Source organism: Kribbella sp. NPDC000426, assembly GCF_040300265.1.
Classification (GTDB): domain Bacteria; phylum Actinomycetota; class Actinomycetes; order Propionibacteriales; family Kribbellaceae; genus Kribbella.
This window is the reverse complement of sequence record NZ_JBEPDK010000001.1, coordinates 1,240,496-1,466,104: the sequence shown is the minus strand read 5'-3', so window position 1 is coordinate 1,466,104 and position 225,609 is coordinate 1,240,496. Positions and strand designations below refer to the sequence as shown.

Genomic DNA, 225,609 nt, shown 5'->3' with positions numbered 1-225,609 from the left:
GGTTGAGGCATCCGATCGCGTCGCGCGGCGGGATGCCCTGCGGGTCGTCGCCGAAGTTGAGCTCGATCAGCACGATCCCGGTCTTCGGCACGGACCCGAGGGAGATCATCGCGCTGCTCGTGTTGATTCCCGGCCGCCGTGTCGCGCTCAGCTCGTGCCACTGTCCGTCAGCCAGCCGCGCCCGTCCGCCGACCCGCGGCATGAACAGGTACGCCGACGTACCGGGCGTGCAGGCCGCGACCAGCTTCACGTCACCGGTCTCGAACCGCGTCCCCTTGTACTTCGGGACCTCGTACACCGTGCTCCCGAGCAGCCGCTCCTGGATCTCGTAGGCGTTAGGGGCATTCGTGTCGACGAGAGTCGTCGCGCCGAGCCGCCGCCGTACCGTCACCAGTGGCGGCGCGTCGGACCGGGTGATGTCCGGCTTGCCGTCGGCGACGAGCCGCATCCGGGCACCGACCGAGAAGATCGCGTCGGTGACCGGGTTGTCGAGAGTGAGCGACGCGCGCCCGTACCCCGACCAGCCGAACCCGAGACTCGTCAGCAGCTCATTGGTCGAGTGCGGCAACAGACTGCTGTACAGGCCGGCGCCTTGCCCGCCCAGCAACATCGGGTCGTTCGGCGTGATCGACGTACCCGGCTCGGTCCGGTACGCAGGCCAACGCCCGGCCGCCCGGAGCGCGTCGTACCGTGCCGTCTGCTTGTCGTCCCAGGCCGCGGCCGAAGCGCCGAGGATCTTGCCGCGGTACTGGTCGGTGATGACCGCGGTCCAGGTCGTCTCCACCGCCACAACCGCCAGCAGTACGGCGAATGCCGCCGCCACCGGCCACTTGACCCGCCGGGTCCCATCGAACCTGCGCAGCGTCCAGATGATGCCGAACGCAACCAAAGTCACGGCTCCGGACGCGATCAGAACGCTGATCGAATGGTCGCTGAGCAACCGGCTCCCGTTGGACAGCACGGCGATCAGGGCCAGCAACGCAGCGCCGCCGAGCAAGGCGATCGGGCCCGGCAGCTTGTGCGAGACCGAGACCCAGGCGAGCACCACGATCACGCCGCAGAGCACGAACGCCTCGCGGTACTGGCTGCCGTTCGGGGTGTCGAACGCGTGCCAGAACTCCTGTGTCGGCGGCCACCTGAACGACAACGTGATCAGGACGGTCGTGATCACCCAGACGAGCTTGGTCAGCCACGGCACGAACTTGTTGAACGGCATCGTCAGTGCGAGCAGCAGCGCGACGGTTCCGACGTACAGGCTCGCGGTCCGGCCGACGCCCTCGGTCAGCGGCAGCAGGCGGGACAGGAACACGTCCAGCGCGGACGGGTGGAAGATCCCGGACGGCGACGGCGTTGCGTCGCGGTTCGTCAGGATGATCGGTAGCAGGATGGGCGCGACCAAGGCCATGCCGAGCACGAACGAGATGCCGTGCCGCACGATCGCCCGCAGCCGCAGCGACCACTTGAGGTCGCTGGTGAGCACCCGGGCGAGCAGGTAGATCCCACCCGCGATCGTTGCCATGTAGGCGGTGTAGAAGTTGGACAGCCAGAACAGGCCGACCACGAGCACACTGAGCAGCCGGTTGGTCCGGCGCAGTGACCACTCCGCCACCATGAAAAACATCGGCAGGGCGATCAGGCCGTCCAGCCACATCGGCACGTACGATCCGTCGTCGAGCGCCCAGCCGCACACGCCGTACGAGACGCCCAGCATCGCGGCAACCCAACGGGGGCCGGGACGCATCTTCATCAGTAAGGCTGCCATCGCGGCCGCTGCCAGGCTCAGCTTCAGGGTGGTGATGACGTAGACGGCCAGGTCGATCTGGTGGCGCGGGAACAACCCCACGAGCAGGGACAATGGGCTGCCGAGATCGACCCCGAAGTCGGCCAGGAAACCGACTCCGAACGCGCTCTGCCAGTTGAACAGCATGTCGCCCTGGGCCCGCCCGTGCAGGACGTCCCACAGGTGGGCGAAGAAGGGGACGTACTGCGTGCCAAGATCGTTGGTACTGCGCGACAGCGAACCGAAGGGATAGGTACCGCGGATGATGCCGGAGGCGGCGAACACCGCCGCCACGACGACGAAGGCGACAACGGCCGGCGGCAGCGCCGACCGTCGCCGAACTGCCCCTGGTGATTCGCCGTCCGCTGAGGCCACCGACCGTCCCCTTGCTCTTCCTGGAAGTTGCGCATGAGCCCGACAACGCGCCTGAGCCTAGTGGTGCCGTGTTACAACGAGGTCGAGGTGGTCAACCGGTTCCACGAGGCGCTCAGCCGTGAGCTGTCTGCCTCCGGCCGGCCGTACGAGATCGTGTACGTCGACGACGGCAGCAGTGATGGGACGCTCGAGGCCCTTGTCGGGTTGGCAGCCACCGACGACTCCGTCCGTTATCTGTCCTTCAGCCGCAACTTCGGCAAGGAGGCCGCGATGCTGGCCGGCCTGCGGTACGCCACCGGCGACGCGGTCGTGATCATGGACGCCGACCTCCAGCACCCGCCGGAGTTGATCGGCCGGATGCTCGAGGAGCACGAGCGCGGGTTCGACCAGGTCATCGCCCGGCGGAACCGGACCGGCGACCCGGCCACCCGGACGCTGTTCGCCCGGGCGTACTACTGGCTGATCAACAAATGGGCCGATGTCGAGCTGACCGACGGGGTCGGCGACTTCCGGCTGCTGTCGCGGCGCGCGGTCGACGGTCTGCTCGAGCTGAACGAGTACAACCGCTTCTCGAAAGGGCTGTTCGCCTGGATCGGGTTCGAGTCGATCCTGTTCGAGTACGACAACGTGAAGGCGGCACCGGACCGCAAGAGCCGATGGACGTTCCGCCGACTGCTGGAGTACGGGCTCGACGGGCTGCTGTCGTTCAACAACAAGCCGTTGCGGATGGCCATCTACGTCGGTCTGCTGCTGACCGCAGTCGCCGCCGGGTACGCGATCTGGGTGCTGGTCGCGGCGCTCCTGCACGGCGTCGACATGCCCGGGTACGTCACGCTGATCGCGGCGATCACCGGGCTCGGCGGGCTCCAGATGGTGATGCTCGGCGTGATCGGCGAGTACATCGGCCGGATCTACTACGAGACCAAGAAGCGCCCGCACTACCTGCTCAAGCAGACCAACATGAACCCGGTGGACCGCCTGCAAACGCCACCGGCCCCCGGTGGACGAACCACCAGGGGCCGGTAGAAACAGCTACCTGAGGAGATCAGGCGGTCAGCCGCTCCTCGGTGGAGGTGGAGAAGAGGTGCAGCTTCTCCGGCACCGCCGCCAGGCGGACCGTCGAGCCCTTCTCGACCTGCATGCGGGCGTCGATGCGAGCAACGATCTGCTGGTGCTCGCCCGAGTGCTCCGCGGTGCCGTACAGGTACGCGTCGGCGCCGAGCTCCTCGACCACGGCGACCTTCACCGGCAGGCCCTCGTCGGCGACCTTGAAGGCCTCCGGGCGAACGCCGACGGTCAGGGTCTTGTCGCTACCGGCCTTGGACAGCACCGAGCGGTCGATCGGGATCGTGTAGTCGCCGAGCTTCGCGCCGCCGTCGGTGATGTCGGCGGTCAGCAGGTTCATCGCCGGCGAGCCGATGAAGCCCGCGACGAACTTGTTCTTCGGGTTGTCGTAAAGGTTCAGCGGGGTGTCGACCTGCTGGAGCAGACCGTCCTTGAGGACGGCCACCCGGTCGCCCATCGTCATGGCCTCGACCTGGTCGTGCGTGACGTACACGGTCGTGACACCGAGACGCTGCTGCAGCTCGGCGATCTGCGTACGGGTCTGCACCCGCAGCTTGGCGTCGAGGTTCGACAGCGGCTCGTCCATCAGGAAGACCTGCGGGTTACGCACGATCGCGCGACCCATGGCGACACGCTGACGCTGACCACCGGACAGTGCCTTCGGCTTGCGCTCCAGGTACTCCTCCAGGCCGAGCAGCTTGGCGGCCTCCATCACGCGCTTGGCGCGGTCCTCCTTGGACACGCCCTGCATCTTCAGCGCGAAGCCCATGTTGTCGGCGACCGACATGTGCGGGTACAGCGCGTAGTTCTGGAACACCATCGCGATGTCCCGCTCCTTCGGCGGACGGTGCGTGACGTCGCGGTCGCCGATGTAGATCGAACCCTCGTTGACCTCTTCGAGGCCGGCGAGCATCCGGAGCGAGGTGGACTTACCACAACCCGACGGGCCGACGAGCACCATGAACTCGCCGTCCTCGATCTCGAGGTTGAGCTTGTCGACGGCGGGCGTGTCAGAACCGGGGTAGATCCGGGTCGCCGCCTTGAACGAAACAGTAGCCATGACGATTTCTTCCCTTCACCGGCAGGAACGTGCCGGACGATCCGAGTAAAGGCACCCCCAAGGCGGGGGAGTCCGCCTATCCTCGCCCGGCCCGCTCGTCCTGACAAGGTATACGGCGTGTGACGTGTCCGTTCTGTTCACGTTGTGGACATCCCCACGCAGTCTGCAAGTTCTTGCAGGATCTTGCTGAAATGTCAGGCGTGGGCTGGGTACAGTGCCGGGCGTGAGCAGCAGAGCGCGGCTGGCGGACATCGCGGCCAAGGCGGGGGTCAGTGAGGCGACGGTCTCGCGGGTACTGAACGGCAAGCCGGGGGTGGCGGACGAGACCAAACAGTCCGTCCTGACCGCGCTCGACGTTCTCGGGTTCGAACGGCCGACCCGGTTGCGGCGGCGGTCGGCGGGGCTGATCGGGCTGGTGATGCCGGAGCTGATCAATCCGATCTTCCCGGCGTTCGCCCAGGTGATCGAGTCCGCGCTGTCGCAACGCGGCTTCACCCCGGTGCTCTGCACCCAGTCACCCTCCGGAGCGACCGAGGAGGAGTACGTCGAGATGCTGCTCGAGCGCGGCGTCTCCGGCATCATCTTCGTCTCCGGGCTGCACGCCGACACCGGCGCGGACCACGCCCGGTACCAGGCACTGGTGGAGCGGCGGCTGCCGGTGGTGTTCGTGAACGGGTGGCTGCCGTCGGTCGAGGCGCCGTTCGTGTCCTCGGACGAGTACGCCGCGATGGAGCTGGCGGTCGCGCATCTCGTCGCCCTCGGCCACCGCCGGATCGGGTTCGCGTCCGGACCGGAGCGGTTCATCGTCGTCCAGCGGAAGCTGGCCGGGTACCGGACCTCGATGAAGGCGCAGCTGGGGGTGTCGAACGAGGATCTCGACCCGATGGTCGCGCTGAGCATGTTCGGCGTCGAGGGCGGCGAGGCGGCGGGCCGGCAGTTGCTCGACGCCCACGTCACGGCGGTCGTCTGCGGCTCCGACATGATGGCTCTCGGCGTGATCCGGGCGGCCCGCCAGCGCGGCCTCGCCGTACCGGGTGACGTCTCGGTGGTCGGGTACGACGACGCGCCGATGATGGAGTTCACCGACCCGCCGATGACCACGATCCGCCAACCGGTACAGGCGATGGGCCTCGCCGCGGTGCAGTCCTTGCTGGAAGAGGTCCGCGGCCACACCACGCCGCACACCGAGTTCCTGTTCCGCCCCGAACTGGTCGTCCGGGGCTCGACAGGTCCGGTCAGAAGGGATACCTGAGCCGCAGCCCGGGCGGGGTGGTGGAGTTGCTGGCGTAGATCGACGTGATCTCGGCCGGCGTCAGCGCCCGGTTGTAGAGCCGGAAGTCGTCGAGAGCGCCGCGGAGATGCTGTTTGGCGTCCAGCCGTTGGCCGAGGTGGATCTGGAACGGTCGCTTGGGACTGACCGAGCCGATGGCGCCGGTGACGGTCGCGGCCGATGCGCCGTCGACGTACAAGGTGAAGGTGTTGCCCTGGCGGGACAGCGCGAAGTGGTGCCAGGCCTGGTCGTTGTAGGACTTGGTGGTGGCGAGCGTGACAGCGGTTCCGCCGCTCTCTGCCAGCGCGCGGAGGCGGTTGCTGGCCGGCTCGGCCCGGAGCCAGAGTTGGGAGAACCCGTCGCCCTGGTTGTAGGCCCAGAGCAGCGGCTGGTCGGCGGTGCTGGCGCCGTACTTGAACCAGCCGGTCCAGGTGAAGTCGCCGCTGCTGACCGCGAGCTTCTCCGCGAACGGGAGCTGCACGTAGTCGTCGGTGCCGTCGAGCGAGATCGCCGTACCGAACTTCCCGGCGACCGAGACCGGGCCGCGGAGGTAGCCGGAGAGATTGTTGCCGGAGGCATCAGGTGTGGTGGGTACGCCGGAGGTGTTGCCGTCGGGCAGCCCGAGATCGGTCTCGGTGAACGTGGTGAACCAGATGTAGCCGGTCGACCAGTTCACGGCTCGTTCGTAGACGAGCGCCACGGTGTTGGCGTTGAGCTGCGTCATGTCGGTGTAGGCGCACATGCCGCCGTAGATGACCGTGCCGCCGCCGGGATCGACCCACTCGGTGCCGCCCTTGAACGTCGAGCGGATCGTCAGGTTCTCCCGGGTGTCGCCCTGCCGGGTCGGTGACGCGAGCAGGACGCGGTTGTAGCGATCGCCGCGGTCGGTCGCCCGCAGCTCCAGCGTCGACGCCTGCACCGTCGGTACGGCGAGACTCTGCTCGGCCGCGTCGGCGTGGAACCCGGTGGAGAACGTCTCGCCGGCGTCACTCGAGATCGCCGAGGCGACGGTCGACGGGTTCGTACCGCCCTCGTCGCGGGCAAAGGCGAAGATCGAGCCGTCAGGCCGCTCGAAGGTGGACAACTCTTGGACGCGGAGCGCCGGATCGGCGGAGTCGTCGTGGGCGCCGAGGTGCCAGGTCACGCCGCTGTCGTCGCTGTACAGGAGCGCGCCGCCGTGGCGGTCGCCGTCGGTCGTCGCGTAGTGCGCGCCGACGACGAGCCGATCCGGATGCGGCCCGCGCCGCAACTGGATGCCGTGCGACGGTCCGGTGGCGTAGCTGCCCCACTCCGGCAGCTTCACGCTGGTGGTGATCTCCACGGGCGGTGACCACGTCGCCCAGTTGTCGTCGCTGTACTGCGCCCAGACCGTGTTGTAGTCCCGCGTCGTCAGCAACGCGATCCTGCCGGTCTTGGTGTCGACGACCGGTGTCGGATTGTGTGCCGTCGAGGTCTTCCCCTCGTGGACCGGAACCGGAGCGCTCCAGCTCGCACCGCCGTCGGTAGACCTCACCATCACCACGTCGTGCGTGCCGACATCTCCGCACGTCGGCTTCCGCCCTTCGGCGAACAGCACCAAGGTTCCGTCGTTGCCCCGAACCAGCGCGGGGATCCGATAACAGGTGTATCCGTAGGTGTTCGGCGACAGGATCGTCCTGCCTTCGAGCCCCACGCCGTACGCCGGACCTGTCAGACAGGCCGTCACCAGCACAAGTAGCGCAAGTACCACCCTCGCGGCTCTCATGCCCATCAGTCTTCGGGAGAACCTGCAGGTCAGGCGGGTCCTGGCGGCGTGTCGTAGTACGTCCTATGTCCTCCGCTGTCCTCCGCGAAAAGCTCCGGCCCGGAAACCGTCCCCTGCCGGGCGGCTCCGGGCCGGAGGTTGTGGGTTACTTGGAGGTATGGAAGGCGGCGTTGCCGGCAGCAGCGGCGAAGCCGTTGGCCCACAGGGCGTTGACCTTGGAGCGCTCGGTGGAGTCCGGGTACGGGTTGGTGCAGGACGGGCCGGGGCCGCCGCCGGACATCAACTCGGAGCACGGGCCGGAGTAGTGGTCCGGCAGGCCGAGGACGTGGCCGGTCTCGTGCGCGACGATCCGGGTCTGGTCGTACTGCTGGGCCTGGGCGTAGTCGATGAAGATGTAGCCGCTGCCGTGGCCGTCGGTGGATGCGTACGAACCGCGCGGGTCGTTGCCCTCGGTGTAGTAGAAGTCGTAGTTGCTGCCCTCGACGAGCTTCACGTTGCTGACGCTCGAGTTCCAGATCGACGTACTGGACGCGATCCGGGACGCGAAGCTCGGCGCGTCGACGGCGTATGTCACCGTGACCGCGGTGACCTTCCGGCCCGACTTGGCCTGGCTGGCCAGCTTGGCGCGGGCGGACTTCATCACGGCGTCGTAGAACGCCTTGGTGGCGGCTTCGTCCTGCGGCGAGCCGACGTACGCCGCGCGGGTGGCGGTGGTCGAGACGTGTGAATCTGGGGCCGGCGCGGCAGTCGAGGGGGACGCTGCCAACGCGGGCACGGCCAGCGCGGCGGCGGCAAGCCCCGCGAGACTGGTCAGGATACGGCGATGCGACATGGAGGGCCTCACTCCGAATCGGTGGCGGATAGCGACGGGCGGATTACCGATCGCCACCATCGGATGCTCCCAAGCTCCCAGGATTTCCGCACCCCATCGGGAAGAACCGAGGGGATAACCCGCGAATAACCGGCGCCGTTCTATGCCACACATAACCCTGGGGCTATGCGTGCCGGAGCCGGCATCGGCAGGGCGGTCAGCTGTTCCTCGGTGATCCGGCGCGGTTGAGGCTGACGCAGCGTGTAGTTCTTCATGCCGGCCTCGATCATGTCCGCGACCGGTACGCGTTCCACCGGCTTGCCGAGAGGTATGCCGTCGTACACGTTGACGGCGTCGAGGGTGGTGACCGTCGCGATCCGATCCGGACGTCGTACGGCGAGGTTCATCGCGGTCCAGCCGCCGATGGACAAGCCGAGGAGGTTGAATCGCTGCTCCGGAAGGGCTGCGAGCGTCTGGTCCAACCAGGCCGCCTTGTCCTCGTCGGAGCTGATCGGCTCGGTCTGGACGCTCATCCCCGGCTCGCCGAGCAGGTCGATCGCGTAGACATCGGTGATGGTCGGCAGGTGCTTGAGGAGATCGGCCCACACCGGGGTCCGGACGACGTACCGGGCAACAGGACGAGTGGAGCGAGTCCCTCGGCACCGCCGAACCGGTACACGCGGACCTCGCCGTACTCCGTGCTCACGTCACGAACCACCGGAATCTCACCTTCACCGAGGAGGCGCGACGGGCGCAGCTGATCGACGTCACCACCGAGCTGGTCGCCGATCTCGGGTACGCCGCGACGTCGCTCGGGCGGATCGCGGACCGCGCCGGGATCACCAAGGCAGGTGTGCTCTATCACTTCCCGTCAAAGCAGGCCCTGGTCGAGGCGGCCCATGCGCGGGTGCTGTCGGAGCTGGTGGAGGCCGTTGCTTCGGCCGTGGACGCGGCGGGACCGGCCGCGGCGCCGGCCGACTCGAAGGCGCGCTGGTCATCGGTCGCGGACCTGCTGTCCGCGGCCCGTGCGGCGCGCGGAATCACCGGAGAGACCGATCTCCGGTCCGCGGCGCTGGTGATCGGCGGCGGTATCGACGCGATCGTGTCCGAGTCGCTGAGCGATCCGGAGTACGACGCGAGCGCCGCCGCCGAGGTGCTTGTCGGGGTCGTCGAGGGTGGGTTGTTATGACTCGCCGGGGATGCCGACGTTGAGGAGGCGGGCGCCGGGGCCTCGGGTGGCCAGGCGGTCCTCCTTGTTGTAGAGGTTGCAGCGCTGCAGGCTGAGGCAACCGCAGCCGATGCAGGTGTCGAGGTCGTCGCGGAGGCGCTCGAGCTCGGCGATGCGCTCGTCGAGGCGGCTTCGCCACGTCTTCGACAGCTTGCTCCAGTCGGCGCGCGTCGGCGTCCGGTCCTCGGGCAGCGAATCCAGCGCGTTCTTGATCTCCGCGAGCGCGAGACCGACCCGCTGGGCCGCCTGGACGAAAGCGATCCGCCGCAGCGTGCTCCGCTGGTACTGACGCTGGTTGCCGGCCGTCCGCCGGGACGCGATCAGGCCCTGGTCCTCGTAGAACCGCAACGCCGACGCCGCCACCCCGGACCGATGTGCGATCTCCCCGATCGAGAGCCAGTGCTCCTTGCTCGGGCCGCTCTCCCCTTTTGCAACTGCCTCCTCCGCCATACCGCCACCCTAGAACGGCGTTCCAAGAACTCAAGCTCGCTTGAACTGTTCCGGGTGGGTGCCGGGAGCACCAGTCGGGTCGGTGGTCTGGTCGCCGGCGACGTGGTCAGGGTGGCGGTCACGATCGGTTATACTTTTATGGTGTCGGTGCGCGCGTCGCGTCACCAGAGATGTTCCCAGGCGCTCCGACCCGTCGGTTTCGGCATCCGCCGAGGACCCGGCGACATGGGTGCAACGCGATAGCACCCGCAGGTCGATGCCCGTCTCCTGCTGAGCACGTTGTCCGGTCATGATTCGTGACCGGAGCTTCGCTGCGGCTGCGATCCGGCGCCATTCGTCCGTGAATCCGAGAGAGAGTTTGCGTGACCCAGCACCACCAGCACGATTCCGAGTCCGCCGACGGGCGGGCCAAGAAGCCCCGGCACAAGAAGTACCAGAACCAGTCGTACGGCGAACGCCTCGCCGCGAACGCCTCCTACGAGGCACCGCGCGAGGACCGCGCGCCGGTCAAGGGCTACCGCTCCGAGCAGCCCCGCCCGGACCGCGGCCAGCGCAGCTACGACCGCGCCGACGACCGCAACCGCGACGAGCGTCCGCGCTACGAGAACCGCAACCGCGACGACCGTCCGCAGTACAACCGGGACGACCGTCCGGCGCCGCGTCGTGACGACCGCTCGCAGTACAACCGGGATGAGCGGCCGCGCTACAACCGTGACGACCGCCCGCAGTACAACCGTGACAGCCGCGACAGCCGGGACAGCCGTGGCGACAAGCCGCAGTACAGCCGTCCGGAGCGCACCGAGCGCCGCGACGACCGTGGTGACCGGCCGCAGTTCCGGCGCGACGACAAGCCGCGGTTCGACCGCGACGAGCGTCCCCGGTTCGAGCGCAGCGAGCGTCCGTCGTACCAGCGCGACGACCGTTCGTCGTACCGCCGCGACGACAAGCCGTTCGCCCGGCGTGCTTCGCAGGAGGCACGGCGGGGCGAGTTCGAGCCGCAGCCGGAAGACCTCGGCACTGTTGCCGATGACAACCAGTTTGCCGCGCTCGGGATCGCGCCGCGGCTGGTGCAGCGGCTGGCCCGCGACGGCATCACCGCGCCGTTCCCGATCCAGGCCGCGACCATCCCGGACGCGCTGGCCGGCAAGGACGTACTTGGCCGCGGTCAGACCGGTTCCGGCAAGACCCTCGGCTTCGGGCTCCCGACGCTGATGCGCCTGGCCGGCGGCCACACCGAGTCGCGCCGCCCGCGCGGGATGATCCTGGTCCCGACCCGTGAGCTCGCGATGCAGGTGCACGACGCCCTCGAGCCGCTCGCGCACGTGATGAACGTGTCGCTCAAGCTGATCGCCGGCGGTCTTCCGTACCCGAAGCAGATCGAGGCGCTCCGTCGTGGCGTCGACCTGCTGATCGCCACCCCGGGCCGCCTGATCGACCTGTGCGAGCAGGGTGCGGCCGACCTCGGCGCCGTGGAGATCGCGGTGCTCGACGAGGCCGACCACATGTGCGACATGGGCTTCATGCCGGCTGTCACCACGCTGCTGGACATGACGCCGCCGGAAGGGCAGCGGCTGCTGTTCTCGGCGACGCTGGACAACGACGTCGACACGATCGTGCGGACGTACCTGAAGGACCCGGTCACGCACTCGACCGAGTCCGGCCAGGCCACCGTCACCACGATGGAGCACCACCTGCTGGTGATCGAGCCGGCGCACAAGCAGTCGCTGACGGCCGAGCTGGCCAGCCGCGACGGCCGGACGATCGTGTTCGTCCGCACCAAGCTGGGCGCCGACCGCGTCGCCACCCAGCTGCGCGACCGCGGCGTGATGGCCGCGGCCCTGCACGGCGGCCTGACCCAGGGCGCCCGCAACCGGACGCTCGAGCAGTTCAAGGACGGCTCGGTTCCGGTGCTGGTGGCAACGGATGTCGCGGCTCGCGGTATCCACGTCGACAACGTCGGTCTGGTCGTCCAGGCCGACCCGGCGGCCGACCACAAGGACTACCTGCACCGTGCCGGCCGTACGGCGCGGGCCGGCGGCGAGGGCGCGGTCGTGACCCTCGTGCTGCCGCACCAGCGGCGTGGGATGGTCCGGCTGGCCGAGTCGGCCGGTGTCGACGTCGAGCCGGTCCGGGTCCGCCCGGGCGACGAGGTGATGACCGGGCTGACCGGCGGCAACAAGCCGTCCGGGTACCCGGTGAAGCTCCCGGCGCCGAAGCCGCGCAACAAGGGCGGCCGCGGTCGCTTCGGCGGCGGCAGCACCCGCCCGGGTCGCGGTCACGGTGGTGGCAGCGGCGGTCCGCGCCGAAGCAGCGGTCCGCGCAAGTCGTACCAGCACTGACGCTGACACAGCAAACGGTGGGTGGGGATAGGCAATAGCCTCTTCCCACCCACCGTTTCGTGTGTAATGCCCTCAGGTGAGGACGGCCCAGAGGCGGGCCAGGATGGTGTCGATCTCGTCGGCATCCAGTGGGACGAGCTCGAGCATCAGTTCGCCCTCGTCCGTCCGATCCGTCATCACGTAGATGGACGGCGTACCGGCCTCCAGCTCGGTCGCGACGCGCTTCGCGTCGGCGACCTTGAGCAGGACCCGCGAGACCTGCAGCCCGGTCGGGTCCTTGACGGCCTCAGCGGCGACGTCGGGGATCCGCGAGGCCGCGGTGACGAACGCGTCGACCTTCGCGAGCTCGTCGGCCTCCCACTTCACCCGGTCGAACGCCTGCCACTCCTCGAGGGCCGCGAGTACGCCGACGATCGCCTCCTTCGTCGGCTTCATCACCCGCCCGATGCCCTTCTCCTGGGCCCGCAGCGCCTGCACCAGCGGCCAGCTCCCGGCAACCAGCCCCGCGGTCGGCGAGCCGAGGTACTTCTGCCCGCTCACCAGCACCAGATCCGCGCCGGTCGCCAGCAGGTCGGCGATCCGCGGGAACTGCGCAGCCGCGTCGACGATCGCCGGTACGCCGCGACGGTGCGCGGCGCGGACCGCGGCGACGAGGTCGATCGGCTCGCCGCGGGTCAACCGCGATGCCACCAGCATCAAGCACGCCACGTCCGGCCCGTCGAGCTCTTCTTCCAGCTCGGCGATCGTGCAACCGTCCTCGTCGCCGGCCAGGTCGACCTGCGCGCCGGCGAGCCGGATCCCCTGCAGGTTGGTGTGTCCGTAGTCGATCACCTGACAAGCCGGCAGCACGACGCGGTTGTGCATATCCGTTGCATCCGGCAAAGCCGCAGTACGCCGGGGGTCGCCACCGGTCATGGTCGCCGCGACCGCGAGGGTGACACCGGCCGCGGTGCAGTGCACGACGGCGCCCGCCTGGGCGCCGGTCACCTGTGCGATGGCCTCGCTGGCGCGGTCGCCGAGCTCGTCCATCACGAAGAATTCGGGCAATGCCTGTGCGACCGCCTCCGCCACCCCGTCAGAACTGCGGGACACCCCGAGCGGGGTGAACGTCCCCTTGGCGTTGATCACCACACTCAAGCGATAACGCTCATGAATTGTCATGGTCTAGCTGACAGTAGTGGTCACGCACAGCAATTGGCGAGAGTCTGGACGTGAGTTATTGACCCCGATGCTACTGGTGAGTCATTCTCACTTTTACTCGACCTGAGGAGGGAACCGTGCCCCGCCCCGCACTCCGAACCCGCCTTCGCCTCATGACCGCCGTCGCTGCCGTCACCGCCGTGCTCGCCGCTCTTCCGGCGCCGACCCAGGCAAGCCCGCAAGCAGTTGCCGCGACCCCCACGGATTATTGCCTCGAGCAATGTCGCGACATCCTGCCGCCGGGTCAGAACGGCAACGCGACCTTCACGGATCTCCTTGCTTTCAAGGCTTTGGGCGTCCGGCCGGCGCACTTCAGCGACACGGTCAAGCCCTACCAGGACCTGGTCTGGAACTCGCAAGGCATCACCGACGACGGCCTCGCGCCGTACTACGACGACTCGTCGTTCGGCGTGAAACCGGACGACGTCGCGAGCACGATCCACCCGCGCAGCGACGTCACGATCGTGCGGGACAAGTCGCGCGGCATCCCGCACATCACCGGCACCACCCGGCTCGGCACGATGTTCGGCGCCGGGTACGCCGGTGCGCAGGACCGCCTGTTCGTGATGGACGTGTTCCGTCACCTCGGTCGCGGCCAGCTGACCCCGTTCGCGGGCGGCGCGGCGGCGAACCGCGAGTTCGAGCAGGAGTTCTGGCGGACCGCGCCGTACACCGAGGCTGATCTGCAGCGGCAGTTCGACGACGCCGACGACCTGTACGGCGCCGACGGCGTGAAGATGCAGCAGGACATCCAGGCCTGGGTCGACGGCGTCAACCACTACATCGACACGGTCGGCATCGCGTACCCGGGCGAGTACGTCGCCCTCGGCCTGCAGTGGCCGACGCCGCACTGGAAGGTGACCGACGTGGTCGCCACCGCGGCCGTTGTCGCGGGCATCTTCGGCACCGGCGGCGGCTCCGAGGTCACGTCGGCGCTCGCATTGCTCGAAGCGCAGGCGAAGTACGGCGTTGCCGAGGGCACCAAAGTCTGGGAGTCCTTCCGGTCGCAGAACGATCCCGAGGCCAGTACGACGGTGCACAACGGCACCTCGTTCCCGTACGGGACGACCGGTCCGAACCCGGCCGGCCGCGCGATGCCGGACCGCGGCTCGGTCACGGCCGAGCCCGAGGTGATCGATCAGACCGCGAACAAGACAGCCGCCGCCAAGCCCGCGCCCGCAGGATCCGCCGCCTTGAAGGGGATCTTCGACAAGGGCCTGTTCCCCGACGGCTTCGGCAAGAAGGGAATGTCGAACGCGCTGGTCGTCTCCGGCGCCCACACCCAGAGCGGCAACCCGATCGCGGTCTACGGCCCGCAGACCGGGTATTTCGCGCCGCAGCTGCTGATGCGCCAGGAGCTGCAAGGCCCTGGTGTCAGCTCACGCGGCATCGCGTTCGCCGGCCTGAACTTCTACACGCTGATCGGCCGCGGCCCCGACTACTCGTGGAGCGCGACCTCCGCGGGTCAGGACATCACCGACACGTTCGCCGTACCGCTGTGTGAGCCCAACGGCGGGACACCGACGAAGAACTCGCAGTACTACGAGTTCCGCGGGCAGTGTGTCCCGATCGAGCGGCTCGAGCGGCACAACGCGTGGTACGCCAGCCTCGGCTCGTCCGAGCCCGCCGGGTCGTACACGTTGGTTGCCCTGCGCACCAAGTACGGCATCGTCACCCATCGCGGGACGGTCGGCGGGAAGCCGGTGCTGTTCACGAAGAACAGGTCGACCTACGGCAACGAGGCCGGCTCGGCACTCGGCTTCATGCAGTTCAACGACCCGGACAAGATCCACTCGGCCGCGGACTTCCAGAAGGCCGCCGCGAACATCGGGTACACGTTCAACTGGTTCTACACCGACAAGGATTCGATCGCGTACTTCAACTCCGGCGACAACCCGGTCCGCGCGGCCGGCGCCGATCCGAACCTGCCGACCTGGAGCTCGTACGAGTGGCAGGGCTGGAACCCGGACACGAACCGCGCGACGTACACGCCGCCGGCGCAGCATCCGCAGGTCGTGAACCAGGACTACCTGACCAGCTGGAACAACAAGCAGGCGCCCGGGTACTCCGCTTCGGACGGGCAATGGGGCTACAACGCGGTGTACCGCAGCCAGCCGCTCGACGACCGGATCAAGGCGGTCATCAACAGCGGGCAGAAGTTCACCCGTGGCAAGCTGGTCGAAGCGATGGAGGACGCGGCCACGGTCGACCTGCGCGGCGACCAGGTCCTGCCTTACCTGCTCAGAGTCCTGAAGTCCGCGCCGATCACCGATCTGGCCGTCGCCGACGCGGTCGCCAAGCTGACCGCCTGGCAGCAGGCCGGCGCCCACCGCAAGACCCCGAACGCGTCGTCCAAGACCTACGACAACGCCGACGCGATCCGCATCCTCGACGCGTGGTGGCCGCTGCTGGTCCCGGCCGAGTTCAAGGACCTCGGACCTGACCTCTACAACGCGATGGTCGCCAATCTGAAGATCGACGAGCGCCCGAGCGCGCAGGGTTCGTCGTTCCAGAGCGGCTGGTGGGGCTTCGTCCAGCGGGACCTGCGCAAGGTCCTCGGTGATCCGGTGAAGGCAGCTCAGCCGGTGACGTACTGCGGTAGCGGGTCGCTGGCCGCGTGTCGTGCGACGCTCACGGAAACGTTGCTCTCAGCAACGAAGGTGCCGGCCGCCCGGACCTATCCGGCGACGGCGGACTGTGCCGCGGGCGACCAGTTCTGCGCGGACCAGATCGCACATCAGCCGATGGGCGGCATCACGCAGGACCGGATCGCGTGGGTCAACCGGCCGACGTACCAGCAGGTGGTCGAGTTCCCGGCGCGGCGTGGTGACGACGTGGCGAACCTGGCGGCGGGGAAGACCGCGACCGCGAGCAGCTACGAGAAGGGGTTGTTCAACTCGCCGCCGGCGCAGGCCGTCGACGGGAACCCGAGCACCCGGTGGGCGAGCGACTGGTCGGATCCGCAGTGGCTGAAGGTTGACCTCGGCAACGAGCAGACCGTACGCCGGGTGGTGCTCGACTGGGAGACGGCGTACGGGAAGGCGTACAAGGTCGAGGTCTCGCGGGATGGGGCGGCGTGGCAACAGGTGTACGCGACGACGACCGGGGACGGCGGCGAGGACGTGGTGCGGTTCGCGCCGGCCCAGGCGAGGTATGTCCGGGTCACCGGGACGCAGCGCGCGACCTCCTACGGGTATTCGCTGTACGAGTTCCAAGTGTTCAGATGGTGATGCCAGGATGAGGGCATGAACCAGAACTTTCCTCCGAACCAGCCGTTCCCGCCGCAGCAGGGCTTCCAGCAGGGCCCGCCGCCGGGGTACCAGGGGCCGCCTCCGGGCTACCAGCAGGGGCCGCCGCCGCAGGGGTACGGGCAGCAGCCCGGGTACGGCCAGGCGCCGGGCAACTACCAGCCCGCGCAGAACCCTGCGCCGCATGTCGCGCCGCAGGGTTCGCCGTACCCGGTGCTGGTCTCGACGATGAACGACCTGCCCGGGTACACCGCGGACAAGGTGTTCGGCGAGGTGTTCGGGCTGACCGTGCGGAGCCGCGACTTCGGGTCGAACTTCACCGCGAGCTTCCGGTCGCTGGGCGGCGGCGAGGTGCCGGAGTACACCCAGATGCTGGCCGAGTCGCGGCACGTCGCGGTGATGCGGATGTGCCAGATGGCGCAGCAGATGGGCGCGAACGCCATCCTCGCGATGCGGTTCGACTGCAACGAGATCGCCCAGACGATGAGCGAGGTCGCGGCGTACGGCACGGCGGTGATCGTGCACAAGGTCGAGCCGCCGCGGCCGCAGGACACCACCCCTGATGAGGATGATGCGAATGACGGCTGACCTGTTGTTTCCGCCCGGATTCCGGTGGGGGGTCTCGACATCGGCGTACCAGATCGAAGGTGCCGTGGCCGAGGGCGGCCGCGGCATCTCCACCTGGGACACGTTCTGCGCCGAGCCCGGCAAGATCCTGAACGGCGACACCGGCGCGGTCGCGTGCGACCACTACCACCGGTACGCCGAGGATGTCGCGCTGATGCGGGAGCTCGGGGTGGACACCTACCGGTTCTCGTTCTCCTGGCCGCGCATCCAGCCGTCGGGAACCGGACCTGCTGTCGCCGCCGGAATGGACTTCTACGACCGGCTGATCGACACCCTGCTCGGCGCCGGGATCCAGCCGGCGCCGACGCTGTACCACTGGGACACCCCGCAGCCGCTCGAGGACGCCGGCGGGTGGCTGTCCCGCGACATCACCGACCGCTTCGCGGAGTACGCCGCTCTGCTCGGCGCCCGGTTCGCGGACCGCGTGCCGATGTGGATCACCGTCAACGAGCCGATGGTGCTGACGCTGATGGGGTACTCGCTCGGCGCACACGCTCCCGGCAAGGAGTTGTTGTTCGACGCGCTGCCTGTCGCGCATCACCAGCTGCTCGCGCACGGCCGCGCGGTGCAGGCGCTCCGAGCCGCCGGCGCCACCCAGATCGGCATCGCCAGCAACCACGCTCCGACCTGGCCTGCGAGTGACAGCGCCGAGGACAAGGAAGCGGCCGCGCTGTACGACAACCTGATCAACTGGCTGTTCGCCGACCCGATCCTGCTCGGCGAGTACCCGAACGGCATGGGTGACGCGATGCCCGGCCCGGTCGCCGACGATCTGGCGATCATCTCGACGCCGCTCGACTTCTTCGGCATCAACCACTACGCGCCGGTCTCCGTCGGTGTCGCCACCGGCCAGGCCGACACCGCGGCGACGGACGGGGTGCTGTTGCCGCCGGGCCTTCCGTTCGAGCCGCGGACACTGACCGGTTACCCGACCACGGACTTCGGCTGGCCGGTGGTGCCGGACGCGTTCGGCGAGATCCTGCGGATCTTCCAGGAGCGGTACGGCGACCGCCTGCCGCCGATCTACATCACCGAGAACGGCTGCGCGATCAACGACGGGCCCGTCGACGGCGTCGTCGACGACCAGCGGCGGATCTCGTACCTGGACGGCTATCTGCGGTCGCTCCGCGCCGCGATGGACGACGGCGTCGACGTCCGCGGGTACTTCCAGTGGTCGCTGATGGACAACTTCGAGTGGGCCGCCGGGTACTCGCAGCGGTTCGGCCTGGTGCACGTCGACTTCGAGACGCAGGAGCGTACGCCGAAAGCGTCGTACCACTGGCTGCGTGAACTGATCGCTCAGAGCCGGCGATGATTCCCGAGCCGGGGGTGGTGCCGTCCGCGCTGGCGGAGCCGACCGTCCGGGTGCGGCCGGGGTGGACGGCGGCCGTCGTACTCGCGAACGTCGGGGTGTTCGCCGCCTGGCTGGGGCCGATCCAGGTGCTGCTCGCGAAGCAGTCGGAGGCGGTTGCTCCGGGCAACAAGGAGTTCGTGTTCGGGCTGGTGACCGGGGTCGGTGCGGCGGTCTCGGTGTTCGCGAACCCGGCGTTCGGCGCGATCTCCGACCGGACCACGTCGCGCTTCGGCCGGCGGGTGCCGTGGGTGGTGGCCGGGGCCGTCGGCGGCGCGGTCGGGTTGGGGATTCTGGCCGGCGCGCACCTGATCGTGTTGATGCTCGTCGGTTGGTGCCTGATGCAGCTGTTCGGCAACGCTCTCCTCGCCGCCGCGACGGCCGTCGTACCGGATCGCGTCCCGGTCGCCCAACGCGGCGGGGTCGGCGGCTGGGTGGCGATCTCGCAGGTCCTGGGGGCCTTGGTCGGTACTGCGCTTGCCGCCGCCTTCGACAGCTATGCCCTCGGGTACGCCGCCTGTGCCGCGTTCTTGGTGTTGTCGGTGGTGCCGTACGTGGTGCGCAGTCATGACGTGCAACTGGTGGAGCGGCCAACGTTCGTACTGCGCGACTTCCTTCGTGGGTTCTGGATCAGCCCGCGACGGTATCCGGACTTCGGCTGGGCATGGCTGACGCGGTTCCTCTTCAACGTGGGCAATGCGCTCGGCACGCTGTACCTCTTCTACTACCTGCAGGACAAGGTCGGCGTCGACGATCCGGACACCGCCGTACTCATCCTGACCGCGATCTACAGCGTGTGCGTGCTGACGACTGCGATCACTTCCGGCCGCTGGTCGGACCGGTCGGAGCGCCGCAAGGTCTTCGTCACCGCGTCCGGCTGGGTGATGGCTGTCGCCGGCGTCGTACTGGCGGTGTGGCCGACCTGGCCGGGGGCGATCCTCGGCGCGATCATCCTCGGCGCAGGGTTCGGCGTGTACCTCTCGGTCGACTTCGCGCTGCTCACCCAGGTCCTGCCGAGCGCCCGCGACCGGGCGAAGGACCTCGGCGTCATCAACATCGCGAACTCGCTGCCACAGGTCCTCGCGCCCGCGATCGCCGCCCCGATCGTGAAGCACCTCGGCGGCTACCCGGTCCTTTATCTGCTGGCGTCCGCGGTCACCGTGCTCGCCGGCGTACTGGTCCGCCAGATCCGCTCAGTCAGTTGACCGCGGCAACAACGTGCTGACCAGCGCGATGGCTACCCCGAGCCCGGCGGCCACCAGGAACACCGAGTCGAAGCTGCCGATGGTCGTCAGCACCGCCAGGCCGATGGATCCGCCGACCTGGCTGGCGGTGTTGGCCAGTCCACCGACCACGCCCGCATCACCCTCGGGTACGTCGGCCGTCACTGCGGCCATCAGCGTCGGGAACGTCAGCCCGATGCCGACCGCGATGAGCAGCGTCGGGCCGAGCACGCTCGCGAAGTACCCGCTGCCGGCTTGAGCGAGCCAGCCGAACCCGATCAGGAAACAGCTGCTTCCGGCCAGGATCAGCCTTCGTACGCCGGTCCGCGGCAGCAACGCGGCAGCCAGGCGCGCGACGATCACGAAGGTCACCGCAGCGGGAGTCTGCCCGAGCCCGGACCGAAGGGCGCTGTAGCCGAGGACGTCCTGCAGGTACAGCGAGGTGAAGTACCACATTGCGATCGCGATCGCTCCGAACAAGAGCAGCATGCCGTTGCCGACGGCCACTTTCCGGATGGCGAACAGCCGCAAAGGCATCATCGGCCGGGCGACCCGTGCCTCGACCACGACGAAGATCGTGAGCAGGAGAAGGCCTGCGACGCCCGGTACGACGACGTACGCAGACGTCCAGCCGTGATCGGCGCACTGCATGACGCCGTAGATCAGAGCCGCCAGCCCCGCGGTCCCGGTGACCGCGCCGACGAGGTCGAGCCGCTCGCGTCGGCTCGCCCGCGCGCCGGCCAGCGACAGCACGGCTGCACCGATCAGCGCCGCGCCGATCGGCACGTTGATGAGGAACACCCACCGCCAGGACAGCCCGGTCGTGATGGCCCCGCCCGCGACCGCGCCGGCCATCCCGCCGATCCCGCCCGCGGCGGACCAGGCTCCGAACGCCCGGGCACGTTCACCTTCGGCCGTGAAGTTGGTGTTGAGCACGGCCAGCGTCGCCGGGGCCAGCATGGCGGCGCCCACACCCTGTACGACGCGGGCCGCGACCAGAACACCCGGCGCCGACGCGAGGCCGGCGAGCAGGCTGGACGCCGAGAACAGGAACAGGCCGGCGACCAACATCCGGCGTTGGCCGAACAGATCAGCGGCGCGACCACCGAGCAACATGAATCCGGCGAACGTCAGCAGGTAGCCGTTCACCACCCACGCGAGGCTGGTGGCGGTGAAGCCCAGATCCCGTTGGACAGAAGGCAAAGCGACGTTCACGATCGACGCGTCGAGGATCACCATGAACTGGCTCACGCAGGCCAGTGCGAGCACTGCCCAGCTGGATCGCTTGAGTGATGACGACGAGGTTGCGGGCATGTCGAAGTACCTTCCTCAGTGGTCGGCGAGTGTCGGGTAGTCGGTATAGCCGCGGTGATCGCCGCCGTAGAACGTGGCCTGGTCGGGCCGGTTGTACGGGCCTTCCGCGGCGAGGCGGGTGGGCAGGTCGGGGTTGGCGAGGAACAGCGCGCCGAAGGCGATCAGGTCCGCCGTACCGTCACTGATCAGTCCCAGCGCGTCCGGGCCGGTGCGTTCCGCGGGAGTGTGGGGATTGAGGATGAAGGTGGACGGCCACTGTTTGCGCAGGCGGATGGTCAGGTCGCGGTCCGGGCCTTCCATCAGGTGCAGGTAGCTCAGGCCCAGCGGGGCGAGCCGTTCGACGAGGGCGCCGTACGTCGCCTCCGCGTCGTCTTCGGTGATGTCGTTGTTCGGGACGCCGGGCGAGATGCGGAAGCCGAGGTTCTCGGCGCCGATCGCGTCGGCTACCGCGGTCGCCAGCTCGACGGCGAAGCTGACGCGTCGCTGGGCCGAACCGCCCCAGCTGTCGGTGCGGCGGTTGGTGTTCGGCGCGAGGAACTGGTGGATGAGGTATCCGTTGCCGCCGTGCAGTTCGACGCCGTCGAATCCGGCGGCCATCGCGTTGCGTGCGGCGGCCACGTAGTCGTCGATCGTGCGGCCGATCTCCGGACCGGTCAGTTGCTTCGGCGTGACGAAGTCCTGGGGTCCGTCATGGGTGAATACCTGTCCGCGGGCGGCAACTGCCGAGGGAGCGACGGGATGCAGGCCGGCCGGGAGCAGGCTCGGGTGCCCGATTCTGCCCGTATGCAGGAGTTGTGCGTAGATCACGCCGTCGGCCTGGTGTACGGCGTCGGTCACCGTTCGCCAGGCTGCGATCTGTCCGGCGGTGTGCAGACCTGGGGTGTCGGGGTAGCCCTGGCCGACCGGCGACGGCTGGGTGCCCTCGGTGACGATCAGGCCGGCGCCGGCGCGCTGTGCGTAGTACTCCGCGGTCAGCGGCGTCGGGCTGGCGCCGGGGCCGTACGCACGGCTGCGGGTCATCGGGGCCATCGCGATGCGGTTGGCCAGGCGCTTGCCGCCCAGCTGGTGGGAGTCGAATGCAGTAGGCATACCTGTTTGAACAGGTAATTGACTGAGGTGATTCCAATGCTCGCTGTGATCCAGCTCACACATGGTTCTTCTACCTGCGGAAAGTCCTTCGGAGTGGGGTGGCGCCGCTAATGGCTGCCTGAACAGCTATGCTCGGTGAGGTGGATACTCACCCCGCGTCGATGCCGGCGGAACCGTTGACCAATGCCATCGTCCGAGTGGCCCGTCTGCATCGGATGATCGCCGCTCAACTCCTGCGTCGCGTCGGACTGCGGCTGGGGCAGGAGCTGGTGATGATGCAGTTGTGGGAGCGCGGTCCGCAGAGTCAGACCGAGCTCGTCCGGACGCTCGGCTCGGACTCGGCCACGATGACGCGGACTGTCCGGCGGCTGGAGCAGGCCGGGTTCGTGCGGGTCAAGCCGAGTACTACTGACAAGCGGGCGACTGTCGTTGAGGCCACCCCGGCCAGTCAGTCGGTGCGGCACGAGGTCGAGCGCATCTGGGCCCGGCTGGAAGAGAGTGCTGTCGGCGATCTGACGCCTGCTGAGCAGGCCGAGGCGCTGGTCGTGCTGCAGCGCATCGAGGACAGCCTCGCTCGCGCCGCAACACCGCCGGTCTAGTCGCTCAGTCTGCTTGGTCGGCGGCTGCTCGGGCGACGGCGCGGCCGAGGGGGCTGGTCGCGGTGACCTGGATGTTCTCGAGGCCTAACCAGGACGCCATCAGGCGGAGTTCGGTCACGAGCGGGCCGGCGGGGTCTTCGGTGTCGGGCTCGGGGGTGAGGGTCGGCACGACGAGCGTTGACGTCTTGCGGTCGGACTTCAGGTCGACTCGGGCGACGAGGCGATCGCCCAGCAGGAACGGGAGTACGTAGTACCCGTGGATGCGTTGTGGGGCCGGGGTGTAGATGCTGATCCGGTAGAAGAAGTCGAACAGGTGGTGGGTGCGGTCGCGGTTCCAGATCAGCGGGTCGAACGGGGAGAGGAGCGCTTGGGTGTTGATGGGGCCGTCCTCGGCCTCGTGCCACCGGTAGCTCTGCGGCTTGACCCCTTCGACGCGGACCGGGATCAGTTCGCCTGATTCGACCAACTCGCCGATCACGGCGCGACCTGTTGCTGCAGGCAACGGGAAGTGCGCCTGACCGCTGCCTCCGCAGAGTTCCTTGAGAGTCCCGACGCCCAGGCCGCGCGCCGCGATCCGGATCAGTTCGCGCCGCGCCTCGTCCGCGGTCGGCTCGGGGGCGTTCAGTATGTCGGCGGGCAGGACGCGCTCGGTCAGGTCGTAGATCCGCTCGAAGTGCCGGCGGCCCGCGATCGTCACCTTGCCCGCGCAGAACAGGTACTCGATCGCGATCTTCGCGTCCTGCCAGTTCCACATCCGCCCGGTGCCCGGGTCGGGATCCGGGTCGGTGCGCTTGCGCCGTACGCCGTCCGGGCTCGCCTCGCCCGCGGTCAACGGGCCGTTCTCGGTGATCATGCGGAGGACCTGGTCGACGTACCCGGGTCGCTCCGCCGTCAGCCGCCGCATCCCCTGGACGACCGACCAGGGCGCGGTCAGGTCCGGGCTGAGCTCCTCATCCCACACCTGCCGCTCCGCCGCCCGCATCCGCCACCGCATCAACGGGTACGCCGTCAGCGGGATGAGCGCGGCCTTGTGCCCCCAGAAGTACTCGAACAGCTCCCGCTGCGCACCCCACGCCAGCTCGTCCAACGTCGCCCGCGGATACTTCCCCGCCCGCGCAAACACCGGCAGATAATGCGATCGAGTAAGCACATTCACCGAATCCAGCTGCAGTACTCCGGCCGCCCCAATGGCCTTCCGCACCGCCCGCACATCCCCCCGCTTGGGCCGCCCACCCCCAAACCCCTGCGCCCTCAGAGCAACCCGCCGAGCAACCCCCACCGAAACCTCATCACCCACGGCCGCCATAAAACCGAACCTAGCGCTTCAGTGCGGCCATCCTGCGGTGGCGGTGGTTGCGGTACCAGAGGGACCAGGTGATGAGGAGGGCCAGGGCGGCGACGTGCATGGCGGGGGAGAGGTTGGCCATGGTGTTGACGGGGAGGGTGTAGACGAGGATCAGGCGGATGATCGCGTCTGCGAGGAGTACGCCGCCGAAGACTGTGGTCAGCGTGGTGAAGTGTTGGCGGAACGTCGGTTGGGTGTGCCAGCGGTCGTCCCACTCGGCGAGGAGTTGCGGCTTGGCGGCGTTGGCTTTTCGGGCGATGGTGTAGACGAGCGGCCGGCCCAACAGACAGGAACCCAGCAGCAACAGCCCGGCCGCGCCGGACAGCACCGACTCCTTCGCGAGCAGGATCCGCGGATCCCCGGTGAGCAGCGAGACGACGAGCAGCAGGGCGAACGTCCCGCCGACGAACGCGGCGAGCCCGTTCAAACGACGCCGTACGACGGCAATGCAGGCGACCCGCACCAGCGCGGCGCCAGCGGCGGCCGCGAGGGCCGGGAGTACGTCGTACCCGAGGATGCGGCCGGCGTAGTAGACGACGAGCGGCAGACCGATGTCCCAGAGCAGACCGGCGAGGACCTTACGCATGATGTGAACCCTTCTCTTAAGATACTGCTAGTAGCTTAAGAGCGCCTCATTCAGCGAAGTTAGGCCGAATGTCATGAGATACCCTGAGTGTCGTGACGACGAGGCGACGGGGTGCTGCGCTGGAGGAGGCGATCCTGCAGGCGGCGGTCGAGGAGCTGACCGAGGTCGGGTACCGCGAGCTGACGATGGACGGTGTCGCGGCCCGTGCCGGCACCGCGAAGAACGTGATCTACCGGCGCTGGGCGAGTCGCGCGGCGCTGTGCATCGCGGCGTACCGTCACATGCTCCCGAGTGGGGCCGACTCGACTCCCGACACCGGCTCGCTCCGCGGTGATGCCCTCGCGCTGCTCACCCGTGCCAACGACCGCCTGTCGGCCCCGGTCGGTCGCATCCTGCGCCAGCTCCTCGCCGACATCCAGTCCGACCCCGAGCGAATGCGCGAACTCCGCGACCAGGTCGCCCGCGCCGGCGTCTCGCACTGGCTGACTGTCCTGGCCCGCGCCGCGAGCCGCGGCGAGGTCGGCCAGCAGGCGCTGACTCCGCGCGTGGCCACCGTCGCTGTCGACCTGCTCCGCAACGAGTACGCCCTCAACGGCGCGACCGCGGTCTCCACGGAAGTCCTGACCGAGATCGTCGATCAGGTCTTCATCCCGCTGACTACGCAGGCACCAGCTCAGCCTCGTAGCTGAGGTTCAACCGCCGGTACGCCGCGCTCAGGAACGCCAGCAGTACGACGATCAGCATCAGCAGACTCGCGGCCACGAAGGCGAGCGCGATCCCACGCGCCTGTCCGTCCCCGAGCAACCACCCGAACGTCGTACGGCCGGATGCCGAGTCCATGTACGGGATCAGCAGGAACTGCGCCGCCGGACCGACCGCGAACGCGGCGACGGGCGTGGAGGCGGTTTCGATGCTCTGCGCGAACCCGAAGATCCGCCCCTGCTGCTCGAACGGGACCAGCCGCTGCAGGATCGTCTGCTCGGCCGCCTCCCCGATCGGGACCAGCAGCATGAACCCGAACATCCCGATGACCAGCAGCGACTGCCACTCGCGGACCGCCGTGCCCATGCCGACGATCGCGATCGCGACATTCGCGACCAGCAGGACCCGCAGCGGCGACCGCCCGAGCCCGAACCGCGCGACCAGCGCACCGCCGGCGATGAAGCCGATGCTGGTGACGCCGAGCACCAGACCCCACGACTGCACCGAGAACAGGTTCAGGCCGTACGGGTCCATCAGCGCCATGAAGACGCCCATGATCAGGTTGTTGAAGGTGCTGAACAGAACCAGCGGAAGAAGCCCGGGTACGCCGCGCATCGTCCGCCACGCGCCCCGGATATCGATGCGGGCGTGCCGGTGGTGCGCCGGCCGCGGCTCGTCGATGTGGATCGCGAGCAACAGATGGATGAGTACGACGGCGGTGAAGACGACCGCGATCGCGACCGTTCCGCCCATGCCGACGAAGCCGACCGACAGCCCGCTGAGGACGCTGGTGACCAGGTGGGCCACGCCATTCACGGTCCCGACGAGCCCGTTGGCCTTGTCGCGGCGGTCAGCCGGCACGAGCAGCGTCACCGCGGTCGACAGCGCGATGCTCCGCAGCTGACCGGCGGTGCTCCCGACCAGGACCAGCAGGGTGAACGCCCAGAACCACGGCCCGTGCCAGTCGCTCAGCCGCTGGCCGGCGACGACGTACAGGCCACCGGCGAGTGTGAACGCGACGCCGGTGATCGAGCTCGACATCGCCATCGCCGTCTTCTTGCGGTGCGAGTCGACCACCGCACCGAAGATCGTGCCGCTGGCCGCGCCGATCAGCATCGAGACGCCGGAGACGACCGACGCCGCGAGCACCGAGTGCGTCACCAGGTACACCCAGAACGCGAACCCGAAGCTCAGGAACGTGGTCGTCACGTTCGCCACCAACGTGTTGATCAGCAGTTGCCGGAAGGTCGTGTTCATACACCTACGTCGAACGCGAGCTCACGAAATTGACATGGCCGACCGCAGTGCCTCGAAATCCTCCGGCTCGAGCGGGACCAGGCCCCGCCTGAGCTGGTAGCCCCAGTTCGGCTGCCGGGTCAGCTCCAGCTCGACAGATCTGAGATCCGCTCGGCGTACGGGCAGGAACTCGATCCGCCGGCGCCAGGGCTGCACGATGCCGTGGGAGCCCATGTTCATCGCTTCCGCCTGGTACGGCGCGGCGTCGGCGACCACGCCCAGTGCAGTGAACGCGCGGAGCGGCTGCTTCTCGCCGTACCGCTCGGTCGGTGAGTAGATCACGAACCCGTCGCCAGCGCGCAGCCGCGCGACGCCGTACCGCTTGCCGTGGTTGAGCTGGATGAAACCGCCCTCGACCGCTCGCTGGGTGTGGTCCGCGGAGACCACACCCAGCCAGGCGCGCTGCACAACAACAACTGTCATGCCCCTACTGTCCGCCGGAATATACGACATCTTTCGTCATGATTTTCCGGCGGAGTTTGACGATCAGCGGCCAGGCGATCATCAGCAGGATCGCCGCGTAGATGACGTACGCGACCGGTCCGCCGACCAGCCCGGACACATCGCCGTTCGACAACTGCAGGGCCATCCGCGCCTGCCGTTCGGCGATCGGACCGAGGATCACGCCGATGATCAGCGGCAGCACCGGCAGACCGAACCGGCGCATCCCGAAACCGAGCAGCCCGAGCAGCAGAAGCAGCAGCAGGTCCAGCGGCTGCGCGTTCACGGCGTACGCACCCATCGAGGCGAAGAAGATGATCCCGGCGTACAAGTATGGCCGCGGGATCTGCAGCAGCTTCGCCCAGGCCGGCGCCAGCGGCAGGTTGAGAAGCAGCAGCATCAGGTTGCCGATGAACAGGCTGGCGATCAGCGCCCAGACCAGCCGCGGTTCGCGCTGGAACAGCAGCGGCCCGGGCTGGATGCCGTACGACGTGAACGCGGCCAGCATCACCGCCGCGGTCGCATTCGTCGGCAGGCCGAGCGCGAGCATCGGTACGAGCGTCCCGGCGGCCGACGCGTTGTTCGCGGCTTCCGGCCCGGCGACGCCCTCGATCGCGCCGTGCCCGAACTCCTCCGGATGCTTGGACAGCTTCTTCTCGGTCGCGTACGACAGGAACGTCGGGATCTCCGCACCGCCGGCCGGCAACGCACCGATCGGGAACCCGTACGCCGTACCGCGCAGCCACGGCTTCCACGAACGACGCCAGTCCGACTTGCCCATCCACGGCCGGCCGACCGGAATCACCGTGCCCGGGTTCCGCCGCAGATGGGCCGCGACCCACAACGCCTCGCCGACCGCGAAGATGCCAACGGCAACCACCACGACATCGATGCCGTCGGCAAGCTGCGGTACGCCGAACGTCAGCCGCTGCTGGCCGGTGACCTTGTCGATCCCGACCAGCCCGATCACCAGCCCGAGCAGCAGCGCCGCGAACCCGCGGATCCGCGACGATCCGAGCACCGAGGTCGCACCGGCGAACGCGAGCAACATGATCGCCAGGTAGTCCGGCGCACCCAGACTGATCGCGAACTTCACCACCTGCGGCGCGACCAGCACGAGCAGCAGCGTCCCGATCGTGCCGGCCACGAACGACCCGATCGCAGCGGTCGCCAACGCCTGCGCGGCCCGGCCGGCGCGGGCCATCTTGTTGCCCTCGATCGCCGTCACCACCGATGACGACTCGCCCGGCGTGTTCAACAGGATCGACGTGGTCGAGCCGCCGTACATGCCGCCGTAGAAGATGCCGGCGAACATGATGAACGCCTGCACCGGCTCGAGACCGTAGGTGATCGGCAGCAGCAGCGCGACCGTCATCGCCGGCCCGATGCCGGGCAGCACGCCGACCGCCGTACCGACGGTGACGCCGAGCAGCGCGAGCAGCAGATTGATCGGTGTCAGGACATCTGCGAATCCCTGCAGGAGGTCCATCACAAGATCCCTTGCAGTACGCCGGCCGGCAGGTTGACGCCCAGCCCGATCGCGAACGCGTAGAACGTGATCAGCGCCAGCGCGACGGCGATGAACAGGTTGCGGATGTGATGCCGGCTGCCGAGCGCGAACGCGGATCCCCAGAACAGCAGGGTCCCGCTGATCACCCAGCCCAGCGGCTCGATCAGCGCCAGGTTGACCACGAACGCGGCGATCAGCGTGAGCACGGTGCGCCAGTCGACGGCGGACGTCACGTCGACGTCCTCGCCCTCCTCGGCCTCACCGGTCCCGCCGCGAGCCACGTCCACGGCGTACAGGGCGGCGACGACGAGCAGCAGCACGCCGAGCACGATCGGCACCGGCTTCGGGCCGATCGGATCGTTGCTATTGGCAATGTGCCGGAGCCGGGCAGCGTCGACGATCACCAGGACGCCGACCACCGCCAGGAATCCGCACACTCCGTACTGCGCACGATCCGGCCGCCTGGTCGCGGCCTCCGTCATGCTGCCAGTCCCAGCTTCGTGAGGATGTCGGCGACCGCCTTGTCCTGGTCGGTGAGGAACTTGCCGAACTCGTCGCCGGTCACGAACGCGTCGGTCCAGCCGTGCTTCTCGAGCTCGGACTTCCACTCCGCGGAGTCGTGCATCTTGGTCAGCGCGTCGATCCAGACCTTCTTGTCCGCGTCGCTGATCCCCGGCGGCGCGACGATGCCGCGCCAGTTCGTGAACACCAGATCGATACCGGACCCCTTCAGCGTCGGCACGTCCTTCAGCGCCTCGATCGGCTGCTCACTCGTCACCGCGAGTACCCGCACCTGACCGCTCTGGACCTGGTCGAGGAACTCGCCGAATCCGCTGGCCCCGAAGGCGATCTTGCTCCCGAGCAGCGCGGGCAGCAGTTCGCCGCCGCCGTCGTAGGAGACGAAGTTGACGTCCTTCGGCTCGATACCGACCGCTTGCGCGAGCTGCATCGGCAACAGGTGGTCCGGTCCGCCCGGCGACGAGCCGCCGCCGACCGCCATCCCCTTCGGGTTCGCCTTCCAGGCCGTGACCAGGTCGCCGATCGTCTTGTACGGCGAGTTCTTCGGTACGACGATCGCGCCGGCCTCCTCGATCATCTTCGCGATCGGGGTGGTCTGGGTGAGCGTCGCCTTCGACTTCGAGGTGTACGTCGCGCCGACCACGCCGAGCCCCATCTGCATGGCGAGCTTGCCGTTGCCCTTCTCGTTCACGACCCGCTGCAGGCCGACCGTGCCGCCGGCGCCGGGCAGGTTGAACACCTGGACACCGGTCGCGATCTTGGCGTCCTCCATCACCTTCGCGGCGACCCGGGCGGTGGTGTCGTACCCGCCGCCGGCCGCGTTCGGCACCATCAGCCGCAGCCCGGTGGCGGGCTTGCCGCTGTCGGCGTTCGAGTCGGATTTGTCGGCGGTCGCGCCGCAGGCGGTCGCGCCGACCAGCGCGAGCACTGCTGTCGTGACCCAGAGCATCGGCCTCATGGCGGTGTCCTTTTCGATGGGGATCAGGTGGCGACGATCGTGGACCTCCGGCGGGTACGGCGTCTGCGTTGTGGCCGCATCGGTGGTTGAGTTCATTGTGGTCACAGGCGGAATCTGGGTGAAGTGTGGAACTGCGGCACCGCAACGGCGATCATGCGGCAGGACCTACAGGAGGTGACGATGGCCGTCAGGCTCGGAAGACGACCGACTTTGGCCGGGCAGCTGCTGGTGCTGCAGCTGGCCATCGTCGTGGTCGTGCTCGTTGCCGTTGCCGCGGTCTCGCTGGCCCAGTCCGCCGCCACGTTCAACCGGGTCGAAGGGCGCCGGGTGACAGCGCTGGCCGAGCAGCTGTCCGGGAGCCAGACGCTGCGGTTCGGCATCCGCCATCCCGCGCCGGCGGAGGTCCTCGCACCGTTGCTCCAGACAACGTGGACGCAGTCCGGCATCACCTCGATCACGGTCGCCGACGCGCAGGGCCGCATCATCGCGGCCACCAACCCGACCACGATCGGCAGCTCGTTGCCCCTCGGCGACGAGTGGGTGGCACAAGGCCGTGGGTGGTCCGGCGAGCTGCGGCTCGGAGACGGGAAAGAGCTGGTCTCACAGGTCCCCGTGCTCAGTCAGGGCACGGATTCGAACGGGCGTCCGGACGGGACGCTCGGCGATCAGATCGGCACCGTGATGGTCGGCGAGCGCGCGCCGTCGATCTGGCAACGCCTGCGCGGCGCATCGTCGTACCTGGCGATCTATCTCGGGATCGCCTGCGTGCTCGGGCTGCTCGGGTCGTGGTTGCTGGCCCGCCGGATCAAGCGGCAGACGCTCGGGCTCGAACCGCGCGAGATCGCCGGTCTTGCCGAGCACCGGGAGGCGATGCTGTACGGGCTGGCAGAGGGAGTCGTTGCCTTGGACCCCCATCTGCGAGTCACGCTGGTGAACGACGTCGGCCGCCGGCTGCTCGACCTCCCCGCGAACGCGGTCGGTCGCAGTCTGGACGATCTCGGCGTCGAGGGCCGGTTGCGCGAAGTACTCGCCGGTGACGACGAGGCGCGCGACGCGGTCGTCGTACGGCGTGGGCGGGTGCTGGTGATGAACCGGATGGAGGTGACCAAGGACGGGCGGTCGCTCGGGTCGGTGACGACGCTGCGCGACCGGACCGAGCTGGCGCAGCTGGAGCGCGAGCTGGGGTCTTTCCGCTCGTCCGCCGAGCTGCTGCGGGCGCAGACGCACGAGTTCGCGAACCAGCTGCACACGATCTCGGGCCTGATCCAGATCGGGGAGTACGACGAGGTTGTCACGTACGTCGGTGCGCTCAACCGCTATCGTGAATCGCTCGACCTGACCGTGACCCGGCGGGTCCACGACACCGCGGTCGCCGCCCTGCTGATGGCGAAGTCCTCGCTCGCGGCCGAACGCCGCGTCGAGCTCCGCGTGTCCGAACGGACCACGCTGCTCCGGCTCGACCCCGCGCTGTCGGCCGACGTCGCGACCGTGGTCGGCAACCTCGTCGACAACGCGATCGACGCCGCGGCCCAGTCCGGTACGCCGCTGTCGCCCGCGTGGGTCGAGGTCGAACTGCGACAGGACGCGACCAGTGTGGAGATCGTGGTCCGCGACTCCGGTCCGGGCGTGGCGCCCGAGCTGGCGCAGGAGGTGTTCGCGCACGGCTTCACCACCAAGGCCGCGGCCGAGGGCGAACGCGGGATCGGTCTCGCGATGACCCGGCTGATCTGCCGCCGTCGCGGCGGCGAGGTCGCGGTCACCAACAACGCCGACGGCGGCGCCGCGTTCGTCGCCCGGATGTCCGCCCAGCGCACGCCCGAGGGAGCCCGATGATCACGGTCCTCGTCGTCGACGACGACTTCATGGTCGCCCGCATCCACCGCGGATTCGTGGACCGCGTGGACGGCTTCGAAGTCGTCGGTACGGCGAACTCCGGCGACCAGGCGGTCGCGGCGCTGTCGTCGCTTCGTCCTGATCTGGTGCTGCTCGATCTCTATCTGCCCGACGTGTTCGGCATCGAGCTGATCGCGCGCCTGCGCGCCGTACGGCCTGATGTGGACATCCTCGTCATCACCGCGGCCCGCGAGGCCGACGCGGTGCGGGGCGCAGTACGGCAGGGGGTCGTCAACTACCTGCTGAAACCCTTCGGTTTCGAGGATCTGCGGGCGCGCCTGCAGGAGTACGCGCGCCGCCGGGCCAGCGTCCCCGACCAGGTCACGTCCCAGGCCGACGTGGACCGGGTTCTTGCGCCGGCCCGCCCAACCGTCAACCGCCTGCCGAAGGGCCTCAGCCAGGAGACGACCGACCTGGTCACCGCCGCCCTCCGCACCACCCCCGAAAACCTCTCCGCCGCCGAATGCGCCGAAAAAGTAGGCATCTCCCGCGTCAGCGCCCGCCGCTACCTCGAATTCCTCTGCACCCAAGGCCAAGCCCAAGTAACCCTCCGCTACGGCACCACCGGCCGCCCCGAACGCCGCTACCACTGGAGATCCTGAAGTACTGCGTCTGCAGGAAATAGGAAGGGGTACTGCGTCTGCCCCCGCGTGCTACGCGGGAGCTTCCTTCGTCGCTACGCTCCTCAGCGCCCCCGCTACGCCCGACTACCCACCCACCCCCCGGCTCATCGCCGGTGCATCCCTTCCGGCTGCCGCCGGAACCTTCCGGGCTATCGCCGGGAGTGGCGGGCTGCCGCCCGCGGGTTGCTCGCTGCGCTCGCAGCGAAAGCCCGCGCGACCGTCACCATGACACAGCCCCCGGTCGAAAGCACTGGCCACGAGCCGCCGCGCCCTGCCGGCCACCCCGCCCCGACAACGTCCCACCCCACTAGCCCCCCGAACGGTCATCAGGCCAACGGGAAACGCCATCAATGGTCACGCAGCACAACGCACCCAGCGTCCACGCCGACCTCAACGCCGAACTCCTCGACACCAGGCCATCCCACCGCCTTCCAGAGATCGATGCTGTCCTCGGTCACGTCCCAGGACGACGGTCACGAACTTGTTGGTGGCGCAGGGTGTGACGCTGCGGGCAGCGCGGCCTGGCCGAGGCTGAGTTGTGCGTGCTCAGGATCTTTATGAATCTGGATGGACGCTGGCACAGGTTGGCCGCGAACTGGGACAGCTACCTGAGACCGTCCGCAATGCACTGCTGCGAGTCGGCGTGCAGATGCGAAGGCCGCACAAGTTGGCGACTGAGGAGATCGCGGAGTGCGCACGCCTATACGGGCAGGGGCAGTTGACGGTGCAGTTGGGTCAACGGTTTGGAGTCGATGATCGCACGGTGGCACAGGCACTACGAGAGGCTGGGATCAAGTTTCGCTCGGCTGGTCTAGCGGGACGCCAGCGGATCTAGGGAACCAAACTTAAGACTCTATTGTCTAAGCAACTCCGAAGCCCCAGGAGACAGAGATTCAAGTGACCGTTCTACTCGCGATCATCTTCGTGACCGCCGCCGCAGCCGAGGTCGCCGGACTCGGCCTCATCGTCCTAGATGTTCGCGAGAGCAGGCGCCGCTGGGACTCGTTCGAGGAGAGCACCAACCAAGAGGCTGAACTCATGGAACAGAACCTCGTATACCGGCTCGACAACCTGTATACGCGGTACGGCTTCACCGGCAACCAGGTGCTGAGAAGCATGTGGGTCACCGAGTCGCTTGTAACTATCAACCGTCGTCGCCAGAACCTTGCGATCGCTTTGCTAGGCGTCGGTATCGGCCTCGGACTTCTTGGCAACCTCCTGGGCCTGGGCTGATAGTTCACCGCCATCCAGGCGAGAGCAAGATTCTATGTGCTAGCCACAAGCTTTGAAGTCATCCGGGTCTGCCTTACTCAACGGAGGCGGAAGTCCTGGCCCAGCTTCCGACAAGCTCGAAATGTAGTACTGCTCAGCTTCACCACCGACAATCTTATAGTCTCCCGTGTCAGGATGCACGAGTGTTGTATGGCTCGCGCCGTTCACCAAATACGTAATAGCGATGTCAAACTCGAAATACTGATCACAAGCAGATACGTCAATCGTGACCTCGGCCGGATCTTCCTGAGAGACTGTGAACGTCTTCCCAAGTGGATTGTTCTTCACTTCGGGTGCAGGCTTGCCTTCGCTGTCATTCAGGACGCCGAGATCCTTTAGGTCACGCGGGCCAGGCTTTACAGATTTATCAAGATTCAACTCAAACATGCGGATCGGGATGTCGCCGCAACCACCAGAGGCGTCCGTCAGTGCCCAGCTTGGTCTCTGCGGTTTCGCAAGATGCACATTCGCATTGATGTCCGTCACCGCGACTATGTCTTTAGTGCGACTCGAAAGCACCAACTCGATGCTGCCTTCTCGATACGGATAGCCAACTCCAGTGTCTAGGATTGAGGAGGTGTCCGGGCTGCCGTATGAGAAGGTGCTTGGCGGCGCAGCCTTCCCGGCCGGTGCCATAGGTACCGGAGAGCAGTCGTTATATGGCCACTGCCTCGCAACAACCAGAACGTCGCCTCCCAATTTCTCGTCGATCTTGTCGAGCAGAGCAGGGAGGTATCGATCACGAACTGGGTCCACAATCGCACCAGCTATAAAGCTGATCACCGTCGTGATTGCGAGAAAAACCGAGCCGAATCGTTTGCGCTTTTCGGGCTCCTCAACGGATGACTTCACTTTCTTTTGCTTCTTACTCACATGCCCCCCATTCAACGGCTCCCAGTGGGCGGGCCGCCGAGCCGCAACTACCCCGACAGTCCGCCCCGAGCAGACCAACCCCCATGGGATCGCTACGCCAAATTCCGCGGCGTGGCGCTAAGACGGCTTCCAGATTTCTAAGCCGGACGCCTCGACGTCAGCGAGGACGAACGCCACGCTGTGCCGAGCACGAGTGACGGCAACGTACAGACCGCACGCCGTTCCATCGGCCAAGCTTGTTCCCTGAGCAATGAACTTGGCGACGGTGCTCGGAGGAAAGATCATGACGTGGTCGGTCGTCAGGCCCTTCACCTTCCCGAAGTTCATGAAGGGCAGATCAACGTCCGCTGCCGTCTTGACCGTGTCACGAATGCACATCGGGTCGAATGCCGCGACGTAGGCGCCGACGTCCTCGAACCGGACGGCGAACACTCCAGTGTGGTCAGCTTCAGACTCGTGCATCGATACCGTCGGCTCGAAGCCATACTTGGCGATGATGGTGTCCGAGAACGTGGCGATGATCTGGTTTGACCGCCACGTCGTACTCAGATGATCGATATGGAGTCGGCCCGCATCCCGCTGCTGCTCAAACCAGTCCACCATCTTCAAGCCTCGGAACTGCCTGAGGTTCTGGTCCCTCGCATTCGTGTCATACACCGACTGGCGGATGTCCCCAACCATGTAGACATCAATATCCGATTCGAGCAGTGCTTGGACGATGTGCAGATCACATCCGGTGAGATCTTGGACCTCGTCGATGTAGATCTCGTCGTACAGCCGGGACAGTCGGTCGATGACGGCACCGCCGCTGATCTTCGAGACCTCGTGCGCGAGCTTCGAGAGGTACAACTTGTATGCGTTGTCGTCGCTGTCGAGATACCGCGGTGCGCCTGTTGCGAACCTGCCTCTGGCTGGCTCCCCCTCGAAGTTGAGCCCTCGAAGTTTGTGGCCAGGGAACAGCAACGGCAGATACGGCCGGATCCAGTGCCGCATCAGGAACGCGTACCACCCAAGCACCTCAGGGGCTTGTCCGGCTGTGCAGGCGCGCTGAAGTCGACCTTCAAGCTCGGCTTGACCAGTCAAGGTGTAGGTCAGAGTCAGGATTCGCCGCCCCGCGGGAGCGCCGGCGCAAGCGTCAACTATCGACTGAGTCTTGCGAGCGCCCGCAACAGCCAGCGTCACTCTATTCATGAGTGAAGTTGACTGCATCGATGAAGTACTCCGGGAAGGTTAGCTCCGACTCCGTCTCAGCAAGGCGCAGAGCACCTTCCGTCTTGTGCGAGCTCATCCATTCCTCGGTGGTGAGGGCGCCGTCGTAGCCGAGCATCGCGCGAATCTCGGGCTCGCCGTTGACCTCGATCATCTGTGGTTCCAGCGTCTTTCCGTGTGCCGGGTCGCCGATGAACAACTGTCGTACGCCGTCCTCAAGAAACTCCGCGTACATGTCATTCCAGTGATCTGCCGGCTTGCCATCGTTGTCTCTCAGCACCGCTACCTTACGCTTCAGGGCTGCGCACAATTGAAGGCTACGCTTCAGCGCGACCCCTCGCATGGAGATCACGTCCACGCCCATCTCCATGGGTGCCGCGCCATGCCGGTCGGAGAACGCGCGCTCGAAGAGCATCTCGTCGGACGGCCCCTCAACGAGAACGACGTTGTCGGCGAGCACCAGGCGCAAGGTGTCATATCCGGATAGACGTTGGAAGTAGCGCACCGTGTCGGCCGGCAATTCGGAGAACTCGGCACACTTGCCGCGATAGAGCAGTACAAGCTTGTCCAGGCCGAGGCGGTTCAGCACGAAGGAGCTGTGCGTCGTCAGGAAGACCTGCCGATCGCCAGCGAGATTTTCTATGCGGCTGATCAGTCGGGTCAAGCTCGTATGAGACAGATGATTCTCAGGTTCCTCAATGAGGACGAAGGTCGTCTTGTCGGCCGTGCGGTTCATGGCTAGCGCGACCTTCACGGCGGCCTGCTGACCTTGGCCCGCCATCGCGAAGGGAATCTCCTCAACTTGCGGCACGATGCCGGCTTCCCATGACGCGTTCGATGACTGGTCTACCTGGAGCCCAAGGTGCCGGTCATGAAATAGCGCCGAGTCTGCGGCGATCCGCTTGTTGGCCTCGCCAAGCGCTTCCTCGGTGATCGTGTGGCGAGCGTTTCGGTGTGCTACCGCGATCGCCGCCGCCTCCTTTGGCTCGACATAACCGACCAGCATCTCGCGGGTGTGGTAGTCAACACCCGAAGTCGACCGGATCGTGTGGCTATCGATGACAGACACCCCCAGGCCAGGATGACGACGCTTCATCGGACCATCGGCGAAGTCACGCCAGATCACGTCGTAGTACTCCACGGGTAAGATATCGGGGCGCTCGTCGTTATCTATGTACTCTTGAAACTCGACGTCGAATGTCGCGCTCGGCTTGATGTGGATCTGCACTCCAGGACAGTCCTCAAGCAGCGAGTTGTGAACGCCACGGAGCGCCTGCACGTCGGCGGCTTTCTTCTCGAAGTACAGCTCGATGAGAATCTCCGGCGGCGCGCCTGGCGTGTCGGTCTTGAGCGAGTCGAAGTACTCGTGAACAACTGTCCGATTGAACCAGAACGGGTTTAGTTCCTCCCCGATACGCCGACCGTTGACGCGACCCGTCAGCGCCATGCCGACTGCCTCCATCAGCGTGGATTTTCCAGCCTCGTTGTCACCAACAAGAATATTCATCCCCGCCTTTGGGCGGAAATCTAGCTCCTCAAAGAGCCGATAACCCTTGATCACAATACGCTCGATCATGCAACGCCCCCATTTATCGCATAAATTCTTACAGGGACGTGAGTAATCACCGAGCCGTTGGCGCCACCTTGAATCGCAATCGATCCCAAGGCGGCTTCCCCCCAGCAGCGCGGCCGCGCCCTAGCGGAACACTATGCAGGCGGTCACCCTGCGTGCAAGGCCTTCGTCGCAGATTGTGAGCATCGTGTGCTTGTCGTGACCGTCTACCTGTCAGTCAGCCTCAGGACCAGCCGATCGAAGATCGGCGAATCGGGGAAGGGCTGCTTCTCACCGAGTTGCACCCAACCCCATGAGCGGTACGCCGTTTGTGCAGGCACGTTGTCCTTACGCACCAGCAGCTCGGCGACAGCCTCGGATCGCCCTTCTAGCAGCATGTCGTGCACTCGACGGCCGACGCCCTTCCGCTGATGCTCCGGGTGCGTCGCGAATTCGCGGAACATGTACATCGGGACCGACTCAGTTGGAAGATCCCACTCCGGGTAGGTCGAGTGAACGTCGTCCCAGATCGGCCCGTGCTGGTCTCGCGGACTCCCGAAGGCGTAGCTGACGACGGTGCCGGCGATCCGCGCGGCGACCAGCTCGAAATCGCGGCCGGGTAGGTACAGCTCAACCAGGCGTTCCCAGAACTGGTCTGGGTGGAACCACGGATCGTGCATCTGATCATCGTGCGATGCGGCGTACACCGGCAAGATGTCATCCCGCAGTTTCACTGTGGAGTTTGCGTCGTATCGCTCGATGGCTAGCTGGTCGAGGCCGCTCATACCGCACTGACAACCCTTCTCGAAGTCGAATCAACCTGCGCTGAGTTCAAGACACTCACGGAACTCGACCACGGCCGGTTTCGAGGCTTGGAGCGTTGGTACAGCACCGAGCACTTCCTTGGCCAGGGCAACGATCGGCCGGATCTGATCCCTGCTGGGAAGGCTTTGAAGTGCGGCCGATGCGTGCTCCACTCCTGCGGCAACGTCGCCGGTGTTGACCATCCAGAGCGCACGCTGCAGTTCAATCTGCGCTGGGCCGCGTCGGTAGGTCGTGGGATAGGCCTTGATCGCCCGGTCCTGGGCCGCGGTCGCTTCGCGAGCATCTCCGAGGTAGGTGAAAACGTAGCTCTCGGTGAAGCGAAGCCGATCCTCCGGCCACCCGTAGATCGAGTCCCGGTTGTCGATTGTCTCGGGCGGCAGACTGTCATAGATGGATCGCACTTCATGTAGCGCCGCTTCGGCTTCTGCGCGACGGCCAGCCAACGCGAACGTCTGGGCTTTGCCGGACATCAGTTCGGCACGATCGGTGGGGGTGGAACCGTTCGCGAACGACTCCGCCTGCTCGATCATCTGCAGGATGGCCGCAGCCGGCCGAGCCTCATACAGGCCGCGGACAACCTCACGACCGCGAATCCACATGATCGTGCTGGGATCGCCAGACTCTTCGGCGAGATTGCGAGCAGTGCGCCACCAGCGGCGCGCCTGGCGGACGTCGCCCACGTTGGCGATGGTCATGGCCATCAAGGAGGCGAGCGTCGCGCCGTACTGGCGAAGCTCGTTCATCGGCGTCGACCGACTACCGCGCTCGATCGCAACTTGTAGGCCGAGCATGTCGACCATCAGGGACTGCAAGAGTTCCTGTGGGGGCAGACTGATATAGCTGTAGCCGTACTCCCACACGATCTCGCGCCACTCATCCGCAGCGGTATCAGCCCTCTCCTCGGCGAGACTGAGTGCCAAGCCATGGCGAGTCGCTTCAAGCGCAAGACCTGGTGCAATCGCACTAAGTGAGGTGGCACTTCCTAGGCCCAGGAATTGGCGGCGATCCAGCATGTCAGCGTCTCCTTCGGCTGCCAGCAGTTGTACCGCCAGAGCGGTGTAACTGCGCGCATCCAATAAGGGCGGCTCGTTGCTCGGAGGCGCTAGCAACTCCGACAGCGCACGAAGCTCACCTTCGGCCTCTAACACCCTATCCAGATGATCTGCCATATCTGGGCGAGGGGCGCGTACGCCGCGTTCGAGGTCGGAGATCTGCGACTTGCTGTAGTGAGCGAGATTCGCCAACCCACGCAGAGATAACTCACGCTTGGTACGCCAGAACCGCAACCCGGCGCCGAACGTTTCCCCGCGCATTGGCCGATTCCTCTCTGGGCGTCCATGTGTCCATGGACACTCCCCGGACACTCTGCATCTTCCACGACACGAATCGTGACGGCAAGGTGAGACATAGTTTCACTGTCCGTGATCGGCGACCCGCAGGGGGATCAGACCGAATGAACGTCTACAGCTGGATCTTGATCATCGGTACCGCCATCGTCGCGGCCCTGATGGTCCGCGACATCGCGCGGGACGTGCGAGGCGAATGATGACTGCCACTCCGCTTCCGCGCCCCACTGATCGGCGCGTTCGTGTCTGGTTCGGCGAGCACGTGATCGCGGAGTACACCGCCGAGCCTGCGAAGGCGATTCGCTATCAGGCGGCCATGACACGCCGCTTCTACAGCTTGCGAGTGACGATCGAGCCGGCCATTCCAGCGGTGAATCAAGATGCTGCCGACTCGTGAACGGCCAGCACCGCCGCGGATGGTGGTCCCGAGCGTGGGATCGGCTAGTCGCAGCCTTCCGCCGCTGGATGGAAGAAGAGCGATGACCGACTACACGAGGCCGCTTCTCGCTGGCTACGCCAGGCGGGATCTCTATCTGACCGACGCACAGGTCGACCAGCTCAAACAGGAACTCACCGAATTCGCCGAGGTCGAGGGCTTTGCGATGGGTTCGGTGTATGTCGAAGGTCGTGACACGGCGCCCGCCGCTTTCGACGCCTTGATGACTTCCGTGAACCGCTACGAACCCACTGCCGTCGTCATACCCGATTGGCGACACCTCGCGCTGGTTGGCCACCCGCAGCGTGTGAAACAAGAGTTCGAGCGCGGCACGGGAGCACGTTTCATGGTGCGGGGTCCATCTCATGATCCGGCAGGTCCAGCGGGGAGTCGTCGTCCTCAGCCTCTCGCGTGCAGTGGATCGCTGCGCACCCGTTGGTCCTGCCTTGACTGGTCCCCGGTCGAGTCTTCCTCTCCCCTGTGGAGGGCTCGACCGGGCGCCCACAAGCCGGCTGGCGCGGAGCGTGAGGCGAGTCCGTCCTGCGCCAGCCGTTCCAGACCTCCGAGGCGCATGACGTGCCTTGGGGATGTCCCGCCGCTCGTCGCCTTGCCCACACCGGCGAGGAGCGGCGTGTGGGCCAATGCACCATCACGCTCCGCATCAGCGTGGATGCGCAGCGATACTGAGAACAGCCCGATTGAGGAGTGATGTTGATGAGCGAAAGCGCAGTCAGGCCGTGGGGCCTCAGCCGAGCCAGCGAGTTCGCGGACACGGCGCCGCTGGGTTACACCACGGTTGAGGTCGACCCGGCAACGCAGCTGGGCCGGTTCACGGATTTGGATGGCGGGGTGGTCGACCCGATGATGGCCTCGCCCAAGCACGGATCGGGAACCACCACCAACCCGCGCACCGCCACCGGCCAAGACGGCGGCGGCGGTCCGGCTCCCGACAGCGACAACGGGTACGACGGCGATCGCGACTAATGTCTCCTACCCCCACGCGTCAGCCGGTCGTCCTTGTCGTCACTGGGACCGACGACGTCACGGCAGATGCCGTCATCGCTGAATTGAATCGGCGTGGACGCTGCGAGGTCGCCCGGGTCAACCCGGGCGACTTCCCGCGCGACGTCAACATGTCTGCCTCACTCGACCCAGAATCGGGGCGATGGGTCGGGCCGCTCATCACCCCGAGCCGGCAATTCGACCTCACGGATGTGACCTCGGTGTACTGGCGCCGTCCGACGCCGAGCACCTTCCCAGGACTGGACGAGGAAGCAGCCGAGTTCGCCAAGGTTCAAGCACGCGAAGGGTTTGGCGGCGTGCTGTCTGCCCTGCCGAACGCTCGCTACTTCAACCACCCGCACCGCAATTGGGCCGCCGAGTACAAGCCGAGTCAGCTCAGCGTGGCCGCCGAACTCGGCTTCACGGTGCCGCCGACGCTCATCACAGCGAACCTGGCCGCGGCACGGGCCTTCGCCGACAAACATGCCCCGATCATCTACAAACCGCTTCGAGTCACGGCGATCACGCGCGACGGGCGACCGCAGGCCATCTGGACGCAACGCGTCGAGCCCGATGAACTCGACGACTCGATCGCCGGCACGGCTCACCTCTTCCAAGCCGAGGTAGTCGGCAAGGTCGCCGACCTGCGAGTCACCGTCGTTGGTGACGAGGTGTTCTGCGTCCGCATCGAGTCCTCGGTTGAACGGCTGGACTGGCGATCGGACTACGACACACTCTCCTATGAAGCCGTCGATCCCTCAGCCCAGTTGGTCGAGCAGATGCAGCACTATCTGAAGCGATTTGGCCTCAAGTTTGGTTGCTTCGACTTCACTGTCGACTCCCACGACGTGCCGTACTTTCTGGAGTGCAACCCAAACGGGCAATGGGCCTGGATGGAACCGTCAACTGGGCTCCCGATGACAGCCGCCTTCGCGAACGTGCTGGAAGGAAACTTGTGACCCCCGACCACCCCACCTGGCACGCGGCGGAGCTGCGCAAACAACTCGCCGAGGACCTGGCCAGGGCCGGCCATGTGCGCTCGGCAGAGTGGCGAGCGGCTGTCGAGAGCGTGCCGCGGCAAGAGTTCATCCCGGAGTTCTTCGCCAAGATCGATCGGATCGACGGGCCAACGCTGTGGGACCCGATCTCAGCTGAGCGATCTGGAGATGATCGCTGGCTGGAAGTGGTCTACGAGGACATCTCGCACGTCACCCAGCTAGACGGCAAGACAACGGCGGCCGACGTAGTCGAGGCGGTGGACGGCAATCCCACGTCATCGTCGACCATGCCGAGTCTGGTGGTCCAGATGTGGGAAGACCTCGAGGTCGTCGACGGCAACCGTGTACTGGAGATCGGCACGGGCACGGGGTACTCGACCGCACTTGGGTGTCACCGGCTCGGAGAAGACAACATCACGTCAGTCGAGGTCGATCCTCAAGTGGCAGCGCGAGCTGGGCGAGCTCTCGGCCGCGCCGGCTACCGTCCGCACCTGGTCGTCGGCGACGGCGAGGCGGGATCACCAGACCGAGCGCCATACGACCGGATCATCGCGACGTGCTCCTTCCGATATGTGCCGAGCGCGTGGCTTGAGCAGTCCAAGCCGGGCACGATCATCCTCGTCACGCTGTCGGGATGGATTGGCGGCACGGGGCTCGTCAAGCTGACCGTGACCGGCGACCGGACAGCCGAAGGGCAGTTCCTGCCGGGGTACGTCAGTTTTATGTCCGCCCGAGCGCACAACCCGGAGCCTGCCATCATTCCCAACCTCTCCGAAGGTTCGGGCTCGCGCGAGACCGAACTCGGGCCAGAGGTTTTAACAGCTTACGGACCCGCCCAGCTCGTCGCCCAGCTCGCTGTACCAGAAGCACAGCACATCAACTTTGGCCCTGGCGGCGATCTGCCGGAACACCTGCTGGTGCAACCGGACGAATCGTATGCAGCACTTTCAGGCACCGCGGCAAACTGGACCGTCGAGCAAGGCGGGCCGCATCGGCTCTGGGATCAAGTAGAGACTGCTCTCGCGGGCTGGCGCCAGGCCGGCGAACCAGACATCGAGACCTTCCACGTCACCGTCAAACCGGGTGAGCAACAGGTGCAGATCCCGGGTGGGCCAAGCTGGCGACTGCCGTCCGGCGGCGAGACCGGTAGCCAATCAGGACTCGGCCGGCTACAAGTCACGCCCCACACAGACCGCTGCCCTGGGACGGATGGCTAGCGCTGCACAGGTACGGATTACTAGCTGCGACCTCTGGAATGCTGACGTCCTCGATGATCCCGGCTCGAACCACGCGGTAGACGTGGATGCTGCCGATTGGCTCTGTCGTGTGCGCTGCCGCGTACTCAACGGTCACCAGCTTTCCAGAGTTGTTGTACGACCGCCTCACTTGCAAGGTTCGCGGCTTGGTGCGGTATTCGCATCTGAGGGAGAGGTACGGACATCATGACCGACACCCGACGACCGGTCCTGTATGCCCTGGTGACGGGATCGCCCGCGGCTCGTGACATCGGCAAGCTCGTTGAGCTGGCTCAGGCTGATGGATGGGAAGTGTGCGTGATCGCCTCGCCTGAGGGCCGGCGATTCATCGACGCCGACGCGCTCTCCGCACAGACCGGCCATGTCGTGCGCACCTCGTACAAGGACCCCGAGGCACCCGACGTCTTGCCTCCGGCCGACGCCATGATCGTTGCCCCCATTACCTGCAACAGCCTCGCCAAGTGGGCTGCAGGGATCTCTGACACGCTGCCGCTGGGGCTTCTGGTTGAGGCGGTAGGGAAGAAGCAGCCTGTCGTGGCCATGCCATTCTCGAACTACGCGCAGACCAGGTTCCCGGCGATTCAGCAGGCGATTGAGAGGCTGTCGAGTTGGGGAGTGACGGTGCTTGTGGGGGATGACGTCTACAAACAGCACGAGCCTGGCACCGGCGACAGGTACATCCACCTCTTTCCTTGGCAGCTCGCCTGGCAATCCCTGCTCGACCACCCGTGGCGTGCCTCGGCGCGGTGAGGCTGTGCATGAACTGCAGCCGGTAAAGGCCTCGGTCGGGGCCAGGGTGAAGACGGAGACCGGGAGACGAGAAGAACATGGCGACATTTGGCGGTCCCCTCGACCACAGTGGTCTTGTGGGTGACGCGGCCTGGCTTTCGCCGCGAGCGCCAGCGAGCAATCCGCGGGCGGCAGCCCGCAACTCCCGGCGGTAGCCGCAACTCCCGGCGGTAGCCGGAAGGGATGCACCGGCGATGAGCCGGGGGTGGGTGGGTAGTCGGGCGTAGCAGGTGCGCTGAGGAGCGGAGCGACGAAGGAAGCGCCTGCGTAGCACGCGGGGCAGACGCAGTACGTCAGTTCTCGGCGGCGCGGGCGGCTGCTTCTATTTGGGAGCGGTGGGCCTCCCAGTCGACTTCGGGGGCGCCGGTGGGGGCGCCTAGTTGTTCGCGGAGGATGTCGGCGTGGCCGGTGTGGCGGTTGGTTTCGGCTACTACGTGGACGAGGATGTTGAGGAGTTTGACGTTCGGCCGGGGCCACCAGGAGACGAAGCCGGGGGCGTCGATCGGGAGGGTGTCGATGGTGGTGTCGGCGTACTCGCAGGCGCGTTGGTACGCCGCGACGACGTCGGCGCGGGACTCGTGTTCGCGGACCCACATGTGGTCGTGGTTCGCGTAACCGGGGTCGTCGAAGGTCGGGATCGGCTCGGGGTACGGGCGGCCGAAGATCTCACCGAAGTACCGGGCCTCGGTCAGCGCGAGGTGTTTGACCAGGCCGAGCAGGTTGGTCCCGGTCCGGGTGAGTGGACGGCGTACGTCGTACTCCGAGAGCCCGTCCAGCGTGGACAGCAGCGAGTTCCGGACCCAGCGGAGCTCGTCGTGCAGATAGGCCTTGGCGAATTCGTCGATCATTCGACCTCCTCGACAGTCGCGGCGTGGCGTTCGGCGAGGGCGTGGTAGACGGCGGCGTTGTGGTCGACGAAGAGCTTCGCGGTGCCGTCGAGCGGGACGATCTTCTTGGCCGGGCTGCCCATCGCGACCGACTCCGGCGGGATGACGGCGCCCGGTGTGACGGTCGAGCCGGCGGCGACCAAGGAGCGCTTGCCGACGACCGCGCCGTCGAGCACGATCGCACCGTTGCCGACCAGCGCCTGCTCGCCGATCGTGCAGTCGTGGACCAGGCACTGGTGCCCGACCGTCGCGTTCGGCCCGATCTCGCAGCCGTTGTGGCCGACGTGGATGACCGTGTTGTCCTGGATGTTCGCCCCGGCGCGGATCGTGATCGTCCCCAGGTCGGCGCGGATCACCGCGCCGTACCAGATCGAGACCCCGGCCTCCACGACCACATCCCCGACCAGCGTCGCGGTAGGCGCGATCCACGCGTCCGGATGCACGGTCGGACGCTTACCTTCGAACGAATACAACGGCATGCGCCACACCTTAATCAGCTGACGGTGAACCCCGAGATCGGCGTACCGGGCGGCAGGTCGCGGGTCTGGGTGTGGATCTGACCGAGGATGTGCAGCGACACCACGAAGTCCAGGACCTCGACGTTGCCGACCCCGAGCTCGCCGCCGAGCTGCGGCGGATGCGCGAACGAGTACACCTGGTCGGGACCCGGTACGACGCCACGACTCTCCGCGCCGAAAGCCAACCCGGCCAGCAGGTACTGGTCCTGCCCGTCCTCGGTGTTCAGCTCGGCGCGCAAGTCGTCCGCGGTCGCCCATGGCCGCGTCAACGTCCCCTCGAGCGTGTCCAGCCACCAGAACCCGTCCGCTGCCTGGAAGAACACGTCACCGAACGGCGAGGTGAACACCGGCGTCTTCCCGCCCAGGTCGAGAAAGCCCCAGGATTCGAGGGCACGCGTGTACTGCTCCGTCGTGAAGGTCCGGGTCAGCTCCATGCGCCCGAGGCTAACGTGCACAGGGGTGAAAGGGATTTGAAAGGACCTGGTGCGAGGTTACGGTGACTAGGACCAGCGAGGAGGGTGGAATGACGGAGATCGCGAAATCGGGGGCCGCGGTGATCAACCGGGCCGACGGGCGGGACGACGGGGAGGAGTGGACCGAGAACTACACCCAGTTGCCGGGTGGGGCTGGGGTCTCGTTGATTCTCGAGTCGACCACGAAGGAAGGCGCCGGGCCGCGGCTGCACAAGCATCCGTACGCCGAGACCTTCATCATCCGCCGCGGTACGGCGACGTTCACCGTCGGCACCGAGGAGATCGTCGGCCGGGCCGGACAGATCCTGGTCGTGCCGGCCGACACGCCGCACAAGTTCCGCACCGGCCCGGGCGGCTACGAGGCCGTCCACATCCACGCCAACCCGACCTTCGAAACCATCTGGCTGGAGTAGTCAGACCGGAGCGAACGCGCCCAGCAAGGTCGCGGTGATGTACGGCGCGGCCTCGTCGGTGGTGATGCGGCCGGCCTGGAGTTCGCCCGCGGCGCCGTGCATGACGTTGTGCATGACACTGACCAGCCACGAGGTCGGCAGGTCGGTGCGGAAGACGCCGTCGGCGCGGCCGCGTTCCAGCAACCGCTCCACGCGGGCCATCGGATCGGCGTGCAGCTCTTGCACCCGTCCCGGCGGCAGCGCGTCCTGAGCCGCGAGCAGCAGCGCGCGGTACTGGTCGACCAGCTGCCAGCTCGACTCGATCAACCGGCCCAGCGCCTCGCGCGGATCGCCGGTCAGATCGACCTGCCCGAGTGTCTCCTCGCCGTCCGCGATCGCCTGTACGAAGACCGCGTCGACCAGCTCGGCCCGCGACGGGAAATGGCCGTACAAGGTCACCCGCCCGACCCCGGCCGCCTTCGCGATCTCCGACGTACTCGCGGCCGGATCGCGGGCCAGGCACTCCGCCGCCGCGGTCAGGATCGCCGCGATGTTGCGCTGCGCGTCCGCCCGCCGGGTCGTCACCGCCATCGACCGCCTCCTCATCTCGAACACCGCTGTACGAATTCCTCTTGTCGAACACCAGTGTACGAGTTACGGTAGCGCTCTAACCCGTACACGCCTGTTCGACTTAAGGATGATGACCGATGAACCAACCCGATCCCCGGCGGTGGCGGCTGCTGGGGCTGCTCGCCGTCGCGCAGTTCATGCTGATCCTCGACGTGACCGTGGTCGCGATCGCGCTGCCGAACATCCAGACCGATCTCGGGCTCAGTCGCGAGACCCTCACCTGGGTGGTGAGCGCGTACACGCTGATGTTCGGCGGCCTGATGCTGCTGGGCGGTCGCGCCGCCGATCTGTTCGGCTCGCGCCGCGTCGTACTGACCGGCCTGATCGTGTTCACGCTGGCCTCGCTCGTCACCGGCCTGGCCGGAAGCCCCGAGCTGCTCCTCGGTGGCCGCGTCGCCCAGGGCATCGGCGCCGCGATGCTCTCGCCGGCCGCGTTGTCCGTCGTCACCAAGACGTTCGACGGCGACGAGCGCAACAAGGCACTCGGCATCTGGTCCGCGATGGGCGGTGGCGGCTCCGCGATCGGCGTACTGCTCGGTGGTCTGCTCACCGCCGGCCCCGGCTGGCAATGGGTCTTCTACATCAACCTGCCGATCGGCCTGATCGTGTTCGTCCTTCTGCTGCGAACGCTCCCCAAAGACCGGAGAAGCGACCAGCAGGGCCGCCTCGACGTACCCGGCGCTCTTCTGGTCACAGCAGGCACAGGTGCGGCGATCTACGCGCTCATCAACGCCGGCGACCGCGGCTGGCTCTCGGCCGCAACCCTCGGCACGCTCGCCGGCGCTCTGGTCCTGTACGGCGTCTTCGCCTGGGTCCAGCGCTCCGTCCGGTCACCGCTGATGGACCTCCGGATCCTGACCCGCCGACCCGTTGCCGCCGGCACCTTCATGTTGCTGATCGCAACCGCTCTGATGATCTCGATGTTCTTCCTCGGATCCTTCTACCTGCAACACTTCAAGCAGTACGGCGCACTCCGCACCGGCCTGCTGTTCTTGCCGGTGGCAATCGCCGCGATCGTCGGCGCGCACCTGGCCGGCCAACTCGTCGGACGGGCCGGCGCCCGCCCGGTCGCGGTCGCCGGATTCGTCATCACCGTGATCGGTGTCGCTCTCCCAGCGATCTGGGCGGGTGCTGCCGTGATCGTGACCGGGATGACCGTCGGGACGGTGGGACTCGGCGCCGCGTTCGTCGCGTCGTCGACCACGACGTTCGCGCAGATCGACCATCGGGAGGCGGGCCTCGCGTCCGGCATCCTGAGCACGTTCCACGAGTTCGGCGCCTCGCTGGGCGTGGCGGTCGTGTCGAGTGTGGCCGCGGCCAGTCTTGCCGGCACCGTGTCGAGCGGATTCGCGCGCGGGTTCACGTTCGCCGCGATCACCGCAGCGGTGGCGGCGGTCCTTGCGTTGATCGTCGTACCGGCGTTCAAGCCTTCAACCGGAGGGGTTCATGTCCATTGAGATTCGCCGCGCGGTGGTCGCGGATGCAGAGCTCGTGCTGACCATGCTGGGGGAGCTGGCGGCGTACCAGGATCAGCAGCAGTACGTGACGGCAAGCGTCGCGGACTGGCAAGGGTTCCTCGGGCGCGAGGAGGTGATCGTGCTGCTGGCTGAGGTGGACGGGGTTGCGGCGGGCTACGTGTCCGCCCTGCGCCGGCCGTACCTGTGGGTCGGTGGCGATCAGCTCGCGCTCGACGACCTGTACGTCCGCGAGCAGTTCCGCGACGCCGGCGTGGGTCGCAAGCTGATGCTCGGCCTCGCCCGGCACGCGTTGCCGGATCGGCTCCCGATCGGCTGGGGCCTCCGCCTGGAGAACACGGCCGGCTACCGCTTCTACGAACGACTCGGCGCCAAGCTGGTCACGAAGACCGCAGCCAGCTGGTCCGCGGAGGCGTACGAAAGTCAGCTCAGCGAATAGGTGGCCGCGACCGGGAGATGGTCGGAGGCCAGGCTCGCCGGGACGGTCACCGCGGTCGTCGCCAGCTGCGCACTGTGCAGCTGGTAGTCGATCCGCTTGGTCGGCAGCGGTACCGCGCTGGTGAACCCGAGCCCGAAACCCTTCTCCGGCCAGGTGTCGGTCCAATGGGTGGTCAGGGTCTTCACCTCGGCCGACGACGGTACGGCGTTGAAGTCGCCGACCAGGATCGTTGCCTCGGGCGCATCCTTGAGCAAGGCAACGATCGCGTTGACCTGCTCGATCCGCTCGCCGTCGTTGATCGTGGTCAGGTGCGTGTCGGCGAAGCGCAGCGGCGTACCGCCGACGTCGATCAGCGTCTCCAGCAGCCCGCGCTGCTCGCTGCCCGGGTGCAGCGGCAGCAGACTGTTGCGCGAGTCAACGATCGGGTACTTCGACAACACCAGCGTGCCGTACTGCCGACGGGGTTTGCCCGGCTCGAGCGGGTCCCAGTCGAGGTTGGCCGCGAACACGTAGTTCATCTTCAGCCGCGCCGCCAGCCAGGCCGGCTGGTCCACCCAGTTGCTGCGTGCGTCGAAGTACTTGTCGACCTCCTGCAGGCCGACGACCGACGCGCCCGAGGCCTCGATTGTCTTCGCGACCCGCTCGAGGTCGAGCTTCCCGTCGACGACGCCCTGCCCGTGATGGATGTTGAACGTCAGAGTCTTCACCGTGGTGGCCTCCGCCTTCGCCTGAGCCGTCAATGGTGACATGACGAGCAGCAACGACCCGGCCAGGGCAGCGAACATCATCGATCGACGCATTGCCGCAGTATCACATCGGAAAGGATCAGCGCCCGGAGCTTGCCGAAACGCCATGGCCCGACGGCGAGTTGCTTCCTACCGTGAAGTGATGCGACGGACGGTCCCGCCACAGGCCTACTTCATCGTCAGCGCGGTCTTCCATTACCTGGGGCCTGCGTTCGCGGTGCTGTTGTTCGCGCGGATCGATCCACTCGGCGTGGCCTGGCTGCGGATCGCCGCGGCCGGGTTGATCTTCTCGATCTGGCGGCGGCCGTGGCGCGCATGGCAGCCTCTCTCCTGGAGCACACGCCGGCTGGTGATCGCGTGGGGCGCCGTCCTCGCGGTGATGAACTGCTGCTTCTACCTGGCGATCGATCGCATCCCGCTCGGCACCGTCGCCGCGGCCGAGTTCGCGCCGGTGATCCTGCTCGCGGCGATCGCCGTGCGTTCACTGCGCAACCTGCTGGCGCTGGTATTCGCAGTCGCCGGCGTCTACGTGCTGACTGACATCCGCCTGTCCCACGACTGGATCGGACTGGTCTTCACCGCACTCAACGCGGTCCTGTTCGCGGCGTACGTCGTCCTCGGCCATCGCATGTCTCGCGTCGAAGGCCTGCGCCGGATCGACGGTCTCGCGCTCGCGATGGGAGTGGCGACCGTGCTCGCGCTCCCCGTCGGCGTCCACGCGGCCGTTCCCGCGTTCACCGATCCCGGGTTGCTCGCGGCGGCGGTCGGAGTCGGCGTGTGCTCGTCGGTAATTCCGTACGTCGCGGATCAGCTCGCGATGGCGCGGTTGAAGCGGTCCACGTTCGCGTTGATGCTGGCGTTGCTGCCCGCCACGGCGACGGTGATCGGTGCCGTCGTACTGCGGCAGTTCCCGCGGCCGGCCGAACTGGCCGCGGTCACGATCATCGTCGTCGCGGTCGGACTGCATCGTGACGCTAGATCGCCCTGAGCGACAGCTCCTGCCAGTCCGCCCAGGTCTTCAGCCGGTCCTCGTACGCCTGCTTCACCAGCTCGTAGCCCTGGCCGAAGAACACGTGCAGCGGCGGGTTGGGGGAGTCGGCGAGCTCGAGGATCGCCGGTCCGGCCGCGGCCGGGTCGTCGAAGTCGACCGACGCAACGTAATCCATGAGCGCCTGACGCTGGCCGTCGTACAGCGGGTTCGGTGTCGCGGCGACACCGCCGGTCAGGCCCTCGGTCGCGTAGCCGCCCGGCTCGACCACGGTCACCTTGATCCCAAAGCCTGCGACCTCCTGGGCAAGCGCCTCGCTCAGTCCTTCGAGCGCCCACTTCGATGCGCAGTACCCGCTGCCGAGCAGGAACCCGGTCAGCCCGGCGACGGACGAGATCTGGATGATGTGGCCGCTGCCCTGCTCACGCAGGTACGGCAACGCTGCCTGGGTGACCCAGACCGGACCGAAGAAGTTGGTCTCCATCTGGTCCCGCAGTTGCTGCTCGGTGAACTCCTCGACCGCCCCAGACAGGCCGTAGCCGGCGTTGTTCACGATCACGTCGAGGCGGCCGAAGTGCTCCTTCGCCTGCTCGACGGCCCCGAAGACGGCGGCCTTGTCCGTGACGTCGAGCTCGAGCGGGAGTACTGCGTCGCCGTACGTGTCGACCAACTCGGTGAGGCTCTTGCGGGCCGTCGCGGCCACCCGGTCCCCGCGGGACAGGGCAGCTTCGACGAAGTGGCGACCGAGGCCGCGGGACGAGCCGGTGACGAACCAGACCTTGCCGCTCGTCGGGCTCATGCCGGCCTCACGTTGTGGTTGCCGCTGAACAGGTTGGCCGGGTCGTACTCACGCTTGACCGTCGCGAGCCGCTCGTACGTCGCGGCCGGGTAGACCGCGGCCACATCGGCATCATCGGCCTCGGACAAGAAGTTCGCGTACGCGCCGGTGACGTGCGGCGCGAGCTTGTCCCAGAGCGCCTGCCGGGCCGGGGCGGTCGGCGCGATGACCGGAGGCGGGCCGATCGTGGTCGTGGCGAACATCAGCTCCGCCTCGCGGTGCGCGTACGCCGTGGCGTCGGCCGCGACCTGCGACACGGCCCCGCCGACGGTGCGGACGGCCATGATCGGCGAGCCCTGGGACGCGCCGGTCTCGGCGAGGATCCGCAGTACCTCGGGGACGGAATCCTTGTCGACAAAGGCACTCCGGGTCGTCAGCTGGATACCGGGCGGCGGGACCACGCCGTCGACCAGGACCTCGGCGTACGGCCGGAGCGCGACCTCGTCGGCGAGCACCGTCCCGAGCTTGCGGATCGGGTCGATCGCCTGGGCGGCCAGGTCCGCGTCGTCACCGTCGTACGCGAGCTCGATCTCCAGCGGCGCGTCGGGGCCGCCGAGGAACGGGTTCGCGAACGCCGCGATCGACGTGAGCTCGGCCGGTGCGGTGCGCTGGTAGGCGGCCCAGCCCTGGAGCACGTCGGCGATCTCGTTCGCCGGGAAGGCGATCTTGCCGAAGTAGATGTCGGTCGTCGGGTGGGCCGCGAACTCGAACGCGGTCACGATCCCGAAGTTGCCGCCGCCACCACGGACCGCCCAGAACAGCTCGGCGTTGTCGTCTGCCGACGCCCGTACGACGTCACCGGCCGCGGTCACGAGCTCGACAGCGACCAGACTGTCCAGCGCCAGACCGTACTTGCGGACCTTCCACCCGATCCCGCCGGACAGCGTCAGCCCGCCGACGCCCACACTCTTCGTGTCACCCGAGGAGATCGCGAGCCCGTGCGGCGCCAGCGCGGCCGCGACCTGTCCCCAGGTGGCACCGCCGCCGATCCGTACGACGTGCCGCTCCTTGTCGACCAGCTCGATCCCGGCCAGCTTGCCGAGCTCGATCACCACACCGCCGTCGTTCGTCCCGAACCCGGCGAACGCGTGCCCGCCGCCACGGACCGCCAGCGGCAGCCCGCTCTCCGCAACATAAGCGACCGCCTTGCGGACATCCTCGACACTCGCCGGCCTGAGGACGTACGCCGGGCTGCCCCCGACCAACGCGGTCCGGCTCGCGACGTCGTACCCCGCGTCGTCCGGTCCGACGATCTCTCCACCGAATCCTTCGATCACTGCGCTCATGACGTTCCTTTGCGTTTGTCCTCATCGAACAAACACCTGACGCCGGGCAGGCAACCGATGTGACGTGAACAAACGCACATCACACTTCGCGGGGCTATTTCGTCTGTGGTGTCGAGTCCGGGCGTGGTCGCTCGACGCAGGGGGTGACGACATCCTCTGTGAAAGGACATTCGAGATGACTGCTCACGATGTGACCGTTTCGGCCCGCGGTGTTTCCACCAGTGCGCTGCTCACCGGCGGTGCCGTCGCCGGTCCGCTGTACGTCGTGGTCTGGCTGACCCAGGCGTTCACCCGGGAAGGCTTCGACATCACCCGCCACCCCGCCAGCCTCCTCGCCAACGGCGGACCGGGCTGGATCCAGACAGCCAACTTTGTCGTGAGCGGCCTGCTGTCCATCGCCGGCGCCATCGGCCTCCGCCGCGCCATCGGCCTCCACCGCACGATCGGGCACCGGTCGCGTCCGCTTCGCGCTGCCGGCGGAAGCTCGCCTGCCCCCCGTGGTCGGGTGTGGGGCCCCTGGCTCGTGGCCGTGTACGGACTCGGCCTGCTGCTCGCGGCCGCGTTTCCGGCCGATCCGGCAGCCGGCTTCCCGGCCGGGACGCCGGCCGACTACGCCGAGATCAGCGCCCGCGGGATGGGCCACTTCGTTGCCGGCACCATCGGCTTCTCCGGTCTGATCGCCGGGTGCCTGGTGATCGCCGCGCACTACCGGTCGATCGGTCGTCGCGGGTTCGCCCGTTTCTCCGCCGTCACCGGCATCCTGTTCTTCGGTGCCTTCGCCGGGCTCAGTGCGGGTGCGGGCAGCCGGCCCACGATCATCGCGTTCGACGTGGCCGTCGTACTCGGCTGGACCTGGCTCACCGCGGTCTGCCTCGACAGGCGCGCATAAGAACGGCCCTGGGAGCCTCCTGAGCTCCCAGGGCCGTCGGCTCAGTGCAGGCGGATCGTGACCAGCGTCGTCTCGATGCCGCTGCCGACCAGGTTGCCTTCGGCATCGAACGCCGCCGGCCCATCGGTCATCCCGAAGTCGTTGTCGTTGATGACGACCAGGGTGTCGCGGACGAGCGCGACGCCCTCGATCTTCTTCGGTGCGCCGTTGACCGTGTTCAGGTCGAGGAACAGCTGCTTCTTCAGGACCGGTACGCCGGTCGCGTCGGCTTCGTACGACGGGGTGGTTGCCGCGTCGTCCCACTTCGAGCCGAGGGTGTTCGCGGACGGCCGCAGTACGACGCGTTGCAGGCGGGCGGCGTTGTCGGTCCGCTCCTCGACCAGCAGGGTTTCGGGGCCTGCGGCAACGACCGACGAGATCTTGAGTTCGCTGGTGTCGTCCTCACCCGGGTCGACGACGCCGACCGGATCGAACTGGTACGCGTACTCGGCCGTCAGCTTTCCGCGGTGCGGCGAGAACCGCAGCAGGCGAGTGTTGAGCGACGCCTCGCCGACCTTCTTGCTCGGGTTCGAGAGCGGGCTCTGCAGGGCGATGACCAGGTCGCCGCCGGGTAGTTGCGCGAGCCCCTCGAAGCCGCGGTTGATCTTGCGGGTCAGGAAGATCGCCGGCAGCGACTCGATCACCGGGTAGTCGGCGCCTTGGAGGTTCAGGCCCTTCGGGACGTACCGCGCGAGCACCTGGCCGCGGCTCGACACGTGCACCAGCGACGGGCTGTACTCGTCGACCAGCCAGAACGTGCCGTCGTTCGCGCGCACGATGCCTTCGGTGTCGAGCCCGTTCGGGTTGATGCCGAGGCGCGTGGACGCGTCGAAGGTGTAGGGGAGCTCGTCGTGGCTCTCCTGGTTGGACAGCCCGGTGACAGGCTTGCCGTGCCGGGTCGTGATCGGGATCGCGTCGATCACCTTCAGCTTCTTGCCGTCGACCTTCACCTTCACGATCGCCGGATCGAAGCCCGGCACCGGGAACGTCCGCCGGTTCACGCCGTCGACCTTGATCTGCCCGTTCGGCCCGCGATCCGTCACGGTCCAGAACTCGCCACGCTTACCGGCCGGGTAGATGTCACTGCCGATCCCACCGAGATCGACCTTCCGGTCGTTGTCCACCGACCCACGAATCAACCCGTTGGAGAACTTGGCCAAGGAGATGTCAGGCAAGGTCGCCGTCCCCACCACCTTCGGCTCCCGCTCACCCGCCACCGCACTAGGCGCCGTACCCGCCACCAACGCAGCCACCCCCACCACAGAAGCCGCCACCACCCACTTACCACGAACCATCCCAAGCTCCCCTCACAGCAGTCCCCGCGACCCTCCCCACCCCACATGAACCCCAAATGAACACCACCCAATCCCCACCCAAAGCCTGAGCGCGGGACGATCCACGCTGATCTGTGGGTACAACTGCTTGTTCGTCAGCACCTCTGACGGGATGGCGGTTGTGGACACCGGTCTGGGGGCTAGCTTCTTCGGGTACGGCGAGTGCATCGAACCGCTCGTCGGCCAGCTCGAGGTGGGCATGACCGGCGCCGGCTTCTCCCGCTCGAACCTGGCGGCCGTCGTCTTCACGTGTACCGAGCTGTTGCCGGGTGTCCACGCCGTTCTCTCGCGAGGTCATACGCCGGGGCACTCCGCGGTCCTCCTGCAGTCGCGGGGAGAGCGTCTGCTGTGTGTCGGCGACACGTTCTACGACCCGCTTCAACTGACGCACCCGGATTGGGCCACGCCGTGGGATCTGGATCAGGAGGTGTCGATCGCGAGCCGCCGGGCAATTCTCGCCCGGGCGGCGGACGAACACCTCCTGATCCACGCGTACCACTTACCCTTCCCCGGCCTGGGCCACGTCGAGCGAACGGCTGCTGCCTTCAGCTGGCATCCCGTCCACTAGACGCGGGAGCGCATTTCGGTGGCGAAGGATTCTTGGAGGCGGGCCATGGCGGCGGCTTCCTGTGGGTCGGCGAAGAGAGCGGGGAGGTCGGCGGGGTTTACGTCGTAGAGGTGGGTCTGGATCCACCAGATGTTGCCGGCCGGGTCCTTGATGCGGGCGCCGCGGTCGCCGACGATCTTGGAGGTGGTCAGCTCGGTGACGATGGTGGCGCCGGCGGCGACGGCGCGGGCGACGGTTGCGTCGGCGTCGTCGACGAACACGCTGAGGAAGCTCGGGGTGTCCGGCCAGTCGGGCTGGGAGTCGAAGGCCATCACGACCGAGTCGCCGATGGTGATCTCGGCATGCCCGATCGTGCCGTCCTGGTTGGCAACGGCGAAGGCCGGCGCGGTGCCGAACGCCTCCTGCACGAACTCGAGCCAGGCCGCGGCCCCACGAACAGCCACGTACGGAGTAACAGTCGACTTACCACCGGGATATTTGCTCATGGCTACAGCCTCCTCTCAGTAGTGGTCAGCTTCTGTCCTCTACTCAACGCTGGCCGGGGATGAGCATTAGTTGGCTCCCTAGCGGTAGCAAGCCACGCCGAGCTCCGGTGAGATAGGCCCATGACGACGTTCGTGCTGGTTCCCGGTGGTTGGAAGGGGTCGTGGGCTTATGAGGCGGTGGTCCCGTTCCTGGAGGGGCATGAGGTCCACGCGCTGACGCTGACCGGCTTGGCGCCGGATGACGACGAGACGGCGGTCGCAACCGCCAACCTCGACACGCACGCCGACGACGTACTGCGGTTGCTCGAGCGCGCCGACCTCACCGACGTCACGCTGGTCGGCCACAGCTATGCCGGCATGGTGATCACCGCCGCCGCGGATCGTGCCGCCGGCCGCATCTCGCGAATGGTGCACCTCGACGCGTTCGTACCGCGCGACAGCGAGTCCTGGTGGTCCCTGGTCAACGACTACTTCCGGAATCTCACCATCGAGGGCAGCACGACCAGCGGGTACGCCGTTCGTCCGCCGGGCAACGGCGATCCCCGCCGTCGTCCGCATCCGCTCGCCTCGTTCATGCAGGAGATCCGGCTCACCGGCAAGGTCGACGAGATCCGTCGCCGGGACTTCGTGTACTGCGAGGGATGGGCGGACCAGACGCCGTTCGCCGGCCTCCACACCCGGCTCCGGGCCGATCCGGCCTGGCAGGTCCACGAGGTCCCGACCGGCCACAACGTGATGAACGAGGCCCCGCAGTTCGTCGCCGACCTCCTGCTCAGCTGAGACAGCTGCGAACGGCGTCGACCAGGCGAGTCGATCGGGCGTCGCCATGCCCGATCATCCTGTTGGCGGTGTACGCGAACGCGATCCCGTGCTCGTCGTCGCCGAAGGAGAACTGGCCACCCGCGCCGTCGTTCGCGAGGCTGCGAGGACCAAGCGTCGGACGGAACGGGGAGTCGAGAAGGAACCCGGATCCCCACCGCGCACCCGCGTCGAAGCCCAGGTAACTAGTGCCGGACGACACCTCTCGAGCCGCGTCGGAAACGGTGTCACGCGACAACAGCGGCTCGGCGCCGTCGAGCCCGGTGATCGCCGCGGCGTACACCCCGGCGAGCCCCGTTGCTGAGGCCACGGCACCGGCGCCGGGCAGCTCCATCGCAAGCAGGGCAGGATCGTTCCAGCCGTGCGGCTCGTCGATGCCGGGGAACACCAACGCGCCGTTCATCGTCACGATGCGCATCAACAGGTGCTCGGGATCCAACGCCGGCGGACGCCCTTCGGACTCCTCGAGCCGAGCCAGGTCAGACAATTCCGAAGCCGGCAACCCGATCCAGGCCCGCAACCCGAGCGGCTCACCGATGACGGTGCGGAAATATGCCCCCGGCAACTGTCCGGTCAGCCGCCGCACCACCTCGCCGAGTACGAACCCGAACACATGCCCGTGATACTCGTACGTCGTCCCCGGCTCCCACAGCGGCTTCTGCTCCTCGATCGCGGTGATCACCGGCGTCCACGCGGCAATCTCCTCGAACGACGGCGTCGCGTCCAGCACCGGGATACCGGCCCGGTGCCCGAGCACCATCCGGCAGGTGATCTCGTCCTTGCCGTTAGCAACAAACGACGGCCAGTACGTCCCGATCGGCTCGTCCAGCGACAACTGCCCCGACTGAGCAAGCAGATGGACGACGACGCTCACCAGCCCCTTGGCACACGAGAACACCGGTACGACGGTCTCCTCCGACCACAGCCGTCCCGGCGCGGCGTCCCCGTCCCAGAGCTCGACCACCTTGCGCCCTCCGGCGTACACCGTGACGGCCGCGCCCAGCTCCGGGAACAGCGAGAAGTTCTCCGCGAAGGTGTCCGCGACCGCGCCGTACCCCTCGTCCACCCAACCCTTGCTCATACCGCAGACGATAGGTGCGACGCGGTCGTCACAACGACTGAATTACGGCAGCACCCACCTCTGGTTCGTCGCGCCCGTGCAGGTCGCGAGGATCAGTTTGGTGCCGTTGGCGCTCAAACCGCCAGCGGCATTGAGGCACAGGCCGGATGCTGCATTGACCAGCGTGCCATTGGTCTGCGGCGTCCACCGTTGGCCGGGTGAACCGTCGCAACTCCACAACACCGCCGGGGTGTTGAGCGTGGTGGTGCGAGCCGACAGACACTTGCCCATCGTGCGCACGGTCGCATCCTCGAGTGACGGCACCCACAGTTGGTTCGCCGACGATTTGCAGGTGTACAGAGTCGTCGGCGTACCGTCCGCGGTCGCAGCCTGGTAGACGTCGATGCATTTGCCGCCGATCCCGGTCACGAGCCCCGTGTCCTGGAAGACGCCGAACTCCCACAGCGAGTAGTAGCTGCCGGCAACGGCCCGCTTCGTCGCGTTGATCCGCACGTACCGCGCGTAGTTCGGTGAGAACACCAGGCTGTCGGTGCCGCCGTCACCGCTGACCGTCGACGCGACGGTCTTCCACGTCCGCCCGCTCCCGGAGACCTGGATCTGGTACGACTTCGCGTACGCCGTCGACAACCAGTTGAGCAGCACCCGGTTGACGACCTGCACCGATCCCAGATCGATCCGCAGCCACTGCGGATCGGTGCGCGCACTCGACCAGGCGGTCGTCATCGACCCGTCAACGGCCTTGGACGCCTCGCGCCCGGCGAGATAGGTGCTCGAGGCAAGCGCCGGTCGACCCCGGGCGATGTTCCGCTTCACGCCGTACGACGCCGTGTACGTCGTGGCCGCGGCCGGCGCGAAGAGGTTGTGGTCGCGCGCACCGCCGTCCGACCACGACGCGAACCGGTACAGCTGGTTTGCCGAGGCCTGGGTCGGGTCCGCGGACACCGAGACGCTCGACCCGACGATCACCGTGGAGGTGAACGGGGTCTTCGCCGTCGTGTTCAGCGAGGTCACCGGCAACCCGGCCGGCGAGGTGGCGAGCCGCAGCCCGACCGTCTTCGGATCGAGCCGCACGCTCTTCGTGTCGGTCAGCCCCTGCGCATCCGTCGCCGTCAGCTTCAGCTCGAGGTACGACGGATACTCGTGATCCGGCGCCGTGAAGCTACCGCTCGCCCCGGTCATCGACGTGATCGTGTGCGTGTGGCAGTCGCTCGGACAGTGATGCATGATCAGCGACCAGGTCAGCGCCGACCCCGGCAACGTCCCTTGTTCCGGATCGGTCGCCGAGCCAGAGAAGCTGATCGTGTCCCCGACCTTCCACGTCGTCGCCGGACCGGGCGACGTGATCAGCGCTGTCGGAGCCGTGTTCGCCACGTTGATCTGCATGGACGTCGCACCGGTCGTATGACCGTCCGACACCTTCAACCGCGCGACGACTTCTCCTGCCGTCGTATAGGTGTGCTGGACGGTCGCGGCCGTCGAGTCGTCGTACACACCGTCGCCGTCCAGGTCCCACGCGTACGTCAACGCGTCGCCATCGGCGTCGTTGGAGGCGGTCCCGTCGAACGTCACCGTCAACGGCGTCGGCCCGCTCGACGGGTCCGCGTGGATCACGGCGCTCGGGGGATTGTTGGTCGCGTCGTACACGTACCGCAGGATCCGGCCGTTGTCGTAGTCGACCGCGAACATGTCCCCGCCCGGACCGGTCTGCAGCTTCGTCGCGCCGTACCCCGAGGCGAACACCTGGATCTTCGCGGGATCCGGCAGGCCGTTCGAGCCGGGCATCATCGCCCAGACGCAGCGGCGGCTGTAGTCGGAGAAGAACAGCGCGCCGTCGTACTCCGCCGGGTAGTTCCCGCTGCCGTAGAACTGCATGCCGGAGATCGACGAGCTGCCGACGGTGCAGGTTTCGCCGGTCACGATGTGGTCGCTGTGCTTGTACGCGTAGTACGGCGCCGCGACCGCGGACGGGCCGGCGGCGTACAGGTTCTCGCAGAGGTTGACATTGATCGCGTCGTACCCGGGCTGCCGGCCGGCGCCTTCGTAGCAGGGCCAGCCGAAGTTCGTCACACGAGCGGTCGGGTCGACGATCCGGTCGATCTCCTCCCAGGTCGAGTAGCCGACGTCGCCGATCCACATCTCCTTGGTTCCCGGGCGGAACGTGAACCGCATCGGGTTGCGCAGCCCGTTCGCGACGATGCGGCGCGTGTTCAGGTCGGCGCTGCTCGACGCCGGGTTGCCCGGCGCGGCCTGGCCGGTGTCGGGGTCGATGCGGATGATCGAACCGTCGAGGCCGGTCGGATCGCCGGTCGTCCGTACGTCCTGTGCCCGGAGCGCTCCACCTTCGGCGGTCGGCGGCGTCAGCGTCGCTCCGACCGGAGCGGGACCGTCGCCACACGGGTTGTCAGGTGTGAGGTCGGATGCGGGAAAGCTGTCCTGGCCGTAGTCGACGTAGTTGAAGCTCCCGCCGTCACCGCCGCCGGCGTACAGCATGCCGTCCGGGCCGAACTCGATCGAGCCGATCGAGTGGCTCGGGAACACCTGGCACCAGTCCTCGACCAGCACTTGCTCGGCGCCGTTCTCGTTGAGGACCGAGAGCCGCGCACTGGCCTGGCAGCCGTCGGCGGTCGGGCCTGGTGGCGACGGACAAGGGTCGTCGTTGGTGTCCGGCGTACCCCACTTGGGCGTCGGGCCGCCGATCAGGCCGTCGTGCGTGTAGAGAACGTAGATCCTTGGATCCGTTGGGAAGTTGGGGTTCAGGGCCATCCCCAGCAGGCCGCGGTCCCAGTAGTTGTAGACCTCGGTGCGCAGGTCGGCGTACACGCTCGGCGTCGGATCGTCGAGCGAGTCGAAGACCTTGATCAGGCCGCTCTTCTCGGCGACGAACACGCGGCCGTCCGGCGAGAACGCGACGTTGGTCGGATTCGTCAGGCCGGTGAACACCACCTGCTCACTGAATCCGGTCGGCGCGACCGCGGCCTGTGCCGGCGCGATCACGGCAAGCGGCAGCAACAACAGGACACTCAACGCAGGCAGCGCATGACGCAGCCATGTGGCGGATAACCTCACGAAGCCCCCCAGCCTCCCAAGTCCGGTGCTTGCCCTCACAGCCCCCTGCGAGCACTCGGATCGCTCGTCAGGATGACTTGCGGGTCGCGGCCGCGCAACCCCCGAAATGCATTCGTTTCAAACACTCAACCGACCATCACTCGTCCGATCCGATCGGGCACACTGGGCTGATGATCCGTAGCGTCCGGGAGTTGCCGACAGTGCCGGGCGTGTACCGTTTCCGCGACGATGCCGGGAAGGTGCTGTATATCGGTCGTGCCCGCAACCTGCGGCGGCGCGTGCAGTCGTACTGGGTCAATCTCGGCGACCGTCCGCACCTGGCCCGGATGGTACGGCGGATCGCCCGGGTAGAAGGCGTTTCGTGCGATTCCGAACACGAGGCGGCGTGGCTGGAGCGCAATCTGCTCGAACATTCGAAGCCGCGCTGGAACCGCGTCGAGGGCGGCGCGGAGGTTGTCGGCTACATCCGGCTCGCGACCGGATCCAAGCCAGGGCTGAGTTTCTCGCACACAGTCAGCGGTTCGTTACCGCACTTCGGTCCGTACCTCGGTGGCCTGCGGATCCGGCAGGCGATCTCGGGGCTGCATCGCGTGTTGCCGTTGCAATACACGGTCTCCGGAGACGGGTCCGCCGAGGAGTTCGGGCGGCTGTTCGGGATCGGGCCGGGGGATCGCGAGGCGCTGGCGCGTACGGCGATCGCCGTACTGGAACGGGATCCGGCTGCGGTGGCGACGTTGCGGGCAGAGCTGGTGCGGCGGCGGGATCGCGCTTCGGCCGGGCTGCGGTACGAGTTCGCGGCCAAGGTGCAGGGGGAGATCGAGGCGCTCGACTGGATCGTCGCCGAGCAGAAGGTCGCTTGGCTCGAGCCGCGGGATGCGGAGGTGTACGGGTGGGCGGACGGGGTGCTCGTGCGGTTCGAGCTGCGGGCCGGCCGGATGTGCACGTGGACGCAGCGGGCGGCGGGTGAGGCGACGGCTCGAGAGCGGGTCGCGGCGACGCCGGAGCTGTGGCGGACGTTCGCCCAGCGGAACGCCGAGCTGGCGGCTCGTCTGCTCAAGGTGACTTCTTGACTACGTAGCATGCTGTCCCATGACGCAGCCGCCGGTCCCTCCGAACCAGCCGCCGTACGAACCACCGGGCCAGCCGCCGTTGCCGCCGCTCTTCCCTTCCCAGCCGTCGCCGAAGCGGTCCCGAGGGCTCGTCCTGCTGGTCAGCGGTCTTGTGCTGCTCCTCGGCATCATCATCGCGGCCGCCGTCATCGTGATCGTCAACCGGGGCGACGACGGGAAGAAGCCGGCGGCCGAGCCCTCGGCCCGCACCAAGCCGTCCGACCCGACCGCGGTCGAGTTCCGCCGCGTCCTCACGGTCAAGGCCGGCACCTGCCCGACCCCGTCGCCTGCCGGTACGGCGTGCGACGCGAAGGGGATGCGGTACACGCTCGGCAAGGTCGAGCTCGACGGCAGCAACGTGACCGACGTCAAGGCGGCGATCCAGGAGAACGGGGCCGGCGGCTGGTACGTCGGTCTCACCCTCGACTCGAAGGGCGCCACCCTGTTCGAGCAGCTGACTGCCGGGCTCGCCAAGCAGACCCCGCCCGCGAACCAGCTGGCGATCGTCGTCCGCGGCGAGGTCGTCACCGCCCCGAGCGTCCAGTCGGCGATCGCGGGCGGCAAGACCGAGATCTCCGGCGGCTACGACCGGGACTCGGCGTCACAGCTCGTCGAGAAGATCACCGGCTAGCCGCGACGTACTCCGCTTTGCCTGCGTACTTGAACCGGACGATCGCGTGCGGAAGCGGCCCGGGCCAGCGCGAGTGCTCCACGCGGCGGTAGACGAAGTACCCGTCCTTGACCTTCGCGACGCCGACGTACCCGTCCGCCGTCTCGACGGTCACCCGCGGGGGAGTCCCGCGCGGCACCGTGCCGAACACGGTGGTCACGCTCGAGCCGGGCTTTGCACCCCGACCTTCCGCGGCGCTCTTGCGCAGGACGATCCCGTTCTTCGCGCCGCCGGGTACGACCGAGTGGCTAGCCCCGTTGCCCCACTCGGTCGTGCAGAACGCGATGGCACCGCCGGCCTTGGGCGACCGGACCATCGACATCCCGAACGTGTCCTGGACGTAGAGAACGACCTTCGGCCACAACCAGCCGTCGGACGCCGAACCGTCCCCCTTGGTGCAGAGCCCGGTACTGCCGCCGGGCGGCGCGGACAGCTCTGAAGTGTCCGGCGTCCGGCTCGGCGACGTGATCGGGGCGACCGGCTCCTCGCTGGAGCGGTCGATCGTTCCGACTGCGACCGTCGTCGCACCCGCGATGACGGCGACCGTGGCTGCCGTTGCGATCGCGGTGACGACGCGGCGTCGGCGTACCTGCCTGCGGCCCGTCCGGACCAGCGTGTCGACGTCGGGGACGTACGGCGCCTGCGCGTCGACGGCCTCGGTCATCAGGTCCTTGAGGTGGTTGGTCATGTCAGCCTCCCAGTTCGGCGAGGTCGAAGTCGGCGAGGGCCGGGTGCAGGCGGAGTTTGTCGAGCGCGCGCATCGTCTGGCTCTTGACCGTGCCCGGCCGGCAGCCCAGTACGTCGGCGGTCTCGTCGACGGACAGGTCGTCGAAGTACCGCAGTACGACGCAGGCCCGTTGCCGCTCGGGGAGCTCGGCGAGAGCCTGCGTGATCACGAGCCGACGCTCGGCACGGCCGACGTGGTCGGTCGGATCGGCCTCGCCGGTGAAGTAGGTGTCGCCGCCGACGACCTCTGTGCTCGACCGTCGTCTCAGCCCGTCGAGTGTCGCGGAGACGACGACCTTTCGCGCGTACGCGACGATGCCGCCCTTGCGGTACAGCCTCGGCCAGCGCCGGTACAGCCGCAGCAGCGCCTCCTGGGTCGCGTCCTCCGCCCGTCGACGGTCCCCGCAGAGCAGGTACGCCGTACGCCACATCGCGTTGGCGTGATGGGTGACGAACGCGGTGTACTCGCCCTCCGCCTCGCTGTCCAACCTGGCCTCCTCAACTCGCGCTGCGCAATAAACGCGTCGTCGTGAGATTCGGTTGCATCAGCGGTTGGCGGTCAGCGGTTGGTGACCTCGAAGGCGACGATCGCGGCGGCGACGGCGACGTTCAGGGACTCGACGCCGGCATGCAGCGGGATCTGCAGGTCGGAGTCGGTGGACACGGTGATGCCGTTGGTCTCGCCGCCGAGGACGTACACGGCGCGCGGGGCGAGCTCGGCCTTGAACAGCGAGTCCTGCGAGCGGGCCGAGAGCCCGTAGACGTGGTACCCGGCGTTCCGGAGCAGGTCGACCGCGGCCTTCGCGGTGGAGGTGTTGACGATCGGCGCCTGGAACGCGATACCGGCCGAGGCTTTGATCACGAGCGGCCCGACGTGCGGCGTACCGGCCCTGGGCAGGATCACCCCGTCGAAGCCGGCGCCGGTCGCGGTCCGCAGGATCATGCCGACGTTGCCCGGGTTCGTGACGCCGTCGAGCAGGAACACGTTCGTCGGCCGCTTCCCGCGGTCCCGGACGAACTCCTCCAGCGGGGTCATCCGCGGCGCGTCGACGTCCGCGACGACACCCTGGTCGTGCTTGCCGTTCCCGGCCAGCCACTTCACGCGGCTGGCCGTCGCCCGCTCGACCGGCGTCCCGTACTTCTCCGCGGCCCGGAGGATCTCCTGCATGGAGCCCCCGGTCGCGTTGTCCGCGAGCACCACCTTCGCCACCGAGAGCTTCGGATCGTGCAACGCCTCCAGCACAGGCTTCCGCCCGTAGACGGTGATCCATTTGTCCCGCGGCGACTTCTTCGATTCCACCCGCCTACCGTAGCGCCGGGTTGGTCGCCTTCCCGTCCAGCCAGAGCATGTTGCTCGGGTCGGAGTGCGTGCCCGTGGTGCCGACATGCTTGTCGCTGATCTGCGGCCCGTTCTTGATCACGTGCACGAGCGCCATCGCGTGCCCCCGCCCGAGCTCGTAATCCGCCTTGAGCCAGTCGCAGATCACCCCGGCCTTGACGTCGCCGTACCCCTTGGCCTTGGCCTCGTCGACCAGCTCGCGCGGGGTCCGCCCGGTCTTCTCTTCGATCTTGTCCAAGTACGCCTGGAACGACATGTCCGTCTCCTCCTGTGATCGTTCGTACGCCTGGGCGTCGAACGGCCGGTCAGGAAATCGACAACTGCTCGAACACTTTCAGTACGGCGGCTGCCGAGCGGTCGATATCGTCCGGACCGGTGGTCCAGTTCGAGACCGAGATGCGCATCGCGGCCTTGCCCTGCCAGGTGGTGCCGGACATCCAGCACGTGCCTTCGTTCTGTACCTCGGTGACCACGCGACGGGTGGTGGCATCGTCGCCGAACCTCACCAGGACCTGGTTGAGCACGACGTCGTTGAGGACTTCTGCTCTGCCGGCTCTGAGGTTTTGTGCAAATCGATTTGCCATCGCGTGACAGCGGTCGACGATCTCGGCGATGCCATCCCGCCCGAGCGCGCGGATGGCGGCGTACACGGGGATGCCGCGGGCTCTGCGCGAGAACTCCGGGTTGTAGTCGAGCGAGTCACGCTCGCCGTTCTCGTCCTGGATCAGGTACGCGGCCCGGATCGACATCGCGGCCCGGTGCGGCTCGGGATGCGCGCAGAGCACGATGCCCGAGTCGTACGGCACATTCAGCCACTTGTGCGCATCCGTCGCCCAGGAGTCGGCTCTGTCGATCCCATCAACTAGTTGCCGAAGGCCCGGACTGACTGCTGCCCACAATCCGAATGCACCGTCCACGTGGACCCACGCCTGCTGTGCGTGTGCGATCTCGCAGATCTCCGCGATCGGATCGAACGCACCGGTGTTGACGTTGCCGGCCTGTGCGCAGACGATCGTCGGTCGGTTGATCGCGCTACCACGGCCGCCGGCGGCCCGGCCGGGATCCGCATCGAGCGCCTCGGCCAGCGCGTCAGGGCGCATCCTCCCTTGCTCGTCCACCGCGATCGGCACGATGCTGTTCGTTCCCAGGCCGAGGAACCGCAGCGCCCGATCGATCGTGTCGTGGCGCTCCGCTCCGGCGAGCACCCGGATCGGCGGTGCGCCGATCAGCCCGTCCCGCTCGACGTCCCACCCGGCCCGGCGCAGTACCTCATGCCGTGCCGCCGCCAGCGCCGTGAAGTTGGCCATCTGCGCACCGGTGACGAACCCGACCGAGGTGCCCGTCGGCAGCCCGAACAGCTCGACCAGCCACCGCGCGGTGACGTCTTCGACCACGGCGGCAGCGGGCGAAGCGGCGTACAGACCCGCGTTCTGATCCCACACCGTCGTCAGCCAGTCCGCAGCCAGCGACGCCGGCGTCGCGCCGCCGAACACGAACCCGAAGAACCGCCCACTCCCACTCGGCAACAGCCCGTCATCGACCCCCTTCGCAAGGTGTTCAACCACCTCACGCGGATCCGTCGGCCCGGTCGGCAACGGCCCACCAAGCGCCTCGTGCAACTCTTTCGCCGTCGCCCGCGGCCCCACCCGGCGCTCCGGCAGCCCCTCCAGGTAGATCATCGCCCGCTCGTACGCCTCGGACAGCGGCCCCTCCCAATCAACCATTCCTCCTTTGTACGCCAGTCCCGGCGCTACAGTTCGCAGATGCGGATGCGGAGTCAGTGGCCGGCGATCGTCGGCTACTCCTTGGTCGGCGCGGCCACCCAACTCGTCTGGCTCAACTTCGCCGGCGTCACGACGGTCGCCGCCGACCGCTACGGCGTCTCCGAAAGCGCCATCGGCTGGCTCGCCCAGGTCTTCCCCCTCCTGTACGTCGTACTCGCCATCCCCTGCGGCCTGTTGCTGGACCGCTGGTTCCGCCCGGCGCTCCTCGCCGGGGCCGTCCTGACCGCCCTCGGCGCCTTGGTGCGCCTGATCGGCGACGACTTCGGCTGGCTCCTGGCCGGCCAGATCCTCGCCTCGATAGCCCAACCGCTGGTGTTGAACGCCGTCACCGGCATCACCGGCCGCTACCTCGCCGAAAAGGACCGTCCCACCGGCATCGCGGTCGGCACGGCCAGCATCTTCGCCGGCATGGTGATCGCCTTCCTGTTGTCGGCCATCTTCACTACGGCGTCGTCCCTGCCGACCACGCTGTGGATCACCGCAATCTTCTGCGTGGCAGCAACCGTCATCCTCGCCATCGTCGTACGCCGCCGCGGCCCCTTCGACCCCACCCATGAACCCACAACTGTCGCCTACTTCGCCTACGAACCGCTGACCCCGCAGGAAGAGCCCAGTGATGCGTCGGCGGTGCACGCAGGCACCACCTCGCCCGCCCGGACTGACCGTGGGGCACTCGCGGCCGCTTGGGGTGATCCGCTGATCCGCCGCCTGTGCGTGCTCGCGCTCTTCCCGTTCGGCGTATTCGTTGCCATGAGCACCTTCGCCCAGGCCCTCCTCGAACCGGCCGGCGTCAGCGGCGGCACCGCCAGCACCATCCTGCTGGTGAACGTGATCGCCGGCGTACTGGGCAGCGCGCTCATCCCGATCCTCGTCGTACGCCGCCATGCCGAATCGTGGTTGCTCGTCGTCAGCCTCACCGCAACCGCCGCGGCCTGCGTTCTACTCGCGGTCGCCCCCGGCGTACTGACCGGATTCGTCGCGATTACCCTCATCGGCCTGCTCTTGCTCCCGGCTCTTCCGATCGTGCTCGAGCTGGTGGAACGCCGTACTGGAGAAGCCGAGGGCACCGCCGCCGGCCTCATCTGGATGTCCGGCAACCTAGGCGGCCTGATCGTCGCCGTAGTGGTCGGCCTGCTGGTCGATCACCCGGCCGCTGCGTTCCTCGTGATGGCGGCGATCGCCCTCATCGCCGTACCGGGAGCTCGTGCTCTCCGCGGCCCGATCGCCGAACTCCGATCGCAGTCCCAACCGTAGCCAGCAACCCACCAGCCCCGGCGGTGACGAACGTCGTACGAGCGTCTGTGTGCTGCAAGAGCAGTCCGCCGAGCACGTACGAGAGCCCCGCGGCCAGCCCGATCGCGCCGTACAAGTTCCCGAACACCCGACTCCTGAGATGCGCCGGCACGATGCGCTGCAGGTGCGTGTTGATCCCGACATCGACGCCTGCGATCCCGAGCCCGCGGATCACCTGCAACGCCAGCGCCGCCCAGATCGCCCACGCGAGTCCGGTCACCAGATTCCCCAAGCTGCTCACCGCGAACCCGAGGAGCATCAACGTCGGCATCTTCATGCCCTTCGCGTACCTCGCCAGCAGCAGGAACCCGACGATCAGCCCGATCCCCACCCCGGCGTACAACGTCGCTGACGCCGAGTCGCTCCCATGCAACTCGTCCTTCGCCAGGAACACCATCGCGACGTCGTCCACCCCGTTGAACGCGACCGTCGCGAAGAACCCGATGCCGATCACCCGGACCGCCTTGGCCCGCCAGATGTACCCCAGCCCGTCCCGCGCGTCCTTCAGGAAGCTGTGCCCCGACGGCTCAGCCCGCGGCACCCGAGGCAACCGACTCAACATCCCCGCCGACACGAAGAACGTCACCGCGTCGATCAACAGAATCCCGCGTACGTCGGTCACCAGGAACAGCCCCGCCGCGATAAGCGGCCCGACCGCCTCCAACCCGTACGTCCCCGCCCCCAACGCCGAGTTGGCCGCCTCCAACTCCTCGTCCTTCACCAGCCCCGGCATCGCACTGCGCGAACTGGCCTGAAACACCGTCGCCGTCACACCCCGGACCGCAACCATCACCAGCAACACCGGCAACGGCGGCAGAAGAACCCCCATCGCGACCGTCAGCACCCCCTGCACCAGGTCGCAGACCACCATCACCCGCTTGAGATCGAACCGATCCCCGATCGCCCCCGCCAGCGCCCCGAACAACCCCGGCACAAAGTCCCCCGCCAACAACACCAACGCCACCGCCAGCGCCGCCCCCGTCGCCCCCTGCACCCACAGCAACAACGCCACCAGCCCCAGCGAGTCCCCCAACACCGAGACCGCCCGAGCCCCCCAAAGCCACCGAAACCCCACCGACCCCCGCAAGACACCCCACACAATCCTCTACTATGGACCAGCACACCGGCCGGTGTGGCGCAATTGGCAGCGCACCGCTCTTGTAAAGCGGGGGTTAGGGGTTCAAGTCCCCTCACCGGCTCCACAGAAGTACAGCTGGGGAGTAAGCCGGCCCCACGCGCACTACGCAGACGCTCCGCTCCTCCCACACCTGCTACGCGCGCTCCCGCCCTCCCCCCGGGCTCATCGCCCGGAACAGTCCGCCTGGCGTCCGGGCAGTAGCCTTGGCTGGTGTTCTCGCCTCAAGGCCCGTCTCTGCGTGAACTGGCGGTCCAGGCGCTGTCTTCGGTCGAGCGCGGCTACGATCTGCTCGCTCCGAAGTTCGACCACACGCCGTTTCGCACCCCCGAGAGCATTCTTGACGCGGCCACCGACGCGCTGCGTCCGCTCGGGCCGTTCGCCCGAGGACTGGACGTGTGCTGCGGCACCGGTGCGGGCATGCGAGTCCTGCAACGCCTGTGCCGAGAACGGATGACCGGCGTCGACTTCAGCGCTGGCATGCTCGCGCAGGCGCGCGATGCGCACCCGGACGCCGAGTGGGTACGAGCCGACGTCCGGGCGCTGCCCTTCGCCGACGTCTTCGACCTGGCGGTCAGCTTCGGAGCGCTAGGGCACCTCCTGCCCGCCGAACGGCCCGCACTGTTCGCCGGGGTGTACCGCGCGCTACGGCCTGGCGGGCTCTTCGCCTTCCCGATCGGCGCGCCGCCACCCATCACCTCAATCTGGTACTGGGCGCTGCTCGGGTTCGATCTGGCGATGCGGGTCCGGAACGCCGTTTGGCGTCCCCGGTTCGTCATGTACTACCGCACGTGCCCGCTGAACGCGGTCCGCAACGACCTGGCAGCAGCCGGATTCATTGTGACGACGGTCCCCTTGGCGGCTCTGGGCCGGCGCGAGGACGGCAGCCCGCGGTGCTGGCTTGTCCTCGCGCGCAGAGCCAGCACGCCCTGACTGATCGGCGCGTCTCGCACTGTGCGCGGGCCTTCGGCGTCTCGCTCGGTTCGTATGCCGTGGCTGGAACCTTTTCGGGTTCTTGGACACAAGCCGGGTGCAAGGAGCCGAGTTTGGGACGAGATGGGAGTGCGTATGCGTGTGGATATGACCGGGGCCGGCCGGTGTTAGCCCTGCAGGAGGGGCACGATGGGGTGGCGATGGCGAAGAGTAGTGACCGGAAGCTGTGGGAGCGGGCCGCCGAGGGGGATTCGGGGGCCTTCGCGGAGCTTTACGATCGGCATTCGCGGGCTATCTACAACTTTCTCTACCGGCGGACCGCCTCCTGGAGCGACGCCGAAGACTTGACCTCGGCGGTGTTCCTGCACGCTTGGCGGCGACGTACCGAGGTTGTTCTCGACCGCGAGTCCGCCTTGCCCTGGCTGTACCGGGTCGCGGAGTACACGGCGCGGAACGAGTGGCGGTCGAAGGCCCGGTACCGGCGGGCGATCGCGGCCGCCAACCTGCTGACCGAACACGTCCGCGATCATGCCGACGAGGTGGCCGGACGGCTCGACGACGACCACCAGGTCAGCGCCGCCCGCGAGGCACTGAAGCGACTGTCCAAACCTGAGCGCGAGATCGTCGAGCTGTGCTTCTGGGCGGGCCTCGACCAGCAGGCGGCTGCGGTCGCGCTGGACGTCCCGATCGGCACGGTCAAGTCCCGCTTGTCCCGAGCCCGCAAGCACCTGCGAGAGCTCAACCTCGTTCCTTTCCTGGAGGCATAGTCATGAACACCCAGCTCACACCCCCACCGGACCACGACCTCCGTCCGGCCACCCGCAGCCGGCAGCGCGACGAGTTGATCGCCATCATCGATCACGAGTCTGCTCAGGGCGCTCCTCGTCGTCGGCTGGTCCCGCTCGCCGCGGCCGCAGCTGTCGTCGCAGTTACCGCCGGTCTCGCGATCGGCGTACCAGCACTGCGCGGCGACAAAGCTCAGCCGCCGGCCTCCGGGGCGGGCGTCGGTGCGGCGACACCACCTCTCGAGCCGCTGTCCACGGCCGAGCAGAACAGGTATGCCAAGGCATGCAACGGCAATGCCGCGGCAATTCCCGATCCGGCCGCGCGGGGCTACACCGTCTTGGACGGGTTCAAATGGGTGAATCCTCCCGCCGGCACCACTGCGCTCGCCTGGATTGTCATCAAGAAGCACTCCAAGGACATGGCCGCCGCCTGCGGGTTCGATGCCAAGGGCAAGCAGACGGCGTTCGCCTGGGGAATCAACGGCGAGACCAAGATGGACGTGGTCGACGGGGGCAGTACCGGCGGTGGGACGTACACGAAGTCCGTCGCCCGCGTCACCATCGCCTTCGGCACCGGACCGGCCACCGAGGCCGTCCTCCGGAAGGGTTTCTTCTTCGCCCCGATGAAGTACGTGGACACCCTGACCCGCCCCGCTCCCACCGACCCGCTGACCTACACGGTTCGTGGGTACGACGCCGCTGGGAAGCTCATCTATGCGAGCCCGAAGACCTACCGGGAACTGAACGCCAAACTTGACGGCTGCTTCACCAACCCCGAGGGCACGAAGGTCGTCTACGTCGGCGGCGGACGGAAGGGTACGCCGCCGGTCAGCCAGTGCCGACGCGGTGTCGCCTGGAACTGGTGAGCTCAGTGCATGTAGAGACCTCCGTCTACGTTGAGGGTGTGGCCGGTGATGTAGGCGGAGGTCTCGGACATCAGGAAGGCGATGGCGGAGGCTACATCCTGGGGTTGGCCCAGGTGGTTGATCAGGAGGGTGTCGACCAAGGCCTCGCGGCGTTCGGGGGTTAGGGGGCCGCCCATGATGTCGGTGTCGATGGGGCCGGGGGCGATCGCGTTGACGGTGATGCCGTGGGGGCCCAGTTCTCGGGCCAACGCTCTGGTCAGGCCGAGGACGCCGGCCTTGGCTACGGAGTACGGCGTTTTGCTGTAGGTGCCGCCGCCTAGCTGGGCTGAGGTGGAGGAGACGCTGACGATGCGGCCGTAGCTGTGGCGGACCATGGATTGGGCTACTCGGTGGGTTACGTAGTGGACGCCGTTGAGGTTGATGTTGATTACTCGGTGCCACTCGTCCGACGTGAGCTCGAGGTAGGGGATGGGGGAGGAGACGCCGGCCAGGTTGGCCAAGGCGGCGATCGGTGGGAGGGCGGCTTCTAGTTCGTCGATCGCCGCCACGACCTGGGATTCGTTGGAGACGTCGGCGGTTGCGGCGTGGGCCTTGACGTTGTAGGTGCTGGTGATTTCTGAGGTCAGGGAGTCGGCGGGGGCGATGTCGAGGACGCCGATGTTCCAGCCTTGGGAGGCCAGGAGCAGAGCGGTGGCACGGCCGATGCCGCGGGGGGAAGAGGCGCCGGTGACTATGGCGGTGCGGTTCACTTGGCGGCTCCGTAGTCCTGACCGGGTTTCCAGTCGGAGAAGGCGTAGTCGGATTCGGAGACCTTGGCGCCGGCGGCCTTGGCCTTGGTCAGGGCCTGGGCGCGGTCGGCGGAGGTGGCGTCGCTGAGTTTCTTCAGTTCGGCCTTGAGGTCCTTGATGGAGCCGGCCAGGTAGCCCTGGACGATGTTGCCGACGTGCGGGGTGACGGGTTTGCGGAGGGCGTCCACGCGGGCCTGGGCGGGGTTGCGGACGATTGCCTGGGGCATCAGGAAGACGTTCGACTTACAGAAGTCGATGCCCTTCTTGTACGCGTCGACAGCGTTCGAGGACGCGACGAGGTCGAGATTCAGCGGTGGCTGGTCCATCGCCTCGATCATGCCCTTCTGGTACTCCTCGGTCATGAAGGACGCGATCAGCTGACCGGCGGCGTCAGGGTTCTTGCTGTCCGCGGAAACGAAGTACCCCGCACTCGGCCGGCCGCGGTAGCACCAAGGGTTCGTACCGGCAGTCGGCACGAGGATCTGGCCGGACGCGAGCTTGTCGACGATCGGCGGTGCGAGCGCCTTCGAGCCGCCGGCGCACCAGACGCCGTCGATGAACGTGCCGACCGCGCCGGAGGCGTACCGCGTCCGGGCGTCGACGACACCGAAGTTGTTCGAGCCGGGCATGATCAGCTTGTCGTCGTTGAGCGACTTCAGGAACTCGATCACGGTCACATAGGCGTCGTGGTGGTACGCGTACTCGCCGGTGGTGAACTGCAGACCCTGGTACCCCGGGAATCCGGCCGCCTGCGCCATGTCGTCGACCTGGTCGCGAATGCGGCCGCCGTCCGCCCCGATCGCCAGCGTGAGCGGCTGGATCCCGGCCGACTTGAGCTTCCCGAGCGCGTCCTTGAAGGCCCCGTAGTCCTTGGGAATGTCGTTCGGATCGAGCCCGGCCTTCGACCAGTGGTCCTTGTTCGCCCAGACCAGCGTCGAGCTCTGCCGAAGACTGAACATCGGGAATCCGTAGAGCTTGCCGTCCAACTGGGTGATGCCCTCGTTGAACGCATCCTTGGGCAGTTTGGCCTTGATATCGGCCGGAATCGTGACCTCGTGGACCCATTTGCCGCTCACCAGCGCCGGCAACGGCAGCCCGACCACGTTGGAGTAGACGTCCGGCATCTTGTTGGCCTGATGCGCCAACTGCAACGCCTGCGTCGCTTTGGAGGCGTCGTAATACGTGTGGGTCACGTTCGTCTTCAGCGGCCCGGACTGCTTCCGGGCCCAGTCGTCGTTCAGATGCTTGAACGAGCTGAAGTGGTCCCACCAGTCCAGCGTCCCAGTGGCGCCGCCGCTACTGGTGCTGCTCGAGGGGCTGGAACTCGAGCACCCGGTCGCGGCCCCGACAGCGGCCAGCACCGATGCGCCGAGCAAACTGCGACGTGTCATTCCAGGCATGTTTCGACTCCTTGGCTCAGGACTTCACTGCTCCGGAGATTCCCTCGACGAAGTAGCGCTGCATGAAGATGAACAGGACGACCACGGGGACGATCGAGATCACGCCGGCCGCGGCCATTCCGGACCAGTCGGTGGCGGTCTCTCCGACGAACGCCTGCATGCCGACGCTCACGGTCCGCAGGTCGGGCCGGCTGAAGGTGAACACCAACGGCAGGAAGAACGCGTTCCACGTGGTGATGAAGGTCAGTACTGCGACGGTCGCGGTGACCGGCATTGCCAACGGCAGCATGACCGAGAAGAACGTCCGGACGAAGCCGGCGCCGTCGACGAGCGCAGCCTCCTCCAGCTCCCGCGGGATCTGCCGGAAGTAGCCGAAGTAGATCAGGATCGCCGACACGTACGCCCCGCCGCTGAGGGCCAGGATCATCCCGGTGAGCGAGTCGATCAGGTGCAACTGCATCGAGATCTTGACCACCGGGATGATCGTGTAGCCGGTGGGGACGAACAGCGTCGCGACCAGTACGCCGAGGAACAGCTTCGACCCGCGGAACTTGTAGCGGGCAAGGACATACCCGGCCGTCGCACACCGGATGGTGACGATCACGACGGTGATCGCCGTGACGACGACGGTGTTGATCAGGTACCGGCCGAAGTGCGCGTCGTTCCAGGCCCGCGCGTAGTTGTCCCAGACGAACTTCGACGGCCACAGTTTGAGCCCGCCGCTGAACATCTCCATGTTGTCCTTGAGCGACGCCGACAGCATCCACAGGAACGGGAAGATCCACAGCACCGCGATACCCACCAGGAAGATCGCGGCCAGCCACCACGGCAGCCGGTGCAGCACCCGCCGGTGCCGGTCCGTGCGTTCGACAACAGCGGTCATCGCTGCTCTCCTCTCAGCCGGCGCCCGGCGTACACGCCCCACAGCTGGACGGCGCCGACGATTGCGACCAGCAGCCCGAAGATCACCGCGGCCGCGGACGCGTGCCCGAGCTGCGGGATCGGGGCGGCGAACGCCCACCGGTAGATGTAGATCTCGACGATCTCGGTGTGGAAGTACGGCCCGCCCCCGGTCAGCGTGTACATCAGATCGAAGTTGTGGAACGTCTCCTCGACCGTCAGCACGGTGATGATGATCAGGAACGGTTTGAGCATCGGCAGCGTGATGTACCGGAACAGCTGCCACGTGCCGGCGCCGTCGATGCGGGCCGCCTCGTACAACTCGTACGGGATCGTCTGCAGCGCTGCGAGCCAGTAGATCATCGTGACGCCGAAGAACTTCCAGATGTACAGCACGGCCGCGGTCGGCAGCGCCAGGTGCTGTCCGCCCAGGAAGTCCACGCCGCTGAAGCCGAGCTTCATCAGCACGGAGTTGATCGGCCCGGTGCTCGGATCCAGGACGAACCGCATCACCACGCCGATGATCGCCGTCGTGGTCACCACCGGGATGAAGAACGCCGACCGCAGTACGCCGATCAACGGCAACTTCGGCGAGTTCAGGACGATGGCCAGCAGCAACGTGAGCAGCACCCGCGCCGGTACGACGAGCAGCATGAACAGCAACGTGACCTTGAACGAGTTCCAGAACAGCGGGTCCGCGAAGACTTCCTTGTAGTTGCTCAAGCCAACGAACTTCTGGCCGGAGTCGAAGCCGTTCCACTCGACCAGCGAGTACCAGTAGCTCGCGATGATCGGATAGATCGTGTAGACGCCGTACAGCACCACGGTCGGCAGCAGGAAGACCCAGATCCAGGTCGTCTTCTTCCAACCGTGCCGCGGTCGCTGCTCGACAGCTCGTACGTCGGTCCGCCGCCGGGCGAGTTGCATCGATCTGCTCGTCATGACCGGGCTACCTGATCTGGCTGATCGCGAACGTACGCGGGTCGTTGCCGAGCCGGTCGCCGTTCTCGAGCGAGTCGACCGCCGCGAGCTCGTCCTCGGTCAGCGTGAAACCGTCGAGGTCGAAGTTGGCCCGGATCCGCGCCGGCGTGACCGACTTGGGGATGACGATGTGCCCTCGTTGGAGGTGCCAACGCAGTACGACGTGGGCCGGCGTCACCTGGTGATCGATGGCCAGCGACGCCAGCATCGGATGGTCGAGATCGCCGCCCTGGCCGAGCGGCGAGTACGCCTCGACCGCGATGGACCGCTCGCGGCACAGGTCGGTCAGCTCACGCTGCTGGTACGTGGGGTGCAGCTCGAGCTGATTGACCGCCGGCACGAGCTCACTCTCCTTGGCCAACCGCTCCAGGTGCTCCGCCAGGAAGTTGGACACACCAACGGCCCGGACGCGTTCATCGGTGTAGATGCGCTCCAAAGCACGCCAGCTGTCGACATACAGATCCGCCGCGGGGTTGGGCCAGTGCACGAGATAGAGGTCGACGTACTCCAGCCCGAGCCGCTTCAACGTCTCGTCGTACGCCGTCAACGTCGACTCATACCCGTGCTCGCCGTTGCGCAGCTTGGTCGTGACGAAGAGCTCCTCGCGCGGCAGCCCGCACGCCCGTACGGCGGCGCCCACGCCGGCCTCGTTGTTGTACGCCGCAGCGGTGTCGATATGCCGGTAGCCGATCTCGACCGCCTGCTCGACCGCACGCTGGGTGTCCTCCGGTGGGATCTGGAAGACGCCGAACCCTTGCTGCGGGATCTGTACTCCGTTGTTGAGAGCAACCATGGTCAGCTGCCCGGCTCGAGGATCAGCAACGATGCTGAGGGCAACGGCAGTGAGACCTCAACGGACACGTCGCCGTCAACCGTCAACTGACGTTCGGTCTCGAACTCCTCGAGACCCTGCCGGCTGGTGATCTTTGCCAGTTCTTCAGCGGTCGGATCCTGCGGCGAGCCGAGCGACTGCCATACGGTGAAGGAGTTGCTGTGATCGGCGTCGATGCGCAGATGCCGCAACCGGTACGATCCGGCCGGCAGGTTGCGCAGGTTGACCGTCACCGGGGCCAGGTTGTCGCTGGTCTGGTATTGGTCGTCGATGTGCCGCCAGATCAGTACGGCGACGCTCCCGTCCTCCGAGCGCGACGCGAGGGCGTCGACCTCCTCGGGCATGCTGCTGCCGTCGGTCTCCTCGAGCTCGCCGACGTGCCAGGCCGCGTCCGAGGTCGTGCGAAGTCGATCCGGTCCGAGCAGTGACAGCATCCGATACGCGTTGAGGAACGGTTTCTCGACGCCACCCGCGGTGAGGAAGGACCGGGTGCCTTCGAAGTAGCGCTCGGCTTCGAAGTAGAAGCTCCAGGAGGTGGCGTAGGCGACCTTGGCCGGCTCGGTGTCGTTCAGATCCAGGATCTTCTTCATCAGCTTCGCCTGGAACACGGGGTAGTACTCCGTGTTCTGGAAGCTGTAGTTGCGGTTGTCGTACCGTCCGAAGTGCGCAGGCACGGCCGCGTCGCACTCGTCCACGATCACCGGCAGGTCGGCGTACGCCTCGTAGGAACCGATCAGACGGTTGAACTCGCGGACGTCGTACAGCATCTTCGTCGACGATGGACTGAGGTGCTCCGCAGCCGGCTCGGCGAAGGGTTTGTAGTCGCGGGTCGGGAAGTGGCAGCCCTTGGTGTGGTAGGAGATGAAGTCCAGCGGCTCGTTGCGGCTCGACGTGTAGTCCAGGAAGCCGCGGAGGAAGTTCAGGCCGCCACTGGTGACCGCAGGCCCGCCGACCTTTGCCTCGGGCAACACGTCGCGGATCGCTTGGACCGTTGCGGTGTAGAGCTCGTTGTACTGGTCGAGGGTGCCACGCCAGTAGAAGATGTCCGGCTCGTTCCACAGCTCCCAGAGCCAGGTCTTCACCTCCTCTTCGCCGTAGCGCTCGAGGCAATGCTGAACCGTCGCGCCGATCAGCCCGCCCCACTTGGCGTAGTCGCTGGGCGGATAGCCCCACGCTCCCGCCTCGTAGCTCGTGTACGCCGTCGGGCTGGAGACCACGGTCAGCTCGGCGGCCTCGGGCGGCAGCAGATCCCGCGGGGTGAAGCCGAGCTCGACCAAGAGGTGATGGCCGGCGCCGACGATCGCGTCGTACGCCTGGTCGAGCAGCGTGAAGTCGTAGTACGGGTTGCCGTCGGCGTCCTCGTGGTACACGTTGCCGGAGCTCCAGTGTGGAATGCCGAAGCCGCTGCCGGAGCAGTACATGTAGTGCGGCCGGACGAAGTACCCGGCGCCGGAGAAGTCGGCGAACGTCTGCAGTAGGCGCTTGCCGGTGGGCATGTAGGTCCAGTTGAACTCGTCGTACCCGAAGCTCTCCCAGATCCGCGCGAGCGGACCCTGGACCTGTCCGGCGTCGACGTCGATCGCGGCCGCGGTGACGTGCGGCGCATCGGGATTCCGGGGAGCGGCCGGCGGGAACGGACCGAGGGCCGTGCGTCCGGTGTGAACCGCTGTGTCGGTGGTCATCGTCGTGACCTCTCTCTGCCCGGGTGACCGGGCTGCCTCACGGGGTCGGCCGACTTCGGCGTCGGCGCTGCGCCGCTCTGCCTGAGTGGAGGCTCCGAGTCTGCTCTTGTTATCGATTTACTGTCAATGACTTACTGTTTACAATCTACAGAGAGACCCGACGACGGTTATGGTCGCCGAGCTCGGATACTGGCGGTAGCTGCACTGAGGAGGTGGTCGGGCATGATCCCCGACGATGTCGTGTCCCCGCTGCCGTCGCAGCGCGGGCTTGGTGACCTGGTGACCGACGTACTGCGGGAGATGATCACCGGCGGCAAGTTCCAGCCCGGCCAGCATCTGAAGGAGACCGAGCTCGCCGACGCGCTGAAGGTCAGTCGCGGGCCGATCCGGCAGGCGCTGACCCGGCTCGAGGAAGAGGGCCACGTCGAGATCCGCCGGCACCGCGGCGCGTTCATCAGCACGTTGACGAAGACCGACGTCGAAGAGGTGCACACGCTGCGCGGCGCGATCGAGAAGCTGGCCGCCAGCCGCGCGTGCACGCGGATGCAGGGCGCGGGCTTCGCCGAGATGGACGCGGTCCTCGAACAGATGAAGAGCGTCGACACCAAGATCGACCCGGAGGACGCCGTCCGGCTCGACCTCCAGTTCCACGACATCATCTACGCGTACTGCGACCACGCCCGCGTGCTCCGGGTCTGGGAATCGATCCGCGGTCAGGTGACCGTCTTCCTCAGAGCCCGCAACGCGAGCTTCCCGGACTTCCTCGACGTCGGCTACAGCGAACACAAGGAGCTCAGAGACGCCTTGGCCCTGGGCGATCCACAGGCCGCCCAGGACGGCATCGACAAACACATCCTGGGCGCCTACGAACGCCTGAAACGCCTCAACCTCCCGGACCGTTGAGGCCGGACCGGCGCGCTGACCGTGCCCGTCGCGGACTCGCCGGGCTCATCGCGCCGGCCCGAACCAGCTGGTGAGGGCGGTGTGCAGGAGCGCAACATCCGGGGCGTCCTCGGGCCCGCGCGCCCAGGCGATGACGCCGTCGGGGCGGATGAGGAGCGCGGTCAGCTGGTCGTGGTTGATGCGCTCGACCTCGTGGACATCGACCCGGTCGTGCCAGGCGGTTGTCGCCGCGATCGCGGGGTCGCCTGCGGGCGCGATCAGGAGTGGCCGACCTGCAGTGGTGAGTTGGCTGAGCGACGAGTCGCCGAAGGTCAGCTCCGGGCAGTAGCAACCGATCAGAGGGTGGTCGTCGGGCTTCAGGTAGGAGAACCCGTAGCGGGTGGAGAGCCCGCCGAGCAGGCGGCCGAAGTACTGATTCACTTCCTTGATGTCCATCAGCTCGGACACGATGTCGCGGAGCGCGTCGGTGTGCGGGCCGGGGCGCATCAGTGCCGACTGGGCGCGGGTGTTGTCGAGGACGGCGCTGCCGGCCGGGTGGCGCTCTTCGGTGTAGCTGTCGAGCAGCCCGTCGGGAGCCGTGCCGTTGACCGTCGCCGCGAGCTTCCAGCCGAGGTTGACCGCATCCGGAATGCCGAGATTGAGCCCCTGCCCGCCGTTGGGCGAGTGCACGTGAGCCGCGTCGCCGGCGAGCAGGACGCGCCCCAGCCGGTACGTCGTTGCCTGGCGGGCGTTGTCGGTGAACCGGAGCGCGTCGCTGACCTCGGTAATCGTGACGTCCACGTCGGCGACCCGCCGCACGCTGGCCTCCAGCTCCTCGGCGGTGATCTCGCCCCGCGGTACGTCGGGGCCCTCGAGGAAGTCGAACGTCCCCAGCACACCCGGGCCGTGGATCAGCATGCCGCCGGCGAGCCGGCCTGACGGCGGGAGTCTGTCCGGGTCGGCGAGCTGAACCTGCGCCTGCCGGGCAGTCATCAGCGGCGCCGTCCCCGGGAAGTCGAAGCCGGCCATCCGGCGGATGGTGCTGCGTCCGCCGTCGCAACCCACCAGGTACTCCGCTGTCAGCACTTGCTCGCCGTCCGGTGTGTCGACGGTGACCGAGACGCCGTCCGCGTCCTGTGTCAGTGCGGTCACGGCGTGCTCACGGCGTACGGCGATGCCGAGCTTGGCGACGTGGTCGGCGAGGATCCGCTCCAGATCCGGCTGCCAGATGAGCCGGCCGGTGCGGGCGGGCTCTTCTTGCAGGTCCGGATCGATCTTGTGGATCCAGGCGAAATGGTTCTTGGCGCTGCCATGGTCGCGTTTCTTCTCCTCCTTCCGCTCCGGCTGGCAGGCTTCGAGCGCCGGCCCGAGACCACGACGCTCGAGTGCCTCGAACGCGAGCGGTCCGACCCCGCGGGACTTCCGCTGCGGGGCAGGCTCGGCAAGCCGCTCCAGGACGACCGGGGTGATGCCGGCGAGGTGCAGCTCGATCGCCAGAGCCAGCCCGACGGGCCCGGCGCCGACCACGATCACTTGGTTGGTCATGAGAATCTCCTTGTTTTGTTGGTCGGAAATGCCAACGCCGGGAGCACCGGCAGAACTGAGAGGGCAAGCGCCCACGCGAAGGTGGCGCCGTACGCCGCGGCCGGATGGCCGGTGTGCCGGCCCAGTTGGGCCTGCAGGATCAGCGCGAGCACCGCGGTGCCGATCGAACCGCCGACGCGATTCATCACGTTCAGCGCGCTTGCCGCCCGTGGGGCCTCGTGGCGCTCGACACTGCCGTACACCGTGGCCATGCCCGGGGCCATCGTCGCGCCGATGCCGGCGCCGCGGACTGCGAGTGCGGCGAGCATCGCCCAACCAGGCAGGCCGGCGCCGAGGAAGACCAACGGAACGGTGCCGATGAGGCTCAGGGCAATGCCGACCAGGATCACTCCGCGCGGACCGATCCGATCGGTCAGGCGGCCGGCGAAGTACGAGATCAGGGCGGCGCCGAGGGCTTGTGGAGCGAGGGAGAGGCCCGCCTGGATCGCGCCCTGGTGCTGGACCTGCTGGAAGTAGAGCGGGAGGACGAGCATCGAGCCGTACAACGTGGCGCCGAGGAGGAACGAGTTTGTCGTGGCGGCGGCGAAGCCCCGGCGGGCGAAGAGTCGCAGGTCGATCAGCGGGGTCCGGCTTGTCGTCAGGGCATGGACGCCGTACCCGAGGAGGAGCAACGCGCTCGCAATTAGCGGCAGCAGGGCGCGCGGTGAGCCCGCGCCGTGGTCACTGGCCGAAGAGAGCCCGAAGATCAGCCCGGCCAGGCCGGGCGACAGCAGACCGAGCCCCAGCCAGTCGAGTCGCTCGCGACCGGTGTGGTGCGGGCTGTCCTTCGGGACGACTCGCAGCGCGACGAGCAGGGTGACCAGACCGACCGGGACGTTGACGAAGAACATCCAGCGCCAGTCGAGGTCCTGCACGATCGCTCCGCCGATGACCGGACCGGCGACCGGCGCGAACAGGACCGGAGCGACCAGCACGCCGACGATCCGGCCGAGCTGATCCGGCCCGGCTGCCTGAGCCAGGATGCCTTGCCCGATCGGCTGCATCATGCCGCCGCCGATGCCCTGGAGGATCCGGAAGCCGATCAGCGCGGGCACCGACCAGGCGAAGCCGCACAGCACCGATCCGGCCACGAACAACGCGACCGACGTGAGCCACATCGTCCGGCCGCCGAACCGGTCCGACGCCCAGCCCGATAGCGGCATGACGATCGAGATCGCCAGCAGGTAGCCGGTCGACACCCATTGCAGCGTGGACAAGGGACCGCCGAGGTCTCGCCCGACGGCGTCGATACCGACGCTCACGATCGTCGCGTCGAGGCCGGCCAGCACTGCGGCGAGGCTGAGCACTCCGCCCAGGCGGAGGAGCCTCGGGTCGAGCGGGGTCAGGCCGGTCGGTGCCTGTGCCTGTGCCGGTGCCCGTGTCGGTGCCTGTGTCGCCATCTGCGCCTCCTTCGGGTTCGAATGAAGCTTAGGTCAGACCTAAGATTATGACAAACCCAAAAATGTCATGGACCTAGAATCCGGTACTATGGGCGGCATGAACGCGGAGGGTCCGGGGCTCAGGGAGCGGAAGAAGCAGGCCGTCCGGCAGCAGATCTCCGATGTGGCGACGCGGCTCTTCCTGGAGCGCGGCTTCGAGAACGTCACGATCGCCGAGATCGCGGACGCGGCCGGCGTCGCCAAGATGACGGTGACCAACTACTTCCCGCGCAAGGAGGACCTTGTCTTCGACCGGCACGCCGAGCTGGTGTCGCATGCCGCGCAACTGGTCGCCGAGCGCGCGGCCGGGGAATCGGCGCTGGCCGCACTCAAGCGCGGCTATTTCGACGCGCTCTACCGGGAGGACGCGTCGACGGGGATCGCCGGCGTGCGCTTCGTCGAGCTGATCACCGGCAGTTCGGCGCTGCAGGCCAGGTTGCGGGAGATCGACGAGCAGCGCGAGACGGCACTGGCCGCCGAGCTCGCCGCCGAGACCGAGACGCCGCCCGACGACATAACGGTGATGGTCGCGGCCGCCGAGTTGGCCGCGGTCCACCGCATCCTGTTCCGGCAGGCCCTGCAACTCACCCTGGCCGGCGAGCCGCGCGAGACGATCGTCAGCCGCCTCACCACGATGGCCGAAGAGGCCTTCACCAGGCTCGCCCCGTCACTCGGCGACTACGCGGTCCGGTAGGTCGCCCACTCGCGCGACCGGAGTGTCGTCCGGGGATTCCGAATTGAGGACGGGAGCGACACAATGTGTGATGGGTGAAGGGGGTAAGGGTGACTGCTGGGGTGGAGTCGGCTCGGGCTGTTCTGGATGTGGCTCGGGTGGTCGAGGAGTCGTTGGCGGGGGATGAAGGGCCGGACGAGTACGCCGTGGAGGCGCTGGTTCGGGTTGCCGGGGACGAGCTCGAGGCCAGTGGGCGGCAAGGATTCGAAGCCGTCGAGGCCGCGGACACGGATGTCGCCGCGGTGCTGATCGCGGCGGTGGTGCAGGTATCGGCCGGCAACACGTTGATCGCCGCGGGGCAAGCCGTCGGAGAGACCGACGCGGCCGCAGGCTCGGTCGGGGAGTACGGCGTTGCGGTGGCGCGGCTCGCGGATGTGGTCGACACGCTGGACGGGCTCGAGTCCGGTGCGGGCCGCAGGCAAGGGTTCGACGCGACGGCGGCTTCGGAATCGGTCGAGGCCGCGGTGAAACGGGTTCGCGATGCCGCTGAGCGTGTTGCGGACGGGATCGCCGCGACTGCCGCCGGCACGGTGACCGAGGCGTTCAAGCAGACGACGAAGTTGGTGCCGGAGAAGATCCGCGACGTCGCCGACAAGATCGGGGAAAAGATCGATCTCGGCCAGTACGCGGGTCGCCTGGTGAAGCTCGGCGTCCGGGCGGTGCAACGGGCACTCGATCTGTTCATGCGGATGTTCCCCGGCGGAGCGCTCGCCCGCATGCGTGCGGATGTGAAGGTCCTCTACGCGCGGCTGACCGGCGCGGAGCCGATTCCGGCCACGGTCGGGTTCGTCATCGGGGTCGACGACGTCAAGGCGTACCTGAAGCTTTACGGCGGCGACCGGATCGAGCAGCTCGACAAGGCCGCGGCCGACGTGGAACAGCTCGGCACGAAGTACGCGGGTCTCGGCAAGCTGGCGACCAACCTGATCGAGGGGATCGCCGTGGCGGGCACGGTGATCGGCCTGCTGCAACTCGCCGTACCGCATCTCGGGCTGATCGTCGCCGGTGCGCTCGCCGCGGTCGTCGCCGGAGTACTGCTGCTGGCCATGGACTACGTCGGCGACCGGCCTGTGCTGCACACGATCCGGGGCGTCAAACTCGTCCTTGCCGACGCAATCGGGTGATGGGGATGGCGCGACCCGCTCTGGCAGATCGGGTGGCCGCTGTCTGCGAACAACTGGAGCTGGCCGAACGGCAGCTGGACCTGCCGTTCATCCGCAACCTGCTCGAACCGGAGGTGGCGAACACGCTCAGCGGGCAGCTCGGCGACTGCCGCAAGCGTGTCGAGCGAGCCTTGCGTACGGCGACCGAGGACTCCGGCTGGGACCTGTTCGCCACCGAGGAGAAGGCCGCGCGACAACTGATGGCCGAGTTGTTCGCGCTCGTCCAAGGCGGCCTGTTCAGCTCGGCGGGGCTGGACAACGGCATCGCCGCGGCAGCACGCCGACTGCTGCAGGAGGTGCAGGAGTTCAGCCGCGTGTACCGCGGTGTGCTCATAACGTTCAGTCCGGACACCGAGAGCGTCGACCACACGATCGGCCTGGTCCGGCTGCGGTTTCCGGGCACCACGGTGTGGGATCTGCCGTTTGCGGTCCATGAGTTCGGCCACCACGCCGTCCACGAACTCGCACACATCGACGCCGCTCACCGTGACGAGCGCCCGCTGCGTGCACTCGTCACCGGCCCGTTCGGCACCAAGGCCGGCATCGACGAATCCCACGTCCACGAACTCATCGCCGACGTCTTCGCAACCGTGGCCCTCGGTGCGACGTACCCGATCGCCTGCATCCAGCGCCGGATCAACGCGAAACAACGCGCCGCCGACGGTACGACGCACCCGTCCTGGGAACGCCGGGTCACCACGATGATTGCCGCGCTCAACCACATGACCAAGCTCACCGACGACAAGCGGTACGCCGCCACCGCCGCCCAACTCGTCCTACCGGCCTGGCAAGCGCTGACGGACCAGGCCACGCCGCCCGACGCCCCGGAGCCGAAAGCCCTTGCAATCAAGGCCGTCGAGGTACTCGCACGGCATGCCCCGAAACTCACCTACAACGACAAGGAAAGCGCCGTGCTGGTGAAGGCCGAGCTGACGAGTGCCGCCGAACCCGGGCCGCCGCGGCCACCCGAAGTGCCGCCCAACGCCGGCCCTGCCGCGATCGTCGACGCGGCCTGGCGGTGGCGGCGGCAGCACCCGGACGCGACGCCGCTGCAGCGATCGCGGGTCGACAAACATGCCATCGCGCTCTGCGCCGCCGTACCGACCGATCGGGGGAATCGATGACCCAACAGCCGTTGCTGCGGATCCGGCTCGAAGTGCTCGTCAACGACATCAACAAGGTCGAGCGCGCGATCGACCGGGCCAAACAACGCGGCTGCGAGCTGGACGCGGTCATCAGTTCGATTACCGACGGACACCGGTCGGTGGTCAAGCTGATCCAGCAGCTGGCCAGACTGAACGACCAGACCGCGGGCGCGTTCCGCCGCAACGACGAGCTCGCCGAACTGCTCGACGATGACGAAGGGTCGTCCGACCTCCGCGACCAGATCGAGGCGGCCGAGACCGACTTCAAGGAGCTGGACCGCCAGGTCAACGCGATCCGCCGGGAGCTGCGGCGGATCCGCAAGACGACCAAGGAGGTGAACGCCCGCTTCACCAGCGAGAACAGCACGCTGCAGAAGGAGTGCAGCGAGTTGCGCGGAGACGTCGAGAGCCTGCTCGAGCGGGTCCGGGCCGCGGGCGACGACAAGCCGCGGCAGCGCGGTTTCTGGACCGACTACGAGAAGCTGCTCGACGAACGGGCCCGGCCGTTGTTCGGCGAGTACGTCGACTTCCTGGGTGGGCTCACGATGCGCGACACCGGTCTCGACGACCGGGTCTGCGAGATGACCGACGTATTGCTCGGGCGGTTCAACGCGATCATCGGGGACTTCGTGCCGATCCCGTCGCGGACGGCCGCGCTCAGCAGCGCGCTGGACAGTGTGATCAAACTCGGCTTCCCCGAGTGGTCCATCTGGGGTGTGCCGCTGGTTGCGCACGAGGTCGGCCTGGCCTTGAAGGACTCGCACGAGGTGAAGCGGCTCCAGGAGCAGTTCGCCGACAAAGCGACCGAGGAGCAGCTGGCCGAGCTGTACGCGGACGTCTTCGGTGCCTACACGCTCGGCCCGGCGTACGGCTATGCGGCGCTGCTGCTGCGGCTGCACCCGCACCACGACGAGCCGATCCGTGACACCGAGGCGAAGGACGTCGATCGGGCCCGGCTCATCCTGCTCGCGCTGGAGAGCGCGGGCGATCCGGGCACCGGTTACCAGACCGAGGTCGAGCGGCTCAAGGACACCTGGGCCGAGGCCGTGGTGACGAAGGCCGCTCCCGGGCACGAAGCCCAGGCCGAGGCCGATGCTCGCGGGCCGGCGGCCGAGGTCGACTGGATCGACAACTTCGTCGCGACCGCTCGCGGATTCCTCAAGGAGAGAAGGTCGTTGCGGCCGTTCGACGAGCAACGCTGGACCGAGGCGAAGGCGGTCTGGCGGGAACTCCAGGACGGCCGGGCGATGTTCGACGACGACGTCGACCTGCTCGCCGTGCTGAACCACGCATGGGCCGCCAGGCTGCAGGATGCCTCCGCGGTCGGCGAGCTCACCCAACAGGTCGAGGCCATGTGGAACGGGCCGAAGCAGCGGAGGCGGTCACAGTGACACCGGAGGTACCACCGCGCAAACCTCGGCTGCCGCGCACCGAGGTGACGGAGTCGGTGACGACGATCGTCTCGGACCGTTCCCGGTCCGGGACCATGCAGGAGCGCTACATCCGGATCTGGGCCAAGGTCGAGCAGGCCAGGGCCGACTTCCGCGCCGGCCGGTTGCCCGACCCGGTCAGCACAGCACGGCGGTTGCTCGAGGAGGTCGAGGCGGCCTGGCCGACCCGGCAGGCAGCGGACCAGAACCAACAGGCGATGCTCGGTACGGCGGCCTTCCTGCTGGCTGCCGCTCTGCGCGACCAAGGAGACGAGGCTCAAGCGCGCCGGTACTTCGAGCAGGCGGTCACCGCGTTCGAGCGAGCTCCGGAATCGACGGACATCCGGGGCGACCTGGCTGCGGACCAGGGATCGGCCTTGCTCGCGCTGGGGCGCGCCGAGGAGGCCGTCCAGGTTCTCCGCCGAGCGTTGGACGATCTCGGCGAGTCCCTGCCGGTGGTTCGGCGCAACCTGGCGGCGGCGCTGGCAGCCTCCGGCCGCGAGGAGGAGGCGATCGACCTGCTGGCGGCCGGCGTCGTACGGGGGACCTTCGATCCGGCGACCCACCACCTGTTGGCGACCCTGCTCGACCAGGCTGGTCGACCGGCCGCGGTCCGGGAGAAGGCCTGGACCGATGCGGCGGAGGCCCTGCTCGCGGCGGAGGAGATCGATCAGGCGATCGACGCGGGCCGGCGGGCTGTCGAGGCCAATCCCAGTGGTCCTTCATTGGCAGCGCTGGGCCGCAGCTATGCCGCCGCGGGGTGGTACGACGAAGCGGCTGCCGCGCTTCGCGAGTCCGACGGCTTCAACGCGTCGGCGTGGACCCGGCTGAACCTCGCCGATGTTCTGGCCGCGCTCGGGGATCTGGACGGTACGGCGGACGCCGCGCTAGCCGCTGTCGCGTTGTCGACCGATGGCTCCGTGCTGACCAAGGCCGCTGCACACCTCTTCGACGCGGGCCGGTTCGACGAGCTCGACGGAGTACTCGAGACGCTGGCGCCGACGGATCCGGGCCTGGCGGTGAACCTCCGTGGTCTGGCTGCGCTTCGTCGCGGGCAGCGGGACGAGGCGCTCGCGTTGCTGCGTGCCGGCGTCAGCCAGCTACCGGACGACACGTCGATGCTGTGGGACGTGGCGGTTGCGCTCTACGACCTCGGAGAGTTCGAGCTCGCGATCGACGTACTGCGTCGAGTACAGGAGTTGGACGCGACCGATGTGCTCGCGCTGGCGCAGATCGGTGTGCTCGAAGGCGAGCTGGAGCGGTACGACGAGGCCGAACGGGATCTCCGTGCGGCGCTCGACGAGATCGACGATCCCAGCACGCACGCATACCTGGGGCGGCTGTTGAGCCTGACCGACCGGCCGGCAGAGGCCCTCGAGCATCTGCAGATCGCGGTCGACCAGGGATACAGCGGGCCGTGGACGTTGACCGACTACGGACTCGCGCTGAAGGACGCCGGACAGAACAAGGAAGCCGAGAAGTTCCTCCGGCAGTCACTCGAGCTCGAACCCGAGCAGCCGAACGCGCTGCTGACCCTTTCCGCGATCCTGCTGGACAGGGGTGATGCCGCCGCGAACACCGAGGGCGGTGAACTGGCCCAACGCTTGCTGGCGTTCGACCCGGCGTCCGCATCCGGCTTGGGCATCCTCGGCGAGGTGCGGCGGCGCGAGGGGCGTTACGACGAAGCTGTGGAGCACTTCGAGCGGGCGGTCGAGATGTCGCCGGAATGGGCCTGGGCGCTGGGCAGCTACGGGCAGGCTCTCCGCGAGCGGTACGACCAGCGCGGAGCTCCGGACGACGCCGCGCTGACGCGCGCGGCCGATCTGCTGCAGCGTGCGCTGGAGATCGAGGCCGACGAGACCTTCCTGCGCGCCGAGCTCGCCCTCGTTCGGACTCGGCAGGACAAGTACGACGAGGCGGTCGAGCTCCTCGATCGTGCCCGGGAGCTGGATCCGCAACCCGCTCTGACCATTCCGCTGGCGACCGCCCTGCGTGGCCGGTTTCTCAATTCCGTTGCCCCAGGCAATCAGGACGACCTGGTCCGGGCCGAGCGCATCCTGATCGGGGAACTGGCCGCGGCGACGGCGGCCGAGGTGCAGGACGACGCGTTCGTCGCCGGTCTCAACGGCGAACTGGCTGAGGTGCTCGCGCTGCTCGGCCGGCCGGACCACGCCCATCAGAAGTTCAAGCTGGCCTCGAAGTTCGACCCCGAGGTCGCCTACTACCGGGTCCGGCGTGGCCAGCTGTACGCCGACGCGGGCGATCTGAAACGGGCGCTGCGGTGCTACGAGCAGGCGATGGAGCTCGAGCCCGACTACCCGGATCTCCGGGTCCTGCAGGCGGACGCGCTGGTGAAGCTGCACGACTCGCCTGCCGCGCGGGCCGTCCTCGACGAGGCGCTGGCCGTGAAGCCCGACGACGAGTCCGCACGCTTCAAGCGCTACCAGGTGCTGTGGGAGGCGGAGCGGATCGCCGAGTCGGTCCGCGACCTCGAACTGCTCGCGGAATCACCTGACGTGCTCGCCGCGCGCGGCGAGGCCTTACGGCTGCAAGGCCGGTACGACGAAGCCCTCGCACTACTGAACCGTGTCCTGTCCGATGAGCCCGGACACCAGAGCGCGCTGGCGACGACGGGCACCGTTCGGCTCGCTCAGGGCGACCTCGACGGAGCCCGCTCGGCGTTGGAGCAGGCAGTCGCCGCGAACCCGGCCGAGCCGTACGCACAGGGCCGGCTGGCTGACCTGGACTTCACCTACGGCGACGCCGAACGGGCACTGTCACGGCTCAAGGTGCAGCTGGAGGATCAGCCGGACCCTGGGCTGCGGGGTGTCTACGTGGACGTGCTGACCAAGTTGGAGCGCTGGGAGGAGGCCGAGTCCTGTATCGAGAGCGCCCTGTGGGACGACGCCGACAACCCACTGTTCGTGGCCAGGCTCGGCTGGGTGCTCCTCGAAACCGATCGGACCGAGGAGGGCATGCGCAACCTGCAACGGGCAGTTGACCTGCAAGGCGATCTGCTCACGCCGCTGGTGGACCTGGCGTATGGCGAACTGCGTGCGGGCCGTCCCGAGGAGGCCGATGCGGCCGCGGTTCGGGCCACCGAGGCCGCCGCTGACGAACCTGGCGGCTGGCTGGCTCGGGCGCGGATCGCAATGACCGTCGGGGATTTTCGCACCGCGGTCGAGACGGGCCGACGCGCGGCCAGCTGTTGGTACCAGGTCTCCAGCGTGTACGACCAGCTCGGCTGGGCGTTGCGGTACTGGCCCGAGAATGCCGCCGGGGACAGGGTTGCGACGTACGACGCGGGACTCCGTCTGGACGCGCTCGACCCGTGGATGATGGCGGGCCGGGCGGATGCCTTGCGGCGGATGGGCGACTCGGACGGCTCAGGCGAGACCTACGAGCGAACCTTGTCGCTGCTCCGCCTGCGGACCGGGGCGGACGCCAACGTCTTCGGGCTGCAGGGTTGGTGCCTGTTCCAGCTCGGCCGGTACGACGAGGCCACCAACGCCTATCTACGCCGCCTCTCCTGGCCGGCCCGGACGGCGTCGCCCCTGTTCGAGCTGGCGCTGATGGCGGCCGTGAGCGATCGCCGGTCCGAGGCGGAGTCGTTCCTGGAGCGGGCCGTCCAGGAGACGGCCCGCGAGCACCCGGCGGTCAGGAACGGAATCGTCGCAGTCGCCGCGAACGAGGCGGAGCACGAACGCGCGCGGTTGAGCGACGACGTCTGGCAGAGTCTGCAGCACGCCTTCGCACGCGCGTCCGAGTCCGCGAGGCGACCGGCCGGAGCGTAGTCGAGGTCAGGCTGGTTGGCCGAGCCAGGTTTGGAGGGCTGCGGCCAGGCCGTCGTGGGTGTTGTCGTTGGTGGACCAGGCGATGTGGCCGTCGGGGCGGAGGAGGAGGGCCGTGGGGGTGTCGGGAGTTGCCGGCTTGGTGTCGACGAGGTGGAGGCGGTCGGACCACGGCGCGGCCAGGTCGCGGAGTTGTGGGGAGTCGGTCAGGTTGAAGAGGACCGCCTTGCCGTCCTTGAGGTGGTCGGCGAGGCGGGTGCCGTCGGCGAACTCGAGGTCGGGGGCCGACGTTCCGACGAGGACGTTGTCGCTGCCGAAGTCGTAGCGCTGCCAGGCGCCGGAGAGCTTCTTGGCCAGGTAGGTCGCGCCGTCGGGCGTGTTCAGGAGGTCCGCGACGACCGGGCGAAGAGCTCGGGCGTGGCTGTCGGTGCGCATGATCGTGATCTGGGCACGGGTCCAGTCGAGGACCCATTCGCCGATCGGGTGGCGTTCGGTGGTGTAGGTGTCGAGCAGGCCGTCCGGCGCCCAGCCCTGGATAGTGGCGGCCAGTTTCCAGCCGAGGTTCACGGCGTCGCCGATGCCGAGGTTGAGGCCCTGACCGCCGAACGGCGAGTGCACGTGCGCGGCGTCGCCGGCCAGCAGCACGCGACCGAGCCGGTACGTCGTTGCCTGGCGCGCGTTGTCCGTGAACCGGGTCGCGGTAATGACCTTGGTGATCGTGACATCGGCGCCGGTCACGTTGCGGAGGCTGGCTTCCAGCTCAGCCGCGGTAATGGGGGCGTCGCGGTCGATCGGCGGGCCGTCGAACTCGACGGTCAGGATGCGGCCGGGGATCGGGCCGTACGCGTAGATGCCGGTCGGGGTGCTGTTCCAGCCGAGGGTCAGGTTCTCGGCGCCTTCCAGCTCGACCATCGCCTGGTGGCCGGTGATCTCGGGATCGGTGCCGACGAAGTCGAAGCCGGCGAGCTTGCGGACGATGCTCCGCCCGCCGTCGCAGCCGACGAGCCAGCCGGCCGACACTTCCTCGTCGCCCAGCACGACGCGTACGCCGCTGTCGTCGGCCGTGTAGGTGGTCAGCTCGACCCCACGGCGTACGTCGGCGCCCAGTTCGACTGCTCGTTCGCCGAGGACCTGCTCGATGGTCTGCTGCATGACCAGGAAGATGCTGGCCGCGGGGCCGGCGTCGCGGAACTCGGGGTCGGTGAAGTCGACGTGCTCGGCGCCGACCAGGATGCCGCCGAAGTGGCCGGCGATCGGCGGGCGCTTCATCGGTGGCGGCGCCGAGGCGCCGGCCGGGCGGGCGAACTGCTGCATCATCCGCTGCTGGTGTTCCTGCAGCGTGGGCAGCAGACCCCTGCGGTACAAGGCTTCTGCGGTCGGCAGGTTGATCGAACCCGCCTTGATCGTCAGGTCCGGCTCGGTCAGGCGCTCGACCACCAGGACACTCACCCCGGCCAGTCGAAGCTCGCAGGCCAGCATCAGTCCTACCGGCCCGGCGCCGGCCACCACTACGTCGTAATCCATCTCAGCTCCCAGATTGGCGTCACCAAATAATGTACCCGGTCTAAATTTAGATCAAGTATGCTATCCGTCATGGATGAGCGGCTCGGTCTGCGCGAGCGGAAGAAGCGGGAGAGCCGGCGGCGGATCGCGGATATCGCGTCGGGGTTGTTCATCGAGCGCGGGTTCGACAACGTCACGATCAACGAGGTCGCCGAGGCGGCCAACGTCGCGCGGATGACGGTCTTCAACTACTTCCCGCGCAAGGAGGACCTGTTCCTCGACCGCCAAGCGGACCTGGTCGACGATCTGAGCCGGACCATCCGCGAGCGCGAGACCGGTCTATCCGTCGTCGCCGCGGTACGGCGCTATCTGCATGAGCTGCTCGCTGCCGGCCACCCGCTCTCCGGCGCGCGGGAAGGTGCCGAGAGCTTCTACCGGATCGTCGACGCGAGCCCCGCGCTGGTACGCCGTACCCACGAGCACACTCGCGAACTGGCCGACGCGCTCACCAACCTCCTCGAGACCGAGGTCGAGCCGGGCCTGCAGGCCGCGGTCGTCGCCAACCTGATCGCGACCGCGGTCACGATCGTCCCGCGCGTCGCCGTCGACAAGCTGCTCGCCGGACAGCCGGGCGAGCAGGTGCGCCGCGAGCAGGTCGCCGTCATCGACCAGACCTTCGACCTGCTCGAAAGCGGGATCGGCACCTACGGCAGCTGAGTTGCGGAACCAGTTCCGGAACCGGCAGGGGGTGTTGGCGGGCGCGCCCGCGACCTAGAGTCGGCCTGCTTGTAAGGGCTTTCCACCTGAGCTTGGAGGGTTTGTGAGGCGGACTCTTGGGTTGGCGGTTGTGGTCGGGGTGGTGGCCAGCGGGTTGGCCACGGGTGGGTCACCGGCGGTGGCCCAGCGCGGGGCGGTGGTGAGCGGGACGTACTCGAGCGGTTCGGCGCAGACCTGGCAGCCGCTGCCGTCGACGTACGTCGGCGCGGATGACAACGGCCCGGTCGACGCGACGGTGGTCGTGGATCCGAGCACGCTCCGGCAGAAGTACTCCGGTGTCGGGTTCTCGCTCGACGAGACCAGTGTGTCCAATCTCTGGAAGCTGACGCCGGCCGAGCGCGAGCGGGCCGTCAAGCTGCTGGTGGACCCGAAGACGGGTGCCGGGTTCGACCGGTTCCGGCTGACGATCGGGAGCCCGGATCTGATCGAGCACCTGCCGTTCTGGTCGTACGACGAGTTGCCGGCCGGCGTGACCGAGGACCGCACGCTGAAGTACTTCTCGATCAAGCGCGACGTCGATCTGCACATCGTCGACACGGTGAAGCTGATCCAGAAGTACAACCCGCGGGCGACGTTCTTCGCCTCGGCGTGGAGTGCGCCGGCCTGGATGAAGACCAACAACCGGTTCACCGGCGAGGTCGCGCTGAACCCCGGGAGCACGACGTCGTACCACCAGGTGGGCAAGCTCCGCGACGACTGCATCGACGTGTTCGCGAAGTACTACGTGAAGTACCTGCAGGCCTACGCGAAGCACGGGATCACAGTCGACGCGCTGACGTTGCTGAACGAGCCGGGGATCGATGTGGTGTATCCGGCGATGGACATCAGCGTCGAGCAGCAGCAGAAGTTGTCGGTGGCAATCAAGCGTGAGGTGCGCAAGGCGGGACTCCGCACCGAGCTGTACGTGCACGACTTCAACTTCTGGGACTGGCGGGATCCCAACAGCACCGAGACCAAGAACTACTACCGGATCTTCAACGATCCGCAGACGCGTAAGGCCGCGGATGCGATCGCGTTCCACCCCTACTGGGGCGACCCGACGGTGATGCGGGATGCGTTCGAGGAGTTCGGGAAGCCCGTGCACATGACCGAGACCAGTGACTTGTCGCCGGCAACGATCCTGAACTACTTCCGGCTCGACGCGTCGTCGTACATCCTCTGGGCGCAGACGACCGACCAGGACGGCGGCACGCTGCACTGGACGCCGGCGCGGGACAACAACGTCGACTGGGAAGAGGTCGGCCGGACGACGAAGTGGCCGAACCGGCTGGTCACCGTCGACACGAACACCAGGACGTTCACGGTCCGGGACGAGCTCTACGCGATGGGGCAGTTCGCGAAGTACCTCGGTCCCGAGCACACCCGGGTCGAGTCGAGCGCGCCGGCCGGCGGCATCAGCAACGTCGTCTACAAGGATGCCCACGACAACTTTGTCGCGATCGTGGGTAACTCCAACGCAGCACCCAGCAAGGTCCGCGTCACCCTCGCGGGGAAGTCGTTCACGGCGACAGTGCCGGCGAACGCGTACGCGACGTACCGCTGGCACGGCGACGTCCCACACCGCGATCACGCGCCGGTGTTCGCGCAGATCCCTGATGTCGTTGCGGATCAGTACGCCACGACAGCGGTGCAGCTCCAGGCAACCGATCGCGACCGCGACAAGCTCGCGTACTACGCGACTGATCTCCCCGCCGGGGTCAGCCTCGAGGGCAACACCCTGACGCTACATCCGACGGTCGCCGGCTCCATGGACCTCAAGGTGCGGGTCACCGATGGTGCATCGCACGACGAGGCCACGGTGCACGTGACGGTCAGGCCGCACGGTGCGCCGGTCGGCGAGAAGGTGGAGGCGGAGTCGTACGTCGCCCAGCACGGTTGGACCGAGGGCGGCGCCAACTTCATCGAGAGCAACGCGGCCGCCAGTGGCGGGAAGAACGTCGGCTGGACCGCGCCCGGCAACTGGTTGCAGTACCGCGTCGACGTAGCCCAGGCAGGCACCTACAACCTCGAACTGCGAGTCGCCAACGGCACCGGCACTGCGGCGACGGACGCCGTCTCGATCCGCGGTGCCGCGGGCGCGACGCTGGCCAAAGCAACGGTCCCGGACACGGGTGGTTGGGCCAACTACCAGTCGATCACCGCGCAGGTGACGCTGCCGCAAGGCGATCAGGTGATCACGGTGTACTGCGAGACCGGCGGCTTCAACCTCGACTACCTTCGGCTCACCGGCTGAAGGTGGTCAGGAATCAAGAAGCGGCGGAGGGTCGGCCGAATCTAGCTTGAAGGCATGACAAATCTTCGTGGTGTGGTTCTGGAAGTGGCCGACGTTGCAGGGACCGAGCTGTTCCTGAAGGAGGCCTTCGGGCTGGACGACCGGGTGCGGGTGCGTGAGTCGGCCGCGGAGACGAGCGGTTTCCGCGGCTTCACGCTCTCGCTGACGGTTGCGCAGCCGAGCACGGTGACCAGCCTGTTCGAGAGCGCGATCGCCGCCGGCGCGACCGTGGTGAAGCCGGTGACCAAGTCCCTGTGGGGGTACGGCGGAACGCTGCAAGCCCCCGACGGCACGATCTGGAAGGTGGCCACGTCGGCCAAGAAGGACACCGGCCCCGCGACCCGCGAGATCGACTCCGTCGTCCTGCTGCTGGGTTGCGAGGATGTGGCCGAGAGCAAGAAGTTCTACGTGGACAACGGCCTGACCGTGGCGCGGAGCTTCGGGCGCAAGTACGTCGAGTTCGAGGCCGCGGGTCCCGTGAAGCTCGGCCTCTACAGCCGGAAGGCGCTGGCCAAGGACGCCGGCGTACCGGCCGAGGGCGCTGGGGCGCACCGGATCGCGCTCACCATGGACGCGGGCACTCACGTCGACCCCGACGGTTTCGCCTGGGAGCCCGCGGCCTGATGTGTCAGCGCCAGTCGCTGCGGTCGGCCGTGCTGCCGGGGACCGGGTCGAAGGAGACCTCGGCCGCCGGCACCCGCCTCCCCGACTCGGTCGTGAACGAGACGTCGACGGGTTCGCCGGACTTGGCGTGCCGCACGACGGTGGGGCCCTGGTCGCGGGGGACGTGGACATCGCCCCACTGCTGGAGGGCGGCGAGGACGATCTTGAGGTCCTCGCCGGCCGGCGTCAGGTGGTAGTCGCAACGGGTGCGCTCCCGCTCCGCCCGGTACTCACGCCGCTCCAGCAGACCCGCGTCGACCATGGCCGTCAGGCGGTTGGTGAGGATGTTGGGCGCGATGCCGAGCACGTCACGGAAGTCCGCGAAGCGGGTCGTGCCCAGGTGCGCCTCGCGGAGGATCAGGAACGTCCACCGGTCGCGCAGCAGGTCGAGGGCGCGGGCGATCGAGCAGTTCGGTCGGCCCGCGGTGCGGGTGCTCATGACACCTCCTTGCGGGTGGTGTGGAGGATGGCCGCCGCCAGGATCAGGATGGCCAGCGTACCGATCACTGTGACGCCGAGGAGCAGCGCCGTACTCAGGCCAGACGCCGTGGCGACCAGGCCGAGGGTGAGGGCGATCGCGCCCTGCAGGATGTAGGCGACCAGGTAGACGGCCGCGACGGTGGCGCCCCGATGGTGCGCCGGTGCGTGGGCCGCGATCAGGCCGAGGCCGCCGGAGAACAGCAGTCCGTACGCCGTGCCGCCGACGATCGTCGTCGCGATGAAGAGCGGGACCGAATGCGCTGTCGCTGCGAGCTCGAGCAGGCCGAGGTCCACGAGGGTGAGTACTGCGCCGAGCGGGACCAGCCGCTGCGCGGGGAACCGGCGGCCGATGATCGCCGTCGTCCCGGTGGCGACCGAGAAGATCGCGAGCAGCAGGCCGATCACGAAGACGTTCCCGGTGCCGACCAGGTCACGCACGATCTCGGCGCCGAGGGCCAGGAAGACCGAGCCGAACGCGTACGCGCCGGTGACCGCGAGAGCCGCCGCGAGGTACAGCAGACGGGTGCCCTTGGCAACGGTGATGGGACGCGGCCGCCAACGGCCCTGCGCCTCGTCCCGCGTGTGCCGTGGCATCCGCCAGATGGCCGCGAGGACGCCGACGATAACCGCGACCAGGACCCAGTAGTCCAGGTGCAACGGAGCTGGGGCGTACTCGATCAGCCCGCCGCCGACGATCGTCGCCAGGGCCAGCCCCGCCGCGGTCGCGACCGTCGTGATCGACGCCGCTCGGTGCTCCTTGCCCCGGGCGCTGAACTCGACCGCGGCCGCGGTCGCGGGGGTCAACGCCAGGCCGACGCCCGCGCCCATCAGCGCTCGCCCGGCGTACACCCAGCCCACCGACGGGGCGACAGCGAAGAGAAAGACGCCGGCGAGCATCGCGCCGACGCCGTACAGCATCGTGGTCCGGCGGCCGATGTAGTCGGACACCTGGCCGAAGATCAGCAGGAACGCGACCAGGACCACCGGGTAGACGGCGAAGATCGCCGTGGTCGCCGTCGGGGTGAGGTGCCAGGTCGAGGCATAGAGCGGGTACGTCGTGGTCGGGGCCGCGCTGGTCCACAGGCTGATGCCCGCGACGGCGGCCGCCGTCCAGAAGCTACCGCGCCGGCTGAGGCTGCGGCGTGATCGCGGGGCAGCCGAGACCGGGAGGTCGAGAGTGCTCACAGAGGGGTCCTTTCAGGGACGGCTGAGTTGCTCGATGAAAGTCAGAACACCTGAGTTGCTCTGAGCAATCCAGAACTGAGTGTGATCCCCGTCACTTGACGTCCCGAGGTGTCTGCAGCATGGTTTACAGCGCTGCAATACAGCGCTGTAAATGGTGAATGGAAGGTTGTAGATGCGTCCCGACATCGTCATCGTGATGACCGATCAGCAGCGGGTGGGGCTGACTCGGCGGAGTGGGTATCCGGTCGACACCATGCCGTTCGTCGACGGCCTGGCGGCCGGCGGCACCGACTTCCGGCAGGCCTACACCGCGGCGCCGGCGTGTGTGCCGGCGCGGACGAGTCTGCTCACCGGGCGGTTCCCGAGCGCGCACCAGGTCCGGCAGAACAGCAACGCGCAGTACGCCGGCTTCTCCCAGGACCTCCTCGACGTACTGCGGGCCGCGGACTACCAACTGCACTTCGCCGGGAAGCCGCACATGCACCGCGGCGCGAAGGACTTCGACACGTTCGCCGGCCCGTACTTCCACACCCAGGGACCCGAGCGGGACGCGGACGAGAAGGCGTTCGACGACTGGCTCGAGCACCTCGACCACGGTGTCTCCGACGAGCCCACGCCGTACGACGTGCGCTGCCAGCTGCCGCACCGGATCACCACCGACGCACTCGAGGCCGCGCGAACCGCGGACCCCGACAAGCCCGCCCTGTTCTGGGTCTCCTACCCCGAGCCCCACAACCCGTACCAAGTCCCTCAGCCGTACTTCGACCTGGTCGCCCCCGAGGACATCCCGGACCGCATCAGCGGGCCCGAGGCAGCGGAGATCAAGGGCGGCACCTACGCCTGGCTGCGCGAACTCCAGGAGGACAAGCGCCCCGGGTACGACGAAAACTGGCGCCGGTACGCCGCGAACTACCTCGGCATGCTGCGGCTCCTGGACGACCAGATCCGCCGCCTGCACGAGGGCCTGAGGCAACGACCGCGGCTGACCGTCGTGCTCGCCGACCACGGCGACTACGTCGGCGAGTACGGCCTGCAACGCAAGGGCGCCGGTCTCAACGACTTCCTGATGCGGATCCCGCTGATCATGACCGGCGACGGCATCGCGATCCAGCAACGCGACGAGCCGGTCTCGATCGTCGACGTACTCCCGACCATCTGCGAGGCCGTCGGCCGGCCGATCCCCGACGGCGTCCAGGGCCGTAGTCTCCTCCCGCTCGCGCAGGGGGAAGCAGCACCCGAGGCCGAGTTCGGCAGCATCATCGCCGAGCAGGGCTTCGGCGGACGCGCGTACGACGTGACCGCGCGGCCGCCGCTGCACTTCGCGTACGACGGCCCGACCTTCGACGAGCTCAACACCGTCACCCAGTCCGGCGCCGCCCGGATGCTCCGCAGCGGCAACTGGAAGCTGATCGTCCACGCCGACCTGGCCGGTGAGCTGTACGACCTCGCACACGACCCGGCCGAGCTCGACAACCTCTTCGACGACGAACGCCACCTGGCCGTCAGGGCCCGACTGCTGCACCAGCTCGCCCGCTGGCAAGCACGGCTGACCGACGACCTCCCCAACGGCAACTACGTCCCGCTGCGCCTGCCCCACAACTGGCGCTGGGCCCAACGCAGGGAGAACCAATCATGACCAAACTGACCCGCCGGACCCTGCTCGGTCTCGGCGCCGCCACCGCCGCCGCGACCGTCCTGCCCGGTTGCTCGGGAGGCAACAAACCGCTGCGCGTCTCCTGGTACGGGCCCGACCCGGTCACCAAGGCGCTCAACACCGCGCTGGCCGCGTGGAAGTCGAGCGGCGGCGTCGAGTACTCCGCGGAGAGCGCGCCGTTCGACGACTACTGGGACAAGCTGGCGACGCAGACCTCCGGCAACAACGCTCCCGACGTACTGCGGATGTCGATGAGCTACTTCAGCGACTACGCCGGCCGGAGTGCGCTCAAAGACCTCGGCTCGTCGGGGATCGACACCTCGGGCCTAGACAAGGACGTCGCCGACAGCGGTGTTGCCAACGGCAAGAACTACGGGATCGGGCAGAGCTCGATCAGCTACGCGATGTACGTCGACGAGGCCGCGGTCAAGCGCGCCGGCGGCACCGTCCCGGCACAGGGCTGGACATGGGACAAGTTCGCCGAGTTCGCCCGCGACTACAGCGGATCGATCCAGGGCTCGTACGGATCGACCGACCAGGCCGGCAACTTCCAGCTGTTCGAGGTGTACGCGCGCCAGCACGGCACCGAGCTGTTCTCCGACGACGGCGGGAAGCTTGCCACGAGCAAAGACACGGTCCAGGAGTGGTTCGAGTACTGGGCCGGGTTGCGCAACGCCAAGGCCGCCCCGCCGCAGAACATCAGCGCCGAGACGACCGCGATCGAGAAGTCGCTGGTTGCCAAGGGCAAAGCACCGCTGCAGTTCGGCTGGGTCCAGCAGGTCACGTTCTACCAGCCGCTGGTGAAGAGCCCGCTGTCGGTGCTGCCGGTTCCGCAGGACACGGCCGGTGATCTCAAGGGCCAGTTCATCAAGGGGCTCGACCTGTGGTGTATCTCGGCCGCGAGCAAGCATCCCGAGGACGCGGCCAAGCTGATCGGGTACCTGCTGAACGACGAGAAGGCGATCAAGACGATCGGCATCCTGCTCGGCGTACCGCCGTCGAAGAAGGCGCGTGACCTGGTCTCGGCGGATGCCGGCTCGGCCGGTGCCCGGGCGATCAAGTACGTCGAGGACATTGCCGGCAAGGTCGGTCCGTCGCCGAAGCCGTGGCCGAAGGGGTACGGCGAACTGCTGACCGGGTTCGGCCGGATCGCGGAGAACATCGGCTTCGGCAAGACCAAGCCGGACGCGGGCGCGCAGGAGTTCGTCGACCTGGCCGGAAAGACCCTCGGCCAGTGATCGGAAGGATCCGTCAGAGTCTCCCGGCGTACCTGTTCCTGCTGCCGTGGCTGATCGGCGTCCTCGGGCTGACCATCGGCCCGATGCTCTTGTCGCTGTACTACTCGTTCACCGACTATGCGCTGCTCAACACCCCGGAGTGGACCGGGCTGCACAACTACACGGCGCTCTTCCAGGACCCGCGCTACCTGCATTCGTTGCGCGTCACGTTCATCTACGTCGGCGTCTCGGTGCCGCTCGAGATGGCGTTCGCGCTCGCGGTCGCCGTACTGCTCAACCGTGGGCTCAAAGGTCTCGCCGTCTACCGGGCGCTGTACTACGTGCCGAGCCTGCTCGGTGGCAGTGTCGCGATCGCGTTGCTCTGGCAGCAGATCTTCGGCAGCGACGGTCTGCTCAACGACGTACTCGGCATCTTCGGGATCCATGGCCGTGGCTGGATCTCCGAGCCCGGTACGGCGTTGTGGACGCTGATCGTGCTGCGGGTCTGGCAGTTCGGCGCGCCGATGGTGATCTTCCTGGCCGGGCTGCGGCAGATCCCGGACGACGTACTCGAGGCTGCCGAGGTCGACGGTGCGGGCCGATGGCAACGGTTCTGGCGGGTCACGCTACCGCTGCTGTCGCCGGTGGTGTTCTTCAACCTGGTGCTGCAGATCATCGGCGCGTTCCAGGCGTTCACGCCGGCGTTCGTGATCAGCGGTGGCAAGGGCGGCCCGTCGGACTCGACGCTGTTCTACACGCTGTACCTGTACCAGCAGGCGTTCGGCAACTTCCGGATGGGGTACGCCGCCGCGATGGCCTGGGTGCTGCTGCTGATCATCGCGGTCTTCACCGGACTGAACTTCGTCCTCGGCCGCACCTGGGTGTTCTACGGAGACGAAGGGGTACGCCGATGAAACGCGTGCTGGCCCATGCCGGACTGTCCGCCGGGGCACTGATCATGCTCTACCCGCTGCTCTGGATGGTCAGCGCCTCGTTGCGGAAGAACACCGACATCTTCTCCCACCCGGGCCTGATCCCGGAGCATCCGACGCTCGGCAACTACGCGCTCGGGTGGTCCTCGACCGGAACGAGCTTCGGCGTCTACATCATGAACTCGCTGATCATCTGCGCCGCGGTCGTGATCGGCAACCTGATCACCTGCTCGCTGACGGCGTACGCGTTCGCCCGGATGACGTTCGTCGGCCGCAAGACGTTGTTCGGGGTGATGCTCGCGACGATCATGCTGCCCGGGCACGTGACGCTGATCGCGCAGTACTCGATCTTCCGGAACCTGAACTGGATCGACACGTTCTGGCCGATGATCGTGCCGAGTTTCCTGGCCACCGACGCGTTCTTCGTGTTCTTGATGGTGCAGTTCATCCGGTCGATCCCGGTCGAGCTGGACGACGCGGCCCGGATCGACGGCTGCGGCTACTGGGGGATCTACCGGCGGATCATCCTGCCGCTGCTGTCGCCGGCGCTGGTGACGACGGCGATCTTCTCGTTCATCTGGACCTGGAACAACTTCTTCAGCCAGCTGATCTACCTGTCGACCAGGACCAAGCTCACCGTGCCGGTCGCGCTGCGCGGGTTCCTCGACGCCACCGGCAGTTCGGAGTGGGGCGGCCTGTTCGCGATGAGCGTCGTCACGCTGGTCCCGGTGGTCGTCGTTTTCGTGGTCTTCCAGCGCCGGATCCTGGCCGGGATGGCCCATACCGGTCTCAAATGACAGCATTGCTCCCATGAGACCCCGTTTGACCGATGTCGCCGAGGCGGCCGGGGTGTCGATGAAGACGGTGTCGAACGTCGTCAACGGGGCCGAGCATGTCCGCGAGGAGACCCGGCAGCGGGTGCTCGCCGCGATCGACAAGCTCGGGTACCGGCCGAACATCGCCGCCCGCAACCTCGCCCAGGGCCGCAGCGGGGTGATCGCGCTCGCCGTACCGCAGCTCGACCGTCCGTACTTCGCGTCGCTCGCGGCGCGGATGCTCGACGAGGCCGAGGCGTTCGGGTGGATCGTGCAGTTCCACCAGACCGGCGGGCGGCGGGAGGCCGAGCTCGCACTGCTCAACGAGCGGCATCCGGCCAGGCTCGACGGGATCGTGATGAGCCCGCTCGGCCTGACGCCCGAGGATGTGGAGGGCCGTGATCCGACGCTGCCGCTGGTACTGCTCGGCGAGAAGGCCGGCGCGGAGCACCACGCCGACCATGTCGGGATAGACAACCGGGACGCCGGGCGCGTGGCCACCGAGCATCTGTTGTCGCTCGGGCGGCGACAGGTGATGGCTCTGGCGCCGGGGCCGGGCATGGAGGACGAGCGGATCAACGGGTACCGCGACGCGCTCGCCGCGGCCGGGCTGCCCGTCGACGAGGACATCGTGCTGCCGACCGGCGGCCTGCGCGGTCAGGACGCCGAGCGGACGCTCGGCGAATGGCTGGATTCGGGCCACCCCGCGCCGGACGCGATCTTCGCAGCCACCGACTGGCTGGCGATGGGTGCGATCCGAGCGCTCGTACTTCGTGGTCTCAAGGTCCCGCAGGATGTCGCGGTGGTCGGGTTCGACGACATCCCTTATGACCTCGCCACCCTGCCCACCCTCACCACGGTCGCACCCGACCGCGTAGCCATCGCCCAGCTCGCATTGCAGGCCCTTCGCGACCAGAGGCCTGGAGGCGAACCAGTCCGCCTCCAGGCCCCGTTCAGTCTCGTGGTGCGCGAGAGCACCACCGGTATCGGTTAGCTCAGCCGGCCAGGGCGAGGGAGATCGTGGCGTAGTTGAGGACTGCGCCGAGCACCTTGCTGTCGGCGGTCGAGCCGGCCGTCGAGATCTCCACATCGGCGTTCTTGCTGCCGTCCAGGCCGACGTACCGGGTCGCGACCCAACGGGTGGTGTTGCCGCTCTTGTAGGTGTAGACGACCGTGCTCACGGTCAGCCGGCCCTGGTGGTTGGTCGAGTTCATCCCGACCGTCGAGGTGCCGACGATGTGCAGACCGCGGGTGCCCTTGAGGGCGGCGATCTTGCGGTTGAGCGCGGTCACGGTGGTGATGTTGTAGTTGTAGTTGGCGTCGAACCGGATCATCCGGTTGTTCGCGCTGTCGTCGAAGCGCGCCTGCCAGTTCCCGAGCTCGACGTCGCGCCAGGTGGTCGGCAGCACCGCCATCGCGTGGTGGCCCTCGCTGTAGCCCAGGAAGAACCGGGTCTTGTACCGCACCGGCGTCGACGCCGTGCTGTTGCTTGCGGCAACCGTCTTGATCTGCTCGGTGGCGGCGTTGCTGGGCAACGCCCCACCGAGCACGAGCGCCCCCGCACCCGCCAGCGCCATGACTCCGGAGACAGCCCCCGCAACGATCCCGAACCGCTTCATCTTTCTTTACCCCCAGCTCATTTCGCCGCCTCCTTGGCTGCGCAGCGGATGAGACTCCGGCTCGTCGAGAAAAGTTGCCGCCGAAGTCTCGACGTTTTGCGGGCGGTCCGATGAGACTGGCGGCATGGGTGGGGGAATGGTGTCGATGCTGTTCACCGACATCGAGGGATCGACGGTGCTGCTGCGGCGGCTGGGGGATCGCTACCTCGATGCGCTGGAGGGACATCGCCGGATCCTGCGGGCGGTCTGGTCGACGTACGGCGGGACGGAGATCGGGACCGAGGGCGACAGCTTCTTCGTCGTGTTCGAGACGGCCGGCGATGCGGTGCGGGCGGCGGTCGACGGACAGCGCGGACTGGCGGAGCACCGATGGCCGGGCGGCGAACGGCTGCGCGTGCGGATGGGCATCCACACCGGTACGCCGGGTGTGTACGACGGTGACTACTGGGGGATGGACGTCCATCTCGCAGCGCGTATCGGCGCGGCGGCGCACGGTGGCCAGATCGTGGTCTCGGCGGTCACCGGTCAGCTCACCCAACTGCCCGACGGCGTGACGCTGCGCGACCTCGGAACGCATCATTTGAAGGACATTCCGGAGCCCGAGCACCTGTTCCAGGTCATGATCGAAGGCCTGCAGACCGACTTCCCGCCGCCACGCACCATCGGTACCTCGACCAGCCTCCCGGCTCCGGCGACCGCGCTGCTCGGTCGTGAGCAGGACGTCGACCGCATCGTGGACCTGCTCGACCAGCCCGACGTACGGCTGGTCACGCTGACCGGTCCCGGTGGCTCGGGCAAGAGCCGCCTCGCGATCGGTGCGGCGTCGAAGGTCCCCGGCGGCGTGTACTTCGTCCCGCTGGCGGCGGCCACGTCCGAAGCCGTGATGTGGACGACGATCGCCGAGGTACTCGACGTACCGCCGCGGGAACGCAACCGGATCGTCGCGTACCTGGCGCAGCGCACGCTCCTGCTCGTCCTGGACAACCTCGAGCAGCTCCCGGACGCCGGCAAGATCGTTGCCGAGATCATCGAAGGTGCCGCCCACGTGAAGATCGTCGCGACCTCGCGCCGGGCGCTGGGCCTGGTCGGCGAGCACCTGCATCCCGTGACGCCGCTGCCGGTCACCGACGAGGACTCGGCCGCCGTACAACTCTTCCTGGAGCGCGCCCGCGCCGTACAGCCGTCGTTCAGGTACTCCGAGGAGGTGCTGGAGATCTGCCGGCGGCTCGACGGACTCCCGCTCGCGATCGAGCTCTGCGCGCCGCGGGTCCGCCTGCTCAGCGTCAAGGAGCTGCTGGCCCGGGTCGACCAGTCGCTCGACATCGCGTCGACGAGCAGCGTGACCCCGGAACGTCAGCGCACGTTGCGGGAGACGATCGCCTGGTCGTACGAGCTGCTGAGCCCCGACCACCGTCGTACGTTCCGTCGCCTGGCAGCCTTCTCCGGTGGCTCCGACCTGACCGCGATCCAGGAAGTTGCTACTGGCATTGATCCGCTGGAAACCCTGGCAGAGTTGAACGACGCCAACCTGATCACGCTCGCCGAAGGACCGGAAGGTACACGGGTCCAACTCCTCGAGACGATCCATCAGTTCGCCGCCGACGAACTGCGGACGACCGAGGAGTCGGCAGCGATCCACGGCCGGCATGCGACGTACTACGCCGACCTGGCCGAGCGCCTCGAGATCATGAAGCGGACCATGGCCGAGCCGCCGATGGACCGCTCGAAGGCCGACCTCGACAACTACCGCGCCGCGCTCGCCTGGGCGACGGACCACGACGTCCGCACGGCGCTGCGTCTGTGCTCGGCCGTCGGCTGGGTCTGGCAACTCGGCGCCTACCGCGACGAGAGCCGCCGCTGGCACGAACAAGTCGTCGCAGCCGCCGGTACGACGTCCTCGCCCGAGCTGGCCGCCTGCCTGCGCGGATTGAGCAATCTCCTGCTCCAGCAGGGCGAAACCGACCGCGGGTACGAGATTGCCGCGCGAAGCCTGGCCATGTCGCGCGAGCTCGACGACGCAGCCGGCATCGCGTTCGGGATGACCGTGCTCGGTACGGCGCAACGTCAGCGGGGCGAGCTGGACGCGGCCAGGCAGACCCTGACCGAAGCCGTCGAGCGACTCCGCGCCCTCGACGACAGTTGGCGACTGGCCCGGGTCCTGGGACACCTCGGTGGCATCGAGGAGGCGCTCGGGCACTTCGACCGGGCGGAAGAGTTGCTCCGCGAAGCCCTGAGTATCAGCGAGTCTCTCGGGGACGCGTTCGAGATCACCATCCACGGGCAGAACCTGGCTTATCTACTGGCGCTCGCAGATCGGGTCGACGAGGCGGCCGCACTGGCCCGGCGCCTGACGCCGACCGTGGTGGCGCTCGGCAGCCCGACTCTGACTATGGCGTTCTCGAACACCGCGATGAACATCCTGCTGCGCCGCGGCGATCCGGCCGGCGCGGCCGCACTGTTCGGCGCCGAGGAGGCGATGGGTGAGCGGCTGGAGATCGTCAACCCGTACGCGGACGAGGAACTCGCGGAGGCACTTGAATTGGTCGGCGATGCACTTTCCCGCGCGGACTGGGAGCGCCACCGGCTGGCGGGTCGCACCGAACGCGTCGAAGATCTGCTCTCGAGGCTGGATTTCTGAGCGGCGCGGTTGTACAAGGCAACGGCGAGTGGTTGACCCCCGTGAAGGAACCCCACCATACTGCTTGCACCGCCATCAGGGCGGTCTGTGGGGGCAGTTGTTACTGGGGATTCGAAAATGGGGATGGGGGGCTATTGCTTATGCATGCCTGGAAGTTGTTTCGTGCTGCGCTGGTGACGGCAGTCGCCGGCGCGACACTGGTGGCGGTCCCGGTGGCCGCGCAGGCGGCACCGCCGACGAGCGCCATCGAGGTCAGCACGACGTCGGTCGCTCGTGGGCAGACCTTTACGATCAAGCAGACGGTGTACAACTCGGACTCCGGCACGGTGCTGGGCGGAAAGGCGACGCTGTACGCCAAGGACGCGACGCTGCCGGACATGGTCGACCTGGTGTCGTGCCCGGAGGCCACGGCGTGTGACACGCTCGGGACCAGCGTCCGGGCCGGGACCGGCGACGTAGCGCCGGGTGCGTCCAAGACCATCACCTTCACCTTCCGGGTGAAGGACGACGCACCGCTCGGGACGATCCAGCTGCAGCACCAGTTCGTCGGCGAGAACTTCTCGTTCGAGATCATCGACGGGCCGGAGCTGACGATCAAGGAGGCGCCCGCCGACATCGCCGTGTCGATGAGTGGCAAGGCGTCGGGATCGCGGATCACCTACACGATCGGCGTGACGAACAACGGCCCGAGCGACGCGACCGGCGTCCGCGTGGTCGGTGCCTTCCCGGCCAACCTGGCCTACGTCAGCTCGACCTGCACGCGAGTCGGGTCGACGCGGTCGGTGAACTGCGACGTCGCATCCCTCGCCAGCGGCGAGACTGCGACCCGCACGCTCACCGTGTCGGCGGGGTTGCTGACGATCGGAACGCTGACCTCGACGGCGACCCGGACGGCCAGCTCACCGGTCGACCCGCTGGCCACGAACGACAAGGCCACCAAGGTCTGCCGGGCGCTCACCTGGTTGATCGTCACGTGCTAGCAGCACACTGAACACGCACTGAAACAGCAGGACGGCCGGCGGCCGCGGGTTCTCGAGCCCGCGGTCGCCGGCTTCATTTTTGTCTCATGCCTTGCATCCGGGGGCGGCAGAGGTTTACGGTCCGGGTTAACGTTTAAGTGAGTGTTAGTGAGCACTTCTTCGAAACTTGGAGCAACTATGATCAGTCGGCGACGGTTTCTGCAGGTAACCGGAGCGGCGATTGCCACCTCGACGACGCTGGCGGCCTGCGGTGACGGCGGCGCGTCGAGCGGTGGCGCGAAGGCGTCCGGTGAGCTGAAGCTCCCGACGTACAAGCCGTTCGAGGGGCTGCACCCGGACTTCCCCGGGGCCGAGTCCGGCCTGGAACCCGGGTTCCTGAAGTTCCCGGCGGACGCGATCTCGAGCGTGAAGGCGCCGCCGCTGAAGAGCTCGGTGACCGCGCTGACCGAGACGTTCGCGACGCCTCCGCCGCCGATGGGCAGCAACCCGATGTGGCAGGCGCTGAACTCCGCCCTCGGCGGCGAGCTCAAGCTGACCATCGGCACCGACCCCGGCTACCCGGAGAAGTTCGCCACGCTGCTCGCCAGCGACTCGCTGCCGGACCTGATGTGGCTGCCGCCGAACCAGGGCATCCCGAACATCGGCCCGATGCTCGAGGCCAAGTTCCAGGACCTGACCAAGTACCTGTCCGGTGACGCGGTGCTGGAGTACCCGAACCTGGCCGCGCTGAAGCCGGCGTCCTGGCGGACCGCGGTGGTGAACGGGAAGATCTGGGGCGCGCCGATCCCGTCGACGCCGTTCGGCCAGGTGATGATGGGCAACCCGAAGACCTGGGCGAAGGTCGGCGGCCTGCAGTGCTCGACCGCTGACGAGTTCTTTGCCAAGTGCAAGGAGTTGAGCAACGGCACGAACTACGCGCTCGAGCCGGCGATCATCAACATGCTGCACATGTTCGGCGAGTGGTTCGGCGCCCCGAACGGCTGGCGGGTGAACCAGGACCGTTCGCTCACCTACCTCTACGAGACCGACAACTACAGGGCCGCGGTCGAGTACGCCGCCAAGCTCTGGGCCGCGAAGGTCTTCTACCCGGACCTCAACCTCGCCGACGCCACGCCGAAGACCGTGAACGGCCAGATCGCCGCGCAGGTCACGGTCGGTCCGCGGGCGACCGCCGACTTCCGCAACCTGGACCCGACGCTGTTCGTCGACACGATGATCCCGTTCGGCCACGACGGCAAGGCCAAGCCGACGTACGACATGGGCTACGGCACGGTCGGGTTCACGCCGTTCAAGAAGACCGACGAGGGCCGGATCCGCGAGCTGCTGGCGCTGATGGACTACCTGTCCGCGCCGTTCGGCACGAAGGAATACCTGATCAAGAACTTCGGTGTCGAGGGTCAGCAGTACCAGCTCGACGCGCAGCAGAACCCGGTGCTCACCAAGGCCGGCAACCAGCAGGCGCCCGGTCTGGTCAGTGCGCTGCAGATCATGAACTCGCCGGAGAGCGTGATCTTCAACCCGGCGTACCCCGACGACACCAAGAAGATCTACGCGACCGAGCAGCAGCTGCTGAAGTTCGCGATGCGGAATCCGACCGCGGGGACGTACTCCGACACGTCGAGCAAGCTCGGCCCGAAGCTGACCGCGGCGTTCCGGGACACGATCGTCGACATCGTCACCGGCCGGCAGAAGATGGACGCGTACGACGCGGCGCTGAAGCGCTGGAAGTCCGGCGGCGGTGACAAGATGCGCGACGAGTTCGCGGCCGTGCTCCCGTCGAGCGTGCCGGTCACCGGCTCGTGATGCTGAAATCGAGTCCGCCGAAGCGGCAGGCGAAGGTCGGCCTGCCGCTGGCGGCGAAGTGGCGCCGGGACTGGCAGATGGTGCTGCTGATGATCCCCGGCGTCGTCTTCCTGCTGGTGTTCTTCTACCTGCCGGTGCTGGGCAACGTGGTCGCGTTCCAGGACTTCCAGCCGTACCTCGGCATCATGCACAGCGAGTGGAACGGCCTGCAGAACTTCGTCAACCTCTACGACAACCCGGACTTCTGGGACGCGTTGCGGAACACGCTGCTGCTGGCCGCCGTCCAACTGCTGCTGTTCTTCCCGGTGCCGATCGGGCTGGCGCTGATCGTCGATTCGCTGGTCAGTAACCGGCTCCGGCGATGGTTCCAGACGATCGCGTACCTGCCGCACTTCCTGTCCTGGGTGCTGGTCGTGACGTTGTTCCAGCAGTCGCTCGGCGGCGCGGGGTTCGTCAACAACCTGCTCCGGCACGCGGGGCTGGACCCGATCCCGTTCATGACCAACCCGGACACGTTCCCGCTGCTCGTGGTCGCCCAGCTGGTCTGGAAGGACGCGGGCTGGGCGATGATCATCTTCCTCGCGGCGCTGACCACTGTGGATGTGTCCTTGTACGAAGCCGCGGCGGCGGACGGTGCCGGGCGGTGGCGGCGGATGTGGCACATCACGCTGCCGTCGCTGCGGACGGTCATCGTGCTGCTGCTGATCCTGCGGATCGGCGACATCCTCAGTGTCGGATTCGAGCAGTTCATCCTGCAACGCGATTCGGTCGGCCCGGGCGCGGCCGAAGTACTGGACACGTTCACGTACTACGCGGGCGTGGTCGGCGGCGACTGGAGCAGCGGCGCGGCGGCCGGCCTGGCCAAGGGCGTGGTCGGCGCGTTGCTGTTGTGGGGCGCGAACTCACTGGCCCACCGGCTCGGCGAGCCGGGCATCTTCCAAAGGCGCGGCGCATGAGACCCATCTGGAAAGAGCGGCCATCTCCTGGGTACCAGGCGATCAAGGCCTTGATACTGGGCGGTTTCGCGCTCGCGATCGTGATCCCGATCCTGGTCGTCATCTCGACGTCCCTGGCCAGCGATCGCGACATCATCGACGCCGGCGGGTACGTGCTGTGGCCGTCGCATCCGACGTTGAAGGCGTACCAGACGCTGTTCGGCGGCGGGTTGATGGGCCGGGCGATCCTGGTCAGTGTCTTTGTCACGCTGGTGGGTACGGCGATCGCGCTCGCGGTCACGATCGCGCTGGCGTACGCGACCTCGCGGCCGGTGCTGTTCGGCCGGCCGGTGTTGCTGATGGTGCTGTTCACGTTGTTGTTCGCGCCGGGGATCATCCCGATGTTCCTGGTGGTGAAGCAACTCGGGCTGCTCGACAGCCTGTGGTCGCTGATCCTGCCCGGGGCATTAGGCGCCTTCAACTTCGTTGTCCTGCGCACCTTCTTCATGAATGTGCCGGGTGAGTTGCTGGAGAGCGCGCGGATCGACGGCGCGAGCGACTTCACCATCCTGCGCCGGATCGTGCTGCCGCTGTCGAAGGCCGTGGTTGCGGTGGTCGGGCTGTTCTACGCGGTCGGGTTCTGGAACGCGTTCTTCAACGCGCTGCTGTACTTGAACGACACGTCGAAGTGGCCGGTCCAGGTGATCCTGCGAACGTACGTGTTGCAGGGCAAGTCGCTGTCCGCGGACCAACTCGGCGTACATCCGCCGTCGCAACCGCAGTCCCTGCAGATGGCCGTCGTCGTGGTCGCGCTGGTCCCGATCGCCATGGTGTACCCGTTCCTGCAACGGCATTTCACCAAAGGTGTCATCACAGGTGCGGTCAAGGGTTAGGCAACGGCCTGATCTGCGACAATCGTCCTATGTCCTCACCTGCTCCCGATCGGCCGACGCTACGTATGGTGGCGAAGGAGGCGGGTGTCTCGGTCGCGACCGTGTCGTACGTGCTGTCCGGGCGGCATCGCAGCCACACGATCAAGGACACCACCGCGGACCGGGTCCGGGAGGCGGCGACCAAGCTCGGGTACCGCCGCAACGACGCGGCGCGGGCCATCCGCACCGGGAAGTCGGACCTGGTGCTGCTCTCGCTCAGCGTGCTCGCCGACCCGTGGTCGCAGGCGGTCGCGGCCACGGTCAGTACCGCGGTGACTCCGCTCGGCAAGACTGCGCTGATCGTGGCCGACGGCGACTGGCGCAACGTGCTGGCGAACCGGACGCCGGACGTGATCTTCATCGACAGCGTCAAGCCGGATCCGTCGCAGATCGCTGAGCTGGAGGCGTTTGCGGCCCAGGGCGTGCAGATCGTCGCGTTCAGCGAGACCCTCGAGCCGGAGGGCTTCGACGTGATCCGGTCGGGTGCCGAGCCGCGGTGTCATCTCGCGGTCGAGCACCTGCTCGAGCACCACGACCGGGTCGGCGCGCTGACCTCCCGGACGATCGGCTTCGCCCGCTTCGACGCCTATCTCACTACGTTGCGCGCGGCCGGCAAGCCGATCCGGGACGACGACATCGAGGTGTTCGAGCAGCATCCCGAAGGTGCGTACCGGGCCGCGATGGCGTTGCTCTCCAAGCCGGACCGGCCGACCGCGATCTACTGCACCACGGATTTCGCCGCGATCGCTGCGGTCCGGGCAGCACATCGGCTGCGGATCGACGTACCGCGGGAGCTGGCGATCGTCGGCGTCGGCAACACGCCGGAGGGCGAGCATCTGGACCCATCGTTGTCGACGGTCGGGCCGGTCGATTTCAACGACGCGCTGGCGCAGATCATCGTGAGCAGGCTGACCGATCGAGAGGGTGCGCCGGGTGAGGTGTTCGACTTCCCCTGGCAGCTAATTGTGCGCGAGTCGTCCCGGGCATGACGACGAGGGGGAGAATGCTGCCGCCGCACAGCGACGCGTGGACGGTGGTGGACGTCGGCGAGTCCGACACGACGGTCTACCGGCGGGGCGACGTCTTCGCCAAGTGCTGTGGGGTTTCCGGCGTCTCGGACCTGGCCGCCGAGCGTGATCGGGTTGCCTGGCTCGCGGGGACTGGGATTCCGGGCGCCGTCGTCGTCGACTGGCACGAGTCCTCGGACGGTGCTTGCCTGATCACATCCGCTGTACCTGGTGTGCCCGGCGACGCACTTCCGCCTTCGGCGCACGGTGCGGCGATGCGGAGCTTCGGGTCGGCGTTGCGAGAGTTGCATGCGTTGACCGATTGCCCGTTCGACCGCCCGCTCGCGTCGGTGATTGCCACGGCGACGGACGTCGTACGCCGGGACGCGGTGAACCCGGACTTCCTGACCGACGAATGGCGACTGCTGAAACCGTCCGAGCTGCTGGACCAGGTGGTTGCCGAGAGCCCCTATATCGAGAGTGTGCTCGAACCGGTCGTCTGCCATGGCGACGCTTGTCTGCCGAACGTCTTCTTCGATCCCCGGACGCTCGAGGTCACCGGGCTGATCGACCTGGGCCGGCTGGGCCTCGCGGACCGGTACTCCGATCTGGCGCTCGCGACGATCCAGTTGCACGATGAGTGGTCCGCCGACCCGGCGCCGTTCCTCGACGCGTACGGACTCCCGGAGCCCGACTCGCGCCGCTTGCAGTTCTTCCGTCTGCTCGATCCACTCACCTGGGGGTGATGCGCATGCAGGTAGAGCTCGTTGCATTCCTCGTCTCCCGCGAGCACGCCTTCGAGGGCCGGCCCCAGGACGGACCGCGCCCGGATCCCGAGCCGGTCGCGCGGACCTCGATCGAGATTCGCGCCGGCCTGGGCATCGTCGGCGACAGGTACTACGGCCAGCAGGTCCACAAGAACGCCGCGATCACGGTGATCGACGCGGCGTCCCTCGACGAGGTCGTCCGGGTGCTCGGGCTGCCCGGACCGCTCGACCCCCATCTCACCCGGCGCAACATCACCGTCCGCGGCTTCCCGATCGACTCGCTCGCGGCCCATCGCGGGGCCGACGGCACCCGCGTCCCCGGCCGCCGCTTCACGCTGGACTCGGGGGCGGGGCAGATCACCTTCCAGGCCAATCGGCCCGCCAATCCGTGTGCCTGGATGGACGAGGTTCTGGCGCCCGGTGCGATGAAGGCATTGCGCGGTCATGGCGGCATTCGTACGACGCCGCTGACATCCGGCGTACTCCAGCTCGGCCCGGCGGAGCTCACGCTTCTGGAGTGACGGTTTCGGGTGGTTTTCGGTGGGGTGGCTTACCTTCGGATGGTGAGGCTGGGGGTACTGCTGCTGTTGTGCGCGCTGGTCGGATGTAGTGACACGAGTCCGGCCGGTGATCCTCCGCCCACGCCCTCGACGTCGGCTACCGGCTCTCCTGCTCCTACTCCTACTCCGACTCCGGTTCCAACGAATCGGCCGAGCACGCCGCGCACGACGCCGAAGCCGCCGCCTGCGGCCGGGCCGGTCAGCATGGCGATTCCGGCCGCCGGCGTACGAGGGCTACGGGTGGTGGCCTATGTAGGTACGGCGGACGACCGGCCGGGGACCACGATCCAGAATCGGGGCGTCGCGGCGAGTCCGAGGGGACAGGCCGGCGGGGTCGGCCCCGGCGAGATCGGGAACTTCATCATCACCGGACATCGCGTCAGCCACGGCCGGCCGCTGGAGCGGGTGCCCGAGTTGCGGAACGGGGACCACGTCCTGATCACCGCCGGCCGGACCGTGTACGACTACGTGGTCAGCCGGACGATGACGATCTCGTTCCGCAAGCCGGCCGAGAAGGCGCAGCAGAACGCCGCGGTCCCCGGGAAGCCGGGCGCTGCGCCGAGGCAGGCGATGCTCACCATCTCGACCTGCGCGACCATCGAGGACCACGCCGCCGGCAACTACTGGCACGACGAACTCGGCAACCCCGAACACCGGATCAACAAGATCGGGGTTCTCGTCGCCACTCGTCCGGCCTGACCCGAAGCTACTTCCGGCCGAGCTTCCACCACTTCGGCTTGTTCATCTTGATCTCGTCCGGCGTCATCGGCGGCGGAACGGGCGGCCGCGACTCCTCGGTGAGGAAGTCGCCGGACTCGGTGTCGTACGGCGTGACCCCGAGCTTGCGGCTGATCGCCATCACGATCGGGATCGACCGCGGGCCGTCGTTCAGGTAGAACGTGATGTCGCGGACGTCGACGCCCTTGCCGATCGTCATCTCGACGTCGTAGTCCGGACTTCGCAGCGCCAGCCACGACGGCTTGCTGGTGTCGACATCCGGCACCACCTCCCGGACCGCGGCCACCACGTCGGTCGCCGTACCGACCGATGGCGGCTCGTAGTCGATCGGCATGTCGTCGAGGCGACGTACGCCTCCTGGCCCGCGCACCGCATAGACAGCCCAGCTCATGCCCCCAGCATGCCAGGCGGTCAGCGCTTCCGGGCCGCCAGGATCGCAAAGGTCAGATACTCGCCCTGGTCCGTCTCGAGCATGTCGAGCGAACCGTCACGTCGCTCGTCCCGGTAATCCGCGACCGCGCGGGACCATCGGAGCCAGTCCGACCAGCCGTTCTGCTGCAGCCGGGCCGCGGTCACGTCGACCAGCTCGGTGATCTCCCACTGGAAGCGCCACCAGTCGGCGGTGTGCCAGGCGAGCGCCTCCCAGCCGACCACGCTCTTGATGTGCTCCGGGATCTGGCCGAGCTCGCGGAGCTCCTTCGTCATCGCCGGCGTCGCGACGCCGAACTGGCCGCCCGGTTTGAGGAAGCTCGTGATGTAGGCGAGGTAGTTGTCCGCGGTCCCGAAGTACTCGTATGCGTCGACGCAGACGATCGCGTCGAAGAAGCCCTGCGCGAACGGCAGCGTGTGCGCCTCCGCCTTGAGCGTCACCACCCCGTCCTGGGGTGCGATGTAGGCGGCGGCCTCGGTCGGGTCGACCCACAGGTCCGCGGCCCACACCTGTACGCCGTACTCCTTGGCCAGGAAGACGGAGGTGGCGCCCTTTCCAGATCCCAGGTCCAGCACCCGCATGCCGGGTTGCAGGTCGAGCTCGCCGGCGAGATCCTCCAGCAGCCACAAGGGATTCGGGCCCATGTCACGCGCCAGCAGCCACTCGGCGTCGTAGGTGTTGGCCCGCGGATAATCTTCGTGCTTCAGCTCCACCACGCGCACAGGGTAGCGGTGTGAAAACCGGATGTGCCTGGGATTTTCGGACGGCACAGTGGGTGGATGGTTGATCTTGATCCGTTGATCCATGAGTTCTACCGGGACCGGTACGTCGAGGACGACCGGCTGATCCGGTCCGGACACGGCCGCCTGGAGTTCGTCCGGACCCAGGAGGTGCTCCGGCGATGGCTGCCGCCCGCGTCCGACGTACTCGATGTCGGCGGCGCGACCGGGATCCACGCGCGCTGGCTCGCTGCGGACGGCCACCGGGTCACGCTCGTCGACCCGGTCGCGGAACACGTCGAGCAGGCGGCCACCGTGGGCACGTTCAGCGCCGAGATCGGGGACGCCCGCCACCTGCGGCAGGCTGACGCGAGTGTGGGTGTGACGCTCCTGCTCGGTCCGCTGTACCACCTGGTCGAGGCGTCCGACCGCGCCCAGGCGCTGTCGGAGGCGCTCCGGGTGACCCGCCCCGGCGGCCTGGTCATCGCCGCCGGGATCAACCGGTACGGCGGCCTGCTCGAGGCCGGCAGCAACGGACACCTCAGCGCGGAGAACCTGCACGTCTACACAGAAGCGTTCGCCTCCGGCCGCATCGACGGCAAATCCGGCTTCACGGTCGCGTACTTCCACCACGCCGACGAACTGGCCAACGAACTGACGACCGCCGGTCTCACCGATGTAGAAGTCCTCGGAGTAGAGGGTCCCGCCGCCAATGTCCTCCAGAACACCCCGCCCGACGCGGTCGACCCCCTGCTCCCGTCCGCCGTCCTCCTGGCCCGCCAGGTCGAGTCCGACCCCAACCTGCGAGCCGCCAGCCAGCACTTCCTCGCCAGCGGCCGCCGCTGATGCCCCTTTGGGCAACGCTGTCCAGAGCGTGACGGTCGCGAAACGATGTCAATAGCTGCAACTCGGGTTTCGGTGAGGCGGTCCAGGCCGTAATATCAGCCGTCGGCCGGCACTGGGGGTGTTCCGGCCGTTCTGGTGAATGGGTGGGACCGGCATCAGGCCGGTACTGGGGAGAACTGGGGAAGTCATGGCCGACAAGCCGGCGCCCAAGCCTGGTCACTTCCTGCCGGGTGGCGAGGGAGAGCCAGGCTCGACGGAGGCTCAACGCCCGAACGTGGCACCGCCGGCCGGTCCGCTGGCCGCGCCGACGCCGCGACTGGGCGGCGAGGCCCCGCCGACCCCGCCTCAGCTCCAGGGGACCCGGATCGACTCCCGCCGTACGACGCTGTCCGGCAGCCGGCTCGGCCCGCCGCCGGCCGACGACCGCGCGGCCGCGGCGTACCAGGAGGTGTTCCACCCGCAGCCGATCCCGTTCGACCCGACGAAGCGGCGGTCGAAGGGCCTGGTCGCGCTGATGGTCGTCGCCGCGCTGCTGTTCGTCGGCGGCGGCGTGACGTTCGCCGTCAAGGTGTTCTCGTCCAACAGCTTCAGCGTCAACCCGATGGTGACGCCGTCCGTGAAGCCGACCGACGGCCCGACGACCACCGAGCCGGTCGGGAAGGGTACGCCGGACGCCGACATCGTCGGCAAGAACGCGATCTACGCGGCCGGGGCGATGCCGGTGGTGAAGTGCCAGGAGCCCGCGTTCCGCCCGACCTCGATGGAGAACGTCCGCTCGTACTACGAGGCGCTGACGGCATGTATGGACAAGGCCTGGAAGCCGATCATCACCAAGGCCGGCTTCGAGTTCCGGTCGCCGCGGCTGATCATCTACAACGAGGGCGACGAGACGGCGTGCGGCGTACAGAAGGATCTCGCGCTGTACTGCGCGGACGACCAGGGCGGCAGCGCGACGATGCCATGGCAGAAGATCGTCGAGGACTACCCGAAGCACAAGGCCGAGACCCGCGCGGAGATGGCGCAGTCGTTCGCCTTCGTGTACGGCGTCCACGTGCAGAACCTCACCGGGATGGCCGACGCGTCCGACAACCTCGCCGACACGGCCGCGAACAAGGCCAGGATGTTCGAGCAGCAGCGGCGGGCCGCGCTCCAGGCGTACTGCTTCGGCGCGGTGTTCTTCGGCGCGGCCAAGAACAGCTTCCCGCTGCGCGGTGAACTGCTGAACCAGTGGAACGGGCTGATCAAGCGTCGCGGTGACGACATCACCAAGGACAAGACCCCCGACCACGGCTCGAGCAAGAGCCTGGCCCTGTGGATGAACCAGGGCTTCGCGACAACCAACCCGGGTAGCTGCAACACTTTCGTCGCAGCATCCGCGAAGGTCAGCTGAGCAAGATGGGAATGGCCGATGCCTGAGTCCGAGGACGCTACGCCGAAGCCGGGACACTTCCTGCCCGGCGGCAGCGAGGAACCGGCCCCCGGGTCGCGTCCGCTGGTCCTGAAGAGCCGGCAACCCGACGGTCTCGGGAGGGCCCGCTCGGTCACGCTGGACGACTCCCCGGCCCGCCGCAAGGCCCGCCCGATCCCGACCGAACCCGGGACCGCGAGCGAGTACAGCGGCCCGCCGGTCGCACCGCTCACCGGCGGCCCGCTGCCGCCGCTCACCGGCACTCGCCGGATTGGCGGTCAACGGACAACAGGGTGGCACAAGAACCCGTCGCGCGGCGTACCGCAGTTCTCGACCGAACCACCGCCGGTCAAACCGCCGCGTCACTACTCGCACCGCGTGATCGCCGGCCTCTCGGCGCTGGTCCTCGTGATGCTCACCGGCGCCACCGTCGCCGGGTTCAAACTCATCAACTCCTACGACACGAGGGTCGACAACCCGCTCTCGCAGCCGTCGGTGAAGAAGTCCCAGATCCCGATCCCGACCCCTCCGGACCCCACCGTCACCGTGACCGTCCCAGGCATCCCGGACATGGTTCGCCTGCAGAAGAACAAGATCTATACGTCGGGGAAGGTCGCAGCGGTCAGCTGCAAGGAGCCCGCGATCAAGCCGGACTCGCAGTCCGCGATCCTGCGGTACTACCAGGCGCTGCTGCCGTGCCTGAACAAGGCGTGGGAGCCGATCGTGAAGCGGGCCGGGTACGACTTCCGGGCGCCGAAGCTGAGGCTGCAGACCAGCCAGGCCACGTCCGAGGACACCTGCACCGGTGAGTCGGATACGGCGTTCTACTGCGGTTACGACGAGAGCATCAACATCAGCTGGAAGAACGACCTCGCGTACTACAAGAACAGCCCTGAAGGTGCCCGGGTCTGGATGCTCGACACCATGGCGCACGAGTACGGCCACCACGTCCAGAAGATGACCGAGATGCTCACCGCCGAGGACTCCCGCGAAGGCTGGACGAACTCCAAGGCGATGAAGCTCGAGTGGTCCCGCCGCCTGGAACTGCAGGCGACGTGCTTCGGCGCGGCCTTCCTCGGCGCCAACAAGAAGCCGCTCGGCATGTCCGGCGAGAAGCTGCATGTGTGGCAGTGGGAGACACAGCACTCCGGCGACGAGTACAGCACGAAGAAGCTCCGCGACCACGGCTCTCGCAAGAACAACTGGGCCTGGGCCGACCCCGGCTTCAAGTCCGCCAGCCCCGCCTCCTGCAACACCTTCACCGCACCCCCCACCAAGGTGAGCTGATGCGCCACGGCCCGGCGGCGGTCGTTGCTCTGGCCATCCTGCTGTCCGCCGGCTGCACGCCGTCGCACGCGCCCGCGGCTGTCTCCGCATCAACTGCCGCTTCAACTGCCGCGACCCCTACTGCGACTCCGAGCCCGACGCCGGTTGCGCCGTCGACCACGCCGTACCGGTCGCCGGAGGACAGATTCCTGCTGCACAACAAGATCTACTCGGCCGGGCGGATTCCTGCGGTGCCCTGCAAGGTGCCGCAGATCGCGCTGCGGACGCAGAAACAAGTGCAGCAGTACGCGAACGCGATGCTGGTCTGTCTCGACCGAGCCTGGAGACCGATGGTCGCACGCGCACAGGCCGAGTACTTCGCCGCGACGGTGTACACCGTCAAGCAAGGCGCCAGGACGGCATGCGGGCCATTTCGCGGCAAGTACGCCGGGTTCTACTGCGCGACGAACTTCGGGATCTATCTCGACTGGCAGCAGTTCGTCGAGGACGGCGATCGCGACCGGGTATATGCCGCCGCGGATCTCCAGTTCGCGTTCGCGCACGAGTTCGGCCACCACGTGCAGGAGCTGGTCCAGATCTCGTCGTACTTCGACATCCGGTGGTCAGCAGCTACCGGCCCCGCTCGTCTCGAGCAGATGCGCCGCCACGAACTGCAGGCGTCCTGCTTCGCGTCGGCCTTCCTCGGCGCGAACCAGCAGACCCTCGACCTGCGCGGCGTCAAACTACAGGACTATCGCCAGGCGGCATACTCCGGTGACGACGACGCACCAGGAACCCCGCGAGACCACGGATCCCGCCAGAGCAGCACCGCCTGGGCCAAGGCAGCCTTCCAAGCCAAATCCCCCTCCGCCTGCGACACCTGGGTCGCCCCCGCAAAGCGAGTCACATGAACCTCCCCATACACCTAACCGCAGCCGCCGCCGCACTGTGCGCCCTGGCTCTCACTGCCTGCACACCGACCAGCCCGCCGACCCTCGCAGCGCCGACGCCGACGTCGACCCCAACACCGACGCCGACTCCGAGGCCGGTCGCGGTGGTCACTACGCCGTCGGATCCGATCTCGATCGACCTGGCGGACGGCGTCATCCACAACAAGCTCTACACCGCGGGCAAGGTTCCGACGGTGCGGTGTGCGTTGCCGCGGCCGGACCTGACGTCCAAGGCGGGCATGGTTGCGTACGCCAAGATGCTGGTCGCATGCATGGACAAGGCGTGGGCGCCGATGGTGGAGAAGTCCGACGCCTACCTGGTGCCACCGGAGGTCTTCGCTTACAGCGTCCGCCACCCGAAGGCCACGCCGGAGTGCCAGGATCCGCCGGCGAACTCCGACGCGTTCTACTACTGGAGCGGCATGACCGGGAAGATCTGCATCGAGTGGGACGAGTTCCTCAACGCGGACCATCCGGTGGAGAACCTGGTCGACTTCGAGCAGCTCGTTGCGCACGAGTACGGCCACCACGTCCAGCGGTCGGTCGGCATTCTCACGCTGTACAACGAGCTGATGCGCGGGAAGTCCGAGGCCGGCCAGCTCGAGGTCATGCGCCGCAAGGAACTGCAGGCGAGCTGCCTCGGCGCCGCGTTCCTGGGCGCCAACAAAAGAACCTTCGCCCTCTCCGGCCGCCGGCTCGGCATCTGGCGCTCGATCGTCCAGCATGTCGGCGACGAATACAGCACGGTCCGGGACCACGGCTCCCGCAAGAACCACGGCTACTGGACCATCCGAGCCTTCAGCACCGCCAACCCCGCCTCCTGCAACACCTTCACCGCCCCGGCAAAGCGCGTCAGCTGACTGTTACCGGAGTTTGAGTTTGAAGCCCTCGTGGGAGTTGGTGAAGCCGAGGTTCGTGTAGAAGCGGTGGGCGTCGGTGCGGGACTTGTCCGAGGTGAGTTGGACCAGGGTGCAGCCTCGGGTGCGGGATTCTTCGATGGCCCATTGGATGAGCCGGGTGCCGAGGCCCGAGCCGCGGGCGGGGGCGGCGACGCGGACGGCTTCGATCAGGCCGCGGGTCGAGCCGCGGCGGGACAGGCCGGGGATGATCGTCAGCTGCAGCGTGCCGATGACCTCGTCGTTGCGATCAGCAACCATCAGCAACTGGTTGGGATCACCATCGATCTGCTCGAACGCGGCCAGATACGGCGTGAGGTCGTCGACGGACTCGCGGGTGGCGCCGAGCTGGTCGTCGGCGATCATCGACACGATCGGGCCGACATCGGCGGCGGTGGCACGGCGGATCACGATTTCGGGCATGGTCGCAGCATCTCAAACTTATGCAAACACTTTTCCTAGCGGGACCCGCCGTACCGGGCTGTTTGCCCTGCGCAACCAAGGGTACGAGTCATACTGGACACCACTGCATCCGCCCGTGTGCCGGGGTCGTGTGCAGTGCTGCGCGACAGCGGATGCGGGCCAATTCGGAAGGAAGTCCCGATGTCCGCATTAGCGATCGACTTCACCGGGCCGTTCGAAGATGCCTTCAGCAAATTGCTGTCGTTCATCCCGAACCTGCTCGGCGGTCTGGTCATCCTGGTGGTCGGCTACTTCGTGGCCAAGGTGCTCGGCAAACTCGTCGGCAAGCTCCTCGGCCGGGTCGGGTTCGACCACTGGATGGAACGAGCCGGCGTCTCCGGTGTGCTGCAACGGTCGGGCACGGGGCTGACCGCTTCGGCGATGCTGGGCAAGGTCGTGTTCTGGTTCGTGTTCCTGATCAGCTTCACGATGTTCGCCTCCGCACTCGGCGTACCGGAGATCTCGAACTTCATGAGCAACATGCTCGGCTACATCCCGCGGATCTTCGCCGCGATCGTGATCATCTGCCTGGCCGCGCTGTTCGCGAACTTCCTGGCCGCGATCATCCGCGGTGCCACCGGCAACGAAACTCTCGCCAAGGTGGGCAAGTACGCGATCCTGGTGTACGCCGCGTTCGCCGCGCTCACCCAGCTCGGGATCGCGGTCCAGCTGACCGGCAACACGCTGCTGATCGTGCTCGCCGGCGCCGCGCTCGCCCTCGGTCTTGCTTTCGGCCTCGGGGGCCGCGAGATGGCCGGCCGCGCACTCGCCAACCTGTTCGACCGGGAGAAGATGGTGAAACCGGCCGCACCCCAGGACCCGATGAACGGTACGCCGTCGTACCCGAACCAAGGCGCCTACGACAACGGCTACCAGCAGCAGATGCCCCCCGAGCAACAGCACCCAGCCGCCCACAGCGCCGGCTACTCCAACGGCACCCAACCCAACGCCAACTGGCAGCCCGGCCAGTAGCCAACCAAGCGCTCTGGAGGGGAACCTACAACCCGTTCCCCTCCAGAGCGGAAGAGGGAAAGAAAGAGCAAGAAGAGAAGATCTGGAGTGGTGGCCGGCTTCGGTGACCGTCCGCAGGTTTGCTGCGCTGTGGAGTGTGTCAGGACAGCAACCGACCCGTCAGAGACTCCGGTGCCACTGGGTCAGTAGCAGGCGGCTCGGCCCACGTTCGCCGAGTCGTGGAGAGGGGTTCTGAAAATCTGCCGTGATCCACGACTCGGCATTCGGGATCGGATCCATTCGCCACGACTCGGCGAGGCCGTGCGCAGGTCGTCGGGGAGGGGAGAGGTGGGCATGATTCGCCGGGCCGTCTGAGGGGTCAACCCCCGAGCTGGCCCCTTGGCCCCTCGCATGCAGGGCGGCAAACCCACCAACTCAGGGGTTAACCCCTGAGACGTTCCACCGCGAACAGCTTGATCGGCTGGAACATCTGCGAGGCCGAAGCCGCCGGTGGCCGAGGTGTCGCGTTCCGGAAAGATGTTGGCGCTCACTGGCAGCTATGTTCCGGAAAGCTGGTCCGACCCGTGACGGCGTGCAGGTGAACCTCCGGTCGACGGCCGGAGCCAGCCATGACTCCAAAGCCGTCTTTCCTGGCTGGCTTGAGTCTTCAGCCCGATGTCTTCTTCCTCTGTTCTTCGCCTGGGCCGGCCTCGTGGGGTCAGTCGTCGGTGGTGTCGGGGCCGGTTGCGCGGACGTTTTCTACCTTGCGCATGGCTTCGCGGAGGTCGGTCAGCCAGGTTTCGCTGTGCTGGGCGACGAGCTTGACGCACCAGCCGAGGGCGTCGCTGCGGGAGCGGGCCACGCCGGCGTCGACGAGGGTGTCGAGGACCTGGCGTTCGGGCTGGCGGAGGCGAGTCATCACCGGCGCGGAGAGTGAGGTGAAGATGGTCCTGGTCTCGCCGCAGCGGACACCCCAGGCGACCTTGCGGCGGGTGGCGTGCTCGAGCTCGCGGGCGATCTCGATCCGGTGGTCGCGGGTGTCCTCGCGGAACTGCTTGACCCGGCCCGCCTCGGCGGCGGAGCGCTCGGCGTCGCTCACGTCCTTGCTCTGCTCGGGTGCGGGGATCCGGCCGACGATCAGGATCTCGTCCCGGTCGATCGACAGCTCGGTCTCACCCTCGAACCAGTCGCCCGGCAACCGCCCGGTCAGCCAGCCCCGCACCTTCTCCTGCTCGGTCTGTGTACTCATGTAATCATGATTACACCCAAGCAGGACGAGCTCAAGCAATCAGCGGTACTGCACCGTGTACGCCGCGTGCGCGTCGCCCTGGGACAGCCCGACGTTCGACACACCGATCACCAGCGTGTGCCTGGTCACGTCGTTCCGGTACGTCACGTACGTCGTACCGGCCGCGCCCTCGGTGGCGATGCGGGTCCAATGCGAACCGCCCTTCGCGGCCACCTTGTGCAGCTGTGCGGCTGCGGTCGGCGTCGCGTAGTACGCAGTCCACTTCGTGTCGCCGCGTCCCCAGGCCCGGACGAGGTTGTCCGACCACTGGACCGCGTTCCAGGCCTGCGGCTCGCCGCTGAACTTGGCGGTGTACGCCGCGTGCCAGCCGTTCGCCGCGCGCAGACCGACGTTCTGTACGCCGATCGTGAGGTTCCCGCCGCGAGCGTCGTCGTGGTACGTCACGTAGATCGTCCCGGCGGCGCCTTCGGTGGAGACCCGGCGCCAGTGGATGCCGCCAGGTAGTGCCTGCCCGTAGAGGGTGCGAGTAACCGCTGTTGAGGCGTAGCAGTTCGCCGTTGCGGTCGCACCGCTGCCCCAGGCTCGCACCAAGCGGTCGGCGTACACCGCCGCGGAGATGTTCGTCGCAGACGCCAGCCGGCTGCAGCTCGCAGTCGCCGTCGTCGTGCCGGCATTGGCCGGCGCAGCGCCCGCGGTGAGCACGATCGGTGCCGTCACCGCGAGTGCCGCAGTAGTGCCGAGACCTATGATCCTTCGAATCATCATCGACCTCCCGAGTGGATGTGGTCCTATTCGTGGGACGCCACACCACACCCGGGAGTTTGCATCACTCCCGAATGAAACAGCGCTGCAACATCCCACCCTCGCACCGCTCGGGGGTGGCGGGGTCAGGCAGCCGGTGGCGGCGCGAACGCGGCACGCAACCGTTCCTGCGCGCTCTCATCAGCCGCCGTATGGTCCAGACCGAGCAGCGCCGCACCCACCACCGGCGGTACGTCGACCACGCGCGGGACCGCCTTCGGAGCGACCTCGGCAAGCAGACGGACCACGCGATCCAGCAGCACCGAGTGCCCCGCGGTAAGAACGCCACCGCCGAGTACGACGGTGACGCGCTCGCCGAGCAGCTCGAGCCGCCGCAACGCAACGACCGCCATCGCGACGATCTCCTCCGCCTGCTGCTGAATGATGCCCAAGGCAACGGTGTCGCCGGCGGCCGCGACCTGGAACAGCACCGGCCCCGCCTCCAGCTGCCGCTCCGCCGGGAAGTCGCCGAAGTGGAACGCCTCGATCAGCGCAGCCAGTGACGGCATCCCGTAGTGCATCGGCAGCGCGGTGAGCAGTGCGGTCGCCGGACCGCGCCCGTCCTCTGCCCGCGACGCCGACCAGAACGCCTCCTCGGCCAACTGCGCACCACCACCCCAGTCACCGGTCAGCTTCCCGAGCGCAGTGAAGCGAGCAGTCCGCCCGTCCGGCAACATCCCGGAGCAGTTGATCCCCGCACCGCACACCACCGCCACACCACGCGGCTCGTCCACTCCGGACCGCAACAGCGCAAAGGTGTCGTTGGTGACGTACACCGACTCGGCCCAACCGCAGTCCTCGAAGACAGCGGTCAGCTGCTCCACCTCGATCGGCAGGTCGGCGTTCGCCAGGCACGCCGAGATCTGCTGCACCAGCGGTACGTCGCCCACGCTCAGTCCGGCTTCTGCCGCGGCGGCGCGCACCAGCGGCTCCAGTCCGGCGACTGCTGCGACCGGCCCGAGCTTCTGCGGCTCGAACCCACCGCCACGCGCCGTGCCGAGCACTGTCCCGTCCGCGGCGACCAGGGCGACGTCAGTCTTGCTGTTGCCGGCGTCGAAGGCGAGGACTCCGCCCGGGACTAGCGCGCCCACGGGAGGTACGCCTTGTTGTGCGCCAGCAGCTTGTCGGTCAGCTCCTGTGCCATGGAGATCTGCCCGACCAACGGATGCGCCAGCAGCGCCCTGAACACGCGCTCGGATCCGCCCTTCACGGCCGCCTCCAGGGCCAGGTCCTCGTACGCCGTCACATGCGCAACCAGTCCGGCGTACAAGGGCTCCAGCGGGGCGACGGGCTCCGGCGTCGTACCCTCCGCGCCGACAGTGGCCGGTACTTCGATGACTGCGTCGTCAGCGAGGAAGGGGAACGTGCCGTTGTTGAGGGTGTTCACGACCTGCACGTCGCCTGTGTTGTTGAGCAGTGAGGACGCCAGCGCGACAGCGGCCTCGGAGTAGTACGCTCCGCCGCGCTCCTCGAGCAGTGCGGGCTTCTCGTCGAGCTTCGGGTCGGCGTACATGTCCAGCAGCTCTCTCTCGAGTGCTGCGACCTCTGCGGCGCGAGAAGGCTTGGTGAGCAGCTCCTTCACCACTGCGTCGTGTGCGTAGTAGTAGCGCAGGTAGTACGACGGTACGACGCCCAGCTCGCGTACGACGTCGGCCGGCAGGATCAGGTCCTCGGAAAGCTCGTCCAGGTGCTCGGCGAGCAGCTTCGGCAGCATGTCCTCGCCGTTGACGCGGACCGCACGCTCCCAGGTCAGGTGGTTCAACCCCACGTGGTCCAGCGACACCTCCTCCGGTGTGACTCCGAGCATGGCGGCGAACCGACGCTGGAACCCGATCGCCACGTTGCACAGCCCGACGGCCTTGTGCCCGTGCGACAGCAGCGCACGCGTCACTATCCCCACCGGGTTGGTGAAGTCGATGATCCACGCGTTCGGATTGGTACGCCGTACCCGCTCGGCGATGTCCAGCACGACTGGCACCGTCCGCAGCGCCTTCGCGAGACCGCCGGCACCTGTGGTCTCCTGGCCGACACAACCGCACTCCAGCGGCCACGTCTCGTCCTCGTTGCGCGCTGCCTGCCCACCGACGCGCAGCTGCAGCAGTACGGCGTCTGCGCCCTCGATGCCCGCGTCCAGGTCGGACGTGGTGATCACGCGGCCCGCATGCCCTTGTTTTGCGAAGATCCGGCGGGCCAGACCGCCGACCAGCTCGAGCCGGTCCGCGGCCGGATCGACCAGCACCAGCTCCGAGACCGGCAACGTGTCCCACAACCGGGCGAAGCCGTCGACGAGCTCCGGCGTGTAGGTGGACCCGCCACCAACGACTGTGAGTTTCATGCTGTGGCTCCTAGGTGACGGGTGGACCTGCGGTGTCGAAGACCTCGTCGCGGGTCGTGCTCAGGGCGGACTGCAGTGCTCCGGAAAGCACGGGATCGGTGCTGATCGCGGTCATCAGCAGCTGCGGCCTGGGTACGGTCAGATCGGCGAGCTCGTCCTGGACGAGGCCGCGCAGGCGTTCGCCGCCCGCGGTGATGACGCCGCCGGCAAGGACGATCAGCTCGGGATCGACGACCGCCACGATCGCGGCCAGACCGACGGCCAGCCGGTGCGCGAACTCGTTGAGTACGGCGTCGCCCGCGCCCTCGGTCTGCAGCGCGACCGCGATCGCGACTTCCGGCGTACGGGCCTTCAGGCCGTGTTCGCGGGCCAGCTCCAGCACCGGTTCGCCACCGGCGAGTTCCTGGAAACCGCCGGCGTTGTTGCGGCCGACGTTGCGGACCAGCGGCGTACCCGGGAGTGGCAGGAACGCCACCTCGCCCGCGCCGCCGGTCGCACCGCGGTGCAGCCGGCCGTTGATCACGATCGCGGCGCCGATGCCTTCCTCGCCCCACAGCAGCACGAAGTTGTCGTGCTCGCGGGCGTGGCCGACGCGCTGCTCGGCGATCGCGGCCAGGTTGACGTCGTTCTCGACCTCCAGCGGTACGGCGATCGCAGCGGCCAGCTCCTCGAGCAGATGCGGCGCGTGCCAGCCGGGCAGGTGGGTCGCGTACCGCAGCCGGCCGGTCGTCGGGTCGAAGCCACCCGGCGTACCGATCGAGACCCGGTGCAGGCGTTCGCGGTTCAGGCCAGCCTCGCCGGCCGCGCCCTCGATCGCCTTGACCACCCGGTCGACGGTGCCCTTGGCGCTGCGGCCGGGCGTGGCCAGCTCGTACTCGCCGACCACCTTGCCGGTCAGGTCCGCGACCGCGGCCCGGATCCGGGCCGGCGTGACGTCGAGGCCGGCGACGTACGCGATGCCGCCGTTGATCTCGTACAGCTGGGCGTTCGGGCCGGGCCGGCCGGCCGTGGTGCCGCTCGGGCGGACCAGATGGGCCGCCTCGAGCCGCGCCAGCAGCTGGGACGCGGTCGGCTTGGACAGACCGGTCAGGTTGCCCAGCGTGGTGCGGGAGAGCGGACCATGGCTGAGCAGCAGGTCCAGGGCGGCGCGGTCGTTCATCGCGCGGAGCAGGCGCGGCGTTCCGGGTGTCGTTGCCATGAGCCAACCCTGCCGCCCTTCGCCGCTCGCGGGTACTCGCCGCGCTGATCACACGAACTGTTAGGAAAGTTTACTATTAACGCGAGACCGTACGGCGGACTTCGGCCGGTGTCAATCGCCGGTCGTCGGTTAGGGTTACCTAACTATGTCCACTGGGGAGCTGTTGAGGCGGGCGGTCCGGCGGCATCGGGGCAGGATGATCGCGGGGGTGCTGGTGCTCTCGCTGCATCAGGCGACCGAGGCCGCGGTGCCGGTGGCGATCGGTGTGTTCGTGGATCGCGCTGTGTCGACCGGACGTGTCGAGCCACTGCTGTGGTGCGTGCTGATGATGGTCGTGCTGTTCGCCGTACTGTCGAACGCCTGGAAGACCGGTGCGCGGCAGGTGGTGTGGGCGATCGAGTACGAGACGCACCTGCTCCGGCTGGAGATCGCGCAGCGGGTGCTGGACCCACGTGGTCACCGGACCGGGCTGCGGTCGGGTGAGCTGCTGTCGATCGCCACATCGGATGCCGAGAAGGCCGCACTGGTGATGCGAGGTCTGTCTGTCGGTGCAGCGGCGTGTACGGCGCTGATCGTGTCGTCGGTGTCGTTGCTACTGGTCGACGTACCGCTGGGGCTCGGAGTGCTGATCGGCGTACCGCTGCTGGTACTGGGGATCCAGGCGTTGTCGCCGCTGCTGACCCGCCGTACGTCGAGCCAGCAGGAGGCGGTTGCGCAGACGACCGCACTGGCGACGGACCTGGTGAGTGGACTGCGGACGCTGCGGGGGATCGGGGCCCAGCACAACGCGGCCGCGCGGTATCGCCGTTCCAGCGAGGACACTCTGCGGGCAACGTTGCGCGCAGCATCAACCAACGGACTGCAGGACGGCGTGACAACCGCACTCAGCGGTCTGCTGCTCGCTGCTGTTGCCGGGGTCGCCGGCTGGTTCGCACTGCATGGGCGGATCACCATCGGAGAGCTGATCACGGTTGTCGGCCTCGCCCAGTTCGTCGCCGAGCCGGTAGGCACGCTCGGCTACGCGAGCCAGATCATCGCCAGGGCCCGGGCATCCGCGTCCCGCCTGGCGTCGGTCCTGTCGTCGGCCCCGCTGAGTGCTACCGGCACCTCAACCGCTCTGGACCTCACACAGCCCCTCCTCACGCTGGACGGGGTTTCGCACGGCTCCCTGTCCTCGCTGACGCTCGCCCTGCATCCGGGGGAGTCCGTAGGCGTGCTCTGCTACGACCCTCGAGACGCAGATGCGCTGCTGAACGTCGTCGCAGGGAAGGCCCCGGAGCACACCGGAACCGTCCTCGTCGGAGGCACCACTCTCGAAGAGCTCGACGTCGACGTACTGCGGCGAACTGTGCTCCTGGAACGCCACGAGACCGACCTCTTCGAAGGCACGCTGCGCACCAACCTGCTGGCGGAGGCCGGCCTGGCGCGCGTGATGACCGCCGCCGGCGCCGCCGATCTCATCGAAGAGCTGGACCGCCCATTGGCCGACCGCGGCCAGGCATTGTCAGGCGGCCAGCGTCAGCGACTCGGTCTGGCGCGTGCTCTGCTGGCTGCGCCGCCGTTGCTCGTGCTGCACGATCCGAGTACGGCGGTTGATGCCGTGACCGAGGAGTTGCTCGCGGAGGGGCTTGCAGAGGAGCGAAGGGGCCGGACCACGCTGGTGCTGACGAGCAGCCCCGCACTGTTGGGAAAGATGGATCGGGTCGTGGTGATCGACAAGGGCCGCGTGGTTGCTGAGGGCATCCATTCCGAGCTGGCTTCGTCGGACGCCGTCTATCAGGAAGCGGTATTGCGATGAACCTGCTTCCGGTTGCCGGTCCGCGTACGACGTGGTCCGTTCTGTGGCAGGAGATCCGGCGGCTGCCGGTCCTGTCCGTGCTGGCGGCCCTGGTGATCACCGGCGCCAGTGCGGCCGGTCTGGTTGCGCCGTGGGCGCTCGGCCGGCTGATCGACGACATCGCGGGTGGCGGTGACCGGTCCGCGATCGTGCGTGTCGTGGTCATGATCGGCGTGGCGGCGGTCGTGTCCGGCGTACTGACTGCGCTTGGGGTGACGCTGGTGGCGCGGGTCGGTGAGACCGTGCTGGCGCGGATCCGGCAGAAGGTGCTCGATCGGGTGCTGCAGTTGCCGGCGCCGGTGCTGGAGAAGGTGCGGACGGGTGACCTGCTCTCGCGGGTGGGCGACGACGTGGCCTCGGTTGCGTCGGCGTTGACCGAGGTCGGGCCGTCGGTGCTCGGTGCGGCGTTGACGATCGTGCTCACCGTCGGCGGGATGTTCGCGCTCGACTGGCGACTCGGCCTGGCCGGGCTGCTCGCCGTACCGATGTATTTCCTTGCGCTGCGGTGGTATCTGCGGCGGTCAGCGCCGTACTACAAGCAGGAGCGGGTGGCGCTGGGCGAGCGGTCCGAGGCGATCATCGCGTCGTTGCGAGGGAGCGCGACGGTTCGTGCGTACCGGCTGGAGGATCGGCAGCTGGAGAAGATCCGGGAGACGTCGGGGACGGCGCGGGACATCTCGATCACGGTGTTCCGGCTGTTCAGCTTCTTCTCGGCGCGGATCAACCACGCGGAGTTCACCGGGCTGACAGCGATCCTCGTGACCGGGTTCTTCCTGGTGCGGGCCGATGCGGTGACGGTGGGGGCGGTGACGGCGGCGGCGTTGTACTTCCACCGGTTGTTCAACCCGGTCAACGTCGTACTGATGGAGTTCGACCAGATCCAGACTGCTGCTGCGGGCATGTCGCGGTTGGCCGGCGTACTCGACATCGAGCCCGCACCGGAGCCGTCTGCTGGTGTGGGTCCTGCTGACGCGTCGCTCGAGATGGGCGACATCACCCACAACTACGACGGCCCAGCGGTCGTCAGCGGGGTGTCGCTGCGGTTCGAACCAGGCGAGCGGGTTGCGCTGGTGGGAGCGAGCGGTGCTGGTAAGACGACGCTGGCGGCCATTGCAGCAGGGGTTCTGGCGCCATCAGCCGGGACGGTGAAGCTCGGGGGTGTTGACCTCCGCGACCTCGGTGAGGACCGGACCCGTGCCCAGGTTGCGCTGCTCAGCCAGGAGGTGCATGTCTTCTCCGGTCCGCTGGTCGAGGATGTCCGGCTCGCACGACCTGCTGCGACGGCCCTCGAGGTGGAGGCGGCGCTTGAGCGGGTTGGTGCGCTGGCCTGGGTACGTGCGCTACCCGACGGGCTGGACACGGTCGTGGGCGAGAACGGTCATCAGCTGACCGGTGCACAGGCACAGCAGCTCGCCTTCGCCCGCCTGGTGCTGGCTGATCCGCCTGTGGCTGTGCTGGACGAAGCGACCGCGGAAGCGGGCAGTGCGGGCGCCCGGGAGCTGGAGCGAGCCAGCGCTGCGGCGACTGCCGGCCGGACCACACTGGTCGTCGCCCACCGGTTGACGCAAGCCGAGCAGGCGGACCGGATTGTCGTACTCGACCAGGGGCGGGTGGTCGAGTCGGGGACACATGAGGCGTTGTTGGCGGCAGGTGGGCGCTACGCGCAGCTATGGCGGAGCTGGACCGGTACCTCTACGCCTGATCAGCCAGCAGGGCGAACGACACGAGCCAGTGCGTCGACATGAAGTCCCCACCTGTCACCGTAGGCAGCACAGCCTCGACCTGACGGTCCGCCGCGGCCCGCAGTACGTCGGCAACCTCCGGCAGCGCAGGCGCCAGCGTCCGCAACTGCCAGGCCCTGCTCAATGCGAGTCCTGCCAGGTGCGCCAGCTGCCCGTCACCCGAGTCATCGGTAACCGGCACCTCGAGCAGGCCCTGATGCGCACCCTCCTGGCCGAGACCTGGGAGGAACGCGGACAGCCAAACCTTGAACTCCTCACCCGGCAGCACTCGCCGCATCAACTCCGCCTCCGACAGCGCCGGGGAGAGGAAGTCGGTGCCGGACGGCTCGAACCGTGTGTCATAAGCGGTATCGCCCCCGAACCACTCCACCGCTCGTGCCTTCGCAGCCGCCACCACGTCGGCCCGGCCGAGCTCGTCGTACGCCTCGATCAGCAAGGCGAGAGCGAAGGCAGTGTTGAGATGTACCCCGTGCCGCACCGGGTACGCCTGCTTCGGCAACCACGCCAGTACGAGGTCCGCGATCACGTCCCCGAGCGGAGCCAGCGCGTCGGCCCACTTCGTCGTACGGCCCGATGCGACCAGCATGGCCGCCCAGGCCCAGCCGTACGGCCGCTCGTACCCCGGCCGGGCTTTGAGGTAGGCGGCTTCGACAGCGATGTTCTCCGGCGTCAGACGCCGGTCCAGCAGGTCGGCAGGGCGTTGGCCGACCTGCTCCGGTGCCAGCTTGAGCAGCTGCGTCAGGGACCACTGCATGTGTGCGCTGGAGTGCCAGTCGTACGACCCGTGGAAGGCTGGGAACAGGCGGTCCGGCGTCACGTCGACGTCGTCCGGGCCGAGAGAGGCGTGGGAGGAACCGTACGGGTACGGAGTCTCGAGCACCTGGCAGGCGATGTCGGCCCAGGCGGCGGCGTACTTCATAGCACTCCTTAGAACGCGAAGATGTACATGATGACGATGTTGCAAGCCAGCAACGGGATCGCAGTCGGGACCTGGGCCTTGATCGGCCCGTACTGGTCCTTCATCTCCAGCAGCGCCGCGGGGACCAGGTTGAAGTTGGCGGCCATCGGCGTACAGAGGGTTCCGCAGAAGCCCGCGAGCATGCCGACCGCGAACACGACTGCCGGTGAGCCGTGGAACTGCTGGACCAGCAGCGGCCAGCCGACCGCGGCCGTCATCACGGGGAACGCCGCGAACGCGTTGCCCATGATGATCGTGAAGATCGCCATCCCGATGCAGTACAGCGCGACCGCGGCGATCAGCGATCCCTTGGGAATCAGGTGATCCGTGACGTGGCCGACCGCCTTGCCGACACCGGACGCGGTGAACAGCAGGCCGAGCGTGGCGAGCATCTGCGGCAGGATCGCCGCCCAGCCGATGTGCTCGAGCAGCCGACGTCCCTCATGCAGCGGCACGGCAGGCGATTTCGGCCGGAACAGCACCATGCCGACGACCAGCGCCAGGATCGAGGCGACACCGAGGCCGATGATGGTGGCCGAGCCGGTCTCGAGCAGGAGCTGGCCGTTGCCGAGCTTCACCTTCGCCAGCCAGGCGCCGAAGATCGCGGCGACCACCGGGATCACGAGGGCCGGCAGGAACAGCTTGTTGCCGAACCGGTCGGCGAACCGCGCGCGCTGCTCGGGCGTCGTCGTACGCTCCTGACCGCGGCCCGGGAAACCCGCGCCGGCGAGCGCGGCGATAGCGATCACCGCGATACCGAGCAGCCACGACGGAGCCTGCTTGTGCACCACGAACGTGCCGTAACAGAACGACAGCCCGAGGAGACCCCAGAACGCCGCGCTGCCGATGCGCTTGTGGTTGCTGCGATCGGTGAACGCCTGCGCCGCGATCAGCAGGAAGAAGATCCCGCACAGCCAGTAGAACCACTCGACCTTGATCACCGGGCCACCTCCTCGGCCTCGGCGTCGGCCTCGGCGGCCATCTTGTCGAGCGTGCGATCCAGCAGCCACAGCCGCGAGCCGTGGATGAGCAGCGCGCAGATCCCGGTCGGGATCGCCCAGACGGCGATGTCGATCGCCTCGAGTTTCAGGCCGTACGTCGTGTCGACGAAGCCGGTGATCAGCAGGATCGAGCCGATCGCCACGAAGATGTCCTCGCCGAAGAACACCCCGACCGTGTCGGCGCTGGCGGCGAAGCCCTTGATCTTCTCCTGCATCTTCTCCGGCAACTTGCCGTACTTGCGTTCGGCCGCACCCGCGGCCATCGGGTGGATCAGCGGCCGGACGGCCTGCGCGTAGCCGCCGATGCTGGTCAGGCCGACCGCGGCCGTGCCTTGCCGGATCAGCATGTACAGGGCCAGCAGGCGGCCGGTGGTGAGGACCTTGAGTTTGCTGATCAGCTTGCGGGCCTGGTGTTGCAGGCCGTAGCGCTCGATCAGGCCGATGACGGGCAGAGTGACGATGAAGACGGTGACGGAACGGCTACCGGCGAACCCGTCGCCGAAGGCATTCAGGATCTTGACCGGAGACAGGCCGCCGATCAGGCCGGCCACGATCCCGGCCGCCGTGACGACCAGCATCGAGTTGATCCGGAGCGCGAACCCGACGACCACCACCGCAATGGCGAGCAGAACCCACATGGTTCCTCCCGGGAGGGACAGGGCGATTCCGCTCACCATAGGAGATTGTTGAACGATCCTGCAATGGATCATTCGAACAAATTGTTCCCAACACACGAAAACGCGCCGTGACCACCTGGGTCCGGCGCGTTGTGGGGTCAGTGCGGGGTTAGGGGAGTCGCCAGTCCACCGGGGTGCCGCCCTGCTGCTCGAGGAGGGCGTTGACCCGGCTGAACGGGCGGGAGCCGAAGAAGCCCCGGTCTGCGGACATGGGGCTCGGGTGCGCGCTCTCGACGTACGGCGTGCTGCCCAGCATCGGCTTGAGCGTCTGGGCGTCGCGGCCCCAGAGGATCGCGACCAGCGGGCCGCCGCGGGCGACCAGCGCGTGGATGGCCTGTTCGGTGACGCTCTCCCAGCCCTTGCCGCGGTGTGCACCGGACTTGCCCGGCTGCACGGTCAGCACTCTGTTGAGCATCAGCACGCCCTGGTCGGCCCACGGCGTCAGGTCCCCGTTGGACGGCGCCGGTACGCCGACGTCCGCCATCAGCTCGCGGTAGATGTTCGCGAGGCTCCGGGGAATCGGCCGTACGTCGGGAGCCACCGAGAAGCTGAGCCCCACCGGGTGACCGGGTGTCGGGTACGGGTCCTGGCCGACCACCAGCACCTTCACCTGCTGCAGCGGCTGCTGGAACGCGCGCAACACGTTCTCACCCGCCGGCAGATAGGCCCGTCCCGCGGCAATCTCGCCCCGCAGGAACTCACCCATCTTCGCGACCGTGTCCTCGACCGGCGCCAAAGCATCCGCCCAGTCCGGCGCCACCAGATCCGTCAACGTCTTAGGACTCACCCGCCACAGTTTCGCAGCACCCGGGCCCACTGTGCACCCCGGGTTGTCGCCCACTGTTCGCGTGTCGCTCAAACGCTGGTGTTGACCCAGCGTGTACAAAGGTCGCGGCCCCGCAAAGGTATGAGCTTGCGGGGCCTTTGCTATGGGGTTGCGAGCTTTTGCAGGGCGTTGGCGTAGCGGTGGGCGGCGTAATGCTGGGCCCTGCGGGTGAGGGGGCCGCCCAGGCGCGCGTACCAGGTGGCGCCGCGGCTGTAGGCGCGGATGGTGAGGTAGATGCCGTCCGGCTCGCGGGTGACGATGAAGGACTCCTCACCGGACTCGGGGTGGCCTTGGAGCGTGCCGTACGCGAAGCCGATGCGGTCCGGTTCGCTGACGGTCCAGACGACTCGGCAGGGAACAGGCAGGCCGATGCGGTCCAGTGGCGACGGACCGATCAGCAGGCCTGGTCCGAGACGGCCGAGCGAGTTGGTGCCGACCTGCGCGGGTACGTCGGTCGCCGTCATCGGCAGTCCAGCCGCAGGCTGCATCCGCCAACCCAGCAACGCATCCGCAGCCCGCCGAAACACCTCGTCCCCACGCCCGATCCGCTGCCGGTACTCCAACCGGTGATACCCCTCCGGCGTCTCCACATACCGCGTCGCCCCCACGACGTCGTACGTGAGCCGCCGACCCGCTAGATCCTCCAACCTCACCTGTCGGTCAACTGCTCTTCAGGCCGGTGGTGTTGTCTTCTTTGAGGGCGTTGAAGAGGGCCTTTGCCTTGGTGGTGTCCCACTTGACGGCGACGCCGCGGCCGTGGCCGAGTTGGTAGTTGTCGTCGCTGACCGGGACGGTGAGGGTGACGCCGCCGCTGCCGGAGATCGCTCGCATGCCGCGGGCGAACCGGATGAAGTCGAACAGGCTCATGTCCTTGTCGACAGTCAGTGCGTCGACGCCCTTGGTCGCGACGTTGTAGTAGCGCACCGGGTTCAGGAATGTCGACGGCGAGCTGGCCTTCTTCGCGATCGCGCCGACCATCTGCCGCTGCCGCTCGACTCGGCCGAAGTCGTTCTGGCCGTCGGCGTGCCGCGATCGCACGTACCCGAGCGCGTTGACCCCGTCGAGCTTCTGGCAGCCGGCCGGCAGGTTGATGTGCGCCTTGTCGTCGTTCATTGCCTTCGGCAAGCACATCTGGATCCCGCCGATGCTGTCGATCACCGACGCGAAGCCGCCGAACCCGACCTCGACGTAGTGGTCGACGCGCAGCCCGGTGACGTTCTCGATGGTCTGGATCAGCAGCGCCGGGCTCTTGTTGAAGGCGGCGTTGATCTTCTGCTTGCCCTCGACGCCCGGGATGTTGACCGCGCTGTCGCGCGGGATGCTGATCAGCACGGTCGGCCCGGACTTCGGCACGTGCATCAGCATGATCGAGTCGGTCCGCGCCGGCCCGGCATCGCCGCCGGTGTGCAGCCGGGCGCGCTCGGCCCGGCTGAGGTCCTCGCGGGCGTCCGACCCGACCATCAGGTACGTCGTACCCGGGGTCTCGGCGGGCCGCTGTCCGGTCGGCATCGCGTCGATCTTGTCGATCCGGCTCCACGCGTACAGCGGGACCGCGATCAGCATGAGAACGAACAGCAGGACGATCAGTCCGACGGTCCGGAGGAACCAGTTGCGCCGCTTCTTCGGCCGACCGGCCGACTTGGGCGACCGGCTCGCGTATCGCGGGTCGATGGGCTGCGTATCACTCATAGCCACGACGGTATCGGTGTCCGGCCCCCGAACACGTCACCCCACTGAATGGTTTTACACGTCGGAAAGTAGGTCCCGCCTCCGTCAAAGGGAGGAAATCGGGCCCGAGAGCGAACCAGATCGCCGGAACGCGCCCGGCGACATCCCAACCCTGGCGGTGAACAAGCGGGTGAAGTACGCCGGATCGTCGTACCCGACCCGCTGCGCGACCGCTGCGACGGGCAGGTCCTCCTCGGCGAGCAAAACCTTTGCATTGCTGAGTCTTGTGGTCAGGACCAGTTCATGTGGGGTTGAGCCTGTCGTACGCCGTACTGCGTCGCGCAGCTCCTTCACACTGAGACCGAGCTCACTGGCGTAGTCCTGAACGCTCATCGGCGTACTGGCGAGCTCGGCGAGCTGTGCGGCCACGTCATCACCAGTAGTGGTCGCAGCTGCGGCGATCAGGTCGTAGAGAGCACCTGTGAGCTGCACCGGGTTGTGCTGTGTGCTGACGCGCAGCAGCCGGCTGAAGGCACGGTCGACTGGACGGGGGTCAGCGAAGCGGCGGACTGGTCGGCTGACGTCCAGGTGGCCGAGTGTTGTGAGTGCTTCGACCGCAGAGCCGCTGAACAGCGTCCAGGCCTGCCGCCACCTCGTTATCGGCCGGTAGCCGTGCAGTACGCCAGGAAAGAGCCACAGCATCGCGGGCGCTCTGACCTCATGCAGCTGACGGTCAGGTCCGTGTAGCAGCTGACCGCGGCCCTCCTTGAGCCACACGAGGGCGTGGCAGCCGAGGGCGCGTTCTCTCGTGTTCTCCGAGCCGTGTGTTTGCTCGCCGCTGCCCAGGGAGAAGAGTCCAAGTTGGCGCTCAATAGCCCCTGGAGTCAGGTAGATCGACCAGTCTGCCACGTCACAAGAGTCCAAGAAGCTCCTCCCTGTTGTCCATTCCGCTACTCGCCGGGCCGCGGGTGAAATGGACAGGTGCTGACGTCTAACGGATACGTGCTGGACGAGGAGCGGCTGGGACAACTGGTCGCAGTGCCCGCCGACGAGCGTGGTGATCGGGTGCGGTTGCGGTCCCGGTTGCAGCGGGACGGGTATCTGTTCCTGACCGGGTTGCTCGACCCTGCGGTAGTACGTGAGTTCCGCGAGTACTACTTCGGGCTGACGGGCGCTGCGACGGACAGGGCGTCGTACCGGAAGGTCCTGTTCGAGGAGATCGTGCCCGGGCCGGAGTACGCCGCGTTCTGCGCGCAGCCGGCGTTGAAGGGCTGGTTCGAGTGGTTCCTCGGCGGTGAGTCGTTCCTGCACCGCCGGAAGATCATCCGCCAGACGTCGCCGGGCGAGAACGGCATCGGTACGGCGACGCAGGCGCACTACGACCTCGTGTACCTGCGCGACGGCACTGACCAGGTGTTGTCCGCGTGGATCCCATTGGGCGACTGCCCGGTCAGCCGCGGCGGACTGACCTACCTGCAGGGCAGCCACCACCGAGTGCTCGAGGAGGAGGCCGCGGGAAGGCTCAAGCGGCCGGCAGCATCCATCACTGCGGACCTACCCGCCCTGGCCACGGAGTACGACGCCAACTGGCTGGTGACCGACTACGCGGCCGGCGACGTGGTCGTCCACACCGCGCACACGGTGCACGCCGCCTTGGACAACGTGTCGACCGAGCTACGGTTGTCGACAGACATCCGGTACCAGCTCGCCGATGACGCCATCGACGCCCGCTGGCAGAACCACTGGCACGACCGCGACGGCCTCTGACCGATATCCGGATACCTTCTCGCTAACGACAATCATTTCGGTTAAGGTGCCGCTCGGAAGTCGAACCGAGTCTGAGGAGAGCCGTGAACCGGAATGAACTGATCGCCGGCGTGGCACACAAGGCGGGCATCCCGCGGAACCAGGCCGAGAAGGTCCTCGACGCCCTCGGTGACGTCGTCACCGAGGCCGTGCAGCGCGGCGACAAGGTGTCGCTGACCGGCCTGCTCAGCATCGAGCGCGTGCTGCGGGCGCCGCGCACGGGCCGCAATCCGCAGACCGGTGAGCCGTTGTCGATCCCGGCCGGGTACTCCGTGCGCCTGTCGTGCGGAAGCCGCCTCAAGGCCGCGGCCCGAGGCAACCTCCGCACTGCGAGCTGAGCTGCTGCCGGTTACTGCGCGGACGGCGTGAGGAAACGGATCTGGTCGCAGTGACCGTCGTCGACCGAGTGCTTGACGACGGTAGGACCTGACGCCGGCGGCGTAGCAGCCGCTGCGGCCGACGTGGTCAGCCCGCCGAGCAGGAGTGCCGCCAGCCCGACGACAGCTGTGACGGTGCGTTTGTTCATGGTGCCTCCCTGATCAAGGTAGGACGATCTATCGCGCGTGGGAACGCCTCACCGCAGTCACCCAGTACGGCGTGGTCGGAGTCGGCGGCGTGCTGAAGCGCGCGTTGGGCAGGTAGAGGCGGTTGCCGAACGCGGCGACCGTCGTCGGTACGTCGAAGTCCGCACTGGAGATCTGGTCGACCAGTGTGCCCTTGGTGCCGGACTTGTTCAGCGTGAGGACCGAGATCTGGTTCGAGCGGTTCTGGACGACGTACAGCGTGCGGCCGATCAGCAGGAGGCCGTCGCCGTTGGTCATCAGGGCGTCGCCGATGTCGATCCGCCGGGCCACGCCGGTGCGCGGGTCCACCCGGAGCAGGAAGCCGGTCGACGACTGCACCATGATCAGCGCGCGGCCGTCCGGCGTGAGCGAGATGCCGTTGGCGTTGATGCCGGGCAGGTGCTGGTAGTCGCCGCTGAGCGGAACGATCTGGGGCTTCGCGTTCAGCCGGTGCAGCGACACCTTGTAGAAGACGGGCTGCTGCGAGTCGGTGAAGTACGCCGCGTCCTTGCCGAGGATGACGTCGTTCACGAACGTCGGTGTCGCGGTGGTGAACGTGTAGCTGGCCAGGACCTTGCCGGTGCGGGTATCGATCACCCGCCCGTTGCCTCCGGCGGCGCCGGCGACGAACAGCCGGCCGAAGCGGTCCACCTTCATCCCGAGTGAACCGGTGCCCGGGCCTTGGCTGATGACCTTGCCGCGTCCGGTCCGCAGGTCGGCGGCGTAGATGTCCCCGTCGGCGCGCGAGCCGAAGTACGCCGTACCGCGCGCGATCGCGATCCCTTCGGGCTGGAAGCCGTCGGGCAGCTCGATCCGGGTGGGGAAGGGGGTCGTTGGAGCAGCGGTCGCTGCCGGGGTACTCACGAGCCCGAGCACTACGACGGGCGCGATGAGCAGCGTGGTGAGGCGACGGAAGAGGTGTGCCATGTGGCGGGGTCCTCCCTGATCCGTGTTCTTTACCTGGGAGAACGGTTGGCTCCTGTGGATAGTTCAGACCGGCCTGATCGCGAACCGGGTATGTTCGCTGGCAGCAACTAGATCTGGGACGAAGGGGTCAGGGATGACAGCAGGAATCGACAGCTCGGGGCCGGCCGGCGCGGTGCGGCCGCAGGACGACCTGTACCGGTTCGTCAACGGGACGTGGCTGGCTGAGCACGAGATTCCCGCGGACAAGGCGATCCACGGTGCGTTCCACGCGCTGTGGGACACCGCCGAGCAGGACGTCCGGGCGATCGTCGAGAAGACCGCCGCGGCCGGCCACCCGGACGGCAGCGAGCCGCGGAAGATCGCCGACCTCTACACGAGCTTCATGGACACCGAGACGATCGAGCGGCTGGGCGCCGAGCCGATCGCCGACCAGCTCGCGCTGGTCCGCGACGCCAAGGACCTGGCCGGCCTGGTCTCGGTCCTCGGGCAGCTCGAGCTGCAGGGTGTGCCCGGCGTCTTCCACTACTGGGTCGACGCCGATGCCAAGAAGTCCGACGAGAACATCGTCCATCTGACCCAGGGCGGCCTCAGCCTGCCCGACGAGTCGTACTACCACGACGACAACTTCGCCGAGATCCGTGCGGCGTACGTCGCGCACGTGGCGAAGCTGCTCGAGCTGGCCGGACTGCCCGACCCGGCAGGGTCGGCGGAGCGGATCCTCGAGCTGGAGACCCGGATCGCCGACGGTCACTGGGACCGGGTGAAGGACCGGGACGTGCAGCTGACCTACAACAAGCTCGACCGGGCCGGGCTCGAGGAGCTCACGCCCGGCTTCGACTGGTCTACGTGGCTGGCCGGGGCAGGTGTGCCGGAGGAGGCGTTCGCACAGGTCGTCGTGCGCGAGCCGGACTTCCTCACCGCCGCCGCGGCCGCGCTGCAGGAGGTCGAGCTGGACCGGTGGAAGGAGTGGCTGAGCTGGCGGATCGTGCACAGCGCGGCGCCGCTGCTGAGCCAGGCGTTCGTCGACGAGAACTTCGCGTTCTACGGCAGGACCCTGACCGGTGCGCCCGAGCTGCGCGAGCGCTGGAAGCGCGGCGTCGGCGCGGTCGAGCAGGCGTTGGGCGAGGGTCTCGGCAAGCTGTACGTCGCTGAGCACTTCCCGCCGACCGCGAAGGCCCGCATGGTCGACCTGGTGCAGAACCTGGTCGCCGCGTACCGGCAGCGGATCGAGGCGCTGGACTGGATGGGCCCGGAGACCCGGCAGCGGGCGCTCGACAAGCTGAGCGCCTTCGTGCCGAAGATCGGGTATCCGGACGAGTGGAAGGACTACTCGGCCCTCGACGTCGACCCGGCCGACCTGTTCGGCAACGTGCGCCGTTCGGTCGCGGTGGAGACCGCGCGGGACCTGGCCAAGCTCGGCCAGCCGGTCGACCGCAACGAGTGGAAGATGACGCCGCAGACGGTCAACGCGTACTACAACCCGCGGATGAACGAGATCGTCTTCCCGGCCGGCATCCTGCAGCCGCCGTTCTTCGACCTCGACGCCGACGACGCGACCAACTACGGCGCGATCGGCGCCGTGATCGGCCACGAGATCGGCCACGGCTTCGACGACCAGGGCTCGCGGTACGACGGCGACGGCAACCTCAACGACTGGTGGACCGACGAGGACCGCGCCGCCTTCGAGCAGCGCACCGACAAGCTCGTCGCGCAGTACGACGCCCTTGAGCCGGCCGAGACGCCCGGCCAGAAGGTCAACGGCAAGCTCACCCTCGGCGAGAACATCGGCGACCTGGGCGGCCTGTCGATCGCCTACGTGGCCTACGAACTGTCCCGGGACGGCGCCGAGCCCGACGAGGACGGCAGCGAGCGGTTCTTCGCCGCCTGGGCACATGCGTGGGCCACGAAGACCCGACCGGAGGAAGCCGCGCGCCGGTTGACCATCGACCCGCACTCCCCGCCGGAGTTCCGCTGCAACGCGGTCGTGAAGAACATCGACGCCTTCCACACCACGTACGACGTGCAAGAAGGCGACGGCATGTGGCTGGCCCCGGACGAACGCGTCCGGATCTGGTGACTGCGTCCCCGCCGGCCGGCCCGTTCGAGGTCCGGCCGGCTGGGGATCAGCGGTGCAAAGCGGTCTGAGCGAAGACGTTGTCCGGGTCGTAGGTGTCCTTGATCTGGTGCAGGCGCGTGAGCTTCTCCGCGGAGTAGGCGCGGTGCACGGCGCTGGGATCCTCGTCGGCGATCGTGTTGACGTAGCTCCCACTCGTGTAGGGCTCGAGTCCCGCGGAGTAGGTCCGGGCCGCGGCGATGCGGGCCTCGTCCTCGGCGGGGTCGCTCCAGTCGTCGCCGGTGGTGAACTCGACGAGCGCATCACGATGGCTGTACGCCGTGTCGGCGTCCGGCACGTCGCCGACAGCGCCGCCGCACAGCGTCAACCGTGCTCCCGGATTGTTGTCCGAGGCAAGGAATGCGTCGATGGCGGCGTCCGGTAGGGACCGCAGGTAGTGGCCCTTGCAGTACCGACGGAGGGCATGGCGTTCGTCGTCGTCGGACTGGGTCTGCAGGTCCAGGTAGCTGAGCTCCGTTATCCGGCGACCGATCGGTGTGCCGATCCCTTGGTACGACGGGACCAGCCGCCGTCCCTCCTCGGCATCACCGACCCACACGTACCCGATACTCGCGATCAGGCGCCCGCCGTACTCGTCCCGTCGGCCGATCCGCGCCACCGGCGTGGCCTGCCGTGGCGCGTCCGCGAACAGGTCCCGCCAGCCGCGGAGCGCCGTACTTGCTTCGTCCAGGTCGTAGAACAGCTCGACCGTCAACGCTTCCGTCCCGACCGGATGCAGCTGGAACTCGAACGCGGTGACGACACCGAAGCTCCCGCCCCCACCGCGCAGCGCCCAGAAGAGGTCCGGGTGCTCGGTCGCGCTGACCCGCAGTACGGCGCCGTCCGCGGTGACCAGCTCGTACGACGTGACGTTGTCGCACGTCAGCCCGTGCGCGCGAGCCAGCCAGCCGACCCCGCCGCCGAGAGTAAGCCCGCCGACGCCGGTGTGCGAGACGTTGCCGGCCGTGGTCGCGAGCCCGTACCGCTGGGCGGCGACGTCGAGTGCGCCGAGCAACGCGCCGCCGCCGACCCGGGCCTGGCGGCGTACCGGGTCGACCTGCACCGAGCCCATCGCGGACAGGTCGATCAGCAGGCCGTCCTCCACCACCGGGAGCCCGAGGAAGCTGTGTCCGCCGCCGCGAACGCCGATCGGCAGCCCGGCCCCTCGGCCGTAGCGCAGTGCCGCGACCACGTCCGCCGTACTCGCACAGCGCGCGATCAAGGCGGGCCGGCGATCGACCATGGCGTTCCAGACCGCCCGGCCGGAGTCGTAGTCCGTATCCCCCGGCCGGGTCAGGAGTCCGTCGAAGGCCGCGATCGTCATCGCCGGACCAGCCGTCGAGTCGCCGCCAGGATCGAGTCCCGCCGGAACCAGGCGATCACGGCCGCGACGAGCAGGTAGCCGACCGGAATCGCCGGCGACGCACCCAGCGCGATGTTGGTGACCGTCGCACCGACGAGAAGCATCGTCAGCCCGAGCGCGGCGAGGCCGCACAGCCGCGGTACCAGCAGTCCGATCGCTCCGGCGAGTTCGAGCGCACCAACCGCGTAGCGCAGCCACTGACCGGCGCCGACCGTGTCGAAGAGCTCGACCATGACCGGGTCCCCGGTCAGTTTCGGCAGGCTGGCCATCACGCACATCCACGCCAGCACCACCTGCGTCACCCACAGCACCACAACACCCGGCCGAACCCTGCGCGTCGTTGTCGTCGCTGTACTCATCGCTACCTCCAAGAGTCGTTCTGGTACGACGACCCTCCCGTCGCCGACCCACAACCCACATCCGTGCCAACCACGGATCCACCACGGACCGCCCACGGGACGGTCCGTGGATCGGTCATGATGGAGCGCGTGAACGAGGTGTCTGCGCGAGAGGCCGAGGTGCTGGAGGCGCTGGCCGGCCACCGGTCGAACGCGCAGATCGCGCGGGCAATGCACATCTCTGTCCGCACGGTCGAGAGTCACGTGTCGTCACTGCTCCGCAAGTACGGCGTCGCCGACCGCCGCGAGCTCGCCGACCTGGCCGGGTCACGCCGCAACCCCGGGATGAGCGGGCTGCCCGCCGGTCGGACCAGCTTCGTCGGGCGCTCCACCGAGACGACGGCGGTCCGCACGGCGCTCGGGCAGTCCCGCCTGGTGACCCTGCTCGGCCCCGGTGGCATGGGCAAGACGCGGCTGGCAGCTGTCGTGGCGGCCGAGGTCGGAGCCGGTGGCGCGTTCGTTGACCTGGTTCCGGTTCGGGACGGACTGGTGACGCGCACAGTGGCAACGGCGCTCGGACTCACCGAACGTCCTCCACAGAGCCTCGAACAGGTTCTGATCGAGCACCTGCAGCAAGGTCGCTGGCTGCTCGTCCTGGACAACTGCGAGCACCTGGTCGACGAGGCCGCCGGACTCGCGGAACAACTGCTCCGCACCTGCCCCGAGGTGACGATTCTCGCGACCAGCCGCGAGCGGCTCGGCGTACCTGCGGAAGTGACCGTATTGCTCCCGCCGTTGGACGCGGCGACCGAGCTGTTCGCCGACCGGGCGCGCGCCGTCGAGCCGACTTTCACGGCATCGCCCGACGACCTCACGGACATCTGCGCGCGGCTGGACGGCATGCCGCTGGCCATCGAACTCGCCGCGGCCCGGATCGGCTCGCTCGGAACCGACGGTCTGCAAGCTGCACTCAACGACAGACTCCGCGTACTGGCGGGTGGGCGTGGTGTGGACGCGCGGCATCGGTCGCTGGCCGCGGTGATCGGCTGGAGCCACGAGCTACTGGACGACCAGGAGCGATTGCTGTTCCGGCGCCTCTCCATCTACGTCGGCGGCTTCGACCTGGACGCGGCCAGCGCGACCAGCCCCGAGCTCGCCCGGGGCGAGATAGCAGACCTGCTCGGGCGCCTGACCGACAAGAGCCTCGCCGTACGCCGAGGCTCGCGCTGGCGCCTGCTCGAGACGATCCGCGAATTCGCCCGCGACCAGCTGACCGACGACGAACTGGCTACTGCGCAGACCCGGTTGCTGCGCTGGGCCGCCGACACCGCCGCCGCGCTGGAGAACCGCCTCGACGACGCCAACTGGCAACTGCCGTACGACGAAGTGGCCGGCGACCTCCGCGCCGCGCTCGCCGCGACACCCGCGACGCCCGGCCCGGTGGCGCATCGGTTGGCGCGGGCGTTGGGGCATCTTGGGTTTGCCCGGCGGGAGTTTCGGGAGTCGATCGGCCACTATCGAGCGGCAGCGGAGTGTGCGCCGGACGGTGTGGCCGCCGCGCTGGATCTGCGGTCGGCGGCCGATGCCACGCTCGCGATCTCCGACGCGGAGACCGGGGTCCAGCTGCTGCTGGACGCGGCGGACCGAGCAGTTGCTGATGGCAACGTTCGGGCGACGATGCTGGCCCTGGCCGTGATCGCCGCGAACCGGTATCCCACCGGGTCGTTGTACGACCTGTCCAAGGAGCGCAGTCGAGAGCTGCTCCAGCAAGCGGTGGCCAGCGCGCGGCCTGGCGACTCACAAGTGACCGCGTTGCTCGCGACAGCCAAGGCCTGGGAGCACGGCGGACGGCGGATCGGGGCTGATCCGGAGCTCGCCCAGGAGGCCGTCGCTGCGGCCCGGCGCACCGGTGATCCGGTGCTGATCGCGGGTGCGCTCGATGCGCTGACAGTCGCCGCCGGGAACGCGGGACGGCTGCGGGACGCACGCTCGTACGCCGTGGAGCGGATGCGGCTGGTGGGCCCGCTGCCTCGGCATGAGCCGTACGCCGCGGCCGAGATCGTCGACGCTTTCCATGTCGCGCCGACCACGGCGACCGCGGTGGGTGACCTGCGAGCGGCGCTCGCGGCCGTGGGTGCGCCGGACGATCCGGTCGGCGATCATCCGTACATCTCGCTGCCGCGGATGATCCGGATCTACGCGCTCACCGGGCAGTTCGACGCCTGCCTGGAGCACGCCGACGCACTCTGGGATCGCTGGCAAGGCGCGGGCTCGCCGCCGATCGAGTGGATGGCCTCCGCCCTGTCCGCCGCCGCGATGGTGCACGGCCTGCGCGACGACGGCCTGTTCGACCTCTGGCAGTCACGTGCGCTCGAGGTCGCCCGGTGCACGAACGTCAACGACGCCCCCTGGCTGGCCGCGCCATACACCTTCGCCCATGCCCGAGTCGCTGTACAGCGTGGGGGCGGCGAGGGTGCGGTGGGGGTCGTGCGGCGGGCGTTTGCGGAGTTTTCCGAGCGCTGGTGGGCGCCGTACGCGCGTTCCGCCGCGGCGGAACTGGCGGTGGTTGCGGGTCTGCCCGATGCATCCGAGTTCCTCGCCGCGGCGGCGGCGGAGGCTGCCGAGAACGACTGGGCCGCGGCATGTTTGGCTCGGGCTGTCGCCCGGTCGACGGGCGACCTCGACGCTCTGCTGCCGGCCGCCGACGCCTTCGAACGCATCGGTGCCCGCTTCGAGTGCGCCAGCACTCTCGCCCTGCACCCGGACCACATCGCCGAGGCGCGCGCCGAACTAGCGGCGCTGCAGGTGGACGTTCCGTAGTGGATCCGTGGTCACCACGGATGCCGCACCGGACCTCCGGAACCCAGGCTTGGGACAAGTCCACTCGAGCTCTGGAGGAATCATGGGAAACGTCGCGTCGGCCATGTCGATGTCACTGGACGGTTTCGTCACCGGCCCGAACGACAGCCGCGAGTACCCGCTCGGCGAGGGCGGCGAGGTCCTGCACGACTGGCTGGGACCGGCGGCGACGCCCGCCGACCGGGCGGTCCTGCAGGAGATGGTGGACGGTGCCGGAGCGATTCTGATGGGACGGCGTTCGTACGACATCTGTGTCGGGGAGGGCGGCTGGGGTGACGGCGGTCCGGCCGGTGACGTGCCGTGCTTCGTCCTGACCCACCAGCCGCCGGCCGACGCGCCGAAGGTCTTCACCTTCGTCACCGACGGCATCGGAAGCGCTGTCGCGCAAGCGAAAGCTGTCGCGGGCGACCGTACGGTCGGCATCCACGGAGCCACCGCGGCGCAGCAAGCGCTGGCCGCGGGGCTCCTCGACGAGATCCAGGTGCACCTGGTGCCGGTGTTGCTCGGCAACGGGGTCCGCCTGTTCGACCTGCTCGGTGGGACGCCGGTGAACCTGACCCGCGACCGCGTGGTCGAGGCCGGCAGCGGCGTCACCCACCTGCGCTTCGAGGTGATCCGCTAGTCAGGAAGCCATCCAGTTCTGCAGGCCCTCGACGGTGCGGGGCATGGCGTCGGACAGGTTCTCGTTGCCGTCGGCGGTGATCAGGACGTCGTCCTCGATGCGGATGCCGATGCCGCGAAGGTCCTCGGGGACGGTGAGGTCGTCGGACTGGAAGTACAGGCCGGGCTCCACGGTGAGGACATAGCCCGGCTCGACCGTGCCCTTGCGGTAGGTCTCGTTGCGGGCGGCGGCGCAGTCGTGGACGTCGAGCCCGAGCATGTGACTGACGCCGTGCAGCGTGTAGCGCTGGTACAGGCGGCTCTCCGGGTCAAGGGCCTCCTCGGCCGAGACCGGCAGCAGCTCCATCGCGTCCAGGCCGTGCACGATGACCTCCATCGCCGCCTCGTGCCCGGAGCGGAACGCCGCACCCGGCTTGAGCGCCGCGATCCCAGCATTCTGCGCGTCCAGCACCAGCTGGTAGAGGTCGCGCTGGCGCGGCGTGAACTCGCCGCTGACGGGCAGCGTGCGGGTGATGTCGGCGGTGTACAGCTGCCGGTTCTCCACACCCATGTCGAGCAGCATCAGCGTGCCGTCGTTGACCGGGCCGTCGTTCTCGATCCAGTGCAGGGTGGTCGCGTGCGGCCCGGCTGCGGCGATCGACGTGTAGCCGACATCGTTGCCCTCGGCCCGTGCCCGGCGCCAGAACGTGCCCTCGATCCAGCGTTCGCCGTACTGCCGGACCTTGTCCATCTCGGCGAGTACGTCGGAGAACCCGCGGTGGGTGATCGCGACCGCGTCCCGGAGCTGCTCGAGCTCGTGCGCGTCCTTGACCAGCCGCAGCTCCGACAGCGTCGCGGCGAGCTCGTTGTCCTTCAGGTCGTCGGTGCGCGCGCCGCTCAGCAGGGACGCGATCGACTCGTCCTCGTCCCGGCGTACGCGGGTCGGTACGTCGCCCTTGAGCGCGTCGGCGAGCTGGTCGACGTGGCGCGTCTCGACGCCGAACTCCTTGGCCGTCTCGGTCAGCGAAGGACGCCGGCCGGCCCAGAGCTCGCCGTACATCCGGTCGCGCCAGAACTCCTCGCCCTGCGCGCGGTCGGCGCGGGGACGGAAGTACAGCACCGAGTCGTGGCCGCTGGTGCCGTTCGGCTCCAGCACGAGGACGGCGTCGGAGGTCTGGTTGCCGGTCAGCCACACGTAGTCGGTGTGCGGGCGGAAGACGTAGTCGGTGTCGTTCGAGCGAACCTTGTACGTGCCGGCCGGGATGACCAGGCGCTCGCCGGGGAACGCCTGCGACAACGCGTCCCGCCGCTTCGCCGCCCATACGCCGACGTCGCTGAGCGCGAGGTCGTGCCGCTCCGAGTCGGCCCACCCCGAGTTCATGAACGCGCGCAGCTTCTGGCTGGGCTCGTTGTCGTGCGAAGCGGTCTTCGGGGCAGCAGTATCAGCGGTATCAGCTGTGTCAGCGGTGTTCTCGGTCATCCTCGACCAGTCCTCGTCTCAACGCGGGGTGTGCAGTTGGTCGCCGCGGAACGTGCCGCTGTCGGGCAGCGCCTCGGCGGGGTCGGAGCCGATGCGAGTGATCGCATTGTGCTCGTCCACGAAGACTACGCTCGGCTCGAAGACCTTCGCCTCGGCGGTGTCGAACATCCCGTAGGCGATCAGGATGACCAGATCACCGGGATGGATCAGGTGCGCCGCGGCGCCGTTGATCCCGACCACCCCGGACCCGCGCGGCCCCTCGATCAGGTACGTCGACAACCGCTGCCCGTTGGTGATGTCGACGATGTCGACCTTCTCGCCGGGCAGCAGATCCGCCGCGTCCATCAGGTCCGCGTCGAGCGTGCACGATCCGACATAGTGCAGGTCCGCCTGCGTCACCGTCGCCCGGTGCACCTTCGACTTCATCATCTCGCGCCACATGGCCGCCATGATCCGGTCCTCGCGGCCTGCTGTCAGTGGCCGCCGTCACGGCTTTCCGGAACATAACTGGCGCGTGATGGCAGTTATGTTCCGGAAAGGAGGCGTCAGCGGGAGGCGAGTTCGGGCTCGCGCGGGTCGGGAGCGGGCGGGAGGCGACGGCGGAGGGTCTCGCCCTCGATGTCGACGTTCGGGAGCAGGCGGTCGAGCCAGTGCGGGAGGTACCAGGCGCGGCGGCCGAGGAGAGCCATCACGGCCGGGACGATCGTCATCCGGACGACGAAGGCGTCGATCGCGACCGCGAGCGCGAGGCCGAAACCCATCTCCCGGATCAGCGTCTGGCCGGACAGGATGAAGCCGGAGAAGACCGCCGTCATGATCACGGCCGCCGCCGTCACGACCCGGGCGCCGTGGGTGAACCCGTCGACGACAGCTGCTCGCGGCGTACTGCCGTGGACGTGTTCCTCCCGCATCCGGGTGACCAGGAAGATCTGGTAGTCCATCGCGAGCCCGAACACCACGCCGATCAGGAAGATCGGCAGCATGCTGATGACCGGACCGGTCTGCCCCTCGATCCCGAACAACCCGGCCAGCCGGCCCCACTGGAACACGGCGACCACCGCGCCGAACGTCGCCGCGACGGTCAGCAGGAACCCGAGGGTCGCCTTCAACGGCACGAGCACCGACCGGAACACCAGCATCAGCAGCAGGAACGCCAGCCCGATGATCAGCGACAGGTACGGCACCAGCGCACTGCCGAGCTTGTCCGAGATGTCGATGTTGACCGCAGTAGCGCCCGTGACGGATACCTCGGCGCCGCCTGTGTCGGGCAGCGCCCGGATCGCCTTGACCAGGTCGTGCGTCTGCGTCGCGCTCGGACCGGTCGCGGGAATCACCGTCAGCAGGGCCGTGTTCCCAGCCGGGTTGAAGGTCGGCGGTGTCACCAGCGTCACATCCGCCAGCCCGCGTACGGCGGTCGCCGTTGCCGCCGCCGCGGCAGCAGGATCGGCGGACGCGCCGGCGTCGACGACCACCATCAGCGGGCCGTTGAATCCGGCGCCGAAGCCCTCGGAGAGCAGCTCGTACGCCTTGCGCTGGGTGGAATCGGGTGCCGCGGTGCTGTCGTCGGGCAGCCCGAGTTCGAGATCGGTCGCAGGGAGCGCCAGCGCGCCGAGACCGATCACCGTCACCAGCAGCACCGCCACCGGTCGGCGGGTGACCAAGCGGCCCCAGCGACGTCCGGCCGAGACCCGTCCGGCCGCCTCCGGATCGCCGGCCCGCAGACCCGGGATCCGGCCGCCGAGCACACGGCGTCCGGCGAATCCCAGCAGCGCGGGCAGCAGGGTCAGCGCGATCGCGACCGCGAGTACGACGGTGAAGGCGGCGGCCAGGCCCATCTGGGTCAGGAACGGGATGTCGACAACGAACAGCCCGGCCAGCGCGATCACCACGGTCAGTCCGGCGAACACCACCGCGGAGCCGGCCGTGCCGACCGCGCGACCGGCCGCCTCGTCCGGTTCCAGCCCGGTGCTGAGCTCGTGCCGGTACCGCGACATGATGAAGAGCGAGTAGTCGATCGACACGGCGAGTCCGATCATCAGCGCGAGGATCGGCGTACCCGAGCCGATGTCGATGAACCCGCTGGCGGCCGAGATCGCGGTCACCCCGATACCCACCCCGATGATTGCTGACAGCAACGGTAAGCCGGCCGCGATCAGCGAGCCGAAGGTGATCAGCAGGACGACGGCAGCCACTCCGATCCCGATCACCTCGGTCAGGCTCTGACTGTCCTGTGGCTGCATGGCGTCGCCGCCGTACTGGACCGTGAGCCCGGCTGCGCGCGGCGGTTCCACTGCGCCGGCGACTGCCTCCTGCGCCTCGGGGGTGACCTCCTGCGCCGTGACGTCGTACGTCACCTGGGCGTAGCCGGTCCGGCCGTCGGCGGAGATTGCCCTTGCGGTGAAGGGATCCGTGACCCGGGCGACCTGTGGCGCGTGGTCGATCCGGCCGAGGGTCTGCCGTACCTGCGCGGTGTTCGCGGCGTCGGTCAGCTTCTGGCCGGGCGGCGCCTGGAAGACGATCCGGGCGGTCGCGCTGTCGGCGCCGGCCTGCGGGAACCGGTCCTGGAGCAGGTCCGCCGCTCGCTGCGACTCGGTGCCTGGGATCGAGAAGCCGTTGGCCGTCGGGCCGGACAGGGCGGCCGCACCGGCGATACCGGCGGCCAGGAGCCCCAGCCACACCAGAACCACCAGCCGGCGACGGCGGAACGCGAACCGGCCCAGCCGGTACAGGTAGGTAGCCATGCAGCCGATGCTTCCGGCCGCGCTTGGTCACTCGCGTCTGCCGGTCGCGGGCTTCTCGCGGTACTGCGTTCGCCGTACGGGCTACTGCGCCTGCGGTACGCCGGGCCGGACCAGGCCGGTCTGGTAGGCGAGCACCACGAGCTGGGCGCGGTCGCGACAGTCGAGCTTCACCATCGCGCGGTTCACGTGGGTCTTCGCGGTCGACGGGGACAGGACGAGCCGTACGGCGATCTCGTCGTTGGACAGGCCGAGGGCGACCAGGCCGACGATCTCGCGCTCGCGCTCGGTGAGTACGTCGAGGACCGTCGGGCCGATCGGGTTGCCGGGGGAGGGCTCGGCCAGGAAACGGTTGATGAGGCCTCGGACCGCCTTCGGGGAGAGCAGCGCGTCGCCGCGGGCGACCACGCGGATCGCGTCGATCAGCTCGGCCGGCTCGACGCTCTTGCCGAGGAAGCCGCTGGCACCGGCGCGGATCGCGTCGAACACGTACTCGTCGACCTCGAACGTGGTCAGGATCAGCACCTTCACCCCGGCCAGCGCCTCGTCCGCGGTGATCAGCCGGGTCGCCGCGAGACCGTCCACCTCGGGCATCCGGATGTCCATCAGCACCACGTCGGCCCGCTCGGACCGCGCGAGCTCGACCGCCTCCCGCCCGTTCGCGGCCTCAGCAACGACCTCCAAATCGGGTGCTGAGTTCACCAGCACCCGGAACCCGCTGCGGATCAGCGTCTGGTCGTCGGCCAGCAGTACCCGGATCGTCACCCACAACTCCCGTCTCGAGAGGAAGAACAGCATGTACGCCGAACCCGCCACCCGGCTCCGGACCCGTCGTCAAACTGCCACCGACGGCGGCAACTCGCTCGCGCATCCCGACCAACCCGTGCCCGCCACGGGGCTGGTCCGGGCCGAGGCTGTTCCGGGCGAGCCGGCCGCCTACGGCGCTCGCGATCGCGCCGTTGGCCGGGTTGCGGACGGTGATGGTGAGGGCGGTCGGGGTCCGGGTCAGGCGGACGTGGGCCGGGACGCCAGGTGCGTGCTTCAGGACATTGGTGAGCGACTCCTGAACGATGCGGTACGCAGTCAGCTCGATGACGTCCGGGAGGTCGCCGACGGACTCCGGAGCGACCCAGTCGACCTCCACGCCCGCAGCGGCGAACGAGTCGATCAGAGTGCCCAGCTCGTGCAGGGACGGCGCGGGCGCGGTCGGCAGGGGAGAGCCGGAGCGGCGGAGCACGCCCAGTAGGACCGTGAGCTCCTGCAGCACGGTGCGACCGCCGGAGCGGACCAGCGCCAGCGCTCGTTCGGCCTCGTCCGGCTGTGTCCGCAGTACGTGCGCAGCCACGCCGGACTGCACATTCATCAGCGCGATGTGGTGGGCGATGACGTCGTGGAGCTCGTGCGCGATGCGCAACCGCTCCTCGATCACGCGCCGCTGCGCCTCCTCGTCCCGCGAACGTTCCGCGCGGAGGGCCCGTTCCTCCAGCTCCTGCAGGTATGCGCGCCGGTATCGCACGGCCTCGCCGATCGCGCCCGAGAACAGCACGAAGAAGGTCAGGCCGAGATTGTCGAGGACCTCCCCGCCGACGAACAGCGCCTCGGCAATCAGCGTGATCAGGGCCGTGGCGATGACCGCGATCGAGCGGGTCGCGCGGTCGCGGTGCAGGACGACGGTGTAGACCGCGACCCCCATGTACGCGACGATCGGGCTCTTCGCCTGCTCGGCGATCACGTAAGCGGTCGCGACGCCGGTGGTGATCGCCAGCACCAGCATCGGCGCGCCCCGGCGGAAGACGAGCGCGACGGCACCGATGACGGCCAGCACCACCGCCGTCTGGTTGAGCTGGATCCGCTCACCGACGTGTTCCCCGCCGGGAACCGTCAGGTTGATCAGCAGCAGGCCGGCGGCAAGGGCAAGGTCCAGCGCCAACCGGTATCGCCCGAGACCACGGCAGAACCCGATGAGCCGTTCCATCTCTTCACAGTACGTGTTCGTTCCGGAGTTGATGTCGTCCTGAGGCCGTATCCCCGCAGTACTGCGAACGCGGTACGACTCAGGCCGGCAGCTTCGAGGCTTGTACGGCGAGCTCCCGCAGCGCCTCGTACCGCGGACGCATAGCCGCCACCCGGGAGACCTCGGCGGCGACCGGGGTCAGGTGCTCGCCACCCGGCAACGGAGACAGCCCGAGCGCCACCGCAGCCGCGCCGCGCGCACCGACCTCCGCTTCGGCGCAGACCGTCGTCGGACGCGCGAACGTCGCGGTCAGGCAGCGCCGCCACCACTCGGACGCGTCGATGCCGCCGCCGCCCAGTACGACGTCCAGCTGCCGCCCGAACAGCGAGTCGAGCATGCGCAACCCGCGGTCGACCTCCAGCGACGCGCCCTGCAGCGACGCGGCGAGCAGATCCGCCGCAGTGTCGTCGAACGACAACCCGAAGAACACCCCGGACCCGCTCGGCACCGTCGCCGGCGGCCTGGTGCCGGCCATGAACGGGATCGCGATCGCCCGCGACGCCCCGATCTCCACGCCCGCCAGCTCGTCGGCTTCCAGCTGCAGTACGCCGGTCAGCCACGCGTGCAGGTTCCCGGCCGCGGAGAACGCCATACCGGTCACCGCGCGCTTGTCGTCGACCCGGTACCGCCACAGCTCCCACGGCAGCTCAGGCGCGTCGTCGATCGGATGCACGACGCGGACGGCGGCCGACGTACCCACCGTCACAGCAGCGGTCCCAGCGTCGTACCCGCCCGTTCCCACATTCGACGCAGCCCCGTCACCAGTCGGCGGATGCACAGGTACGCCGACCAGCCCCGGCCAGCGGCGTGCGTACTCCGCGGACAACGACCCGGTCCACCCGGTCGGCACGATCGACGGCAACCGGTCCGCGCGTACGCCGGCGATCTCGAGCGCCTCGTCGTCGTACATGCCGGTCGCCAGGTCGAGCGTCCCCGTGCCGGACGCGATCGACACCGACGTCACCCGCTCGCCGGTCAACCGCTCCAGCACCAGATCGGGCAGCCCGGCGAACTCCGCCGGGGAGGCGGTCGACAGCAGCCACGGGATCCGGCGGGTCCAGTACAGCCGATGCAGCCAGGCGCCGGTGCGGGCGTGGAAGGCACGCTCGTCAACCGACGGTTCCAGGTCGACCGAGCGCGTGTCGGCCCAGGTGATCACCGGCGTCAGCGCGCCGCCCTTGTTGTCGAGGGCAACGATCGAGTGCCACTGCGAGGACAGCACGATCGCGCCGATGTGCTCGAGATGCCCGTTCTGCTGCAGTTCGTCCAGGCAGCCGAGCAGGCCCTCGATGTACTCGTGCAAGTCGAGGGTCGCGGAGCCGTCCGAGCCGTACGCCGGTGCGATCTTGTGCCGGGCCAGCGCACCGGCGATCGGCGACGCGTCGTCCTCGGACAAGACCAGTGCGCGCGCCGACGACGTCCCCAGATCCAGGGCCAGGAGACGACCGTCAGTCTTCGGCATGGAGGGCCTTGAGGAAACTCTGCGCCCAGACGTTCACGTCGTGTGCGGCCAGATGCTTGCGCATCGCCTTCATCCGGCGGCCGAGCTGGCGGTCGTCGGTGTTCATCGCGTCGACGATCGTGTCCTTCATCCCGTTGATGTCGTGCGGGTTCACCAGGAAAGCCTGCCGGAACTCGTCCGCGGCGCCGGCGAACTCGCTCAGCACCAGCGCGCCGGTGTCGTCGTACCGGGTCGAGACGTACTCCTTCGCGACCAGGTTCATACCGTCCCGCAGCGGGGTCACCACGGCGACGTCGGCGGCCCGGAACAGCGCCGCCATCTCGGTCCGTGAGTACGACGTGTGCAGGTAGTTGATCGCCGGCGTGCCGATCCGGCCGTGCTCGCCGTTGATCCGGCCGACCAGCAGCTCGATCTCGTCCCGCAGTACGCGGTACTGCTCCACCCGCTCGCGCGACGGCGTCGCCACCTGGATGAACACCGCGTCGTCGACCGAGATCCGCTTCTCGTCCAAGAGTTCGCCGAACGCGCGCAGCCGTTGCCGGATGCCCTTGGTGTAGTCGAGCCGGTCGACACCGAGCAGGATGTGCGTCGGGTTGCCGACCTCCTGCCGCATCTCGGCCGCGCGGGCCGTGGTCTCGGGCTGACGGGCCAGGTTCTCCAGCTCGTTGACGTCGATCGAGATCGGGAAGGCCTTGGCCCGGACGATCCGGTCGTCCGGCAGGTGGATGCGGTCGCCGCGGGTCCGCAGGCCCATCCGGTTGCGGGCCAGGCGGGCGAAGTTCGAGGCAGCGCCGGGTCTTTGGAAACCGACCAGGTCCGCACCCATCAGCCCGTCGAGGATCTGCCGGCGCCACGGCATCTGCGCGAACAGCTCGGTCGGCGGGAACGGGATGTGCAGGAAGAACCCGATCCGTACGTCGGGACGCATCCGGCGCAGCATCGCCGGGACCAGCTGCAGCTGGTAGTCGTGCACCCAGACGTCGGCATTGTCGTCGGCGGCGTCCGCGGCGGCCTCCGCGAACCGGCGGTTCACCGCGACGTACGACTCCCACCACTCGCGGTGGAACTCCGGCGCCACGATCACGTCGTGGTACAGCGGCCAGAGCGTCGCGTTGGAGAAGCCCTCGTAGTACAGCTGCACGTCCTCGGCCGACAGCATTACCGGGACCAGGTGCATACCGTCGTTGTCGAACGGGTCGACCTTCTCGTCCGGGCTGCCGGTCCAGCCGATCCACGCGCCGTGGTGGCTCTGCATGACCGGTGCGAGTGCGGTGACCAGTCCGCCTGGGCTGCGCCGCCACGCCGTACTGCCGTCGGGCATCTCGATCCGGTCGACCGGCAGCCGGTTGGCCACCACTACGAAGGAACTCCTACCGTTCGGCATCTTCAGCGTCATCCACTCAGGTCGTCGTCGTCACCGGGGTAACGGACCCCGATCTGGCTCCGGGTCTCGTCGAGCAGGTCGAGAATCTCGAGGGTGGCGGCATGAGGCAACGCCGGTACTTCGAGGGCCCCCGCACGCAGCGCTTCCATCACTGCGCCTGCCTCGTAGTGGTACCCACGCCCATGCGTCGGCACGTCGATCCGCTCCGCTCCGGAAGCAGTCGTACGCACGTAGTACTCGGGGTGGTGGAAGCGGTGTGGCAGCTGCAAACTGCCTTCCGGGCCGCTGATCGAGGCGACCCACGGGTTCTGCGAGCGCAGGCCGCAGGTGAGTGCGGCGACCGCGCCGGAGTCGTACCGCCAGGCCATGGCGACGTTCAGGTCCACGCCGTCGTCGTTCAGCGAGCCGACGGCCTTGATCTCGGCCGGGCGGCCCAGCGCCATGTAGGCGAAGGTCATCGGGTAGATGCCGCCGTCCATCAGCGAACCACCGCCGAGCGCGGGGTCGAGCAGCCGCGACGGCAGCGAGGGCTTGTAGAAGGCGAAGTCCGCAACGACCTGCTGTGGTTCACCGATCACACCGGCGGCCAGATCCTCGAAGACCGCCTGGACGACCGGGTTCGTCCGCATCCACATCGCCTCGGCGAACAGGGTCTTGTGCTCAGCCGCGACGGCGATCAGATCCCGCGCCTGCTTGGCCGTCAGCGTGACCGGCTTCTCGCACAGTACGGCGACGCCGGCCTGCAGCGCGGTCCGGGCGATCGCGTAGTGCTGCGGGTGCGGCGTACCGATGTAGATGACGTCGACGTCACCGGAATCGATCAGCTTGCGGTAGTCGTCGTAGGCGTTCGGTATACCGAACTCGGCGGCGAACCGGTCCGCGCTGTCCTGGGACCTGGACGCGACCGCGGTGGCGACGGCGTCGTCGGTGAGCAGGCCCAGATCGTGGGTGAACTGGGTCGAGATGTTGCCAGTAGCAACGATGCCCCACCTGACGCGATCTATACCCACTGGGTTAACTCCGGGGTCGGGAACGGTCCGTCTGCTGCGATTCTCGCGGTTTCGAACGCGTGAGCCAAGCGAATGAGCGTGACCTCACTCCGCGCCGTACCGCTGAACGTGATCCCTACCGGCAGTCCGGAGACCATCCCGGACGGTATCGACAGCAGCGGATAGCCGGCCAGAGCGGCGTGCGAGGACGAGCCGCCGAGCACGTGGTCGCCGTTCACCAGGTCGATCGCCCAGGCGGGTGAGTACGACGGACTGACCAGCGCGTCGAGCTGGTTGTCGCGGAGCAGGTCGTCGATCCCGTCCCGCCCGGCGCGGAGCGCGGTGAGGCGCGCAGCGACGTACACCGGGGAGCTGAGGCCCTCCGTGGTCGCGGCCCGCTCGAACAGCTCCTGACCGAACCACTGCAGCTCTACGTCCGCATGCTCCTTGTTGAAAGCAATCAGATCGTCCAGCGTCCGCGGACCGCCAGGGACCCGTGTGGCCAGGTACGCCGCCAGGTCGACCTTCAGCTCGTGAGACAGGACCTGCAGCTGGTCCTCGTCGCCACCTGGCGTCGGCAGGGACAGGTGGTCGACCAGGGTGGCTCCGCAGCTGCTGAGGATCTCCAGCGCGTGTTCGGTGGCCTGGTCGAGTCCCGTGGAATAGCCCCACAGCGGCCCACGCGGTACGCCGATCCGCATGTTGCTGAGGTCTGTGCCCCGGCAGTGCTCGGTGTAGTCCGTCTGGTTGCCGGTCAGGACGGACAGCAGCGCGGCCGCCTGGGTGACGGTCCTGGTCATCGGACCGGCGGTGTCCTGCGAGTGCGAGATCGGGACGATGCCCTGCTGCGGGATCAGCCCGACGGTGGGCTTGAGGCCGACGATGCCGTTCAGAGCGGCCGGGCAGACGATCGAGCCGTTGGTCTCGGTGCCGATCGCGTAGTCCGCGAGCCCGGCGGCCACGGCAGCGCCGGAGCCGGACGAGGAGCCGCCGGCGGAGCGGTTCAGGGCGTGCGGGTTGCGGGTCAGACCGCCGTACGCGCTCCAGCCGGAGGAGGACGCGGCGCCGCGGAAGTTGGCCCATTCGCTGAGGTTGGTCTTGCCGAGGATCACGCAGCCGGCGTCGCGGAGCCGGCGTACCAGCGGGGCGTCGTCGGGTGGCGGGGGCTGGTCGGCCAGCGCCAGCGAACCGGCCGTGGTCGGCAGGTCCGCGGTGTCGATGTTGTCCTTGACCAGGACCGGTACGCCGTGCAGCGGGCCGCGCACGTGCCCGTTGTCACGCTCGGTGTCGAGGCGGGCGGCTTCGGTGAGAGCGGCGGGGTTGGGCGTGCAGATGGCGTTGACCAGCGGGTCCACCTCACGAATCCTGGCCTGCAGCTCGTCCACCAGCGCCGCTGACTTGAATTCCTTCCCCGCCCCACCGCCCCAGTCGGAAGAAGTTGAGCTCACGTCAAAGATCCTGCCAGAGTTGGTGGCGCCCGGCCGTCCGCCGACGACACGCTCCGTGTCGTGTCACAGGTGAATGACATCGCTGTTGTTCAACACGTACAGTGGAGCGCGGACGGACGATCACCGACCGCACAGGAGTTACCACCAGATGGACAGCGCCAACGCCAGCTCTTCCGGCCCCGCCGAGGCTGCGCAGCCTGCCGTTGCCGGGCTCTCCGAGCGGGACGGGGCCATCCTCGCCTTCGAGCGGCACTGGTGGAAGTACGCCGGTGCGAAGGAGCAGGCGATCCGGGACCAGTTCCAGATGTCGGCGACCCGGTACTACCAGGTGCTCAACGCGCTCATCGACCGGCCCGAGGCGCTCGCGCACGACCCGCTGCTGGTCAAGCGCCTGCGCCGCCTCCGCGCCGCCCGCCAGCGCGCCCGCTCCGCACGCCGCCTGGGCATCGAGGTCTGACCATGTCCCGCCCGCGTGGCGACCAGGGTCAAGTCCTGTCCTCACTCGTCGCTGTGGCTGCGGTCGTGGCGATCGTGGCCGGCCTGTTGGTGCTGTTCGGGACCCGGGGGCACGACAGCAAGGCCGACGACTCGTCCGGAGCTGCGTCGAAGCCGAGCAGCAAGCCGTCGAGCAAACCGTCCACTGAGCCGTCGTCCGGTCCGTCGACGGTCGGTGCGAGCATCCCGAGGCCGGGCACGCAGACCACGACCCCGCCGGCGGTGACCCCGTCGACGGCACCGTCCTCGACAGCGCCGCCGTCGACCGCACCCACCGAGCCGGCCTCGAAGCCCACCCAGCCGCCGGCGACGCAGCCGGTGACGATTCCGGTGGAGGAACGGCCGGCGATCGAGGTGTACAACAACACGCCGCGCAAGGGGCTGGCCGACGAGGTCGCGGGCCGGGCGCGGCAAGCCGGCTGGACGGTCGCCGGCTCACCCGACAACTGGCACGGCAAGGTCGCCGAAAGCACGGTCTACTACCCGCCCGGCATGCTCGAGGCCGCGAACCAGCTCGCGCACGACATCGGCGTCGGCCGGAGCAAGGGCGCCCTGGACAACATGAAGAAGGATCGCCTGACCGTGATCCTCACCTCGGACTACGCCGGATGAGTACTCCGGTCATCCAGACCGACTCCGGACGCGCAGGCTGGGAAGCCATCGTCGCCGATCCGGGCACCGCAGTGATCTCGTCCGACTTCGACGGCGTACTGTCCCCGCTCGTCGAGGACCCCGCACTCTCCCGACCAGTCGAGGGCGCTCTGGACGCACTGGCCCGGCTGGCCCGCTCGGTCGGCCAGGTGGCGATCGTGACCGGTCGGCCCGCGCTGGTGGCGACGGAGCTGTCCGGGGTGAGCGCTCACCCCGGTCTGGGCCAGCTCGTGGTGCTCGGTCACTACGGGCTCGAGCGCTGGGACGCGGCGACCGGCAAAGTCACCACCGCACCAGTGCCGCCGGGGGTCGCGACGGCCCGGAAGCGATTGCCCGAGCTGCTGGCCGAGACCGGCGTACCCGAGGCCTTTGTCGAGGACAAGGACAGCTCGCTGGCTGTGCACACGCGGCGGCTGGACGATCCGGCCGGGGCGTTCGAGCTGCTGCGCGGGCCGCTGACCGCGCTGGCCGAGGAGACCGAGCTGCGGTTGGAGCCGGGCAACCTCGTACTCGAGCTGCGACCGCCCGGCATCGACAAGGGCGTCGCTATCCGCAGCCTGATCGAGTCCACCGACGCCAGATCGATCCTGTACGCCGGGGACGACCTCGGCGACCTCGCCGCATTCAAGGCGATCGGCGAGCTACGTTCCGCCGGGCTGAGCGCGCTGCTGCTCGCGACGCGGTCGTCGAACGCGACCGAGCTGATCGAGGCCGCGGACATCGTCGTCGACGACCCCAGCGGCGTGGTGACCGTCCTCACGGCCCTTTCGGACGCGATCTCAGCACGCTGAACGCCTGCGTCACGGTCTTCCCGATGGGCTGGATCGGACGTTCGACGTACCCGCCGTCCTTCAGGTTCGCGAGCCGCTCGAACGGGTTCCGCGACGCCGGATCGCCGGTCAGCAGGAACGAGATCACCACGCCGACGACGTACAGCGGCAGCATCGGCAACCCGATCAGGCAGAAGTACTGCCACGAATGCCGCTCCTCGTGCCGCACCAACGCCGCATCGTCGAAGTACGCCCGCTCGTGCTTGCTCAGCACCACGTTCCCGATCGTGAACGCCCCCGCCACCGGAAACCCGAGCCTGTACCCGTTCGCAAACAACAGCCCGCGCGGTCCCCGGCTGAACCTCGCCCGGCCGAGCACACCCACGAAGGCGCCGACGGGAGTGGACAGGTTGAGGAAGTTCCCCACGATCTTCACCCACTGCCAGCGACTCATGGCACTCAGTATGAGACTCCGGAACGTGCCTGTCTCGATGTCGCAATCATCAGGACACCGAGGTAGCTTAGTGTCCTAAGAATTGAGACATTAGGACATCTGAGATGACGATCTTCAGCACCCCGGATCCGGATCTCGAGGACCAGGAGGTCCTGGAGCAGATCTACACCTACCGTTCCGAGCTCGCGGACGTCTTGCGAGTCCCGCGGCGCTGGGTCGGAGGCTTGCGGCGGAGCATGCTGGCCCGCGCGATCCAGGGCTCCAACAGCATCGAGGGGTACGACGTCGCACTCGACGACGCCGCGGCGGCTCTGGATGACGAGGAAGCACTCAGCGCGGACGAGCGCACGTTCGCCGAGATCCGGGGATACCGCCAGGCACTGGGGTACGTGCTGGCGATGGCGAAGGACACGGACTTCCGGCTCGATGTCTCCGCGGTCCGCGGCATGCACTTCATGATGCTTGGTCACGACCTCACCAAGAGTCCAGGCAGCTACCGGCCGGGTGCTGTCTACGTGCACGATGAGACGACCGGTGAGAACGTCTACGAGGGCCCCCTCGCGGACGAGGTGCCGGCGCTGGTCGGAGAGCTGATGGCCGACCTCGCCCGGGACGACACGTCCGATCCTCTGATCCGTGCCGCGATGGCGCATCTGAACCTGGTGATGATCCATCCCTTCCGGGACGGGAACGGGCGGATGGCGAGAGCGCTTCAGACCCTCGTGCTGTCCAGGGGCGGGATCGGTGAGCCGGCGTTCTCCAGCATCGAGGAGTGGCTGGGAAGCAACACCGAGGACTATTACCGTGTCCTCGCCGCGACCGGCGCCGGCGGCTGGCATCCCGACCGGTCGGCTGCACTGTGGGTGAAGTTCAACCTCCGTGCGCATCACATCCAGGCCCAGACGGTCCGTCGACGCTATCGCGAAGCGGGCAAGCTATGGCAGCTGTTCGACGAGGTGATCGATGAGTTCGGCTTGCCGGAGCGGGTCGCGGACGAGCTCTTCGATGCCTCCCTGGGGTTCCGTATGCGCCGCTCCACCTATGTACGCCGGGCCGGGATCGAGGAGCGGACGGCATCGCGTGACCTAGCGAAGCTCACAGAACTCGAACTCTTGCAGGCTGTCGGAGAGACCAAAGGGCGGCATTACGTGATGGGCGGCCGCCTGACGCTGATCGTGCAAGCGGCGCTCTCGAACCGCGAGGCGCTGGCCGATCCGTACCCCTGGATGCGTCAACGTCTCGCTGCTCCGGCACCCACCGTCCCCTAGTTGTCGGTGGGGTGGGTAAGACTTGGTGGGTGAGTTCGGTGGTGCGGGTCTGGCGGGCGGGGCGGGTGGTTGATCCGCATTCTGTGATCGGAGGGCTTCGGAAGGGGCCGGGGGATCCGGCGTACGTGTTCGACGCGGGGCGGCGGACGGTGTGGCGGGCAACTCGGACGCCTGACGGGCCGGTGCAGCTGCGGTTGACGCCGTACGCCGGTGGTGTGGAGGCCGAGGCGTGGGGTGCGGGGGCGGAGTGGGCGCTCGACGGGGTGCCGGAGTTGCTGGGGGATCGGGACAGCTGGGACGGGTTCGAGCCGCTGCCTGAGCATCAGGCGTTGGTGGATGCGGCGCGGCGGTTTCCGCATGTGCGGGTGCCGCGGACGCGCGCGGTGTTCGAGGCCATGGCGGCCGCTGGGATCGAGCAGGTCGTGACCGGCAAGGAGGCGTTCCGGGCGTGGCGGTTGCTCCTGCGTGAGTACGGCGAGCCCGCGCCGGGCCCGGCCGCTCCGGACGGGCGGCAGATGATGGTGCCGCCCGCGCCCGAGGAGTGGCGGCAGATCCCGTCCTGGCAGTGGCTGCGGGCCGGTGTCGAGGGGCGGCGGTCGCGGGTCGTGCTGACGGCGGCGACGCGGGCGAAGGCGCTCGAGCGGACGCTGGAGTTGACGGACGGCGCGGAGATCGAGCGGCGGCTGCGGTCCCTCCCGGGGGTCGGGGTGTGGACGGCGGCCGAAGTACGGCAGCGGGCGCATGGGGACGCGGATGCGTTCTCGTTCGCGGACTACCACGTGTCGCGCAACGTGTCGTATGCCCTGATCGGCGAGGAGCTGGACGACGACGGCTGTGCCGAGCTGATCGAGCCGTACCGCGGCCACCGGTTCCGGGTGCAGCGGCTGCTGGAGCTGGCCGGCATCACCCATCCCCGCTTCGGCCCGCGCAAATCGCTGCCCACCCACACGCCGGGCGCGACGCATCGCCTGCGCTGAGCCGGAGCGCTTCCGCGGCTGAGATCGGCCGTCTCGGATGGTGGGATCACAAGACACAATATGGACCCGATTGGGTAATCTCGGGGGCAGCTCATCCAGAGGGACTGAGGGAAACGGCCCGTTGACGTCCCGGCAACCCTCCCCGCCGTACGCCCGTCCGGGCCGAAAGCGAGGGAACGGTGCCAAATCCGTCCCGCGCCGAGATCCGGCTCCCGGGGAAGATGAGAGGGGAACCTCACTCATGAGCCAGACCGCCACCCACACGATCCGTGAAGGTGCCTTCGGCAACGGTACGCATCTGAGCTGTCGCGCCTGCGGGGCGAAGTCTCCGCTCGGTCCGTTCTACGCCTGTATGGAGTGTTTCGGTCCGCTCGAGGTCGGATACGAGTACCCGACGATCACCCGCGAGCAGATCGAGGCCGGACCCAAGAACATCTGGCGGTACCAGCCGCTGCTGCCCGTCCCCGTCGACGTGGCCAGCTACCCGAACACCGAGCCCGGCTACACCCGGCTCATCGACGCCAAGAACCTGGCCCGCGAGCTCGGCCTGCGCAAGCTGTGGGTGAAGGACGACTCCGGCAACCCGACCCACTCCTTCAAGGACCGGGTCGTCGCCTCCGCGCTGAGCGCGACCCGCGAGCTGGGCATGAAGGTCTTCGCCTGCCCCTCCACCGGCAACCTGGCCAACGCCGTCGCCGCGGCCGCCGCCCGGGCCGGTATCCGCTCGGTCGTGTTCATTCCGCACGACCTCGAGCGCCCGAAGGTCATCACCACCGCGGTGTACGGCGGCACGCTGGTCGCAGTCGAGGGCAACTACGACGACGTGAACAAGCTCGCCTCCGAGATCGCCGGCGAGGAGGAGGGCTGGGCGTTCGTCAACGTCAACGTCCGCCCGTACTACTCCGAAGGCTCCAAGACGCTGGCCTTCGAGATCGCCGAGCAGCTCGGCTGGCGGCTGCCGCAGCAGATCGTGATCCCGGTCGCGTCCGGTTCGCAGCTGACCAAGATCGACAAGGGCTTCACCGAGCTCGGCAAGCTCGGCCTGGTCAACGCCACCGACTACAAGGTGTACGGCGCGCAGGCGACCGGCTGCTCCCCGGTGGCGCAGGCGTTCCGCGACGGCCACGACGTGGTCAAGCCGGTGAAGCCGGACACGATCGCGAAGTCGCTGGCGATCGGCAACCCGGCCGACGGCCCGTACGTGCTGGACGTGGCCCGCCGGACCAACGGCGCGATCGAGGACGTCAGCGACGAAGAGGTCGTCGAGGGCATCCAGCTGCTGGCCCGGACCGAGGGTGTCTTCGCCGAGACCGCCGGCGGCGTGACCGTCGCGACGCTGAAGAAGCTGATCGCGACCGGACAGCTCGACCCCGAGGCCGAGACCGTGATCATCAACTCCGGCGACGGGCTGAAGACGCTCGACGCCGTGGCCGACCGGGTCGGCCCCAAGGTGACCATCCCCGCGTCGTACGACGCCTTCGTGAAGGCAGGCCTGCAGTGAGTGTGAGCGTTCGGGTTCCGACCATTCTGCGTCCGTACACCCAGGGCGTGTCCGAGGTGTCGGCGGAAGGCTCGACGCTGACCGAGGTGCTCGACTCGCTGGACGCGTCGTACCCCGGGATCAAGGGCCGCGTGCTGGACGACTCGGGCGAGCTGCGCCGGTTCGTGAACGTGTACGTCGACGACGACGACGTCCGCTTCGCCGACGGCCTGCAGACCACGATCAAGGACGGCGGCCAGGTCTCGATCATCCCGGCGGTCGCGGGCGGCTGAGTTTCCGGACGGTGATCGTCCGGATCTGAAGCTACGGTCAGGTCCATGGCGATCAACTGGACCATTGGTGGAGACGCGGCCGACCCACAACGCCTCGCGCGCTTCTGGGCGGCCGCGCTCGACTACGTCGTAGAACCCGGCTTCGACTCTCCCGAAGGCGCCGGCATCGTCGACCCTGCCGATGCCCTGCCGGCCATCGGCTTCCTCCGCGTCCCCGAGGGCAAGACAGCCAAGAACCGGCTGCACATCGACATCCGAGTTGCGGGCCCGGGTTTGCGCGATGCCGCGTCCGCGGAGCGGATGCGCGCCAAGGCTTTGGCTCTGGTCGGTCTGGGCGCCACCCAGGTTCGGGAGGAGTTCTATGGCCCCGACGTCCTGGGCCATATCGTCATGCTGGACCTGGAAGGCAACGAGTTCTGCGTCGGTTGAGTCCTTACGCGATCCACTCGCCGTCGCTCAGGAACCGCCTGATGCTCTCTGCGGTGACGTCCTCGGTGACGGGCGCATAGAACGAGGGTTCGGTGGACAGGTCCGGCATGACGCTTGAGAGTGGGCCGTCGTACGGCTCTGCGTCAAAGGGGAGCTCAAGCGCCTGGATCTTGGGCAGGTATGCCCGGGCGGCTCGGTTGACTGCTGCAGGGGTGAATCCTGAGTACGAGTAGACAATCCCACGGTCGGCGCCAAGGTCCTGCAGCTTGCCAGCGAATTCGTCGATCGTCCCGACCGCAACTGGCCGTCGGTATCGCTTGCACTCGAACGCAACGGTGATCTCCGCGCCGGCGAGCGAGCCGGTTGCCCAGACATCGACTTGACGCAACGCACCGCTCAACAGCCCAGGCAGACGTTGATCATGGCGGACAATTGTTGTCGGATCGAGCTGGGCGATGAACTGATGTACTGATCGCTCGAACTCCTTCCACAGTGGTTCACGGGGCACAGCTGCATGCTAGGCGCCATGGCAGCTCGTGGTCCGGCCGTACCGCATGTCCGGTCTATGCCAATCTGCGAGGTTCAAATGCGCGCTGTCGTGGTCTCGGAGTACGGCGTCTTGCCGATCGTCCGCGACGTACCTGAGCCGTCGGTCGAGGCCGGCTCAGTAGTACTGAAGGTCGAGGCGACCGGGCTTTGCCGCAGCGACTGGCACGGGTGGATGGGGCACGACGCCGACATCGTGCTGCCGCACGTGCCCGGGCACGAGCTGGCAGGGACGATCGCGGAGGTCGGTGCCGGCGTGACCGGCTGGCAGGTGGGCGACCGGGTGACCACACCCTTCATCTGCGCGTGCGGTGTGTGCGAGCAGTGCCTGGAGGGCAACCAGCAGGTCTGCCCGAACCAGCTCCAGCCGGGCTTCAACTACTGGGGTTCGTTCGCGGAGTACGTCGCCGTGCCGTATGCGTCGGTGAACCTCGTCCGCCTCCCCGACGAGATGGACTTCGCGACCGCGGCCGGCCTCGGCTGCCGCTTCGCCACGTCGTTCCGCGCCGTCCACCAGGTCGGCAAGGTCGAGGCCGGCGAACGAGTCGCCGTCTTCGGCTGCGGCGGGGTCGGTCTGTCCGCGGTGATGATCGCCACCGCACTCGGCGCCTCGGTCATCGCGATCGACACCAACCCCGAGGCGCTCGCGCTCGCCCGCCAGTACGGCGCCGCGCGGACCCTCCAAGCCTCGGATCAGGTCGCGACCCAGATCCGGGACCTCGGCGGCGCGCACGTCACCATCGACGCGCTGGGATCCAGCGACATCGTCCAGCAAGCCCTGTCCTCCCTCCGCCCCCGCGGCCGCCACGTCCAGGTCGGCCTTCTTCCGTCCGGCGTCCAACTCGACGTGGGTCGCCTGATCGGCCAGGAACTGTCGTGGCTGGGCAGTCACGGCATGCCCGCGCACGCCTACCCGGAGCTGCTCGATTTGGTTGCTGCAGGCAACCTCAGGCCGGCAGAGCTGATCGCCCGCACGATCACGCTCGACGAGACCCCGACCGCCCTGGCTGCCCTGTCGGCCGGCACCCCCGCGGGCGTCACCGTCATCGAGCCGTGAGTTGTTGCTTAAGGCAAGATCCACAGTTGTGCGATCTGTGGATAACTGAATTCCCTTGTTTTTAAGGGATCTCGCCTTGGGAATTGTCGGTGGTGGTGCCTAGAGTTGGTGCATGGGGACTTTAGGTGAGCGGCCGGCGTGGTCGATGAGTGGCGGCGAGAAGCTGACCACACTCGACCAGGTGGACGCTGAGCAGGCTCGCCTGGAGACCTACCGGCTCCAACTGGTCGCCGGTCTGGACGAGGACGGCTACGCCCAGGAGATCGGGGCGCGGGACACCGTGCAACTGTTGGAGTATCGCTACCGCCTCGACCACACCCGAGCGTTCCGCGACGTGCGGCTCGCCAGAGCACTCCCGAAGTACGCCGCCGTGTCGGCCGCGCTTCCTGTCGTCGGCGGTGCGGTCCTCGGTCAGGAAGCACCCGACTTCCAGCTCCGCCCCGCGCAGGCCGAAGCGATCGTCTCCGGGCTCGAGAAGGTCCCCGACACCGTCCCGGTCGAGGACCTCGACGTCACCGAACGCGAACTTGTCCGCCTCGCCCGCCACCTCCCACCGGCCGAGCTGCGCAAGGCCGCCCGAAGCGCCCGCGACATCCTCGACACCGACGGCCCCGAGCCGGAAGAACGCAGGGCCTACGCCCGCGAGAGCCTGACGATGACCAATGCCGACCGGGGCGTGAAGTTCCGCGGCTACCTGGCCAACGAGAACGCCGAACTCCTCCGCTCCCTGATCCACACCGGCGCCCGCCCACACAAGACCCTCGACGGCGACCCCGACCCCCGCCCCCGCGAGAAGCGCCAGGCCGACGCCCTCACCACAGCCCTAACCCTCGCGGCCACAACCCTCGACACCACCCCCGCAACTCCCTCTGCGACAGCTGACTCCGCGGCGACTGGCTCCGCCGCAGCTATCCCTGCGGCAGCTGACTCCCCGGCGACTGGCTCCGCCGCAGCTATCCCTGCGGCAGCTGACTCCGCGGCGACTGGCTCCGCCACAGCTATCCCTGCGGCAGCTAGCTGCGCGGCGAGTGGCACCGCTGCAGCGACCCCTGCCGCAACTGCTCCCGCCGCGGGCTCCGCCGCAGTCGGCCCCGCGGCAGCTGCGCTCGCCGCAACTGACTCTGCCGCTGCTGCTGGGGTGGATGGTGTTGGGGTGGATGGAGCGGGCAGCAGCTGTCGGGGCATCAGGCCGGTACCGGGGTTCGGGGCCAAGGCGAACCTCACCGTGACGATCGACTGGCAGGACCTGAAGTCGGCCACCGCGGACGCGATCGGCGACACCGTCTACGGCGGCGGCCTGTCGGCCGCGACCATCCGCCGGCTCGCCTGCGACGCCAAGATCATCCCACTCGTCCTCGGTTCGAACTCCGAACCCCTCGACGTCGGACGCTGCGAGCGCCTCGTCACCCGCGCCATGCGCCGCGCCCTCAACGCTCGCGACCGCGGCTGTGTCGTCTGCGGAGCCCCACCCGTCATGTGCGACGCACACCATCTGATCTCGTGGATCGACGGCGGCATCACCGCCGTCTCGAACCTCGCCCTCCTGTGCCGCCGCCACCACATCGACGTGCACAACGGCGACTGGACGATCACCATCACCGACGGCAAAGTCCACGTCGCCCGCCCGACGTGGGCCGACCCGCCAGACACAGTTCTGGTCCCATCGGGTGCGAGGACCCATTCATCAACACCAGGCGTGCTCCTCCGACCCGGGCCGAAATCTCCACCCGGGCGTGAAGCAGCGAGCCTCGCCATCTGGGGCGAACTGCCGAGCCCTGCGCCACCCGACTCACCAAGCAGCCAGGCTCACGCTGACGACGCCCGGTTCGCTCCTTGGGACCCCCGAGGCGCACCGACCCCGCAGACTGCTGGCTGACCGCCTGCCGCCTGCCGCCTGCCGCCTGCCGCCTGCCGCCTGCCGCCTGCCGCCGGGTGCTGCGTGCTGCCTACCGCCTGCCCCCGGGTGCTGCGTGCTGCCTGCTGCCTGCTGAGTGCTGCCTGCTGAGTGCTGCCTGCTGAGTGCTGCCTGCTGGGTGCTGCCTGGCGGCCGTCGCCGGGTGGGTGGGGAGGGTGGTTGACGGGTGGACGGCGAGCGGGCACGATGTGCTGCGGCGTGGCCTACGCCGAACCTTCGTCGATCGCCCCCAGCGCGATCCACCGGGAAGGCAAAGGGACCTCGGGTCTCAGGTCGCAGTCATCGATCCGACCGCCTCGGACGTGGTCGCTGGGGGAGCCGCGCGCCCGGGGTACGGAGGATGACCGTGACCGAGCAATCTCTTCGCCTCGCCGTGGCACAGACCACCGCGACCGCCGATGTCCGCAGCAACGGCAGGACGGTACGACGGCTGATGCGGGAGGCCGCCGCTGAACAAGCCCGGTTGGTGCAGTTCCCGGAAGGATTCCTGTCGGGGTACGCGAAGGAGCAGATCCAGGACTGGGGCGACGTCGACTGGCCGGCGGTTCGCGACGAGCTCGAGCAGATCGTCGCCCTGGCCGCCGAGTTGCGCCTTTGGGTCGTGCTCGGCTCGGCGCATCCGCTGACTCCGCCGCACTGGCCGCACAACAGCCTGTACGTGATCTCGGACCAGGGGGCGATCGTCGACCGCTACGACAAGCGGTTCTGCTCGAACACCGAGATCACCAGGTTCTACAGCCCCGGGTTCGAGCCGGTCGTGTTCGAGGTCGACGGGTACCGGTTCGGCTGCGCGATCTGTGTCGAGATCAACTTCCCCGACCTGTTCACGCAGTACGGCGAACTCGACGTCGACTGCCTGCTGCTGTCGGCGTACCCGGTCGACGAGGTGTTCGAGGCGAAGGCACGCGCCTATGCGTCGATCAACACGTACTGGGTCGGCATGGCCCTACCGTCCCAGACCGCACACTTCATGAACTCCGGCGTGATCGCCCCCGACGGCCGCTACATCGCACAAGCCGACGGCGGCGAGGCCCTGGTGTACGCCGACCTGGACCGCCCGGCGTACACCGTCTGGTTCGACCTGGCCCGCCCCTGGCGACGAAGCGCCCTCCGCGGCGACATCTACCGCACCCGCCGCGTAACCGACCCCCGAAGCGAGGACCGAACCTGCCTCTGACCTACAGGCGGATCAGGTAGACCGTGGGTGGGCGGCCGGTGCGGCCGTGTTGTTGGGTGCCGGTGGGGGCGGCCAGGCCGGCTCGTTCTAGGCGCTTCAGGACTCGGCGGGCGGTGCGGAGTTGGACGGCGAGGTGGTCGGCGACGTCCTGGGTGGTGAGGCCGTCGGGGAGGGTGGCGGTGAGTTCTCGCATGCGGGCGAGGGTCTGGGTGTTGAGGCCGACGCGGCGGGCGAGCAGCGGCAGGCTTTCGGTGCCGCGGGCGGTCGTGGGCTGCTCGCCGCTCGGCTCGATGACGATCTCGACGTCGTCGGACATCGAGACCACGCCGGCGACGGATCCGATCGAGGCGGCCCGGCTGACGGCTCGACGGGCGAGTGCCTCCGCTTCAGCCGCAGTACGGCCGACGCCGAACCCGACGTACGCCGTGCTGTGCCGCGCTGCGAGGTGGTCGAGGAGAGGCATCCGGACGAACTGCTCCGTCGCCTGCTCGAGCAACCCGCGGGTGGTGACGACCAGGTGTCGTCCGTCGGGCAGCGCGGCGAGGCTGCCGCCGAGCGTGATGAGGTCGGCGGCGAGCGCGTCGTCCGGCTCAGGTAGATCGATCACTCCGAGCGCGACCTGCGCATCTCCGACATGCTGGCCGGTCGTCGTCAACACCAGAGCCTGCAAGGTCGAGCGGATCGAATAGCGTGACGGCGCGAGACGCACCGAAGGCATCTCGTTCTCGATCAGGTGGAACGCCGAACCCAGGCAGCTGATCGCGACCTTCGTGTCGTGCTTCTCGCGCGCGGTGCGGTGGAACTCGACGATGTCGTCCGACGTCAGCCCGGGCCGGTAGGGCAGCACGTGGATGTGTTCGGTCGGCAACTTCGCCTCGATCAGCGTCTCGATCACCTCGGACCGGCGCAGCGTGTCGATCGAGAACTGCGTGACGTTGTGTCCGAGCCGCAGCAGTTCGACGAGGGCGCGCAGCAGCGTCGCGCCGTCGTACGAGACGTACATCGCCGGCCGGTCGATGACCCCGGCCTCGGTGGCGATCGTGTACGGGACGACGCCGGTGAACAGGAACGCGTCGACGTCGGAGTGTGCCTGCGAGACCAGCTCGACCGCCTCGGTCTCGTGCCGGTAGGCCAGCGGCAGGAGGGTCGTGCCGCTCGGTGCGCCGGCCGCCATCACGCGCTGGACCAGGTCCTCCGGACCGACCACCCCGACCGACAGCGTCATCGGTCCACCGCGCACAGAGCTGAGTGGATCCTCACGGCATCCTCCGACGACTTCTGGTCTGGCCCTCAACTCGCAGAATAGCGCAGGCAACGCTGAGATCTTGACGTTCGGGGCACACTCTTTTAGTTTCGGTCAAGACCACAATTGCAGTGTGGTGGAGCGTAGGAGGGAGCGCGCCACCTCACTGCCCATGCAGCTCCTCGAGGCAGCCGATCACTAGATCGCGCTCGCCCGGCGGCAGGTCCGGACCGTAGGGATCGTGCGCGGCCGCGGCCGGCACCAGGCCCTCCCATTCGGCTGCCCACAGCATCCGCTGCACGTACCCCTCGATCGGCGCGTAGAACGTCGCCGCCGCGAACCGGTCCAGCCGGTCCGACGCGGACAGGAAACCCGAGTGGTCCCCGGCGGTCCAGGTCCGCAGTACGGCGGCCGACAGCTCCACCTGCGCCGACGCGATCCCGACCAGTGCCGTGTCCGCGCCCCACATGAACGACGGCCCGTACATGCGGTCCTCGCCGGTGATCAGGAGCTTGCCGCTGTCCCGCCCGGCCCAGATCGCGTCCTGACAGCCGATGGCCCGGTCCAGCGTCGCTGTCTTCACGCCCAGCATCGCGTCCAGCGCCAGCAGCTCACGGATCAATGCCGGCGAGTACGGGTACCCGCCAGCCTCCCCGTGCAGGTAGAACCCGACCAGCGGCAGACCGCTCTCCGCAGCGACCCGCTCGTGCAGCGCCACCGCCTGTGCGTCCCCGTCCGGCAGATCTCCCAACGCGGACAGCGGATAGACCATCACTGCATCCGCCCCACCTGCCGCAGCGGCCAGCGCCATCTCCACGGTCGCGTCGGCAGCCTCCTGCAGCCCGGTCACATCAGCAGAGCGGGGTACGCCGACACCCGCCACGATCGGGACGTCCGTGGCCTGCCGCCACGTCTCCAGCACCTTCGCACGGTCGGCGGCCGACAGGTACAGCCCGCGTCCCGTGTGAGCCCACACCGCGAGCCCGCCGACGGACTCCGCCGTCAGGGCGCCGGCGTACTCGGTCAGAGCGTCGTACGCGACGACGCCGTCGGAGTCCATCGGAGTGACGACAGCAGGAAGCAGGGTGCCGCGCAGTCGTTCTACCAGTCGGTGCATAAGGAACCTCTCAGACAGAGTGCCCGAGACCGGGGCGCTTAGGTACGTCGATCCAGCCGTCGCAGTCGGCGAACACGCTCGGCGCCAGCGGGTCCTCGTCGACCATCAGCGGCCCCACCAGGTCGGCAGCGACGGTCGCACCGGGCACGGCGGCGGCCAGGTGTACGGCGGCCAGCGTGGCCACGCCCAGCTCCGGCATCGAGCCTACCTTCACCGCCAGCCCCGCAGCCTCGGCCACATTGGCGATCTGCAGCGCACGGTGGAGTCCGCCGACCTTGAGGATCTTGATGTTCAGTACGTCGGCCGCACCGCGCCGGGCGATCTCCATGGCGTCGTGCAGCGAATGCATGCTCTCGTCGACCATCACCCGTACGTCGAGGCGCTCCCGCAGCCGCACGAGCCCGGCCAGGTCCCAGCGGGGCAGGGGCTGCTCCAGCAAGGTCAGCCCGGCGACACTCATCTTGGCGAGGTACGGGAGGGCCGTGGTCGCGTCGTACCCCTCGTTGGCGTCGAGACACAGCTCGGCGTCGGCAGGGATCGCGGCGCGGACGGCGCGGATCAGTTCGAGGTCCTTGGCCGGGTCCTGGCCGCCCTTGACCTTCAGATGCATGAATCCGCGCTCCGCGTACTCCGCTGCCTCCGCGGCCATCTCGTCGAGCGTGCCGAGGCCGACGACCCACGTGGTCTGCACGCGGTTGCGGACGCTGCCGCCGAGGATGGCGTGGACCGGCCAGCCGCTCAGCCGGCCGGCCAGGTCGTACAGCGCGATGTCGAGGCCGGACTTGGCGACCTGCTGGCCCCGCAGTACGCCGTCCATCACCACATGCGCACCTGCCCGGTCGAGCGGGTCGCGCCCGACCAGGGCCGGGGCCAGGTGCTCCTCGATCGCGGCCTGTACGCCGGCCAGCGTCTCACCGGTGTACGCCGTCATCGGCGAGGTCTCGCCGATCCCGACGGTGCCGTCGGCGGTGTGGACCTCGACGACCAGGCTGACGAGCTCGGTGCTGATTCCGCTGCTGATCTGGAACGGGCGGCGGTACGGCGCGCTGACCACCCGGGTCTTGATCGCGCTGATCGGTCCGGACAGCCCGGATCCCCCGTCCGGCAACCCTGCCGGTTGTGCTGCAAGACTCATAGCCGGCTCCCAAGGGTCGCAATCTGAGCGGAAAGCATTTACGGTCAAGACCGTAAATACCGCGAGCGCTCTCTGTCAACGGAAGGTGGCACCCCGATGCGCCTGGGTCTCTATCTGAACCTCTACGGCACCCCGGACGAGCGGCCCCGGTTGGCCGACGCGGTCGAGCAGGCGAAGCTCGCCGAGCAGGCCGGGTTCGAGTGGGTCGTGCTCGGCGAACGGCACCTGCACCGGCCCGGGTACCACGAGATCCTCACCTCGATGACCTGGCTGGCCGCGCACACGTCCCGGATCGGGATCGCGACGGCGGGGATCGTCGCGCCGTTGTACGACCCCGTCGTACTCGCGGAGACGCTGGCGCATATCGACGTACTGTCCGGTGGCCGGCTAACGGCCGGGTTCGTGCTCGGGTACCGGCCGGAGGAGTTCGCGCTGTACGGCGTGACCCAGGCGGAGCGGGTCGGGCGGTTCGAGGAGGGGCTGGAGATCCTCACGCGGCTGTGGACGTCGGACGAGGTCACGTACGACGGGAAGTTCACGAGCATCCAGGAGGCGTACCTGTCGCCCCGACCGGCGCAGTCGCCGCGGCCGCGGATCTGGAACGGCGGGCGGGTGTCGGCCGTGCTGGAGCGGACCGCGCGGATGTGCGACGGGTGGACCACGTCGTTCAACGAGCTGGACGCGGACCTGCCGGCGAAGATCGCGGAGTACCTGTCCTATCCGCGCGGCGCAGACACGCTCGGCCAGGAGGTCATCCTCTGCCGCGAGGGGTACTGCGCTCCGACGTCCCAGGACGCTCGCAAGGCGCTCGAGGAGCCGCTCCGCGACCTGTACCACGCCTACACCGGCTGGAAGCGCACTTCGACCGACGTCAGCCGCTACACCCAGGGCTGGGACGACATCGTCGACCGCAGCGTCATCGGTTCGCCGGCCGAGTGCTCCGACCGCCTGGCCCACTACGAGGCGATGGGTGCCGACGGCATCATCCTCCGCATCCAGCCGCCGGGCATGTCGCAGGCGGATGCGCTGCGGTCGATCGAGGCCTTCGGGGAGCTGGTGTAGCCCGCCGCGCTAGGTGGCCGTGGCCGGCGGCGCGACCTCGTCGCCCTCATCAGCCTCGTCGGACTCGTCCGGCGGCTTCGCCGGCGCGGCGTCGCTGCTCGAGATCAGGTCGTTGACCCAGCGGGTGGACGGGTCGGCGTCCAGGAGCAGGGCTTTGGCCAGCAGGGACAGCGGGATGGCGAGGATGGCGCCGAGCGGGCCCAGGACCCAGGCCCAGAAGACGAGAGACAGGAACGTGAGCGTGGTCGACAGACCGACCGCGTCGCCGACGATCTTCGGCTGGATGATCGACTGGAAGACGAAGTTGATCACGCAGTACGCGACGATCACCCAGATCAGTGCGGACCAGCCGTTGTCCAGCAGGGCCAGCAGCGCGGGCGGGACGAGGCCGATGATGAAGCCGATGTTCGGGATGTAGTTCGTGATGAACGCGAGCAGGCCCCACAGCCACGGCAGCGGGACGTTCAGCACGTACAGGACGGCGACGTCCACCAGGGCGACGATCAGGCCGAAGATCGTGGAGACGACCAGGTAGCGCGTCGTACCCCGGGCGAAGCTGGCCAGTGCGCTGGCGACTCCGGGGCGTTGTTTCGCGGCGTCGACCATGCGGCTGGTGAAGCTGTTGGCGTCCAGCCCCATGAAGAACAGCAGGATGATGATGAAGCCGAGGTCGGAGAAGACGCCGAGCAGCTTGGTCAGCCAGGTCTGCAGGATCCCGAGCGCCTTCCCGAGGTCGAACGCCTGCAGTACGCGCTGGATCTCCTGGTTGCCGATGCCGCGGTCGGCCAGCCAGCCGCGGACGTCGTTGACCAGCTGCGCGAACGTGGCCTGGTACGTCGGGAGCAGGGTCGCGAGCCGGGCGAGGGACAACGCCAGGGCGGCGGCGAGGCCGAGCAGGATCGTGATCACCACCACGATCGCGATCAGGGCGGCGAGCCACGAACGGACCCCGCGCCGGATCAGCAGCCGGCGCAGCGGACTGACCGCGATCGTGAGGATCAACGCCAGGAACACCGGACCCGCGATACTCGAAAACCCGTGCAGCCCGCCGGCGGTGATGATCGCCCCGGCGGTCCCGAGCAGAACCACCACGCCCCGCGGCAGCGACCACGAGGCAGCCGGGGGCGGGGCTTCGGGGGAGTCAGGCATGTCGTACCTCTCCTCCGCGTCGGACCAGGGGTTCGAACATCTCCGACATCTCCTCCGGCGGCATCACGCGTCCCGGAGGAGGCAGCGCCCGGCGTCGTACGCCAAGGGTGAGTCAGTTCTGCTGCTTGCGCAGACCGGCCTGTACGGCGGTCAGCAGCGCCTTCGCCCCCAGACCGACCAGCAGCAGGTCGCCGAGGATCTGCACCGTGACGACCACCCGAGCCGCCCCGGTGACCGGTGCGATGTCGCCGAAGCCGACCGTGGCGAGGACCGTGACCGTGAAGTACATCGCGTCGGTGCGGTTCAGCGGCTCGGAGAAGCTGCCGGCCCGGTTCTGCTCCATCAGGTAGTACGTCGCAGAGAACACCACGAGGAACAGCGGCAAGGAGGTCGCGAGCGTGTCGACCGCCCGGAGCCGTGGGTACGGCGACCGCGTGATCTCGCGGATCTGCCACACCAGCACCACGGTGACCACAAGGAGCCCGAGCCCGAGGTACACCGCCACGACCCCCTCGAGCCCGTCCAGCGGCAGCAGGAAGTACGCCGCGACGATGACCACCGCTCCCGCCAGCGACCGCAGCAAGGAATTCCGCGCGATCCGACGCCGCTCACGCGGCGGAAGCCGATGGAAGCCGCCGTCTGCCATCCCCCGAGTGCACCGCACGCGTCCCGCTGTGGCATCGCCACTTCCGGGCGAGCTCCTACACACGTCATCCGCCCTGGATGATCCCCGTGAATCGGCCGCCGGGAACCCTAGATCGAGGTGGAGCCCGCTGGAGGGTTGCGGTCGTAACCTGAGGCGGACGGATGGGGGTGGCGGATGGACGTCCAGGTGGTGTTCTGGGCCGTCGTGCTGGCGCGTTTCATCTTGCCGTTCTTCATCCTGCAGTACCCGTTGCCGGCGATCATCGCCTGTCTGCTCCTGGACGGCGTGGACCAGACGATCTTCCAGCTCTTCGGCGCCGACCCGCCGAACTACCAGAGCTACGACAAGGCGATGGACGTGTTCTACCTGTCGATCGCGTACCTCGCCAGCCTGCGCAACTGGAGCAACCCGGGGGCGGTCAAGGTCAGCCGGTTCCTGTTCTTCTACCGTCAGGTCGGCGTGGTGCTGTTCGAGCTCACCGGGCTGCGGTTCCTGCTGCTGGTGTTCCCGAACACGTTCGAGTACTTCTTCATCGCCTACGAGGGCGTCCGCGCGCGCCGCAACCCGATGCGGTACGGGTTCCGGTTCTGGGTGAAGGTCGCGGCCGGGATCTGGATCTTCATCAAGCTGCCGCAGGAGACCTGGATCCACATCCTCCAGCTGGATCTGACCGACACGATCCGCGACGTACCGTGGTTCCTTCCGACGCTGATCGTGGCGGTACTGGCCCTCGCGGCGGTCCTGTGGTTCGTCGTCCGGCCGCGACTCCGGCCGCCCGACTGGACGCTAAGGCTGAGTGCCGACCCGTTGCCGGTGGAGATGGACGAGGCGAGCGAGCGGATGGCCTACCGGGCGTCGCACAACCGGGTCCTCGACATGGCGTCATTCGAGAAGATCGTGCTGATCGGGCTGACCAGCGTGATCTACGGGCGGGTGCTGCCCGGCGTCGAGACCAGCGACCTCCGGCTCTTCCTCGGTATCGCGTTCTTCGTCGTACTGAACTCCGCGATCGGGCTGTGGGGCGCGCGCCGCGGGTACGGGTGGGACTCGGCCGCGTTCTCGTTCGTGGTCCTGCTGGTGATCAACATCGCGCTGGTGCTGGTCGCGGACCTGTTGCTGAGCCGGGGCGACGGTTCGCTGTCGCTGCCGGACACGCTGTTCTTCGTCTTCCTGGTCACCACTCTGACGATGCTCTACGACCGGTACCACCCGGTCAGCGAGTACCGCGCGACCGCGGCAGCCAAAGCCGCGAGCTGAGGAGAGCACCATGTCGGAGCCCGAGGAAACCACCGGCGGAACCCATCGCCGGCCCGGCGAGGTCGAGGTCCCGGAGTGGCCGAGCCGCTGGGTCGGCGGCAGCCTGTTCGCCGGCGTGATGATGATCGTGCTCGGTATGGTCCACGCGTTCCAGGGGTTCGTGGCGATCTTCGACGACACGTACTTCCTGGTCCGCCCGTCCCGCCTGGCGATCCACCTCGACTACGACAACTGGGGCTGGATCCACCTGGGCGCCGCCGTCTTCGTCCTGATCGCCGGCATCGCCCTGCTGAACGGCCGCGTCTGGGGCCGCGTGGTCGGCGTGGTCGTCGCGATCCTCAGCATCCTGCTCAACATGGCGTTCCTCGCGGCGTACCCGATCTGGTCCACGATCACCATCGCCGTCGACATCCTCGTCATCTGGTCGCTGACCGTCCACGGCGACGAGCTACGCCAGATGCTCGACCGCAAGTAGCAGTCAGGCTTTCAGGCCCGACATGGCGATCGAATCGGTCAGGTAGCGCTGGAGCAGGCCGAAGACCAGGAGGCTGGGGACGACGGTGATCGTCGCGCCGGCCATGACCTGGTTGATCGGGACGGCCTGGGTCTGGAGGGTGGCCAGGCCGACGGTCAGGGTTTGCATCTTGCCGGACTGGCCGATGACCAGCGGCCAGAGGAAGTCGTTCCAGTGCCACAGGAAGACGAAGATCCCCAGCGTGGCCAGCACCGGGCGGATCAGCGGTACGACGATCGTGGTGAAGATGCGCCACTCCGACGCCCCGTCGATCTCCGCGGCTTCGAAGAGCTCGTCGGGGAGCTGCATGATGAACTGGCGCATCAGGAACACCGCCTGCGAGTTCGCCAGCGTCGGGACGATCAGGCCCCAGTAGCTGTCCACCCAGTCGAACCGCGAGACCAGGATGTACGACGGGATCAGCGTCGCCTGGAACGGGACCATCAGCGTGGCCAGGAACGCCCAGAACATGATCTCCCGCCCCGGGAACTTCTTCTTCGCGAACGCGTACCCGGCCATCGACGCGAACAGCAGCACGCAGACGACCGAGACGAGCGAGTAGAGCAGCGAGTTGACCGTCCAGCGCGGGATGTCCGAGCTGGACAGCACCCGCGAGAAGTTGTCCAGTGTGAAGTTCGCCGGGTTCAGCGCGTCGGGAAAGGTCCGGCCGCTGGGCGGCGCGAAGGCGACCATGACCATCGCCGCGAACGGGACGATCGTCACGATCGCGGTCAGCGTCAGCAGGGTCGGCAGCGTCAGGCGGGCCGCCGTCCGACGGCCGACCGCCTTGGTCTCACTGACCGCCCGTACCGGCGGGCGTTCGAGCATGTTGACCATCAGTCGTCCCTCCCGACGAGCCGGCGCTGAACGAGCGAGACGACCAGCACGATCAGGAACAGCACCAGACCGATCGCGCTGGCGTAACCGAAGTCGAAGTACTTGAAACCGCTGTCGTACAGGAAGTACACGAGCGAGTAGCTCGAGCGCACCGGCCCGCCGCCGGTCATCACGTACATCGCGTCGAAGACCTGGAACGCGCCGATGGTCTCGATCACGAGCACGAAGAACAGCACCGGGCGGAGCTGCGGCAGCGTCACGTACCGGAACCGCTGCCAGGTGCCGGCGCCGTCGATCATCGCCGCCTCGAGGTACGACTTCGGCACCGCCTGCAGACCGGCGAGCAGGATCAGCATCGAGTACCCGAAGCCCTTCCACGCCGACGTCACCGCGATCGACGGGAGCACGGTGCCGGACTGGCTGAGGAAGTCGATCGGGCCGACGTTCACCAACCCGAGGACGGCGTTCAGCAGGCCGTCCTGCGCGTCGTAGATCCACTTCCAGATGACCGCGGCGAGGACGATGCTCGTCACGTACGGGAGGAAGAAGACGCCGCGGAAGAAGCCGCGCTTCCAGACCACCTGGTGGAGAAGGATCGCGGTGCCGAGCGAGAGCAGGACCGTCAGCGGCACGAAGATCACGGTGTAGGTGACGGTGACGAGCAGGGCCTGGTGGAAGACGCTGTCCGACAACAACCGCGAGTAGTTGTCGAGGGCAATAAAATCCCACTTGCCGCTGAGCCGGTAGTCGGTCAGCGAGAGCAGGAAGGCACCAACCACCGGCAAGAACCGAAACACCAGGAACAACACCAGCATGGGAGCGACGAACAACAAACCGACCCAAGGGCGCCGGATGGACCTGCGCCGACCGGACACGGGTCCCGCCCGACCCGTGCCCGGCACTTGGCGTGCCTCCGTCAACGCTGTCTCGACAGGAGGTCGTTGGCTTGTTTGGCGGCGTCGTCGAGGGCCTGTTGGGGTTGCTTCTTGCCGGTGAGGACGGCCTGGATCTCCGTGCTCAGGAAGGACATCACCTGGCGTGCGGACGCGTTCGGCTCGCCCGGTACGGCGTACTGGAGAGCGTCACGGAACTTCGCCGCGTTCGGGTCGGTCGACTCGGTCTTGGCGTCGTTGCGGGGCGAGTAGAAGCCCGACGCCTTGCTCAGCGGGTCCAGCTGGGCGGGCTGCATCATGAACGACAGGAACTTCTTCGACGCGTCGACATTGTCCGACGCCGCGTTCAGCACCAGACCGCCCGGCAGCCCGAACCCGACCTGCTTCTTCCCGGTCAGCGGCGAGCCGATCTCGATGTTCGCCGCGCCCCAGGTCTTCGTCACCGTAGCGACGTCGGCCGGCACGCTGGTCATCGCCATCGCCACCTGCCCCTTGCCGAACGGCGAGTCGGCGACCACATTGCTCGCCGAGATCGCGGTCTTCGGGATCGCGCCCTCGTCGTACAGCGACTTCAGGAACGTCAGCGCCTCCAGACCCGGAGCCTGGTTGAACGTCACGGACTTCCCGTCGTCGGCGAACACCTTCCCGCCCGCCTGCCACAGCAGCGGGTAGAAGTTCAGGTTCAGCGTGGCCTCGGCCGAGGCCGAGTAGTCCAGCGTCGAGAACCCGGCCGCCTTCAGCTTCGGCGCGGCCGCCTTGATCTCGTCCCAGGTCTCCGGCGGCTTCGCGATGCCGGCCTTGGCCAGCACGGTCTTGTTGTACATCGTCGAGGTGACGGTGTGGTAGATCGGTGCGCCGTACACCTTGCCGTCGACGCTCAGCCCCGGGATCGCGGCCGGCAGGAACTTGTCCTTGTCCGGCGCGACCACGTCGTCGATCGGCTCCAGCGAGCCGCTCTTCACGTACTGCGGGATCTGGTCCGGGATCATCAGCAGGACGTCCGGACCCTTCTTGCCGGAGAACGCCGCCGCGACCTTCTCCTCCCGGTTCGCCCAGGGCTGCATCTCCAGCTTCAGGTCGATGCCGGAGTTCGCCGCCTCGAAGTCGGTCTCGACCTTCTTCCAGTAGGCGTCGCTGGCCGCCTGGTCGGCGATCACCGGGTACATCCAGAGCGTGACGCTCTTCTTCGAGTCCGAGGAGCCCGAATCGCCTCCGCCGCAGGAACTGAGCGCGGCGGCGAGCACGAGCGCCGTGAGTGGTGCCGCGATGCGGCGGACGGTGGATTTCATCGCACCCCCAGGGTGTGTCCGGAAGTCAGGGCCGGAAGTAGTTGCACCGAATAACGGTCAGGACCGAAAGTAGCCGGGGTGAATTTCCGCTGTCAACGGCTGATATCAATCCGGAACAGCTCGGACCCGCTCGTCATCAGTAGTTGGTGGTCTCCCCGGACCCCGAGCCGCCGGTGCGCGTGCTCGACGAACAGCGTCGGGACGGCCTTCTTCCCGGGCTCGATCCGGTAGATCTTGTTCAGGTCGATGCTCACGTAGACCGCCTCCCGGGTGGACACGATGTCCCCGCTGGAGGTCGTCGTACCGAGCGTGAAGGACTTCTTCAGCTTGCCGCTGTCGGGGGCCACTGCGAACACCGTCTTGCCGGCCACACCCCAGAGCAGGCCGTCCGGCCCGATCGTGACCGACGAGACCGTCGCCGCGCCCGGCACCGGCACGGTCTCCCAGAGCTTCTTCTTCCCGGCCACGTCCCACGCGAATACTGTGCCCGCTTCCCGGGTCGGCGGAGTGGTGGTCAGCCCGCCGGCGATCGACGTGCCGCCGTACACGATGCCGCAGTTCGCGGTCAGGCCGAAGACCGACTCGTCCTGGACGACGTTGCGGTACTTCTCCGCCGTACCGGTCTTGGGGTCGTAGATCACCAGCGCGCCGCCGAGCCGGTCGCCGTCGGGCACGGTGCCGACCGCGATCTTGCCGTTCACCTCGGCCAGCGCCCGGGCCCGGGTCTGGAAGATGTCCGGCTTCAGGTTGAGCGCCTGGACCGGGTTGTCCGGCGTACCAGGCGGCCCGGGGGAGTACTCCGGGCTGCTCCACGGCTTCGACGTGTCGTACGAGTAGAGGCGGGCCTCCGGATACGCGCCGACCCAGACCGTGCCGTTCGAGCCCTCCATCAGCGCCTCGACCTGGGAGAACCGGTTGAACGTCGCCGCGCCGGTGTCCGGGTTGACGACGGACACGCCGCCGTTGAGGAAGCCGCCGGCGTAGATGTTGTTCTTGCCGCCGGCCACGGACAGGATCTCGATCGGCTCCCGCCGGACCTTGGTCTGGAAGATCTCGGACTTGCCGGTCTGCGGGTTGTACCGGAACTCCTCGCCGCGCCACAGGGTGCCGACGACGCTGGTCCCCGGGTAGTCGGGCAGGTCGAGGTCGGCGTACCCGATCGAGCGGGCGTTCTGGATCCGGCCGGTGAAGGTCAGCCCGGTCCCGGTCAGGGTCTTGGTGGCCGGGTCGTACTTCTTCAGCTCACTCGCCTGGATCATGTACAGCGAGCCGTCCGCGCCGATCGGCGAGATGTCCAGGCCGTGCTCGTTCGCGATCTCGTCGACCCAGGTCCGCGACGCGATGTCCCAGACGTACATCGGGCCGGGGAACGCCGTACTGACCCGGGTGTAGACGCGGCCGCCGCGGACGTTGAGGTCGTAGACGACCTTGTCCTTCGGGTCGCCCATCGTCGGCGGCGCCGGGATCTCGGTGACGGCGCCGCTGGCCACGTCGATCTCCTGGAAGTACGCGTCGGGCTCGGTGCCCGTGTAGAGCTTGCCGTTCGCGTAGTCGATGCTCTTGACGTACCCCTGGCCGGCCTTGATCGTTCCGTAGTCGCGGACCGCGCCGGTTGCGTGGTCGTACTGGAACACCCGCCCGTGCGGATAGGTGCCGCCGTACACGTTGCCCTGCTCGTCGACGGTGATGCGCAGGATGAACGTCTCGGACGCGAGCGGCCGGCCCAGGTCCTCGGCCGTGGTTGCGCCGGGCTTCAGCCGGTACAGGTGGCCGTTGTTGTACGTGCCGGCGTAGATCGTGCCGTCCGGTGCGGCTGCGACCGCGTAACTGCCGTCCGCGCCGGGCAGCGCCGCGGACAACAGGCTGTCGCCGGTGGCCGGGTCGATGGCGTTCAGGTACGCCGGGCTGCCGCTGGACACGTTCCAGATCGCGGTCTTGCCGTTCGGGCCGGGCGCGACCGTACCGCCGATCAGCAGTACATCGGACAGCGGAACGCCCAACGAGGTCAGCGTCGCCGTCGGCGGACGATGCCCGGCCTCGGCGGCGGGAGTGGTCAGAGTCGTGACGAGTACGGCGGCGAGTGCCACCGCGATGAGCGAGCGGGCTGATCGCATGCGATGCCTCCGGGGTGCCGTATTTACGGTCCTGTCCGAAAGTGAAGCCCTGACCGCATGACGAAGTCAACGTCTCGGGGGAATTTGCCACTACTGGCAGCCGAAGCTGCGGTTTCGGCCTCAGCCGTTAAGGTTGCGGGATCGCTGTGAGCAGGTTCTGCAGCTTGTCGCGGGTGGCGGCGAAGTAGCTGTTCTCGCGGTGCAGGGCGCGGTGGAAGGCGGCCAGCTCGGCCGGCGAGATCGTGTTCGAGAACGTGCTGATCTCGGTCAGGTCGAGCCGGCGGTTGAACAGGTGCACGGTGTCCCGCCAACGATGCAGCAGCCCGACCAGGTCGGCGTCCCGGTGCAGTCCCAGCGCCCCGGACACCAGCGCGAGGTCCACCGCGGACACGACCAGCCGTGGGTACACCTGCCGTGAGGTCGGCGCGTCCGGCGAGAATCGCTCGTCGTTGAGCAGCCGGGTGTTCTCCTGCAGCTCGTCCACCACCGCCCGCAGTACTTCGGTACGCCGCTCGGCCTCGGCCGTGAGCCGCTCGACGAAGATGCCGCTCAACCCGGCGACCAGCGTCAGGGTGTTGACGGCCGGCTCCCACCGCGAGTTCCCCGGCCAGAAGAACCAGATGATACCGAGCACGAACGCCACGCTGAGCAGGCCGTACGTCACCACGGTGACGACGGTCCGCCGGGTCATGTCGCCCAGATGTCGTCGGCGAGGGTGTGCGGCGTCTGGCCGGCCGCGTCCGGCGCGAGCAGGAGCAGCTCCAGACCGAACGGGTTCGGACGGCGGGTGTAGCGGAACTGGGACTGGATCGCCTCGACCGGCGTCAGTTGGCATGCCTCGGTGAGCCGCTTCAGCCGGGTGGTCGAGTACTTCCGGGTCGTGTACAGCCGGATCGTGTCGCCGATCGGCAGCACCACCTCGGTGTGGTCCGGCAGCTCCATCCGGATCTCGGCGTCGGTGTCGTTCTGCCAGAGGATCTTGACCAGCAGCGCGTCCTCGTCCTCGACCTCGCCGATGAACTTGACCCGGTCGTTGTTGATCTTGAGATCGGTGTTGTACCGCAGCGCGCTGGTGACGAACTCCGCGAACGCCCGGGTCTGGTGGTACTCGTCGGCGGCCGCGTCCGCGGTCTCCTGGTCCAGCCGGGTGGTGCTCGCGACCTCGAGCAGCAGCCGGTCCTGCGGCCGGAGCACCCGGGTGAGCGTGCTGAGCAGCTCCTCGTCGCTCTCGAAGTTCGCCAGCGTGTTGCCCGTCAGCGTGAACAGGATCGGGTCGTTGCCGACCAGCCGGGCGAGCATCTGCGCGAGCTCGTCCATGTTGTCGGCAATCGAGAAGTCCAGCTGCACCGGCAGCACCTGCGAGACCGGGAACCGGGCGCCGCGGACGGGCTCCAGCGTGCCCATCCGCAGCATCTCCGAGCTCATGTCGACCGGGATGTAGTACATGTCCCGGTTGTTGCGGCGCATGTCGCTGAGGATCGTGCGGTCCTTCACGCCGGTGCCGACGCCGAGGCTGACCAGGTGGAAGCCGCCGTTCTCGACGTGCGGGCGGACCTTGCGCCAGTGCCGCAGGAACGACTCGGCGCCGGCCTTCATGACCAGGTAGAACGGGTCGTTGGTGGCGTTCGCCCAGGCGATGGTCGGGCCGATACCCCAGTACGAGAAGCCGGACGTGATCTGCTTGCCGTCACCGGTGGTCGACACCGGCCCACGCAGGTCACCGGTCAGCGTCGCGAGCTTGTCGGTCTGATCCTCGCCGACGAGCAGCAGCGACCACGCGAAGTCGTCGTCGGCCAGCGCATGCTCGAGCTTCCGGATCACGGGTACCGGCTCTGCCACGTCTCACCCCTCACACGATGAGACGACAGATTATCGGTTGCCGGACCAGACCGCTGGTCAGATGGGAGTGACCGCGTCGGCTTCGCGGCCCTTGGGGCCGTCGACGATCTGGAACTCGACCCGCTGGCCGTCCTCGAGGGTCTTGTACCCGTCCGAGACGATCTTGCTCCAGTGCACGAACACGTCGTCGATCTCGTTGCCGTCACCACCGGTCTCGACGGCAAGAAAACCGTAGCCCTTGTCGGCGTTGAACCACTTCACGGTGCCGCGCACCATCGGAACTCCTCGACCACGGGACCGCTTATCCAGGCCCCTCGCGATCCCCAAGCCTAACCGAGCCGGCTGCCAGACAGACCGCCGCGCCCACCAGCGCGGCGCTGACCCACAGCGGTCCGCGGAAGCTCGCGGCCCCGATCGCGAGCCCGCCGAGGACCGGCCCGGCGGCGGCTCCGACGTTGAGCGCGGCGGTCGCGAGACCTCCGGTCAGGACGGGTGACCCGGCATCGGCGTACAGGGCGTAGGCGATCAGCGTCGAGCCGACCGCGAACGACAATCCGCCTTGCAGGAAAGCCAGAACGACAGTGGGTACGACGTGTACGGCGGTCAGCGCGAACGCGCACCAACCGAGCAGCAAGATGCCACCGGCAACCAACGTGAGGACGTGGTTGCCGCGGTCGGCGTACCGGCCGGCGACGGTGACCCCGGCGAACGAGCCGAGGCCGAAGAGCGCGAGTACGACCGGCACCCATCCGGCGCCGAGATCGGTGACATCGGTCACGATCGGGGCCAGGTACGTGAACGAGCAGAACGTCGCACCGTTGACGAGGGCCCCGAGCAGCAGCAGTACGACGAGGCGCCGGCTGACCCAGAACCGCCCGATCGTCGTCGGCCCGGCGCTGCGGGCCGGCACCGACCGTAGGATCGCGATCAGCGCGGGCAGCGAGATGATCGCAACCGCCCAGAACGCGGACCGCCACCCGAAGTACGAGCCGAGCAGGGCGCCGGCCGGTACGCCGACGATGCAGGCCAGCGTCGTACCGCCGATCAGGACCGAGGTCGCACGGCCCTTCGCGTCCGGACGGACCAGGCAGGTCGCGGTGGCGAGCGCGATGGCGAGGAAGCCGGCGTTCGCGAGCGCGGCCAGGACCCGGGTGATCAGCAGTACGGCGAAGCTGGTCGTCAGCGCGCCGACCACGTGGACCGCGAGGAACACGGTCAGCGTGACCAGCAGCGTCCGCCGCCGCGGCCAGCGGGCACCGAGGACGGCGATCGCCGGAGCGCCGACGATCATGCCGAGCGCGAACGCCGACGTCAGCCAGCCGGCGGTGGGAATCGAGACGCCCAGGTCCTGGGCGATGTCCGGGCCGAGCCCGGCGAGCATGAATTCGGAGGTTGCCTGGGCGAACACGGCCAGGCCGAGCAGGTACAGCACGAAAGGCATGGAAATACTCCCGTGAACCATCGATGGAATACGTCATCGGTGGTTACGGTCTGTCGGCCTCCGGGCTGGACATGCTGGGGAGCTTAGGAAGCGGCGTACCGGCCGTCTACCGAGTTATCCGCGGCGGGAGGCGGCTAGGCCTAGGACGCCTGCTTCTGACGGGTGGGGAACGACCGCGCCTGCTCCCCTTCGGTGATCGGGGATTGTCGGTCCCGACTGATTGGATTCTGGTATGTCTCGGTTCCGGTTGCACCCGACTCGCGTACAGCAGGCAGCCTTGCTGCTGCAGTGTAAGCACGCGCGATATGTGTGGAACCTGGCGCTCGAGCAGTGGTCGATGTGGACCCGCGACAACCTTCCGTCGCCCGCGTACGTCGAGCAAGCGCGGCAGTTGACGGAGGCGCGGGCAGCGTTCGGCTGGTTGCGGGCGGGCTCGCAGACCGTGCAGCAGCAAGCGCTGCGTGACTTCGACCAGGCTGTCAAGAACTTCTTCGGTGGAACGCACCGGCGGCCGACCTGGCGCAGAGCTGGACTGCACGAGGGCTTCCGTGTCGTCGGCGGTCAGGCGGGTCGAATCATGAAGCTGAACCGGAAGTGGGCGCAGGCACTCGTACCGAAGGTCGGTTGGGTCCGGTTCCGGCTGTCGCGCGCCGTACCCGGCGCGAAGTCCTACCGGATCACTCGCGACCACGCAGGCCGCTGGCACATTGCCTTTGCCGTCGTCCCGGAGCCGATTCCGGCGTCCGGCTCGGGCGAGGTCGTCGGCGTCGACCGCGGCATCACCGTCTCGGCCGCACTGTCCACTGGTGATCTCCTCTCTTGCCCCGGGCTGTCCGATCGTGAGCAGCAACGGCTGAAGCAGTTGCAACGTCGACTGGCTCGATGTCGGCGTGGCTCCAACCGCCGTCAGTTGGTGAAAGCCGCGATCGCGAAGCTGCACGCCCGCTGGGTGGACCGTCGGATGGATTGGGTCGAGAAGACCAGCACCGACCTCGCACGCCGATTCGACGTCATCCGCGTCGAAGACTTGCGCATCGCCCGGATGACCACGAAGCCCAAGCCGAGACCCGTGCCCGGCAGGCCGGGGGCGTACCTGCCGAATCGTCGCCGGGCGAAGGCCGGGCTGAACCGCGGCATCCTGGTCAATGGCTGGGGATTGCTCGTACGACGGCTGGAGCACAAGGCGGCGGGACGAGTCGAACGAGTAAGCCCTGCATACACGTCGCAGACCTGCAGTGTCTGTGGGCACCGCGCGCCGGAGAACCGTGAGAGCCAAGCGGTGTTCCGGTGTGTGGCCTGCGGACATCGGGCCAACGCGGATGTGAATGCGGCGATCAACATCGCGGCCGGACGGGCCGTCAGCGCACGCCGAGAGACGCCCGTACGGGTCTCGTCGAAGCGTGAACCCTAACTCGCTACCTCCGGGTAGTAGTTGGAATCCCCGTCGGTGAGCGGAGGGGAGGACGTCAACCGCGCTCCACCTTGATAAGTGTGTGTGTCGACCGAATCAGACGCGACGCGACGCGGCCAGGCCCAGGATGCCGGCGGTGACCAGGAGGATGGCGCTGGTGACGCCGAGGTCGTCGGTCTGCAGGACGCCGTTCTCGGTCAGCATCCAGATCGTGGCTGCACCGGTCAGAACCGCGCCCGTCACGACACCGGGAACGTCCGGCTTCGTCTTACGTGGCTGCTGGCTCATCCGCGCTCCAGTTTGATACTGCCCAGCCTGACGTCCAGGTCCAGGGTGACCTGTTGCGGGCCGGCCTTGCCGTCCGTGCCCAGGTCGTTGAGTGTCAGCTCGGCATTATGGCCGCCCTGGTGCTGGTCGAGGAAGGCCACGTCTCCCATCTCGGCCGAGAGGTTGCCGGTCACGTCGACGTCCTTGGGCACCTTGACGATGACCTCGCCGGCGCCGCCGTGGACGTCGACCTTCGCGCCCGGGGCGAACTTCGCCTTGGTCAGGTCAAGATGTACCGACCCGGCGTCGAACTGGTAGCTCGTCCCGGTCGCGGTGATGGTCTGGCCGATCGGCGCGACGTAGTTGGTGTCGGCGAAGTTGCGCGGAATGCTCGGGAACACCGTGCTCGCCACCGCACCGGCCGCGAGCAGGATGCCCAGCGGCAGCAGGGCCAGCGTGCGGCCGACGAACCCGCCCAGCAGCATGCCGGCGCCGAGCGTGGCCAGGCCGATGACGAGCATGGTCGCCGTCGAGGCGCCCGCCAGCGCCGCGATCCCGATCGCGAGACCGGTCAGCACGACGACGATCGACTTGATCCCGCGCATGCCCTTCGCGGGCGGCTCGGCCGCCTTGGAGCCGACCGGCGGGGTGGTGGTGCGGGCCGGCTCGTCGACGTACAGGCCGAGAGGGTCGTCCTCGGTCCACACAGCCTGGACCGGTTCGACGGTGCGGTCCTGGGGTCGCTGTGTGGCCGAGGACGACGGACCCGTCGGGGGAGCTGACGGGTCGTTCTGGGACGGCGCGTAGGCCGAAGTTGTCTGCTGACCGGCGTTGGCCGGGGGCGTCGCGTCCTGCGGGCGACCCGTCCAGTTCGTGCCCTGGCCCGTCCAGTTGGCGTTCGGGCCGCCCATCCATTGCTGGCTGCGCCGGCCGCGACCGCCGTGCTTGCGCTGCTTGACGACCAGGAAGATGACCGCGACCACGATCAGCGGACCCGGGATGAAGTGCCCGAAGTTGAACGACGACATCATCGCGATCGCGGCGAACACACAGGCGCCGATCACGACCGGCCACAGCCACGGGTGGTCGGGGCGGACCCGGTCACCGAGCAGACCCTGCGCCGCCGAGCGGTCGCTGCCCTCGTCGGGCATCAGCACCCAGGCGGCGATGTAGAAGATGATCCCGGGACCGCTGAGGATCAGGACGGCCATCACCACGCGGATCAGCACGGGGTCGATGTTCAGCGCGCGGCCGATACCGCCGCAGACACCGGCGACCCAACGGTCCGACCTGCTGCGCCGCCACGTCTGCGGGTTCTGCAGGCGGTCGCGGTCGAACCCACCGGGTCCACTCTGGTTCTGCTCCATGTCATCGATACTCACACCCTGCGCGCGTGCGGAACATCGGGATGCACCCTGACGATCCCCGGAGTCGGCGCCGTGCGAGTGGCCGGCCCGGCGGGGGTCTCGGGGTTCTCCCCGAGGCGACCCTGAGCCGGGCGGGCGGCCGCTGAGGAGGCGGCCCGGGACAAGCCTGCTGGTGTGCGGCCCGTCCACATGTGACGATCGTGGTGATGAGCCAGCCAGCAGCCGCGCCGCCGGGCGGGACCTCCACCAACGGAGGCCAGCCCGAGCCGACCGCTGCCCAGCCTGCCCAGGACGGGCAGTCGGCACAGCCACAGGGGGCGCAGGCTCGCCAGCCGGGCGAGGCCGGTGCGCCCGCCGGGCCGGACCAGTGGCGTTACAAGGGCTGGGGACCAGACGGTCCGGGCCAGTACCAAGGCCCGTACGCGGCGTACGCCGCGCGGATGGCGGCCGAGCACGCCGCAGGCGGCCAGCGGTACGCGGGTCAGCCGCACGGTGGCGCGCAGTACGCGGGTGGCCAGCCCGCGGGTGGCGCGCAGTACGCGCCGGGTACCGGTGGGGGTTGGGCACCCCCGCCTTACGGTCAGGCTGGAGCGGCGGCCGGGGCCGGAACTGTTCCTCCTCGGCAGCCGACGGACCCGCCTCGGCGGGCGTACCGGCGTACTGAGGGCCGGGTTGTCGCGGGCGTGGCCGGCGGGATCGCGGACCACCTGGGCGTGTCCGACACTCTCGTACGCCTTGTGCTGATCGCGACGACCGTGTTCGGCGGCTTCGGCGTACTGATCTATGCGGCCCTGTGGTTCCTGATGCCGCTCGCTCCGGACAACGTGCCGGGTGCACCGGGTCTGGCCGCCCACACCCGCAGCGGGATGCGCTCGGACGAGCCGCCGCCCCCGGTGGCCGAGGCGAAGCAGCGGAAGCGGGAGAAGAGCCGCGGCCAGCTGCCCGCATTGGTGGCCATCGGCATCGGTCTGTGCCTGCTGCTGCAGGTCGCCGGGTTCGGCATCGCCGGCAAGCTGTTCTGGCCGCTGGTGTTCGCCGCCACCGGCCTCGCGCTGATCTGGCGGCAGGCGGACGAGAACCAGAAGGACAAGTGGACGCAGGACATCCGCGTCCCGATCCTCGGGCTCGTGCTCGGCAAGGGCGGCTGGAAGTCGCTGATCCGGATCGCCGTCGGCCTGATCCTGATCGGTACCGCGGTCACCCTGTTCCTGGTCCAGAACGGCCGGCTGTCGATGGTCGGCGACGTACTCATCGCGTTGCTGCTGGCTGTCGTCGGCATCGGCGTGATCGCCGGGCCCTGGGTGCACCGGCTGAGCCGCGACCTGAACTCCGAGCGGGCCGAGCGGGTCCGCTCCCAGGAGCGCGCCGACATGGCCGCGCACCTGCACGACTCGGTGCTGCAGACGCTCGCGCTGATCCAGAAGCAGGCGGAGGACCCGAAGGCGGTGACCCGGCTGGCCCGCTCGCAGGAGCGCGAGCTGCGGTCCTGGCTGTACGACGAGGACGACACCACCGACCAGACCATCGCCAGCGCGGCCAAGCGGGCGGCGGCCGAGGTCGAGGACTCGCACGGCGTGCCGATCGAGGTGATCACGGTCGGCGACTGCGACCTGACCGAGCCGCTGTCGTCGATGGTGCGGGCGGCCCGGGAGTCGATGGTGAACGCCGCCAAGCACTCCGGCGCCGCGAAGATCGACGTGTTCGTCGAGGTCGACGGCGACCGGGTGGAGATGTTCGTCCGGGACCGGGGCAAGGGCTTCGACGTCGACGAGGTACCGGACGACCGGCTGGGCTTGCGGCACAGTGTGATGGGCAGGATGGAACGGCACGGCGGCCGCGCAACAGTGCGGTCCGACCCGGAGACTGGCACCGAGGTGCGACTGGAGATGGACAGATGAGCAGCAGGCGCGTTGTCGTCGTCGACGATCACGACATGTTCCGGGCCGGGGTACGCAGCGAGATCGGCGCCTCGGTCGACATCGTCGGGGAAGGCTCCGACGTCGACACCGCGGTCAAGGCGATCGTCGGCACCGAGCCGGACGTCGTACTGCTCGACGTACACCTGCCCGGCGGCGGTGGCACCGAGGTGATGAAGCAGGTGCACCAGCGGCACCCGGACATCAAGTTCCTCGCGCTGTCGGTGTCCGACGCGGCCGAGGACGTGATCGGCGTGATCCGGGCCGGCGCCCGCGGGTACGTCACCAAGAACATCTCCGGCACCGAGCTGATCGACGCGATCAACCGGGTCGCCGACGGTGACGCGGTGTTCTCGCCGCGGCTGGCCGGCTTCGTGCTGGACGCCTTCTCCGGCGCGATCGACATCGCCTCGGTGGACGAGGACCTGGACCGGCTGTCGCAGCGTGAGCGCGAGGTACTGCGGCTGATCGCGCGCGGCTACGCGTACAAGGAAGTCGCCCGGGAGCTGTTCATCTCGGTGAAGACCGTCGAGACCCACGTCTCCTCGGTACTGCGGAAGCTGCAGCTGTCCAACCGGCACGAACTGACCCGTTGGGCGACCGACCGCCGCCTGGTCTGACGTCCGCTGCCCCCTTCGGGGTAATCTCCACCGACCGGGTGGGATTTCGAGGGGGGCAGCGTCGTGTTGCACTACGTGGTACGCCGGGTCGTGTCCGCGATCAGCGTGGTCGCGGTGACCCTGGTCGCGACGTTCGCACTGTTCTTCATCGCGCCGACGGACCCGGCCGCCGCGATCTGCGGTGAGCGCAAGTGCCCGCAGTCGCGGTACAACGAGATCAGGGCGAACCTGCACCTCGACGAGCCGAAGGTCCAGCAGTTCACGCGGTATGCCAAGGGCATCGTGGTCGGGCGCGACTTCGAGACGTCCGGCGTGGTCCAGCACTGCTCGGTGCCGTGCCTGGGCTTCTCGTTCAAGAACGACCGCCCCGTGACCGGCACGCTGATGGCCCGGCTGCCGGTGACCGCCTCGTTGGTCCTCGGGTACGGCGTACTCGTGCTGACCATCGGTGTGAGTGCCGGCGCGATGGCGGCCAGACGACGCGGTACGCCGGGGGACCGGATGATGATGAGCGGCACACTGCTGATCAGCTCGGTGCCGTACTACATTGTCGGGTTGATGGCGGCGCTCTACCTGACGATCCTCTACCCGATCCTGCCGCGGAGCGGGTGGGTTTCGCCGCTCGAGAGCCCGTGGCACTGGTTCACCGGCCTGATCGCGCCGTGGGTGATCCTGAGCCTGTACGGGTGCACCGACTACGCGCGCTACTCCCGCGGGTCGATGGTGGAGACGCTGAACGAGGACTTCATCCGGACCGCGCGCGCCAAGGGCCTGTCGGACCGGGCCGTCACCTACAAGCACGCGCTCCGCGCCGGGCTGATCCCGGTCGTCACGATCTTCGGCCTGGACCTCGCCGCCAGCTTGTCCGGGGCGATCTTCACCGAGAAGATCTTCGACCTGCCGGGGCTCGGCGTCCTGGCGCTGGACGCGGTCAGCGACTACGACCTGCCGGTGATCATGGGCACGGTGCTGCTCGGCTCGGTGCTGCTGGTCGCGATGAACCTGATCGTCGACCTCGCCTACAGCGTGATCGATCCGCGCGTGCGGCTGCAGTGACGGATCGGGGCCGGATCAGCGGCCCGCCGACGTGTAGGGCAGCAGGGCCATCTCGCGGGCGTTCTTGATCGCGCGGGCGACCTGCTTCTGCTGCTGCACCGACAGCCCGGTGACCCGGCGGGAGCGGATCTTGCCCCGGTCGGAGATGAATTTCCGCAGCAGCGCGGTGTCCTTGTAGTCGATATAGGTGATGCCGTCGCGGTCCAGCGGGTTCTGCTTCGGCTTGCGCTTGCCGGTCGGGGCCGGGCGTCGGGCCATGGCGCCACTCCTTCTTGAATGTCGTTTTCAACTAGCCTAACTCACGCGTCCACGGGTGGCGCGTTTCGGCCAGGGCATGGATTCGCCACCCCGGTAACGGCTGTCCAGGCTTGGTGGCTGTTATACCGTCGACTCTTATGGAGCGGAATCTCACAGCCGATCAGCTCGCGCTCTTCGAGAAGGAGTTCGCGTCGAACCCGCAGTACCGGGTGATGCAGAACGCCGTCACGCAGACGCCGGTCAACAGCATTGCCCTCGACCGTCAGGTCGTCACGTCGATAGACCATTCGGTGTCGAATCTTCTCGACGACTGGAAGGTGACGAACCAGAAGAAGAGCGGCCGGTGCTGGATGTTCGCCGGGCTGAACCTGCTCCGGGTCGGCGCGGCCGGGAAGCTCGGGGTCAAGGACTTCGAGTTCTCGCAGAACTACGTGCTGTTCTGGGACAAGTTCGAGCGGGCCAACTTCTTCCTCGAGGCGATGATCGACACCGCCGGCCGGGACGCCGACGACCGGACGGTGGCGCACCTGCTGTCCGACCCGATCAGCGACGGCGGCCAGTGGAACATGTTCATCGCACTGGTCCGCAAGCACGGCCTGGTGCCGAAGTCGGCGATGCCGGAGACCGAGAGCTCGTCCGCGACCGCCCAGCTGAACGACGCGCTGCGCAAGCTGCTGCGTCAGGGCGCGCGCGACCTGCGGGCGCTGGAGGGTGACGAGGCCCGCCGCGAGCGCAAGCGCGAGATCCTGACCACCGTGCACCGGGTGCTGAGCATCCACCTCGGTACGCCGCCGCAGAAGTTCCTGTGGCAGTGGAAGGACTCCGACAAGGGCTTCCACCGCGACGGCTGGACCACGCCGACCGAGTTCGCCGCGGCGTACGTGCAGCTGCCGGTCGACGACTACGTCTGCCTCGTGCACGACCCGCGGGCGACCAGCCCGGTCGGCAAGACCTTCACCGTCGACTACCTCGGCAACGTCATCGACGCCCCGCCGGTGGTCTACCTGAACGTCGAGATCGACCTGATGAAGCAGCTCACCCAGGACGCGATCGTCGGCGGCGAGCCGGTCTGGTTCGGCTGCGACGTCGGCAAGCAGATGAACTCCGACCTCGGCTTCTGGGACGCCAAGCTGTACGACTACGGCTCGGTCTACGACACCGAGTTCACGCTCGACAAGGCCGAGCGGCTGGTGCACCACGAGACGCTGATGACGCACGCGATGCTGTTCACCGGCGTCGACCTGGTCGACGGCAAGCCGCGCCGCTGGCGCGTCGAGAACAGCTGGGGCGACGAGAAGGCCGACAGCGGCTTCTGGACCATGAACGACTCCTGGTTCGGCGAGCACGTCTTCGAGATCGCGGTCCGCCGCTCGGCCCTCCCCGCCGAGCTCCAGGCCCGCCTCGACGACGAGCCGATCGTCCTCCCCGCCTGGGACCCGATGGGCGCCCTCGCCGACTGACCCACCCCACACCCAACGGACCCCGGCCCCCGGCCGGGGTCCGTTCTACGTTCACTCGTCCACAGGCTCGGTGAGGGCTGTGCGGATGAGGGTGGTGGTTTCGGTGGGGCGTTCGAGGAGGGGGAGGTGGCCTGCCCAGGGGAGGTCGGTGCGTTCTGAGGTGGGGAGGCGGGCGGCCAGGTAGTCGGCGCTGTCGGTGAAGAAGCGGAAGTCGTGGGCGCCGGTGACGAGCCAGACGGGGGCGGTGATGCGCTCGGGCTCGACCGGCCATTCCTCGTTGTCCACGTCGCCGGCGGCCAGTTGGACGTCGTACGCGTGCTGCTGCATGGTGCGGAGGAGGGCGCGGGCCTCGTCGGTGGCGTCCGGGCCGATCCAGCGGTCGACGGTGAGCTCGGTGGCACCGGCCACGTCACCGGCGTCGATCAGCGCGTTCTCCTCGGCCCAGAGTGCACGCAGCGCCTCGTCGGGCTCGACGTTGTCGGTCGGGGCGCACAGCAGCACCACGCGGGCGAACCGCTCCGGCTCCCGGCTCGCCACCTGCTGTACGACGTACCCGCCGTACGACGCTCCGACGGCGGACACCGCGCCCGCGCCGACCTCGTTCAGAACCGCCAGCACGTCACCGGCGTCGGAGTACTTCGCTGCGGGCTCGAGCGGGGTCTCGCCGTACCCACGCAGGTCGAGTGTGATGACCTGGTGGTCGTCGCGGAGGTCTTCCACCAGGGCGGACCACATCCGGGCGTCGGCGACCCCGGCATGCATGAGCAGGACCGTCGGCCCGTCGCCGACCACGGTGTAAGAGATAGTCATGGTCGAACGATCGCCGGTCGAACCGGCTTCCAGCAAACCGATTAGCGCATCCGGATGACGGTGAAGTCCTCGGCGTAGTGGTTCGGCGGGAAGCCGGCGCTCGCGGCCACCTCGGCGAAGTGTGCGCGGATCCCGCTGAGCAGGGCGTCAGGGTCGCGGTGCTGGCTGGTGTGCGACATCAGCGCGGCCAGCTTCTGGTCGAACGTGTCGGTGATGTCGACGTGGTGGTTGACGTCCGGGTGGTCCATCATCCACAGCTCGTCGACGTCCCAGGCCTCCGCGGCCAGATCCAAGTACGCGTACGGATTGCCGGCCGCCGGGTAGAACGCCCGTACGGCGGCCTCGGCCGCGGCCAGGTGGTCCGGGTGGGAGACCTGGAGGCGGGACCACACCCGCTCCGGCGACTGTGTGAGCAGCCGCTGCGGACGGACCGTGCGGATCACCCGGCTGATGTCGCGGACCAGCTCGAACGTCGGCTCGACCGCGCCGTCGGAGTACCCGAGGAAGTGCAGGTCGTGGACCCCGACATGGCCCGCGGCGGCCGTCTGCTCGGCCCGTCGTACGGCGGGAATCTCGGCGCGATCGCGTTCCGGCTCGAAGCCGCCGGCCTGACCGTCGGTGACGATGCAGTAGTGCACGTCGATCCCGGCCTTGGTCCACAACGCGACCGTGCCGGCCCCGCCGAAGTCGATGTCGTCGGGGTGTGCGACGACCACCAGCACCCGCTCGATCTCACTGTCCGGCCGCGGATTCGCCTCAGGCACTGTCACTTGGCGAGCCTAGCCGTTTGCCCGGACGGGCACAGTTGAATTCATGGAGTTCGGTGGCACGTGCGATCCGCAGGACGCCGGCCTCGACCCCGCTGGACTGACACAAGCGGTTGAGTTGATCGAGGCCCGCGGGGCCATCGCGCAGCTGTGTGTCGTTCGCGACGGCCAGGTGGTCGTGGATCGCTCCTTCGGGTGCGCACCGGACGCGTTGTTCTGGCTCTTCTCCGCGAGCAAGGCGTACCTCGCCGTCGTGATCCACCAACTCGTCGAGTCCGGCCGGCTGCACCTCGACGACGCGGTCGCGGCGTACTGGCCGGAGTTCGGCGAGAACGGGAAGCGCGAGATCACCGTCCGTCACGTGCTGCGGCACCGGTCCGGCGTGACGAACGCCGGCTCGTACGTCGGTGAGGTCCGCGCGATGACCGACTGGAACCGCTCGCTCCGCCGGATCGAGGAGACCAAGCCGCGCTGGCCGATCGGCACCGTCGCGTACAGCCCGCTCGCCTACGGGTTCATCCTGAGCGAGGTCGCGCGGCGCTGCAGCGGAGTCCCGATCCACGAGCTCGTACGGCGCTTCGTCCTCGAGCCGATCGGGGTCGCCGACACGTACCTGGGGCTGCCCGGCGACCTGTGGGAGCGGCATGTGCCGGTCCGGGCCGCGGGTCCGCTCGGACCGTTCATCCAGTCCGTCGTGAATCGGCGCAGCACGCGCGAGGCCGTCGTACCGGCTGCTGGGATGTCGACGACGGCGCGGGACCTGGTGACTTTCTACCAGGCGTTGCTCGGCGGCGCGCTGCTGCGGCCGGAGACGCTCGCGGTGGCGTGTGAGCCGAGCAGCGAGGGTGATGTCGACCGGACCGCGCGGGCCCCGATCCGCTGGTCGCAAGGGTTCCAGCTCGGTGGACCGCGGTGGATCGAGGGCGCGTCGACGTCGCTCGGATCGCTGAGCAGCCCGCGGACGTTCGGTCACAACGGCAGCAACTGCTGTATCGGGTGGGCCGACCCGGATCGCCGGATCGCGTACGCGTACCTGACGAATCGGGTCGGCCGTCCCACCGCCGATCTCAACCACCACGCCGCCGTGGCCGACAAGGTGCTCGAGTCCGCCGGCTAGGCCAGCGCGGGCACCTGCAGCCGTTCGGTGATCACGTGGTCGACGAGGCCGTACGACTTGGCGCCCTCCGCCGTCAGCACGTGGTCGCGATCGGTGTCGTGGCGCAGTTGCTCGATCGTCTGTCCGGTGTGCCGGGCCAGGATCGACTCGACCTGACCGCGGACCCGTACGACCTCGTCGGCCTGCAGGATCAGGTCCGGGATCGTCCCCCGGCCACTCGCCGCGGGCTGGTGCAGGACGATCCGTGCATGCGGCAGTACGGCGCGACGCCCGGCCGCACCCCCGGCCAGCAACACCGCCCCGGCCGAGATCGCCTGCCCGACGCAGAACGTCGCCACCGGCGACTGGATGTACTGCATGGTGTCGTAGATCGCGAGCATCGCGGTCATGTCGCCGCCCTCGCAGTTGATGTACAGGTTGATCTCCTGCTCCGGCTTGTCGACCTCGAGATGCAGGAGCTGCGCGATCAGCGCGTTGGCGACGCCGGCGTCGATCGCCGTACCCAGGTAGATGATGCGTTCGCTGAGCAGGTGCGAGTAGACGTCCATGATCCGCTCGCCCCGCGGATGCTGGGCGATCACGTTCGGGATCATGTAGCTGCTCATGCCGCCACCTCCTCCTTCTTCTTCTTGGGCATGACCTGGTCGAACGACTCGACGACGTGGTCGATGAAGCCGTACTCACGGGCCTGTTCGGCGGTGTACCAGTGGTCGTGCAGCGAGTCCTCGTGCACGGTCTCGAACGGCTGACCGGTGTCCTCGGCGATCAGTCCGAGCACGGTGTCGCGGATGTGCCGCAGGTCGTTGGCCTGGATCTCGATCTCTACCGCGGAGCCACCGATCCCGGCCGAGCCCTGGTGCATCAGCACGCGGGCGTGCCGCAACGCGTACCGCTTGCCCGGCGTACCGGCCGAGAGGAGGAACTGACCCGCGCTGCAGGCCAGTCCGATCGCCAGCGTCGACACGTCGCACGGCACCAGCCGCATCACGTCCCGGATGGCCAGCATCGACGGCACCGAACCGCCGGGCGAGTGGATCCACAACGCGATTCCGGTGTCGGGGTCCTCGGCTGCCAGCGTCATGATCTGGCTGGCGAGCAGAGTCCCGTTGTCGTCGTCGAGTACGCCGTCCAGGACGACGACCCGCTGCGCGAGCAACCGCTGCCGGGCCGTCTCGTTGAACATCGGCGGTTTCATGTCTTCTGCCATGTCGTCCACCCTGACCCCGGCGAACCGCCGTACCCCAGCTTTTCTGCTCACGGCAAGTCTGCCCACAGCAAAGCTGCTCTTGTGGCAATGTCCTGCGGGTGATTTTGACTGACGACCTGACCGCGCAGGAACGCACGCTGCTGGAACTGACGGCGACGCCGGCCGCGACCCTGCTCGGCGCCGCGTCGATGATCCTGCGTACGACGCTGTTCAGCGAGGACCCGGCGGGCTGGGTCGACATGTGGCAGGCGCGTCCCGACCTGGCGCGGATCGAGTGGTCGGACGGACCGGAGCTCGCCGACGTCGTCGCGCACCTGGCGGCGAAGGACTACGAAGGCCAGATCGAGGGCGTCCCGGGCCTGCGGATCACGTCGTACGACGACCACAACGCCAAGCTGCTCTGGATCGGCGGGCCCACACCCGTGGTGCTACACCTGACCCGCCAGGTCTCCTAGCCGCTCGTCGAAGTCGGCCGGGAACGTATGTCCCAGTCCCGGTATCCGTTCGATCGTGCAGCCGAAGCTTTCGAGCTTGTCGGCCGCGCCTTCGGCGACCTCGAGCAGATCGTCGTCGGTCCCGATCCAGATCGTTGCCGGCGACAACTTTCTGGCCGCGGTCGCCGGTAGCTCACGCAAGGCCGGCGCGAGCGCGAGCACGCCGACGACCGGCATCGGCTGCGCGGTCAGCGCCCAGTTCAGCGCGGCCCGCCCGCCGGCCGAGAACCCGGCCGCGATCATCGGTACGTCGTGCAGCTCGACGGGCAACACGTCCATCGCGTGCCTGATGTCGGATGCGGCATGCTCCGGATCAGGCCACGTCCGGTAGTTCGTCGACATCCGCTGCGACGACTGCACGCAGATCAGCGCGTAGCCGCGGTCCAGCACCCCGGCCCAGTCCTGCCGAGCGTGCGCGGCGGTCTGACCGGCCCCGTGCAGCGCCACCACCACGCCCACCGCCGGTCCGTCCGGCGCGGCGATCAGCGCCGGAACCGGATCGTCGCTCACCCGCGCTGCGGACACCGCGACCAACTCCTCGAACTCCGGGCGCCCGCGCAGCCCGGCCAAGTCGTCGTCATCGACGAGGATCCCCTGCGCCCACCAAGCGCCCGCCGCGCTCGCTTCCTGCAGCGCCCGCAGCGCTGCGTCGGCGTCACCGCCGGCACCGAGCAGACACGCCTTCAGGTGGGCCAGTTCCGCGAACCACGGCTCCAGCCCGCCGCTCTCGGCCGTGACCAGCTCGAGCGCCTCGCCGTACCGCTCCGCCTCGTACAGCACCTCGGCCCGGTCCACGAGCGCGTCGTACCGCGTAGTCTGATCCATGCTCAGCACCCTAAGTTCCCGGCCGTCCACCGGCGGTTTTCGGAAAGTGTCGGGGGGAGCGCCTAAGGTGTTGAGTGATGACTACGCTGTTCTCGCCTGATGAGCTCCCAGTGCCGCTGGAGGAGCCGAAGACGTCCCGGACCGACCCGGATTCGCTGCTCGAGGGGCTGAATCCGCAGCAGCGCGCGGCCGTGGTGCACTCCGGCAAGCCGCTGCTGGTGGTGGCCGGTGCGGGTTCGGGCAAGACCCGGGTGCTGACCCGGCGGATCGCCTACCTGCTGGCGGCGCGGGACGCGCACCCCGGGTCGATCCTGGCGATCACGTTCACCAACAAGGCCGCCGCGGAGATGCGCGAGCGGGTGGTGGACCTGGTCGGGCCGCGGGCGAAGCTGATGTGGGTCTCGACGTTCCACAGCTCGTGTGTGCGGGTCCTGCGCCGCGACATCAAGCGGTTCGGGATCAGCTCGACGTTCTCGATCTACGACGACACCGATTCGCGCCGGCTGATGACGCTGGTCTGCCGCGAGCTCGACCTCGACGTCAAGCGGTACAACCCGCGCGCCGTGCTGAACTGGATCAGCACCCAGAAGAACGAGCTGATCGACCACGAGACGGCCGCGGCGAAGGCCGAGAACCATCTCGAGGAGACCTACGCCGAGTGCTACCGGACCTACCAGGAGCGGCTCGCCCAGGCGAACGCGCTGGACTTCGACGACCTGCTGATGACCACGGTCAACCTGCTGCAGGCCTTCCCCGAAGTCCGTGAGTACTACCGCCGCCGGTTCCGCCACGTGCTCGTCGACGAGTACCAGGACACCAACCACGCGCAGTACACGCTGATCCGTGAGCTCTGTGCCGAGGACCCGGTCGACGAGAAGAACCCGACCGCTCCGCCGGCCGAGCTGATGGTGGTCGGCGACTCCGACCAGTCGATCTACGCGTTCCGCGGTGCGACGATCCGCAACATCCTCGCGTTCGAGGAGGACTTCGCCGGCGCCGAGACGATCCTGCTCGAGCAGAACTACCGCTCCACCCAGACGATCCTGTCCGCGGCCAACGCGGTGATCGCCCGCAACGAGGGCCGGATGGCGAAGAACCTCTGGTCCGACCAGGGCCAGGGCGAGCAGATCGCGGTGTACGTCGCGGACAACGAGCACGACGAGGCGCAGTTCGTCGCCGACGAGATCGACCGGCTCACCGACGCCGACGGGATCAAGCCGTCCGACGTCGCGGTCTTCTACCGGACCAACGCGCAGTCCCGGGTCTTCGAAGAGGTCTTCATCCGCACCGGCCATCCGTACAAGGTGGTCGGCGGCGTCCGGTTCTACGAGCGCAAGGAGGTCCGCGACGCGCTCGCGTACCTGCGCGTGCTGACGAACCCGGAGGACACGGTCTCGCTGCGCCGGATCATGAACGAGCCGAAGCGCGGGATCGGCGACCGGGCCGAGGCGGCGATCGAGGCGCTGGCGGCGCGGGACCGGATCTCGTTCGCGGCCGCGATGCGCCGGGCCGAGGACGCGCCGGCGATGGCATCGCGCTCGGTGAACGCCGTGCAGGCCTTCGTGGACATCCTCGACGAGCTGACCGCGATGGTCGACTCGGGTGCGCCGCCGGACGACATCCTCGACGTCGCGCTGCACCGCTCGGGGTACTACGAGACCCTGCAGAAGTCGCCGGATCCGCAGGACGAGACCCGGCTGGAGAACCTGGACGAGTTCATCTCGGTGGCGCGCGAATTCGTCGAGGAGCGGACGGCGGCCGGTGAAGCGGCCGATCTGCAGGCGTTCCTCGAGCGGGTCGCGCTGGTCGCCGACGCGGACCAGATCCCGGACGCGGCCACCGACGGCGTGGTCACGCTGATGACGTTGCACACCGCGAAGGGCCTGGAGTTCCCGGTCGTGTTCCTGACCGGCATGGAGGACGGCGTCTTCCCGCATTCGCGTTCGCTGACCGACCTGAAGGAGCTCGAGGAGGAGCGCCGGCTCGCGTATGTCGGCATCACCCGGGCCCGGCAGCGACTGGCGATCTCGCGCGCCGCGGTGCGTTCGGCGTACGGCGCTCCGCAGCACAATCCGCCGTCGCGGTTCCTGGAGGAGATCCCGGGCGAGCTGCTCGACTGGCGGCGCGACGAGTCCGCGATCACCCGCTGGTCCGGCACCGGGACGGTCCGCGGCAGCGGCATCCCCAGCCGGTACGAGCCGACCCGCTCACGCGGTTCGGACAAGCCGGTGATCAGCCTCAACCCGGGTGATCGCGTCGTTCACGACACGTTCGGGATGGGCACGGTCGTCGTGGTCCGTGGCGAGGGGCAGCAGGCGCAGGCCGATATCGACTTCGGGTCCGAGGGCGTGAAGCGGCTGCTGCTGCGGTACGCGCCGGTGGAGAAGATCTGAGTCCCCGGGTCGTCTATGCCGGGCCCGATGGTCCGGTCGCGGCGGCTGAACGTGGCCATCCGTGGCGGGCCGGCGGCGGCCGGTAATCGCAAGTCCACGTCAACCTTTTGGACGGTTGCGTTGCATCTGGGCCGGAGATTGAGACAATCAAGGATCTTCGGCCCCTCCCGGAAGCGTCCTCCCTCATGTCCAAGTCGTCTGGCAACAGCCGCCGGATCATCCTGGCGGGGGCCAATCCTGGGCTGCGGCTGTTCGACGAGCATGGCAAGGTGACGGCGTACGCCTCGATCTGGATGGTCGACTGGTCGATCCGCGGCTCGGGGACGGCGGTCGTGCTGTGGTTCGACGGGATCGTCCGGGTGGTCTCCGAGGACGTCGACCTCGCTTCCTGGCTGGAGCGGTACTTCGTCCGCTCGTTCCTCGAGGTGCAGGGGCTGCCGTGGCACGAGCCGGCCGTCGAGCGCGACCTGGTCCAGGTGTCGATGAACCTCGCGGACGGGCTGAGCGCCAAGGCCGCCGATATCCAGATCGAGATGGGCGGCGTCCTCGACCGGCGGCTGTTCGCGACCGACAACTTCCAGCTCGCCGAGGGGAACCACAGCCTCAGCCTGGTGATCGCGCCGGTCCGGTCGGCGACCGTGTCGATCGGCGGCGCGTCGGTGCCGGGCTTTGTGCAGGTCGACGGGTCGCCGGACAAGCCGGGCTCGTCCGCGTTCCTCACCACCGCCGAGGTCTGGCAGCGCTGACCCCTTACGCTGTACGAATCAGCGTTTGGAGGATTATCAGTGGCTAGTCAGGCGCCGGCGCCGCGGACGCCGCTGAGCCGCGACCGGGTACTGCGGGCCGCGGTCGAGATCGCCGACGCCGACGGCCTCGACGCCGTCACCATGCGCCGGATCGGCGAAGCGCTCGGTGCCGAGGCGATGTCGCTGTACTACCACGTCGCGAACAAGAACGATCTGCTCGACGGCATCGTCGACATGCTGATGGCCGAGATCAACGAAGCCGTCGACCGGCTGACCGTCGTCAACGACTGGAAAGCCGCGATGCGGCACCGCATCCTCACCGCGCGGGCCGTGCTGCTGCGGCACCCGTGGGCGCCACGCCTGCTGGAGAGCCGTACGACGATGCGTCCGGCGGTCGTCATCTACCACGACCGGCTGGTCGGGCTGATGCGGTCGGGCGGCTTCTCGTACGACCTCGCCCATCACGCCCTGCACGCCCTCGGCAGCCGCGCCCTCGGCTTCACCCAGGAACTGTTCGACCCCGCGAACGCGGCCCCGAACCCGGACGCCGACGCCCGCCTGCTCGCCGACCTCGCCGACCAGATCCCGAACCTGGCCGGCATGCTCGCCGAAGTCGCCCACGACGACCCCGACTCCACCATCGGCTGGTGCGACGACCAGCAAGAGTTCGAGTTCGCCCTCGACCTAATCCTCAACGGCCTAGCCCACCTCGCCACCAAGTAACCCCCGCCCCCGCGCCACCCGCCCCCGCGCCGCGCACCGCGCGAGCTCTTGACGTTTCTTACGGTGTAAGTCAGTCTTACGGCGTAAGAGAGACTTACAGCGTAAGGGGTGGGGTATGAAGGCCATCGTTCAGGACAAGTACGGTTCACCAGACGTCCTCCGGTTTGCCGACGTGGATACCCCGCGGCCGACCGGCGACCAGGTTCTCGTTCGCGTTCGTGCGGCCGCGCTGAACGCGCGTGACTGGCACATCCTCCGCGGCGACCCATACATCGCCCGCATGTCCGCCGACCTCGGCCGGCGCCGCCCGAACGAGCGCATCCGCGGCACCGACTTCGCCGGCACGGTCGAAGCAGTGGGCCCCGAAGTCACCCGTTTCCAGACCGGCGACGAGGTGTACGGCGACGCCCCCGCCGCCTTCGCGGAGTACGTCAGCGCCCCCGAGCACCGGATCGAAAACAAGCCCGCCAACCTCACCTTCGAGCAGGCAGCAGCAATACCCCTGGCCGCCAACACCGCACTGATCGGCATCCGCGACGTCGCGAAACTCCAACCAGGCCAGGAGATTCTCATCAACGGCGCATCCGGCGGCGTCGGCACCTTCGCCGTCCAGCTGGCCAAGGCGTACGGCGCGAACGTCACCGGCGTCTGCAGCTGGCGGAATCTCGAGCTGGTCCGATCGGCCGGCGCCGACGACCTGATCGACTACACCACCACCGACTTCGCGCGCTCGGATCGCCGCTACGACGTCGTACTCGATCTGGTCGGCAATCGCTCGCTGTCCGACCTCCGCCGCGTCCTTAAACCCGGTGGTCTGCTGGTCTTGTCCGGCGGCGGTGTCTACAAGGGCGGAAGCCTGCTCGGCCCGATGGGCCTGATGATGCGCGGCAAACTACTGTCGCCGTTCGTCGGTCGCCGGATCGTCCTACTGACCGTGAAAGCGAGCCGGGAGAACCTCGCGACCCTGCGCGAGTTGGCAGCGACGGGGAAGGTGGTGCCGATCATCGACCGCACCTACCCGCTCGCAGCCACGGCTGACGCAATGCGTTATCTAGAGGGCGAACACGCCCGCGCAAAGGTCGTCATCACCGTCTGACCGCCCACCAATTGTCCATCCGCTCCACGACCCGCTGATCGCCGCTCAGCACCCGCTGCAGCCGGAACAGGTACGCCGCAATACCGGCCGCCCCTTGCATCCATCCGACCCCGGGCGGCAGCAGCGGGTCCTCATTGCGATGCTCGACGAAGCGCCAGTACGCATGACTGCCCTCGTGATGCGCATGGTCGAGCAGCGTGTCACCCATCAGTACGGCGAACTCCAGGTCCTGGCCGTCGCCGGTGTCCAGGAACGCGTCGCCCACTCCCGCAGTACCGCAGCAGCGACCGTCGTTGTCCCAGAAGCCCGGATGCAGCCGCTCAGGGATCCCGGAGTACCGGACGCTGTCCAGACAACGCCGATGCCAGGTCGCCGGCGTTTCACCAGCCACCTCCTTCACGTCGGCGTACTCGAGCGCGCTGAACACCAACGCCGTCCCCGCCCCGCCGTGGCACCAGTTGTACGTGAACTCGTCGCCGTGCCGCTCGGCCCACGGAATCACCCGCGCGACCCGGAAACCCTTGTCGTCGTTGATCCCGATGCTGACCAGATGCTCGGCCCCACGCCGCGCCACGTCGATCAGCTCGGGCCGGCCCAGGTCCACGCCGGCGACCGCCAGCGCGGCAGCGATGCCGGCCAAGCCGTGCGAGAAGTTCGGCATCTCGGCTGCCTCGTCGGACCGGAACCGCCGGGATACGAACTGCCAGTTCACGCCGGTCGGAGTCTCCTCCAGCTCGGCCAGCACCAGGTCGGCCGCATGCGAGGCAAGAGCCGCCGCGTCCGAGCCGCGGTGCATCGCCCACACCGCTCCGAGGAGAACCGCCGATGTGCCGAGCGTGACGTCGTTGGCGAACGCACCCGGTTCGTACCGCGGCTCGTCGAGGAAGCTCTCCGGCCAGCCGTCGTCGGTTTCGAGGTCCCGGATCCGTTGCAGCGCGGCGTCCGTACCCGGCTCGTCGAGAGCGCTCAGGATCCCGATCGAGCTGACCTGACCGTCGAAGAAGGTGGTCGAGCTGTCCTTCGGGACGAGGGCACGGATGCGGTCGGCGATCCCGGTCGCCAGCTCCTGCTCGGCGGTCGTCCAAGGACGGGTCAGACGGATCTCGGCCAGCGTGTACGCGAGCCCGCCGATCCCGCTGTGCATGCCGTCGATGTACTCGACCGGCTTGTCACCGCCTGCGGCCTCGGGGATCCACGGCCCGTCCTCGTCCCATCGGACCTGGTTCCGCACCCAGGCCCAGGCCGCCTCGGCCACATCGACGTACGTCATGGCTTGGCGTTCCGCATCCGGATCCCACTCCACTCGAGGGTGCTCGTGACGGCCTCGGCCCAGAAGTCGTGCAGTCGCCGCATGACCCGGAGCTGGATGCCGGCCTCCTCGTGCAGCGCGAACAGGTCGCCGACGCGCTCGGGCGGACCCAGCGGCCGGACCTCGGTCGTGGCGACGACCGCGGCGTCGTGCTCGACGAACTCGTCGGCCGGGAGGCGGTACGCGTACAGCTCGACCGAGCGGATCGCGTCCAGCCAGCCGTACTCGACGGCGTGCACGCGGGTGCCGGAGCCGGCGCCGATGATGCGGTCGCGGTCCTCGGGAGTCGTCGCGGGGCCCACCCATGCCATCGCACGGGGGCACTGCCGCGGGAACCAGTAGTCGGGGGCGCGGTCGTGGCCGACAGCCCAGACGTACGGCGTGACCTTGCCGTTGGTCTTCGCGACGTACGGACGGAAGGTCGTGATGGTCGGATCTTCGGAGAAATGCAGTACTTCGCCGGCAGCCGGGCGCATGCGCCGCAGCTTACTGCTCGGGGAGTGCTAGCCGGCGGTGTACGGGTTGAGGCCGCAGTGGTTGCGGAGCCACGGGTCCGGGTCGACCGCTTGGCCGCCGTCCGGGTGGACCTCGAAGTGCAGGTGCGGGCCGGTCGTGTTGCCGGTCATCCCGACCGCGCCGACCTGGTCACCGGCGTACACGGTCTCGCCGACCGACACGCTGAACTTCGACATGTGGTTGTACCAGGTGACGGTGCCGTCCTCGTGCCGGACCTGGACCTGGCGCCCGTACGGACCGGCCCAGTCGGCGAAGATCACGACGCCCTTCATCACGGCGCCGATCCGGGTGCCGATCGGGGCGGCGAAGTCGAGGCCGGTGTGGTTGTGGGCCCAGCGGCTGCCGCCCTGACCGAAGGTCGCGGTGATGTGGTAGCCGGTAAGCATGATCTGGCAGCGGGTGGCCGACTCGCGGGCGGTCTTGGCGGCCAGGTCGGCCTTCGCCTTCGCGGCGGCCAGAGCGCTCGCGCGCTTCGCGGTCAGTGCCTGGGTGGCGGTCAGCTTCGCGGCGCGGGCCTTGGCCAGCTGCGCGGCGGCGGACTGCTTCTTGGTGGTCGTGTCGGCCAGCTGGACCCGGGAGGAGTCACGGGTGGCGAGCTGGCGCGCCTGGATGCGTGCCGTGGTGATGCCGGACAGCTGCTGCCCGCTGTCCAGGCCCAACGCGGCAAGGTTCACCGCGGAGTTCGCCTGGGTGGGCGACGCCAGGGTGCTGGCACTGAAGCCAACCGCTCCGGCGGCCGCGGCGAGCGCGGCGGTCAGTCCGACGATCTGGGTGCTGCTGGGGGTATTACGCCTGGCGACGCGATGCTTGGCACTATGACGTCCTGCGCCGGGTTTGCGCGCAGCGTTGCCGGGCGTGACGCGGTCTCCCGCGGCACGGTGCTGGGACACAACGTGGCCTTTCGGTCACAGGGGAGGGGCTTGAGAGGAGCTAGGGAGGCTCTTCCCATCCCTGGTCGGGGGTTTATTCCCGCTAGGGACCTGACGCACGATAACGGATCAGTCACGGGGCCACAAACCCTGTCCCGGTGTTTTCCGCCTCTCCTTCACGAAACTTTTGCATGCGCGCCTGCACGTGCATCAGCCGCGAGCGTCCAGAAGGCTGACCGATCAGGCAGTTTTGGGCTGTTCGTCGAGGTGGGCCAGCATCCCGGTGATCTGGTGTACGACGTCGCCGTGGAACGGCAGCGACAGGTGACCGACCCCGTGCACGCGGACATTGCTCGCCAGCAGGTCGGCATGCCGGATCCGGGCCCGCCGCTGCGGCACGATCAGCTGGTCGACGTCGCTGTAGAACGCGACGAACCTGGTCCGGCAGTCCGGCGCCGGCTCGGCCAGCTCGGCCATCAGGTCGCTGTCCGGCCGGACCTGCTTCACGAGCGGCCATGGCAGCAGCTTGGCCGCCACGGTTCCCTGGTGCGGCGTACCGAGCGTGACGCAGGTGTGCACCCGCTCGTCCCCGCCGAGCCGCTGGACGTAGTACCGCGCGATCAGTCCGCCCAGGCTGTGCCCGATGACGTGGATCTGGTCCGACCCGGACTCCTCGCAGATCGCCTCGATCTCCCGGCCCATCCGCTCGGCGGTACGACGGACGTCGAGTGTCAGCGGCGAGTACGAGAACGTGTGGATGCTGCTGAACCCGCGACGGACCAGGTGCCGACGCATCAGCGCGAAGATCGTGTGGTTGTCGATGATCCCGTGCGCCAGCAGGATCGGCGTACCGGCGGCCCGTACGTCGCTGACCAGCAGGCCGCGCTGGGCGGGACCGAGGCCGGCCAGGTTCAGCCGGGCCGGAAGCGCTCGCGAGGTCCCACCTACGAGGCCGAGCGGATACATCGCCAGATGCGTGGTCAGCCAGCCGAGCTCGACGGCGGCGCCCTGCAGCACGCTGGGCGAGAGTGCGGAGCGGGCGCCGTACGCGAGTCCGTCCAGCGCGCCGCGGAGGTCGTCCTGCCAGGAACTCATGGGCGACTCCTCACAAAACCAGACCCCCCGATGGTCCGATCCCTCCAACTATAAATCGAGCCACGGTAACCGGTTCCCGTCGTGCGTGGCGGGGAACACACAGCTCCGTGTCTTATCCGTGAGGTTCTCACCGGTTAGCCTGCGAGCATGCCTGCTACGAGCCCGTTGCGCGTCGTCGTCGCCAAGCCCGGTCTGGACGGTCACGACCGCGGCGCCAAGGTCGTGGCCCGCGCGCTGCGCGACGCCGGCATGGAGGTCATCTACACCGGTCTGCACCAGACTCCCGAGCAGATCGTCGAGACGGCGATCGCCGAGGACGCGGATGCGATCGGCCTGTCGGTGCTGTCCGGAGCGCACATGACGCTGTTCAAGCGGGTGCGTGAACTGCTGGCCGAGCGGGACGCCGAGGACATCGTGGTGTTCGGCGGCGGGATCATCCCGGACGCGGATCTGCAGCCGCTGGCCGAGCTCGGCGTACACAAGATCTTCACCCCCGGCGCGACCACCACCGAGATCGTCGAGTGGGTCCGCGGGCACGTCGGCGACGCCTCTGCGTCACCGGCCTGAGCCCCGCCTGAGCAGCGCCGCTCGACAGCTACCGGAGTCTCGGATCCGCTCCGGAGCGTGATGACGACTGCCCGGAGTCGTTCTGAACAGTCCTGCCCGTTTCAGCCAGGTTACTAATCGGTAATACCGAATCGTTAGGAAATGCCCGGTTGTGCGGGCTTCCCAAACGCGGTCGCATACAGCCATGCGGCTGTCCGTTTCAGAGACCGTCGAGCAGGACTGTGTGTGGCTCAGAACACATCGGCCCCGTTCTCGGTTACTGTCCGGACATGGCGGATCGCAGTGCGGTGGGGGTCTGCGATCAACCAGGCCGGACCAAGCGATACGTCCCATCGGGAGAGGGCAGGTAAACGATGAGGTTTGAACGATCACACGCACGCAGGACGGCCTTCGTGGCTGTCGCAAGCAGCCTCGCGCTGCTCGCCACCGCGTGTGGTAGTGGCGATGACGGAAGCAGCAGCGGCGGGGGCAGTTCGGCCGGCGCGCTCGAGGGCCGGGGACCGATCACCCTTGCCGGCGGCAAGGACACGTCCGGGAACCTGCAGAACCAGATCAACGCCTGGAACGCCTCGCACCCGAACGAGAAGGTCGAGCTGAAGGAGCTGCCCGAGGACGCCGACGCCCAGCGTCAGCAGATGGTGCAGAACGCCACGGCCAAGTCCGACGCGTACAGCGTGCTGGTGATGGACGTGGTCTGGACGTCGGAGTTCGCGGCGAACCAGTGGATCACCCAGATCCCCGAGGACAAAGTGCCCGACCTGGGCAAGCTGATCCCGGCGACGGTGGAGACCGCCAAGTACCGCGACAAGCTGTACGGCGTGCCGATCACCTCCGACGGCGGTCTGCTCTACTACCGCAAGGACCTGCTGACCAAGGCCGGTATCGCGGACGCCCCGAAGACGTGGGACGAGATGACCGCGGACTGCACCAAGGTGGCCGCGTTGCCCGAGGCAAAGGGCATGAGCTGCTACGCCGGTCAGTTCGAGAAGTACGAGGGCCTGACGGTCAACTTCTCCGAGGCGGTCAACTCCGCCGGCGGTTCGGTCGTCGGCAAGGACGGCAAGCCGGACGTCAACACCCCGGAGGCCAAGGCCGGGCTCGAGGAGCTGGTGAACGGCTTCAAGACCGGCGCTATCCCGAAGGCCGCGATCACCTACAAGGAAGAGGAGAGCCGGCGCGCGTTCCAGGACGGCAAGCTGCTGTTCCTGCGCAACTGGCCCTACGTCTACTCGCTCGCGAGCAAGACCGACGGTTCCTCGAAGGTGGCCGGTAAGTTCGGCGTCGCACCGCTGCCGGGCAAGGACGGCGCCGGCGTCTCGTCGCTGGGCGGTCACGACTACGCGATCAGCTCGTTCGCCAAGAACAAGGCGACCGCGATCGACTTCATCAACTTCATGGCGAGCGAGGCCCGCCAGAAGGCGAACATCGAGAAGACGTCGCAGGCGCCGACCTGGCAGTCCCTGTACGACGACGCGACGCTGAACAAGCAGTTCCCGTACCTCGCACCGCTGAAGGCGTCGATCCTCGGCGCCCAGCCGCGGCCGCGGGTGGTCAAGTACGGCGACGTGACGGCTGCCATCCAGGAAGCGGCGTACAACGCGCTGAACGGCAAGTCGACGCCGGACCAGGCGTTGTCCGACCTGCAGACCAAGCTGCAGTCGCTCATCACGCAATGACCGTCGTGCCGGGGCCGGTGTGTGGGGAGGTTATGACCACGCACCGGCCCCGGCCAGTCCCTGCCCGGGTTCCGCCCGGGAAGCAAAGGAGGCGCAGGTGACTGCAACCACGCCGGTCCTCGAACGGCCGGCCAAGGAGCCGAAGAAGCAGCAGCGGTTCAACGAGGGCACCGGCCGGCTGGCCGCGATCCTGCTCTCGCCGACGCTGCTCGTACTCGGCGTCGTCGTACTGTTCCCGATCATGTCGGCACTGCGGGAGTCGCTGTTCCAGAGCGGCCAGCACCTCGACGCGAACGGGTTCATCGTCAAGGGTTCGACGTTCGTCGGGCTCGACAACTACACCGCCATCTTCAAGGGCGACACCGGGCGCCGGTTCTGGAACGCGTTCTACAACACGACGTTCTTCACCGTGGTCTGCATCGTGCTGGAGACGGTGCTCGGCGTCGCGATGGCGCTGATCATGCACAAGGCCTTCAAGGGCCGCGGCATCGTCCGGGCCAGCATCCTGGTGCCTTGGGCGATCCCGACGGTCATCTCGGCGCTGCTGTGGAAGTGGATCTTCCAGGCCGACGGCATCGCCAACACCTTGATCGGCACCCAGATCCTGTGGTCGACCGAAGGCTGGCAGTCCAAGCTCTCGGTGATCATCGCCGACACCTGGAAGACCGCACCGTTCATCGGCCTCCTGGTCCTGGCCGGGCTGCAGACCATCCCGGCCGAGGTCTACGAGGCCGCCAAGGTGGACGGGGCGAACGCGTGGAAGACCTTCACCCGGATCACGCTGCCGCTGGTGAAGCCGGCACTGCTGGTGGCAGTGCTGTTCCGGATCCTCGACACGCTGCGGATCTTCGACCTGCCGTTCGTCCTGGTCGGTCCGCACAAGGACTCGGTCGAGACGTTGTCGATGCTGGCCTACGACGAAGCGTTCAACACCAGATACGGGCCGGCGGCCGCCTACGCGACAGTGCTGTTCGTCTACGTCGCCGTGGTCGCGTACCTGTTCGTGAAGATCCTCGGAGCAGATGTGATCGGTGAGGCCAGGGCCAAGAAGCCCGGCGGTGGTAACGGCAAGCGCTGGCGGAAGAAGAACGCGGCCCAGGGCGCCCCGAACACCGCGGTCGGCGCTGTCACTGCATCAGGTGGAGGTGGACAGTAATGGCTGCCGTAGCTCCCCAGCCGGCCGAGGCCGGTCCGCTGCGCCGGTGGGCGCCGCTGATCGGCGTCGCGGTGATCGTGGTCTACTGCCTGGCGCCGTTCTACTGGATGGTCGTCTCGGCCTTCCGTAAGCCGTCGGACCAGTTCTCGAACAAGATCATCCCGGCGCCGTTCTCGATCCAGAACTTCAAGGACGTGTTCAGCGGTTCGAACGGCTTCGGCCGCGGTCTGCTGAACAGCCTGATCGTGGCCGGGTCGGTGACGATCCTGACGCTGGTCATCGGCATGGTGGCGGCCTACACGCTGGCCCGGCTCGACTTCCGGGGCAAGAACATCGTGCTGGCGATCATCATCACCACGTCGATGTTCCCCGGCATCTCCCTGGTCGTGCCGCTGCTGAAGCTGTTCGTCGACATCAACTGGATCAACACCTACCAGGCGATGATCGTGCCGAGCCTGTCGTTCGCACTGCCGCTGGCGGTGTGGAACCTGACGTCGTTCTTCCGGCAGATGCCGCAGGAGCTCGAGCAGGCGGCGATGGTGGACGGCTGTACGCCGGCGCAGGCCTTCCGCAAGGTCATCATCCCGTTGGCGGCGCCCGGTGTGTTCACCACCGCGATCATCACGTTCATCGCGGCCTGGAACGAGTTCCTGATCGCGCTGAGCATGACCAACAAGAAGTCGATCCAGACGGCGAACGTGATCATCTCGCAGTTCACCGGTACGACCGGCCGCGACCAGCCGTTCGGCAGCCAGATGGCCGCCGGTGTGGTGGTCACGATCCCGCTCGTCATCGCCGTACTGCTGTTCCAGCGCCGCATCGTCGCAGGCCTCACGGCAGGTGGCGTGAAGTGAGCTGGCGCGACCGTGACCGCCGGGACCGGGATGACCGGGACCGGCGGGATCGTGAGGATCGCGACCGCCGCGACCGGGAGGACCGGGACCGGCGGGACGGCGAAGATCGGGATCGACGCGATCGTCTGCGGTAACCGCTACAGATAGGAAACGGCCGGAGCCATGGTGCTCCGGCCGTTTCGCTTGGGTCAGCTCTCGAGCCACACCGCCGCGTCGACGGGCAGTTCCTGACCGTCGAGCGGTTCGCTGGCAAGCAAGATCCGCTCGTGCGCCGGCAGGGCGACCGGGGCGTCGCCGATGTTGACCACGCAGCGGAACCCGGGTTCGCGGGTGAACGACAGCACGCCGGCCGGAGCGTCGGCATCCCACACCAAACGGCCGGCACCGAGCGCCGGGTGGTCATGGCGGATCCGGAGTGCCGCCTTGTACAGACTGAGGTGGCTGTCCGGGTCTCCAGCCTGCGACTCCGCGGTGAGACCCGACCAGTCGGCCGGCTGCGGGAGCCATGGCTGCGCTGTGCCGGGGCCGAAGCCGTACGGCGGCTCTGTGCCGGACCACGGGATCGGTACGCGGCAGCCGTCGCGGCCACGGACGGTGTGGCCGGAGCGCTCCCAGGTCGGGTCGTCGAGCACGTCCTCCGGCAGGTCCTCGACCTCAGGCAGCCCGAGCTCGTCGCCCTGGTAGATGTACGCGCCGCCCGGCAGCGCCAGCTCCAGCAGCGCCGCAGCCCGCGCCCGACGCAGTCCGAGCTCCAGATCTGTCGGTACGACGCCCGCGCCCTCCAGCGCATCCCGCTTGTCGCGGCCGTACCGGGTGCGGTGCCGGATCGTGTCGTGGTTGCTCAGCACCCAGGTCGCCGGCGCCCCGACCGCCCACAGGTTCTCGGTGGTGTGGTCGATCACCTGGCGCAGGTCCTTCGCGTCCCACGTGGCGCGGAGGGCGTCGAAGTTGAACGCGGACTGCAGTTCGTCGGGCCGTACGTACTGCGCGAGCCGCTCCGCCGGGGACAGCCATGCCTCCGCCACGAACACGCGGGCGCCCTGCGGCGTATCGGCGTACTCGTCGGCGATCGCACGCCAGCGCTTGTGGATGGTGTGGACTCCGGGCTGGTCGTAGAACGGGTTCCCGACGTACTTCTCCCGGGTCGGCTCACCGTTGTGCAGCGGTACGTCGGGCAGGGTCGCGTCCTTGGCCATCGAATCGGCCACGTCGATCCGGAACCCGTCGACGCCGCGGTCGAACCAGAACCGCAGGATCGCGTCGAACTCCTCGATCACCTTCGGGTTGTCCCAGTTCCAGTCCGGCTGGGAGATGTCGAACAGGTGCAGGTACCACTGCCCATCCTCGATCTGCTGCCAGGCCCCGCCGCCGAACGCGGCCGGCCAGTTGGTCGGCGGACCGCCGTCCTTGGAGTCCCGGAACCAGAACAGGTCGCGCTCCGGAGAGCCCTTGCCCGCGGCCAGCGCGGCCTTGAACCACGGGTGATCCCAGGAGCAGTGGTTCGGCACCAGGTCGATCAGGATCCGCAGACCGAGCGCGTGCGCCTCGGCGATCAGCGCGTCGGCGTCGGCCAGCGTGCCGAACTCCGGGTTGATGTCGCGGTAGTCGGCCACGTCGTACCCGCCGTCGAGCAGCGGGGACGGGTACCAGGGGCTGATCCAGATCGCGTCGACCCCCAGATCGGCGAGGTACGGCAGCCGGGCGCGGATGCCGTTCACGTCACCGGTCCCGTCGCCGTCGGCGTCGGCGAACGAGCGCGGGTACACCTGGTAGACGACGGCGCTACGCCACCAGTCGTCAGCTGGTCTGGTCCCGGAGTCGGGTGCAGGCTCACTCATGTGACCTAGCCTGACATGAGACACCCGCCGCGCTGTGACCGTCGTCTCAGCCGGGACCCCGGCTGTTGCTCGCGGCACGAGGGTGGCTACTGTCAGAAGCCCCGTACAGGCGAGAGAGGGACCACACTCGTGGATCTGATGGAATTCCAGGCGAAGACGGTCTTCGCCAAGCACGGAGTGCGGACGACCGTGGGTGCGGTTGTCACGACTCCGGAGGAAGCCCGCGCGGCAGCCGAGAAGATCGGCGGCCGGGTGGTCGTGAAGGCCCAGGTCAAGACCGGTGGGCGCGGCAAGGCAGGCGGCGTCAAGCTGGCCTCGAGCCCGGACGAGGCGGAGGAGAAGGCCCGCGAGATCCTCGGTCTGGACATCAAGGGTCACGTCGTCAAGATCCTGAACATCGTCCCGGCCGCGGCGATCGCCGAGGAGTACTACTTCTCGTTCCTGGTCGACCGGGCCAACCGCAACTACCTCTGCATCGCCTCCGCCGCCGGCGGTATGGAGATCGAAGAGGTCGCGCACACGAACCCGGACGCGGTCGCGCAGATCTCGATCGACCCGGCCACCGGTGTCGACGAGGCGAAGGCGCGGGAGATCGCGGAGGCCGCGAAGTACCCGGCCGACGTGATCGACGCCGTCGTACCGGAGATCGTCAAGCTGTACGAGGTGTTCATCAGCGAGGACGCGTCGCTGGTCGAGGTGAACCCGCTGGTCAAGCTCGAGGACGGCAACGTCGAGGCGCTCGACGGCAAGGTCACGCTGGACGAGAACGCGGACTTCCGGCACCCGGACCACGCCGAGTTCGAGGACGTCTCGGCGGCCGACCCGCTGGAGGCGGCGGCCAAGGCCAAGGGCCTGAACTACGTGAAGCTCGACGGCTCGGTCGGCATCATCGGCAACGGCGCGGGTCTGGTCATGTCCACCCTCGATGTCGTCGCGTACGCCGGTGAGGAGTTCGGCGGCCAGAAGCCCGCCAACTTCCTCGACATCGGCGGCGGTGCGAGCGCCGAGGTGATGGCGAACGGGCTGGAGATCATCATCTCCGACCAGCAGGTGAAGAGCGTGTTCGTGAACGTCTTCGGCGGCATCACCGCCTGTGACGCGGTCGCGAACGGCATCGTGCAGGCGTTCGAGCTGCTGGCGAGCCGCGGTGAGCACGTCACCAAGCCGCTGGTCGTCCGGCTGGACGGCAACAACGCCGAGGAGGGCCGCCGGATCCTCGACGAGGCGGGCCTCGCCGGTCTGGAGCGGGTCGACACGATGGACGGCGCCGCCAAGCGCGCCGCCGAGCTGGCTGCGAAGTAAGGGATCGCCGAACAATGTCTATCTTCCTGACCAAGGACAGCAAGGTCATCGTCCAGGGCATGACCGGCTCCGAGGGCACCAAGCACACCACCCGGATGCTCGCCTCGGGCACCAACATCGTCGGCGGCGTGAACCCGCGCAAGGCCGGCCAGAGCCAGGACTTCGACGGCAAGTCGGTCGCGGTGTTCGGCACCGTGGCGGACGCGGTGAAGGAGACCGGCGCGAACGTCTCCGTCATCTTCGTCCCGCCGAAGTTCACCAAGGACGCCGTACTGGAGGCCGTCGAGGCCGAAGTGCCGCTGGTCGTGGTGATCACCGAGGGCGTGCCGGTGCACGACACCGCCGCGTTCTTCGCCGCCGCGCAGGCGTCCGGCAAGACCCGGATCATCGGCCCGAACTGCCCCGGCATCATCACCCCGGGCGAGTCGAACGCCGGCATCATCCCGGCCGACATCGCCGGCCAGGGCCGGATCGGTCTGGTGTCGAAGTCCGGCACACTGACCTACCAGATGATGTACGAGCTGCGGGACTTCGGGTTCTCGTCGGCGATCGGTATCGGCGGCGACCCGATCATCGGGACCACGCACATCGATGCGCTGCAGGCGTTCCAGGACGACCCGGACACCGACGCGATCGTGATGATCGGTGAGATCGGCGGCGACGCCGAGGAGCGGGCGGCCGCGTTCATCAAGGAGAACGTGACCAAGCCGGTCGTCGGCTACGTCGCGGGCTTCACCGCGCCGGAGGGCAAGACGATGGGCCACGCCGGCGCGATCGTCTCGGGCTCGTCCGGCACGGCGGCCGCGAAGAAGGAGGCCCTCGAGGCCGTGGGCGTGAAGGTCGGCAAGACGCCGACCGAGACCGCCAACCTGATGCGCGAGATCATGCAGGAGCTGAGCAAGTAGTAGTGCTCGAAGCGGGGCCTGTTCCTTCGGGGACAGGCCCCGTTCTACTTGTAGGCGGCCGAGCGGTCGACGGCGCGGGCGACGGTGTCGTTGAACGCCGTGTCGGTGATGTCGAGCTCCTTCAGCACCGGGAACAGCATGTAGACCATCCGGTCCCCGGACCCGGCGACCCCGATCCGGTAGATATACTTCTTCCCGTCTCCGGTGTCGTACGTCGCCTTCCAGCTCTCACCCCTGATCGTGCTGGTCTGGATGTTGCCGGTCGACTCGACCTTCGCGTTCGAGACGTTCTTCTCGCACGAGTCGACGTTCTTGCGGATCTGGCTGAGGTAGCTCGCCGCCGCGTTCGCGGTGGGGAACTTCGCGACCGTGTCGTCCAGCCCGAACTCGGTCGGCACCTTCGCCTCCGGCGTCACGTACGTGACCGTGCCGAACTTCAGCGCCTTGGCCTTCTTGAAGTCGATCTTCTCGCAGCCGCCGCTGCTGTTGCCCTTCGCAGCCGGCGCGCTCACCCACGGCTTGTTGATCTCGGACAGCAGCGGCAGGTCGACCGAGGCCATGAAGCCGGGGGCGTCGACGTTCGGCAGCAGGGCCGGTTTGGCGACCGGGGCGCCGGTGCCGCAGCCGCCGGACTGGGCGCAGATCTTCTTCGCGGCGGCGTTGGCCGTCGCCAGTACGGCGTCGGGCTTCGGGGGCGCGGCCGCCACGGTGTCGTGCTCGAGCACCACCGTCGCCTGGCCGGCCAGCGTCACCGCGACCGTCTTGTACTTCGTCTTGGACCCGGGCACCTGGCCGAACACGGCGATCACGCCACGTTGGCCGACGCCGGTCGTCACGTAGCCGGACGACAGCCGGGTCTGCGGTGCGGTGCACTGACTCAGCCAGTGGACGACGACGTTGTAGGTCTTGAGCGCGGAGGCCTGGTCGTTCGACACCTCGACATACTGGACGGCGGTGTCCTTGGTCGTGGCGTTCGAGAAGGTGCGGACCCAGGTCCGCAGGCCGGCCGGGTCGGCGAAGCGCTGGGCCTGGCAGACGAACGCCGAATCGGGCGCCGAGTCGCCGTCAGCGGTCTGGGTGACGGTCCAGGCACCGGTCGCGCCGAGGGTCTTCGCGCCGACGGGGTCCAGCAGCGCCTTGTCGTCGGCGAGCACGTTCGAGTTGGCCGGCTTGTCGTCGGACGCGCTGCCGCCGGCCTTCGCGCCGGGGGCCTTGTCGCCGCCGAACGCGTTCAGCGCCGCGACACCGCCGCCGCCGACCAGCACCACGACCGCGACGCCGGCCGCGATCGTCTGGTTCCTTTTGCGCGCCTTCTGCCGACGCGCCTCCCGGGCAGCGGCGCGACCGCCGCCGCGTGATGCGCGGTGGGAACCGGCCAAAGCTCGACCTCCTGACTGATTCCACCCGACAGTACCGGGTAGACCAACGCCGCTCCCACTCCGCTACCACCAGCCGAACACAGCGGAACTCTGCGTGAGCAAGCGGGCTGAAGTCTCCCACATCCGGCGTGTCAGGACGAGCGGCGTCCGTACGCGGGGAGACCATGGGAGTCAGATGACCGACATGCTGAGCCGCCCGGGCGCCCGGGACGGTGAATCGAGCGCTACGCCCGCGTCGGAGATCGCCGCCCAGACCAAGCCTTTGCTGGTGTCGGCCGTGATCTCCGCCGGAGCCTGCCTGCTCACCGGTCTGCTCACATGTGCCGCGGTCGCGGTGATCGGCTGGCTGGGCGCGACGTTCGGCGGTGCCTCCGGCGCGGTCCGGGCCGGGGCCTCGGCGTGGCTGGTCGCGCACAAGGCGGGTGTGACCATCGGCACGGGCCGGATCAGCGTCGCGCCGCTCGGGCTGACGCTGTTCTTCGCCTGGTGCCTGTACCGCGGCGGCAAGTCCGCGGCCCGCTCCAGCGCGGCCGATCGGACCAAGGACCTGATCTCGCTGGCCGGCGCCTTCGCGCTGGTCTACGGGCTCGGTGCGCTGGTCGTGGCGTTGCTCACGTCGGACGGTGCGCTCAAGGTGTCGCCGCTGTCCGCGTTCCTCGGCGCCTTCTCGCTGGCGTTCGTCGCCGGGGTCGCCGGGATTCTGGTCGAGTCCGGTGCGGCGGAAGACATCGCGGATGCGACACCGGCCGGTTTACGTGACGTGGTTCCGGCGGCGCTGGCCGCGGTACTGACCGTGTTCGGGATCGCCTCACTGCTGTACGCCGTACTGCTCGCGGTCCACTTCTCGCGGATCACCGGGATGCTCGAGCTGCTGGACGCGGGCGTGATCGGGTCCGTCGTACTGTTCGCGATCTGCCTGATGCTGCTGCCGAACGTGGTGCTGTACGTGATGGCGTTCCTCGCGGGGCCCGGATTCCAGCTGGGGACCGGGACCACGATCGCGCCGACCGGGGTGGATGTCGGGAACCTGCCGGCGTTTCCGCTGCTGGCCGCTGTACCGGCCGACGGCGCGACCCCGTCCTACCTGCTGGTGCTGACCGCAGTGGTGCCGCTGGTGGCCGGTGCGGTCGCCGGGTTCGTCGTCGTACGGCGTGGGCTGGTCGAGCGGGACGGCGACATGCTCGGGTGGGACGCGTTCGCGCTGCGGGGCGCGATGGCGGGGCTGCTCGCGGGGATCATCATCTTCGCGCTGATGGCGCTGTCGGGTGGTTCGGCGGGGCCGGGGCGGATGTCGTCGGTCGGCATTCCGGGCGCCTTGCCGGCAGCCGGCGTACTGGCTGCCGGGATGGCGATCGGGGCCGCGATCACGGCCGCGGTGGCCGCCTCACGCCGCCCGGCTGCGGAAGAGGCTGACGCGGAGCGATAGGCTGCCCGCCGTGACTTCTGCTTCTGATTCCGACGGCGGTGATCGTGGGCGGGCGCGCCTAGTCGTGCTCGTCTCGGGATCGGGATCGAACCTGCAGGCCCTGCTGGACGCCTGCGTGGACCCGGCGTACGGCGCCCAGGTGGTCGCCGTCGGCGCGGACCGCGAGGGCATCGTGGGGCTGGATCGCGCCGCGGCCGCCGGCGTACCGACGTTCGTGCACAAGGTGAAGGCCTACGCCGAGCGGGCCGACTGGGACCGGGCGCTGACCGCCTCGGTCGCGGAGTACAAGCCGGACCTGGTGGTGTCCGCGGGCTTCCTGAAGCTGGTCGGCGACGACTTCCTCGGCGCGTTCGGCGACCGGTACATCAACACCCACAACGCGCTGCTGCCGGCCTTCCCGGGGATCCACGGTCCGCGGGACGCGCTGGAGTACGGCGTGAAAGTGGCCGGGGCGACCCTGTTCTTCGTGGACGGCGGCGTCGACACCGGCCCGATCATCGCGCAGGTCGTCGTCCCTGTTCTCGACGACGACAGCGAAGAAGACCTGACCGAGCGGATCAAGGAGGTCGAACGCCGCCAGTTGGTGGAGTGGGTCGGCCGCCTCGTCCGCGACGGCTGGACCATCACCGGACGAAAGGTTCGACTGAAGTGAGCACCGACCGCAGGCCGATTCGCCGGGCGCTGATCAGCGTCTACGACAAGACCGGTCTGGAGGAGCTCGCCTCCGCGCTGCACGCCGCCGGGGTCCAGATCGTCTCCACCGGTTCGACCGCGGCCCGAATCGCGGCCGCCGGCGTACCGGTGACCAAGGTCGAGGAGCTGACCGGGTTCCCGGAGTGCCTGGACGGACGGGTCAAGACGCTGCACCCGATGGTGCACGCCGGTCTGCTGGCCGACGTACGGCGGGACGAGCACGTCGAGCAGCTCCGCGAGATGCGGGTCGAGCCGTTCGAGCTGCTGGTGAGCAACCTGTATCCGTTCAGCGAGACGGTCGCGTCCGGTGCATCGGTGGACGAATGCGTCGAGCAGATCGACATCGGCGGCCCGTCGATGGTGCGCGGTGCGGCGAAGAACCACGCGAACGTCGCGGTGGTGACGTCGCCTTCGCAGTACGCGTCGGTCTATGCGTCGCTGGAGACCGGCTTCTCGCTGGAGGAGCGTGCCCAGTTGGCCGCCGCTGCCTTCGTACACACGGCGGAGTACGACATCGCCGTCGCGTCGTGGATGGGCTCGGTGCTGACGGACACGTCGGAGGGTTCCGGGTTCCCGGCGTGGGTGGGTTCGGCATGGGACAAGTCCGCCGTACTGCGGTACGGCGAGAACCCGCACCAGCCGGCTGCGCTGTACCTGAACGGCCGGGGCGGGTTGGCCGCGGCGGAGCAGCTGCACGGCAAGGAGATGTCGTACAACAACTACGTCGACGCGGACGCGGCCCGGCGTACGGCGTACGACTTCAGCGAGCCGGCGGTTGCGATCATCAAGCACGCCAACCCTTGCGGGATTGCCGTGGGCAAGGACATCGCCGAGGCGCACCGGCGGGCGCACGAGTGCGACCCGGTGTCGGCGTACGGCGGTGTGATCGCGACGAACGCGCCGGTGTCGGTCGAGATGGCCAAGCAGGTCGCGGAGATCTTCACCGAGGTGCTGGTTGCGCCGGCCTTCGAGGACGGTGCGGTCGAGATCCTGCAGGGCAAGAAGAACATCCGGCTGCTCGTCGCGCCGGCCGTCGATGCGTCCGAGACAGTGGAGATGCGTGCGATCAGCGGCGGGTTGCTGCTGCAGCACCGCGATCGGTTCCAGGCTCCGGGCGACGACCCGTCCGCCTGGACGCTCGCGGCTGGTGCTGCGGCTTCACCTGAGGTGCTGGCGGACCTGGCATTCGCTTGGAAGGCCTGCCGTGCGGTGAAGTCCAACGCGATCCTGCTGGCCTCCGATGGCGCCTCGGTCGGCGTCGGTATGGGGCAGGTCAACCGGGTCGACTCCTGCCGCCTCGCAGTCTCCCGCGCGGGCGACCGGGCTGCCGGATCTGTCGCTGCTTCTGACGCGTTCTTCCCGTTCCCGGACGGGCTCGAGGTGCTGATCGAGGGTGGCGTCAAGGCCGTCGTCCAGCCTGGTGGTTCTATCCGGGACGAGGCTGCCATCGAGGCCGCGAACAAGGCCGGCATCACGATGTACTTCACCGGGACCCGGCACTTCTTCCACTAACTGCTTGTCCCGACAACCCCCGTACGCCCCGCCGCCCGGCCATAATGGGTCGGGTTGGCGCTGCGAGATCGCTGGGGTGAGGTCTTTGGCTGGTCAGGTTGATAGTCCGCTGCTGCAGGCGCTTGACCCGGATCGGGTTGAGGAGTTCTGGGCTGAGGTTGCTGAGCGGGGCGCGCCGTTGGTCGAGGCGTCGGAAGATGGGGACGTCTGGCTGACGTTTCTCTATCGCGGTACCGACGCGGTCGGCGGGGTGTCGGTGTTCGGCGGCCCCGCGGGATGGGACCCGCCGGGGAACCAGATGCGCCGGCTCGAGGGGACCGATGTCTGGTACCTGACCGTTCGCGTGCGCGGGGATCTGCGCTGCACGTACCGGCTGGCGGTCGACGACGTGGACAATCCGGATCTGGATTGGCGGGAGCGTACGGCGGACTGGTTCGCGGATCCGCTGAATCCCGCGACGTTCGTGTTCCCCGCGGACGAAGCGCTGGGCAGCGACGAGACATTGGTGTCGCTGATCGAGTTGCCGGACGCGCCCGCGCAGCCATGGATCGCGCCGCGTGCCGGCGGGAGCCGGGGCGAGCTCGTTCAGTACTCGCATCGGAGCGAGATCCTCGACAACGAGCGTCGCATCTGGGTGTACACGCCGGCGGGGTACAGCCCGGACGACGAGCCGTATCCGCTGTTCGTGTTCTTCGACGGGGACACCGTGCGCGGCCCGATGCCGGTGGACACGATCCTCGACAACCTGATCGCGGACGGACGGATCCCGCCGATGGTCGCCGTACTCGTCGACAGCTTGACCCAGGAGGTCCGGGACCGCGAACTTCCTTGTGGGGCAGCGTTTCTGGAGTATCTGACCGACGAGCTGCTTCCGTGGGTCGGTGAGAAGTATCGGATCACCGGGGATCCTGCGCGCACGATCGTCGCCGGGCAGAGTCACGGTGGTCAGGCTGCGGCTTTTGCCGGTCTTCGGCGTCCGGACATCTTCGGCAACGTGATCAGCCAGTCCGGGTCGTTCTGGTGGTCGCCCGAGGGCGATCCGGAGCACGAGTGGCTCACCCGCCAGTACGCCGAGGCCGAACGACAGCCGGTGCGCTTCTACCTCGAGGCCGGCTTGATGGAACGCGGCACGACGCCCAACCACGGCCCGTCGATCCTGGTCACCAACCGCCATCTCCGGACAATCCTCCGCAGCAAGGGCTACGACCTCCACTACACCGAATACAACGGCGGCCACGACTACGCCTGCTGGCGAGGCTCCCTCGCCGACGCGTTGATCACACTCGCCACCCGCTGACGGTCCGGACTGGTGAGCGACATGCGGAGGCTGATCGGGTGGCTCGTCCTCGCGCTGGTGCTGGCCGGCTGCGGGGACGAGGTGGCACCGAGGGCGGGGAGCACGCCGAGCTTGGGGCTGCGCGCGATCGAGCCGTCAACCGGCGTCCAGACAGCTGAGCTTCAGACGCCTGGGGTGACGCAGCCGGCGCCGTACCCCACAACTCCCTTGCCGGAAAGGCCGGAGCTGCCCGCGTCGGCGTACCAGCAGATCAGCGTTGCCCGGCTACAGACGCCGAACGCCGCGCTGCAGTTGCCGCCGGACGGGTACGCGCAGGTGATCTTCGCGTGCTCGTACGAGGAGTGGAGTTTCCAGTACGAGTACAACCTCACCACGAACTACAATCCGCCGGGGCGCCATCTGCGCGGTGACAAGATCGGCGATTTCCTTGGCGCGATCAGCGCGAGTGAGGTCGGGCGAGCGTTGGGGTCCCCGGCGGATCCGACATCGGACGATTGGATGGCACGGTCGTACACCGAGGACTCCTGGCCCGATCGCCAGTTGGTCACGGCGTACCAGGTCAAGCGCGTCAACCTGACCCGCGCCAAGATCCTCGCCGCCCGCAATGCCTACGCCAAGGGGTGTTCGGTCAAATACACCTCGCCGCTCCTCGACGCAGTGCACGTCAGCATCTACGCGTCTTGGAACTGGAGTATCTAGAAGCGGCGGCGGTACGAGACCTGGTGGCCGTTGTCGCGGGAGCTGCCGTCGAGGGTCCAGCCGGTTGACTCGTAGAAGCGCTGGCCTTGAGGGTAGTTGGCCAGCGTCCAAAGGATGGCTTCGGGGTAGGTGCTGGCGAGGGCCTGTAATGCCTTCTGCATAAGGGCTTTACCTACGCCTTGACGCCAGTACGCCGGGTCGACCGCAATCGTGTCGAGCTCGCCCAGGTCGGGGTCGACGGGGTCCCGGCTAGGCCCGATGCCCACCAGGCCGGCGATCGTGTCGTCGACCTCGGCCACCCACCAGTTGCCATCGGCAAGCGTGTCGGCCCAGCGCGCAATCCGCGCCTCGGTGACCTCGATCGTCGGCATCAACTCACCGAACCCGTCGTTCCACGACTCGACATAGATCTGTACAACGCGCGCCGCGTCGCCACGGGTGGCGGATCTGATCGTCGGCATGACCTGGATGATCCCACCGCCGGCCGCAGCGCGTGCCGCGAGGTCAGTACGTGCAGCTTCAGTTTCTCGGTCGACCGTCAGTCCGCGACGAGTAGCCGTACGCCGATTGCCGCCACCAGCAGGTCGGCGAGCGCCGTCGCCGCATAGGTGAGCATGCTGGTGAAGCCGACTCCGATGGCGAGCGGAGTCACGACCAGCAGCTGGAACGCGCCCAGCACGAGCGGCAGGGCGGCCCACCCCGCGGGCTGCAGACGGGTGCGCAGCGCGGCAACGCCGTACCCGATGAGACCCACGTCCGCGATCAGCAACCCGACCCCGAAGACAGTGCTGGCGGCATTGACCGCGGTCGAGTCGAATCGCTCGTCAGCCACCAGGATCAGCACGAGCTCACCCGGCACCGTGATCGCGAAGCCGACGACTGCCAGCGCCGCGAAGACCTTTGTCGACCGGGTACGGCGTACCGCGTCGGAGCGCACCAGTGCGTAGATGCCGACCGCCATCAACGCCTGAGTGAGGGCGAAGAAGACCTGCCCCCAACGGAACTGGGCCGGTGTGACCGGGTAGCTGAGGTAGTCCTCGCTGACGACCGGGTTGACGAACAGCAGAGCTGTGTTCCCCGCGATCGCCAGCAGCGCACCGGTGATCGCGGCGATTCCGCCGTACCTGCGGCTGCCGAGCCCGACCGCCTGATCGATGGAGCCGATTGCCATGATTCCCCCTCGCTGGTGTCTTCACTAGAAGACTCACTAGTAATGAGTCCAGTAGAGTGACGTCCCGTGGGAGATGTCAAGCAGTCGCGGCGGGAGCGGGCGCAGGAGACGCGTCAGCGGATGGTGGCGGCCGCGTATCGGCGATTCACCGAGGAGGGGTACGCCGCGACGCCGATGGAGGCGATCGCCCGCGATGCCGGGGTCGCCGTGCAAACGCTGTACTTCACGTTTCGCACCAAGGGGGAGCTGCTGCAGGCGGCGTACGAGTTCGCGGTCGAGGGGACGGACCGGGTGCCGCCGCACCTGTCGGAGTGGTGGCGTGGTGCGGAGGAGGCGACGGACGTCGAGACCGCCGTCCGCATGTTCGTCGACGGGACGATGACCGTGTTCGAGCGGGCGGCGCCGCTGGTGTGGGTGGTGCTCGGTGACGAGAACG

The 225,609-nt window shown here is 68.1% G+C and carries 215 protein-coding genes, 1 tRNA gene and 1 riboswitch (2 of these 217 only partly in view); of the genes, 106 read left to right on the top strand and 110 right to left on the bottom strand.

Features of this window, described 5'->3' with window-relative positions:
- Positions 1 to 2,155, bottom strand: partial view of a YfhO family protein gene (locus ABT313_RS07090; protein ID WP_350849567.1) — the 5' portion only. 356 nt of this gene lie to the left of the window's left edge; the window shows 2,155 of its 2,511 coding nt (coding positions 1–2,155); the start codon lies at positions 2,153 to 2,155; its stop codon lies off the left edge, out of view.
- Positions 2,156 to 2,188: 33 nt separating this feature from the next.
- On the opposite strand from ABT313_RS07090, the gene ABT313_RS07085 reads away from it, so the two are divergent.
- A complete protein-coding gene (locus ABT313_RS07085) occupies positions 2,189 to 3,181 on the top strand; it encodes a glycosyltransferase family 2 protein (protein ID WP_350849565.1) in 993 nt (330 codons plus the stop codon).
- Positions 3,182 to 3,200: 19 nt separating this feature from the next.
- On the opposite strand, the gene ABT313_RS07080 is transcribed toward ABT313_RS07085, so the two are convergent.
- Positions 3,201 to 4,280 (bottom strand): ABC transporter ATP-binding protein, encoded by a 1,080-nt coding sequence (locus ABT313_RS07080; RefSeq protein WP_350849563.1) that lies wholly within the window; start codon positions 4,278 to 4,280, stop codon positions 3,201 to 3,203.
- Positions 4,281 to 4,503: 223 nt separating this feature from the next.
- Here ABT313_RS07080 and ABT313_RS07075 point away from each other — a divergent pair, with 223 nt between their 5' ends.
- Positions 4,504 to 5,532: a LacI family DNA-binding transcriptional regulator gene (locus ABT313_RS07075; protein ID WP_350849561.1), complete on the top strand. Its 1,029-nt coding sequence runs from the start codon at positions 4,504 to 4,506 to the stop codon at positions 5,530 to 5,532.
- Here the strand turns inward: ABT313_RS07075 and ABT313_RS07070 are convergent.
- From ABT313_RS07070 to ABT313_RS07055, 4 genes are all read right to left on the bottom strand, one after another.
- Entirely contained in the window at positions 5,516 to 7,294 is a 1,779-nt protein-coding gene (locus tag ABT313_RS07070) for a LamG-like jellyroll fold domain-containing protein (RefSeq protein ID WP_350849559.1), read from the bottom strand. The two genes, ABT313_RS07075 and ABT313_RS07070, sit on opposite strands and share 17 nt — an antisense overlap.
- 145 nt (positions 7,295 to 7,439) lie before the next feature.
- Positions 7,440 to 8,126 carry a snapalysin gene (gene snpA / locus ABT313_RS07065; RefSeq protein ID WP_350849557.1) on the bottom strand — a complete coding sequence of 229 codons (687 nt, stop codon included), beginning with the start codon at positions 8,124 to 8,126 and terminating at the stop codon, positions 7,440 to 7,442.
- A gap of 140 nt (positions 8,127 to 8,266) precedes the next feature.
- Positions 8,267 to 8,713 carry an alpha/beta fold hydrolase gene (locus ABT313_RS07060; RefSeq protein WP_350849555.1) on the bottom strand — a complete coding sequence of 149 codons (447 nt, stop codon included), beginning with the start codon at positions 8,711 to 8,713 and terminating at the stop codon, positions 8,267 to 8,269.
- 94 nt (positions 8,714 to 8,807) lie between these two features.
- Complete coding sequence (locus ABT313_RS07055) at positions 8,808 to 8,948, bottom strand: hypothetical protein (RefSeq protein WP_350849553.1); 141 nt, start codon at positions 8,946 to 8,948, stop codon at positions 8,808 to 8,810.
- Here ABT313_RS07055 and ABT313_RS07050 point away from each other — a divergent pair.
- A complete protein-coding gene (locus tag ABT313_RS07050; protein WP_350849863.1) occupies positions 8,884 to 9,294 on the top strand; it encodes a TetR/AcrR family transcriptional regulator in 411 nt (136 codons plus the stop codon). The genes ABT313_RS07055 and ABT313_RS07050 overlap by 65 nt on opposite strands.
- Here ABT313_RS07050 and soxR read toward each other — a convergent pair.
- Positions 9,289 to 9,783 carry a redox-sensitive transcriptional activator SoxR gene (soxR, locus tag ABT313_RS07045; protein ID WP_350849551.1) on the bottom strand — a complete coding sequence of 165 codons (495 nt, stop codon included), beginning with the start codon at positions 9,781 to 9,783 and terminating at the stop codon, positions 9,289 to 9,291. The genes ABT313_RS07050 and soxR overlap by 6 nt on opposite strands.
- A gap of 362 nt (positions 9,784 to 10,145) precedes the next feature.
- On the opposite strand from soxR, the gene ABT313_RS07040 reads away from it, so the two are divergent.
- Entirely contained in the window at positions 10,146 to 12,122 is a 1,977-nt protein-coding gene (locus ABT313_RS07040; RefSeq protein ID WP_350849549.1) for a DEAD/DEAH box helicase, read from the top strand.
- Between the two features lie 72 nt (positions 12,123 to 12,194).
- Here the strand turns inward: ABT313_RS07040 and ABT313_RS07035 are convergent, their stop codons facing one another.
- Positions 12,195 to 13,283: an aminotransferase class V-fold PLP-dependent enzyme gene (locus ABT313_RS07035; protein WP_350849547.1), complete on the bottom strand. Its 1,089-nt coding sequence runs from the start codon at positions 13,281 to 13,283 to the stop codon at positions 12,195 to 12,197.
- Positions 13,284 to 13,435: 152 nt separating this feature from the next.
- Here ABT313_RS07035 and ABT313_RS07030 point away from each other — a divergent pair, with 152 nt between their 5' ends.
- From ABT313_RS07030 to ABT313_RS07015, 4 genes are read left to right on the top strand one after another with little or no spacing between them, the layout of a single operon-like run.
- A complete protein-coding gene (locus ABT313_RS07030) occupies positions 13,436 to 16,552 on the top strand; it encodes a penicillin acylase family protein (RefSeq protein WP_350849545.1) in 3,117 nt (1,038 codons plus the stop codon).
- 15 nt (positions 16,553 to 16,567) lie between these two features.
- The gene (locus tag ABT313_RS07025) at positions 16,568 to 17,158 is read left to right on the top strand and encodes a YbjQ family protein (RefSeq protein WP_350849543.1); all 591 of its coding nucleotides are present in this window, start codon (positions 16,568 to 16,570) and stop codon (positions 17,156 to 17,158) included.
- Complete coding sequence (locus tag ABT313_RS07020; RefSeq protein ID WP_350849541.1) at positions 17,148 to 18,512, top strand: GH1 family beta-glucosidase; 1,365 nt, start codon at positions 17,148 to 17,150, stop codon at positions 18,510 to 18,512. The genes ABT313_RS07025 and ABT313_RS07020 overlap by 11 nt, the downstream gene beginning before the upstream one ends.
- Positions 18,509 to 19,753: an MFS transporter gene (locus ABT313_RS07015; RefSeq protein WP_350849539.1), complete on the top strand. Its 1,245-nt coding sequence runs from the start codon at positions 18,509 to 18,511 to the stop codon at positions 19,751 to 19,753. The genes ABT313_RS07020 and ABT313_RS07015 overlap by 4 nt, the downstream gene beginning before the upstream one ends.
- Here ABT313_RS07015 and ABT313_RS07010 read toward each other — a convergent pair.
- Both ABT313_RS07010 and ABT313_RS07005 read right to left on the bottom strand, forming a co-directional pair.
- Positions 19,742 to 21,085, bottom strand: a complete 1,344-nt coding sequence (locus ABT313_RS07010) for a DHA2 family efflux MFS transporter permease subunit (protein ID WP_350849537.1) — start codon at positions 21,083 to 21,085, stop codon at positions 19,742 to 19,744. The two genes, ABT313_RS07015 and ABT313_RS07010, sit on opposite strands and share 12 nt — an antisense overlap.
- A 15-nt stretch (positions 21,086 to 21,100) precedes the next feature.
- The gene (locus tag ABT313_RS07005) at positions 21,101 to 22,174 is read right to left on the bottom strand and encodes an alkene reductase (protein ID WP_350849535.1); all 1,074 of its coding nucleotides are present in this window, start codon (positions 22,172 to 22,174) and stop codon (positions 21,101 to 21,103) included.
- A 140-nt stretch (positions 22,175 to 22,314) separates the two neighbouring features.
- Here ABT313_RS07005 and ABT313_RS07000 point away from each other — a divergent pair, with 140 nt between their 5' ends.
- Positions 22,315 to 22,773 carry a MarR family winged helix-turn-helix transcriptional regulator gene (locus ABT313_RS07000; protein WP_350849533.1) on the top strand — a complete coding sequence of 153 codons (459 nt, stop codon included), beginning with the start codon at positions 22,315 to 22,317 and terminating at the stop codon, positions 22,771 to 22,773.
- A gap of 4 nt (positions 22,774 to 22,777) precedes the next feature.
- Here ABT313_RS07000 and ABT313_RS06995 read toward each other — a convergent pair whose 3' ends face one another.
- A complete protein-coding gene (locus ABT313_RS06995) occupies positions 22,778 to 23,974 on the bottom strand; it encodes a winged helix-turn-helix domain-containing protein (protein ID WP_350849531.1) in 1,197 nt (398 codons plus the stop codon).
- 115 nt (positions 23,975 to 24,089) lie between these two features.
- Entirely contained in the window at positions 24,090 to 24,704 is a 615-nt protein-coding gene (locus ABT313_RS06990) for a VC0807 family protein (RefSeq protein ID WP_350849529.1), read from the bottom strand.
- Positions 24,705 to 24,796: 92 nt separating this feature from the next.
- Here ABT313_RS06990 and ABT313_RS06985 point away from each other — a divergent pair, with 92 nt between their 5' ends.
- A complete protein-coding gene (locus ABT313_RS06985; protein WP_350849527.1) occupies positions 24,797 to 25,393 on the top strand; it encodes a TetR/AcrR family transcriptional regulator in 597 nt (198 codons plus the stop codon).
- Here ABT313_RS06985 and ABT313_RS06980 read toward each other — a convergent pair.
- Genes ABT313_RS06980 through ABT313_RS06960 form a run of 5 tightly spaced genes read right to left on the bottom strand, consistent with a single transcriptional unit; the run spans position 25,362 to position 30,130 of the window.
- Entirely contained in the window at positions 25,362 to 26,663 is a 1,302-nt protein-coding gene (locus ABT313_RS06980) for an MFS transporter (protein ID WP_350849524.1), read from the bottom strand. The two genes, ABT313_RS06985 and ABT313_RS06980, sit on opposite strands and share 32 nt — an antisense overlap.
- A 21-nt stretch (positions 26,664 to 26,684) precedes the next feature.
- Complete coding sequence (locus ABT313_RS06975) at positions 26,685 to 27,125, bottom strand: EVE domain-containing protein (RefSeq protein ID WP_350849522.1); 441 nt, start codon at positions 27,123 to 27,125, stop codon at positions 26,685 to 26,687.
- 4 nt (positions 27,126 to 27,129) lie between these two features.
- A complete protein-coding gene (locus tag ABT313_RS06970) occupies positions 27,130 to 28,632 on the bottom strand; it encodes a tripartite tricarboxylate transporter permease (protein WP_350849520.1) in 1,503 nt (500 codons plus the stop codon).
- Positions 28,632 to 29,135: a tripartite tricarboxylate transporter TctB family protein gene (locus ABT313_RS06965; protein WP_350849518.1), complete on the bottom strand. Its 504-nt coding sequence runs from the start codon at positions 29,133 to 29,135 to the stop codon at positions 28,632 to 28,634. Before ABT313_RS06965 ends, ABT313_RS06970 begins: the two co-directional genes overlap by 1 nt.
- On the bottom strand, positions 29,132 to 30,130 hold the full coding sequence (locus ABT313_RS06960) for a Bug family tripartite tricarboxylate transporter substrate binding protein (RefSeq protein WP_350849516.1): 999 nt from the start codon (positions 30,128 to 30,130) through the stop codon (positions 29,132 to 29,134). The genes ABT313_RS06965 and ABT313_RS06960 overlap by 4 nt, the downstream gene beginning before the upstream one ends.
- Positions 30,131 to 30,310: 180 nt before the next feature.
- On the opposite strand from ABT313_RS06960, the gene ABT313_RS06955 reads away from it, so the two are divergent.
- The 3 genes from ABT313_RS06955 to ABT313_RS06945 all read left to right on the top strand — a co-directional run bounded on the left by ABT313_RS06955 (position 30,311) and on the right by ABT313_RS06945 (position 33,879).
- The gene (locus tag ABT313_RS06955; RefSeq protein WP_350849514.1) at positions 30,311 to 31,963 is read left to right on the top strand and encodes a sensor histidine kinase; all 1,653 of its coding nucleotides are present in this window, start codon (positions 30,311 to 30,313) and stop codon (positions 31,961 to 31,963) included.
- Complete coding sequence (locus ABT313_RS06950; RefSeq protein WP_350849512.1) at positions 31,960 to 32,625, top strand: response regulator; 666 nt, start codon at positions 31,960 to 31,962, stop codon at positions 32,623 to 32,625. Before ABT313_RS06955 ends, ABT313_RS06950 begins: the two co-directional genes overlap by 4 nt.
- A gap of 918 nt (positions 32,626 to 33,543) precedes the next feature.
- Positions 33,544 to 33,879, top strand: a complete 336-nt coding sequence (locus ABT313_RS06945; protein WP_350849510.1) for a hypothetical protein — start codon at positions 33,544 to 33,546, stop codon at positions 33,877 to 33,879.
- Between the two features lie 39 nt (positions 33,880 to 33,918).
- Here ABT313_RS06945 and ABT313_RS06940 read toward each other — a convergent pair whose 3' ends face one another.
- From ABT313_RS06940 to ABT313_RS06920, 5 genes are all read right to left on the bottom strand, one after another.
- Positions 33,919 to 34,791: a hypothetical protein gene (locus ABT313_RS06940; RefSeq protein WP_350849508.1), complete on the bottom strand. Its 873-nt coding sequence runs from the start codon at positions 34,789 to 34,791 to the stop codon at positions 33,919 to 33,921.
- Between the two features lie 117 nt (positions 34,792 to 34,908).
- Complete coding sequence (locus tag ABT313_RS06935; RefSeq protein WP_350849506.1) at positions 34,909 to 35,982, bottom strand: UvrD-helicase domain-containing protein; 1,074 nt, start codon at positions 35,980 to 35,982, stop codon at positions 34,909 to 34,911.
- Positions 35,975 to 37,576, bottom strand: a complete 1,602-nt coding sequence (locus ABT313_RS06930; RefSeq protein WP_350849504.1) for an ATP-dependent nuclease — start codon at positions 37,574 to 37,576, stop codon at positions 35,975 to 35,977. Before ABT313_RS06930 ends, ABT313_RS06935 begins: the two co-directional genes overlap by 8 nt.
- 203 nt (positions 37,577 to 37,779) lie before the next feature.
- A complete protein-coding gene (locus ABT313_RS06925; RefSeq protein WP_350849502.1) occupies positions 37,780 to 38,232 on the bottom strand; it encodes a GNAT family N-acetyltransferase in 453 nt (150 codons plus the stop codon).
- 135 nt (positions 38,233 to 38,367) lie between these two features.
- Positions 38,368 to 39,690 carry a helix-turn-helix domain-containing protein gene (locus tag ABT313_RS06920; RefSeq protein ID WP_350849500.1) on the bottom strand — a complete coding sequence of 441 codons (1,323 nt, stop codon included), beginning with the start codon at positions 39,688 to 39,690 and terminating at the stop codon, positions 38,368 to 38,370.
- A 232-nt stretch (positions 39,691 to 39,922) separates the two neighbouring features.
- On the opposite strand from ABT313_RS06920, the gene ABT313_RS06915 reads away from it, so the two are divergent.
- The 5 genes from ABT313_RS06915 to ABT313_RS06895 all read left to right on the top strand — a co-directional run bounded on the left by ABT313_RS06915 (position 39,923) and on the right by ABT313_RS06895 (position 44,165).
- Entirely contained in the window at positions 39,923 to 40,120 is a 198-nt protein-coding gene (locus tag ABT313_RS06915; protein ID WP_350849499.1) for a hypothetical protein, read from the top strand.
- 753 nt (positions 40,121 to 40,873) lie between these two features.
- Positions 40,874 to 41,143, top strand: coding sequence for a putative ATP-grasp-modified RiPP (tgmA, locus tag ABT313_RS06910; protein WP_350849497.1), 270 nt, complete (start codon positions 40,874 to 40,876; stop codon positions 41,141 to 41,143).
- Positions 41,143 to 42,120 carry an ATP-grasp ribosomal peptide maturase gene (tgmB, locus tag ABT313_RS06905; protein WP_350849495.1) on the top strand — a complete coding sequence of 326 codons (978 nt, stop codon included), beginning with the start codon at positions 41,143 to 41,145 and terminating at the stop codon, positions 42,118 to 42,120. Before tgmA ends, tgmB begins: the two co-directional genes overlap by 1 nt.
- Positions 42,117 to 43,376, top strand: a complete 1,260-nt coding sequence (tgmC, locus tag ABT313_RS06900; protein WP_350849493.1) for an ATP-grasp peptide maturase system methyltransferase — start codon at positions 42,117 to 42,119, stop codon at positions 43,374 to 43,376. The genes tgmB and tgmC overlap by 4 nt, the downstream gene beginning before the upstream one ends.
- 225 nt (positions 43,377 to 43,601) lie before the next feature.
- Positions 43,602 to 44,165 (top strand): flavoprotein, encoded by a 564-nt coding sequence (locus ABT313_RS06895; protein ID WP_350849491.1) that lies wholly within the window; start codon positions 43,602 to 43,604, stop codon positions 44,163 to 44,165.
- A 332-nt stretch (positions 44,166 to 44,497) separates the two neighbouring features.
- Here the strand turns inward: ABT313_RS06895 and ABT313_RS06890 are convergent, their stop codons facing one another.
- Genes ABT313_RS06890 through ABT313_RS06880 form a run of 3 tightly spaced genes read right to left on the bottom strand, consistent with a single transcriptional unit; the run spans position 44,498 to position 46,043 of the window.
- Complete coding sequence (locus tag ABT313_RS06890; RefSeq protein ID WP_350849489.1) at positions 44,498 to 45,052, bottom strand: DinB family protein; 555 nt, start codon at positions 45,050 to 45,052, stop codon at positions 44,498 to 44,500.
- Complete coding sequence (locus ABT313_RS06885) at positions 45,049 to 45,570, bottom strand: gamma carbonic anhydrase family protein (RefSeq protein ID WP_350849487.1); 522 nt, start codon at positions 45,568 to 45,570, stop codon at positions 45,049 to 45,051. The genes ABT313_RS06890 and ABT313_RS06885 overlap by 4 nt, the downstream gene beginning before the upstream one ends.
- A 14-nt stretch (positions 45,571 to 45,584) precedes the next feature.
- Positions 45,585 to 46,043, bottom strand: a complete 459-nt coding sequence (locus ABT313_RS06880; RefSeq protein ID WP_350849485.1) for a T6SS immunity protein Tdi1 domain-containing protein — start codon at positions 46,041 to 46,043, stop codon at positions 45,585 to 45,587.
- 89 nt (positions 46,044 to 46,132) lie between these two features.
- Here ABT313_RS06880 and ABT313_RS06875 point away from each other — a divergent pair, with 89 nt between their 5' ends.
- Positions 46,133 to 46,495, top strand: coding sequence for a cupin domain-containing protein (locus ABT313_RS06875; protein WP_350849483.1), 363 nt, complete (start codon positions 46,133 to 46,135; stop codon positions 46,493 to 46,495).
- Here the strand turns inward: ABT313_RS06875 and ABT313_RS06870 are convergent, their stop codons facing one another.
- Positions 46,496 to 47,065: a TetR/AcrR family transcriptional regulator gene (locus tag ABT313_RS06870; protein WP_350849481.1), complete on the bottom strand. Its 570-nt coding sequence runs from the start codon at positions 47,063 to 47,065 to the stop codon at positions 46,496 to 46,498.
- Positions 47,066 to 47,181: 116 nt separating this feature from the next.
- On the opposite strand from ABT313_RS06870, the gene ABT313_RS06865 reads away from it, so the two are divergent.
- Positions 47,182 to 48,561, top strand: coding sequence for an MFS transporter (locus ABT313_RS06865; protein ID WP_350849479.1), 1,380 nt, complete (start codon positions 47,182 to 47,184; stop codon positions 48,559 to 48,561).
- Positions 48,551 to 49,018 carry a GNAT family N-acetyltransferase gene (locus ABT313_RS06860; RefSeq protein ID WP_350849477.1) on the top strand — a complete coding sequence of 156 codons (468 nt, stop codon included), beginning with the start codon at positions 48,551 to 48,553 and terminating at the stop codon, positions 49,016 to 49,018. The genes ABT313_RS06865 and ABT313_RS06860 overlap by 11 nt, the downstream gene beginning before the upstream one ends.
- Here the strand turns inward: ABT313_RS06860 and ABT313_RS06855 are convergent.
- Positions 49,003 to 49,818, bottom strand: a complete 816-nt coding sequence (locus ABT313_RS06855; RefSeq protein ID WP_350849475.1) for an endonuclease/exonuclease/phosphatase family protein — start codon at positions 49,816 to 49,818, stop codon at positions 49,003 to 49,005. The genes ABT313_RS06860 and ABT313_RS06855 overlap by 16 nt on opposite strands.
- A gap of 88 nt (positions 49,819 to 49,906) precedes the next feature.
- Between ABT313_RS06855 and ABT313_RS06850 the strand changes: the two genes are divergently transcribed.
- Complete coding sequence (locus ABT313_RS06850; protein ID WP_350849473.1) at positions 49,907 to 50,752, top strand: EamA family transporter; 846 nt, start codon at positions 49,907 to 49,909, stop codon at positions 50,750 to 50,752.
- Here ABT313_RS06850 and ABT313_RS06845 read toward each other — a convergent pair.
- Positions 50,739 to 51,551 carry an SDR family NAD(P)-dependent oxidoreductase gene (locus tag ABT313_RS06845; RefSeq protein ID WP_350849471.1) on the bottom strand — a complete coding sequence of 271 codons (813 nt, stop codon included), beginning with the start codon at positions 51,549 to 51,551 and terminating at the stop codon, positions 50,739 to 50,741. The genes ABT313_RS06850 and ABT313_RS06845 overlap by 14 nt on opposite strands.
- Positions 51,548 to 52,876 carry an FAD-binding oxidoreductase gene (locus tag ABT313_RS06840; RefSeq protein WP_350849469.1) on the bottom strand — a complete coding sequence of 443 codons (1,329 nt, stop codon included), beginning with the start codon at positions 52,874 to 52,876 and terminating at the stop codon, positions 51,548 to 51,550. The genes ABT313_RS06845 and ABT313_RS06840 overlap by 4 nt, the downstream gene beginning before the upstream one ends.
- A gap of 175 nt (positions 52,877 to 53,051) precedes the next feature.
- Here ABT313_RS06840 and ABT313_RS06835 point away from each other — a divergent pair, with 175 nt between their 5' ends.
- On the top strand, positions 53,052 to 53,765 hold the full coding sequence (locus ABT313_RS06835) for a DUF998 domain-containing protein (RefSeq protein WP_350849467.1): 714 nt from the start codon (positions 53,052 to 53,054) through the stop codon (positions 53,763 to 53,765).
- Positions 53,766 to 53,806: 41 nt separating this feature from the next.
- Here ABT313_RS06835 and ABT313_RS06830 read toward each other — a convergent pair whose 3' ends face one another.
- Entirely contained in the window at positions 53,807 to 55,099 is a 1,293-nt protein-coding gene (locus ABT313_RS06830; protein ID WP_350849465.1) for an esterase-like activity of phytase family protein, read from the bottom strand.
- Between the two features lie 151 nt (positions 55,100 to 55,250).
- Here ABT313_RS06830 and ABT313_RS06825 point away from each other — a divergent pair, with 151 nt between their 5' ends.
- Positions 55,251 to 55,706: an MBL fold metallo-hydrolase gene (locus ABT313_RS06825; protein ID WP_350849463.1), complete on the top strand. Its 456-nt coding sequence runs from the start codon at positions 55,251 to 55,253 to the stop codon at positions 55,704 to 55,706.
- Here the strand turns inward: ABT313_RS06825 and ABT313_RS06820 are convergent.
- The gene (locus tag ABT313_RS06820; protein ID WP_350849461.1) at positions 55,703 to 56,191 is read right to left on the bottom strand and encodes a VOC family protein; all 489 of its coding nucleotides are present in this window, start codon (positions 56,189 to 56,191) and stop codon (positions 55,703 to 55,705) included. The genes ABT313_RS06825 and ABT313_RS06820 overlap by 4 nt on opposite strands.
- A 120-nt stretch (positions 56,192 to 56,311) precedes the next feature.
- Between ABT313_RS06820 and ABT313_RS06815 the strand changes: the two genes are divergently transcribed.
- On the top strand, positions 56,312 to 56,971 hold the full coding sequence (locus ABT313_RS06815) for an alpha/beta fold hydrolase (RefSeq protein ID WP_350849459.1): 660 nt from the start codon (positions 56,312 to 56,314) through the stop codon (positions 56,969 to 56,971).
- Here ABT313_RS06815 and ABT313_RS06810 read toward each other — a convergent pair.
- Positions 56,964 to 58,091 (bottom strand): serine hydrolase domain-containing protein, encoded by a 1,128-nt coding sequence (locus ABT313_RS06810; protein ID WP_350849458.1) that lies wholly within the window; start codon positions 58,089 to 58,091, stop codon positions 56,964 to 56,966. The genes ABT313_RS06815 and ABT313_RS06810 overlap by 8 nt on opposite strands.
- A gap of 42 nt (positions 58,092 to 58,133) precedes the next feature.
- Complete coding sequence (locus ABT313_RS06805) at positions 58,134 to 61,115, bottom strand: ricin-type beta-trefoil lectin domain protein (protein ID WP_350849456.1); 2,982 nt, start codon at positions 61,113 to 61,115, stop codon at positions 58,134 to 58,136.
- A 212-nt stretch (positions 61,116 to 61,327) separates the two neighbouring features.
- Between ABT313_RS06805 and ABT313_RS06800 the strand changes: the two genes are divergently transcribed.
- Both ABT313_RS06800 and ABT313_RS06795 read left to right on the top strand, forming a co-directional pair.
- The gene (locus ABT313_RS06800) at positions 61,328 to 62,227 is read left to right on the top strand and encodes a GIY-YIG nuclease family protein (RefSeq protein WP_350849454.1); all 900 of its coding nucleotides are present in this window, start codon (positions 61,328 to 61,330) and stop codon (positions 62,225 to 62,227) included.
- A 19-nt stretch (positions 62,228 to 62,246) separates the two neighbouring features.
- Positions 62,247 to 62,897 (top strand): SecDF P1 head subdomain-containing protein, encoded by a 651-nt coding sequence (locus ABT313_RS06795; RefSeq protein ID WP_350849452.1) that lies wholly within the window; start codon positions 62,247 to 62,249, stop codon positions 62,895 to 62,897.
- Here ABT313_RS06795 and ABT313_RS06790 read toward each other — a convergent pair.
- From ABT313_RS06790 to ABT313_RS06770, 5 genes are all read right to left on the bottom strand, one after another.
- Complete coding sequence (locus ABT313_RS06790; RefSeq protein WP_350849450.1) at positions 62,887 to 63,624, bottom strand: hypothetical protein; 738 nt, start codon at positions 63,622 to 63,624, stop codon at positions 62,887 to 62,889. The genes ABT313_RS06795 and ABT313_RS06790 overlap by 11 nt on opposite strands.
- 1 nt (position 63,625) lies before the next feature.
- On the bottom strand, positions 63,626 to 64,150 hold the full coding sequence (locus ABT313_RS06785; protein WP_350849449.1) for a SigE family RNA polymerase sigma factor: 525 nt from the start codon (positions 64,148 to 64,150) through the stop codon (positions 63,626 to 63,628).
- 71 nt (positions 64,151 to 64,221) lie between these two features.
- Positions 64,222 to 64,962, bottom strand: a complete 741-nt coding sequence (locus ABT313_RS06780) for a TrmH family RNA methyltransferase (protein WP_350849447.1) — start codon at positions 64,960 to 64,962, stop codon at positions 64,222 to 64,224.
- 4 nt (positions 64,963 to 64,966) lie between these two features.
- Positions 64,967 to 65,257, bottom strand: coding sequence for a DUF4287 domain-containing protein (locus ABT313_RS06775; RefSeq protein ID WP_350849445.1), 291 nt, complete (start codon positions 65,255 to 65,257; stop codon positions 64,967 to 64,969).
- Between the two features lie 49 nt (positions 65,258 to 65,306).
- The gene (locus ABT313_RS06770; RefSeq protein WP_350849443.1) at positions 65,307 to 66,725 is read right to left on the bottom strand and encodes a pyridoxal phosphate-dependent decarboxylase family protein; all 1,419 of its coding nucleotides are present in this window, start codon (positions 66,723 to 66,725) and stop codon (positions 65,307 to 65,309) included.
- A 39-nt stretch (positions 66,726 to 66,764) separates the two neighbouring features.
- Here ABT313_RS06770 and ABT313_RS06765 point away from each other — a divergent pair, with 39 nt between their 5' ends.
- Positions 66,765 to 68,039 (top strand): MFS transporter, encoded by a 1,275-nt coding sequence (locus tag ABT313_RS06765; RefSeq protein ID WP_350849441.1) that lies wholly within the window; start codon positions 66,765 to 66,767, stop codon positions 68,037 to 68,039.
- Here ABT313_RS06765 and ABT313_RS06760 read toward each other — a convergent pair.
- On the bottom strand, positions 67,969 to 69,153 hold the full coding sequence (locus ABT313_RS06760) for an MFS transporter (protein ID WP_350849439.1): 1,185 nt from the start codon (positions 69,151 to 69,153) through the stop codon (positions 67,969 to 67,971). The genes ABT313_RS06765 and ABT313_RS06760 overlap by 71 nt on opposite strands.
- 51 nt (positions 69,154 to 69,204) lie before the next feature.
- On the opposite strand from ABT313_RS06760, the gene ABT313_RS06755 reads away from it, so the two are divergent.
- The 4 genes from ABT313_RS06755 to ABT313_RS06740 all read left to right on the top strand — a co-directional run bounded on the left by ABT313_RS06755 (position 69,205) and on the right by ABT313_RS06740 (position 71,797).
- Positions 69,205 to 69,280 (top strand) — tRNA-Thr (locus ABT313_RS06755).
- Positions 69,281 to 69,426: 146 nt separating this feature from the next.
- On the top strand, positions 69,427 to 70,146 hold the full coding sequence (locus ABT313_RS06750) for a class I SAM-dependent methyltransferase (protein WP_350849437.1): 720 nt from the start codon (positions 69,427 to 69,429) through the stop codon (positions 70,144 to 70,146).
- A gap of 200 nt (positions 70,147 to 70,346) precedes the next feature.
- The gene (locus ABT313_RS06745) at positions 70,347 to 70,913 is read left to right on the top strand and encodes an RNA polymerase sigma factor (RefSeq protein WP_350849435.1); all 567 of its coding nucleotides are present in this window, start codon (positions 70,347 to 70,349) and stop codon (positions 70,911 to 70,913) included.
- Between the two features lie 2 nt (positions 70,914 to 70,915).
- Complete coding sequence (locus tag ABT313_RS06740) at positions 70,916 to 71,797, top strand: hypothetical protein (RefSeq protein ID WP_350849433.1); 882 nt, start codon at positions 70,916 to 70,918, stop codon at positions 71,795 to 71,797.
- 2 nt (positions 71,798 to 71,799) lie between these two features.
- Here ABT313_RS06740 and ABT313_RS06735 read toward each other — a convergent pair whose 3' ends face one another.
- The 6 genes from ABT313_RS06735 to ABT313_RS06710 are packed head-to-tail and all read right to left on the bottom strand — an operon-like array spanning position 71,800 to position 78,380.
- Positions 71,800 to 72,546 carry an SDR family NAD(P)-dependent oxidoreductase gene (locus tag ABT313_RS06735; protein ID WP_350849431.1) on the bottom strand — a complete coding sequence of 249 codons (747 nt, stop codon included), beginning with the start codon at positions 72,544 to 72,546 and terminating at the stop codon, positions 71,800 to 71,802.
- Positions 72,543 to 73,985 carry an ABC transporter substrate-binding protein gene (locus tag ABT313_RS06730; RefSeq protein WP_350849429.1) on the bottom strand — a complete coding sequence of 481 codons (1,443 nt, stop codon included), beginning with the start codon at positions 73,983 to 73,985 and terminating at the stop codon, positions 72,543 to 72,545. Before ABT313_RS06730 ends, ABT313_RS06735 begins: the two co-directional genes overlap by 4 nt.
- 16 nt (positions 73,986 to 74,001) lie before the next feature.
- Positions 74,002 to 74,868: a carbohydrate ABC transporter permease gene (locus ABT313_RS06725; RefSeq protein ID WP_350849427.1), complete on the bottom strand. Its 867-nt coding sequence runs from the start codon at positions 74,866 to 74,868 to the stop codon at positions 74,002 to 74,004.
- Positions 74,865 to 75,827: a carbohydrate ABC transporter permease gene (locus ABT313_RS06720; RefSeq protein ID WP_350849425.1), complete on the bottom strand. Its 963-nt coding sequence runs from the start codon at positions 75,825 to 75,827 to the stop codon at positions 74,865 to 74,867. The genes ABT313_RS06725 and ABT313_RS06720 overlap by 4 nt, the downstream gene beginning before the upstream one ends.
- A 7-nt stretch (positions 75,828 to 75,834) precedes the next feature.
- Complete coding sequence (locus ABT313_RS06715) at positions 75,835 to 76,659, bottom strand: aldo/keto reductase (RefSeq protein WP_350849423.1); 825 nt, start codon at positions 76,657 to 76,659, stop codon at positions 75,835 to 75,837.
- A 2-nt stretch (positions 76,660 to 76,661) separates the two neighbouring features.
- Positions 76,662 to 78,380 (bottom strand): GH39 family glycosyl hydrolase, encoded by a 1,719-nt coding sequence (locus ABT313_RS06710; protein ID WP_350849421.1) that lies wholly within the window; start codon positions 78,378 to 78,380, stop codon positions 76,662 to 76,664.
- A 222-nt stretch (positions 78,381 to 78,602) separates the two neighbouring features.
- On the opposite strand from ABT313_RS06710, the gene ABT313_RS06705 reads away from it, so the two are divergent.
- Positions 78,603 to 79,283, top strand: coding sequence for a GntR family transcriptional regulator (locus tag ABT313_RS06705; RefSeq protein ID WP_350849419.1), 681 nt, complete (start codon positions 78,603 to 78,605; stop codon positions 79,281 to 79,283).
- A gap of 45 nt (positions 79,284 to 79,328) precedes the next feature.
- On the opposite strand, the gene ABT313_RS06700 is transcribed toward ABT313_RS06705, so the two are convergent.
- Both ABT313_RS06700 and ABT313_RS06695 read right to left on the bottom strand, forming a co-directional pair.
- Positions 79,329 to 80,807, bottom strand: coding sequence for an FAD-dependent monooxygenase (locus ABT313_RS06700; RefSeq protein WP_350849417.1), 1,479 nt, complete (start codon positions 80,805 to 80,807; stop codon positions 79,329 to 79,331).
- Positions 80,804 to 82,246 carry a DHA2 family efflux MFS transporter permease subunit gene (locus ABT313_RS06695; RefSeq protein ID WP_350849415.1) on the bottom strand — a complete coding sequence of 481 codons (1,443 nt, stop codon included), beginning with the start codon at positions 82,244 to 82,246 and terminating at the stop codon, positions 80,804 to 80,806. Before ABT313_RS06695 ends, ABT313_RS06700 begins: the two co-directional genes overlap by 4 nt.
- Positions 82,247 to 82,343: 97 nt before the next feature.
- Here ABT313_RS06695 and ABT313_RS06690 point away from each other — a divergent pair, with 97 nt between their 5' ends.
- The 5 genes from ABT313_RS06690 to ABT313_RS06670 all read left to right on the top strand — a co-directional run bounded on the left by ABT313_RS06690 (position 82,344) and on the right by ABT313_RS06670 (position 90,550).
- Positions 82,344 to 82,979: a TetR/AcrR family transcriptional regulator gene (locus ABT313_RS06690; protein ID WP_350849413.1), complete on the top strand. Its 636-nt coding sequence runs from the start codon at positions 82,344 to 82,346 to the stop codon at positions 82,977 to 82,979.
- An 89-nt stretch (positions 82,980 to 83,068) separates the two neighbouring features.
- Complete coding sequence (locus ABT313_RS06685) at positions 83,069 to 84,142, top strand: hypothetical protein (protein WP_350849411.1); 1,074 nt, start codon at positions 83,069 to 83,071, stop codon at positions 84,140 to 84,142.
- Between the two features lie 5 nt (positions 84,143 to 84,147).
- A complete protein-coding gene (locus ABT313_RS06680; RefSeq protein WP_350849409.1) occupies positions 84,148 to 85,305 on the top strand; it encodes a hypothetical protein in 1,158 nt (385 codons plus the stop codon).
- Positions 85,302 to 86,717: a hypothetical protein gene (locus ABT313_RS06675; protein WP_350849407.1), complete on the top strand. Its 1,416-nt coding sequence runs from the start codon at positions 85,302 to 85,304 to the stop codon at positions 86,715 to 86,717. The genes ABT313_RS06680 and ABT313_RS06675 overlap by 4 nt, the downstream gene beginning before the upstream one ends.
- Positions 86,714 to 90,550 carry a tetratricopeptide repeat protein gene (locus tag ABT313_RS06670; RefSeq protein WP_350849405.1) on the top strand — a complete coding sequence of 1,279 codons (3,837 nt, stop codon included), beginning with the start codon at positions 86,714 to 86,716 and terminating at the stop codon, positions 90,548 to 90,550. The genes ABT313_RS06675 and ABT313_RS06670 overlap by 4 nt, the downstream gene beginning before the upstream one ends.
- Positions 90,551 to 90,556: 6 nt before the next feature.
- On the opposite strand, the gene ABT313_RS06665 is transcribed toward ABT313_RS06670, so the two are convergent.
- Positions 90,557 to 92,071, bottom strand: coding sequence for an FAD-dependent monooxygenase (locus ABT313_RS06665; RefSeq protein WP_350849403.1), 1,515 nt, complete (start codon positions 92,069 to 92,071; stop codon positions 90,557 to 90,559).
- Positions 92,072 to 92,140: 69 nt separating this feature from the next.
- On the opposite strand from ABT313_RS06665, the gene ABT313_RS06660 reads away from it, so the two are divergent.
- The 3 genes from ABT313_RS06660 to ABT313_RS06650 all read left to right on the top strand — a co-directional run bounded on the left by ABT313_RS06660 (position 92,141) and on the right by ABT313_RS06650 (position 95,723).
- Positions 92,141 to 92,767: a TetR/AcrR family transcriptional regulator gene (locus ABT313_RS06660; protein ID WP_350849401.1), complete on the top strand. Its 627-nt coding sequence runs from the start codon at positions 92,141 to 92,143 to the stop codon at positions 92,765 to 92,767.
- 103 nt (positions 92,768 to 92,870) lie between these two features.
- Complete coding sequence (locus tag ABT313_RS06655; RefSeq protein WP_350849399.1) at positions 92,871 to 95,060, top strand: carbohydrate-binding protein; 2,190 nt, start codon at positions 92,871 to 92,873, stop codon at positions 95,058 to 95,060.
- Positions 95,061 to 95,114: 54 nt separating this feature from the next.
- Positions 95,115 to 95,723 (top strand): VOC family protein, encoded by a 609-nt coding sequence (locus tag ABT313_RS06650; protein ID WP_350849397.1) that lies wholly within the window; start codon positions 95,115 to 95,117, stop codon positions 95,721 to 95,723.
- Positions 95,724 to 95,727: 4 nt separating this feature from the next.
- Here the strand turns inward: ABT313_RS06650 and ABT313_RS06645 are convergent, their stop codons facing one another.
- A complete protein-coding gene (locus ABT313_RS06645) occupies positions 95,728 to 96,201 on the bottom strand; it encodes a winged helix-turn-helix transcriptional regulator (protein WP_350849395.1) in 474 nt (157 codons plus the stop codon).
- Positions 96,198 to 97,427: an MFS transporter gene (locus tag ABT313_RS06640; protein ID WP_350849393.1), complete on the bottom strand. Its 1,230-nt coding sequence runs from the start codon at positions 97,425 to 97,427 to the stop codon at positions 96,198 to 96,200. Before ABT313_RS06640 ends, ABT313_RS06645 begins: the two co-directional genes overlap by 4 nt.
- Positions 97,428 to 97,599: 172 nt before the next feature.
- On the opposite strand from ABT313_RS06640, the gene ABT313_RS06635 reads away from it, so the two are divergent.
- The 5 genes from ABT313_RS06635 to ABT313_RS06615 are packed head-to-tail and all read left to right on the top strand — an operon-like array spanning position 97,600 to position 103,039.
- Positions 97,600 to 99,063, top strand: a complete 1,464-nt coding sequence (locus ABT313_RS06635; RefSeq protein ID WP_350849391.1) for a sulfatase-like hydrolase/transferase — start codon at positions 97,600 to 97,602, stop codon at positions 99,061 to 99,063.
- Positions 99,060 to 100,319 (top strand): ABC transporter substrate-binding protein, encoded by a 1,260-nt coding sequence (locus ABT313_RS06630; protein ID WP_350849389.1) that lies wholly within the window; start codon positions 99,060 to 99,062, stop codon positions 100,317 to 100,319. The genes ABT313_RS06635 and ABT313_RS06630 overlap by 4 nt, the downstream gene beginning before the upstream one ends.
- A complete protein-coding gene (locus ABT313_RS06625; protein ID WP_350849387.1) occupies positions 100,316 to 101,212 on the top strand; it encodes a carbohydrate ABC transporter permease in 897 nt (298 codons plus the stop codon). The genes ABT313_RS06630 and ABT313_RS06625 overlap by 4 nt, the downstream gene beginning before the upstream one ends.
- Positions 101,209 to 102,027 carry a carbohydrate ABC transporter permease gene (locus ABT313_RS06620; protein ID WP_350849386.1) on the top strand — a complete coding sequence of 273 codons (819 nt, stop codon included), beginning with the start codon at positions 101,209 to 101,211 and terminating at the stop codon, positions 102,025 to 102,027. Before ABT313_RS06625 ends, ABT313_RS06620 begins: the two co-directional genes overlap by 4 nt.
- A 13-nt stretch (positions 102,028 to 102,040) precedes the next feature.
- On the top strand, positions 102,041 to 103,039 hold the full coding sequence (locus tag ABT313_RS06615) for a LacI family DNA-binding transcriptional regulator (protein ID WP_350849384.1): 999 nt from the start codon (positions 102,041 to 102,043) through the stop codon (positions 103,037 to 103,039).
- 1 nt (position 103,040) lies between these two features.
- Here ABT313_RS06615 and ABT313_RS06610 read toward each other — a convergent pair whose 3' ends face one another.
- On the bottom strand, positions 103,041 to 103,664 hold the full coding sequence (locus tag ABT313_RS06610) for a hypothetical protein (protein ID WP_350849382.1): 624 nt from the start codon (positions 103,662 to 103,664) through the stop codon (positions 103,041 to 103,043).
- A gap of 124 nt (positions 103,665 to 103,788) precedes the next feature.
- Between ABT313_RS06610 and ABT313_RS06605 the strand changes: the two genes are divergently transcribed.
- The 9 genes from ABT313_RS06605 to ABT313_RS06565 all read left to right on the top strand — a co-directional run bounded on the left by ABT313_RS06605 (position 103,789) and on the right by ABT313_RS06565 (position 113,985).
- Positions 103,789 to 106,302: an ATP-binding protein gene (locus tag ABT313_RS06605; RefSeq protein ID WP_350849380.1), complete on the top strand. Its 2,514-nt coding sequence runs from the start codon at positions 103,789 to 103,791 to the stop codon at positions 106,300 to 106,302.
- A gap of 140 nt (positions 106,303 to 106,442) precedes the next feature.
- Positions 106,443 to 107,282 (top strand): DUF11 domain-containing protein, encoded by an 840-nt coding sequence (locus ABT313_RS06600; protein ID WP_350849378.1) that lies wholly within the window; start codon positions 106,443 to 106,445, stop codon positions 107,280 to 107,282.
- A 177-nt stretch (positions 107,283 to 107,459) separates the two neighbouring features.
- Positions 107,460 to 109,085, top strand: a complete 1,626-nt coding sequence (locus ABT313_RS06595; RefSeq protein WP_350849376.1) for a type 2 periplasmic-binding domain-containing protein — start codon at positions 107,460 to 107,462, stop codon at positions 109,083 to 109,085.
- Positions 109,085 to 110,041, top strand: a complete 957-nt coding sequence (locus ABT313_RS06590; protein ID WP_350849374.1) for an ABC transporter permease — start codon at positions 109,085 to 109,087, stop codon at positions 110,039 to 110,041. The genes ABT313_RS06595 and ABT313_RS06590 overlap by 1 nt, the downstream gene beginning before the upstream one ends.
- Positions 110,038 to 110,913 carry a carbohydrate ABC transporter permease gene (locus ABT313_RS06585; protein WP_350849372.1) on the top strand — a complete coding sequence of 292 codons (876 nt, stop codon included), beginning with the start codon at positions 110,038 to 110,040 and terminating at the stop codon, positions 110,911 to 110,913. The genes ABT313_RS06590 and ABT313_RS06585 overlap by 4 nt, the downstream gene beginning before the upstream one ends.
- Before the next feature lie 68 nt (positions 110,914 to 110,981).
- Positions 110,982 to 111,941 carry a LacI family DNA-binding transcriptional regulator gene (locus ABT313_RS06580; protein WP_350849370.1) on the top strand — a complete coding sequence of 320 codons (960 nt, stop codon included), beginning with the start codon at positions 110,982 to 110,984 and terminating at the stop codon, positions 111,939 to 111,941.
- 14 nt (positions 111,942 to 111,955) lie between these two features.
- A complete protein-coding gene (locus ABT313_RS06575; RefSeq protein ID WP_350849369.1) occupies positions 111,956 to 112,705 on the top strand; it encodes a phosphotransferase in 750 nt (249 codons plus the stop codon).
- A gap of 5 nt (positions 112,706 to 112,710) precedes the next feature.
- Entirely contained in the window at positions 112,711 to 113,247 is a 537-nt protein-coding gene (locus tag ABT313_RS06570; protein ID WP_350849367.1) for an MOSC domain-containing protein, read from the top strand.
- 243 nt (positions 113,248 to 113,490) lie between these two features.
- The gene (locus ABT313_RS06565) at positions 113,491 to 113,985 is read left to right on the top strand and encodes a class E sortase (RefSeq protein ID WP_350849366.1); all 495 of its coding nucleotides are present in this window, start codon (positions 113,491 to 113,493) and stop codon (positions 113,983 to 113,985) included.
- Positions 113,986 to 113,992: 7 nt separating this feature from the next.
- Here ABT313_RS06565 and ABT313_RS06560 read toward each other — a convergent pair whose 3' ends face one another.
- Positions 113,993 to 114,415, bottom strand: a complete 423-nt coding sequence (locus ABT313_RS06560) for a hypothetical protein (RefSeq protein WP_350849364.1) — start codon at positions 114,413 to 114,415, stop codon at positions 113,993 to 113,995.
- A 20-nt stretch (positions 114,416 to 114,435) separates the two neighbouring features.
- Positions 114,436 to 115,170 (bottom strand): SAM-dependent methyltransferase, encoded by a 735-nt coding sequence (locus tag ABT313_RS06555; protein WP_350849363.1) that lies wholly within the window; start codon positions 115,168 to 115,170, stop codon positions 114,436 to 114,438.
- Between the two features lie 63 nt (positions 115,171 to 115,233).
- Here ABT313_RS06555 and ABT313_RS06550 point away from each other — a divergent pair, with 63 nt between their 5' ends.
- The 5 genes from ABT313_RS06550 (at position 115,234) to ABT313_RS06530 (ending at position 120,503) form a co-directional block, all read left to right on the top strand.
- Complete coding sequence (locus ABT313_RS06550) at positions 115,234 to 116,019, top strand: class I SAM-dependent methyltransferase (protein WP_350849361.1); 786 nt, start codon at positions 115,234 to 115,236, stop codon at positions 116,017 to 116,019.
- Between the two features lie 187 nt (positions 116,020 to 116,206).
- Complete coding sequence (locus tag ABT313_RS06545; RefSeq protein ID WP_350849360.1) at positions 116,207 to 117,409, top strand: neutral zinc metallopeptidase; 1,203 nt, start codon at positions 116,207 to 116,209, stop codon at positions 117,407 to 117,409.
- An 18-nt stretch (positions 117,410 to 117,427) separates the two neighbouring features.
- Positions 117,428 to 118,714 carry a neutral zinc metallopeptidase gene (locus tag ABT313_RS06540; RefSeq protein WP_350849358.1) on the top strand — a complete coding sequence of 429 codons (1,287 nt, stop codon included), beginning with the start codon at positions 117,428 to 117,430 and terminating at the stop codon, positions 118,712 to 118,714.
- Positions 118,714 to 119,604 (top strand): neutral zinc metallopeptidase, encoded by an 891-nt coding sequence (locus ABT313_RS06535; protein WP_350849357.1) that lies wholly within the window; start codon positions 118,714 to 118,716, stop codon positions 119,602 to 119,604. The genes ABT313_RS06540 and ABT313_RS06535 overlap by 1 nt, the downstream gene beginning before the upstream one ends.
- Positions 119,601 to 120,503, top strand: a complete 903-nt coding sequence (locus ABT313_RS06530; protein WP_350849355.1) for a neutral zinc metallopeptidase — start codon at positions 119,601 to 119,603, stop codon at positions 120,501 to 120,503. Before ABT313_RS06535 ends, ABT313_RS06530 begins: the two co-directional genes overlap by 4 nt.
- A 3-nt stretch (positions 120,504 to 120,506) precedes the next feature.
- Here the strand turns inward: ABT313_RS06530 and ABT313_RS06525 are convergent, their stop codons facing one another.
- On the bottom strand, positions 120,507 to 120,962 hold the full coding sequence (locus tag ABT313_RS06525; protein ID WP_350849353.1) for a GNAT family N-acetyltransferase: 456 nt from the start codon (positions 120,960 to 120,962) through the stop codon (positions 120,507 to 120,509).
- 180 nt (positions 120,963 to 121,142) lie between these two features.
- On the opposite strand from ABT313_RS06525, the gene ABT313_RS06520 reads away from it, so the two are divergent.
- Complete coding sequence (locus ABT313_RS06520) at positions 121,143 to 121,973, top strand: mechanosensitive ion channel family protein (RefSeq protein WP_350849351.1); 831 nt, start codon at positions 121,143 to 121,145, stop codon at positions 121,971 to 121,973.
- Between the two features lie 697 nt (positions 121,974 to 122,670).
- On the opposite strand, the gene abmR is transcribed toward ABT313_RS06520, so the two are convergent.
- The 5 genes from abmR to ABT313_RS06495 form a co-directional block, all read right to left on the bottom strand.
- The gene (abmR, locus tag ABT313_RS06515) at positions 122,671 to 123,201 is read right to left on the bottom strand and encodes an ATP-binding transcription factor AbmR (RefSeq protein WP_350849350.1); all 531 of its coding nucleotides are present in this window, start codon (positions 123,199 to 123,201) and stop codon (positions 122,671 to 122,673) included.
- 39 nt (positions 123,202 to 123,240) lie between these two features.
- Positions 123,241 to 123,963: a hypothetical protein gene (locus ABT313_RS06510; protein WP_350849348.1), complete on the bottom strand. Its 723-nt coding sequence runs from the start codon at positions 123,961 to 123,963 to the stop codon at positions 123,241 to 123,243.
- A gap of 125 nt (positions 123,964 to 124,088) precedes the next feature.
- Positions 124,089 to 125,093 carry an N-acetylglucosamine kinase gene (locus tag ABT313_RS06505; protein ID WP_350849346.1) on the bottom strand — a complete coding sequence of 335 codons (1,005 nt, stop codon included), beginning with the start codon at positions 125,091 to 125,093 and terminating at the stop codon, positions 124,089 to 124,091.
- Positions 125,081 to 126,337, bottom strand: a complete 1,257-nt coding sequence (locus tag ABT313_RS06500; protein WP_350849344.1) for a 6-phospho-beta-glucosidase — start codon at positions 126,335 to 126,337, stop codon at positions 125,081 to 125,083. The genes ABT313_RS06505 and ABT313_RS06500 overlap by 13 nt, the downstream gene beginning before the upstream one ends.
- Before the next feature lie 10 nt (positions 126,338 to 126,347).
- Positions 126,348 to 127,535 (bottom strand): ROK family transcriptional regulator, encoded by a 1,188-nt coding sequence (locus ABT313_RS06495; RefSeq protein ID WP_350849342.1) that lies wholly within the window; start codon positions 127,533 to 127,535, stop codon positions 126,348 to 126,350.
- Between the two features lie 145 nt (positions 127,536 to 127,680).
- On the opposite strand from ABT313_RS06495, the gene ABT313_RS06490 reads away from it, so the two are divergent.
- Together ABT313_RS06490 and ABT313_RS06485 are read left to right on the top strand one after the other, a co-directional pair.
- Positions 127,681 to 129,333 (top strand): ABC transporter transmembrane domain-containing protein, encoded by a 1,653-nt coding sequence (locus ABT313_RS06490; RefSeq protein WP_350849340.1) that lies wholly within the window; start codon positions 127,681 to 127,683, stop codon positions 129,331 to 129,333.
- Positions 129,330 to 131,117, top strand: coding sequence for an ABC transporter ATP-binding protein (locus ABT313_RS06485; RefSeq protein ID WP_350849338.1), 1,788 nt, complete (start codon positions 129,330 to 129,332; stop codon positions 131,115 to 131,117). Before ABT313_RS06490 ends, ABT313_RS06485 begins: the two co-directional genes overlap by 4 nt.
- Here the strand turns inward: ABT313_RS06485 and ABT313_RS06480 are convergent.
- The 7 genes from ABT313_RS06480 to ABT313_RS06450 form a co-directional block, all read right to left on the bottom strand.
- Entirely contained in the window at positions 131,065 to 132,033 is a 969-nt protein-coding gene (locus ABT313_RS06480) for a DUF2891 family protein (RefSeq protein WP_350849336.1), read from the bottom strand. The genes ABT313_RS06485 and ABT313_RS06480 overlap by 53 nt on opposite strands.
- An 8-nt stretch (positions 132,034 to 132,041) precedes the next feature.
- Positions 132,042 to 133,013 carry a DUF979 domain-containing protein gene (locus tag ABT313_RS06475; protein ID WP_350849334.1) on the bottom strand — a complete coding sequence of 324 codons (972 nt, stop codon included), beginning with the start codon at positions 133,011 to 133,013 and terminating at the stop codon, positions 132,042 to 132,044.
- Entirely contained in the window at positions 133,010 to 133,711 is a 702-nt protein-coding gene (locus tag ABT313_RS06470) for a DUF969 domain-containing protein (RefSeq protein WP_350849332.1), read from the bottom strand. Before ABT313_RS06470 ends, ABT313_RS06475 begins: the two co-directional genes overlap by 4 nt.
- 148 nt (positions 133,712 to 133,859) lie before the next feature.
- Entirely contained in the window at positions 133,860 to 134,537 is a 678-nt protein-coding gene (locus ABT313_RS06465) for a uracil-DNA glycosylase (RefSeq protein ID WP_350849330.1), read from the bottom strand.
- A 140-nt stretch (positions 134,538 to 134,677) separates the two neighbouring features.
- A complete protein-coding gene (locus ABT313_RS06460; protein ID WP_350849328.1) occupies positions 134,678 to 135,229 on the bottom strand; it encodes a DUF1990 domain-containing protein in 552 nt (183 codons plus the stop codon).
- 7 nt (positions 135,230 to 135,236) lie between these two features.
- Entirely contained in the window at positions 135,237 to 136,265 is a 1,029-nt protein-coding gene (locus tag ABT313_RS06455; protein WP_350849326.1) for an LCP family protein, read from the bottom strand.
- Between the two features lie 84 nt (positions 136,266 to 136,349).
- Entirely contained in the window at positions 136,350 to 137,021 is a 672-nt protein-coding gene (locus ABT313_RS06450) for a helix-turn-helix domain-containing protein (RefSeq protein WP_350849861.1), read from the bottom strand.
- A 204-nt stretch (positions 137,022 to 137,225) separates the two neighbouring features.
- On the opposite strand from ABT313_RS06450, the gene ABT313_RS06445 reads away from it, so the two are divergent.
- Both ABT313_RS06445 and ABT313_RS06440 read left to right on the top strand, forming a co-directional pair.
- Positions 137,226 to 138,011, top strand: a complete 786-nt coding sequence (locus ABT313_RS06445; protein WP_350849324.1) for a phytanoyl-CoA dioxygenase family protein — start codon at positions 137,226 to 137,228, stop codon at positions 138,009 to 138,011.
- Between the two features lie 83 nt (positions 138,012 to 138,094).
- Positions 138,095 to 138,388, top strand: a complete 294-nt coding sequence (locus tag ABT313_RS06440; RefSeq protein WP_137252664.1) for an HU family DNA-binding protein — start codon at positions 138,095 to 138,097, stop codon at positions 138,386 to 138,388.
- 11 nt (positions 138,389 to 138,399) lie between these two features.
- Here ABT313_RS06440 and ABT313_RS06435 read toward each other — a convergent pair whose 3' ends face one another.
- Positions 138,400 to 138,576, bottom strand: a complete 177-nt coding sequence (locus ABT313_RS06435) for a hypothetical protein (protein ID WP_350849322.1) — start codon at positions 138,574 to 138,576, stop codon at positions 138,400 to 138,402.
- Between the two features lie 28 nt (positions 138,577 to 138,604).
- Positions 138,605 to 139,540, bottom strand: coding sequence for an SMP-30/gluconolactonase/LRE family protein (locus ABT313_RS06430; RefSeq protein WP_350849321.1), 936 nt, complete (start codon positions 139,538 to 139,540; stop codon positions 138,605 to 138,607).
- A 133-nt stretch (positions 139,541 to 139,673) separates the two neighbouring features.
- On the opposite strand from ABT313_RS06430, the gene ABT313_RS06425 reads away from it, so the two are divergent.
- Positions 139,674 to 141,617, top strand: a complete 1,944-nt coding sequence (locus ABT313_RS06425) for a M13 family metallopeptidase (RefSeq protein ID WP_350849319.1) — start codon at positions 139,674 to 139,676, stop codon at positions 141,615 to 141,617.
- 46 nt (positions 141,618 to 141,663) lie between these two features.
- On the opposite strand, the gene ABT313_RS06420 is transcribed toward ABT313_RS06425, so the two are convergent.
- Positions 141,664 to 142,977 (bottom strand): FAD-binding oxidoreductase, encoded by a 1,314-nt coding sequence (locus ABT313_RS06420; RefSeq protein WP_350849317.1) that lies wholly within the window; start codon positions 142,975 to 142,977, stop codon positions 141,664 to 141,666.
- Positions 142,974 to 143,375, bottom strand: a complete 402-nt coding sequence (locus ABT313_RS06415) for a DoxX family protein (protein ID WP_350849315.1) — start codon at positions 143,373 to 143,375, stop codon at positions 142,974 to 142,976. Before ABT313_RS06415 ends, ABT313_RS06420 begins: the two co-directional genes overlap by 4 nt.
- A gap of 129 nt (positions 143,376 to 143,504) precedes the next feature.
- Between ABT313_RS06415 and ABT313_RS06410 the strand changes: the two genes are divergently transcribed.
- Together ABT313_RS06410 and ABT313_RS06405 are read left to right on the top strand one after the other, a co-directional pair.
- The gene (locus ABT313_RS06410) at positions 143,505 to 146,174 is read left to right on the top strand and encodes an ATP-binding protein (RefSeq protein ID WP_350849313.1); all 2,670 of its coding nucleotides are present in this window, start codon (positions 143,505 to 143,507) and stop codon (positions 146,172 to 146,174) included.
- Positions 146,175 to 146,256: 82 nt separating this feature from the next.
- Positions 146,257 to 146,835, top strand: coding sequence for a dihydrofolate reductase family protein (locus tag ABT313_RS06405; protein WP_350849311.1), 579 nt, complete (start codon positions 146,257 to 146,259; stop codon positions 146,833 to 146,835).
- Here ABT313_RS06405 and ABT313_RS06400 read toward each other — a convergent pair whose 3' ends face one another.
- From ABT313_RS06400 to ABT313_RS06360, 9 genes are all read right to left on the bottom strand, one after another.
- Positions 146,836 to 148,293 carry an aminopeptidase P family protein gene (locus ABT313_RS06400; protein ID WP_350849309.1) on the bottom strand — a complete coding sequence of 486 codons (1,458 nt, stop codon included), beginning with the start codon at positions 148,291 to 148,293 and terminating at the stop codon, positions 146,836 to 146,838.
- A gap of 18 nt (positions 148,294 to 148,311) precedes the next feature.
- Positions 148,312 to 148,734 carry an aspartate 1-decarboxylase gene (gene panD, locus ABT313_RS06395; RefSeq protein ID WP_350849859.1) on the bottom strand — a complete coding sequence of 141 codons (423 nt, stop codon included), beginning with the start codon at positions 148,732 to 148,734 and terminating at the stop codon, positions 148,312 to 148,314.
- A gap of 104 nt (positions 148,735 to 148,838) precedes the next feature.
- On the bottom strand, positions 148,839 to 151,034 hold the full coding sequence (locus tag ABT313_RS06390) for an MMPL family transporter (protein ID WP_350849308.1): 2,196 nt from the start codon (positions 151,032 to 151,034) through the stop codon (positions 148,839 to 148,841).
- Positions 151,035 to 151,115: 81 nt separating this feature from the next.
- Positions 151,116 to 151,796, bottom strand: coding sequence for a response regulator transcription factor (locus tag ABT313_RS06385; RefSeq protein WP_350849306.1), 681 nt, complete (start codon positions 151,794 to 151,796; stop codon positions 151,116 to 151,118).
- The gene (locus ABT313_RS06380; protein WP_350849304.1) at positions 151,699 to 153,006 is read right to left on the bottom strand and encodes a sensor histidine kinase; all 1,308 of its coding nucleotides are present in this window, start codon (positions 153,004 to 153,006) and stop codon (positions 151,699 to 151,701) included. Before ABT313_RS06380 ends, ABT313_RS06385 begins: the two co-directional genes overlap by 98 nt.
- 79 nt (positions 153,007 to 153,085) lie before the next feature.
- Entirely contained in the window at positions 153,086 to 154,507 is a 1,422-nt protein-coding gene (locus ABT313_RS06375; protein ID WP_350849302.1) for an FGGY family carbohydrate kinase, read from the bottom strand.
- Complete coding sequence (locus ABT313_RS06370; RefSeq protein WP_350849857.1) at positions 154,494 to 155,891, bottom strand: alpha,alpha-trehalose-phosphate synthase (UDP-forming); 1,398 nt, start codon at positions 155,889 to 155,891, stop codon at positions 154,494 to 154,496. Before ABT313_RS06370 ends, ABT313_RS06375 begins: the two co-directional genes overlap by 14 nt.
- A gap of 8 nt (positions 155,892 to 155,899) precedes the next feature.
- Positions 155,900 to 156,901 (bottom strand): Gfo/Idh/MocA family protein, encoded by a 1,002-nt coding sequence (locus ABT313_RS06365; RefSeq protein WP_350849300.1) that lies wholly within the window; start codon positions 156,899 to 156,901, stop codon positions 155,900 to 155,902.
- Positions 156,892 to 158,328 carry an amidase gene (locus ABT313_RS06360; protein ID WP_350849298.1) on the bottom strand — a complete coding sequence of 479 codons (1,437 nt, stop codon included), beginning with the start codon at positions 158,326 to 158,328 and terminating at the stop codon, positions 156,892 to 156,894. Before ABT313_RS06360 ends, ABT313_RS06365 begins: the two co-directional genes overlap by 10 nt.
- 148 nt (positions 158,329 to 158,476) lie before the next feature.
- Here ABT313_RS06360 and napA point away from each other — a divergent pair, with 148 nt between their 5' ends.
- Genes napA through otsB form a run of 3 tightly spaced genes read left to right on the top strand, consistent with a single transcriptional unit; the run spans position 158,477 to position 160,265 of the window.
- Positions 158,477 to 158,785, top strand: coding sequence for a nucleoid-associated protein NapA (gene napA, locus ABT313_RS06355; RefSeq protein ID WP_350849296.1), 309 nt, complete (start codon positions 158,477 to 158,479; stop codon positions 158,783 to 158,785).
- Between the two features lie 2 nt (positions 158,786 to 158,787).
- Complete coding sequence (locus tag ABT313_RS06350; protein WP_350849294.1) at positions 158,788 to 159,435, top strand: LytR C-terminal domain-containing protein; 648 nt, start codon at positions 158,788 to 158,790, stop codon at positions 159,433 to 159,435.
- A complete protein-coding gene (gene otsB / locus ABT313_RS06345; protein ID WP_350849292.1) occupies positions 159,432 to 160,265 on the top strand; it encodes a trehalose-phosphatase in 834 nt (277 codons plus the stop codon). The genes ABT313_RS06350 and otsB overlap by 4 nt, the downstream gene beginning before the upstream one ends.
- On the opposite strand, the gene ABT313_RS06340 is transcribed toward otsB, so the two are convergent.
- Complete coding sequence (locus tag ABT313_RS06340) at positions 160,231 to 160,698, bottom strand: hypothetical protein (protein WP_350849290.1); 468 nt, start codon at positions 160,696 to 160,698, stop codon at positions 160,231 to 160,233. The genes otsB and ABT313_RS06340 overlap by 35 nt on opposite strands.
- A 104-nt stretch (positions 160,699 to 160,802) precedes the next feature.
- On the opposite strand from ABT313_RS06340, the gene ABT313_RS06335 reads away from it, so the two are divergent.
- The 5 genes from ABT313_RS06335 (at position 160,803) to ABT313_RS06315 (ending at position 165,145) form a co-directional block, all read left to right on the top strand.
- Positions 160,803 to 161,966 (top strand): Fic family protein, encoded by a 1,164-nt coding sequence (locus tag ABT313_RS06335; RefSeq protein WP_350849288.1) that lies wholly within the window; start codon positions 160,803 to 160,805, stop codon positions 161,964 to 161,966.
- Positions 161,967 to 161,995: 29 nt separating this feature from the next.
- On the top strand, positions 161,996 to 162,943 hold the full coding sequence (locus tag ABT313_RS06330; protein ID WP_350849286.1) for a DNA-3-methyladenine glycosylase family protein: 948 nt from the start codon (positions 161,996 to 161,998) through the stop codon (positions 162,941 to 162,943).
- Between the two features lie 88 nt (positions 162,944 to 163,031).
- A riboswitch (SAM riboswitch) is annotated at positions 163,032 to 163,171 on the top strand.
- A gap of 13 nt (positions 163,172 to 163,184) precedes the next feature.
- Positions 163,185 to 164,444, top strand: a complete 1,260-nt coding sequence (thrC, locus tag ABT313_RS06325) for a threonine synthase (protein ID WP_350849284.1) — start codon at positions 163,185 to 163,187, stop codon at positions 164,442 to 164,444.
- Positions 164,441 to 164,716, top strand: coding sequence for a ubiquitin-like small modifier protein 1 (locus ABT313_RS06320; RefSeq protein WP_350849282.1), 276 nt, complete (start codon positions 164,441 to 164,443; stop codon positions 164,714 to 164,716). Before thrC ends, ABT313_RS06320 begins: the two co-directional genes overlap by 4 nt.
- Before the next feature lie 45 nt (positions 164,717 to 164,761).
- On the top strand, positions 164,762 to 165,145 hold the full coding sequence (locus ABT313_RS06315) for a VOC family protein (protein ID WP_350849280.1): 384 nt from the start codon (positions 164,762 to 164,764) through the stop codon (positions 165,143 to 165,145).
- A gap of 4 nt (positions 165,146 to 165,149) precedes the next feature.
- On the opposite strand, the gene ABT313_RS06310 is transcribed toward ABT313_RS06315, so the two are convergent.
- The gene (locus tag ABT313_RS06310) at positions 165,150 to 165,653 is read right to left on the bottom strand and encodes a restriction endonuclease (protein WP_350849278.1); all 504 of its coding nucleotides are present in this window, start codon (positions 165,651 to 165,653) and stop codon (positions 165,150 to 165,152) included.
- A gap of 78 nt (positions 165,654 to 165,731) precedes the next feature.
- Here ABT313_RS06310 and ABT313_RS06305 point away from each other — a divergent pair, with 78 nt between their 5' ends.
- The 3 genes from ABT313_RS06305 (at position 165,732) to ABT313_RS06295 (ending at position 169,840) form a co-directional block, all read left to right on the top strand.
- Positions 165,732 to 166,748 carry a zinc-dependent alcohol dehydrogenase family protein gene (locus ABT313_RS06305; protein WP_350849276.1) on the top strand — a complete coding sequence of 339 codons (1,017 nt, stop codon included), beginning with the start codon at positions 165,732 to 165,734 and terminating at the stop codon, positions 166,746 to 166,748.
- Positions 166,749 to 166,860: 112 nt separating this feature from the next.
- The gene (locus tag ABT313_RS06300) at positions 166,861 to 168,624 is read left to right on the top strand and encodes an HNH endonuclease signature motif containing protein (protein WP_350849274.1); all 1,764 of its coding nucleotides are present in this window, start codon (positions 166,861 to 166,863) and stop codon (positions 168,622 to 168,624) included.
- 385 nt (positions 168,625 to 169,009) lie between these two features.
- Positions 169,010 to 169,840 carry a carbon-nitrogen hydrolase family protein gene (locus ABT313_RS06295; RefSeq protein WP_350849272.1) on the top strand — a complete coding sequence of 277 codons (831 nt, stop codon included), beginning with the start codon at positions 169,010 to 169,012 and terminating at the stop codon, positions 169,838 to 169,840.
- 1 nt (position 169,841) lies between these two features.
- On the opposite strand, the gene ABT313_RS06290 is transcribed toward ABT313_RS06295, so the two are convergent.
- The 3 genes from ABT313_RS06290 to ABT313_RS06280 form a co-directional block, all read right to left on the bottom strand.
- The gene (locus tag ABT313_RS06290; protein ID WP_350849270.1) at positions 169,842 to 171,065 is read right to left on the bottom strand and encodes a hypothetical protein; all 1,224 of its coding nucleotides are present in this window, start codon (positions 171,063 to 171,065) and stop codon (positions 169,842 to 169,844) included.
- Positions 171,066 to 171,246: 181 nt separating this feature from the next.
- On the bottom strand, positions 171,247 to 172,200 hold the full coding sequence (locus tag ABT313_RS06285; protein WP_350849268.1) for a dihydrodipicolinate synthase family protein: 954 nt from the start codon (positions 172,198 to 172,200) through the stop codon (positions 171,247 to 171,249).
- A 10-nt stretch (positions 172,201 to 172,210) separates the two neighbouring features.
- On the bottom strand, positions 172,211 to 173,335 hold the full coding sequence (locus ABT313_RS06280) for a mandelate racemase/muconate lactonizing enzyme family protein (RefSeq protein ID WP_350849266.1): 1,125 nt from the start codon (positions 173,333 to 173,335) through the stop codon (positions 172,211 to 172,213).
- A gap of 96 nt (positions 173,336 to 173,431) precedes the next feature.
- On the opposite strand from ABT313_RS06280, the gene ABT313_RS06275 reads away from it, so the two are divergent.
- Entirely contained in the window at positions 173,432 to 174,397 is a 966-nt protein-coding gene (locus ABT313_RS06275; protein ID WP_350849264.1) for an LLM class flavin-dependent oxidoreductase, read from the top strand.
- A 9-nt stretch (positions 174,398 to 174,406) separates the two neighbouring features.
- Here the strand turns inward: ABT313_RS06275 and ABT313_RS06270 are convergent, their stop codons facing one another.
- Both ABT313_RS06270 and ABT313_RS06265 read right to left on the bottom strand, forming a co-directional pair.
- The gene (locus ABT313_RS06270; protein WP_350849262.1) at positions 174,407 to 175,546 is read right to left on the bottom strand and encodes an AI-2E family transporter; all 1,140 of its coding nucleotides are present in this window, start codon (positions 175,544 to 175,546) and stop codon (positions 174,407 to 174,409) included.
- A gap of 112 nt (positions 175,547 to 175,658) precedes the next feature.
- A complete protein-coding gene (locus ABT313_RS06265; RefSeq protein WP_350849260.1) occupies positions 175,659 to 176,192 on the bottom strand; it encodes a potassium channel family protein in 534 nt (177 codons plus the stop codon).
- 174 nt (positions 176,193 to 176,366) lie between these two features.
- On the opposite strand from ABT313_RS06265, the gene ABT313_RS06260 reads away from it, so the two are divergent.
- Positions 176,367 to 177,449, top strand: a complete 1,083-nt coding sequence (locus tag ABT313_RS06260; protein ID WP_350849258.1) for a hypothetical protein — start codon at positions 176,367 to 176,369, stop codon at positions 177,447 to 177,449.
- A 10-nt stretch (positions 177,450 to 177,459) separates the two neighbouring features.
- Positions 177,460 to 177,924 (top strand): DUF7144 family membrane protein, encoded by a 465-nt coding sequence (locus ABT313_RS06255; RefSeq protein WP_350849256.1) that lies wholly within the window; start codon positions 177,460 to 177,462, stop codon positions 177,922 to 177,924.
- Positions 177,925 to 177,927: 3 nt separating this feature from the next.
- Here ABT313_RS06255 and ABT313_RS06250 read toward each other — a convergent pair whose 3' ends face one another.
- The 8 genes from ABT313_RS06250 to ABT313_RS06215 form a co-directional block, all read right to left on the bottom strand.
- Complete coding sequence (locus tag ABT313_RS06250) at positions 177,928 to 178,800, bottom strand: carbohydrate ABC transporter permease (protein WP_350849254.1); 873 nt, start codon at positions 178,798 to 178,800, stop codon at positions 177,928 to 177,930.
- Positions 178,800 to 179,615: a carbohydrate ABC transporter permease gene (locus tag ABT313_RS06245; RefSeq protein WP_350849252.1), complete on the bottom strand. Its 816-nt coding sequence runs from the start codon at positions 179,613 to 179,615 to the stop codon at positions 178,800 to 178,802. The genes ABT313_RS06250 and ABT313_RS06245 overlap by 1 nt, the downstream gene beginning before the upstream one ends.
- 101 nt (positions 179,616 to 179,716) lie before the next feature.
- The gene (locus ABT313_RS06240) at positions 179,717 to 180,982 is read right to left on the bottom strand and encodes an extracellular solute-binding protein (protein ID WP_350849250.1); all 1,266 of its coding nucleotides are present in this window, start codon (positions 180,980 to 180,982) and stop codon (positions 179,717 to 179,719) included.
- 92 nt (positions 180,983 to 181,074) lie between these two features.
- Positions 181,075 to 183,096: a ligand-binding sensor domain-containing protein gene (locus ABT313_RS06235; RefSeq protein ID WP_350849248.1), complete on the bottom strand. Its 2,022-nt coding sequence runs from the start codon at positions 183,094 to 183,096 to the stop codon at positions 181,075 to 181,077.
- 127 nt (positions 183,097 to 183,223) lie between these two features.
- The gene (locus ABT313_RS06230) at positions 183,224 to 183,787 is read right to left on the bottom strand and encodes a hypothetical protein (RefSeq protein WP_350849246.1); all 564 of its coding nucleotides are present in this window, start codon (positions 183,785 to 183,787) and stop codon (positions 183,224 to 183,226) included.
- Positions 183,784 to 184,935, bottom strand: a complete 1,152-nt coding sequence (locus ABT313_RS06225; protein ID WP_350849244.1) for an L-histidine N(alpha)-methyltransferase — start codon at positions 184,933 to 184,935, stop codon at positions 183,784 to 183,786. Before ABT313_RS06225 ends, ABT313_RS06230 begins: the two co-directional genes overlap by 4 nt.
- Positions 184,936 to 184,992: 57 nt before the next feature.
- Entirely contained in the window at positions 184,993 to 185,211 is a 219-nt protein-coding gene (locus ABT313_RS06220) for a cold-shock protein (RefSeq protein WP_350849242.1), read from the bottom strand.
- Positions 185,212 to 185,236: 25 nt separating this feature from the next.
- Positions 185,237 to 186,376, bottom strand: coding sequence for a Cmx/CmrA family chloramphenicol efflux MFS transporter (locus ABT313_RS06215; RefSeq protein WP_350849241.1), 1,140 nt, complete (start codon positions 186,374 to 186,376; stop codon positions 185,237 to 185,239).
- A gap of 232 nt (positions 186,377 to 186,608) precedes the next feature.
- On the opposite strand from ABT313_RS06215, the gene ABT313_RS06210 reads away from it, so the two are divergent.
- Positions 186,609 to 187,787 (top strand): RNA-guided endonuclease InsQ/TnpB family protein, encoded by a 1,179-nt coding sequence (locus ABT313_RS06210; protein ID WP_350849239.1) that lies wholly within the window; start codon positions 186,609 to 186,611, stop codon positions 187,785 to 187,787.
- A gap of 96 nt (positions 187,788 to 187,883) precedes the next feature.
- Here ABT313_RS06210 and ABT313_RS06205 read toward each other — a convergent pair whose 3' ends face one another.
- Complete coding sequence (locus ABT313_RS06205) at positions 187,884 to 188,075, bottom strand: hypothetical protein (RefSeq protein ID WP_350849237.1); 192 nt, start codon at positions 188,073 to 188,075, stop codon at positions 187,884 to 187,886.
- Positions 188,072 to 189,421 carry a PspC domain-containing protein gene (locus ABT313_RS06200; protein ID WP_350849235.1) on the bottom strand — a complete coding sequence of 450 codons (1,350 nt, stop codon included), beginning with the start codon at positions 189,419 to 189,421 and terminating at the stop codon, positions 188,072 to 188,074. The genes ABT313_RS06205 and ABT313_RS06200 overlap by 4 nt, the downstream gene beginning before the upstream one ends.
- A gap of 206 nt (positions 189,422 to 189,627) precedes the next feature.
- On the opposite strand from ABT313_RS06200, the gene ABT313_RS06195 reads away from it, so the two are divergent.
- From ABT313_RS06195 to ABT313_RS06185, 3 genes are all read left to right on the top strand, one after another.
- Complete coding sequence (locus ABT313_RS06195) at positions 189,628 to 191,319, top strand: ATP-binding protein (protein WP_350849233.1); 1,692 nt, start codon at positions 189,628 to 189,630, stop codon at positions 191,317 to 191,319.
- Positions 191,316 to 191,957, top strand: coding sequence for a response regulator (locus tag ABT313_RS06190; protein ID WP_130443951.1), 642 nt, complete (start codon positions 191,316 to 191,318; stop codon positions 191,955 to 191,957). Before ABT313_RS06195 ends, ABT313_RS06190 begins: the two co-directional genes overlap by 4 nt.
- 63 nt (positions 191,958 to 192,020) lie before the next feature.
- On the top strand, positions 192,021 to 193,013 hold the full coding sequence (locus tag ABT313_RS06185; RefSeq protein WP_350849231.1) for an ABC transporter permease: 993 nt from the start codon (positions 192,021 to 192,023) through the stop codon (positions 193,011 to 193,013).
- A gap of 15 nt (positions 193,014 to 193,028) precedes the next feature.
- Here the strand turns inward: ABT313_RS06185 and rpsR are convergent, their stop codons facing one another.
- Positions 193,029 to 193,271: a 30S ribosomal protein S18 gene (gene rpsR / locus ABT313_RS06180; protein ID WP_130443954.1), complete on the bottom strand. Its 243-nt coding sequence runs from the start codon at positions 193,269 to 193,271 to the stop codon at positions 193,029 to 193,031.
- A 137-nt stretch (positions 193,272 to 193,408) separates the two neighbouring features.
- On the opposite strand from rpsR, the gene ABT313_RS06175 reads away from it, so the two are divergent.
- Positions 193,409 to 194,731, top strand: a complete 1,323-nt coding sequence (locus tag ABT313_RS06175; RefSeq protein WP_350849229.1) for a C1 family peptidase — start codon at positions 193,409 to 193,411, stop codon at positions 194,729 to 194,731.
- Positions 194,732 to 194,782: 51 nt separating this feature from the next.
- On the opposite strand, the gene ABT313_RS06170 is transcribed toward ABT313_RS06175, so the two are convergent.
- Complete coding sequence (locus ABT313_RS06170; protein WP_350849227.1) at positions 194,783 to 195,541, bottom strand: alpha/beta fold hydrolase; 759 nt, start codon at positions 195,539 to 195,541, stop codon at positions 194,783 to 194,785.
- Between the two features lie 41 nt (positions 195,542 to 195,582).
- A complete protein-coding gene (locus ABT313_RS06165) occupies positions 195,583 to 196,311 on the bottom strand; it encodes a PIG-L deacetylase family protein (protein WP_350849225.1) in 729 nt (242 codons plus the stop codon).
- Positions 196,312 to 196,354: 43 nt separating this feature from the next.
- Here ABT313_RS06165 and ABT313_RS06160 point away from each other — a divergent pair, with 43 nt between their 5' ends.
- Positions 196,355 to 197,425: a serine hydrolase domain-containing protein gene (locus ABT313_RS06160; protein ID WP_350849223.1), complete on the top strand. Its 1,071-nt coding sequence runs from the start codon at positions 196,355 to 196,357 to the stop codon at positions 197,423 to 197,425.
- Here ABT313_RS06160 and ABT313_RS06155 read toward each other — a convergent pair.
- Both ABT313_RS06155 and ABT313_RS06150 read right to left on the bottom strand, forming a co-directional pair.
- On the bottom strand, positions 197,422 to 198,030 hold the full coding sequence (locus ABT313_RS06155; RefSeq protein WP_350849221.1) for a ClpP family protease: 609 nt from the start codon (positions 198,028 to 198,030) through the stop codon (positions 197,422 to 197,424). The two genes, ABT313_RS06160 and ABT313_RS06155, sit on opposite strands and share 4 nt — an antisense overlap.
- On the bottom strand, positions 198,027 to 198,632 hold the full coding sequence (locus tag ABT313_RS06150) for a ClpP family protease (RefSeq protein WP_350849219.1): 606 nt from the start codon (positions 198,630 to 198,632) through the stop codon (positions 198,027 to 198,029). The genes ABT313_RS06155 and ABT313_RS06150 overlap by 4 nt, the downstream gene beginning before the upstream one ends.
- A 98-nt stretch (positions 198,633 to 198,730) precedes the next feature.
- Here ABT313_RS06150 and ABT313_RS06145 point away from each other — a divergent pair, with 98 nt between their 5' ends.
- On the top strand, positions 198,731 to 199,087 hold the full coding sequence (locus ABT313_RS06145; protein WP_350849217.1) for a hypothetical protein: 357 nt from the start codon (positions 198,731 to 198,733) through the stop codon (positions 199,085 to 199,087).
- On the opposite strand, the gene ABT313_RS06140 is transcribed toward ABT313_RS06145, so the two are convergent.
- A complete protein-coding gene (locus ABT313_RS06140) occupies positions 199,061 to 199,951 on the bottom strand; it encodes an alpha/beta hydrolase (RefSeq protein ID WP_350849215.1) in 891 nt (296 codons plus the stop codon). The two genes, ABT313_RS06145 and ABT313_RS06140, sit on opposite strands and share 27 nt — an antisense overlap.
- A gap of 77 nt (positions 199,952 to 200,028) precedes the next feature.
- Between ABT313_RS06140 and pcrA the strand changes: the two genes are divergently transcribed.
- The 4 genes from pcrA to ABT313_RS06120 all read left to right on the top strand — a co-directional run bounded on the left by pcrA (position 200,029) and on the right by ABT313_RS06120 (position 204,909).
- The gene (pcrA, locus tag ABT313_RS06135) at positions 200,029 to 202,344 is read left to right on the top strand and encodes a DNA helicase PcrA (protein WP_350849213.1); all 2,316 of its coding nucleotides are present in this window, start codon (positions 200,029 to 200,031) and stop codon (positions 202,342 to 202,344) included.
- A gap of 185 nt (positions 202,345 to 202,529) precedes the next feature.
- Positions 202,530 to 203,090, top strand: a complete 561-nt coding sequence (locus ABT313_RS06130) for a hypothetical protein (protein ID WP_350849211.1) — start codon at positions 202,530 to 202,532, stop codon at positions 203,088 to 203,090.
- Positions 203,091 to 203,129: 39 nt separating this feature from the next.
- Complete coding sequence (locus tag ABT313_RS06125) at positions 203,130 to 203,813, top strand: TetR/AcrR family transcriptional regulator (protein ID WP_350849209.1); 684 nt, start codon at positions 203,130 to 203,132, stop codon at positions 203,811 to 203,813.
- Between the two features lie 115 nt (positions 203,814 to 203,928).
- Positions 203,929 to 204,909 (top strand): NAD(P)-dependent alcohol dehydrogenase, encoded by a 981-nt coding sequence (locus ABT313_RS06120; protein WP_350849207.1) that lies wholly within the window; start codon positions 203,929 to 203,931, stop codon positions 204,907 to 204,909.
- Here the strand turns inward: ABT313_RS06120 and ABT313_RS06115 are convergent.
- The 4 genes from ABT313_RS06115 to ABT313_RS06100 form a co-directional block, all read right to left on the bottom strand.
- The gene (locus tag ABT313_RS06115) at positions 204,899 to 206,179 is read right to left on the bottom strand and encodes a lanthionine synthetase LanC family protein (RefSeq protein WP_350849205.1); all 1,281 of its coding nucleotides are present in this window, start codon (positions 206,177 to 206,179) and stop codon (positions 204,899 to 204,901) included. The genes ABT313_RS06120 and ABT313_RS06115 overlap by 11 nt on opposite strands.
- A complete protein-coding gene (locus tag ABT313_RS06110) occupies positions 206,176 to 206,694 on the bottom strand; it encodes a DUF6886 family protein (protein ID WP_350849203.1) in 519 nt (172 codons plus the stop codon). The genes ABT313_RS06115 and ABT313_RS06110 overlap by 4 nt, the downstream gene beginning before the upstream one ends.
- 27 nt (positions 206,695 to 206,721) lie before the next feature.
- Entirely contained in the window at positions 206,722 to 207,624 is a 903-nt protein-coding gene (locus ABT313_RS06105) for a M23 family metallopeptidase (RefSeq protein WP_350849201.1), read from the bottom strand.
- 219 nt (positions 207,625 to 207,843) lie between these two features.
- Positions 207,844 to 208,698 carry an esterase/lipase family protein gene (locus ABT313_RS06100; protein WP_350849199.1) on the bottom strand — a complete coding sequence of 285 codons (855 nt, stop codon included), beginning with the start codon at positions 208,696 to 208,698 and terminating at the stop codon, positions 207,844 to 207,846.
- Positions 208,699 to 208,845: 147 nt separating this feature from the next.
- Here ABT313_RS06100 and icmB point away from each other — a divergent pair, with 147 nt between their 5' ends.
- From icmB to ABT313_RS06075, 5 genes are all read left to right on the top strand, one after another.
- Positions 208,846 to 209,265: a coenzyme B12-dependent isobutyryl CoA mutase small subunit gene (icmB, locus tag ABT313_RS06095; RefSeq protein WP_350849197.1), complete on the top strand. Its 420-nt coding sequence runs from the start codon at positions 208,846 to 208,848 to the stop codon at positions 209,263 to 209,265.
- Positions 209,266 to 209,657: 392 nt separating this feature from the next.
- Positions 209,658 to 210,941 (top strand): ABC transporter substrate-binding protein, encoded by a 1,284-nt coding sequence (locus tag ABT313_RS06090; protein ID WP_350849195.1) that lies wholly within the window; start codon positions 209,658 to 209,660, stop codon positions 210,939 to 210,941.
- A gap of 97 nt (positions 210,942 to 211,038) precedes the next feature.
- On the top strand, positions 211,039 to 212,097 hold the full coding sequence (locus tag ABT313_RS06085; RefSeq protein WP_350849193.1) for a carbohydrate ABC transporter permease: 1,059 nt from the start codon (positions 211,039 to 211,041) through the stop codon (positions 212,095 to 212,097).
- Complete coding sequence (locus ABT313_RS06080) at positions 212,097 to 212,951, top strand: carbohydrate ABC transporter permease (RefSeq protein WP_350849191.1); 855 nt, start codon at positions 212,097 to 212,099, stop codon at positions 212,949 to 212,951. The genes ABT313_RS06085 and ABT313_RS06080 overlap by 1 nt, the downstream gene beginning before the upstream one ends.
- A gap of 12 nt (positions 212,952 to 212,963) precedes the next feature.
- Positions 212,964 to 213,098: a hypothetical protein gene (locus ABT313_RS06075; protein ID WP_350849189.1), complete on the top strand. Its 135-nt coding sequence runs from the start codon at positions 212,964 to 212,966 to the stop codon at positions 213,096 to 213,098.
- A 41-nt stretch (positions 213,099 to 213,139) separates the two neighbouring features.
- On the opposite strand, the gene ABT313_RS06070 is transcribed toward ABT313_RS06075, so the two are convergent.
- On the bottom strand, positions 213,140 to 214,789 hold the full coding sequence (locus ABT313_RS06070; RefSeq protein WP_350849187.1) for a glycoside hydrolase family 13 protein: 1,650 nt from the start codon (positions 214,787 to 214,789) through the stop codon (positions 213,140 to 213,142).
- 129 nt (positions 214,790 to 214,918) lie between these two features.
- On the opposite strand from ABT313_RS06070, the gene sucC reads away from it, so the two are divergent.
- Together sucC and sucD are read left to right on the top strand one after the other, a co-directional pair.
- Positions 214,919 to 216,091 (top strand): ADP-forming succinate--CoA ligase subunit beta, encoded by a 1,173-nt coding sequence (sucC, locus tag ABT313_RS06065; RefSeq protein WP_350849186.1) that lies wholly within the window; start codon positions 214,919 to 214,921, stop codon positions 216,089 to 216,091.
- Between the two features lie 14 nt (positions 216,092 to 216,105).
- Positions 216,106 to 216,996 carry a succinate--CoA ligase subunit alpha gene (sucD, locus tag ABT313_RS06060; protein ID WP_350849184.1) on the top strand — a complete coding sequence of 297 codons (891 nt, stop codon included), beginning with the start codon at positions 216,106 to 216,108 and terminating at the stop codon, positions 216,994 to 216,996.
- Positions 216,997 to 217,040: 44 nt separating this feature from the next.
- Here sucD and ABT313_RS06055 read toward each other — a convergent pair whose 3' ends face one another.
- Entirely contained in the window at positions 217,041 to 218,375 is a 1,335-nt protein-coding gene (locus ABT313_RS06055; RefSeq protein WP_350849182.1) for a hypothetical protein, read from the bottom strand.
- A gap of 175 nt (positions 218,376 to 218,550) precedes the next feature.
- Here ABT313_RS06055 and ABT313_RS06050 point away from each other — a divergent pair, with 175 nt between their 5' ends.
- The 5 genes from ABT313_RS06050 (at position 218,551) to ABT313_RS06030 (ending at position 224,002) form a co-directional block, all read left to right on the top strand.
- Positions 218,551 to 219,801: a cell division protein PerM gene (locus ABT313_RS06050; protein WP_350849180.1), complete on the top strand. Its 1,251-nt coding sequence runs from the start codon at positions 218,551 to 218,553 to the stop codon at positions 219,799 to 219,801.
- A 10-nt stretch (positions 219,802 to 219,811) separates the two neighbouring features.
- Positions 219,812 to 220,453: a phosphoribosylglycinamide formyltransferase gene (purN, locus tag ABT313_RS06045; RefSeq protein WP_350849178.1), complete on the top strand. Its 642-nt coding sequence runs from the start codon at positions 219,812 to 219,814 to the stop codon at positions 220,451 to 220,453.
- Positions 220,450 to 222,006 (top strand): bifunctional phosphoribosylaminoimidazolecarboxamide formyltransferase/IMP cyclohydrolase, encoded by a 1,557-nt coding sequence (purH, locus tag ABT313_RS06040; protein ID WP_350849176.1) that lies wholly within the window; start codon positions 220,450 to 220,452, stop codon positions 222,004 to 222,006. Before purN ends, purH begins: the two co-directional genes overlap by 4 nt.
- An 85-nt stretch (positions 222,007 to 222,091) precedes the next feature.
- Positions 222,092 to 223,303, top strand: a complete 1,212-nt coding sequence (gene fes, locus ABT313_RS06035; protein ID WP_350849174.1) for an enterochelin esterase — start codon at positions 222,092 to 222,094, stop codon at positions 223,301 to 223,303.
- A 21-nt stretch (positions 223,304 to 223,324) separates the two neighbouring features.
- A complete protein-coding gene (locus ABT313_RS06030; RefSeq protein ID WP_350849172.1) occupies positions 223,325 to 224,002 on the top strand; it encodes a hypothetical protein in 678 nt (225 codons plus the stop codon).
- Here the strand turns inward: ABT313_RS06030 and ABT313_RS06025 are convergent.
- On the bottom strand, positions 223,999 to 224,463 hold the full coding sequence (locus ABT313_RS06025; RefSeq protein WP_350849170.1) for a GNAT family N-acetyltransferase: 465 nt from the start codon (positions 224,461 to 224,463) through the stop codon (positions 223,999 to 224,001). The two genes, ABT313_RS06030 and ABT313_RS06025, sit on opposite strands and share 4 nt — an antisense overlap.
- Positions 224,464 to 224,540: 77 nt before the next feature.
- Positions 224,541 to 225,173: a hypothetical protein gene (locus tag ABT313_RS06020; RefSeq protein WP_350849168.1), complete on the bottom strand. Its 633-nt coding sequence runs from the start codon at positions 225,171 to 225,173 to the stop codon at positions 224,541 to 224,543.
- Between the two features lie 66 nt (positions 225,174 to 225,239).
- Between ABT313_RS06020 and ABT313_RS06015 the strand changes: the two genes are divergently transcribed.
- On the top strand, positions 225,240 to 225,609 hold the 5' portion of the coding sequence (locus ABT313_RS06015; protein ID WP_350849166.1) for a TetR/AcrR family transcriptional regulator. The gene runs 251 nt beyond the window's last position; only the first 370 of its 621 coding nucleotides appear in the window; it begins with the start codon at positions 225,240 to 225,242; its stop codon lies beyond the right edge, outside the window.

Bases quoted from the DNA above. Each gene is read 5' to 3' on its own strand.
- ABT313_RS06430 (WP_350849321.1), bottom strand. From the start codon at position 139,540: ATGGCACACCTCTTCCGTCGCCTCACCACGCTGCTCATCGCGCCCGTC.
- ABT313_RS06130 (WP_350849211.1), top strand. From the start codon at position 202,530: ATGTCCAAGTCGTCTGGCAACAGCCGCCGGATCATCCTGGCGGGGGCC.
- ABT313_RS06960 (WP_350849516.1), bottom strand. From the start codon at position 30,130: ATGAGGCCGATGCTCTGGGTCACGACAGCAGTGCTCGCGCTGGTCGGC.
- ABT313_RS06825 (WP_350849463.1), top strand. From the start codon at position 55,251: ATGGCGGTTGTGGACACCGGTCTGGGGGCTAGCTTCTTCGGGTACGGC.
- ABT313_RS06845 (WP_350849471.1), bottom strand. From the start codon at position 51,551: ATGAGCCCGACGAGCGGCAAGGTCTGGTTCGTCACCGGCTCGTCCCGC.
- ABT313_RS06695 (WP_350849415.1), bottom strand. From the start codon at position 82,246: ATGGCGACACAGGCACCGACACGGGCACCGGCACAGGCACAGGCACCG.
- ABT313_RS06920 (WP_350849500.1), bottom strand. From the start codon at position 39,690: ATGCGCGGGGAAACGTTCGGCGCCGGGTTGCGGTTCTGGCGTACCAAG.
- ABT313_RS06270 (WP_350849262.1), bottom strand. From the start codon at position 175,546: ATGCCTGACTCCCCCGAAGCCCCGCCCCCGGCTGCCTCGTGGTCGCTG.
- ABT313_RS06560 (WP_350849364.1), bottom strand. From the start codon at position 114,415: ATGAGCTGGGCTGTCTATGCGGTGCGCGGGCCAGGAGGCGTACGTCGC.
- ABT313_RS06915 (WP_350849499.1), top strand. From the start codon at position 39,923: ATGACTGCCACTCCGCTTCCGCGCCCCACTGATCGGCGCGTTCGTGTC.
- ABT313_RS06635 (WP_350849391.1), top strand. From the start codon at position 97,600: ATGCGTCCCGACATCGTCATCGTGATGACCGATCAGCAGCGGGTGGGG.
- ABT313_RS06705 (WP_350849419.1), top strand. From the start codon at position 78,603: ATGATCCCCGACGATGTCGTGTCCCCGCTGCCGTCGCAGCGCGGGCTT.
- ABT313_RS06275 (WP_350849264.1), top strand. From the start codon at position 173,432: ATGCGCCTGGGTCTCTATCTGAACCTCTACGGCACCCCGGACGAGCGG.
- ABT313_RS06975 (WP_350849522.1), bottom strand. From the start codon at position 27,125: ATGACAGTTGTTGTTGTGCAGCGCGCCTGGCTGGGTGTGGTCTCCGCG.
- tgmA (WP_350849497.1), top strand. From the start codon at position 40,874: ATGAGCGAAAGCGCAGTCAGGCCGTGGGGCCTCAGCCGAGCCAGCGAG.
- ABT313_RS06495 (WP_350849342.1), bottom strand. From the start codon at position 127,535: ATGGCAACGACACCCGGAACGCCGCGCCTGCTCCGCGCGATGAACGAC.
- ABT313_RS06835 (WP_350849467.1), top strand. From the start codon at position 53,052: ATGACTGCTCACGATGTGACCGTTTCGGCCCGCGGTGTTTCCACCAGT.
- ABT313_RS06925 (WP_350849502.1), bottom strand. From the start codon at position 38,232: ATGCACGATCCGTGGTTCCACCCAGACCAGTTCTGGGAACGCCTGGTT.
- ABT313_RS06870 (WP_350849481.1), bottom strand. From the start codon at position 47,065: ATGGCGGTGACGACCCGGCGGGCGGACGCGCAGCGCAACATCGCGGCG.
- ABT313_RS06300 (WP_350849274.1), top strand. From the start codon at position 166,861: ATGGGGACTTTAGGTGAGCGGCCGGCGTGGTCGATGAGTGGCGGCGAG.
- ABT313_RS06955 (WP_350849514.1), top strand. From the start codon at position 30,311: ATGGCCGTCAGGCTCGGAAGACGACCGACTTTGGCCGGGCAGCTGCTG.
- ABT313_RS06585 (WP_350849372.1), top strand. From the start codon at position 110,038: ATGAGACCCATCTGGAAAGAGCGGCCATCTCCTGGGTACCAGGCGATC.
- ABT313_RS06245 (WP_350849252.1), bottom strand. From the start codon at position 179,615: ATGCTGGTGTTGTTCCTGGTGTTTCGGTTCTTGCCGGTGGTTGGTGCC.
- ABT313_RS06215 (WP_350849241.1), bottom strand. From the start codon at position 186,376: ATGCCTTTCGTGCTGTACCTGCTCGGCCTGGCCGTGTTCGCCCAGGCA.
- ABT313_RS06020 (WP_350849168.1), bottom strand. From the start codon at position 225,173: ATGGCAATCGGCTCCATCGATCAGGCGGTCGGGCTCGGCAGCCGCAGG.
- ABT313_RS06470 (WP_350849332.1), bottom strand. From the start codon at position 133,711: ATGTGGGTTCTGCTCGCCATTGCGGTGGTGGTCGTCGGGTTCGCGCTC.
- ABT313_RS06120 (WP_350849207.1), top strand. From the start codon at position 203,929: ATGAAGGCCATCGTTCAGGACAAGTACGGTTCACCAGACGTCCTCCGG.
- ABT313_RS07025 (WP_350849543.1), top strand. From the start codon at position 16,568: ATGAACCAGAACTTTCCTCCGAACCAGCCGTTCCCGCCGCAGCAGGGC.
- ABT313_RS06155 (WP_350849221.1), bottom strand. From the start codon at position 198,030: ATGAGCAGCTACATGATCCCGAACGTGATCGCCCAGCATCCGCGGGGC.
- ABT313_RS06645 (WP_350849395.1), bottom strand. From the start codon at position 96,201: ATGAGCACCCGCACCGCGGGCCGACCGAACTGCTCGATCGCCCGCGCC.
- ABT313_RS07035 (WP_350849547.1), bottom strand. From the start codon at position 13,283: ATGACAATTCATGAGCGTTATCGCTTGAGTGTGGTGATCAACGCCAAG.
- ABT313_RS06575 (WP_350849369.1), top strand. From the start codon at position 111,956: ATGCTGCCGCCGCACAGCGACGCGTGGACGGTGGTGGACGTCGGCGAG.
- ABT313_RS07030 (WP_350849545.1), top strand. From the start codon at position 13,436: ATGACCGCCGTCGCTGCCGTCACCGCCGTGCTCGCCGCTCTTCCGGCG.
- ABT313_RS06980 (WP_350849524.1), bottom strand. From the start codon at position 26,663: ATGAACACGACCTTCCGGCAACTGCTGATCAACACGTTGGTGGCGAAC.
- ABT313_RS06220 (WP_350849242.1), bottom strand. From the start codon at position 185,211: ATGGTGCGCGGCACCGTGAAGTGGTTCAACGCCGACAAGGGCTACGGT.
- ABT313_RS06160 (WP_350849223.1), top strand. From the start codon at position 196,355: ATGGAGTTCGGTGGCACGTGCGATCCGCAGGACGCCGGCCTCGACCCC.
- ABT313_RS06540 (WP_350849358.1), top strand. From the start codon at position 117,428: ATGCCTGAGTCCGAGGACGCTACGCCGAAGCCGGGACACTTCCTGCCC.
- ABT313_RS07015 (WP_350849539.1), top strand. From the start codon at position 18,509: ATGATTCCCGAGCCGGGGGTGGTGCCGTCCGCGCTGGCGGAGCCGACC.
- ABT313_RS06680 (WP_350849409.1), top strand. From the start codon at position 84,148: ATGGCGCGACCCGCTCTGGCAGATCGGGTGGCCGCTGTCTGCGAACAA.
- ABT313_RS06970 (WP_350849520.1), bottom strand. From the start codon at position 28,632: ATGGACCTCCTGCAGGGATTCGCAGATGTCCTGACACCGATCAATCTG.
- ABT313_RS06885 (WP_350849487.1), bottom strand. From the start codon at position 45,570: ATGCCGTTGTATTCGTTCGAAGGTAAGCGTCCGACCGTGCATCCGGAC.
- ABT313_RS06865 (WP_350849479.1), top strand. From the start codon at position 47,182: ATGAACCAACCCGATCCCCGGCGGTGGCGGCTGCTGGGGCTGCTCGCC.
- ABT313_RS06615 (WP_350849384.1), top strand. From the start codon at position 102,041: ATGAGACCCCGTTTGACCGATGTCGCCGAGGCGGCCGGGGTGTCGATG.
- ABT313_RS06525 (WP_350849353.1), bottom strand. From the start codon at position 120,962: ATGCCCGAAATCGTGATCCGCCGTGCCACCGCCGCCGATGTCGGCCCG.
- ABT313_RS06590 (WP_350849374.1), top strand. From the start codon at position 109,085: ATGCTGAAATCGAGTCCGCCGAAGCGGCAGGCGAAGGTCGGCCTGCCG.
- ABT313_RS06070 (WP_350849187.1), bottom strand. From the start codon at position 214,789: ATGAGTGAGCCTGCACCCGACTCCGGGACCAGACCAGCTGACGACTGG.
- ABT313_RS06415 (WP_350849315.1), bottom strand. From the start codon at position 143,375: ATGAGTACAGCGACGACAACGACGCGCAGGGTTCGGCCGGGTGTTGTG.
- ABT313_RS06195 (WP_350849233.1), top strand. From the start codon at position 189,628: ATGAGCCAGCCAGCAGCCGCGCCGCCGGGCGGGACCTCCACCAACGGA.
- ABT313_RS06810 (WP_350849458.1), bottom strand. From the start codon at position 58,091: ATGAGCAAGGGTTGGGTGGACGAGGGGTACGGCGCGGTCGCGGACACC.
- ABT313_RS06285 (WP_350849268.1), bottom strand. From the start codon at position 172,200: ATGCACCGACTGGTAGAACGACTGCGCGGCACCCTGCTTCCTGCTGTC.
- ABT313_RS06380 (WP_350849304.1), bottom strand. From the start codon at position 153,006: ATGGAACGGCTCATCGGGTTCTGCCGTGGTCTCGGGCGATACCGGTTG.
- ABT313_RS06715 (WP_350849423.1), bottom strand. From the start codon at position 76,659: ATGGTTGCTCTCAACAACGGAGTACAGATCCCGCAGCAAGGGTTCGGC.
- ABT313_RS06930 (WP_350849504.1), bottom strand. From the start codon at position 37,576: ATGATCGAGCGTATTGTGATCAAGGGTTATCGGCTCTTTGAGGAGCTA.
- ABT313_RS06620 (WP_350849386.1), top strand. From the start codon at position 101,209: ATGAAACGCGTGCTGGCCCATGCCGGACTGTCCGCCGGGGCACTGATC.
- ABT313_RS06335 (WP_350849288.1), top strand. From the start codon at position 160,803: ATGACGATCTTCAGCACCCCGGATCCGGATCTCGAGGACCAGGAGGTC.
- ABT313_RS06890 (WP_350849489.1), bottom strand. From the start codon at position 45,052: ATGATCGACGAATTCGCCAAGGCCTATCTGCACGACGAGCTCCGCTGG.
- ABT313_RS06200 (WP_350849235.1), bottom strand. From the start codon at position 189,421: ATGGAGCAGAACCAGAGTGGACCCGGTGGGTTCGACCGCGACCGCCTG.
- ABT313_RS06305 (WP_350849276.1), top strand. From the start codon at position 165,732: ATGCGCGCTGTCGTGGTCTCGGAGTACGGCGTCTTGCCGATCGTCCGC.
- ABT313_RS06800 (WP_350849454.1), top strand. From the start codon at position 61,328: ATGATCCGTAGCGTCCGGGAGTTGCCGACAGTGCCGGGCGTGTACCGT.
- ABT313_RS06880 (WP_350849485.1), bottom strand. From the start codon at position 46,043: ATGGAGCTGACCCGGACCTTCACGACGGAGCAGTACACGCGTGCCCTC.
- ABT313_RS06340 (WP_350849290.1), bottom strand. From the start codon at position 160,698: ATGAGTCGCTGGCAGTGGGTGAAGATCGTGGGGAACTTCCTCAACCTG.
- snpA (WP_350849557.1), bottom strand. From the start codon at position 8,126: ATGTCGCATCGCCGTATCCTGACCAGTCTCGCGGGGCTTGCCGCCGCC.
- ABT313_RS06490 (WP_350849340.1), top strand. From the start codon at position 127,681: ATGTCCACTGGGGAGCTGTTGAGGCGGGCGGTCCGGCGGCATCGGGGC.
- ABT313_RS06550 (WP_350849361.1), top strand. From the start codon at position 115,234: ATGGTTGATCTTGATCCGTTGATCCATGAGTTCTACCGGGACCGGTAC.
- ABT313_RS06240 (WP_350849250.1), bottom strand. From the start codon at position 180,982: ATGAAATCCACCGTCCGCCGCATCGCGGCACCACTCACGGCGCTCGTG.
- ABT313_RS06770 (WP_350849443.1), bottom strand. From the start codon at position 66,725: ATGGTTGATTGGGAGGGGCCGCTGTCCGAGGCGTACGAGCGGGCGATG.
- ABT313_RS06830 (WP_350849465.1), bottom strand. From the start codon at position 55,099: ATGGTTCGTGGTAAGTGGGTGGTGGCGGCTTCTGTGGTGGGGGTGGCT.
- ABT313_RS06545 (WP_350849360.1), top strand. From the start codon at position 116,207: ATGGCCGACAAGCCGGCGCCCAAGCCTGGTCACTTCCTGCCGGGTGGC.
- ABT313_RS06050 (WP_350849180.1), top strand. From the start codon at position 218,551: ATGACCGACATGCTGAGCCGCCCGGGCGCCCGGGACGGTGAATCGAGC.
- ABT313_RS06455 (WP_350849326.1), bottom strand. From the start codon at position 136,265: ATGAGTGATACGCAGCCCATCGACCCGCGATACGCGAGCCGGTCGCCC.
- ABT313_RS06815 (WP_350849459.1), top strand. From the start codon at position 56,312: ATGACGACGTTCGTGCTGGTTCCCGGTGGTTGGAAGGGGTCGTGGGCT.
- ABT313_RS06535 (WP_350849357.1), top strand. From the start codon at position 118,714: ATGCGCCACGGCCCGGCGGCGGTCGTTGCTCTGGCCATCCTGCTGTCC.
- ABT313_RS06875 (WP_350849483.1), top strand. From the start codon at position 46,133: ATGACGGAGATCGCGAAATCGGGGGCCGCGGTGATCAACCGGGCCGAC.
- ABT313_RS06775 (WP_350849445.1), bottom strand. From the start codon at position 65,257: ATGTCGTTCCAGGCGTACTTGGACAAGATCGAAGAGAAGACCGGGCGG.
- abmR (WP_350849350.1), bottom strand. From the start codon at position 123,201: ATGAGTACACAGACCGAGCAGGAGAAGGTGCGGGGCTGGCTGACCGGG.
- ABT313_RS06400 (WP_350849309.1), bottom strand. From the start codon at position 148,293: ATGACCGAGAACACCGCTGACACAGCTGATACCGCTGATACTGCTGCC.
- panD (WP_350849859.1), bottom strand. From the start codon at position 148,734: ATGTGGCGCGAGATGATGAAGTCGAAGGTGCACCGGGCGACGGTGACG.
- ABT313_RS06895 (WP_350849491.1), top strand. From the start codon at position 43,602: ATGACCGACACCCGACGACCGGTCCTGTATGCCCTGGTGACGGGATCG.
- ABT313_RS06370 (WP_350849857.1), bottom strand. From the start codon at position 155,891: ATGCCGAACGGTAGGAGTTCCTTCGTAGTGGTGGCCAACCGGCTGCCG.
- ABT313_RS06710 (WP_350849421.1), bottom strand. From the start codon at position 78,380: ATGACCACCGACACAGCGGTTCACACCGGACGCACGGCCCTCGGTCCG.
- ABT313_RS06500 (WP_350849344.1), bottom strand. From the start codon at position 126,337: ATGAAACTCACAGTCGTTGGTGGCGGGTCCACCTACACGCCGGAGCTC.
- ABT313_RS07005 (WP_350849535.1), bottom strand. From the start codon at position 22,174: ATGCCTACTGCATTCGACTCCCACCAGCTGGGCGGCAAGCGCCTGGCC.
- ABT313_RS06860 (WP_350849477.1), top strand. From the start codon at position 48,551: ATGTCCATTGAGATTCGCCGCGCGGTGGTCGCGGATGCAGAGCTCGTG.
- ABT313_RS06150 (WP_350849219.1), bottom strand. From the start codon at position 198,632: ATGGCAGAAGACATGAAACCGCCGATGTTCAACGAGACGGCCCGGCAG.
- ABT313_RS06730 (WP_350849429.1), bottom strand. From the start codon at position 73,985: ATGCCTGGAATGACACGTCGCAGTTTGCTCGGCGCATCGGTGCTGGCC.
- ABT313_RS06740 (WP_350849433.1), top strand. From the start codon at position 70,916: ATGAACACCCAGCTCACACCCCCACCGGACCACGACCTCCGTCCGGCC.
- ABT313_RS06140 (WP_350849215.1), bottom strand. From the start codon at position 199,951: ATGGATCAGACTACGCGGTACGACGCGCTCGTGGACCGGGCCGAGGTG.
- ABT313_RS06255 (WP_350849256.1), top strand. From the start codon at position 177,460: ATGTCGGAGCCCGAGGAAACCACCGGCGGAACCCATCGCCGGCCCGGC.
- ABT313_RS06175 (WP_350849229.1), top strand. From the start codon at position 193,409: ATGGAGCGGAATCTCACAGCCGATCAGCTCGCGCTCTTCGAGAAGGAG.
- ABT313_RS07085 (WP_350849565.1), top strand. From the start codon at position 2,189: ATGAGCCCGACAACGCGCCTGAGCCTAGTGGTGCCGTGTTACAACGAG.
- ABT313_RS07080 (WP_350849563.1), bottom strand. From the start codon at position 4,280: ATGGCTACTGTTTCGTTCAAGGCGGCGACCCGGATCTACCCCGGTTCT.
- ABT313_RS06375 (WP_350849302.1), bottom strand. From the start codon at position 154,507: ATGCCGAAGACTGACGGTCGTCTCCTGGCCCTGGATCTGGGGACGTCG.
- ABT313_RS06790 (WP_350849450.1), bottom strand. From the start codon at position 63,624: ATGACCAACCACCTCAAGGACCTGATGACCGAGGCCGTCGACGCGCAG.
- ABT313_RS06265 (WP_350849260.1), bottom strand. From the start codon at position 176,192: ATGGCAGACGGCGGCTTCCATCGGCTTCCGCCGCGTGAGCGGCGTCGG.
- ABT313_RS06425 (WP_350849319.1), top strand. From the start codon at position 139,674: ATGACAGCAGGAATCGACAGCTCGGGGCCGGCCGGCGCGGTGCGGCCG.
- ABT313_RS06820 (WP_350849461.1), bottom strand. From the start codon at position 56,191: ATGAGCAAATATCCCGGTGGTAAGTCGACTGTTACTCCGTACGTGGCT.
- ABT313_RS06315 (WP_350849280.1), top strand. From the start codon at position 164,762: ATGGCGATCAACTGGACCATTGGTGGAGACGCGGCCGACCCACAACGC.
- ABT313_RS07070 (WP_350849559.1), bottom strand. From the start codon at position 7,294: ATGAGAGCCGCGAGGGTGGTACTTGCGCTACTTGTGCTGGTGACGGCC.
- ABT313_RS06595 (WP_350849376.1), top strand. From the start codon at position 107,460: ATGATCAGTCGGCGACGGTTTCTGCAGGTAACCGGAGCGGCGATTGCC.
- ABT313_RS06210 (WP_350849239.1), top strand. From the start codon at position 186,609: ATGTCTCGGTTCCGGTTGCACCCGACTCGCGTACAGCAGGCAGCCTTG.
- ABT313_RS06840 (WP_350849469.1), bottom strand. From the start codon at position 52,876: ATGAGCGCAGTGATCGAAGGATTCGGTGGAGAGATCGTCGGACCGGAC.
- soxR (WP_350849551.1), bottom strand. From the start codon at position 9,783: ATGGCGGAGGAGGCAGTTGCAAAAGGGGAGAGCGGCCCGAGCAAGGAG.
- ABT313_RS06795 (WP_350849452.1), top strand. From the start codon at position 62,247: ATGACGCAGCCGCCGGTCCCTCCGAACCAGCCGCCGTACGAACCACCG.
- ABT313_RS06530 (WP_350849355.1), top strand. From the start codon at position 119,601: ATGAACCTCCCCATACACCTAACCGCAGCCGCCGCCGCACTGTGCGCC.
- ABT313_RS07010 (WP_350849537.1), bottom strand. From the start codon at position 21,085: ATGCCCGCAACCTCGTCGTCATCACTCAAGCGATCCAGCTGGGCAGTG.
- ABT313_RS06765 (WP_350849441.1), top strand. From the start codon at position 66,765: ATGCGGATGCGGAGTCAGTGGCCGGCGATCGTCGGCTACTCCTTGGTC.
- ABT313_RS06205 (WP_350849237.1), bottom strand. From the start codon at position 188,075: ATGAGCCAGCAGCCACGTAAGACGAAGCCGGACGTTCCCGGTGTCGTG.
- ABT313_RS06405 (WP_350849311.1), top strand. From the start codon at position 146,257: ATGGGAAACGTCGCGTCGGCCATGTCGATGTCACTGGACGGTTTCGTC.
- ABT313_RS06190 (WP_130443951.1), top strand. From the start codon at position 191,316: ATGAGCAGCAGGCGCGTTGTCGTCGTCGACGATCACGACATGTTCCGG.
- ABT313_RS06690 (WP_350849413.1), top strand. From the start codon at position 82,344: ATGAACGCGGAGGGTCCGGGGCTCAGGGAGCGGAAGAAGCAGGCCGTC.
- ABT313_RS06115 (WP_350849205.1), bottom strand. From the start codon at position 206,179: ATGACGTACGTCGATGTGGCCGAGGCGGCCTGGGCCTGGGTGCGGAAC.
- ABT313_RS06720 (WP_350849425.1), bottom strand. From the start codon at position 75,827: ATGACGAGCAGATCGATGCAACTCGCCCGGCGGCGGACCGACGTACGA.
- ABT313_RS06025 (WP_350849170.1), bottom strand. From the start codon at position 224,463: ATGCCGACGATCAGATCCGCCACCCGTGGCGACGCGGCGCGCGTTGTA.
- ABT313_RS06725 (WP_350849427.1), bottom strand. From the start codon at position 74,868: ATGACCGCTGTTGTCGAACGCACGGACCGGCACCGGCGGGTGCTGCAC.
- ABT313_RS06675 (WP_350849407.1), top strand. From the start codon at position 85,302: ATGACCCAACAGCCGTTGCTGCGGATCCGGCTCGAAGTGCTCGTCAAC.
- napA (WP_350849296.1), top strand. From the start codon at position 158,477: ATGGACAGCGCCAACGCCAGCTCTTCCGGCCCCGCCGAGGCTGCGCAG.
- ABT313_RS06850 (WP_350849473.1), top strand. From the start codon at position 49,907: ATGCGACGGACGGTCCCGCCACAGGCCTACTTCATCGTCAGCGCGGTC.
- ABT313_RS06230 (WP_350849246.1), bottom strand. From the start codon at position 183,787: ATGACCCGGCGGACCGTCGTCACCGTGGTGACGTACGGCCTGCTCAGC.
- ABT313_RS06260 (WP_350849258.1), top strand. From the start codon at position 176,367: ATGGACGTCCAGGTGGTGTTCTGGGCCGTCGTGCTGGCGCGTTTCATC.
- ABT313_RS06350 (WP_350849294.1), top strand. From the start codon at position 158,788: ATGTCCCGCCCGCGTGGCGACCAGGGTCAAGTCCTGTCCTCACTCGTC.
- ABT313_RS06390 (WP_350849308.1), bottom strand. From the start codon at position 151,034: ATGGCTACCTACCTGTACCGGCTGGGCCGGTTCGCGTTCCGCCGTCGC.
- ABT313_RS06965 (WP_350849518.1), bottom strand. From the start codon at position 29,135: ATGACGGAGGCCGCGACCAGGCGGCCGGATCGTGCGCAGTACGGAGTG.
- ABT313_RS06605 (WP_350849380.1), top strand. From the start codon at position 103,789: ATGGGTGGGGGAATGGTGTCGATGCTGTTCACCGACATCGAGGGATCG.
- ABT313_RS06660 (WP_350849401.1), top strand. From the start codon at position 92,141: ATGGATGAGCGGCTCGGTCTGCGCGAGCGGAAGAAGCGGGAGAGCCGG.
- ABT313_RS06420 (WP_350849317.1), bottom strand. From the start codon at position 142,977: ATGACGATCGCGGCCTTCGACGGACTCCTGACCCGGCCGGGGGATACG.
- ABT313_RS06280 (WP_350849266.1), bottom strand. From the start codon at position 173,335: ATGAGTCTTGCAGCACAACCGGCAGGGTTGCCGGACGGGGGATCCGGG.
- ABT313_RS06565 (WP_350849366.1), top strand. From the start codon at position 113,491: ATGGCGATTCCGGCCGCCGGCGTACGAGGGCTACGGGTGGTGGCCTAT.
- ABT313_RS06665 (WP_350849403.1), bottom strand. From the start codon at position 92,071: ATGGATTACGACGTAGTGGTGGCCGGCGCCGGGCCGGTAGGACTGATG.
- tgmB (WP_350849495.1), top strand. From the start codon at position 41,143: ATGTCTCCTACCCCCACGCGTCAGCCGGTCGTCCTTGTCGTCACTGGG.
- ABT313_RS06520 (WP_350849351.1), top strand. From the start codon at position 121,143: ATGTCCGCATTAGCGATCGACTTCACCGGGCCGTTCGAAGATGCCTTC.
- pcrA (WP_350849213.1), top strand. From the start codon at position 200,029: ATGACTACGCTGTTCTCGCCTGATGAGCTCCCAGTGCCGCTGGAGGAG.
- ABT313_RS06170 (WP_350849227.1), bottom strand. From the start codon at position 195,541: ATGACTATCTCTTACACCGTGGTCGGCGACGGGCCGACGGTCCTGCTC.
- ABT313_RS06745 (WP_350849435.1), top strand. From the start codon at position 70,347: ATGGCGAAGAGTAGTGACCGGAAGCTGTGGGAGCGGGCCGCCGAGGGG.
- ABT313_RS06510 (WP_350849348.1), bottom strand. From the start codon at position 123,963: ATGATTCGAAGGATCATAGGTCTCGGCACTACTGCGGCACTCGCGGTG.
- ABT313_RS06100 (WP_350849199.1), bottom strand. From the start codon at position 208,698: ATGAGTTCCTGGCAGGACGACCTCCGCGGCGCGCTGGACGGACTCGCG.
- otsB (WP_350849292.1), top strand. From the start codon at position 159,432: ATGAGTACTCCGGTCATCCAGACCGACTCCGGACGCGCAGGCTGGGAA.
- ABT313_RS06080 (WP_350849191.1), top strand. From the start codon at position 212,097: ATGGCTGCCGTAGCTCCCCAGCCGGCCGAGGCCGGTCCGCTGCGCCGG.
- ABT313_RS06290 (WP_350849270.1), bottom strand. From the start codon at position 171,065: ATGACGCTGTCGGTCGGGGTGGTCGGTCCGGAGGACCTGGTCCAGCGC.
- ABT313_RS06600 (WP_350849378.1), top strand. From the start codon at position 106,443: ATGCATGCCTGGAAGTTGTTTCGTGCTGCGCTGGTGACGGCAGTCGCC.
- ABT313_RS06650 (WP_350849397.1), top strand. From the start codon at position 95,115: ATGACAAATCTTCGTGGTGTGGTTCTGGAAGTGGCCGACGTTGCAGGG.
- ABT313_RS06235 (WP_350849248.1), bottom strand. From the start codon at position 183,096: ATGCGATCAGCCCGCTCGCTCATCGCGGTGGCACTCGCCGCCGTACTC.
- ABT313_RS06030 (WP_350849172.1), top strand. From the start codon at position 223,325: ATGCGGAGGCTGATCGGGTGGCTCGTCCTCGCGCTGGTGCTGGCCGGC.
- ABT313_RS06110 (WP_350849203.1), bottom strand. From the start codon at position 206,694: ATGCGCCCGGCTGCCGGCGAAGTACTGCATTTCTCCGAAGATCCGACC.
- ABT313_RS06630 (WP_350849389.1), top strand. From the start codon at position 99,060: ATGACCAAACTGACCCGCCGGACCCTGCTCGGTCTCGGCGCCGCCACC.
- ABT313_RS06610 (WP_350849382.1), bottom strand. From the start codon at position 103,664: ATGAAGCGGTTCGGGATCGTTGCGGGGGCTGTCTCCGGAGTCATGGCG.
- ABT313_RS06485 (WP_350849338.1), top strand. From the start codon at position 129,330: ATGAACCTGCTTCCGGTTGCCGGTCCGCGTACGACGTGGTCCGTTCTG.
- ABT313_RS06950 (WP_350849512.1), top strand. From the start codon at position 31,960: ATGATCACGGTCCTCGTCGTCGACGACGACTTCATGGTCGCCCGCATC.
- ABT313_RS06700 (WP_350849417.1), bottom strand. From the start codon at position 80,807: ATGACCAACCAAGTGATCGTGGTCGGCGCCGGGCCCGTCGGGCTGGCT.
- ABT313_RS06570 (WP_350849367.1), top strand. From the start codon at position 112,711: ATGCAGGTAGAGCTCGTTGCATTCCTCGTCTCCCGCGAGCACGCCTTC.
- ABT313_RS06480 (WP_350849336.1), bottom strand. From the start codon at position 132,033: ATGAAGTACGCCGCCGCCTGGGCCGACATCGCCTGCCAGGTGCTCGAG.
- thrC (WP_350849284.1), top strand. From the start codon at position 163,185: ATGAGCCAGACCGCCACCCACACGATCCGTGAAGGTGCCTTCGGCAAC.
- ABT313_RS06250 (WP_350849254.1), bottom strand. From the start codon at position 178,800: ATGGTCAACATGCTCGAACGCCCGCCGGTACGGGCGGTCAGTGAGACC.
- ABT313_RS06935 (WP_350849506.1), bottom strand. From the start codon at position 35,982: ATGAATAGAGTGACGCTGGCTGTTGCGGGCGCTCGCAAGACTCAGTCG.
- ABT313_RS07020 (WP_350849541.1), top strand. From the start codon at position 17,148: ATGACGGCTGACCTGTTGTTTCCGCCCGGATTCCGGTGGGGGGTCTCG.
- rpsR (WP_130443954.1), bottom strand. From the start codon at position 193,271: ATGGCCCGACGCCCGGCCCCGACCGGCAAGCGCAAGCCGAAGCAGAAC.
- icmB (WP_350849197.1), top strand. From the start codon at position 208,846: ATGCCTGCTACGAGCCCGTTGCGCGTCGTCGTCGCCAAGCCCGGTCTG.
- ABT313_RS06855 (WP_350849475.1), bottom strand. From the start codon at position 49,818: ATGCGTCGATCGATGATGTTCGCTGCCCTGGCCGGGTCGTTGCTGCTC.
- ABT313_RS06435 (WP_350849322.1), bottom strand. From the start codon at position 138,576: ATGAACAAACGCACCGTCACAGCTGTCGTCGGGCTGGCGGCACTCCTG.
- ABT313_RS06990 (WP_350849529.1), bottom strand. From the start codon at position 24,704: ATGCGTAAGGTCCTCGCCGGTCTGCTCTGGGACATCGGTCTGCCGCTC.
- sucD (WP_350849184.1), top strand. From the start codon at position 216,106: ATGTCTATCTTCCTGACCAAGGACAGCAAGGTCATCGTCCAGGGCATG.